197 protein-coding genes, 10 tRNA genes and 3 pseudogenes are annotated in these 230686 nt (G+C 40.7%); 85 read left to right on the forward strand and 125 right to left on the reverse strand.

Going from position 1 to position 230686, the window contains the following annotated elements; translation table 11 throughout:
- Positions 1-915: 915 nt before the first annotated feature.
- Together QE422_RS16455 and QE422_RS16460 are read right to left on the reverse strand one after the other, a co-directional pair.
- The gene (locus QE422_RS16455) at positions 916-1365 is read right to left on the reverse strand and encodes a GAF domain-containing protein (RefSeq protein WP_048509783.1); all 450 of its coding nucleotides are present in this window, start codon (positions 1363-1365) and stop codon (positions 916-918) included.
- Positions 1366-1380: 15 nt separating this feature from the next.
- On the reverse strand, positions 1381-2808 hold the full coding sequence (locus QE422_RS16460) for a TonB-dependent receptor (protein ID WP_307460794.1): 1428 nt from the start codon (positions 2806-2808) through the stop codon (positions 1381-1383).
- Positions 2809-2861: 53 nt separating this feature from the next.
- Here QE422_RS16460 and QE422_RS16465 point away from each other — a divergent pair, with 53 nt between their 5' ends.
- Positions 2862-3629, forward strand: coding sequence for an MBL fold metallo-hydrolase (locus tag QE422_RS16465; protein ID WP_307460796.1), 768 nt, complete (start codon positions 2862-2864; stop codon positions 3627-3629).
- A gap of 76 nt (positions 3630-3705) precedes the next feature.
- A tRNA-Leu gene (locus QE422_RS16470) sits at positions 3706-3785 on the forward strand.
- Positions 3786-3970: 185 nt separating this feature from the next.
- Here QE422_RS16470 and QE422_RS16475 read toward each other — a convergent pair.
- Positions 3971-4204 (reverse strand): hypothetical protein, encoded by a 234-nt coding sequence (locus QE422_RS16475; RefSeq protein WP_307460798.1) that lies wholly within the window; start codon positions 4202-4204, stop codon positions 3971-3973.
- 81 nt (positions 4205-4285) lie between these two features.
- On the reverse strand, positions 4286-4522 hold the full coding sequence (locus tag QE422_RS16480; RefSeq protein WP_307460801.1) for a hypothetical protein: 237 nt from the start codon (positions 4520-4522) through the stop codon (positions 4286-4288).
- Between the two features lie 163 nt (positions 4523-4685).
- Between QE422_RS16480 and QE422_RS16485 the strand changes: the two genes are divergently transcribed.
- Together QE422_RS16485 and QE422_RS16490 are read left to right on the forward strand one after the other, a co-directional pair.
- Entirely contained in the window at positions 4686-4985 is a 300-nt protein-coding gene (locus tag QE422_RS16485; RefSeq protein ID WP_307460804.1) for a helix-turn-helix domain-containing protein, read from the forward strand.
- Between the two features lie 292 nt (positions 4986-5277).
- Entirely contained in the window at positions 5278-5745 is a 468-nt protein-coding gene (locus QE422_RS16490) for a hypothetical protein (protein WP_307460806.1), read from the forward strand.
- Between the two features lie 422 nt (positions 5746-6167).
- On the opposite strand, the gene QE422_RS16495 is transcribed toward QE422_RS16490, so the two are convergent.
- From QE422_RS16495 to queG, 5 genes are all read right to left on the reverse strand, one after another.
- Positions 6168-7466 carry a deoxyribodipyrimidine photo-lyase gene (locus tag QE422_RS16495; RefSeq protein WP_307460808.1) on the reverse strand — a complete coding sequence of 433 codons (1299 nt, stop codon included), beginning with the start codon at positions 7464-7466 and terminating at the stop codon, positions 6168-6170.
- A 5-nt stretch (positions 7467-7471) separates the two neighbouring features.
- Positions 7472-7933 (reverse strand): SRPBCC family protein, encoded by a 462-nt coding sequence (locus tag QE422_RS16500; protein WP_307460810.1) that lies wholly within the window; start codon positions 7931-7933, stop codon positions 7472-7474.
- Between the two features lie 335 nt (positions 7934-8268).
- Positions 8269-8919 (reverse strand): murein L,D-transpeptidase catalytic domain-containing protein, encoded by a 651-nt coding sequence (locus tag QE422_RS16505; RefSeq protein ID WP_307460813.1) that lies wholly within the window; start codon positions 8917-8919, stop codon positions 8269-8271.
- Positions 8920-8924: 5 nt separating this feature from the next.
- Positions 8925-9602 (reverse strand): TIGR02117 family protein, encoded by a 678-nt coding sequence (locus QE422_RS16510; protein WP_373463441.1) that lies wholly within the window; start codon positions 9600-9602, stop codon positions 8925-8927.
- Positions 9603-9945: 343 nt separating this feature from the next.
- On the reverse strand, positions 9946-10890 hold the full coding sequence (gene queG / locus QE422_RS16515; protein ID WP_307460818.1) for a tRNA epoxyqueuosine(34) reductase QueG: 945 nt from the start codon (positions 10888-10890) through the stop codon (positions 9946-9948).
- A gap of 86 nt (positions 10891-10976) precedes the next feature.
- Between queG and QE422_RS16520 the strand changes: the two genes are divergently transcribed.
- The 4 genes from QE422_RS16520 to QE422_RS16535 all read left to right on the forward strand — a co-directional run bounded on the left by QE422_RS16520 (position 10977) and on the right by QE422_RS16535 (position 13230).
- Positions 10977-12194, forward strand: coding sequence for a tRNA modification GTPase (locus QE422_RS16520; protein WP_307460821.1), 1218 nt, complete (start codon positions 10977-10979; stop codon positions 12192-12194).
- A gap of 88 nt (positions 12195-12282) precedes the next feature.
- A complete protein-coding gene (locus tag QE422_RS16525; protein ID WP_294282598.1) occupies positions 12283-12582 on the forward strand; it encodes a rhodanese-like domain-containing protein in 300 nt (99 codons plus the stop codon).
- Between the two features lie 31 nt (positions 12583-12613).
- Complete coding sequence (locus QE422_RS16530; RefSeq protein ID WP_307460826.1) at positions 12614-12892, forward strand: hypothetical protein; 279 nt, start codon at positions 12614-12616, stop codon at positions 12890-12892.
- On the forward strand, positions 12880-13230 hold the full coding sequence (locus QE422_RS16535) for a hypothetical protein (protein ID WP_307460829.1): 351 nt from the start codon (positions 12880-12882) through the stop codon (positions 13228-13230). Before QE422_RS16530 ends, QE422_RS16535 begins: the two co-directional genes overlap by 13 nt.
- Before the next feature lie 297 nt (positions 13231-13527).
- On the opposite strand, the gene QE422_RS16540 is transcribed toward QE422_RS16535, so the two are convergent.
- From QE422_RS16540 to QE422_RS16585, 10 genes are all read right to left on the reverse strand, one after another.
- Entirely contained in the window at positions 13528-14211 is a 684-nt protein-coding gene (locus QE422_RS16540) for an alpha/beta fold hydrolase (protein WP_307460832.1), read from the reverse strand.
- Positions 14212-14313: 102 nt separating this feature from the next.
- Complete coding sequence (locus tag QE422_RS16545) at positions 14314-15303, reverse strand: nitronate monooxygenase family protein (protein ID WP_307460835.1); 990 nt, start codon at positions 15301-15303, stop codon at positions 14314-14316.
- A gap of 78 nt (positions 15304-15381) precedes the next feature.
- Entirely contained in the window at positions 15382-16752 is a 1371-nt protein-coding gene (locus tag QE422_RS16550; RefSeq protein WP_307460838.1) for a peptidylprolyl isomerase, read from the reverse strand.
- An 87-nt stretch (positions 16753-16839) separates the two neighbouring features.
- Entirely contained in the window at positions 16840-17763 is a 924-nt protein-coding gene (locus tag QE422_RS16555; protein WP_307460841.1) for a PfkB family carbohydrate kinase, read from the reverse strand.
- 28 nt (positions 17764-17791) lie between these two features.
- Positions 17792-18349: a gliding motility lipoprotein GldD gene (gldD, locus tag QE422_RS16560; RefSeq protein WP_307460842.1), complete on the reverse strand. Its 558-nt coding sequence runs from the start codon at positions 18347-18349 to the stop codon at positions 17792-17794.
- Positions 18350-18717: 368 nt separating this feature from the next.
- A complete protein-coding gene (gene mutY / locus QE422_RS16565) occupies positions 18718-19779 on the reverse strand; it encodes an A/G-specific adenine glycosylase (RefSeq protein ID WP_307460845.1) in 1062 nt (353 codons plus the stop codon).
- Between the two features lie 116 nt (positions 19780-19895).
- Positions 19896-20348: a hypothetical protein gene (locus QE422_RS16570; protein WP_307460848.1), complete on the reverse strand. Its 453-nt coding sequence runs from the start codon at positions 20346-20348 to the stop codon at positions 19896-19898.
- 71 nt (positions 20349-20419) lie between these two features.
- A complete protein-coding gene (locus QE422_RS16575) occupies positions 20420-21784 on the reverse strand; it encodes a DUF5458 family protein (RefSeq protein ID WP_307460851.1) in 1365 nt (454 codons plus the stop codon).
- Positions 21785-21804: 20 nt separating this feature from the next.
- The gene (locus QE422_RS16580; protein ID WP_307460854.1) at positions 21805-22251 is read right to left on the reverse strand and encodes a type VI secretion system contractile sheath small subunit; all 447 of its coding nucleotides are present in this window, start codon (positions 22249-22251) and stop codon (positions 21805-21807) included.
- A 254-nt stretch (positions 22252-22505) separates the two neighbouring features.
- A complete protein-coding gene (locus QE422_RS16585; RefSeq protein ID WP_307460856.1) occupies positions 22506-24605 on the reverse strand; it encodes a M13 family metallopeptidase in 2100 nt (699 codons plus the stop codon).
- A gap of 182 nt (positions 24606-24787) precedes the next feature.
- On the opposite strand from QE422_RS16585, the gene QE422_RS16590 reads away from it, so the two are divergent.
- The gene (locus QE422_RS16590; RefSeq protein WP_307460859.1) at positions 24788-26023 is read left to right on the forward strand and encodes an erythromycin esterase family protein; all 1236 of its coding nucleotides are present in this window, start codon (positions 24788-24790) and stop codon (positions 26021-26023) included.
- 202 nt (positions 26024-26225) lie between these two features.
- On the opposite strand, the gene QE422_RS16595 is transcribed toward QE422_RS16590, so the two are convergent.
- The 4 genes and pseudogenes from QE422_RS16595 to QE422_RS16610 form a co-directional block, all read right to left on the reverse strand.
- Entirely contained in the window at positions 26226-27464 is a 1239-nt protein-coding gene (locus QE422_RS16595; RefSeq protein ID WP_307454373.1) for an IS4 family transposase, read from the reverse strand.
- A gap of 265 nt (positions 27465-27729) precedes the next feature.
- Positions 27730-29757, reverse strand: coding sequence for a M13 family metallopeptidase (locus tag QE422_RS16600; protein WP_307460862.1), 2028 nt, complete (start codon positions 29755-29757; stop codon positions 27730-27732).
- Positions 29758-30007: 250 nt separating this feature from the next.
- Positions 30008-33406: a polysaccharide deacetylase family protein gene (locus QE422_RS16605; RefSeq protein WP_307460864.1), complete on the reverse strand. Its 3399-nt coding sequence runs from the start codon at positions 33404-33406 to the stop codon at positions 30008-30010.
- Positions 33407-33492: 86 nt separating this feature from the next.
- Positions 33493-34744, reverse strand: a pseudogene (locus QE422_RS16610) (CinA family nicotinamide mononucleotide deamidase-related protein).
- Between the two features lie 114 nt (positions 34745-34858).
- Here QE422_RS16610 and QE422_RS16615 point away from each other — a divergent pair.
- Positions 34859-35335, forward strand: a complete 477-nt coding sequence (locus QE422_RS16615; RefSeq protein ID WP_307460867.1) for a hypothetical protein — start codon at positions 34859-34861, stop codon at positions 35333-35335.
- A 346-nt stretch (positions 35336-35681) separates the two neighbouring features.
- On the opposite strand, the gene QE422_RS16620 is transcribed toward QE422_RS16615, so the two are convergent.
- The 3 genes from QE422_RS16620 to QE422_RS16630 all read right to left on the reverse strand — a co-directional run bounded on the left by QE422_RS16620 (position 35682) and on the right by QE422_RS16630 (position 38992).
- Positions 35682-36221 (reverse strand): lipocalin family protein, encoded by a 540-nt coding sequence (locus QE422_RS16620; RefSeq protein WP_307460870.1) that lies wholly within the window; start codon positions 36219-36221, stop codon positions 35682-35684.
- A gap of 255 nt (positions 36222-36476) precedes the next feature.
- Positions 36477-37211 (reverse strand): LytTR family DNA-binding domain-containing protein, encoded by a 735-nt coding sequence (locus QE422_RS16625; protein ID WP_307460872.1) that lies wholly within the window; start codon positions 37209-37211, stop codon positions 36477-36479.
- Positions 37208-38992: a histidine kinase gene (locus QE422_RS16630; RefSeq protein WP_307460875.1), complete on the reverse strand. Its 1785-nt coding sequence runs from the start codon at positions 38990-38992 to the stop codon at positions 37208-37210. Before QE422_RS16630 ends, QE422_RS16625 begins: the two co-directional genes overlap by 4 nt.
- 130 nt (positions 38993-39122) lie before the next feature.
- On the opposite strand from QE422_RS16630, the gene QE422_RS16635 reads away from it, so the two are divergent.
- From QE422_RS16635 to QE422_RS16650, 4 genes are all read left to right on the forward strand, one after another.
- Positions 39123-40064, forward strand: a complete 942-nt coding sequence (locus tag QE422_RS16635) for an SIMPL domain-containing protein (RefSeq protein WP_307460878.1) — start codon at positions 39123-39125, stop codon at positions 40062-40064.
- A gap of 114 nt (positions 40065-40178) precedes the next feature.
- A complete protein-coding gene (locus QE422_RS16640; protein ID WP_307460880.1) occupies positions 40179-40532 on the forward strand; it encodes a hypothetical protein in 354 nt (117 codons plus the stop codon).
- Positions 40533-40658: 126 nt separating this feature from the next.
- Complete coding sequence (locus tag QE422_RS16645) at positions 40659-41333, forward strand: SIMPL domain-containing protein (RefSeq protein WP_307460883.1); 675 nt, start codon at positions 40659-40661, stop codon at positions 41331-41333.
- A gap of 224 nt (positions 41334-41557) precedes the next feature.
- Positions 41558-41938 carry an STAS/SEC14 domain-containing protein gene (locus tag QE422_RS16650; protein WP_294285012.1) on the forward strand — a complete coding sequence of 127 codons (381 nt, stop codon included), beginning with the start codon at positions 41558-41560 and terminating at the stop codon, positions 41936-41938.
- Positions 41939-42037: 99 nt separating this feature from the next.
- Here the strand turns inward: QE422_RS16650 and QE422_RS16655 are convergent, their stop codons facing one another.
- The gene (locus QE422_RS16655) at positions 42038-43240 is read right to left on the reverse strand and encodes an MFS transporter (RefSeq protein ID WP_307460886.1); all 1203 of its coding nucleotides are present in this window, start codon (positions 43238-43240) and stop codon (positions 42038-42040) included.
- Between the two features lie 157 nt (positions 43241-43397).
- On the opposite strand from QE422_RS16655, the gene QE422_RS16660 reads away from it, so the two are divergent.
- Positions 43398-44252, forward strand: a complete 855-nt coding sequence (locus QE422_RS16660) for an AraC family transcriptional regulator (RefSeq protein ID WP_307460890.1) — start codon at positions 43398-43400, stop codon at positions 44250-44252.
- Positions 44253-45044: 792 nt separating this feature from the next.
- On the opposite strand, the gene lipA is transcribed toward QE422_RS16660, so the two are convergent.
- A complete protein-coding gene (lipA, locus tag QE422_RS16665) occupies positions 45045-45911 on the reverse strand; it encodes a lipoyl synthase (RefSeq protein ID WP_076395321.1) in 867 nt (288 codons plus the stop codon).
- 107 nt (positions 45912-46018) lie between these two features.
- On the opposite strand from lipA, the gene QE422_RS16670 reads away from it, so the two are divergent.
- Positions 46019-46651, forward strand: coding sequence for a hypothetical protein (locus tag QE422_RS16670; protein WP_307460896.1), 633 nt, complete (start codon positions 46019-46021; stop codon positions 46649-46651).
- 53 nt (positions 46652-46704) lie between these two features.
- Here the strand turns inward: QE422_RS16670 and QE422_RS16675 are convergent, their stop codons facing one another.
- Entirely contained in the window at positions 46705-47265 is a 561-nt protein-coding gene (locus QE422_RS16675; RefSeq protein ID WP_307460898.1) for an RNA polymerase sigma factor, read from the reverse strand.
- Between the two features lie 135 nt (positions 47266-47400).
- Between QE422_RS16675 and tyrS the strand changes: the two genes are divergently transcribed.
- A complete protein-coding gene (tyrS, locus tag QE422_RS16680) occupies positions 47401-48696 on the forward strand; it encodes a tyrosine--tRNA ligase (protein ID WP_307460901.1) in 1296 nt (431 codons plus the stop codon).
- Between the two features lie 117 nt (positions 48697-48813).
- Here the strand turns inward: tyrS and QE422_RS16685 are convergent, their stop codons facing one another.
- A complete protein-coding gene (locus QE422_RS16685; RefSeq protein ID WP_307460904.1) occupies positions 48814-49266 on the reverse strand; it encodes a hypothetical protein in 453 nt (150 codons plus the stop codon).
- A gap of 243 nt (positions 49267-49509) precedes the next feature.
- On the opposite strand from QE422_RS16685, the gene QE422_RS16690 reads away from it, so the two are divergent.
- The 3 genes from QE422_RS16690 to QE422_RS16700 all read left to right on the forward strand — a co-directional run bounded on the left by QE422_RS16690 (position 49510) and on the right by QE422_RS16700 (position 52110).
- Positions 49510-50148, forward strand: coding sequence for an alpha/beta hydrolase (locus tag QE422_RS16690; protein ID WP_307460907.1), 639 nt, complete (start codon positions 49510-49512; stop codon positions 50146-50148).
- Between the two features lie 155 nt (positions 50149-50303).
- The gene (locus tag QE422_RS16695) at positions 50304-51584 is read left to right on the forward strand and encodes a PDZ domain-containing protein (protein ID WP_307460910.1); all 1281 of its coding nucleotides are present in this window, start codon (positions 50304-50306) and stop codon (positions 51582-51584) included.
- 1 nt (position 51585) lies between these two features.
- Positions 51586-52110: a hypothetical protein gene (locus QE422_RS16700; RefSeq protein ID WP_307460912.1), complete on the forward strand. Its 525-nt coding sequence runs from the start codon at positions 51586-51588 to the stop codon at positions 52108-52110.
- Here QE422_RS16700 and QE422_RS16705 read toward each other — a convergent pair.
- From QE422_RS16705 to QE422_RS16820, 26 genes are all read right to left on the reverse strand, one after another.
- Positions 52107-53069 (reverse strand): L,D-transpeptidase, encoded by a 963-nt coding sequence (locus QE422_RS16705; protein WP_307460915.1) that lies wholly within the window; start codon positions 53067-53069, stop codon positions 52107-52109. The two genes, QE422_RS16700 and QE422_RS16705, sit on opposite strands and share 4 nt — an antisense overlap.
- Before the next feature lie 471 nt (positions 53070-53540).
- Positions 53541-53783 (reverse strand): GIY-YIG nuclease family protein, encoded by a 243-nt coding sequence (locus QE422_RS16710; RefSeq protein ID WP_307460917.1) that lies wholly within the window; start codon positions 53781-53783, stop codon positions 53541-53543.
- 122 nt (positions 53784-53905) lie between these two features.
- On the reverse strand, positions 53906-54256 hold the full coding sequence (locus QE422_RS20015; protein ID WP_373463409.1) for a GIY-YIG nuclease family protein: 351 nt from the start codon (positions 54254-54256) through the stop codon (positions 53906-53908).
- A gap of 11 nt (positions 54257-54267) precedes the next feature.
- Positions 54268-54600 (reverse strand): GIY-YIG nuclease family protein, encoded by a 333-nt coding sequence (locus QE422_RS20020; RefSeq protein WP_373463410.1) that lies wholly within the window; start codon positions 54598-54600, stop codon positions 54268-54270.
- A gap of 21 nt (positions 54601-54621) precedes the next feature.
- Positions 54622-54867: a GIY-YIG nuclease family protein gene (locus tag QE422_RS16715; RefSeq protein WP_307460920.1), complete on the reverse strand. Its 246-nt coding sequence runs from the start codon at positions 54865-54867 to the stop codon at positions 54622-54624.
- Between the two features lie 37 nt (positions 54868-54904).
- Positions 54905-54978, reverse strand: a tRNA-Asp gene (locus QE422_RS16720).
- 33 nt (positions 54979-55011) lie between these two features.
- Positions 55012-55085, reverse strand: a tRNA-Asp gene (locus QE422_RS16725).
- Positions 55086-55227: 142 nt separating this feature from the next.
- Positions 55228-55301, reverse strand: a tRNA-Asp gene (locus QE422_RS16730).
- Positions 55302-55439: 138 nt separating this feature from the next.
- A tRNA-Asp gene (locus tag QE422_RS16735) sits at positions 55440-55513 on the reverse strand.
- Between the two features lie 136 nt (positions 55514-55649).
- Entirely contained in the window at positions 55650-55967 is a 318-nt protein-coding gene (gene trxA, locus QE422_RS16740) for a thioredoxin (RefSeq protein WP_027379107.1), read from the reverse strand.
- A gap of 84 nt (positions 55968-56051) precedes the next feature.
- Positions 56052-57227: a cysteine desulfurase family protein gene (locus tag QE422_RS16745; RefSeq protein ID WP_307460925.1), complete on the reverse strand. Its 1176-nt coding sequence runs from the start codon at positions 57225-57227 to the stop codon at positions 56052-56054.
- Between the two features lie 98 nt (positions 57228-57325).
- Positions 57326-57913, reverse strand: a complete 588-nt coding sequence (locus QE422_RS16750) for an HAD family hydrolase (protein WP_307460928.1) — start codon at positions 57911-57913, stop codon at positions 57326-57328.
- 149 nt (positions 57914-58062) lie between these two features.
- A complete protein-coding gene (locus QE422_RS16755; RefSeq protein ID WP_307460930.1) occupies positions 58063-58788 on the reverse strand; it encodes an SDR family NAD(P)-dependent oxidoreductase in 726 nt (241 codons plus the stop codon).
- 5 nt (positions 58789-58793) lie between these two features.
- On the reverse strand, positions 58794-60110 hold the full coding sequence (locus QE422_RS16760) for an FAD-binding oxidoreductase (protein ID WP_307460934.1): 1317 nt from the start codon (positions 60108-60110) through the stop codon (positions 58794-58796).
- On the reverse strand, positions 60107-60994 hold the full coding sequence (locus QE422_RS16765; RefSeq protein ID WP_307460937.1) for a decaprenyl-phosphate phosphoribosyltransferase: 888 nt from the start codon (positions 60992-60994) through the stop codon (positions 60107-60109). Before QE422_RS16765 ends, QE422_RS16760 begins: the two co-directional genes overlap by 4 nt.
- Positions 60995-61099: 105 nt before the next feature.
- On the reverse strand, positions 61100-61789 hold the full coding sequence (locus tag QE422_RS16770; RefSeq protein WP_307460940.1) for an OmpA family protein: 690 nt from the start codon (positions 61787-61789) through the stop codon (positions 61100-61102).
- A gap of 20 nt (positions 61790-61809) precedes the next feature.
- Positions 61810-62304: a lipocalin family protein gene (locus tag QE422_RS16775; protein ID WP_307460942.1), complete on the reverse strand. Its 495-nt coding sequence runs from the start codon at positions 62302-62304 to the stop codon at positions 61810-61812.
- Between the two features lie 126 nt (positions 62305-62430).
- Positions 62431-64107: a S8 family serine peptidase gene (locus QE422_RS16780; RefSeq protein WP_307460945.1), complete on the reverse strand. Its 1677-nt coding sequence runs from the start codon at positions 64105-64107 to the stop codon at positions 62431-62433.
- Between the two features lies 1 nt (position 64108).
- Positions 64109-64732: a WbqC family protein gene (locus tag QE422_RS16785; protein WP_373463411.1), complete on the reverse strand. Its 624-nt coding sequence runs from the start codon at positions 64730-64732 to the stop codon at positions 64109-64111.
- Positions 64733-64791: 59 nt separating this feature from the next.
- Positions 64792-66447 carry a signal peptidase I gene (gene lepB / locus QE422_RS16790; protein WP_307460950.1) on the reverse strand — a complete coding sequence of 552 codons (1656 nt, stop codon included), beginning with the start codon at positions 66445-66447 and terminating at the stop codon, positions 64792-64794.
- A gap of 115 nt (positions 66448-66562) precedes the next feature.
- Positions 66563-67288 (reverse strand): 4-hydroxy-tetrahydrodipicolinate reductase, encoded by a 726-nt coding sequence (gene dapB / locus QE422_RS16795; protein WP_307462395.1) that lies wholly within the window; start codon positions 67286-67288, stop codon positions 66563-66565.
- A 102-nt stretch (positions 67289-67390) separates the two neighbouring features.
- Positions 67391-68032, reverse strand: coding sequence for a DUF5683 domain-containing protein (locus QE422_RS16800; RefSeq protein ID WP_307460953.1), 642 nt, complete (start codon positions 68030-68032; stop codon positions 67391-67393).
- Entirely contained in the window at positions 68033-68923 is an 891-nt protein-coding gene (locus QE422_RS16805; RefSeq protein ID WP_294304376.1) for a ParB/RepB/Spo0J family partition protein, read from the reverse strand.
- A gap of 34 nt (positions 68924-68957) precedes the next feature.
- The gene (locus QE422_RS16810) at positions 68958-69731 is read right to left on the reverse strand and encodes a ParA family protein (protein ID WP_294304375.1); all 774 of its coding nucleotides are present in this window, start codon (positions 69729-69731) and stop codon (positions 68958-68960) included.
- 162 nt (positions 69732-69893) lie between these two features.
- Positions 69894-70730 (reverse strand): energy transducer TonB, encoded by an 837-nt coding sequence (locus tag QE422_RS16815; RefSeq protein ID WP_307460961.1) that lies wholly within the window; start codon positions 70728-70730, stop codon positions 69894-69896.
- Between the two features lie 598 nt (positions 70731-71328).
- Positions 71329-72615 (reverse strand): adenylosuccinate synthase, encoded by a 1287-nt coding sequence (locus QE422_RS16820; RefSeq protein WP_294199916.1) that lies wholly within the window; start codon positions 72613-72615, stop codon positions 71329-71331.
- A 162-nt stretch (positions 72616-72777) separates the two neighbouring features.
- Here QE422_RS16820 and QE422_RS16825 point away from each other — a divergent pair, with 162 nt between their 5' ends.
- Both QE422_RS16825 and QE422_RS16830 read left to right on the forward strand, forming a co-directional pair.
- Positions 72778-73368, forward strand: coding sequence for a hypothetical protein (locus QE422_RS16825; RefSeq protein ID WP_307460964.1), 591 nt, complete (start codon positions 72778-72780; stop codon positions 73366-73368).
- Entirely contained in the window at positions 73361-74380 is a 1020-nt protein-coding gene (locus QE422_RS16830; RefSeq protein WP_307460966.1) for a Kiwa anti-phage protein KwaB-like domain-containing protein, read from the forward strand. Before QE422_RS16825 ends, QE422_RS16830 begins: the two co-directional genes overlap by 8 nt.
- Before the next feature lie 47 nt (positions 74381-74427).
- Here QE422_RS16830 and QE422_RS16835 read toward each other — a convergent pair whose 3' ends face one another.
- Positions 74428-76014: an ABC-F family ATP-binding cassette domain-containing protein gene (locus tag QE422_RS16835; RefSeq protein WP_307460968.1), complete on the reverse strand. Its 1587-nt coding sequence runs from the start codon at positions 76012-76014 to the stop codon at positions 74428-74430.
- A 58-nt stretch (positions 76015-76072) separates the two neighbouring features.
- Between QE422_RS16835 and QE422_RS16840 the strand changes: the two genes are divergently transcribed.
- The 5 genes from QE422_RS16840 (at position 76073) to QE422_RS16860 (ending at position 80550) form a co-directional block, all read left to right on the forward strand.
- A complete protein-coding gene (locus QE422_RS16840; RefSeq protein ID WP_307460972.1) occupies positions 76073-76567 on the forward strand; it encodes a hypothetical protein in 495 nt (164 codons plus the stop codon).
- 589 nt (positions 76568-77156) lie between these two features.
- Positions 77157-77711, forward strand: coding sequence for a hypoxanthine phosphoribosyltransferase (gene hpt / locus QE422_RS16845; protein ID WP_307460975.1), 555 nt, complete (start codon positions 77157-77159; stop codon positions 77709-77711).
- Positions 77712-77864: 153 nt separating this feature from the next.
- On the forward strand, positions 77865-78446 hold the full coding sequence (locus QE422_RS16850; RefSeq protein WP_307460978.1) for an adenylate kinase: 582 nt from the start codon (positions 77865-77867) through the stop codon (positions 78444-78446).
- 78 nt (positions 78447-78524) lie between these two features.
- A complete protein-coding gene (gene obgE / locus QE422_RS16855) occupies positions 78525-79508 on the forward strand; it encodes a GTPase ObgE (RefSeq protein ID WP_294226406.1) in 984 nt (327 codons plus the stop codon).
- The gene (locus tag QE422_RS16860; RefSeq protein WP_307460981.1) at positions 79501-80550 is read left to right on the forward strand and encodes a DUF6438 domain-containing protein; all 1050 of its coding nucleotides are present in this window, start codon (positions 79501-79503) and stop codon (positions 80548-80550) included. The genes obgE and QE422_RS16860 overlap by 8 nt, the downstream gene beginning before the upstream one ends.
- Position 80551: 1 nt before the next feature.
- Here QE422_RS16860 and QE422_RS16865 read toward each other — a convergent pair whose 3' ends face one another.
- Complete coding sequence (locus QE422_RS16865; RefSeq protein WP_307460983.1) at positions 80552-81283, reverse strand: bifunctional 2-polyprenyl-6-hydroxyphenol methylase/3-demethylubiquinol 3-O-methyltransferase UbiG; 732 nt, start codon at positions 81281-81283, stop codon at positions 80552-80554.
- 168 nt (positions 81284-81451) lie between these two features.
- Here QE422_RS16865 and QE422_RS16870 point away from each other — a divergent pair, with 168 nt between their 5' ends.
- A complete protein-coding gene (locus tag QE422_RS16870; RefSeq protein ID WP_307460985.1) occupies positions 81452-81940 on the forward strand; it encodes a DUF6438 domain-containing protein in 489 nt (162 codons plus the stop codon).
- Positions 81941-82025: 85 nt separating this feature from the next.
- A complete protein-coding gene (locus tag QE422_RS16875) occupies positions 82026-83333 on the forward strand; it encodes a DEAD/DEAH box helicase (protein ID WP_307460990.1) in 1308 nt (435 codons plus the stop codon).
- Between the two features lie 96 nt (positions 83334-83429).
- Here QE422_RS16875 and QE422_RS16880 read toward each other — a convergent pair whose 3' ends face one another.
- The 8 genes from QE422_RS16880 to QE422_RS16915 form a co-directional block, all read right to left on the reverse strand.
- Positions 83430-84194, reverse strand: a complete 765-nt coding sequence (locus tag QE422_RS16880) for a TatD family hydrolase (RefSeq protein ID WP_307460993.1) — start codon at positions 84192-84194, stop codon at positions 83430-83432.
- 4 nt (positions 84195-84198) lie between these two features.
- Complete coding sequence (locus QE422_RS16885) at positions 84199-84711, reverse strand: DUF4269 domain-containing protein (protein ID WP_307460996.1); 513 nt, start codon at positions 84709-84711, stop codon at positions 84199-84201.
- The gene (locus tag QE422_RS16890) at positions 84704-85663 is read right to left on the reverse strand and encodes a GSCFA domain-containing protein (protein ID WP_307460999.1); all 960 of its coding nucleotides are present in this window, start codon (positions 85661-85663) and stop codon (positions 84704-84706) included. The genes QE422_RS16885 and QE422_RS16890 overlap by 8 nt, the downstream gene beginning before the upstream one ends.
- Positions 85664-85723: 60 nt before the next feature.
- Positions 85724-86695 (reverse strand): polyprenyl synthetase family protein, encoded by a 972-nt coding sequence (locus QE422_RS16895; RefSeq protein WP_307462398.1) that lies wholly within the window; start codon positions 86693-86695, stop codon positions 85724-85726.
- 146 nt (positions 86696-86841) lie between these two features.
- Positions 86842-87711, reverse strand: coding sequence for a hypothetical protein (locus tag QE422_RS16900; protein WP_307461002.1), 870 nt, complete (start codon positions 87709-87711; stop codon positions 86842-86844).
- A gap of 395 nt (positions 87712-88106) precedes the next feature.
- Positions 88107-89249: an inorganic phosphate transporter gene (locus QE422_RS16905; RefSeq protein WP_307461005.1), complete on the reverse strand. Its 1143-nt coding sequence runs from the start codon at positions 89247-89249 to the stop codon at positions 88107-88109.
- A 20-nt stretch (positions 89250-89269) separates the two neighbouring features.
- Positions 89270-89908 (reverse strand): DUF47 domain-containing protein, encoded by a 639-nt coding sequence (locus QE422_RS16910; protein WP_072962479.1) that lies wholly within the window; start codon positions 89906-89908, stop codon positions 89270-89272.
- A 152-nt stretch (positions 89909-90060) separates the two neighbouring features.
- A complete protein-coding gene (locus QE422_RS16915) occupies positions 90061-91746 on the reverse strand; it encodes a DEAD/DEAH box helicase (protein WP_307461010.1) in 1686 nt (561 codons plus the stop codon).
- A 317-nt stretch (positions 91747-92063) separates the two neighbouring features.
- Between QE422_RS16915 and QE422_RS16920 the strand changes: the two genes are divergently transcribed.
- From QE422_RS16920 to QE422_RS16930, 3 genes are all read left to right on the forward strand, one after another.
- On the forward strand, positions 92064-92741 hold the full coding sequence (locus QE422_RS16920) for a DUF2461 domain-containing protein (protein WP_307461013.1): 678 nt from the start codon (positions 92064-92066) through the stop codon (positions 92739-92741).
- Positions 92742-92985: 244 nt separating this feature from the next.
- Entirely contained in the window at positions 92986-93780 is a 795-nt protein-coding gene (locus QE422_RS16925) for an FkbM family methyltransferase (protein WP_307461014.1), read from the forward strand.
- A gap of 3 nt (positions 93781-93783) precedes the next feature.
- Complete coding sequence (locus tag QE422_RS16930) at positions 93784-95262, forward strand: lipopolysaccharide biosynthesis protein (protein ID WP_307461017.1); 1479 nt, start codon at positions 93784-93786, stop codon at positions 95260-95262.
- A 99-nt stretch (positions 95263-95361) separates the two neighbouring features.
- Here the strand turns inward: QE422_RS16930 and QE422_RS16935 are convergent, their stop codons facing one another.
- The 4 genes from QE422_RS16935 to QE422_RS16950 form a co-directional block, all read right to left on the reverse strand.
- Positions 95362-96423 carry a hypothetical protein gene (locus QE422_RS16935; RefSeq protein ID WP_307461020.1) on the reverse strand — a complete coding sequence of 354 codons (1062 nt, stop codon included), beginning with the start codon at positions 96421-96423 and terminating at the stop codon, positions 95362-95364.
- Positions 96424-96553: 130 nt separating this feature from the next.
- Entirely contained in the window at positions 96554-97408 is an 855-nt protein-coding gene (locus QE422_RS16940; RefSeq protein ID WP_307461023.1) for a glycosyltransferase family 2 protein, read from the reverse strand.
- A gap of 195 nt (positions 97409-97603) precedes the next feature.
- Positions 97604-99004, reverse strand: a complete 1401-nt coding sequence (aspA, locus tag QE422_RS16945) for an aspartate ammonia-lyase (RefSeq protein ID WP_307461026.1) — start codon at positions 99002-99004, stop codon at positions 97604-97606.
- Positions 99005-99108: 104 nt separating this feature from the next.
- Complete coding sequence (locus tag QE422_RS16950; RefSeq protein ID WP_307461030.1) at positions 99109-100137, reverse strand: N-acetylmuramoyl-L-alanine amidase; 1029 nt, start codon at positions 100135-100137, stop codon at positions 99109-99111.
- 137 nt (positions 100138-100274) lie between these two features.
- Between QE422_RS16950 and QE422_RS16955 the strand changes: the two genes are divergently transcribed.
- From QE422_RS16955 to QE422_RS16970, 4 genes are all read left to right on the forward strand, one after another.
- A tRNA-Ser gene (locus tag QE422_RS16955) sits at positions 100275-100359 on the forward strand.
- A gap of 18 nt (positions 100360-100377) precedes the next feature.
- Positions 100378-100452, forward strand: a tRNA-Pro gene (locus QE422_RS16960).
- A gap of 50 nt (positions 100453-100502) precedes the next feature.
- Positions 100503-100576: transfer RNA gene (locus tag QE422_RS16965), tRNA-Arg, on the forward strand.
- A gap of 185 nt (positions 100577-100761) precedes the next feature.
- Complete coding sequence (locus tag QE422_RS16970; RefSeq protein WP_307461033.1) at positions 100762-101013, forward strand: GIY-YIG nuclease family protein; 252 nt, start codon at positions 100762-100764, stop codon at positions 101011-101013.
- 665 nt (positions 101014-101678) lie between these two features.
- Here QE422_RS16970 and QE422_RS16975 read toward each other — a convergent pair.
- Both QE422_RS16975 and QE422_RS16980 read right to left on the reverse strand, forming a co-directional pair.
- Complete coding sequence (locus QE422_RS16975; RefSeq protein ID WP_307461036.1) at positions 101679-102308, reverse strand: response regulator transcription factor; 630 nt, start codon at positions 102306-102308, stop codon at positions 101679-101681.
- A complete protein-coding gene (locus QE422_RS16980; RefSeq protein ID WP_307461039.1) occupies positions 102301-104331 on the reverse strand; it encodes a sensor histidine kinase in 2031 nt (676 codons plus the stop codon). Before QE422_RS16980 ends, QE422_RS16975 begins: the two co-directional genes overlap by 8 nt.
- 360 nt (positions 104332-104691) lie before the next feature.
- Between QE422_RS16980 and QE422_RS16985 the strand changes: the two genes are divergently transcribed.
- The 4 genes from QE422_RS16985 to QE422_RS17000 all read left to right on the forward strand — a co-directional run bounded on the left by QE422_RS16985 (position 104692) and on the right by QE422_RS17000 (position 108647).
- Positions 104692-105243, forward strand: coding sequence for a hypothetical protein (locus QE422_RS16985; protein WP_307461042.1), 552 nt, complete (start codon positions 104692-104694; stop codon positions 105241-105243).
- A gap of 13 nt (positions 105244-105256) precedes the next feature.
- Positions 105257-105874: a carboxypeptidase-like regulatory domain-containing protein gene (locus QE422_RS16990; RefSeq protein ID WP_307461045.1), complete on the forward strand. Its 618-nt coding sequence runs from the start codon at positions 105257-105259 to the stop codon at positions 105872-105874.
- Positions 105875-106024: 150 nt separating this feature from the next.
- Positions 106025-106807, forward strand: a complete 783-nt coding sequence (locus QE422_RS16995; protein WP_307461048.1) for a hypothetical protein — start codon at positions 106025-106027, stop codon at positions 106805-106807.
- Between the two features lie 604 nt (positions 106808-107411).
- Positions 107412-108647, forward strand: a complete 1236-nt coding sequence (locus tag QE422_RS17000) for a YaiO family outer membrane beta-barrel protein (protein WP_307461051.1) — start codon at positions 107412-107414, stop codon at positions 108645-108647.
- Positions 108648-108855: 208 nt separating this feature from the next.
- Here QE422_RS17000 and QE422_RS17005 read toward each other — a convergent pair whose 3' ends face one another.
- The 4 genes from QE422_RS17005 to QE422_RS17020 are packed head-to-tail and all read right to left on the reverse strand — an operon-like array spanning position 108856 to position 117625.
- Positions 108856-112281: a sulfatase-like hydrolase/transferase gene (locus tag QE422_RS17005; protein ID WP_307461054.1), complete on the reverse strand. Its 3426-nt coding sequence runs from the start codon at positions 112279-112281 to the stop codon at positions 108856-108858.
- Positions 112278-113342 (reverse strand): HEAT repeat domain-containing protein, encoded by a 1065-nt coding sequence (locus QE422_RS17010; protein ID WP_307461056.1) that lies wholly within the window; start codon positions 113340-113342, stop codon positions 112278-112280. The genes QE422_RS17005 and QE422_RS17010 overlap by 4 nt, the downstream gene beginning before the upstream one ends.
- 7 nt (positions 113343-113349) lie before the next feature.
- Positions 113350-113706 (reverse strand): response regulator transcription factor, encoded by a 357-nt coding sequence (locus QE422_RS17015; RefSeq protein ID WP_307461059.1) that lies wholly within the window; start codon positions 113704-113706, stop codon positions 113350-113352.
- 13 nt (positions 113707-113719) lie between these two features.
- Positions 113720-117625 (reverse strand): response regulator, encoded by a 3906-nt coding sequence (locus QE422_RS17020; RefSeq protein WP_307461061.1) that lies wholly within the window; start codon positions 117623-117625, stop codon positions 113720-113722.
- Between the two features lie 345 nt (positions 117626-117970).
- Here QE422_RS17020 and QE422_RS17025 point away from each other — a divergent pair.
- Both QE422_RS17025 and QE422_RS17030 read left to right on the forward strand, forming a co-directional pair.
- Positions 117971-118045, forward strand: a tRNA-Pro gene (locus QE422_RS17025).
- 18 nt (positions 118046-118063) lie between these two features.
- Positions 118064-118137 (forward strand) — tRNA-Arg (locus QE422_RS17030).
- Positions 118138-118481: 344 nt separating this feature from the next.
- Here QE422_RS17030 and QE422_RS17035 read toward each other — a convergent pair.
- From QE422_RS17035 to QE422_RS17050, 4 genes are all read right to left on the reverse strand, one after another.
- The gene (locus QE422_RS17035; RefSeq protein WP_307461064.1) at positions 118482-119042 is read right to left on the reverse strand and encodes a GNAT family N-acetyltransferase; all 561 of its coding nucleotides are present in this window, start codon (positions 119040-119042) and stop codon (positions 118482-118484) included.
- 24 nt (positions 119043-119066) lie between these two features.
- Positions 119067-119906 (reverse strand): SH3 domain-containing protein, encoded by an 840-nt coding sequence (locus tag QE422_RS17040; protein ID WP_307461067.1) that lies wholly within the window; start codon positions 119904-119906, stop codon positions 119067-119069.
- A 19-nt stretch (positions 119907-119925) separates the two neighbouring features.
- Complete coding sequence (prmA, locus tag QE422_RS17045) at positions 119926-120753, reverse strand: 50S ribosomal protein L11 methyltransferase (RefSeq protein WP_307461070.1); 828 nt, start codon at positions 120751-120753, stop codon at positions 119926-119928.
- Positions 120754-121428: 675 nt separating this feature from the next.
- Complete coding sequence (locus QE422_RS17050) at positions 121429-122430, reverse strand: IS110 family transposase (RefSeq protein ID WP_307457116.1); 1002 nt, start codon at positions 122428-122430, stop codon at positions 121429-121431.
- A gap of 67 nt (positions 122431-122497) precedes the next feature.
- Here QE422_RS17050 and QE422_RS17055 point away from each other — a divergent pair, with 67 nt between their 5' ends.
- Positions 122498-122890 (forward strand): hypothetical protein, encoded by a 393-nt coding sequence (locus QE422_RS17055; RefSeq protein ID WP_307461073.1) that lies wholly within the window; start codon positions 122498-122500, stop codon positions 122888-122890.
- Positions 122891-123066: 176 nt separating this feature from the next.
- Here QE422_RS17055 and QE422_RS17060 read toward each other — a convergent pair whose 3' ends face one another.
- From QE422_RS17060 to QE422_RS17085, 6 genes and pseudogenes are all read right to left on the reverse strand, one after another.
- Positions 123067-123780, reverse strand: coding sequence for a 3-ketoacyl-ACP reductase (locus QE422_RS17060; RefSeq protein WP_307461075.1), 714 nt, complete (start codon positions 123778-123780; stop codon positions 123067-123069).
- 377 nt (positions 123781-124157) lie between these two features.
- Positions 124158-125741 (reverse strand): calcineurin-like phosphoesterase C-terminal domain-containing protein, encoded by a 1584-nt coding sequence (locus tag QE422_RS17065; RefSeq protein ID WP_307461077.1) that lies wholly within the window; start codon positions 125739-125741, stop codon positions 124158-124160.
- A gap of 146 nt (positions 125742-125887) precedes the next feature.
- Complete coding sequence (locus QE422_RS17070) at positions 125888-127339, reverse strand: SusD/RagB family nutrient-binding outer membrane lipoprotein (protein ID WP_307461079.1); 1452 nt, start codon at positions 127337-127339, stop codon at positions 125888-125890.
- A gap of 11 nt (positions 127340-127350) precedes the next feature.
- On the reverse strand, positions 127351-130326 hold the full coding sequence (locus QE422_RS17075; protein ID WP_307461082.1) for a SusC/RagA family TonB-linked outer membrane protein: 2976 nt from the start codon (positions 130324-130326) through the stop codon (positions 127351-127353).
- Between the two features lie 466 nt (positions 130327-130792).
- Positions 130793-131536: a glycerophosphodiester phosphodiesterase family protein gene (locus QE422_RS17080; protein WP_307461084.1), complete on the reverse strand. Its 744-nt coding sequence runs from the start codon at positions 131534-131536 to the stop codon at positions 130793-130795.
- Between the two features lie 174 nt (positions 131537-131710).
- Positions 131711-134816, reverse strand: a pseudogene (locus tag QE422_RS17085) (carboxypeptidase regulatory-like domain-containing protein).
- A 239-nt stretch (positions 134817-135055) separates the two neighbouring features.
- Between QE422_RS17085 and ligA the strand changes: the two are divergent.
- Entirely contained in the window at positions 135056-137062 is a 2007-nt protein-coding gene (ligA, locus tag QE422_RS17090) for an NAD-dependent DNA ligase LigA (protein ID WP_307461085.1), read from the forward strand.
- 126 nt (positions 137063-137188) lie between these two features.
- Positions 137189-137833: an MgtC/SapB family protein gene (locus tag QE422_RS17095; RefSeq protein WP_307461087.1), complete on the forward strand. Its 645-nt coding sequence runs from the start codon at positions 137189-137191 to the stop codon at positions 137831-137833.
- Between the two features lie 27 nt (positions 137834-137860).
- On the opposite strand, the gene QE422_RS17100 is transcribed toward QE422_RS17095, so the two are convergent.
- Positions 137861-138316 (reverse strand): copper resistance protein NlpE, encoded by a 456-nt coding sequence (locus QE422_RS17100; protein ID WP_307461090.1) that lies wholly within the window; start codon positions 138314-138316, stop codon positions 137861-137863.
- Positions 138317-138591: 275 nt separating this feature from the next.
- On the opposite strand from QE422_RS17100, the gene QE422_RS17105 reads away from it, so the two are divergent.
- From QE422_RS17105 to QE422_RS17120, 4 genes are all read left to right on the forward strand, one after another.
- The gene (locus QE422_RS17105; protein ID WP_307461093.1) at positions 138592-140730 is read left to right on the forward strand and encodes a S46 family peptidase; all 2139 of its coding nucleotides are present in this window, start codon (positions 138592-138594) and stop codon (positions 140728-140730) included.
- 78 nt (positions 140731-140808) lie between these two features.
- Positions 140809-141795, forward strand: coding sequence for a polysaccharide deacetylase family protein (locus QE422_RS17110; protein ID WP_307461096.1), 987 nt, complete (start codon positions 140809-140811; stop codon positions 141793-141795).
- Complete coding sequence (locus QE422_RS17115) at positions 141792-142337, forward strand: GNAT family N-acetyltransferase (RefSeq protein WP_307461098.1); 546 nt, start codon at positions 141792-141794, stop codon at positions 142335-142337. The genes QE422_RS17110 and QE422_RS17115 overlap by 4 nt, the downstream gene beginning before the upstream one ends.
- Positions 142327-142872 (forward strand): hypothetical protein, encoded by a 546-nt coding sequence (locus QE422_RS17120; protein WP_307461101.1) that lies wholly within the window; start codon positions 142327-142329, stop codon positions 142870-142872. The genes QE422_RS17115 and QE422_RS17120 overlap by 11 nt, the downstream gene beginning before the upstream one ends.
- Before the next feature lie 32 nt (positions 142873-142904).
- On the opposite strand, the gene QE422_RS17125 is transcribed toward QE422_RS17120, so the two are convergent.
- Positions 142905-145772: a pitrilysin family protein gene (locus QE422_RS17125; RefSeq protein WP_307461103.1), complete on the reverse strand. Its 2868-nt coding sequence runs from the start codon at positions 145770-145772 to the stop codon at positions 142905-142907.
- Between the two features lie 136 nt (positions 145773-145908).
- Here QE422_RS17125 and QE422_RS17130 point away from each other — a divergent pair, with 136 nt between their 5' ends.
- The 17 genes from QE422_RS17130 (at position 145909) to QE422_RS17205 (ending at position 162691) form a co-directional block, all read left to right on the forward strand.
- Complete coding sequence (locus tag QE422_RS17130; RefSeq protein WP_307461106.1) at positions 145909-146400, forward strand: N-acetyltransferase; 492 nt, start codon at positions 145909-145911, stop codon at positions 146398-146400.
- Positions 146401-146570: 170 nt separating this feature from the next.
- Complete coding sequence (locus QE422_RS17135; RefSeq protein ID WP_307461108.1) at positions 146571-147896, forward strand: sigma-54 dependent transcriptional regulator; 1326 nt, start codon at positions 146571-146573, stop codon at positions 147894-147896.
- Positions 147897-148751: 855 nt separating this feature from the next.
- On the forward strand, positions 148752-150446 hold the full coding sequence (gene kdpA, locus QE422_RS17140; protein WP_307461110.1) for a potassium-transporting ATPase subunit KdpA: 1695 nt from the start codon (positions 148752-148754) through the stop codon (positions 150444-150446).
- 150 nt (positions 150447-150596) lie between these two features.
- Positions 150597-152636: a potassium-transporting ATPase subunit KdpB gene (gene kdpB, locus QE422_RS17145; RefSeq protein ID WP_307461112.1), complete on the forward strand. Its 2040-nt coding sequence runs from the start codon at positions 150597-150599 to the stop codon at positions 152634-152636.
- 169 nt (positions 152637-152805) lie between these two features.
- Positions 152806-153354, forward strand: coding sequence for a potassium-transporting ATPase subunit C (locus tag QE422_RS17150; RefSeq protein ID WP_307461115.1), 549 nt, complete (start codon positions 152806-152808; stop codon positions 153352-153354).
- Between the two features lie 346 nt (positions 153355-153700).
- A complete protein-coding gene (locus tag QE422_RS17155) occupies positions 153701-154786 on the forward strand; it encodes a porin (RefSeq protein ID WP_307461117.1) in 1086 nt (361 codons plus the stop codon).
- A 269-nt stretch (positions 154787-155055) separates the two neighbouring features.
- Positions 155056-156165, forward strand: coding sequence for a sensor protein KdpD (locus QE422_RS17160; protein ID WP_307461119.1), 1110 nt, complete (start codon positions 155056-155058; stop codon positions 156163-156165).
- 6 nt (positions 156166-156171) lie between these two features.
- Positions 156172-157887 (forward strand): ATP-binding protein, encoded by a 1716-nt coding sequence (locus tag QE422_RS17165; RefSeq protein WP_307461121.1) that lies wholly within the window; start codon positions 156172-156174, stop codon positions 157885-157887.
- Between the two features lie 34 nt (positions 157888-157921).
- Complete coding sequence (locus QE422_RS17170) at positions 157922-158158, forward strand: hypothetical protein (RefSeq protein ID WP_307461124.1); 237 nt, start codon at positions 157922-157924, stop codon at positions 158156-158158.
- Positions 158140-158430 (forward strand): type II toxin-antitoxin system RelE/ParE family toxin, encoded by a 291-nt coding sequence (locus QE422_RS17175; protein ID WP_307461127.1) that lies wholly within the window; start codon positions 158140-158142, stop codon positions 158428-158430. The genes QE422_RS17170 and QE422_RS17175 overlap by 19 nt, the downstream gene beginning before the upstream one ends.
- A gap of 33 nt (positions 158431-158463) precedes the next feature.
- Positions 158464-158943, forward strand: coding sequence for a hypothetical protein (locus tag QE422_RS17180; RefSeq protein ID WP_307461130.1), 480 nt, complete (start codon positions 158464-158466; stop codon positions 158941-158943).
- Between the two features lie 50 nt (positions 158944-158993).
- On the forward strand, positions 158994-159482 hold the full coding sequence (locus tag QE422_RS20025) for an STM3941 family protein (RefSeq protein WP_373463412.1): 489 nt from the start codon (positions 158994-158996) through the stop codon (positions 159480-159482).
- 6 nt (positions 159483-159488) lie between these two features.
- Entirely contained in the window at positions 159489-160040 is a 552-nt protein-coding gene (locus QE422_RS17185) for a YdeI family protein (protein ID WP_307461132.1), read from the forward strand.
- Between the two features lie 231 nt (positions 160041-160271).
- Positions 160272-160670, forward strand: a complete 399-nt coding sequence (locus QE422_RS17190; RefSeq protein WP_307461135.1) for an immunity 22 family protein — start codon at positions 160272-160274, stop codon at positions 160668-160670.
- A gap of 165 nt (positions 160671-160835) precedes the next feature.
- Complete coding sequence (locus tag QE422_RS17195) at positions 160836-161588, forward strand: protein phosphatase 2C domain-containing protein (protein WP_307461137.1); 753 nt, start codon at positions 160836-160838, stop codon at positions 161586-161588.
- A complete protein-coding gene (locus QE422_RS17200; RefSeq protein WP_307461139.1) occupies positions 161585-162193 on the forward strand; it encodes a hypothetical protein in 609 nt (202 codons plus the stop codon). Before QE422_RS17195 ends, QE422_RS17200 begins: the two co-directional genes overlap by 4 nt.
- Before the next feature lie 84 nt (positions 162194-162277).
- Positions 162278-162691 (forward strand): hypothetical protein, encoded by a 414-nt coding sequence (locus tag QE422_RS17205; protein ID WP_307461141.1) that lies wholly within the window; start codon positions 162278-162280, stop codon positions 162689-162691.
- Positions 162692-162766: 75 nt separating this feature from the next.
- On the opposite strand, the gene polA is transcribed toward QE422_RS17205, so the two are convergent.
- Positions 162767-165598 carry a DNA polymerase I gene (polA, locus tag QE422_RS17210; protein WP_307461144.1) on the reverse strand — a complete coding sequence of 944 codons (2832 nt, stop codon included), beginning with the start codon at positions 165596-165598 and terminating at the stop codon, positions 162767-162769.
- 99 nt (positions 165599-165697) lie between these two features.
- Here polA and QE422_RS17215 point away from each other — a divergent pair, with 99 nt between their 5' ends.
- Positions 165698-165871, forward strand: coding sequence for a hypothetical protein (locus QE422_RS17215; RefSeq protein ID WP_307461147.1), 174 nt, complete (start codon positions 165698-165700; stop codon positions 165869-165871).
- Positions 165872-166072: 201 nt separating this feature from the next.
- Here the strand turns inward: QE422_RS17215 and QE422_RS17220 are convergent, their stop codons facing one another.
- The 23 genes from QE422_RS17220 to tssO all read right to left on the reverse strand — a co-directional run bounded on the left by QE422_RS17220 (position 166073) and on the right by tssO (position 193242).
- The gene (locus QE422_RS17220; protein WP_307461149.1) at positions 166073-166504 is read right to left on the reverse strand and encodes a hypothetical protein; all 432 of its coding nucleotides are present in this window, start codon (positions 166502-166504) and stop codon (positions 166073-166075) included.
- Positions 166505-166861: 357 nt separating this feature from the next.
- Positions 166862-167212, reverse strand: coding sequence for an immunity 51 family protein (locus tag QE422_RS17225; RefSeq protein WP_307461152.1), 351 nt, complete (start codon positions 167210-167212; stop codon positions 166862-166864).
- Positions 167213-167306: 94 nt separating this feature from the next.
- Positions 167307-167750: a hypothetical protein gene (locus QE422_RS17230; protein ID WP_307461155.1), complete on the reverse strand. Its 444-nt coding sequence runs from the start codon at positions 167748-167750 to the stop codon at positions 167307-167309.
- A gap of 9 nt (positions 167751-167759) precedes the next feature.
- Entirely contained in the window at positions 167760-169430 is a 1671-nt protein-coding gene (locus QE422_RS17235; protein ID WP_307461157.1) for a polymorphic toxin-type HINT domain-containing protein, read from the reverse strand.
- 3 nt (positions 169431-169433) lie between these two features.
- Positions 169434-170231 carry a hypothetical protein gene (locus QE422_RS17240; protein ID WP_307461160.1) on the reverse strand — a complete coding sequence of 266 codons (798 nt, stop codon included), beginning with the start codon at positions 170229-170231 and terminating at the stop codon, positions 169434-169436.
- Between the two features lie 7 nt (positions 170232-170238).
- On the reverse strand, positions 170239-172431 hold the full coding sequence (locus tag QE422_RS17245; protein ID WP_307461162.1) for a type VI secretion system Vgr family protein: 2193 nt from the start codon (positions 172429-172431) through the stop codon (positions 170239-170241).
- A gap of 223 nt (positions 172432-172654) precedes the next feature.
- A complete protein-coding gene (tssD, locus tag QE422_RS17250) occupies positions 172655-173065 on the reverse strand; it encodes a type VI secretion system tube protein TssD (protein WP_307461165.1) in 411 nt (136 codons plus the stop codon).
- 472 nt (positions 173066-173537) lie between these two features.
- Positions 173538-174530, reverse strand: a complete 993-nt coding sequence (locus QE422_RS17255; RefSeq protein ID WP_307461168.1) for a DUF2931 family protein — start codon at positions 174528-174530, stop codon at positions 173538-173540.
- Positions 174531-174606: 76 nt separating this feature from the next.
- Positions 174607-176238: a DUF2235 domain-containing protein gene (locus QE422_RS17260; protein WP_307461170.1), complete on the reverse strand. Its 1632-nt coding sequence runs from the start codon at positions 176236-176238 to the stop codon at positions 174607-174609.
- Positions 176239-176244: 6 nt separating this feature from the next.
- Complete coding sequence (locus QE422_RS17265; protein WP_307461173.1) at positions 176245-178182, reverse strand: type VI secretion system Vgr family protein; 1938 nt, start codon at positions 178180-178182, stop codon at positions 176245-176247.
- Between the two features lie 41 nt (positions 178183-178223).
- A complete protein-coding gene (locus tag QE422_RS17270) occupies positions 178224-179096 on the reverse strand; it encodes a lytic transglycosylase domain-containing protein (RefSeq protein WP_307461176.1) in 873 nt (290 codons plus the stop codon).
- A 58-nt stretch (positions 179097-179154) separates the two neighbouring features.
- Positions 179155-181650: an ATP-dependent Clp protease ATP-binding subunit gene (locus tag QE422_RS17275; protein WP_307461179.1), complete on the reverse strand. Its 2496-nt coding sequence runs from the start codon at positions 181648-181650 to the stop codon at positions 179155-179157.
- 270 nt (positions 181651-181920) lie between these two features.
- Positions 181921-182325: a type VI secretion system tube protein TssD gene (gene tssD / locus QE422_RS17280; RefSeq protein ID WP_294287597.1), complete on the reverse strand. Its 405-nt coding sequence runs from the start codon at positions 182323-182325 to the stop codon at positions 181921-181923.
- A gap of 189 nt (positions 182326-182514) precedes the next feature.
- Entirely contained in the window at positions 182515-183204 is a 690-nt protein-coding gene (locus QE422_RS17285; protein ID WP_307461185.1) for a hypothetical protein, read from the reverse strand.
- Positions 183205-183265: 61 nt separating this feature from the next.
- Positions 183266-183478 (reverse strand): hypothetical protein, encoded by a 213-nt coding sequence (locus tag QE422_RS17290; protein WP_307461188.1) that lies wholly within the window; start codon positions 183476-183478, stop codon positions 183266-183268.
- A 231-nt stretch (positions 183479-183709) separates the two neighbouring features.
- Positions 183710-184237, reverse strand: a complete 528-nt coding sequence (locus QE422_RS17295; RefSeq protein WP_307461191.1) for a hypothetical protein — start codon at positions 184235-184237, stop codon at positions 183710-183712.
- Between the two features lie 134 nt (positions 184238-184371).
- A complete protein-coding gene (locus QE422_RS17300; protein WP_307461193.1) occupies positions 184372-185085 on the reverse strand; it encodes a hypothetical protein in 714 nt (237 codons plus the stop codon).
- A 104-nt stretch (positions 185086-185189) separates the two neighbouring features.
- Entirely contained in the window at positions 185190-188123 is a 2934-nt protein-coding gene (locus QE422_RS17305; protein ID WP_307461195.1) for a peptidoglycan DD-metalloendopeptidase family protein, read from the reverse strand.
- Positions 188124-188145: 22 nt separating this feature from the next.
- Entirely contained in the window at positions 188146-188649 is a 504-nt protein-coding gene (locus QE422_RS17310; RefSeq protein WP_307461199.1) for a DUF4280 domain-containing protein, read from the reverse strand.
- Between the two features lie 95 nt (positions 188650-188744).
- Positions 188745-191144 (reverse strand): type VI secretion system protein TssR domain-containing protein, encoded by a 2400-nt coding sequence (gene tssR, locus QE422_RS17315; protein ID WP_307461202.1) that lies wholly within the window; start codon positions 191142-191144, stop codon positions 188745-188747.
- 48 nt (positions 191145-191192) lie between these two features.
- Entirely contained in the window at positions 191193-192101 is a 909-nt protein-coding gene (locus tag QE422_RS17320; protein ID WP_307461205.1) for a PKD domain-containing protein, read from the reverse strand.
- A 65-nt stretch (positions 192102-192166) separates the two neighbouring features.
- Complete coding sequence (locus tag QE422_RS17325) at positions 192167-192694, reverse strand: type VI secretion system transmembrane protein TssO (protein ID WP_307461206.1); 528 nt, start codon at positions 192692-192694, stop codon at positions 192167-192169.
- Positions 192695-192705: 11 nt separating this feature from the next.
- On the reverse strand, positions 192706-193242 hold the full coding sequence (tssO, locus tag QE422_RS17330) for a type VI secretion system TssO (RefSeq protein WP_307461209.1): 537 nt from the start codon (positions 193240-193242) through the stop codon (positions 192706-192708).
- 569 nt (positions 193243-193811) lie between these two features.
- Here tssO and QE422_RS17335 point away from each other — a divergent pair.
- The 3 genes from QE422_RS17335 to QE422_RS17345 all read left to right on the forward strand — a co-directional run bounded on the left by QE422_RS17335 (position 193812) and on the right by QE422_RS17345 (position 196828).
- On the forward strand, positions 193812-194471 hold the full coding sequence (locus tag QE422_RS17335) for a response regulator transcription factor (RefSeq protein WP_307461213.1): 660 nt from the start codon (positions 193812-193814) through the stop codon (positions 194469-194471).
- A 141-nt stretch (positions 194472-194612) separates the two neighbouring features.
- Complete coding sequence (locus tag QE422_RS17340; RefSeq protein ID WP_027388329.1) at positions 194613-194903, forward strand: HU family DNA-binding protein; 291 nt, start codon at positions 194613-194615, stop codon at positions 194901-194903.
- Between the two features lie 365 nt (positions 194904-195268).
- Positions 195269-196828: a ribonuclease E/G gene (locus QE422_RS17345; protein WP_307461242.1), complete on the forward strand. Its 1560-nt coding sequence runs from the start codon at positions 195269-195271 to the stop codon at positions 196826-196828.
- Between the two features lie 184 nt (positions 196829-197012).
- Here the strand turns inward: QE422_RS17345 and QE422_RS17350 are convergent, their stop codons facing one another.
- The 6 genes from QE422_RS17350 to QE422_RS17375 form a co-directional block, all read right to left on the reverse strand.
- Complete coding sequence (locus QE422_RS17350) at positions 197013-197537, reverse strand: STM3941 family protein (protein ID WP_307461245.1); 525 nt, start codon at positions 197535-197537, stop codon at positions 197013-197015.
- A 24-nt stretch (positions 197538-197561) separates the two neighbouring features.
- Positions 197562-198668, reverse strand: a complete 1107-nt coding sequence (locus QE422_RS17355; RefSeq protein ID WP_307461248.1) for an RHS repeat-associated core domain-containing protein — start codon at positions 198666-198668, stop codon at positions 197562-197564.
- A 318-nt stretch (positions 198669-198986) separates the two neighbouring features.
- Positions 198987-199190 (reverse strand): hypothetical protein, encoded by a 204-nt coding sequence (locus tag QE422_RS17360; RefSeq protein ID WP_307461251.1) that lies wholly within the window; start codon positions 199188-199190, stop codon positions 198987-198989.
- Positions 199190-202909, reverse strand: coding sequence for a DUF6443 domain-containing protein (locus QE422_RS17365; protein ID WP_307461253.1), 3720 nt, complete (start codon positions 202907-202909; stop codon positions 199190-199192). The genes QE422_RS17360 and QE422_RS17365 overlap by 1 nt, the downstream gene beginning before the upstream one ends.
- A gap of 37 nt (positions 202910-202946) precedes the next feature.
- Positions 202947-206309, reverse strand: coding sequence for a DUF5977 domain-containing protein (locus QE422_RS17370; RefSeq protein WP_307461256.1), 3363 nt, complete (start codon positions 206307-206309; stop codon positions 202947-202949).
- A gap of 6 nt (positions 206310-206315) precedes the next feature.
- On the reverse strand, positions 206316-207899 hold the full coding sequence (locus QE422_RS17375; RefSeq protein WP_307461258.1) for a T9SS type A sorting domain-containing protein: 1584 nt from the start codon (positions 207897-207899) through the stop codon (positions 206316-206318).
- A 604-nt stretch (positions 207900-208503) separates the two neighbouring features.
- Between QE422_RS17375 and QE422_RS17380 the strand changes: the two genes are divergently transcribed.
- Genes QE422_RS17380 through murC form a run of 4 tightly spaced genes read left to right on the forward strand, consistent with a single transcriptional unit; the run spans position 208504 to position 211755 of the window.
- Positions 208504-209130 (forward strand): CoA pyrophosphatase, encoded by a 627-nt coding sequence (locus QE422_RS17380; protein ID WP_307461260.1) that lies wholly within the window; start codon positions 208504-208506, stop codon positions 209128-209130.
- 26 nt (positions 209131-209156) lie between these two features.
- Positions 209157-209963 (forward strand): 1-acyl-sn-glycerol-3-phosphate acyltransferase, encoded by an 807-nt coding sequence (locus QE422_RS17385; protein WP_307461263.1) that lies wholly within the window; start codon positions 209157-209159, stop codon positions 209961-209963.
- A gap of 12 nt (positions 209964-209975) precedes the next feature.
- Entirely contained in the window at positions 209976-210413 is a 438-nt protein-coding gene (locus QE422_RS17390; protein WP_307461265.1) for a hypothetical protein, read from the forward strand.
- A 4-nt stretch (positions 210414-210417) separates the two neighbouring features.
- On the forward strand, positions 210418-211755 hold the full coding sequence (gene murC, locus QE422_RS17395; protein WP_307461267.1) for a UDP-N-acetylmuramate--L-alanine ligase: 1338 nt from the start codon (positions 210418-210420) through the stop codon (positions 211753-211755).
- Positions 211756-212027: 272 nt separating this feature from the next.
- Here murC and QE422_RS17400 read toward each other — a convergent pair whose 3' ends face one another.
- Positions 212028-212474 carry a lipocalin family protein gene (locus tag QE422_RS17400; RefSeq protein ID WP_307461268.1) on the reverse strand — a complete coding sequence of 149 codons (447 nt, stop codon included), beginning with the start codon at positions 212472-212474 and terminating at the stop codon, positions 212028-212030.
- A gap of 176 nt (positions 212475-212650) precedes the next feature.
- Positions 212651-213526, reverse strand: a complete 876-nt coding sequence (locus tag QE422_RS17405; RefSeq protein ID WP_307461270.1) for an aldo/keto reductase — start codon at positions 213524-213526, stop codon at positions 212651-212653.
- 271 nt (positions 213527-213797) lie between these two features.
- Here QE422_RS17405 and QE422_RS17410 point away from each other — a divergent pair, with 271 nt between their 5' ends.
- On the forward strand, positions 213798-214232 hold the full coding sequence (locus tag QE422_RS17410; RefSeq protein WP_307461272.1) for an acetyltransferase: 435 nt from the start codon (positions 213798-213800) through the stop codon (positions 214230-214232).
- A gap of 159 nt (positions 214233-214391) precedes the next feature.
- Here the strand turns inward: QE422_RS17410 and QE422_RS17415 are convergent, their stop codons facing one another.
- On the reverse strand, positions 214392-215294 hold the full coding sequence (locus QE422_RS17415; protein ID WP_307461274.1) for a LysR family transcriptional regulator: 903 nt from the start codon (positions 215292-215294) through the stop codon (positions 214392-214394).
- A 222-nt stretch (positions 215295-215516) separates the two neighbouring features.
- On the opposite strand from QE422_RS17415, the gene QE422_RS17420 reads away from it, so the two are divergent.
- From QE422_RS17420 to QE422_RS17435, 4 genes are all read left to right on the forward strand, one after another.
- The gene (locus QE422_RS17420) at positions 215517-216131 is read left to right on the forward strand and encodes an NAD(P)H-dependent oxidoreductase (RefSeq protein WP_307461276.1); all 615 of its coding nucleotides are present in this window, start codon (positions 215517-215519) and stop codon (positions 216129-216131) included.
- 4 nt (positions 216132-216135) lie between these two features.
- Entirely contained in the window at positions 216136-217020 is an 885-nt protein-coding gene (locus QE422_RS17425) for an NAD-dependent epimerase/dehydratase family protein (protein ID WP_307461277.1), read from the forward strand.
- A 3-nt stretch (positions 217021-217023) separates the two neighbouring features.
- Complete coding sequence (locus QE422_RS17430) at positions 217024-217311, forward strand: putative quinol monooxygenase (protein ID WP_307461279.1); 288 nt, start codon at positions 217024-217026, stop codon at positions 217309-217311.
- Positions 217312-217378: 67 nt separating this feature from the next.
- Positions 217379-217888 (forward strand): PPC domain-containing DNA-binding protein, encoded by a 510-nt coding sequence (locus tag QE422_RS17435; protein ID WP_307461282.1) that lies wholly within the window; start codon positions 217379-217381, stop codon positions 217886-217888.
- Between the two features lie 142 nt (positions 217889-218030).
- On the opposite strand, the gene QE422_RS17440 is transcribed toward QE422_RS17435, so the two are convergent.
- Both QE422_RS17440 and QE422_RS17445 read right to left on the reverse strand, forming a co-directional pair.
- Positions 218031-218474 (reverse strand): carboxymuconolactone decarboxylase family protein, encoded by a 444-nt coding sequence (locus QE422_RS17440; RefSeq protein WP_307461283.1) that lies wholly within the window; start codon positions 218472-218474, stop codon positions 218031-218033.
- Between the two features lie 608 nt (positions 218475-219082).
- On the reverse strand, positions 219083-219655 hold the full coding sequence (locus QE422_RS17445) for a Crp/Fnr family transcriptional regulator (protein ID WP_307461284.1): 573 nt from the start codon (positions 219653-219655) through the stop codon (positions 219083-219085).
- 168 nt (positions 219656-219823) lie between these two features.
- Between QE422_RS17445 and QE422_RS17450 the strand changes: the two genes are divergently transcribed.
- From QE422_RS17450 to QE422_RS17465, 4 genes are all read left to right on the forward strand, one after another.
- Positions 219824-220189, forward strand: coding sequence for a DUF1304 domain-containing protein (locus QE422_RS17450; RefSeq protein ID WP_307461286.1), 366 nt, complete (start codon positions 219824-219826; stop codon positions 220187-220189).
- A 1343-nt stretch (positions 220190-221532) separates the two neighbouring features.
- Positions 221533-222783, forward strand: coding sequence for a glycine betaine/L-proline ABC transporter ATP-binding protein (locus tag QE422_RS17455; protein ID WP_307461288.1), 1251 nt, complete (start codon positions 221533-221535; stop codon positions 222781-222783).
- Between the two features lie 11 nt (positions 222784-222794).
- Positions 222795-223622 (forward strand): proline/glycine betaine ABC transporter permease, encoded by an 828-nt coding sequence (locus QE422_RS17460; RefSeq protein WP_294245766.1) that lies wholly within the window; start codon positions 222795-222797, stop codon positions 223620-223622.
- Position 223623: 1 nt separating this feature from the next.
- Complete coding sequence (locus tag QE422_RS17465; protein ID WP_307461290.1) at positions 223624-224478, forward strand: glycine betaine ABC transporter substrate-binding protein; 855 nt, start codon at positions 223624-223626, stop codon at positions 224476-224478.
- A gap of 248 nt (positions 224479-224726) precedes the next feature.
- On the opposite strand, the gene QE422_RS17470 is transcribed toward QE422_RS17465, so the two are convergent.
- Both QE422_RS17470 and QE422_RS17475 read right to left on the reverse strand, forming a co-directional pair.
- Entirely contained in the window at positions 224727-225188 is a 462-nt protein-coding gene (locus QE422_RS17470; protein ID WP_307461292.1) for a thioredoxin fold domain-containing protein, read from the reverse strand.
- A gap of 279 nt (positions 225189-225467) precedes the next feature.
- Positions 225468-227540: a TonB-dependent siderophore receptor gene (locus QE422_RS17475; RefSeq protein WP_307461294.1), complete on the reverse strand. Its 2073-nt coding sequence runs from the start codon at positions 227538-227540 to the stop codon at positions 225468-225470.
- 460 nt (positions 227541-228000) lie between these two features.
- On the opposite strand from QE422_RS17475, the pseudogene QE422_RS17480 reads away from it, so the two are divergent.
- A pseudogene (locus QE422_RS17480) lies at positions 228001-229189 on the forward strand (homogentisate 1,2-dioxygenase).
- A gap of 208 nt (positions 229190-229397) precedes the next feature.
- Entirely contained in the window at positions 229398-230672 is a 1275-nt protein-coding gene (locus QE422_RS17485) for an acetyl-CoA hydrolase/transferase family protein (RefSeq protein ID WP_307461295.1), read from the forward strand.
- Positions 230673-230686 lie beyond the last annotated feature (14 nt).

Below are 230686 nucleotides of genomic sequence, written 5' to 3' on the forward strand. Positions count from 1 at the left end.
TGCAACACCCTTTCAGGGCTTAAAATTATTCCGCAATTAAAACTGACTTTGAAAAGAGATGATATACGCTATTATGCTGAAAAATCTGTGGTCAAAAATCTTGCCCCTTTAGGGCTGAAATGATCTACGTTGCCGTTATTTCACCGGGCTGCACCGGTGCTATTGCTGTAACACCCTTTCAGGGCTTAAAATTATTCCGCAATTAAAACTGACTTTGAAAAGAGCGATAATATGCACTATTATCCTGAAAAATCTGTGGTCAAAAATATCGCCCCTTCAGGGCTGAAATGATCTACGTTGCCGTTATTAACCGGGCTGCACACGGTGCTATTGCTGTAACACCCTTTCAGGGCTTAAAATTATTCCGCAATTAAAACTGACTTTGAAAAGAGCGATAATATGCTTAATTATATGTGAAAATCTGTAAAATCAGTAGTTTAAATCTTTCTATTTCGAGGATAAAAAAGACTGTTGCTACAAAAAATATTTTTGATATTCTGTTTGTTGATTATTGGTAATACCTGATATACGTTAGCTGCATTCCCCTCCTTAGGGGTGGCGAAAATTCTGAAAGAATTTTGACGGGGTGGTCTGAGGATGTGAAATTTTTCTATATTTCGGGATGCCAAAACACCAGACCAATGCCCTAGCCCGGATAGAAACGGTTACCCCACAGCAGGCGGTGGCCTTCGCGGCTGCACGAGGAGTAAGAGTGGATAGCCGGAAACAGCTCCTTAGAAGTTTGAGGATTGGTGAGTTGGGGTATTTGTAAGAGGAAGGAAGAAGTTATAGGGTAAGAGAGTGAGAGTTAGAGTTAAAGTAAGAGTAAGAGGGAAAGGAAAAAGAAAAAGGGAGAGGAAGAAAAAAACTCCGGCTCAGTGGAGAGTCGGAGTTGATTTTATTGAAAAACAGTTGTTACAAAATTTTGGAAACTTCGTTGCAAAGCCATTCCAGCAATTCGCGGTCTTCATCCGTAAAAGGATCGACCGTATGGGAATCGATGTCAATCTGCCCGATGTTCTGTCCGTCTTTAAAAATCGGAACCACAATTTCCGCCTTTGTATCGATGGAGCAGCTCAGGTAGTTGCTTTCTTCGTTCACATCCGGAACCACAAACGTTTCATTGGAAACGGCTACCTGACCGCAAATTCCTTTTCCGTATGGGATAATTGTGTGGTCGGTAGGAGCACCCACATAAGGTCCCAGCTTCAATTCGTCCTTATCCCCATTTTTGAAATAGAAACCCGTCCAGTTGAAATAAGAGATTTCCTGATCCAACAGGTGGCAAACTTTTTCGAGCTTTTCTTCTGTATTATGTTTTGGACTTTCGAGTATTGAGGAAAGTCGTTTCTTTAATTCTGACATTGTACTATATTGTTTTTAAGAGAATTGTTTGAGCGAAAGTTCTTCTTTATAGCCGAACATCCCGCGTTCCTTTATCATTTCCGCAACCCCTTCCGGAAGCTGGGTCTCCCACCCCTTCATGTTGCAGCCTATTTTCTTTAAAATATCTCTTGAATAAATTTCCAGGTACTCCGGATTGTAGCTGGTAATGTCTACAATACGTTCGTTGTGCTTGAAATATTTATACAGTTCCTTTAGATTTTCTTCTACTTTTAACGTATCGGAATTCAACAGTTCATGGGTTTCCGGATCTTTGTAAGGATACAGATATACCCTTAGTCCGTTTCTGAAAAATTTACCGAAAGCCTCCAAAATCCCTCCTGAAAGGTTCTTGTAATACTTTTCGTCGAATACCATCAGCAAGTTGTTTACGCCCATAGCTACCCCGATATTTCCGCTGGTGTAAGAGGCAAAATAATCGATCAGCCTGTAATATTCCGAATAATTGGAAATAATTACGGTATATCCTAATTTGCCCAGGACGTCTACCCGATCCAGGAAATCCCTTTCGTCGATATCGCCGTCTGCCCTGAGGTTGGAAATCGTAATTTCGATCAGCACTTCGGTATTGTCGGGGCTGCATGCCGAATCTTTCAAGAACATGTCCATCCCGTTTTTCAGCATATCGATATTCACCTTGGTTACCGGACGGAAACTTCCTCTCACCGCAAAAATATTTTTCTTGTATAAAATATCTGCCGGCAGCATATTGTTCCCTTCTGAATTGAAGATTACGGCATCCGTCATGCCGTGCTTCACCAGCTGTAAAGACATCAGCCTATTGTCTACATATTCGAATGCGGGACCGCTGAAATCGATCATATCAATCTCAAGATTGTCCTTCGCCACTTCATCATAAAGGGATTCTACTAAATTCCGGGGATTGTCGTAATAATGGAACGCCCCGAAAATAAGGTTTACCCCAAGATTCCCTAATGTTTCCTGCTGCAGCGTCGCGTCGTTTTCCTTGAACTTGACGTGAATAACAATTTCGTTATAATCCTCGTTCTCCTTTACCTGAAAACGGATTCCTACCCAGCCGTGTCCTTTGACCGTCTTATCAAAATTAATCGTGGTAACGGTATTGGCGTAGGAAAAAAACTTTCTGTTCGGGTTATTTTCCCTGGAAATCCTTTCCTCGATCAGAGCAACTTCGTACCGAAGCATTTTCCGAAGTCGGTTTTGGGTAACATACCTGTTTTTTACCTCTTTTCCGTAGATCGCATCACTAAAATCTTTGTCGTAAGCCGACATGGCCTTAGCAATTGTACCGGAAGCTCCCCCTGCTCTAAAAAAATGCCGAACAGTCTCCTGCCCTGCTCCAATTTCCGCGAAAGTACCATAAATAGTAGGATCTAGATTAATTGTTAATGCTTTTTGTTTAGGAGTTAGTTTCTGATACATTAGGACATTAAATTTTTCGTAAATTTACCAAAATTAAACCAACCTCAAAAGAAATGAAGTTGAAATTTTTAGGAACGGGAACTTCCCAGGGCGTACCCGTTATCGGCTGCACCTGCGAGGTATGTACTTCGGAAAATCCGAAAGACAGCCGGCTGCGGTCTTCCGTAATGGTGACCACCGATGAAAACAGGAAAATCCTTATCGACTGCGGCCCCGATTTCAGGCAGCAGATGCTGACGAACGGGGAAAACCATATCGATCTTGCCCTGCTTACCCACGAACATAATGATCACGTGATCGGTCTTGATGACATGCGCCCGCTGATTTTCAAAACAGGAAAAGACATGCCGCTGTACTGTTATTCAAGAGTGGGAAATGAGGTTAAGAAACGCTTTCCCTATGCTTTTGCCGACGTGCGGTATCCCGGCGCTCCGGCATTTGAGCTGCACGAAATTGAAAATAAGCCTTTCAAGGTTCTGGATATTGAAATTACACCGGTGGAAGTTATCCATTTTAAAATTACAGCCTTCGGGTATCGGTTTAAGGACCTTGCCTACATCACCGATGCCGGTTTTATTTCAGATACGGAAAAAGAAAAATTAAAAAATTTAGACGTTCTGATCATCAACTGTATCCGGAAGTTTGATCCGCACCCGGCTCATTTTATCCTTCCGGACGCTATTTCTCTGTTTGAAGAAGTTCAACCGAAAAAAATGTTTCTTACCCATCTTAGCCATCATTTTGGGCTACATGATGTTGAAGATAAACAACTTCCGGCCGGAATGCACCTTGCCTACGACGGTCTGGAGATTAATTTTTAAAAAATCCTTTCAAAAAGCTTTGGAATATTAAGAAAAGTTTCTATATTTGCACACCGATTCAAAAAAGGTAACACTGGCCCAGGTGGCGGAATTGGTAGACGCGCTGGTCTCAAACACCAGTTCTTAGGAGTACCGGTTCGATCCCGGTCCTGGGTACATATCAGAAAACCTCTGAAATCATTTGATTTTCAGAGGTTTTTTATTTTACTTATTTTTCATTTAAATATTTAGGATCTACAAAACAATTTGAATTCTAGTGAGAGAAGAAAATTAAAATAACTCCGTTTAAAAAACTTTTCTAAAATTAAACAGAAAACTGCCTTTGATCTTCTATTATCTATTTATTTAATATTATGTTCAGCTTTTGTAGAAACGGTTGTCCTTAATTTTTTCGCCAGATGCGGCTGGGGTAAAGACAATGCGCTTAAAAAAGTGATATTGGTACGATGGCCGTTTTTGTCGACTTTTAAAACAATAGAGCCACAGCATGGAGAAGCAAAGAAGTAGTTTTCATATTGTGCGCCGCAGGTGAAGCATTCTGTAATAATAATCTCTTTTTTTTCGAAATTTTCCATAGTTATTGTGTTATTAAAATATGATGTCGGAACGAACGATACCGTTCTGAACTTTAAAATTGTAAAAGAATAAATTATAATTTATATCTCAGTCTCTACCTGTATTTTATTAAGCAGAGAAACTTTGTATAAGGCGTCGATGACCGGCGCATCGATCATCCTTCTGTTTTTTACCCGTCTAATATATTCGGGAGTTTTTGCTTTGTCTCTGAGAATGAGGTTTACGGAATGGGTATAATGTGCAGGTAACCATTCGTCGATGAAATCAAACTTATCAACGGTTCTCTTCTGACGGTAGCGATGTATCGGTTTGCCCATACAAATAAAATGAATTTTGTTTAACCTTTTTTCGTAATTTTGTGCTTGTCTGCTAAGACAATTGTAAAAACAAATATACAACTATATATTGAAATAACAATATATAATTTAAATTTTAACAATTATAAATTGTTTATTTTTAACACAAATTAAGCTACTCAATATGAAAATTTACGAAAAGATCCGTGAGTACAGCAAGGGAAAAGGCGAAACCATGAAAGAAATTGCAGATAAATACGGAGTAACACCACAGGCCATCCAAATGTATTTTTCCGGCAAAAACGCAATGCCTCTTAATTTTTTAGCCTGGTATATCGAAGAGCACCCCGATATTGATTTATATGCACTTTTCAGTAAAGAACATAACCAGATTGTTTCCGAACCAAGAGCTGAATATCATAAAAAATACAGAAAGCAGCACGTGATCGACCGGATCATCAGCATTCTGGAAGAGGAACTGTAGTTCTCATACAGATTTCTATTCTGAGATCTATACAAAATATTACCGGAAAAGAAATCAAAACCCCTTTTCCGGTTTTTTTATTGTGGACTGGCAACAGCTGTAAAGCAAACCGATACCGCCAAATCTGTAGGATTCTCACTTGTCCGAGAAATTTATCCAAATTATTTGTCATCTCTGCGAAAATTATTTTATTGATTTTCACAATTTATTTATCTTCGCTTTTCAAACATGTATCATTAATTTTGCCTTAAGAATAGACCGTATGCCATCCAGCCCGCACAAACTGATTCCGATGACAGATTTCGTTATAGAGTATTATTCTCATGAAGGGTATGCAGATCTGCAGACCCTGAAATTGATGAACAATTATGCAACTTTTCTGAAAAAGCCGCTGACTTTGGGAATGTTTGTACCGGTAGATGAGACAGGAAGCATTCTGAAAGAACCGAAGAATTATACTTCCTGGAAATCGCTTAAACACAACACAAAAAGGTCTGCCGGCGATGTAGGAAGCACAGCTTTTGAAGAGTATAAAGTATATCAAAAAGCTGAAAAAAAATGTCTTTTCGAAGGGTTTAAAATTGCCTATAACGGTTTTTCAGTGGTAAGAATTATCGCAATGTACGATGAATCGATTGAATTATCATTTAATAAAAATGAGAAATTGTTTCAGAATTTTAACGACATAGAATCGCTGACCTATTTCAATGAAATATATCTGAATGGTGCTGCTTTAAGAAAAATAGGTATTCACAAATAATTATCTGATAAAATGATCTTCGTTGATCAAGGAGATAAACTCAGACATATTCTTGGAATCTGAAAGGAAAGAAAGTTTTTTTACGACTGTCTTTATCACCGGTAAATTTAGGATTCGCTTTGCCATGACAACTGTTTTAAATTAAATGATTTCAAGACTTTAGATTTAAATGGGTTGCCAGAACCCTAAGTCTCTTATTCTGAGTAAACAAAGTTTGTACCTATTTTTATTAACGGGCAAAAATTTAACATAATAAAATAATATTTTAAATAAGTTTGTGAGGATCTAAGTTTGCGGAAAGCTTATAAAACAATTAATTTCCCGCAAATCTTACAGATTTAACAAGTAATTTTTAATCTGCAAGAGCGGCGGGAAAAAATTTGAATAAAATTAATTAAGTAAAATCCTGATAATAAGCCGTATCATGCTTTCACAGCTTTCCCATAGACCTCCAATGCTCTTTTCCGGGCAGCGGTATGTTCTACGATAGGCTCGGTTTTTAAGTCTTCCTCATCCAACCATTCTTTGATGTACTTTTGGTCCTTATCGAACTTTTTTGTCTGTTCGGAAGGATTAAACACTCTGAAATAAGGAGCTGCATCACAACCGCATCCTGCCACCCACTGCCAGTTCCCGTTATTGGAAGACAGCTCATAATCCAGGAGCTTTTCGGCAAAATAAGCTTCTCCCCACCGCCAGTCGATCAGCAGATGCTTGGTAAGAAAACTCGCAACCACCATTCTCACACGGTTATGCATAAATCCCACTTCATTCAGCTGCCGTATTCCTGCATCCACGATAGGATAACCGGTTTTTCCTTCGCACCACAGTTTAAACTCCTTTTCATCATTCCGCCATTTAATGTTTTCATATTTATCTTTAAAAGGCTGTTTAACCACTTTTGGAAAATGATACAGGATCTGCATGAAAAACTCCCTCCAGATCAATTCGTTCAGCCAGGTTTCATTATGTTTTAAAGCATATTGTACACATTTCCGAACGGAGATGGTCCCGAAACGCAGGGCAACACCCAAATGGGTCGTATGATCCATCCCGGGAAAATTTCTGTATTTGCCGTAATCCTCAATGATCGATTTTTTGAGGGTTGGCTTTTCATCTTGAATATCTGTCTCTTGGAATCCTATATCTTTCAAATTAGGATATTTTGGAGCAGAATACTGTAAAAATTCAGAAAAATTGGTGCTGTAATTTTTGATCTTTTCAGATTTCAGAACTTCTTTCCATTTTTTAGAATAAGGCGTATAAACGGTATATGGTTTACCGTCTTTCTTCGCAACTTCATCTTTATGAAAAACCACCTGATCTTTATAGGATTTCAATTGAATATTTTTCTTTTCCAGAAAATCAACGACGTCCTTATCACGTTGGATGGCTTCCGGCTCATAATCTTCATTGCAGAAAACCGTATCAATCTCAAAATCTTTCGTCAGTTTTTTGAATGCGTCCAAAGGCTTGTCATGAAAAGTAGTCAGGCCGCTTTTGTGCTTTTTCAGTTCTTCATGAATTTCTTTCAGCGCGCGGTGGAAATAGTCTACCCTCTTATCGGATTTGTTTTCCAGCTTATCGAGAATTCCTTTATCATAAATAAATATAGGTAATACCTTCAGTCCGGATTTCAATGCTTCGGAAAGACCGCAATTGTCTTCAAGGCGAAGATCCCTGCGGAACCAGAAGATATTTATTTTTTCTTTTTCAGACATCCCGCTTATTTTTGATTAAACATTTTTTCCAGAATCTGGTAGCGGTAATCAAAAATATCTTCCACTTTTTTCTTCACCATAATGCTGTGGGCAATTTCTCCCAGAAAACCCAACGGCAGTTCGTAATCCACCGTATCTTTCATCAGTACACCGTTCTCATTCTCGATAAATTCGTGAAAATGGTGCCACAGCTTGTAAGGCCCTTTCTTCTGGAAATCCGTAAAACTCTTCCGGTCGTCGACGTGAATGATTTCAGTCTGCCATTTCATTTTAATCCCAAATAAAGGTGAGACAAAATAATCGATGATCATTCCCTCATAAATTTCATCGTTTTCAAAGGTCGTTAAGACGATAAAATTCATTTCTTTCGGAGTTATTTTTGAAAGATTATTGGCCGAAGAGAAGAATTTCCAGGCAGTTTCGATATCACAATTGAGCTGCTGTTCGCGGTGGAGTCGGTGTTTCATGTATTCCAAATTTTTATCGGATTGGATTATACAAAAATCAGACTAAACGTGGTAGGAACTTCTGAAAGACGAAAAATAATACCACAATGATGTTGAGCTTAAGAAGTAAAATTGGGAATGATCAGCTTTCTGTTTATGTGATAAGGATTATTGTACACAGAGTACACAAAGTCTTTCTTGACAAGCTTGCTGTTTAAGTTGACAGAGCCGTTTCACTTCACAAAGAAAACAAAGTTCTAAATCTTCAATATTTGCTTGAGTTTGATAAGGACCTTTTAATTTAAAAAATATGCGTAATCCATAAGAACGATATGTGATTGTTCAAGCGTTTAAATTTAATTATAAATCCACATCAGCACAGGCTTTCTGGACTTCTGAAGCATGGGGTCGATTTGCCTCATCGCGTTGTTGGAAACGGTAGGACAGCCCCATCCTTCCGGCGAACCATTCGGAAAGACCTCCTCATCACTCATTAGATTCCAGGAATGAAAAACGATCACCCTTTTCAACGCATTGCTGTTGGTTTCTTCCAGGCCATGCATAAGGTATTTTACATGGACTCCCCAATCGCTGTAACCGCGTTCCTGAAGCTTGTATTTTCCCAATGAAGACAAATGGCTGCCGTCTTCATTACTAAATTCTGGTTGGTCTCTGGAAGCATCCCTGCTCCACGGGTTCCGGCCACAGCCATGACCTACCAGGTATCTCGCGGTAACCTTATTTTTCTTAAAATCCCATGCGAATAACCTTTTCACGCCCGAATGCAGGCTCATGTCGATCAGAATACATAAATCCGTATTAAGATTTTTCTTTTTGGCGAACTGCAGTGCTTCTTCCGCTTTATTCCTGGTTTTTACAGAATCCGGTACAGGCTTTTTTTCATCATTTACTGGTGAGCTAAACAAATTTCCGGAATCTCTTTTGCGGGATTCCGGCGTGCAGGATAATACAAAGAAAACCGTAAGAATGAAGCTTAAAATTTTCACACCAATTATTTATAATGCAAGAAAATCCCATAATCCGAAGGCGTCCACCATGCTGCTTTCTGTCCGGCGGCTTTTAAGGCATTGTTTGCCCAGGTGTTGCAGGTATCCAGAAAGCTGTATTTTCCTTTGGCATCATAAAAAGCATCCGTGTTTCCGTACACGGCATTGGTAGGAACCAGCACATAGTTCCCGCCGGCATCTTTGTCAAACTTTTCATCGACAAACTTTACCAGGTCTTTATATTGGTTTTTGCTGATCATGATCATTTTGCAATCCTCCCCTTCCTTCATTGTTTTGTAATAGGTACAGTGCATCGCCGATTCACTCAGCCAGAAGGCTGCTTTAAAGGCAGTTGAGAACTTCAGGTCAGCCCAGGTCGGCGTATCCAGGTAAAACCCTTTGTCACCCCAGCCGATCCCGACATACTGATAATCGGTTGCTTTTGATTTGGTATTGCTGAACGGGATCTTTGCGCTCCAGTCGTGCAGATCGTTTTTCACAGGCATTACAATATCGGTATGAACACCGTTGGTATAGATGTAAATCGGGATTTCTTTTTTCTGGCCGTCATCTTTGGCAGAAACTTCGATAAAAGGCAGGAAATATCCGGCAGCAATATAGACAATAACAATTCCGATAAGTATTCCTAATGTTTTGAGAATAATCAGTAACATTCTTTTCACATTCATGTTTAGTGATTTAATAAAATTTAATATATAATTTTCGCAAAAGTATTGGTTTCAATTGAAATTTTTGCTAAATTTAAGTACAAATACATCACAAATATGCAGAAAAACGCTAAATCAAACAAGAGATTTAAAATCAGGGTAAAAGTAGCTCCAAAAAGAGTTCAAAAAAAGCGTTGATTTTCGGTGATCCTATTCTCCCGGAAGTTAATTTTCTTTTTTAGCCATCCCTTTAAAATCTTCACCTTCTTAAAATTATTTTTTTAAGAATAGCCGTTTCACCGCCTTTGCCCGGAACTTCAATCTTTCCGGATAAGGCCGTATCCGCAAAAAACTGCATTTATTTTTTATCCGAAGATTGTTCCAAGAATTCAATATTCCGTTTCAGACCTGCGAATTTTGTCCTTTTAACAGGAGATTTCCTGAAAATTTCCGAAAAAAGATCCTGGGTAAGCTCCCGCCACTCTCCTTTTTTAAAATTCTTTAATGTTTCGTTCGGCTTGAATTTGCTCTGCTGGTGCGGTGCCGAAAAACGGTTCCACGGACAGACATCCTGGCAAACATCGCAACCGAACATCCAGTCATCCATCTTATCTTTAAAATAATCCGGAATCGCATCCTTCAATTCAATCGTTGCGTAGGATATGCACTTGCTTCCATCGACCAGCTTTTCGGAAACGATGGCCCCGGTAGGACAGGCATCGATGCATTTCCTGCAGGTTCCGCAATGGTCCGTTGTCGGATGATCCGGAATCAGTTCCAGGTCACAGATAATCTCTGCCAGAAAATAAAATGATCCGCTTTGCCGGGTAATCAGGTTTGCATTTTTTCCTACCCAGCCGATGCCCGACTTTCTTGCCCAGCTCCTTTCAAGCACCGGTGCAGAATCTACAAATACCCGGAATCCGAACTCCCCTATTTCCTGCTGAAGCTCCGCCACCATATCCCGCAGAATGTCTTTGATGACTTCATGATAATCTTCCGCATAGGCATATTTAGAGATCTTAAAATTTTCGAGCGTTGAAATTTTTTCTTCTGGGAAGTAATTGTAGGAAAGAGAAATTACAGACTTTGACCCTTCTACCAGCAATCTCGGATCCAGTCTTTTGTCGAAATAATTCTCCATATACTTCATCTCGCCATGAAAATTGTTCTTCAGCCAGGTCTCCAGCGGGCGGGCATCTTCCTCAAGAAATTCCGCTTTGGAAATGCCACAGCTCTGAAACCCAAAACTTTTGGCCTTGGCTTTAATCAGCTGTGAATATCTTTCTGCGGTTGAACTCATCTTTTACATTGCAAAACTAAGATTATTTTATAAATTTGCCGCGTTTGAAAAATTCAGACCTCATTATATCAGGAAAAAAATAAACCATGAAAAAAATCTGTCTGATTACTGGACTCATTTCTGCTTGTTGCTTCAGCGCACAAATTAAATTTGAAAAAGGCTACTTCGTCAATAATTCAGGACAAAAAAGTGAAGTTTTAATTAAAAATTTGGACTGGAAAAACAATCCCACGGAATTTGAATTCAAAACAGATGAATCTTCAGAAGTAAAGAAAGAAAATATTAAGAATATTCAGGAGTTCGGAATCAACAATGAACGGAAGTATGTAAGAAAAACGGTTATGGTGGATCAATCTGTCGAAATCCTGGATAAAATTTCAGACAAAAAAGAACCGCAGCTAAAAGAAGAAACTGTTTTCCTGAAATATATGGTTGAAGGAAAGGCGAATTTGTTTTATTACGAGAACAGAGACATCAGAAAGTTTTTTTTCAATATTGACAATTCTAATATTACGCCTCTTATCTATAAATCTTATTATCTAACTAACACGCAAATTTCTTATAATGAGGATTATAAAAAACAACTTAGTGAAAGCCTGAATTGCCTGAATAAAAACAGCGTTGAAAAGATACAATACCAAGCTAATGATTTATCAAAAGCTTTTATGAGTTATAATTCCTGTTCTGCTGCTAGTACCGCTGTCAACTACAATCAGGTGAACGAAAAGAGAGATCTTTTCAATTTGAACATCAGACCGGGACTTAATTTTTCATCTTTTGAAACCGTTCTGTCTTCATATTATAATGTGGATGATGAGGTTACGAAGTTCAATAGAGAAGCTGCGTTCAGAATCGGGTTGGAGGCCGAATTTCTGTTACCTTTTAATAAAAATAAATGGGCCATCTTTGCAGAACCTACTTTTCAGTATTATAAAACAGAAAAAGAGTCCGTAGCCTATGCGGGACAGTTTTTTGAAACCAAATCGTCACGAACGGTTGATTACAAATCCATTGAAATTCCTTTTGGGGTGAGGCACTATTTTTTTATCAATGACCGATCAAAAGTTTTTGTCAATATTGCCTATGTTTTCGATGTAAAAATGAAATCAGAGATAAAGTATGACTTTCAGATTCTGGAAATCAGTTCAGGAAATAATGTAGCATTTGGCGCCGGCTATAAATATAATGACCGGTTTTCAGCTGAGTTCCGTGTCAGTACTAATAGAAATCTTTTAAAAAACTACAATAACTTTACCTCAAATTATCAGACGATGTCTCTTATATTCGGATATACTTTGTTTTAAGCATAAAAAAACCTTAGAGCAACAATTAATAATCCGTAAAATTTTACGTAATTTCGTTTAATATTTGAACCATAAAAAACAAAGCAATATGTCTTTATCAGAAGTTTTAAAATCAGGAAATTATCAGCTCATCGACGTTCGTGAACCTATGGAACTGGAAATGGACGGGGCTATCGAAGGTGCTACCAATATCCCGCTGGGTGAAGTGGAAGACAGACAGGAAGAGATCCTTTCGATCGAAAAACCGGTAGTGATCTTCTGCAGAAGCGGAAACAGAAGCGGAAAAGCATTGGAATATCTAAATACGCAAGGGCTGAAAGACGGCTATAACGGCGGAGGCTGGGCTGAATTGAAAGCTACTATCGAAGCAAATCAGGGAACTTTTTAAAAGTTCCTTTTTTATTTTAAAATAGGATGCGATGAACTTGCGGGAAAGGTTTACAAAAGGCTGCCTTCAGTTTGCAGATGATCATCGGCTCATTGAAGATTTATGGGCTGAATTAGAAAAAAAATATACTGAGAAAGGCAGGCATTACCACAATTTAGCACATCTTGAAAATATGTTTGCCGAACTGGATACGGTTAAGGATAAAATTGCAGATTTTTCAACGGTAAGTTTCTCTGTTTTTACCACGATGCTGTTTATGACGCTACTTCGAAAAAGAACGAGGAAAAGAGTGCGGAAATGGCCGTTTTGAGTCTTGATAAGCTCGTTCTGAGCCCAAATGTCCTACAAAAAGTTTCAGACCAGATTCTGGCTACCAAAGCGCATCATGAATCCGGTGACCGGGATACGGATTACCTTCTGGATGCTGATCTTTCGGTTCTGGGGAAAAGCTTTGAGACATACATGGAGTACACCAAAAAGATCAGAAAAGAGTATTACATTTATCCGGACTTTATGTATAAACCGGGCAGAAAAAAGGTTTTGCAGCATTTTCTGGAGCTAAAAAGCATTTTTAAGACCAATGAATTCAGGGATAGGTATGAAAGTACGGCAAGGGAAAATATTAGAGGGGAGATTGAAAGTCTGTAACGGTTAAGTAAGGTCAATTGTGAATTCTGCTGCGCAGGTGAATGGTGAATTTACTGCCTGGAAAATTGACAAGCGAAGCGGATTGACTATTGACTATTGACTATTGACTATTCACTTTCCAAAAAACCACCCCGTCAAAAATTCTTTGAATTTTCGACACCCCTCCGGATCAGAGGGGAATTGCGGTTAAAGTTTTGACCATTTCTGTTTTTATTTGAAAGATATGGCAATATGGAGCGGAAAAATTCTCATCAAACAATTCACCATTGACAAGCGAAGCGGATTAACCATTCACTTTTACAAGATGCTGTTGATAAATTCGGCTGCTTTTTCCAATACGATTTCCGGAACTTCCTTATGCGGCGTATGGCCTGCACCCGGAATAATAAACTTTTCAGCTGTTCCGCTTACCTGGGAAACGGTTTTTTCCAGCTGATCCAAAGTTCCGTATTCGTCGTTTTCGCCCTGAATGAAAAGTAACGGAGCCATAATATTTTTCAATATAGGTTCTATATTCCAGGCTTTGAATCGATCGCTGAGCCAGATTTCCGTCCAGGCTTTGACCATCATTCCCGTTTTATCACCATGATATTTGGCCAGGCGTTCGGGAAGATTGGTCGTTTTATACGCTTCCCAAGCATCTTTTACGCCTTGCACTGTGATGTCTTCCACAAAAATATGTCCGGCCTCACAAATGACGGCACTTATTTTTTCAGGATATTTTGAAGCGGCAATCAGGGCAATGGTTCCGCCGTCGCTATGACCGAAAAGGATTGTATGATCTATTTTCAATTCGTTCAATAGGTCATTTAGTATATCGGCTTCAGTTTCCATATAGTTGTTTTCCCTTTCATGGGTAAACATCGGAAAAGATTTGCCATATCCCAGACGGTCGTAGACCAGCACATTGCATTGAACCGATTTTCCTAATTGGGACGGGAAATTCCTCCAAAGCTGCGTGCAGCCTAAAGAATCATGCAAAAAAACAAGGGTTGGCCTGGTTTTAAAGACCTGATTATATTCAATATACAGCTTTTGCCCTTTACCTCAACAACGCTTCCTTCCATTCTGTTTTATATCCGGCTACAAACTCGGATTCCCTGCCTGGTTAAATTCTGCAAGCAAATTTCTGAAAACCGTTTCTACCGGCAAAACTTCATCAATTAAAGCCGAAACCTGTCCGATTTCCAATTCACCTTCTTCCATGTCGCCCTCAAACATCCCTTTCTTTGCCCTCGCACGGCCTAAGGAAGCAATAAGAGACTCCTTGTTTCTTCCGGTATTGTATATTTCTTCGAGCTCGTTGAAGAATTTATTTTTAACCATTCTCACAGGCGCCAGTTCTTTCAACGTCAAATGGGTATCGCCCTCCTGCAGCTCGGTGATTTTCTGCTTCCAGTTTTGGTGGGCGCTGGCTTCTACGGTAGCTGCGAAGCGTGAGCCGATCTGAACGCCGTCCGCGCCTAAGATCATGGCAGCTTTCATCTGAGAGCCTAAAGCGATTCCACCTGCGGCAATCAAAGGTTTGGAAATATGCTTTTTCACATTCGGGATCAGGCAGAAAGTGGTGGTTTCATCCCTTCCGTTGTGGCCTCCGGCTTCAAAACCTTCCGCTACGATCGCATCCACGCCTGCTTCTTCACATTTCACGGCAAATTTGGTAGAAGATACAACGTGAGCTACTTTTATTCCTTCCTTTTGAAGGGTTTCTGTATAGGCTTTAGGGCTTCCGGCAGAGGTGAAAACTATTTTTACACCTTCCTCCAGAATAATGTTGATGATCTCTTCTAAATTTGGATAAAGCAAAGCGACATTTACACCAAAAGGTTTATCAGTAGCTTTCTTGCATTTCTGAATATTTTCCCGCAAAATATCGGGATACATACTCGCAGAACCAATTAATCCCAATCCTCCGCAATTGGAAACCGCTGAGGCCAGCCTCCATCCGGAGTGCCAGATCATTCCGGCCTGGATGATGGGGTACTGAATGCCAAATAGTTGGGTAATTCTATTCTGTTGTGACTGCATATCGTGAAGTTTCTTTGCTGAATTAAAATCTATAAAACTGCTCATCTTGTAAAAATAATAAAAACCCCGGTTACCAGACTGTTTTGCATAAAAAAACCTTCAGAATTTCTGAAGGTTTTCGTTTTATTTCTTTACTGAATCTTTTTTCCAGTTTCCTTTGAAGTTACAGGAATCGTAACGGCTGTCGATGGAAATGAAGGTGGTCGGAAGTTTTGAGTTTACATACTTTTCAACCATTTCATTCTTTTTCTTGTTGAGGGCCATCTGCTTGATTCTGTCGTAATCCGTTTCCAGTGTAATCTTGTGTGCCGGAATAACGTCTTCAATTTTAATGATCTTCACTACTTTTCTTTTTCTTTCATCTTCATCATCAAAAGCAGTGGTGATGTCTCCTTTGTTCAATCCTGCCAATTCATAACTGATTGTTCCCGGAAGTGTTTCTCTTTCGATCTTGTTGGAACCGTCCGCGCCCGGAATTACTCCAGCGTTGAATTTGGTTCTTTTATCGTCGGAAAATCTAAACGCTGCATCTTTGAAAGTCATTTTTCCGTTTTGGATCAATCCTCTGATACTGTCGAGTTTCGTCTTAGCTGTTTTCATTTCTTCATCCGTCGGGGTTGCCATCAGGAGAATATGCCTTGCATCGTAGATCTTCCCGGATTTCTTCACCAGCTGAATAATGTGGTAACCGAATTCCGACTCTATCGGATCAGAAATTTCTCCTTCCTGAAGGTTCAGTGCAGCCGCCTCAAAAGGCTTTACCATCTGTCCTTTGGAAATATTTTTCATCAATCCTCCGTTTGATGCTGATCCCGGATCTTCGGAATAGATTCTGGCCTGGCTTTCGAACGTTTCTCCGCCTTCGATATCTTTTTTAATTTTCTTCAGCTTGTTGATCAGTTCATCCTTGTGAGCTTCCGTAAGCTTAGGGAACATCATGATCTGGGAAATGGAAATCTCATCCTTGATTTCCGGAAGCTGCGTTTTGAAAGTATTGTAGAAATCCGTTACTTCATTAGGAGTAACGTCTGCTTTCTCCGTAATTCTCTGGTATTTTGCCTGTCCGTAATACTGGTCTGCATCGATTTTTTCGATGGCATTTTTCATTTCGAAACCGTTTCTGAACTTATAGGCTGCCAACATCGTTTTTTCGTCCGGGAACTGGGAAAGCAGCTGTTGGTATTTGGCGTTTGCCTGTTCTTTAATCGCTGCCGAACGGTTCTCGATCAGGGTATCTTTTTTTGCTTCGTAAACAAGAAGTTTGTTGTTAAGAAAATTTTCTAAAAACTCACACTTATCTATATTAGAAGCTCCCTGCTGTTTTGCATAGTTCATCTGTTCGTTTACATCGGACTCCAGCACAATTTCATCACCGATTACAGCAGAAATACCATCCACTAAATCTCCTTTTTTCAGCTGGGCGTTCATGGTATTGATACCGAACATCATGATGAAAATTCCAAAAAGAAAAGTGATCTTAAGTTTATTTGTCATTTTACTATTTTAAACAAGTTGCAAATTTAGAATTCTTAATGAATTACACTAAATTTTTTATTATAAATATTTCTTAAAAGAAGGTATTTATTGCAGTTCCACGTCGAAAGCTGTGAGCTCTTTAAATTGTTTCAGTCTTCCGAACATATCGGCTTCGCTTACTTCCTGAATTCTTTCGGTTCCGAATTTTTCAACGGTGAAAGAAGCCATTGCAGAACCTACGATCAATGCAGATTTCATAGTTTCGAAATCGATTTTTTCTTTTTTAGCCAGGTAAGCTGCGAAACCTCCTGCAAAAGTATCTCCTGCTCCGGTAGGATCGAAAACGTCTTCCAAAGGCAACGCAGGGATCGCAAATACTTTATGGTCGTGGAAAAGTAGAGCTCCATGCTCTCCTTTTTTGATGATTACATATTTTGGACCCATTTCATGAATCTTTTTAGCGGCTTTTACCAAAGAATATTCTCCGGAAAGCTGTCTTGCCTCTTCATCGTTGATGGAAATTACATCGGTCTTGGCAATCATTTCCATTAAAATTTCCAAAGCGGAATCCATCCAGAAGTTCATGGTATCCAGGATTACCAGTTTCGGACGGTTGGTCATTCTTTCAAGAACAGAAAGCTGCACGCCCGGATGAAGGTTCCCCAACAATAAAATTTCCGCATCCTGCATAGAATCCGGAATCTTCGGATCGAAGTTTTCCAGAACGTTTACTTCCGTTGCCAAGGTATCTCTCGTATTAAGATCGTTGTGGTATTTTCCCGACCAGAAGAATGTTTTTCCTTCTTTTACAATTTCGATTCCTTCAATATTGATATCTCTGTTTGTAAACATATCCAGGTGTTCCTGAGGGAAATCTCCTCCTACTACGGAAACGATTCCGGACTTAACGCCCAAAATGGATGAAGTGATCCCGATATATGTGGCTGCACCGCCTAAAATTTTATCTGTCTTCCCAAATGGCGTTTCGATTGCGTCGAACGCAACACTTCCTACAACTAAAAGTTTCATATTTTTTTCAAAGTATTATAAAAGTCAATTATTTTTTCCATTCAAAGGTATCGAGCAGGTGTTTCATATCTTTTTTGATATAGTCTATCGCAGGAGCCAATGAATCAGGCTTCGGCCTCGTGTTGAAATATAAATAAGCCGTTACGAAATGCTTCGTGCTGTCTGTAATGTAAAACTGGAGATTGGATGCACTCTGCCCCTTCAGCTCGTAAAAGTTTCCGTACACTTTTTTTGCCGGATATTCGAAAGATTTTGTATCGATCGCGCTGGCTTTGATGGTATGTTCGTACACCATTTTTTCCGCTTCTTTGATGTGGTCGGCAAAATCATTCTGTATCGGATAATACGTTACAAAAACCTTAGCCTTCATTTTCGGGTAATTCAGGTAATACCAGCAAGGTCTCTTCGCATCCGTAATTTTGGCAAAATCGGAATATTCAAATGTATAATTGCAGTTGTTTTCAAATTTGCGGTACTGAGGCTTCGGATATTCCAGACGGAGCTCTCCGTAAGGCTTCGGAACCGGATCTTTGCCGCACGACACCAAAAGCAGGGCTACAAAAATAAAAATCGCGTTTTTAAACATTTTGCAAAAGTACAAATTAGATTTCAGATTTCGGAAGACAAATTTCAGCATTTCAAGGAGTTTTGGATTTAATTTTATCCTTTTAAACTTAAACCAATATGAATAAGATTTTAATGCAAAATACGAGATGTATTTTTTTCAGCATCATTGTCATTCCGGAGGAATCTAGACGCGAATCTTTCGGTAATTTATCTAATACTATGTCTTGATTCCTGCGGAATGACAAATTGGGCGTATAATCCTATATGGAAAAAAATCAGACATTCTCGAGACCAATATTTTTCTAGCTTTTCTATCCTATTATGTTGAATTTCCTACGGAATAGCAATACCATTAGATATATGCAGAAAGTATCATTCTGTCTATAATTACAAAAACTGATAGGCTTCCTCATAATTCAGAATGTATGTTTCCAGCGGTTTTGGAAACGACTTTTCGTGGGAAGCTTCCACGTCGGTAACCTGGTAATTATGGCCGGCAATAAAATGATTCCATGCTTCTTCGGAATGTACTTCGACATTGTAAATTTCAATGCTGAGGTTTTTGTGGGTCAGTTTATGGCTGACGGTTTTCACCCCTACGATATACGGTACCAGCTCATCAGAAATTTCAGGCACAAATTCGAAAAGTTTTTTCCAAATGAAATCGTCTTTTCTCTGCTGGATCAGGAATTGACCGTTTCTGTGGACGAAATAATATTTTAATTCCAGGTCTTTTGCTTTTGTTTTTTTGGCTTTGACAGGAAACTCAGAAACCCTGTTCATTGAAAATGCCAGGCAATCCTCATTTAACGGGCATTCTCTGCAGAGAGGATTTTTAGGTCTGCAGATTTCAGAACCCAGATCCATCATCGCCTGGTTGAAATCCCCTACATTATCGGGTAAAATTAAATGCGCCAGTTCCGAAAAGTAATTAAAAGCCCTGGAGTTTGAAATGTCGAAACCGTCGGCAAAAACCCTGCTCAGAACACGGTAGAAATTCCCATCCACGGCCGGGATCTTTCCGTTAAAGCAAATGCTGGAAACTGCTGCTGCCGTATATTTACCGACCCCTTTTAATTTTAAAATTTCCTCGTATTCATGTGGGAAACTTCCCTGATACTCGGTCATGATCTGCTGGGCAGCCTTATGAATATTAATCGCCCTGGAATAATAGCCCAAGCCTTTCCAGTACAGCAAAACCTCATTTTCTTCCGCTTCTGCCAGGGTCTTCACATCGGGAAACCTCGCAATGAAATTATTGTAATGCCCTAAACCCTGGTTGATTCTCGTCTGCTGGAAAACAATCTCACAGATCCAGATTTTGTACGGATCTTTCGTTTGTCTGAAGGGAAGATCCCGGGCGTTTGCTTTGTACCAGTTGAGAAGCTTATTGCCGATATGCCTGAAATCCGGCTCTTTATTTATCTTTTCCAAAATTGATCTATCCATTATTCCAAATTCTTCAGAGATAAAACATGAGAAGCGATATACTTAATTTTTCAAACTTAGAATTCAAAATATTATGCTTTATCTGCCGATGAATTTAATGTTACAAAGATAATGCTTTATTGTTCACTTTTTACCGAGTAGACCGGGGCTGACTTGAGCCATTGGTATTTCAGGTTCATCTGTCTGGCAATAAAGCGGTAGCCGTCCAGTTTTTTAAGATAAACATACGAAGTGGAATCAGGGTGAAACATCAGCCGCTGATTGGAAAGGAACTGAAAAGGAAAAGAGACTACAGAATCCCTTGTGGTTTTAAGCACCTTCCCCGCATTTACACGATAGATGTAAATAGATTTACCGCGGCCCGAAGACTGATCGATCAGTTTGATGTTGGGTGAGGAAACCACCATATCGCTTTCATACAGGCATTCCTCAGGTTTCATGATATAAGCCTTCCCTTCCTTTCTTTCGTCGGCAAAAAGATCGATTTTTTGATTATGCTGAAGTTTTTTTTCTTCACAGCTTATCCCTAAGAACAGGACCGGTAAAAAGTACAGCCATCTTCTTTTCATAATGATTTAATAATTTGGTAGAAAAAAACCGATGAACAAATGCATCGGTTAGTATTTTAAGTAAGCCAGGATTAATCCTGAAGATATTCTGCATCCCATTCGTTGCCGTCGTCTCCTTTGTGTCCGTCCAGTTTAATAACAAAACTTTTGGTAGGGAAATAAGGCGTCAGGCGAATGTCCAGCCAAACCCTGTCTTTATTTACTTTATCCTGTTCGAAACGGACAATTTTGAATTTTTCGATCAGCTTGTCCGGACCTTTGATTCCGTCGAGGAAGGTTACAATCTGTCTTCTCAAATCATCTTCGTTTTTGGCATTCCAGTTTTCGAAAGCCCTCCTGTTCAGGAAGTCCAGCAATACTTTGGTTACATAATCGAATACCCGAACAACCGAATAGGTCTGAAGGCCGATGTTATCTCCGGTAAACAGTGTTTTTGCGGAGAATGCCATAATTTTTCCGTATTCGTTTACCATCGGAACCAGTCCCATCTTTTCGAGCTGGGAGATTTCGCTCTTCTTCAATTCGAATTTTACGGCATCCACTTCATTGATGTTTCCGTGCTTTTTACCGGCTGCTACCTGAGACATCAGGGTTTTATGGATTTTTCCTGCCAGTGAAGTGGAAGGCGGAAGCTCTACGTTTTCCTCTTCTCCTACTTCTTCGGCTTTGCCACGTCCTACAAGCCAGTTACAAGTCATGATGACATTACTTCTGTGCAATTCGCCACCGGTAAGATTTGCAGAATGGAAAAGGTCCACCACATCATCCGGCTTATCAAGGTTGGCGAAATCCGTAATCATCATCACCTTATTTTCGTTACAGATTTTGGCCCATTTTTCAATGACTTTGTTGGAACCCAGGTATCCCGGAATGGCCAGGATAGAATAATTATCCCTAAGATCCAGACGGTCGTAATAGTTTTTGAATTCCTCTGCAACGGCATCAATGAACAATGGATTATCAAGGTCTGAAACTTGATCTAAACTGGCATTTACGATGCTTACATTGTCTACTTTATCCAGCTCGGTGTTTTTATAGAATTGCGCAACCGTTCTATAGTTGGTTTCCAGCAAACGCACGGCATCGAGCGTATTTTTAAGATTGGATTTCAAATTCTGGTCGGCAGCCTGCGCTTTGGATTTGCAGGTATCTGCCATTTTATCTGCAGATTCGTTGCTTTCCAGAAGGTCCACCCAAAGGTTGATCTTTTGGAGAAGCTCTTTTCTTTCGTCTGCTTTGTTGCTGTCGTTCAGGAAAATCTCTTTTCGGGCTTTCCTGGTCGGGTTCATGTTTGCGATGCCGTCTACTACGGATTCTACAAAGCCAAAACCACCTATTTTATTGAGTTCGGCAAGCGGATTACCTTTGGGCTGGCCGGCGTGTTGCTGCTGCCCCTGCTGTTGTTGGTTTTCAGCTGCCTGTAATTTACTGTCCATGATTCGTGTAAGTCTTTAGATTATTTTTCAAGTTCTTGTGCCACTTCTTTCAATACTTCGATGAATGCAGCCCTTGTCTGGTCATTCTCCAGCATGTTGCGCAGAATTTTATTGGTTTTCAGCTGGCGTACTATTTTGTTGTACTGCTCCTGCTCCATGCTCAGCTGCTGTAGATATTCTGATTTCTGCGTTAGATTTTTTGGGGTGAAGTCCGCAAGATTCTGAAAACGGAACTCTTCTTCTACTACATTACCGTCTTCCGTTTCATGCTGAACGTGCACAGAAGGCTGGAAATGCCTGAAGACGTCGTCCACGGTTTTTAATCCTGTTACAATTTCAGGAACGTAAGATTCTTCTGTTGTAAGCTGGCTTACTATCAGCGATTTATTCTCCTGAATCTGCTGGATAGCTTCATTAGCGTCTACTTTTACTTCGTTTCCGCCAACGCCATAATTAAACATTGCCATATTATTGTTATTTTGAGATTTTCTATTTTGGTGTTCATTGTTTTTATCAGCATCAAATAACTGACCAATCCAATGTTTAAATTTAAAAAAAAACTGTAACATAAAAAATTTTGTTAAGATTTTTTTGAAATAATATTTACCGGATAAACATCGGTGAAAAACTGATATTTACGATATCACTAAACTAGGAAAAATAAATAAAAAAACGCACCCTTTCCTGTGCGTTTTTCATTTCTAACAATTTTATGGTGTTTTTACCAAATTTTTATTCTGTCCTGAGGCGCTTTATACATTTTGTCGCCCGGCTTAATATCGAATGCTTTGATGAAAGAATCCTGGTTCACCAACGGACCGAAAGCCCTGAAAACGCCCGGCGAGTGCGGGTCGGTTTTCACCTGGTTGGTCATATACTGGTCGGTGGATTTTGTTCTCCATACGGTGGCCCAGCTCATAAAGAACCGCTGATCCTGCGTAAAACCGCTGATCGGCCCCGGATTCCCGTGGTCTTTAAGATACATCTGCAAAGCATCGTAAGCAACTGCTACTCCGCCAAGATCCCCGATGTTTTCACCGCTGGTAAATTTACCGTTCACGAAACTTCCTTTTACGGGTTCGTAAGCGCTGTACTGTGCTGCCAGCTGAGCCACTTTGGCGTCGAAATTTTTACGGTCTGCGTCGGTCCACCAGTTGTTGAGGTTTCCGTCTCCGTCAAATCTCGAACCGCTGTCGTCGAATCCGTGGGAGATCTCATGGCCGATTACCGCTCCGATTCCACCGAAGTTTACTGCTGCATCTGCATTCGGATTATAGAATGGTGGCTGAAGGATGGCCGCAGGGAAAACGATTTCGTTGTTGGATCCGCTATAATAGGCATTCACGGTCTGCGGTGTCATTCCCCACTCCGATTTGTCAACCGGTTTTCCTACTTTGTCCAGACTTCTCTGGTACTGCCAGGCAGCAACGTTCTGAAGGTTAGAATATAAAGTTGCTCCTTCCTTCGGAGATTCCACTTTCAGTTGGGTGTAATCTTTCCATTTGTCCGGATAGGCGATCTTCACTGTAAATTTCGATAATTTTTCCTGTGCTTTTACTTTAGTATCCGGAGACATCCAATCCATATCATCGATGTGGGTTTTAAATGATTTCAAAATATAATCGATATAGGTTTCCATCTGCGCTTTGGCTTCAGGCGTAAAGTATTTTTCGACATATAATTTTCCGAAAGCTTCACCCAGAACACCGTTTACCAGGGAAAGTCCCCTTTTGTTCATCGGGCGCTGCTCTTTCTGCCCCTGAAGATATCTGGAGTAGAAATCAAACCGGATCTGTTCAAGATTTTCGTCCAGGTTGCTCGCATTCCCGTTAATTAAATGATATTTCAGATAATCTTTCAGCAGCGGAAGGTTTTTCTGTGTCAGGAACGAATCCATATTTTGGTAATATTTCAGTTCCCCAACGATTACACGATCGGTATTCACTCCTGCTTCTTTTAAATATTTCGGAAGATTGACATTTTTAACCAATACCGGCAGTTCGGATACATTTTTAGGGTTGTATCTTAAATTCGCATCGCGGTTTTGCTCAAGCGTCAATAAGTAGTTAGCCAGCTGCTTTTCAAAATCCACTACGTTTTTGGCAGCAGCATCCGCATTTTTATAGCCCAATACCCCGAATAATTTCCCTACATAAGCCTGATATTCGGCTAAGGTTTTGGTATTGGCTTCATTTACTTTCTGATAGTAATCTCTTCCCAGGCCAAGATCCGGGCCGCCAAGATATACCGCATTCATATTGGAATTTTTCATATCCGCTCCTACTCTCCATCCGTAGAACGAGTTGTCGCCGACTTTCGTAGCTTCCAGTAAATATTTCTGAAGGTCATTCAGGTTTTTGATGGCATCGATCTTTGCCAGATCCCCTTTGATCGGAGCGAGCCCTTCCGCATTTCTCTTATTCGTATCCATAAATGAAGCGTACAGATTTTGTATTTTCTGCCCTTCGGAACCAGCCGAATACGATTCTGATAAAATTTTATTTAAAATATCCAGGGAAGCGTCATCCACATTTTCTCTTAAGGCGTTGAAGGATCCCCAGCTCGCCTTATCGGAAGGGATCTGCGTGGTTTTCACCCAATTCCCATTGACGTAGCTAAAAAAATCATCCTGTGGACGAACGGTTTTGTCCATATAAGACAAGTTCAGCCCTTCTTCTTTTACTTCTTCTTTTTTCACCGGATCTGCAGCCGCTTCCTTCACGGTCTCAGGTTTCTGAGCGTCTGCTGTTTTTGCCGTACCACACGAATGTAAGAATACAAGGCCCGAAAAGGCAAGTATCCCGATATTTAGCTTTTTCATTAAGATATTTTTTGATTTACACAAACTTATCAAATATACAAATTTGATTGTAATCCCGTACAGCTTATTCGTACCACAGAAACATGATAAATTTTTGTTAAAACATGGCTCGCTGTCAGTTTATTATTTCTGTCAAAGGGATGAAAAATTTATTTTTACCGTAAAATTCTAATATTTTAATCATGAAAAAATCTTTTTCAGGAAAAATACTGTTGATGATTCCTTTTCTCTTTTCCACCCTTATCTATTCACAGAGTTCTGACGAAAGAAATTATCTCCGGAAGTTTATTTATCCTCTTCAATCAGATGATCCGAACATCGGCTTTAAGGAAGATTCTGTGGTTTTCAACCGCTTTTTTGCCAATGCCAAACTGGTAGGATTAGGAGAAGCTTCTCACGGCTCACATGAAATTTTTAAGGTAAAAGAAAAATTAACCCGGTATTTTCTGATGAAAAATAACGGTGGCGTATTTTCCATAGAATCTCCCATGCCTAAAGCCATGCTCCTTAACGAATATATCGTCAACGGAAAAAAAACAGGTGAAGAATATGTGATGAACCTGGATTCCTGGATTTATCAAACCGAAGAAATCCTGAATATGACGGAATGGATGAAAAAATACAACGATAAGAACGCATCCAAAATAACATTTACGGGATTCGATATAACCACGTACCGGGGTTCTGTTGTACAGCTTAAAATAATGATGGACAAATACGGTATTCCGACTGACCATCTGATGAAATTGACACAGCTGCTTTATGATGAAAGCCGCTTAGAAAGAAATCAGCTTTCCGACAAAAAACAATTAAATAAAGAGGCATCAGCAGAACTAAACGGCGTAAAAACATCTTCCTCAAAGATATTGGATCCGGAAGATTATTCATGGTTTCAACAGCATATTACTCTTCTTGATCAGTATATCAGCAAAACCTATCTTGGAAGGAATAAATACATGGCAGATAATATTTTCTGGCTTAAAAACAAGTATCCTGATTCAGCTTTTGTATTGTGGGCCCATAATGAACATCTGAAAAAAACCGGAGAGGAAACCGGAAAATTTCTGAAAGATAATTTTAATAATTATGTAAGTTGCGGAACGTTCTTTTATGAAGGTTATCATTCCGTTTTCGACCTGCACGACGAAAAAATCAAATCCGTTTATCTGAAAAAAAATGCACCGGATTCATTGGAAGAACTTCTCAATTCTTTTGATATTCCTATTTTTATTCTTGATCTCAAAAGCATTAAAAAAGAGAACAACAAATTGGCTAGAGTACTCCTGAAAAAAATAAATTACAGAACAGTAGGTGCTTCTCCGATCCCAAAGGATTTTAAATCCGGCATTGTAACCGATGATTTTGATTACCTGATCTTCATAAAAAATTCTACGGCATCGAAACTGTTGAGTAATTAATGTGAACCTGATGTAGAATCCGGATTGAAATGCTGGACGAGGGATGCCGGATGCCGGGTGTTTTCCCAGTCAACATCACAGCCAAGTAAAAATGTCATTTGGAAAGGCAGTCAATTACAGGCTGAAGATCAATTTAGGCTAAAGCCAAATTGAATTCTGTTTTTGAAAACGGGCTAAAGCCCAATGTCATTAAGTTAAGGTCTTATAGATTTTTTTTATAGTTTTTAGTGACCTTTGGTTTCGCTCTGACTCTGTATTTTAAAATATTCCTTTTAAAGGATCTTTTGGGTCTGACGGGGATCATATGAGAAGCAAAAAGAATTTTAAGCTCTGCCACTATATCCTCTTTTTTTACATTGCTAAAGAGCAAATTCAAAATTCTGTTTTTCATCAAGCTGTAAGAAAGGGAAGTATTGACTTTGTACCGGTACTTCTTTTTCGTATCAACTTCATTAAGCTCCTGTTCGAGTTCTCTGACAATAAGGGTCTGTATATTGCTTACAAGCAAAGTAGAATAGAAATCCTGTAAGATGCTGTTGTTTGAGTAACCGGAAAATTCCTCCAGGTGAAGCTTGTTTTTGATTTCATCAAAATAGGTTTCTATGCCCCAGCGTTCAAAATATAGGGCTTTGAAAATCTCCGAAGGATAACAAGCCTCATCTAAAAGAGAGGTTGCAAGAACTTCGATGGTGCCATTATCCAGTACGACACGCAACAATCTTACCTTAAAAGTATAGTCTCTACCATAATCTTTTCCTGACAGATCTACGTTGGGAGAAGGCTTAAAGTCTGTTATCATACTGGATATTCCGCTTTTGACGAAATCTTTTATGGTTTGGTTCAAACCTACTTTTACGCGCATAAGGTAGTTAAAATTTCTTTTGTGATGCTGATAAAAGAAATCAAATGAAGCAAAACCACGGTCATATAGCAGCAGATCATTATGGCAACAATGAGCCAACAGCTCAAGAGCCTGTAAACGTTCATCAGTATCTATAGAAGAAAGTACCCCTTTTAAACAGATTTTATTGATTGTATCATACAGTACGCAGGCTTTGGCCTGTACGCAGGTATGAGAAGTCTGGTTTTTGGATACACCATAAATCTCTTCCAGCTCTCGGGTTTGAGGTAGATTAATTCTCGAACCATCAATAGCCAACAGACGAAGACCATTGAATTTGGTCTGTACTGCAGAATTATCTGTATAGAATTCTTCCACAAGCCGCTTGTTCAGATGAATAAAAACCTCGGGCTTTATCTTTTTTCTGTTCTGTACGTATGCACTTTTTGTAAAAGTATTCTGTGTCTGGCCCAAAGATCTTATATAGTGAATGAAATTTACAATCTCACAGGACAGGCTTTTGGTAATGAAGTTGAGCATAAACAAAAGCGTATTTGAAAAGCTCAACTTCCTTTTGCGGGTGAAATCTCTGCTACTCATCCTGTATTCATTACAAATAGCCACGCTGTGGATTTCCTCCTCCAATGATAATAAAATATCTGAAACATTTTTTTTGCATAATAAGAAAATGAAAGATTAAATCTCAAATTTAGCAAAAACATAACACTAAAAAATACTAACTTAATGACATTGGGCTAAAGCCCGTTCCTATTGATCCGCAAGTAAACTTACTCATTATACATGAAAATACCGGCAATAGAAAAACCGCTCATTGCTGAGCGGTTTTTTATGATATTAAAAAAAATTACCAGATTTTGATACGGTCTGCCGGCTTTTTGTAAAGCTTGTCGCCTTCTTTCACATCGAATGCTTTGTAGAAAGCATCAACGTTCGTTAAAGGACCGAAACTTCTGAAATACCCCGGAGAGTGCGGATCGGTTTTCACCTGATTCACCATGTACTTTTCGCTGGATAAAGTTCTCCAAACGGTTGCCCAGCTTAAGAAGAATCTCTGATCCTGGGTATACCCGCTGATTGTACCCGGGTTTCCTTTGTCTTTCAGATACATCTGCAAAGCATCATACGCAATGTTTACCCCTCCTAAATCGGCGATGTTTTCACCATTGGTAAAGGTTCCGTTCACAAAAGTTCCTTTTACAGGCTCATACTTGTCGTATTGTGAAGCCAGAGCTTTTGTTGCTTTTTCAAAGTTGGCCTTATCTTCCGGCGTCCACCAGTCTACCAGGTTTCCGTCTGCATCAAACTGTGCTCCCGAATCATCGAATCCGTGGCTCATTTCGTGACCGATTACAGCACCGATTCCTCCGAAGTTTACCGCAGCATCCGCTTTAGGATTGAAGAACGGCGGCTGAAGGATGGCCGCAGGGAAAACGATTTCGTTGTTTACCGGGTTGTAATAAGCATTTACCGTCTGTGGCGTCATTCCCCATTCGGTTTTATCAACAGGTTTTCCGATTTTAGCCAGGTCTTTATTGTACTGCCATTCCGTAATGTTCTGAAGGTTGGAATACAGATTTCCGCCTTTAGATTCAGGAACGATGGTTAATTTGGAATAATCTTTCCACTTATCCGGATACGCTACTTTTACGGTGAATTTATTTAATTTCTGCATGGCTTTCTCCTTCGTTGTAGAAGACATCCACGCTAAGTTATTGATGTGAACGGCAAAACTTTTCTTTAAGTAATCGATCAGTTCCACCATCTGCGCTTTGGCTTCTGCAGGGAAATATTTCTCTACATATAATTTTCCGAACGCTTCGCCTAATGTTCCGTTGATCAGCTCAAACCCTCTTTTGTTAAGGGCTCTCTGCTCCTGCTGTCCTCTCAGGTATTTACCGTAGAAGGCAAACCTCATATCTCCGATCTTTTCGCTCAGATAAGAAGCGCTTCCGTGGATCAAATGAAATTTAAGATAATCCTTGATCACAGGAAGGTTCTGGGCATTGATGAATTTGTCTAAATTCTTGTAATATCCTAATTCCCCGATAATCACTTTGTCTGTATTTACCCCCACTTTTTTAAGGTAAGCCGGAAGATCTACATTTTTTACCAAGGCGGATAGCTGAGCCATGGTTTCTGGATTGTACTGCAGAGTATTGTCACGACTCTGCTCATTGGTCAGATACGTTTTGGCAATGCTTTTTTCATACTCTACAATTCCTTTTGCAGCAGCATCCGCATTTTTATATCCTAATTCTTTCAGCATGGAAGCTACATACTTCGTATATTCTGCCAAGGCTTCCGTGTTTTTTTCGTTTACTTTCTGGTAATAATCTCTTCCCAATCCTAAAGATGCATTTCCTAAATAAACTGCATTCATTTTAGAATCTTTCAGATCCGCATCCACGCCCCATCCGTAGAAATTGTTCTCTCCTTCTTTGGTTACGGAAATCAGGTAATTCTGAAGATCGTTTACGTTTTTAATGGCATTGATCTTATTCAGGTTCGCCTGGATCGGCTTGATTCCGTCTGCATTTCTTTTGGCCATATCCATGTACGACGCATAAAGGTCCTGGATTTTTTTACCTTCCGTTCCGTCGGCAAACTTGTCTTTCAAAAGAGAGTTCAGGATCGTCATGGAATTATTGTCCGTATCTTCAGCGAGTTTGTTGAAACTTCCCCATGTCGGTTTATCGGAAGGAATTTTAGCCGTCTTCATCCATGTTCCGCTTACATAGCTGTAAAAATCGTCCTGCGGACGTACCGATTTATCCATCAGGCTAAGATCCAGACCTTTGTCTGTCGCCTGAGCGTTCACTGTCTGTGAACAAATTCCTCCTAATAAAAGCAGAGAAAGCGTTAGTTTTTTCATTATAATTACAATTTATACGATAAGTATATCGTTTTTTTTTATTTGTTACTTTTTACGAAAACAAATTTAATCAAATATTAAAAATACGTTTACATTTAACTTTTTTAAAATTTCTATCAATCCGTTTTGCTTTTGCCATCAGAATTAAACCGGAATTCTAAATTATAAGAGAGCTCCGATAAAAATAATCTGTACTTTTTATGTATTGATGGTCTGTCATCCGGATTTATTTCTTTCATCTAGAAAAGCTTTAAGAAGCCGGGATTTCCTTTACATTTCCGGTTCTTTTCAGGAATCCCCAGGACTGCATTTCCCCTTTCAGTGCCCTTCTTAAACTTCTGAACAGGACGATGTACATCAGCCAGCGGTAACCGAACCTCTGCGGAATCACATAAAGCAGGTTAACAAGCTTTTCCCGCTGCATAATGAAAGCCATTAATGCCAGTGAAGCATCTACCAAAAGGAAAATCAGATAATAACCGAATATCTTCCCGCCGTTTCCGGATAAAATCCCGAAAAACATAATCAGGTCTGCCATCGGCGAGAAAAACGGAATGATATACTGGAATAGCAGGATATTCGGCATTGCCCATAATCCGAGACCTTTGTATTTGGGGTTCAGGAAGGTCTGTCTCTGTTTCCAGAACATCTGCATAATCCCGTAGGTCCATCTGAAACGCTGCTTTAAAAACTGCTTTACGCTTTCGGGAGCTTCTGTTACGGCAACCGCTCTGTTTTCATTGGCTACGGTGTAACCTCTTCTCAGAATTTTTACCGTAATGTCGCAGTCCTCTGCCAATGTATCGGAAGAATAGCCTCCCACCTCTTCAATCACGGATTTTTTGAAAGCTCCGATTGCTCCCGGAATCACCGTGATCGCATTGATATCGGCATAAGCCAACCGATCGAAGTTCTGGCTGGTCGTATATTCGATCGACTGCCATTTTGTAAGCCAGTTTACCGGGTTCCCCACTTTTACATTTCCTGCTACGGCCGCAATTTTATCTTCCGGAGCTGAATTCAGGAATCTTGCAATTAAATACTTCACGGCATTTTGCTCCAGCTTCGTATCGGCATCAATGCAGACTACATATTCGGCGTCGGTTCCGGAGATCCCGAAATTCAACGCGGTGGCTTTCCCGCCATTTGTTTTGCTGAAGATTTTCAGCTTGGAATTGCCATCAAATGCAGCTTTTGCTTTTTCGTAGGTCGAATCTTTACTTCCGTCATCTAACATAATAATATCGAAATTCGGATAGGTCTGTTTCAGCATGTTGTTTAAAGAAGAAACAATATTCACTTCTTCGTTGTAAGCCGGAACAATAATCGACACTTTCGGATACGATGGCAATAGTGGGAAAACTCCTAATTTTTTCTCTTTTTTTCTTTCTTTAAAAGCCCAGTACAGCATGATCAACAATCTTACCAGCCCTAATCCTATGAACACGGTGAACAGGGCCACCAGGAAGTGGCTGATCCCGTAAATGACGGTTGCCAGGATGAGGTTAAGCTGCATCACATAATAGGCCCGTGTTCTGGGAACTTCCGGCATCAGCTCGCTTCTTTTTTTATGGAGGATGCTGGTAAGGTTGGTAAAATGGTAGCCCTGTTTCTGTAAGGTCGGAATTAAAATTTTCAGTGCTTTCACTGTTTCTTCCCTTGTGTCTCCGCCTGCATCATGAAGCAGGATAATGTTTCCGCGCTCTGCTTTCACTCCCGCCATTACCCTTTTCACAATTTCATCGGCTTTTATACCGGGCTGCCAGTCTTCGGGGTCGATGTTTTCACCGATGTCCAGGTAATTCTGCTGCCTTGCCAACGCTACGGGAATGATCTCCTCTGAAGTCGTCGGCTCGGAATCTGCATTGTAGGGTGCCCTGAAAAGAATGGTGCTGTGGCCCGTGATACATTCAATCAGCAGCCTGGTCAGCTTCAGTTCGAGCAGGGCTCTTTCCGGACTTACTTTTGCAACATTTTCGTGGGTAAAAGTATGGTTTCCTATTTCGTGACCTTCGCGGTAAATTCTTTTAACCAGAGGAAGGTTTTTCTCAGCATTCAACCCTACCAGGAAGAAAGCGGCGGGAACATGATATTTTGAAAGGACATCCAGAATCTGAGGCGTGTAGGTCTCATCCGGCCCGTCATCAAAGGTAAGGACCAGTTCTTTCTGCGGGGCTTCGCCATATTTTTTCACCTCGTACGAACTCGGATAAGTGATGTAATTTTCGTCGGTAATGATTTTTTCTTTCGGATCGATTTCCAGGGCTATTTTTCCGTCGTGAGGCGTATTCAGAACGTCCAGCACTTCCCCGTCACCGATATAATCCACCATCGTCTGCCCTTTCACATTTTCCAGGCTTTTTAAATTTAATTTGGATAATCCTGCAAAAGTGAGGTCTTTATCGTAAAAATTCCAGATGCGGGTGTCTTCGCTTCCCAGTCTCCAAAGGGCAGTTCCCGCCAGCGGATATTCCGAGGAGAACCGCATGGTGTTGAAAATAGACGCCGCATCATTGAAAAATACGGTGTGGGTACTGTTTTTAGAATCGGTATATGAGTAATTGAGGTTGAAGGTATTGTCGTCAAAATTGATTTTCGCTTTGCTGGCACTTGCTTTCGTGATCGCCTGCATGTAAGTTACCGAATTGTTGTCTTTTTTGTCCGTACTCCAGTCGTACCCGTAAGCTCCCAATCCTAAAATAATTTTTTCGGGGGATGTTTTCTGTAAAATTTTCCCGGTCTGTGCCTCGATCCATTTTTGGGAAGATACGGGTCCGGCATCACTGTCTGCCGAATATTCATCGTAGGCCATCAGCACGAAATAATCGACATACGGATTCAGCTTTTCAACGTTGTAATCGTCGTTATCCGTCATGATATCCATAGAAACCAACAGCTTATTCTGTTTGAAGGTCTTGGAAAGCTCTTTCATAAAATCGATCAGGTAATCGTCGGAATCGAGGTTCATATCCTCAAAGTCGATGTTGATTCCTTTGAAATGCAGCTTCTGACACTGCAATTTCAGTTTTTGAATCAGCTGTGTCCGTTTTGCCGGGTCTTTCAGGACCTTTCCTAATCCTTCAGAATGAAACTCCTGCTCGAAATTATTGCTCAGGATCGGCATGGCGGCCACACCGGTTCTTTTGATGATCTTATATCCTTCGGAATCCACATTGGTTTTCAGATCCCCGGTCTTGGGATCGAGGAAAAACCATTCAGGGAACACAAGATTGATATGCCTGATGTTTCTTTTCAGCGACATCAGCGATTGGGGATCCCATGCTACATAGAATGCAGACCGGATCCCACTCGGAAACTGCGACCAGTTGCGGTTCTGATTTTTTATTCTTTCGGCTCTTGCCTTTTCGATCTTGGCAAGATTGGTATGCATTGTTTTTTCAGAAATGAAACTTCTGAAACCTTTGTATTCTTTAGATATTTTATTTTCCTGAAGATAAGGCTTTCCGGCAGTGATAACGGCTTTGTAATCTTCTTTAAACGGTATTTTCGGACTTCTGCCGAATTTCATCATCAGGCCTAATGCCAGAAAAAGCAATATGGCAACGAAGATAAAAATACGGCTTCCCCATTGCACGTTTCTCCAGCGTTTTTTGCTGTCGGTCTGAAAGATTTGCTTGGAATTTTCCACGACTTGTTCTTTTTGTTTTCAATTACAAAAGTCGTGAAATAATCGCTTGTATTTAATTAAAAAAATATTAAAATTGATCGTTACATTCAGTTATCAATAAGAATTCCCACCAAATCCTGAATAATCTTCTGTGAAACAAAATACATGAAATCCTGTCTTTCTAAATGCGGCAGGTATAACCTGGAAGCGGTTTCTTTATCATGGACACGGACCGTATAAAAAACCGTTCCCACCTCGTTGCCGTCCTCCCCTTTTCCAGGTCCCGCCACGCCTGTGGAAGACAGAGAAATATCGGTACCGAATAATTGCTGACAGCCGGCAGCCATTTCTGCAGCCACCTGTTCGCTGACTACTGTGAATGCTTCCACCGTTTCTTGATTTACTTTTTAGGATATCTATTTTCTTTTCGGTAGCATATGGAACAATTCCTCCAAGGAAATATACCGAACTCCCGGAAACCGAGGTGATCATTCTCGCCAGTTCTCCTCCGGTGCAGCTTTCCGCAGTAGAAATGGTGAGCTTTCGTTCCGTTAAAATCTCGGCAAGTATTTTTTCGATCCTGTCTTCGGAAGTGGCAATGACATGGCCTTCAATCAAGGGAAGCAGTTTTTGGATTTCTTCTTCCAGCTGCTGCTGCAAAACCGGTTCGTTTTCTCCGGTGGCCGTTAACCGCAGTTTAACACGGGTTCCGACGGGCAGATACGAAAGGGCAAGGTTAGAAGGCAGAGCCAGCTCCCAGCTTTCGATAGTATCGGCCAGAATGCTTTCAGGAATACCGACTACGGAAACAATTCTCGTTGAAATATAATTCAGGCTGAATTTCTGTTGCAGGTAAGGAATAATCTGGTCTTTGATCAGCGGTTTTACTTCGTAAGGAACTCCCGGCAGGCTGAACAGCAGTTTTCCGTTTTCTTCCATCATGGTGCACGGTGCCGTTCCGAAATGGTTCTGAAAAACGATTGCTCTCGTTGGAACAAAGGCCTGCTCACGGTTTCTTTCCAGGATTTCCAGCCGGCCGCGTTTCTCCATATACGCTTTCAGATGGTTGAATGTTACCTCATCCAGCGCAAGCTCATCATTGAAAAATTCGGCAATGGCTTTTTTGGTTTTATCATCCCTTGTCGGTCCCAGCCCTCCTGTTGTGATGATGATGTCGCCGGTTTCGAAGGCAGACTGTATGGTATTTTTAATGGTTTCAATTTCGTCTGAGATCGTGAAGATCTGTGAAACTTTTATCCCGATATTTTTAAGTTCGTTCGCAATGAAGTTGGAATTGGTGTCTACGGTATTTCCCGAAAGGATTTCGTCACCAATGGTGATCAGAACAGCATTTTTCATATAAATAGTGGTCGAAAAAAATTCTACACAAATGACGGGAATTTCCATCTGACAGGCAATATAAATTGATTTTTTCTATTTTTGACGGAAATTATTTAAAACTGAAATTATAATATGTCTACCTATGACAATGCTTCCTGGCATTACGGCGGAGATTTCCCCGAAGAACTTCCTGAAAAGAACGGAGCAACCCATACCGGAATGTTCCTGAACTGGTGCATCAGCAATCATCTGATTTCCAAAGAATTTGAGGAAGATGCCGAAGACGGGATCGAAAAAATAAAGCGCCGAGAAATCACCGGGGCCGAATTGGTTATGGATTTCATGGACGGAAAGTTTTCGGAATACGATCTGAATGATATGGGAAATGCCTTCGCCCAGGACTATTACAAAGACGAAACGGACTTTGGAAACCGGTTCAGCTCATTTGCGGATGATTACGTGAATCTTTTCGACGCCAAAGCCGAGGAGAATGATTACGAATATGAAACCTTTTATCATATTGAAGATACGTATGAAAACTATGACCTAATGAAGCAGGTAATTGATTACCGCTTTGAGGAGTGGAAAGAATATAAGGGTTTGAATTAAGAGCAAAATGGTGGACACATGAGGCACATAAGATTTTAGAGTTCAAGGCTTAAAAATATTTTTAGATCACATGAGAGAAATAAAATCTCAGATGTTCCCACGGATATTTGCTACACTTTTCATTCCGTAAAAATCGAAACATAATATTAGGAAATCCAACGGGAAAATTCACGTTTAGATTCCTCCGGAATGACAAAAACAATTGATAATAAATCTTTTATAAAAAAGTTATCGAAAATAATACTTCAAGCTTATCATTCCGTAGGAATACCAGCCGATTATTAAAGAATCGATGGAAAGATTTAGGATTGAATCCCTATAAAACCTTGATAATTATTTAGATCACTTAATCATGCTTCACCCAGATGAGCTCATCGGTATTATAGCCAACGCTTTTTGCTTTTGCCAAAAATCTTTGTTTAATGCTTTCCGGGATTTGTTTGGTGCGGGAGAGGATCCACAGGTATTTTAAATTATTTCCCATCACTAAAGCATATTGGTAATTGTCATCGATATCCACAACATTGTAGCCTGCCCAGATCGGCTTGAAAAAGGAAACCTTCAGACGGGCTTCGTTTTCACCGTTTACAAAGCGGGCCTCACCGACAGACTCTTTCCATTCTTTTTTTATATAATTATAGCCTTTGTTGTCGACTTTGATGGTGCCGTCCGGATTCCTGGAATAGGTCGCCGTTACGTTATCCATATTTTTCTCGAATTTATAATCGAACCGGGCTATCTCGTACCATGTGCCCAGGTATTGATCGACTTTAAAATTCTGAACGGCTACAACCCCTTTCGGGATTCCAGTAGCACAAGAATTTAAAATTACAAGTCCTAAAATCCCCAATGAAACGGGAATGGCCATTTTCTTCAGCATCTTCATAACGGAATATTTTTGTGGTATGTTGAATTCTTCAAAAATAATGCCTGAAAGAATTCCTGCTTTCCTGTCTTTAACAGCCTGTTTTCATTTTGACTTTATTTTTTACCTTAAAGAAATCAAGGTATCACTCTCATTGCAATACTCACTTAATTCATGGAAATCATCGTATAAAAATGAACAATAAACAGAGTTTATTTTAATTCAGAAAATTAAGAGAAATTACGGAAGGTATTGTAAATCAAATATTAACTATCTCTAAGAAAATACTTTCAGGAAATTTTCTTTAAAGCTGCCGGAGACTTCGATCTCAGTATCGTCGGAAAGAGTTACGGTTCCGCTTTTATGGTAGGATTTTACAAAATTCGTATTAATGATATGCGAACGGTGAACCCTGACAAATGGGGCTTCCAAAAGGTCGTCGAAATGCTTCAGGAAACGGCAGACCATTTTCTTTGAACCATCCGTGAGGTAGACTTGTGTAAAATTGCCATCTGCCTGCAGCCTGATGATATCTTCCGTTTTCACTACGTCAAATCCCTGTAATGTAGGGAGAATCAGCTGTTGTTTCTCGGGTTTTAATTTTAAATTTTCGAGCAGGATTTTATTCCGGTTGAGCTCTTCCCTATTCTCAATGCTTTCCGCTACTTTGTTTACTGCGACGATAAGCTCCTGGATATCGATAGGCTTGAGAATATAATAGCTTGCGGATTTGTTCAGGGCCTGTAACGAGTATTGGGAAAATGCCGTAATGAAAATGGTTTCATAAGAAAATTCCTTCGTGGCCTCCAATACATCGAAGGCATTCCCAAAAGGCATCTCCACATCCAGAAAAACAAGCTGCGGTTGTTTAGCGGCGATTAAGGGAACGGCTTCTTTGATGTTTTCCGCTTCCCCTAAAATTTCGACCTGCGGACAGTATTTGGTAAGATAGTTTATCAATACTTCCCTGGCGATCAGTTCATCGTCTATGATTACGGCTTTTATTTTCATTTGTCCGTCAGTTTATATTTAATTTCCACCAAAACTCCTTCCGTATTCTTCTTGTCCGTAATGTTGCAGTGAATATCCTGATGATAGAGATCATTCAGCAGCGCAATCCGCTCCAGTGTATTTTTCATTCCACGGCCCTTCCTGGCTTTCTGGTGTTCGGTTTTCTGTTTTTTGCTTTCTTCAATACCAATGCCGTTATCTTCGATCTTAATTTTCAGGTATTGGTTTTCTTTTTCAAAGCGCAGGGTTAAAAATCCTTTGGTGGATCTGTACCGCAGCCCGTGCCAGACGGCATTTTCCAGGAATGGCTGTATGAGCATTCCCGGAACTTTCAGGCTGTGGGTATTCAGGCTTTCATCCACATCGATTTCATAATCGAATTTATCAGAAAAACGTGTTTTCTCCAAAGTCAGGTAGTTTTGCAGCAGATCCAGCTCCTGCTGAAACGGAATAAAATCTTCTGTTGAATTTTCCATGACCCCACGCATCAGCTTTGAAAATTTGGTGAGATACTGGTTGGCTTCCAATTCATTATTCATAGCGATAAAATGGTTCACCGAATTCAAGCTGTTAAAGATAAAATGTGGGTTCATTTCGCGGCGCAGCGACTGCAAAGCAATTTTTTTATTTTTTACCTGAACTTTTTTCAGGGTCCTGAAAATAAAGATCATTAAACCCGTTAAAATAACAAGTGCTGCGATCAGACCATAGTTAAAAACGTTTTTCTTACGGATCAGTTCGTCCTTCAGCTCTTTTTCCTTCTCCAGCTGGGTGATGCGCTGTTCGGTATCTTCCAGTATTTTTTCGTCGACGAGGCTTTTGTCTTTGGACAGCAATTGCGGCAGTTTTCCCAAAAAGTCTCGATAGAGATTTACCGAAGCATCCGTATTTTCAGAAACAAGGTAAAGGCTGTCGAGCTTTTCTACACTTTTCTGCGCTTCCAGCGTATGGCCTTTTTCCAAGGCGATCGCATAGGATTTTTTTAGGAGATCGATGGCTTCCTGCGGGTCATTCTTCTTAATGTAAATATCTGCCAGCTCCCGGATCTGCTGAATCTGCTTCCTGGAATTTTCTTTTACAAAATCTTCTTTCAGAATCTTTTTCTTGGCTTCTATTGCTTTATCAAACTTTTTGTTATCTACATACAGGTCGGTAAGTTTCTGATTAATCTCCAATGCCTGTTGCGGAGCTTCTTTCTGGGAAATTTTATAGGCACTGGACAGGTTGGCTTCTGCTTCCGGAATATTGTTCTGCTGAATATTGACGTCTGCCATCTGGCTGTAGCTTGCCGCCAGCTCACCTTTATCATTTTCTTTCTCACTGAGCCTGATGTTGCTTTGAATTGCCTCTTCCTTTGATTCGGAAGAATTCGGAGAAAGCCTGGTGACATCATTGGTATTCAGCATACGGCTCTTAGGCGGGCTTACTTCTGCTGCTCTGCTGTAGTTGCTGATCGCCGGTTTGATTTTGTTCTGTTTCTCCTGAGACTGCGCCAGCTTACGGCTTACTTTCTCGATATTCTGCTTATCGTTTAATTTTTCGTAGATATTTTTTGCCTTAGTGTAATAATCCTCACTTTTCCGGAAGTTTCCGTCGTTGAAAAAGGTTTCGCCAATATTGTAGTAGGAATCGGCCTGTGCGGATTCGTCTTTGGTATCCACCGCCTTTTCCAGCTTTTTGCTCTGCACCCGGACCTCCTGCGCGACCTTATTGCTCTGGGAATACATTGTATTTCCGGAAATCATTAAGAAGAAGTACACAAAAAGTCGGAGCATTTTCATAAAACAAAGATAGACATATCTGTAATTTGCTGAAAACGATTCACCAAGTGAAACGGAATGCTCACCAAGTCTGCCGTTCTTTTCCGGATCCCGGACCTAATTTTACAGCAGAATTTTAAATTTAATACTCATGAAAAACATCGCTGTATTCGCAACTTTGATCTTATCGCAAACCTTATGTTCACAAGTTTCCGGGAATATCAATTACCGGCATCAGACCCAATATCCGGAAACGACAATCAACATTGCTACTCCTGTCGCCGATCCTGATCTGAATGAGAGGATCATCAGTGTAAAAGGAATGGCTAATGTAAAAGCTGAAAAGTACGTAGCCATTTTCAGTGTGACGCAGGTCGGTGAAAGTGCGGAAGAAGTAAACAGCCTTATCGAAAACCGGATTACTAATTCCATCCTCCGGATAAAATCTTATCCGGGAGCGGAAACCTATGTGGATATGATCTCTTTTGTTCCGGTTTATCAGTATAACGCTGAAAAGAAAACTTCGAGCAAAAAAACCTATAATGAGGTGCCGGCCGGATTTGAGCTGAAGAAAAATATCCATATCAAATTCCAGGATCCTTCCCAGCTTAATGATTTTATTGCCATTTTATCAAAGAATGAAATTTATGATCTTGTACGGGTCGATTATTTTGCCGGCAGCATTGAAAATATCCGTAAAGAACTGATGGCAAAAGCCAAAAGTTCCCTGGAAGAAAAGATGAAAAACCTGGCGTATTTTTCCGGAGAAGATTTTACCTACGCAACAAAAAATATAAATGATGGCTTCAGGACACTCCTGCCTACGGAAATGTATAAATCCTATGAAGCCTACAACAGTTCGTCGCTTGCACTTACCAGGTTTGCCAATGTAAATCCGGCAGCAAAATCCGTAACCCTGTATTATCAGCCTGTCCTCGATAAGGAATTTGATTTTGTTATCAATCCGGTGATCCACGAACCGGTGATCCAGATACTCTACGAGATAAAGCTCAGCATTAAAAGAAATCCCGAAAGAGAAAAAGCGGAAATGAATGCATTAAAGAGAGGCAGGAAGCGGTTCAGATTGTTTTAGAAATACTCATTAAAATCTCTTTATTTTTCGTATCAAAATCTTAACATTAATTGAAATTCCGTTAACAGCCAACGGTTTAGCATTGAGTACATTTGTTTAAAACCAATCATGATTATGAAAAAACACTTTTACTTTTTAAGCTTATGTGCTTTATTCCTGCAAAACTGCTCGTTTCTGGAACAGAGTGATTTCAGAGAAACAAAGATTATTTCGAGCGACCTCAACGAGAAAATCATCTATAAGTATTACCAGACCGGAATTCACGATTACAAAGTCGATTTTTATTCGGTGGATCAGTTGGGTTCTACCAAACTGTTTGAGCACGATATCAACGACGCGCTGTTAAGTTCAAATACTTATCATATTTCAGAAAGTAATGATGAGCTGATCATCAGGACCAAACTTTTTCCCGAGATCAGAAAACTCGTTACCCGAAACGGAAAATCGATTATTTTAACCAACCGGTAAACTACATTAAGGAATTGCTTTTTATATCAGTCTGCTCACCAAGTCAAACCCCAGTTTCACCATGTCTGCCGGATTTGAATCCTGATGCTTCGTAATTTTACTTTAGAAATTTAAAACAAGGAAATTATGAAATGGAAACATTTTTTACTGATCGGATTCATGGTATTCGGCAGTATGATTAATGCACAGGAAATCAAGAAAAACTTTATCGAAGTGACCGGCGTGGCCGAAATGGAGGTGGAACCGGATGAAATTATTTTCAATGTCGGAATCAAAGGAGATAACAAAAACCAGCTGGCCGACAACGAAAAACAGTTGTTTGAGATCCTGAAAAACAACGGGGTAAAAAACGAAGACATCAAATTCAAATCGATGTACCAGAATGTGTATTCCAAAGTAAAGATTTTCACAAAAAACCTTCAGTTTAAGGTGACCAAGAAAACGGATATGGGGAATCTTTTCGAAAGCCTTAATCAGAAATGGATAACGAGCATTAATATCGCTGAGATTAAAAATACCAAAATCGCCGATTTCAGGAAAACCGTAAAAGTCAATGCTTTGAAAGCAGCCAGAGAGAAGGCAGACTATCTGCTTGAAAGTATCGGCAAAAAAACAGGAACCCCGCTGGAAATCGTGGAAATTGAAGATTATACCAGTGATACCATCCTACCGATGAACTTCAGAGCAAAAACGGCTAATATCCAGCTGGAAGCTGCCGATGCCAGTGCCGATTATTCGTTTGAAAATATCGATAACATCAAGCTGAAATACAGCATCAAGACAAAATACGAAATCTTATAACATCATAAACGGTAAATGAGGGTCCCTCAATACCTGCTTATTTTGAGTGTGCAACCCATGGCAAAGAACGCTATGGGTTTTTCATCTGTAAATCCGACTTATTTCAGATATACCCTATATGTTTTATCCGATAAATAACAATTCCATCTTTCAGCCGCCGGAAAATTAAATATTGGTTTAGTTTTTGTTATCAACCTAAAATCAACCACAATAATATATACAATATGATAACGATTATTCCAGAGGCTCCTGAGAATGTTGCTGCCTTCAGCGCAACGGGAGATGTGACGAAAGAAGATTTTCAAAACCTGGTACTTCCTCATGTACAACGAAAGGTGGACGAATACAATGAATTGAATTATCTGTTGTATTTGGATACAGACCTTGATAAATTTACCATGGGAGCCTGGCTGCAGGATGCGATTTTAGGATTAAAGAATTTAACCCAGTGGAACAGGGCCGCTATTGTTACAGATAAGGAAGGCGTGCAGAATTTCACTGATATTTTCAGTGTCGTAATGCCCGGAGAATTTAAGTCTTTCCCGAAAGGAAACCTTTACAATGCTTTGTACTGGTGCAAAAACGGGAATGAAGTAGAAGCGTAAACAGCTTATTATAAAAACAACTGAGGACTGCCTGAAAAGGCAGTCTTTTTTATTTATGACCAAAAAAAAAGCTGCTCTTAGAAAGAACAGCTTTTCTTTTTATGAATCGCACGAAACACATTCCGTTGTCATTTTATTTTCATCAGGTTTTTGCGAGGCGTACAGCTGCTTGTATCTGAAAGCGATAAACAACCCAATCAGCGTCATCCCGACTCCTACCAGCGAAGGATAATTATACGAATATCCCTGTTCCAGCGGGATACCTCCGAGAAACGCACCCATCGCGTTAGCACAGTTGAAAGCCGCCTGCATAAAAGCTGCCGCCATCATTTCGCTTTTCGGCGCCGCCTTCATCATCATAATGTTGATCGGTGCCGCTACGGACATGGACAAGGCTCCACAAATGAACGTTAATGCCAATGAAATATATTGATACTCTGATAAGAAGAAAACTCCCGCCAATGAAACCATCATCAGAGACATCAACAAAACACAGGTTTTTTCCGGATTCAGCCGGTCTGATAAATAACCCCCTGCCAAATTCCCTACGACCATTCCGGCCCCGGCAAGAATCATTACATACGCCATCTGGCTCTCCTTAATTCCCGAAACAATCGTCATTAAAGGCGTGATATAGCTGAACCATGTGAATAGCCCACCGAAACCAATGGCGGTGATCATCAGGACAAGCCAGGCCTGTTTTCTTTTAAGGAATTTCATTTCTTCCATAAAATGGGTATCCTGATTGGTTTCCAGTACCGGAAGCCAGAGTTTCAGAAACAAAAGGGCCAGTAAGCCGATAACCGCAACAATAGCGAAATACCACCGCCAGTGGAAAGTATGCCCGATATACGTTACCAAAGGAACCATCGCAAGATTGGCAATGGTGAGCCCTGTAAACATCAGGGAAATATAAAAGGCTTCCTTGCCTTTCGCTGCCATTCTCGTGGCGACCACTGTTCCTACCCCGAAAAATGCACCATGCGGAAGCCCGGAAAGAAAACGGATGATCATCATCGTCGTATAATCCGGAGCAACCGCCGACAAGGCGTTGAATACCGTAAAGATCATCATTAAGGCAATCAGCACTTTTTTCGGCGGAAACTTCACCGAGTAGCCGATCAGGAGCGGTGCGCCCACCACAACTCCGAAGGCATAAGCAGAAATAAGATGTCCGGCTTCGGGAATACTGATCTGCAGGCTTCTTGCCATATCGGGAAGCAGTCCCATAATCGTAAACTCGGTGGTCCCGATTCCCAGTCCGCCAATCGCAAGCGGTATTATTCTTTTGTCAATCTTCATTGTATAACCTTTTAACTGTTAAGGATCATTGATTCCCTTTGAAAGTGCAAAAATGAAAAGAAATCCTGGTTTATACTTTAACGGGAATGATATAAATTTGCTCTCTATTAACAATTTTAATTACATTTGAACTAATTATTAATCAAAAGAGAACATAATGAAAATTCAGAAAGAAATTATTGAATTTGAAGAAGGTAAATCTTTCAAGCTATTTTCGCCATCGCTTAAAAACTGTTTCTTCTGGCATTACCATCCTGAAATAGAGCTTGTCTACGTGGAAGCCAGCAACGGGATCCGCCATGTCGGAAAAAACATTTCGGATTTTAAAGACAGCGACCTGCTGCTGATTGGGTCCAATGTTCCTCACCTTAATTTTGATTATAAGATCCAGACCGAATGTAAACAGCTGGTCCTGCAGATGCGCGAAAATTTCCTTCAAGAATATATTATTCCCGTTCCTGAATTTGAAAATATCAAAACCCTTCTGGAAAAGTCTTATTTAGGCCTATCGTTTTCTGGAGAAACCAAAAAGACGGTCGTCGATAAACTGCACCGGATGAAAAATGAAAATGCATTCTCTTCTTTTATGGGCCTTATCGAAATTCTGCAAATCCTCTCCGAATCCGACGAAGTAAAAGAACTGAATAACGAAGACACGCGCATCAAATGGTTTCTGAACGACAAGATCCGGATGGGGACAATTTACGATTATATCCATGAGCACTACGATAAAGCCCCCAATGTAAATGTGATCGCAAACAATGTAAACCTCAGCACCCCTGCATTCTGCCGCTACTTCAAAAAACAGACGGATATGACCTTCACCGATTTCGTGAATAATTACCGGATCAACCAGGCCAAATTGTTGCTGCTGCAAAATTCCTGCGTTACGGAAGTTTGTTTTCAGGTAGGATTTGAAAGCCTCTCCTACTTCAATAAATTATTTAAAAAATACATCGGGGAAACACCTTCTGCTTTTAAGAAAAAACATTTGAGTAAAATAGCGAATTAGCCTTGCATTCAATCGCAAATTTTACCGCAACAGATTCAAAAGATATTCATGCCGGATAAAAGTTAATAATTGACGCTGAATTAGAGCGTACATAAGCTTTTAAAAAACTTTGATTTTATATTTACAATTTGAAGAATGCGAATTCTGGTGGATGAGATTACTCGAAGCCGCCCCATGATCTGTGAAAAATCTGTGGCAGATTTCTTTGTATTTTGCATTAATCCAGATTCATATGTTTTCATGCTATTTGCTAATACTACGTTTAGATTCCCTGCGGGAATGACAAACATGCGTTGATATACTTCGGGATTTAAAGAAACGGTAGTTCAGTGGCTGCGTGGAATCGAAGGATATTATCTGTGAAAATCCGTGAAATCTGTGAGAGATCATTTCATCATCTATTTAAATTCAGATGCAATTCTTTTATCCCTATCGCTAATACTAGGTTTAGATTCCCTGTGGGAATGACAACATGCGGCGACATACTTCATGATGTAAAGAAATGGTAGTTCAGTGGCTGAACGGAATCGAAGGCTATCATCTGTGAAAATCCGTAAAATCTGTGGGAGATCATTTCATCATCTATTTAAATTCAGATGCAATTCTTTTATCCCTATCGCTAATACTATGTTTAGATTCCCTGCGGGAATGACAAATATGCGTTGACACACTTTATTATTTAAAGAAACGGTAGTTCAATGGCTGAGCGGAATCGAAAGCTATTATCTGTGAAAATCCGTGAAATCCGTAGGAGAAAATAAAAAATCGCTCCAAAACTGAAGCGATTGTATTTTAATGAATATGTTTTTCTGCATGATAAGAGCTTCGTACCAACGGCGAGCTTTCCACATGACGGAAGCCTAGGCTTCTTGCAAAATCCCCGAACTCGTCGAACTCTTCAGGAGTAATGAATTTCTTTACCGGAAGATGCTTTTTGGTCGGCTGTAGATATTGCCCTAATGTAATAACGTCTACATTTGCATTTCTAATGTCTTCAATCGTCTGGAAAACCTCCTCTTTTGTTTCGCCCAATCCGAGCATGACACCGGTTTTCGTTCTTCGCTGTCCTGCTTCTTTCAGATATCTCAAAACTTCAAGGCTTCTTTCATATTTTGCCTGGATTCTTACTTCTCTCGTAAGACGTTTTACCGTTTCCATGTTGTGGGAAATTACTTCCGGCGCCACATCCACCAATCGGTCGATGTGTTTCGTAATGCCCTGGAAATCAGGAATCAGGGTTTCCATGGTTGTTCCCGGGGAAATCCTTCTTACGGCATTTACCGTTTCTGCCCAAAGGATAGAGCCCATGTCTTTCAGGTCATCACGGTCAACCGACGTTAAAACAGCATGCTTGATCTTCATTAATTTGATCGAACGGGCTACTTTTTCTGGCTCATCCCAGTTTACATCCATCGGTTTTCCGGTTTTTACCCCGCAAAATCCACAGCTTCTGGTACAGATATTTCCTAAAATCATGAACGTTGCCGTTCCTTCGCCCCAGCATTCCCCCATATTCGGACAGCTTCCGCTCTGGCAGATGGTATTTAATTTATATTTGTCGACCAAAGTCCTCAGTTCCCTGTAATTCTTTCCGGTAGGAAGCTTTACACGGATCCACTTTGGTTTCTGAACGGTTGTATCCTGAACTAAATTCTCCATTGATATCTCAAATTGAGGTTCAAAGTTAGTGATTTTTTTATCGAAACAATCAAAGACCCGGATTGATGAAACATATAATTCCGTAATTTTAGGTTTAAATCTGATTTATGAAAAACACATCTTGCCTGCTGCTGATGGTGTGCAGTGTATTCTCTTTCGCCCAGAAAGAATTCCAGCCTACCGGTTCAACGGTCATTGAAACGGTTGAAGGTGATCTGGATGGTGATCGAATCCCGGAGCAGGTAATTATTTACAATACGAAAGACACTGCCGAATACGGAAACATCCGTGAAATACAGATCCTGAAGAAAGTCAATGGAAAATGGAAGATCCTGGAAAAATCAAGAAATGCGATTCTTAAAAGCCGTGACGGCGGAATGATGGGTGATCCCTACCAGAGTACTGAGATTGAAAAGGGAATTTTAATGATTACCCAGGCCGGAGGAAGCAGCTGGAAATGGGGCTATACCGACAAATACCGGTTTCAGAACGGCCGTTTTGAACTGATCGGTTATTCCTCAAGCAGCGGAAGGCCGGAAGAATACTGGACGGATGTTGATTTTAATTTATCCACCGGCCAGCTGACTTTTGAAAAGGAAGTTGAAAATACCAAAGAGTACGGAAAATCCAAAAAGGAAACATTGATAAAGAAAGGATTGAAAATAAATCTTCAGAACAGGAACCAGGAAAAACGCAGGGAAATTCTTCTGCCCAAAACGAAAGAGAAAGTTTATTTATAATTTGATACCTGCTGAGTGTTTAATGAATGAGTAAACGTCAATTTATTATTGCTTTAATTGTCTTCAAACTCATTATTCTTCAACAGTTCTGCCAAGACTTTTTTAGCACGCATGACCCGGACTTTTGTGTTTGCAACTGAAATTCCCAGCTCTTCAGCGATTTCTTTAATGCTCTTTTCTTCGAAAAATCTCAGCCGGATAATGTCCTGATAGTTGGCATCCAGCGACTCGATGGTCTTGATGATTTTTTTCTGTTCTTCTTCGGAGATCATCAGCTCTTCAGGAGATTTTGCATATTGGTTCTTTACCTCATCCAGGTTTTCGGTAGGATCTTGGTTTTCCCTGGATTTTTTTCTCCAGAAATCGATAATGGTATTCTGGGCGATCGTCAGTACCCAGGTTTTAAATTGGAAATGCGGATCGTACATATCCAGCTTGGAAAGGACTTTGGAAAAAACATTTACTGTAATTTCATCGGCATCGTTTTCATCATGAACTTTTTTCATCACAAAAGAAAAAACATCCACCCAAAAGATGTTGATGAGCCTGGTCTGGGCTTTCTGGTCTTTTTCCTTTGCCTTACCGATAAGCAGGAATAGTTGTTCGTCGTTCATTACAAACAAATATAATGATTTCGGCGGAAAAGAAAGAAGATGAAGCCGGAAATACCGAAACCACCTTCCCTATTTTGCTGTTTACTTACCACTGAATTTCTTATCTTTGCACCTTAAATTTTAAAGCAGAACATAATGAACTCTTTTATTGAAGAACTGAAATGGCGCGGTCTATTTGCCGACATGATGCCCGGAACGGATGAACAACTGGATAAGGAAATGACATCGGCCTATATCGGTTTTGATCCTACTGCAGATTCTTTACATATCGGAAGTCTCATTCAGATAAAAATTCTGGCCCATTTCCAGCAGCACGGCCATAAGCCGATTGCTTTGGTGGGTGGTGCTACCGGAATGATCGGTGATCCATCGGGAAAATCTGCCGAAAGAAACCTGCTGGACGAAGAAACGCTTCTCCACTACGTAGACTGTCTGAAAAACCAGCTTTCGAGATTCCTTGATTTTTCGGGAAGTGAACCGAATAAAGCCGAGCTGGTAAACAACTACGACTGGATGAAAAATATTTCTTTCCTTGATTTTGCAAAAAACGTAGGAAAAAATATTACCGTAAATTATATGATGGCCAAAGATTCCGTGAAAAAGAGATTTTCCGGGGAATCGGGAGCAGACGGAATGAGCTTTACGGAATTCACTTACCAGCTGATCCAGGGATACGATTTTTTACATTTGTACCAGAACAATAACGTAAAGCTTCAGATGGGAGGTTCTGACCAATGGGGAAATATCACAACGGGAACGGAACTTATCAGAAGAAAAGCGCAGGGGGAAGCATTTGCATTAACGGTTCCTTTGATTACAAAAGCCGACGGTTCCAAATTTGGGAAGTCCGAAAGCGGGGAAAATTACTGGCTGGATAAAACGAAGACTTCTCCGTATAAATTCTACCAGTTCTGGCTGAATGCCACAGATGAAGATGCTGAAAGATTCATCAAATTCTATACTTTTTTAGGCAGAGAAGAAATCGAAGCATTGATCGAAGAGCATAAAACCGCTCCGCACGAAAGAAAGCTCCAGAAAAAGCTGGCTGAGGAAGTTACGGTATGGGTTCACGGAAAAGAAGAGTACGAGAAGGCATTGAAGGCTTCGGAAATCCTATTCGGACGTTCTACCGCCGAAGATCTGGTAAGCCTCGATGAAGAAACTTTCCTGGAAGTTTTTGATGGTGTTCCTCAAAAGGAAGTTGCCAAGAATGATGTATTGGGAATAAATATTGTTGATCTCCTTTCTGAGAAATCGGGGTTTCTAAAATCTAAAAGCGAAGCAACCAGAGAACTGAAAGGAAACTCGATCTCTGTAAACAAGCAGAAGATCAACGAAGTGTATACCGCAAATGAAAATGATCTTATCGACGGTAAGTTTTTACTGCTACAGAAAGGAAAGAAAAGCTACTTTATTGTAAAGGTAATTTAATACAAAATTTTTTACATATAAAATGCGGGCGCAACAATAGATGTTGCGCCCGTAATTTTTTAGACAATAAAAAAGACCATCCGTAAAGATGGTCTTTATATCGTTGTATTGATAATTTTATAATTCTAAGAAACTGTAAAAAACAGCAGCACTCTTATCGCCTGTTCCCACTACTTTCTGTGTTTTGGCAACTTCACCGTCTACGTAGATCGTAATAATCAGTTCAGAATCCGAATAAGGAAGCGTTGCATTCGCTGCTAAATTAAGCTGAGACTGGCTTGAACTCACATACATATCACCGCTTGACCAGGTAGTTCCCGTAGGGTTGAACGTTGTACTCTGTCCAGTTCCGATCTGTGTTACCACAGTTTTGAAAGTTCCCAGTACAGCAGGGCTTGGAGCAGGAGTCGGCCCATTGGTATTTATTTTTGCTTCGAACTTAATCACATGATCCGTATATCCATCGTCGTCATCTTTCTTACAAGAATTAACCACAAAAATTACTGAAAATAGTACAGCGAATAAAAAAGAAAGTCTAAGTAAACTTTTTGATTTGTAAAATTGCTTCATTTCTCCAAATAGATTTTTAATGTTTCAAATATAGGTTTTTTATCAATATAAAAATAACTTTTATGTAAAATTTCCAACAAAGATTTCCAAATAATATCAATTTAATAAATATTTAGAACGGTATTTCCTGCCAAATATTTGAAAGGCTAACCACCTGATTTCAGACAGTTTGTCAGGCCCTTCCGATTGGTCTCATTTTTACACCGTCTTCTGAAATACATCATTATTAATTATCTTTGTCCCATGAATTTAGATTACATTGTAAGAGAACCGGAACATATTACGCCTAATACCACTATCCTTTTTATGCTTCATGGCTACGGAAGCAACGAGCAGGACCTTTTCAGCTTCAGGGAAACCCTTCCCGAAGACTGGATCATCGTCAGTTTCAGAGCGCCACGCGCCACACAGTTTGAAGGTTTTTCGTGGTATGATATCGATTTCAACAATCCTGAAAAGTTTGTAGATGTACCGCAGGCCACAGAATCCCTGAACAGCGTACTGGAAAGTATTTTAAAAATCGTGAACAATTACGGCATTACACAGGGTAAAACCCACCTCTGCGGATTCAGTCAGGGAGGCATTTTATGTTATGCGCTGGCGTTGAAGTATCCTGAAATGTTTAACCTTGTAGCGTGCATGAGCAGCTATCCGGAAGAAAAATTACTGACCGATATCATAAAGGATAAGAAAAAACTGGAAAGACTCAGATTCTTCATTTCACACGGTACGGATGACGCGGTTATCCCTTTGGAATGGGGAAGAAAGGCTGCGGATCTGTTGTATGATCTCAGCTGCTATTTTACTTTCAGGGAGTATATGAGCGGCCATGGCGTGAACCAAAAGAATTACATGGATCTGATGGATTTTTTTTCAAAATAAGTTACGGAAAATTCAGCATATTCTTTATTTTTTTATAAAACATACAGGCATTCCCGGCATCGGGAATGTTTTTTATTTACAGTAAAGATAAAATGATTAAATTCAGTACATGAAACTAAGGTGTTTTTTGGTAGGGTTGGGTTTTCAGCGTTTTTATGAATGCTCAGAATTCCTTTGAAATTGAAGACGCCGAAAAAACCGTCATTCCTTTTAAACTTATCGCCAATTTAATTTTCATTCCTGTCAACATCAATGGTGCCGACCTTACCTTTATGTTGGATACCGGCGTTGCGGAAACCTCTATTTTCAGTCTGGAAAACCAAGAACTGACCCTGCAGAATGTGGAAAAAATCAGATTTTCGGGATTGGGAGGTACCGCCAGTATTGACGGTTTCCGTTCCGATCATAATGTGGCGAGAATCGGAAAAGACTTTGTAAACCGGTCTATGACGGTTTATATTATTACTGAACAGGATTTTAATATTTCCTCTCATATCGGCATTCCTGTAAACGGTATTATCGGGTATCATTTTTTTAAGGACCATCCGTTGGTGATCGATTATTCTACAAAGAAAATCACCATTTATAACGACGAAAACGTATTCAGAAAAAGAATCAGAAAGTTTGAAGAGATCAGCATCAGCATCGAAAAGAATAAACCTTATCTGTTTGCTGATGTAGAAATGACCAAAGAACGGAAGCCCTCAAAACTGCTGATTGATCTCGGAAACAGTGATGCGATCTGGCTTTTTCCGGCTCTTATAAAAGATTTCGTCTATAACAGACCAAACATCGACGATTATTTAGGAAGAGGATTTAATGGCGATGTTTACGGTAAAAGAAGCCGGATCCACCATCTGTATTTAGGAAGCTTTACATTCGAAAAACCGCTTACCGCAATGCCGGACGAATTTTCGATTCAGCATGTGAATATGGTAGAGAATAGAAAAGGCTCAGTGGGCGGAGATATTATGCGGCGTTTTACCGTAGCTTTCGACTATAAGAATCAGAAACTATATGTAAAGAAAAACAGAAATTTCAACGATCCTTTCCATTTTAATATGAGCGGACTCGATTTCAAACAGGATGGTGTGGAATGGACGAAAGACCTGATCAGCCTGCCTGCAAAAAGTAATAAAGCACCTGCCGGAAGCACGGAAGTGATCAACAACAATATGCAATATAATTTTGTCCTGAAACCCATCTTTTCAATTGCCGGCGTAAGGAAAGATTCTCCCGGTGCCAAAGCCGGACTGCAGAAAGATGACCGCCTCATCAGCATAAATGGCAAGAAAACTGCAGATATGACTTTGCAGAAAATAATGGAAATGATGAAATCCGACGAAGGCAAAACCATAGAAATGATTATCGAAAGAAAGAACAAACCGCTGATGTTAAAATTTACCCTGGAAGATCCAATACCTTATCAAGAATAATATGAATACCGAAGAAACAACATTAGATAAAATCCGTACCCGGCCGAGGTTCACCATGTTTACCCACCTGACCAAAGAGGAATATGCAGAAAACCTTAAAAAGTACCTCGCGGAACACCGGAATGAATTTTCGGGAAACATCAACAAGGAGATAGCCACCATTTGTGTAGAAACAGAATACGAAACCTACTGGAAACCGAGATTATCACTGAGAATTGAAACCGAAGACGAAAAGACTTCCGTGAGGGGCGTTTTCGGACCCAGCTCTGCTGTATGGACCTTCTTTATGTTCCTGTATTTTTCCTTTTCGATTCTGTGGATGGTATTTTTTTCCATGTACTATGTGGAAAAGCAAATTAAAAGTCAAGAATATCCATGGGCTCTTACCGCCTCATTTATTATGATCGGCTTCATACTGCTTACTTATGCGGCCGCAAGATTCGGTCAGCACAAAGGCAAAGACGAAATGATAAAGCTTAGAAAATTTGCTGAAGAATCTACCCTTCCTTTCGAAAAAACAGATTAAGGAGCTACCGTCTTCGTAGTCTGGGGCATCTGTTCCAATACGGCTTTTGCTGCTTTTATGGAATCCACCACTTTTTCGCGGTTGTCCTGTTCTTTCAAAATTTTCTCGATATTCGGTTCGATCATTTTAGTCATTTCCTCTACGGAAACACTGTTGGAGTTAGGATCGCTCAGCAATCTTCTCCAAGGTTTTCTTTTTCCCCAGCCATAATCACCATACACCAGAACAGGTGTTCCTTTGGCTTTTGTAGTTGCCCCTCCGGGGTTCAGCACCCAGGTATCTGCGTAACCGTACAGCCATTTGGCATCCTTCATCAGCAATCGTAAGCATGAGTGCGATGCAGGATATCCCGGAAGATCGTATTGGTGCCACCCGATCCCGTCCAGATTAAAAATATTGAAATTATAAGGAAGTTTCCATTCGCTGCTTACCGTGGAAATAGCCAATTGCTTTTTCCAGTTGGCGAATGTAAGACCCGTTTTTGTTTTGGCAGATTTCTTACCCATGCTTGTCGGGCCCCACTTAACAAGCGTACCGTTCGAATACACTCCGAAAGCCTGAATAGGATACGAAAATACGACAAACTTTTTCACCGGACTCAACACATCAAGCTGCATCGGAAAGGGCGCATATTCCATTAGTGTCGTATCGATTTTTGCAGGAACGACCAAGGTATCGGCATTCCATTTATTTTTAGAATCCAGGCGGTTTAGCGCAAGGATCGCATATCGTTCTGAAGCAGAATATTTTTTATTGAAAACAGCGAATAGCGAATCTTTCATTTTTTTATCTTTCGGAAAGATAAAAGCATTGTAAAAACCATCTTCCTGCATAGCGGGCGGCATCGATTCCTTCTGAACTACCGAATCTCTTTTTGCGACAACTGAATCTTTTTCTTCATCTGAATCCTCCAATACTGCCGAAGAAGTATCCTGGATCTTATCATTGATCTTTTCCATTTCCTTTTTACATGATAAGAGCATGAATGCTATACAAACAGCAGAAAGAAATGATTTTTTCAGAGATATGTTTTTCATAAATAAATATGGTCGGATTGATTTTTCCTACTCAGTACAAATATCAGACCTAAAATCGGATTGAAAAAGTGTAGAAGAAAAATACCGGGAAAATACGGTGATGTCCCAAATATATAAAACATAAATTCCTGTTTTAGAGACTTAAGAAAATGCTATTTTAATATATTTTATCGCATCAGCTCGTGACTATAAATGATTATTATCAAAAAACATAAATAAAAAAAGCCTTTGTAATATACATCACGGCTTGCAGAATACAAAATATAGATGAAATACATAAACAAAAAAATCCTGTAAAATGATTTACAGGATTTGCGATCCGGACGGGACTCGAACCCGTCTCGTCTGATGACGAGATGACAGGGCGGCATTCTAACCAACCAAATCATCAGATTAATATCCTTTAATAAGTTTTTCAAGAGAAGTACGATTCAGTTTCTTCAACCTTTTCTCTTCAATCAAAGCCTGAGACTTGCTTTCAAATTCCTGCACATAAACTATTTTCCAATCATTTGTTCCCGATGTATACTTGCTCTTGGATTCAAGATGATAGAGTAAACGCCTTTCAACATTTTCAGAAAAGCCTTTGTAATATACATCACGGCTTGCAGAATATAAAATATAGATGAAATACATAAACAAAAAAATCCTGTAAAATGATTTACAGGATTTGCGATCCGGACGGGACTCGAACCCGTCTCGTCTTAGGACGAGATGACAGGGCGGCATTCTAACCAAACAAATCATCAGATTAATCTTTATCTTTTAATAAGTTTTTCAAGAGAAGTACGATTCAGTTTCTTCAACCTCTTCTCTTCAATCAAAGCGTGAGATTTGTTTTCGAATTCCTGCATATAAACTATTTTCCAATCATTTGTTCCCGATGTATACTTGCTCTTGGATTCAAGATGATAGAGTAAACGCCTTTCAACATTTTCAGAAAAGCCTTTGTAATATACATCACGGCTTGCAGAATATAAAATATAGACGAAATACATAAACAAAAAAATCCTGTAAAATGATTTACAGGATTTGCGATCCGGACGGGACTCGAACCCGTCTCGTCTTAGGACGAGATGACAGGGCGGCATTCTAACCAAACAAATCATCAGATTAATCTTTATCTTTTAATAAGTTTTTCAAGAGAAGTACGATTCAGTTTCTTCAACCTCTTCTCTTCAATCAAAGCGTGAGATTTGTTTTCGAATTCCTGCATATAAACTATTTTCCAATCATTTGTTCCCGATGTATACTTGCTCTTGGATTCAAGATGATAGAGTAAACGCCTTTCAACATTTTCAGAAAAGCCTTTGTAATATACATCACGGCTTGCAGAATATAAAATATAGACGAAATACATAAACAAAAAAATCCTGTAAAATGATTTACAGGATTTGCGATCCGGACGGGACTCGAACCCGTCTCGTCTTAGGACGAGATGACAGGGCGGCATTCTAACCAACCTACCGTCAAATTAATCTTTATCTTTAATAAGCTTTTCAAGAGAAACACGATTCAGTTTCTTCAACCTTTTCTCTTCAATCAAAGCCTGAGACTTGCTTTCGAATTCCTGCACATAAACTATTTTCCAATCATTTGTTCCCGATGTATACTTGCTCTTGGATTCAAGATGATAGAGTAAACGCCTTTCAACATTTTCAGAAAAGCCTTTGTAATATACATCACGGCTTGCAGAATATAAAATATAGACGAAATACATAAACAAAAAAATCCTGTAAAATGATTTACAGGATTTGCGATCCGGACGGGACTCGAACCCGCGACCTCCGCCGTGACAGGGCGGCATTCTAACCAGCTGAACTACCGGATCAATTTTTTTAAAGTAAATTGAGAAAACTTTCTGCGATCCGGACGGGACTCGAACCCGCGACCTCCGCCGTGACAGGGCGGCATTCTAACCAGCTGAACTACCGGATCAATTTTTTAAAGAAATTGAAAAAAACTTCTGTTATCCGGAGTTCTGAACCCGTCTCGTCTTAGGACGAGATGAAAGGGCCGCATTTAAACGACGAAACTTCTGATCAATTTTATTTTAAAAGTAAATTGAGAAAACTTTCTGCGATCCGGACGGGACTCGAACCCGCGACCTCCGCCGTGACAGGGCGGCATTCTAACCAGCTGAACTACCGGATCAATTTTTTAAAGAAATTGAAAAAAACTTCTGTTATCCGGAGTTCTGAACCCGTCTCGTCTTGGGACAAGATAAAAGGCCGTATTTAAACTACGAAACTTCCGATCAATTTTATTTAAAAGTAAATTGAAAACTTTTTGCGATCCGGACGGGACTCGAACCCGCGACCTCCGCCGTGACAGGGCGGCATTCTAACCAGCTGAACTACCGGATCAAGATTTATCTTGTTTTTAAAGAACCTCGTTTCTTTTTTGTGATGGCAAAAGTACAACTTTTTTCGTTACCTGCAAATTTATTTCAAAAAAAAAGCCTCCCGAAACCGGAAGGCGTTCATAATCAAAATTATTATTTTATAAGTGTGCGCTTAGTTTTTCAGCGATCACTTCTTTTGGAGCTACTCCTACCAATTTATCCACAACCTCCCCATTCTTGAAAATAAGAACTGTAGGGATATTTCTGATACCGTACTGCATAGAAATTTCCTGGTTGTTATCCACATCTACTTTTCCAACTACTGCTTTTCCTTCAAAGTCTGTTGCTACCTCTTCGATGATTGGTCCCAACGTTCTGCACGGTCCGCACCATACTGCCCAAAAATCTACCAATACCGGCTTATCTGATTTTAAAACCGTTTCCTGAAATGAGCTGTCTGTAATTTCTAAAGCCATTTTATTTTTTTATTTAAATTAATATTCTTCTTAATTGATTTCCTTTAATCGGATAGTCAAAATTACGCTTTTTGAGCAATAAGCCTATCTATGCTCAACATTTGTATTTTCTATAACGAAATCTTTTGAGATTTCCATCAAAGCGTCTGCCAAAGCATCGATATCTTCTTTCGTCGTTAAATGACTAAAAGAGATTCGCAGCGGTGTACAATGATCCATTTCATCTTCTGATAAAACCATCATCATTACCATGGAAGGCTTCGATGCTCCTGACGAACATGCGCTTCCCTGAGAAATTGCAATCCCCTTCATATCCAGTTGCAGCCCGATTAACGGGTTTTTATAGGGTAATAGAGCACTTAAAACCGTATAAAGACTGTTTTCCTGCTCTGCACTTCTTCCGTTGAATTTGATGCCCGGAACTGCTTCCGTAAGTTTTTCGGCAGCATAACTTTTGATAGCCTGCATATGATTGGCATATTCCTCCAAATGATTAAGGGAAATTTCCAAAGCTTTTCCTAAACCTACGATTCCTGCTACATTCTCAGTACCTGCTCTTAAGCTTCTTTCCTGAGGTCCACCGGTAATGATTCCTTTCAGACCGCTGGATTTTCTGATAAAAGCAAATCCGATTCCTTTTGGGCCGTGGAATTTGTGGGCACTGCATGATGCGAAATCAACCTGAATATCGGAGAAATCCAGCTGCATATGGGCCATCGTCTGTACGGTATCGGAATGAAATAACGCGTGATGCGCTTTGCACAATTTGGCTACTTTTTTAATATCGGTAAGGTTGCCGATTTCATTGTTGGCATGCATCAAGCTTACCAAGGTTTTTTTATCGGATGCCTTTAAAAGTTCTTCTAATTTAGTAAGATCGATATCTCCCTTTTCATTCGGGCGGATGTAGTTTACCTCTACTCCTTTACGTGCTTTCATATCCAGGATGCTTTCCGAAACACACTTGTGCTCCAAGGGAGAACTGATAATTCTCTCAACACCAAGATGGTCGACAGCGGACTTGATGATCATATTGTTTGATTCTGTCCCGCATGAAGTAAAGATAATCTCAGCCGGCGTCACATGAAGATAATCGGCTACCTGTCTTCTTACGTTTTCGATCAGAATTTTTGCCTCCTGACCGAAACTGTGTGTTGAGGACGGATTCCCGAAATTCATTTTCATGGTACCCACCATGGCATCGATAACTTCTTCCGAAAGCGGAGTCGTAGCAGCGTTATCAAGGTATATTTTATTCATTTTTACTTTGAAAATATTAGTTTCAGTACAATAAAAAATGGAATCTGAACCGACTGATTCTTACCTCTTTCGGGTTTTCCATTTTTTACCGTTCAAAATTAGTGAAAAAATTGATAATGTCCCTCATTTGCCCATTTTAACATCGGCTTATCTCCTGAGGTATCTCCGAAAGCAATAATCTTATCATATTTTTTATCCCTGATCTCTGTCTGAATACGGGCAAGTTTTTCATTGCCGTTACAGTTTCTCCCGATAAAGTTTCCTGTGAAAACACCGTTCTTAAACTCAGCCTGAGTGGCCAATAGCTTCATGTTAAAAGCATCAGCAAAAGGCTTTGCCCAGATGTCGAGTGATGCTGTTACCAATAGGCTCTGTGTATTTTCGTGATCTATATTTTTAATAAAGTCCAAAGCATTTTCTCTTACCACTTTAGGATAATGCGCCTCAAAGAACTGTTGGGATTTTTTTTCGATCTTTTCCTGGGTCTGCCCCTTAAGGATAGAGCCGATAAAGCTTTTTTTCACTTTTTCAGTTTCTGCCAGTCTTAGTTTTAATAGAACAAAAAGTGGAACATGCTTCAAAAACTGCAGCCTGAATTTTGTGGGATCGTAAAATTTAAGATACATAAACATCGTATCCTTGTAAGTAAGAGTTCCGTCAAAATCAAAACAATACAATTTTTTCATTGTTCTTCCTTTATCTTATTTTTAAATTTTGTCAATATTATGGTAAACGAAAAGACTTCAGGTATATTTTATACGCTTTGTCTATTAGCTAAAATCAATTTAATTAAAATCAAAAAATAGGTTAGCTTTCAGTTTCTCTAAAACGGTTTTTAAAGCTTTAATTTTTTAAATATAAATTCAGGGATATTCCTGATAATCATCATAATGATTCCCCAAATCGGTAGTACGTAAGCTACATTCTTCTGCTTTTTATAGGCTTTAAAAATACACTCCGCCGCCTGCTTCGGCGTTGCCGTTAGTTTAGGATTCAAAGGCAATCCTTCAGTCATTTTAGTGGCCATAAATCCCGGTTTTACCGTAAGAACATGAACTTTTTTATCGAAAAGATAGTTTCTTAAGCCGCTTAAATAAGCCGTAAATGCCGCTTTTGCGCTTCCATAGATGAAATTGCTCTGTCGCCCACGGTCTCCTGCTACGGAGGATAATCCGATGATAGTCCCGGATCGTCTGCTTTCAAACTTATGGGCGAAATAATTGATAACAGGAATCAGTCTTGCATAGTTGATATCAATAATGCGCTCTGTATTTCTATTGTCGTATAAGCCTTCTGCAGTACCTTCGCCCAGATATCCTGTTGCACAGAACAGCAACCCTGAATTAATCTGTTCAAAACGGTTGTAATCGATTTCCTTCATCAGATCCAATTCAATAACCTCCGACTGCTGGAGAAATTTCACATCGATATGCCGGGCAAATCTTTCGGTTGTTTCCCTATTGGAGGTAAAGAGATAAATTCTTTCAAACTTCTCCCCTTCCTGTAAAGCTTTTTCCACAAAAGCCTGCGCTACTTCCGACGTGCTTCCTAAAACGATCATTCGTGCTAAATATTATTTAAAATTCTTTTATGCTGCAAAGACACAAATTTCGAGCTTTGGACATTTTTAAGGTAATTGGTAAGGGATGATCTGCTCATGCTGTCTTTGGTAAGATAAATCTTCCCGTTGTACTGCTCTACAATATCATCAAGCTGACTGATCAGTTTTTTAAGTTTTGAATTGACCTTAAAGTCAAGTGCAAGCGAATACCCTTCAAAAGGAAAGGAATTGTAAGCCTGCGGATTTTCTTTTCCGTAAAGCTTTAAAACAGCCAGAAAAGATCCATTTCCGCTGTTGGCAATGGTTTCAAGGATTTTTCTCATTCCTTCCTTACCCGATTCTTTAGGGATCATCATCTGATATTGGATGAAACCGGATTTTCCATAGATCTTATTCCAGTCATTCACGAAATCCAAAGGATAGAAAAAAGTTTCATAGTCGGTAAAACTTTTCACCTCTTTTTTAGCCTGTTTTTTATAATACAGAAAATTAAAAATCTTTACCGTTAAAGCATTCAAGACAAATCCCGGGAAATAAAAAGGAACTGTGGGCTCGAATTTCTTTTTCAACCGTAATGGTTTTTCTTTGAGGTTCTGTGGCAATTCGTGCTGGAAAGCATGCTCACCTCTCATCAGGATACTTCTTCCTATATTTTTACCTTTCTGAAGACAATCGATCCAGGCAACGGTATACGTCCAGTTCTCACTCTCTTCAAAAAGCGTGAAGATCTCATCAAGATTTTCGGCTTTGATACTTTCCTGACGGATATAAGCCGACTCTATGTTTTTTAATTTAAATTTTGCCGTCAGAATAATTCCCGTAAGTCCCATGCCGCCAATGGTAGCCCAGAATTTATCTGAATTTTCCTCTCTTGAACAGGTAATTACATCACCACTTTCAATCATCAGTTTAAATTCAATGACGTATTCTGAAAAACAGCCTTCGGCATGATGATTTTTGCCGTGAACATCAGATGCAATTGCTCCGCCTACGGAAACGAATTTAGTTCCCGGTGTTACATACAGAAAATATCCCTGAGGGACGGCTATTTCCAGAACATCGGAAAGCAAAACTCCGGATTCACATTCGATGATTCCGTTCAGACGGTCAAAACTGATGAATTTATTTAATTTTTTTGTTGAAAATATGTGTTCGCCCAATGACGAGTCTCCATAGCATCTTCCATTTCCTCTCGCGATTACTTCATTGTTATTGAGGACAAATTCTTTTATTTTTTTGAAGCTGTCATCAGACCTCATTTCTTTTTCCACTATGGGATAATTCCCCCAGTTGGTAACTTTCTGTATAAAATTCGGCTTCATTTTTTAAAATAAATTTGGATTAAAAATGCAGCAACCCATAACACCAGAGTAACCTGGATGTATCGGTCCCGGTAAACGATTTTCGTAGGGGACTCCGTTCTGTTGTATACCAACGTCTGCTGTAAATATCTTAAAAATGCAAAAACAACAAAAATCACGGTATAAAAAACCCGTGAATGGAATCTTGCCTGAACTTCCGGTGACAGGGTAAACATTAAATAACAGACAATGGCAAGTGTAACCGAAATGGAAAGGGCAATATCTGCAAACTGTACGTTATAACCGTCCAAAGCGCGTCTTGTCTTGCCGGAAACCTGAGCATTGATCAGTTCTCCCCGTCTTTTTCCGATGGCCAGAACCAGTGCCAGAACAAATGTCAGCAAAATCGCCCATTGAGAAATACTGATTCCGGTAATATACCCTCCTGCCAGAACCCGCAGGACAAATCCTACAGCAATGATGGAGATATCGATAATGGGAACGTGTTTTAATTTAAAGGTATAGGCCAGATTCATTACAAAATAGAATCCGACAATGGTAGCGAATTTCCATAAGCTTTCCTGAAAATAGGATTGGGCAACAAATACAAGCGCAATATCGACAATAATAAGACCAATGAAAATTCCTATAGCCTTCGATTTTGAGATGGCCCCGCTTGCTAACGGACGTCTTCTTTTTTCGGGGTGCTTTTTATCCGCTTCGATATCATTGTAATCGTTCAGAATATAAACAACACTGGCGGCCAATGAAAAAATGATAAAAGCAAAAATGCTCTTGGTAAGTAAGTCGAGGTTTTTAATATTACCTGAGAAAAAGAGAGGAACAAAAACAAAAAGGTTTTTCACCCATTGCTCCACGCGGAGCAGCTTTACATATTTCTTCATTTATGTTGTTTCAAATGCAAAAATAATGATTTCTAAATTATCCGGATAAAAATACAAAAATAACCGCAAAAGCGGTTATTTAAGAAAATATTTATATGTTAATTGTTACTGTCCCTGTTGAGCATCCTGAATCATTTTTTCATTTGCTGTAATGGCAAATTCTACTCTTCGGTTTTTAGCTCTTCCGGCATCGGTATCATTGGATGCTACCGGCATACTTTCCCCTTCTCCTTTAGCAAATAGTCTGCTGGAAGCAATTCCTTTACCGGATAAATAAGCTTTTACAGCATTTGCTCTTCTTTCGGAAAGACTCATATTATACGAATCCGAACCTTTGCTGTCTGTATGTCCGTAAATATTGATATTTGTATCAGGGTTATTGGTTAATACCTGAGCAAGTTTATCTAAGTTAGTTTTTGCAGTGGTCGTTAATGCAGATGAATCGAAATCAAAGTTTACAATGCTTTCATTTAAAGTAATTTTAATTCCGTCTCCCACTCTTTCCACTTCAGCACCCGGCAATGTTTCTTTAATTTCTCTTGCCTGCTTATCCATTTTATTACCGATTACGTTACCAGCAACACCACCAATAATACCTCCCAGTACTGCTCCGATCGCTCCGTTTCCTCCTCTTCCTACATTGTTTCCAAGAATTCCTCCAATTACCGCTCCCGATGCAACACCTACTGCCGTACCTCTTTGCTGGTGATTAGAATTCTGTACCGCTTCACAGCTTGTAAGCAATAACGCTGATGACAAGAAAAGCCCTCCGATATATGTTTTTGTAAGTTTCATCTTTTATTATTTTAAATTAATTACTTCATCCCTGCTCTCTCGAAGTTGTAAACAACTCTTACATTTTCTCCGTCGAAAGGAATGTTCTGTTCCAATGAAAATTGGTCTGTCGACTGGTTAATCAGCGTTAAAGAATATCCAGCCGTATTTTGTTTTGCTTTTGTTCCTTCAGCAATTTTTTTGAATTCAAAAGTATTACCGCTTACTACATTTAACTTGATCGGCTGCGTAAATCCTGCGCCGCAGGTTCCACCTCCATTAAGGGTATAAGCACCGGTCCAGTTGTTAGGGATTAATCTCCAATGGCTTCCAACAAAACACTGCGCATCTACTCCGTCATCAAAAGGTTTTATTTTGAAATTTTTATCATAATCTATGCTGACAATCTGCCAGTCGCCTTTCATTTTAAGAAATTCTGATCTCTGGTTCTGCGATGTCTGAGCATTTTTAACTCCGGAACATGACGTTGCAAAAAGCGCTGTTCCCAACATCCCTGCAAATAGTAACTTTTTCATTTTGTTGTTTATTATTTTGTTAGAATAAAGTCACAAAAAACCGTGCCAAAAATTAAATAATAGCAATAAAAAAAGTCCGATAATTTCGGACTTTATATGGTTCTGCTTAAAAAACAGGAAGATAAACTATTTTTTAACCTTCTTTTTTACGGATTTTACAGCCTTATTTGAAGAGGAAGATTTTCCTTTGTAAAAATTATTATAAGCATATTCCGCTGCTTTTTCAAGATCAATTACCCCTCCTGCCTGCGAATAATCTGCAAACTGATTAACCGTACTCGGATTGCTGGATTTTACAAGAGATTCAATAACCTGTGCAGGCGTTAGTGAAGGCATATAAGCCAATAGAACAGCCGCTGCCCCTGCTACGACAGGAGATGCCATTGAAGTTCCCTGAAGGTACTTATATTCGTTGTGAGGAACCGTAGAATAAATTTCTTCACCCGGAGCAAAAACATTTACCATTTTTTTGTTATAGTTGGAAAATCCTGCTCTTAATGCATCATTCTTGTTCGTACTTGCTCCTACTACTAAAACGTTATTTACAAACGGTTTTTCATCGGTAACATTTTTGAAGTTGGTAGGATAAGCCAGATGTTCTGCAACGTCTTCGTTTTCATTACCCGCTGCTTTTACCAAAAGTACCCCTTTATCCTGAGCATATTTGAAAGCATCCCAAACAACGTTTTTACCCGGAGAAACCGGTTTACCAAAGCTCATATTCAATACTTTCGCTCCGTTATCTACAGCATACCGGATGGCATTGGCAACATCTTTATCTCTCTCATCACCGTTCGGAACGGTTCTTACGGACATGATCTTAGCCACTTTAGAAGCTACTCCATATTGGATTTCTTTTCCATTTGGAAGTCCGGCGATGATCCCCGCAACGTGGGTACCGTGTTCCGCATCAGGACCTTCGTAATGGTTATTCCCATAATTTCTTTGCGAATAGTCGTCATAGTTATCTCCTACGATTTCTTTTCTCGGATCATAAGTAAGATCATATTGTTTTGACTGAGGACCGAAATAATCAAGCGCTTCTTTCATTTCACCGGAAATAGCTTTTTCAAATTCAGCTGGAGTTTTCCCTTTGAATTCAGGGCTTTGTGAAACCTGAGCCAAAACCTGAGCAGCCATAGCTTCTTTCTGATCTGCCGGCTTTATCGCTGCTACCGTTTCAGGCGTTACATTTTTCCCGTTCAGCAATCTTACCATTGTAGGAATCGCATCGCTGATCATGCTGTACATCTGGAAACTCTGTTTTGCTTCCACACTCTTCTTTGTAAAGAGTTCCTTCGCCTTCATGTACATTGCGAATTCTTCCGGCATCTTAGCCTGATTTGCTTTATTTTTTGAAGAGTCCTCACCCTCGAAGATCGGTTTATATTTGGCGACCACTCTGGTTACTTCCATATTATCAACATCGATATCGCCGTTTTTACCACCGATGAAATTCCATCCGTGAACATCGTCGATATATCCGTTTCCGTCGTCATCTTTGCCGTTTCCAGGAACTTCGTTCGGGTTGGTCCATACATTCTTTACCAATCCGGGATGATCTACCTGAACACCGCTGTCTAATACACCTACTACTACTGTTTTAGGTTTAAGCCCTTTAGATTCTAAAAATTTATATGCATTTTCCGTGTTAACCCCATATACTTTGGTTGCAGCAAAATCTTTATGATACCAAGTCATAAGATCTTTATTTTCTTTCGGGTCAACACCGGATTTTGCTTCCTGTGCATTTGAAAAACCGAATCCCGCTAAAAAAACAGCGGCTAATAATACCTTTTTCATGCTAGTATGATTGTTTAATATTTTTAATATAAGTCATCGATTCCGGGCCTTTGTTACAGATAAGATCCAAAATTGATAAATCTTCTAAAAATCCCAGTTTGTCTGAGAATGTCTGATAGTATTCATCCATTTCAAATTCTGAGGAAAGTTTAGCTGAAAACTTTTCCCTGAAATTGATCTCTTCCGGAATTTTGATGTATTCCTGATTCAAAGAGTATGCCTTTTCAGTTTTGAGAATCTGCTGGATTACTTCCAGTGCTTTAAGATTAAAATCCAGCACATACTTTTCTTTCAGATCGTATATTTTCCTGAGCTTGTCTTCATAGAACTCGAAATAAGGAGAACTCTGGTAAGCGGTTTTAATAGATTTCCAATGCAGATTCCTCCAGTCTTCCCTGTGAGAGATTTCAATATCTTTAAAAGCCCTGCTTCCGTTGTGCGCAATGGGGATAATTAATGAAAGTTTTCCATTGGCACCATAGATGTTTGCCCTGTTTCTGTACGTTTGCTTGGGGAAGCTTTCAAACTGCTCGAAAAGGACTTCGTTTTCAGGATCCAGGAATACGGAAAACCATGAAATCGGCGGTAAATAAAATACCGGTAATAATACATTCTTCATATTCATAATGCAAAAATGAAGTATTTTTTCAAATACTTCATTCTATTTATATTTATTTTAACTTATTAATCTTCGCCTGTCTTTTTCTTTCTGAATAATTTAACGAAATATTCCCATCCGAAGAATAAGATAAGGATCATTGCTGCAATCCACCAGTAAGAAGTTTTGTTGGCTTCTCCCGTGTTTGTTGCTTTAAACATCCTGTCCCAACGTACTTTGAATGGCGCCTGATAAGAAGAGCTGGCATCTTTGAAAGCCCCTTGTATACTCATCCACGTAAACATCGGTTTTCCGACAATATTTTCTTCAGGAACAAATCCGAAGAATCTCGCATCCAATGACGCATCACGATTATCACCGATCATCATATAATAATCCTGCTGGATCGTATATTGGTTGGTTTCTTTTCCGTTGATAAAGATTTTACCGTTTTTATTTTCCAGGCTGTTGTGCTCATATTCAGAGATAATCCACTGGTAAGTCGGAAGAGATTCCTGGTTAATGGTCACTACATCACCTTTTTTAGGAATTTTTAAAGGGCCATACCAATCCTGGTTCCAAGATTTGTTAATCGGGAAGATAGATTGGGTCGTATCGATACTCTTCGTATATGCGGTTTTATCAGCATTTAATTTATAAGAAATCGTTGCGGAATCTTTAGGATAAATATTTTCTTCCATACTGATTACATTCGGCAGCGTTTTGATGTCCTTCGCCGTTTGATCAGTAAGTCCCTGGAACATATAGGTAAATCCGCCTTTTTCATTCTGCATTTCTCTTACCGGCAGGAATCCATACGTATTATACATACTTGGAATATCCAACTGTGTTCCGGTATTTACCGTGTAAGCATGTTGTACTTCCTGGTCGCCAAGAACCGTCTCCGGTTTTCCGTTTACAAAAAGTCTTCCGGCTCTCATCTCGAAAGTATCGCCTGCTACCGCCACACATCGTTTTACATAAGGATCTTTTCGGTCGGTTGCTGTATGTACAGAGTCCTGTGGATAGTTGAATACTACCACATCATTTTTCTGAGGCTTATTGAATTGAAAAATTCTTTCGTAAGGAAGCTTTACTCCGTCAACGTAAGATTTCGGATCATCTTTCGGGTTTCCTTTTTCACCGGTATCCATGATGGTTCCCTGTAAGAAAGGAATGGCCAAAGGACGCATCGGCAGCCTGTATCCGTAGCTCCATTTGTTTACAAATAGGAAATCTCCTACCAACAGCGTTCTTTCCATAGACCCTGTCGGGATTCCGAAAGGCTGGGTAACAAAAACGTGGATAATGGTAGCGAAAACCACGGCAAAAGTAACCGATCCGATAAAAGAATCTTTTTTCTTCGCTTCTTTTTCTTCGTCTGTAAGGAACAGGTCATTTTCATCTTCCAGCTCAACATCTTTTCCGTAATTTACCGTAGCCATGTAAATGAATGGCAGAATTACTGTAAGAAGCCTGTCTTTGAAGAGGGTTTTCCCGAATTTTTTCATTAAATATAAATGAAAAACAGACATCATAATAGGTCCTACAATCGGAAGATATGATAGAATGGCCCACCATTTCGGATGTTTCGTTTCTTTTAGGATAATGAAATAATTGTAGAATGGGATAAAAGAAAATAACGGATTGTACCCCAGTTTTTTAAACAGCTTCCAGGTGGAAATTCCCATCAGTACTGACAAAATGAGAACATAAAATGCATATGTTAAAAAATAATTCATAAATTTTTGTGCCTAATCTATACTATAATTGATGGATGATGATTGATCAATGATCTTTGAACAACTATTCATCTTTCACTTTATTTGGTCTGCAATTTAGGGATTTTGTTACAGACTAAAGCCCCAAAACATCCTTCATTGCGAAATTTCCTTTTTTATCTTTGATCCATTCGGCAGCCACCACTGCGCCCAATGCAAAACCGTTTCTGTTGAAAGCGGTGTGTTTGATTTCGATTTCATCCACTTCGCTTCTGTAGAAAACGCTGTGTGTACCGGGAACCTCATCCTCACGGATGGCAAAAATACCCAGCTGGTTGTCTTGGGTTTCTTCCAGTTTCCACGCGTCAAATTTTGGGTTGTGTTTGAAGATTCCTTCGGCAATCGAAATTGCTGTTCCACTCGGAGCATCTTTTTTATGAACGTGATGAATTTCTTCCAGCTGGCAGGAATATTCGTCTACATTTTTCATGAGGTCTGCCAGTTTTTCATTTAAGGCAAAAAACAAATTAACGCCTAAGCTGAAATTGGAGCCATAAAGGAAGGCAATACCATTGTCCACCGCTAGCTTTTCGATTTCAGGCTTCTTTTCCAGCCAGCCGGTAGTTCCGCAGATGACAGGAATTTTATTTTCCAGACAGGCTTTAATGTTTTCATAAGCCACTTCGGGCAGGGAAAACTCGATAACAACGTCCGGGTTATTCAGGTTTTCAGCAGTTGGGGTCTCCTTTAACCGGGCAACGATTTCATGGCCTCTTTTAGTGGCGATTTCATCGATGATTTTCCCCATTTTACCGTATCCAACCAATGCTATTTTCATATTTTTATTTGTTTTTCCGCTTATATTTTTAACGCAAAGATCGTTTAAAAATCGTTCTTCACATTTTTCGCTCGCAAAGGCGTTTCACGCAACAACGGCGTAATTAAAGCAGTTTTATATTATTTTTTAAAATCTGTAACTTAAACTGATACCCGTCTTCGGAGGAGCAATGCCGTATTGGTCCTGAACCATAGTAGGATTCAGGGTAAGATCCGGATCACGGCGGGATTCGTATAAATGGGCATCCACCACGGCATCCACGATGTTCAGAATGTAAATAAGCCCACTAATGGCGATGGCATAATCGCGCTGTCTTTTAGACCTGTCCTGTGCATTTCCCAATGCTGTTTTATCCAGCCAAGGATGGGTATCTACGAATTCATTCGGGGTTCCGTTGAGCTTGGCGATGTAGTATCCACGGTATTTTTTATACTGATTATCATTCCAGATGGCGATCCCGACTCCCGTTCCTACGGCTCCCAATACAATGGGAACTTTCCAGTATTTTTTGTTGTATACCTGCCCAAGTCCCGGAAGAACGGCAGAATATAAACCTGCTTTTGTAGGATTCAGCTTTAGGGTTTTTTGTGTAGGCCCATTTGCTTTTTCCAGGTCCGAAACTACTTTCGCTTCGGTTTTGGTATTGTTTCTTTCCACGCCTATACTGTCTTTCGGACGGTAATCGACCCGGATCGTATCGTTGGGATTTACCTGTGACGAGGCCAAAGCAAAGAGGCACAGAAAAAAGGTGAACAGTATTTTTTTCATTTATTTAATGTGGGATAAAATATATTCCAGCTCATCTTCATTTTTGAAATCCAGAACAATTTTCCCTTTTTTTCCGTTGGGAGCGGCTTTGATTTCGACTTTTACATCCAGAATGTCTGCAATGGTCTTCTGCGCTCTTTTATAGTTGTTTGAAAGCTCTGCTTTTGCTTTTTTTGCAGCCGGAGATTTCGGGTTTTTAATTGCTGTGGCTGCCTGTTCTGCCTGGCGTACATTCAGCTTTTCTTTGATGATCAGCTCGAAAAGAATCTGCTGGTGTTCTTCACTTTCCAGACTGATGATCGCCCTTCCGTGTCCTGCAGAAATTTCACCACTGCGGATGGCATTCTGGATATCCGGATTCAATCGCAGCAATCTGATTGAATTGGTAATGGTACTTCTGTCCTTTCCGACCCTGTGGCTCAGGTTTTCCTGCGTAAGACCGATTTCTTCCATCAAACGCTGATAAGTCAGTGCAATTTCAATGGCATCAAGATCTTCCCTCTGGATGTTCTCTACAAGGGCCATCTCAAGAAGCTCCTGATCGTTTACCAGACGGATGTAGGCCGGAATAGACTCCAAGCCTGCAATTTTACTGGCACGGTAACGTCTTTCTCCTGATATAATTTCGAACTTTCCGCCGTCTTTTCTTAGGGTAATCGGCTGAATTACTCCTAAATTTTTAATGGACAATGCCAGTTCGTTCAATGCTTTTTCGTCAAAATAAGTTCTTGGCTGGGTCGAGTTGGGATAAATATCTTCCAATGCAATTTCTACAATATTTCCCACAAACTTATCTGCCCCTTCATCGGTAGCAGAGTTGATTGTTGCTTTGGATTCGGCACTAAGAATTGCGCCCAAACCACGTCCCATCGCTCTTTTTTTATCCTTCATATCTGTTTTTAGCGTTTAGCTCGGCTAGCTGCTTTTAATTCTTTACTAATTTTTCGTTTTTCAATAAAACTTCTTCCGCCAGTTGAATGTACTGGATGGCTCCTTTGCTTTCGGCATCGTAGTTCAGAATGCTTTCTCCAAAGCTCGGTGCTTCGCTCAACCTTACGTTTCTGCTGATGATGGTTTCGAAAACCATTTCCGGGAAGTGGGAGTTTACCTCTTCTACTACCTGATTGGATAATCTCAGGCGGCTGTCGTACATGGTAAGAAGCAAACCTTCGATATCCAGGTCTTTATTGTGGATTTTCTGAACATTTTTGATGGTGTTCAGTAATTTCCCAAGACCTTCCAATGCAAAATATTCACACTGGATCGGGATGATCACGGAGTCTGCTGCCGTAAGGGCGTTTACGGTAATTAAACCGAGACTCGGCGCACAGTCGATGATAATATAATCATAATCTGCTCTTACGCTTTCCAATGCTTTTTTCAGCATGTATTCGCGCTCTTCTTTATCCACCAGTTCGATCTCAGCGGCTACCAGGTCGATATGGGACGGCACAATATCCAGATTCGGCGTTGCCGTCTGCTTGATGCATTTTGCCGTATCTACGCTATGCTCCAAAAGATTGTAGGTAGAATACCGTACATCTTCCACCCCCAACCCCGACGTTGCATTCGCCTGGGGATCAGCATCGATAATTAATATCTTCTTTTCCAATACCCCTAATGCTGCAGCTAAATTTACAGCGGTTGTGGTTTTCCCAACTCCTCCTTTCTGATTAGCGATACCTATGATTTTTGCCATTGTTAGAACTTTAGGTTTCAAAAATACACATTTTTCCGTGCCCTTAATGAACAGATAAAACGAAATTTGAGTTAAAATATTGTTAATAAGCCATTTAGCTATAAAAAAAATTATCCACAAAAAAAATTCTTTGTGGATAAGTGTTTAAGATTTGTTTTTATGTTAATTATCAAGCTTCATTGAGATCGGAAACTTGAAATAGCTTCGTACGGATTCGCCTTTTTTATTTTTCCCAGGAATCCATTTTCCTTTAATAGATTTAATCGTCCTGATGGCTTCATCGTTAAATTCGGTGTTGGAACCGTTGGCTTTTATGGCAGAAATAGTTCCGTCTCTTTCAACAATAAAGGTAACGGTCGTCTTCATTACCTCATCGGATGCAAGACCTGAGCTATCGAAATTATTCATTACTTTATTTCTGAAAGCATCGATTCCTCCGATGAAACCGGCTTCCTGGCCTAGTTCGTCTCCTGTTGTTATTTTATTCGGATCTTCTTTAGTTACGATCACTGGTGGAGCTGTACTAATTACCGGTCCTGTTCCTATCGTCGGAGCAGTAGGCACATACGTATTTTGAGGAGCAGGATCTGCTTTAAAATTGTTTGACAAACCAGCTACTGCATCATCCGGAATCTGTTCGGTATTTGTGTCAGGTGCATGATTTGACGGTGTCGGCACTGAACTATCATACATTTTCACTTCTTGTTTAGTGGGTCTGATTGGAGTTACCTGAACCTGAATTTCAGGAGTGTCAACATCATCTAACACTATTGGACCAGGATAGGTGCAAATAACAGTCCTCTCACTATTAGATTTAAAAGCATTCATTATTACAGGAGTAATAGAAACTGCTGCCAGCAAACTTACGCCGATAAAAAGCGCTTTGGTTAAAATCCGGTCTGATTCATTTCTTAGGACATAAGCACCGTATTCTTTGTTGCGGTGTTCGAAAAGAATCTCATTGAAACGAAATTCCTGATTCTGATGCATGTTTTTCATTGTTTTAAAATTTAAGCATTAATATTGATTATTAGTTCTCTACCATTTAGTGGTAAATAATAACTTAATAGCAAAACATCTGCCATTACTTTAATTAAAACGTAACTTTATATGAAATCGTATGAGAATGACTTAATTTTAATTATGTTATGAATAGGAAGATAAGAAGATGGGTGCTGGAAGATGGAAGTGAAATGCTGAGTTATAGATGTTAGATGATCTTACCTACAGCGAGTACTGATCACCACTGAATAGTTTTGTAACAAATAAAATGTTGATGCTATGGAACCGGTTAATAATACTGACTGCTGCCCTAGTCCTGATTGCAGCGGCATCCTTTTTCCGCGCAGGCAAAGGTTTGGCGAAAAAGATACAGCGGAAAGCAGGTTCCCGACTTCAAATAGCGGATGGCTGTTGGCTGTTGAGGGTAAAATTTGATTATGGTTAATGGTTAATAGTTAATGGTAATTGATAAGTGGCTGTTATGGAAAAAAAGATTAAAAGGTGATTATCGGTTTTAAAGCTTAAAATGGATCCATGAAATAGAAAAAGAGACTGTCGCAGTGACAGTCTCTTTCTTTATTTTAAAATTCTTCGGTTAGAATAATTCTTTTCTGATGATGTTCTGGCTTCTTTCAGGGCCAACAGAAACCAGGTATACGTTGATTCCTAAATATTTCTCGATAAACTCGATGTATTTCTGAGCGGTATCCGGAAGTTCGTCGTAGCTTCTTGCTTTGGTGATGTCTTCGTTCCAGCCCGGCAGATCCTGATAAATCGGCTCGTAGTTGTACAATTTTTCGGTAGAAGAAGTGAAATAATCGATGATCTTTCCGTCTTCCGTTTTATAATGGGTAACGACTTTCAGATTTTCGATTCCTGTAAGAACGTCCAGTTTTGTGATTACCAAGTTGTTGATTCCGTTGATCATACAAGCGTGCTTCAAAGAAACAAGGTCTAACCAACCAGTTCTTCTTGGTCTTCCTGTTGTTGCTCCGAATTCACCACCGATCTGTCGGATGCTTTCTCCTAACTCATTGTCCAACTCAGATGGGAACGGTCCGTTTCCTACTCTTGTACAGTAAGCTTTGGCCACCCCGATCAGGTTCTGAAGGGAAGTCGGTGGCACTCCTGCTCCGGTACAAACTCCTCCGGTAGAAGGTGAAGAGGATGTTACGTACGGGTATGTTCCGAAGTCGATGTCCAGCATCAAAGCCTGCGCCCCTTCAAATAAAACGTTTTTACCATCTCTGATGGCTTCGTTCAGTTCCAGTTCGGTATCTACGATTCTATCCTGAAGCTGTTTTCCGATTTCTAGGTATTCGTTGTAGATTTCTTCAACATCCAGGGTCGGTTTTCCGAAATATTTCTCGAAAAGAGAATTTTTGATTTTTAAGTTTTTCTCGATTTTGTCTCTCAAGATCTCCGGGTTAAGAAGGTCGATCATTCTGATGCCCACTCTGGCGATCTTGTCTTCGTAGCATGGTCCGATCCCTTTTTTGGTCGTTCCGATCTGCGTTCCGCCGTGCTCTTCCTCACGGTACGTATCCAGCAGGATATGGTATGGCATGATGACATGCGCTCTTCTGCTGATGAAAATATGATCCGTTCTCAAGCCTTTGCTTTCGATCTGGTTCACCTCCTTAATGAAAGATTTAGGGTTTACCACCACGCCGTTGGCAATGATGCACTTCCCTTTGCACTGAAGAACTCCCGACGGAAGAAGGTGCAACACGAATTTCTCTTCACCCACATACACCGTGTGACCTGCGTTGTCGCCCCCCTGGAAGCGCACCACATAGTCCGATTTTGCCGATAAAACATCCGTGATTTTTCCTTTCCCTTCATCTCCGTACTGAAGACCTACAACTACGTAAGTTGACATATTTTACTTTTATTTTAGATTCATGCAAAATTACTTTTAAAAAATTGGGTGGGCAAATTTGTAGTGGAATTTATTTTGGAGTGGAATTAAAATCGTTACGGTTTCCCTTTTTTCTTGATTGATTTATTATATTTATATTTGATTTAATTTAAAAAACTAATAATGAAAAAAGTAAAATTAAACAATATTGCAATTTTAGTGTTATTTATCACTTCCTATATTCCATTGTTTAGTTTACTAATTATAAGGCAAATAAAACAAAACATAGATTATTTTGAATTTGGAGGATTAAAAAAAGGAAATTTTTTATTGGCGTTTGAAATGTTCGGATTAAGTTATTTCTTTCTTTTTATCTCAATTTTAGGCTATATAGGTTTAAGATTTTTATTAGCCAATCTAAACATAAATAAATCAAATGGAGAACTTGTCAAAGTTATTGATGTTGAAAATAAAAATAGTGAGAGTATAGGATATATATCTACATATATTGTACCCTTTATTTTTCAAGATACAAATAACCTTTTTGATATTTCTTCAATTCTCTTAGTACTACTAATGATTTTTTTTATTTACACAAAATCAAATATGATAGTCATAAATCCAATATTAAGCATTACTCACACTTTATATCAAATTGAATATAATAAAAAGAATAAAACTAAAAAAGCTCTTCTAATAACCAAAGAAGGAAATTTGGAAAATGACGAAGAGATTAAAATAAATTTAATTACTAAGAATATATACTATGGATAAATCTTTATTAATTGATGTTATAAGTCGAGCAAATGTTGAAAATTTAAAAATGTATTTTGTAACTAGAGTTTTAAAAGAAGGAATAAGGGCAAATTCAAGGGTTTTAGAAAAATTTGATTTTAAAGTATATCAAATAGAAATTACTAATGAAGTTAGGCAATATCTTTATGATCTTTCTTTAAAACAATTTAAAAGAATTGAAGAAAATGAAGATTTACATTTTTTTGACTATGATATAGTAGCCGATGAAACTCAACACCTTTTTACATATCAAATTGAAAATAAGGTAGGTTCTTTTTCTGATGTTGTATATAATCAATTAAATGGCAGCCCACAAAAAATAACCGATCTAAATGAAATTCTTCAAGATGAAACATTATGGGCATACTGTACAGAATTCGAACTAGACAGTAACAAATCATTCTATACTTTTAGAAAAATTTCTCCTGGAAAAGTAGGAGTTGAAAAACAAAAAGATCAAGAAAAAAAATCTATTGGTTCTCAAATCAGAACTTATTTTGATACTAATACTAACACATTGTCTTTGCTTAAAAGCGAAACAGTATATTTAGATAAGCAGATTGACTGTATATTTTATGAAGAAACATTTTATGTACTTAAAAAGTTTTTCTTCGAACAACTTGTTGGATTACAAGAAGAGTATAAAAGAGTTGCCGAAGAAGTAGCAAATTCTATGGCTAATCATGAATGCTTTGGTGATATTAAATTATTATCGGAGAAAATCGAAAAAAACTCATCAATGCATAAAAAATTAATTAAGTTACAAAAAGTTGGAAATTTAAATGCTTTATCTCCTAGAACTATAAACAAATTAGAAAAATTAGGAAGAAAGAAAAATGCTCCAATTAATGTAAAGGATGGCAAAATTCAATTCGAAAACGAAGAGGATATTGATAATGTCATTAAACTATTATGTGATTATTTTAAAACAGGAGATTACTCTGGGAAATCATATGGAACATACGCAGGAAAAGTTCAAACAGAAGAATAAAAATTGACTTTCTATACACAATTGGTTGTATAGAAAGTCATATTTAATTATAACACAACCTCACGCCTCACCCCAATCTCCTCCAAAAACACCGCATCATGCGAAATCACCAGCAGGGTTCCCTGATAATCTTTAATCGAATCCGTAAGAATCTCTACGTTTTGAAGGTCTAAATTATTCGTCGGTTCATCGAGGATGATCAGATCGGGAGCTTTCTGGCTGATGGATAGTCCGCACAACAGAAGGCGCAGGCGTTCCCCGCCGCTCAGCACTTCACATTTTTTATCCCAGGTTTCCTTTCCGAAAAGAAATCTTGCCAGTAAGGTCTTTATTTCTGATTCCGGCAGCGCACGGTCGTTGAACTGCCGGGAAAACTTATAAACCGTCATTGTCTTATCGATTAAAGAATATTCCTGGTCGATGCAGATCCATTGAAAATCTGATCCTGCAATTTTCCCGGCGGAAAGCTGAAGATTGCCCAGCAACAGCTTAATCAAGGTCGTTTTCCCGGAACCGTTCCGGCCTTTAATAACGATCCGGTCACCGCTGCGGATTTCCAGACTGAGGCTTTCTTTCCAAAGATTGATTTCATCATATGCAAAATTGATTTCCTCTGCCGAAATCAGGAGTTTTCCCGAATGAAGACCGGAATCGTTAAAGTTTACTTTCATCTGATCCGCATTTCTCACGGAAGACCTTAGTTCCCGCAGATCGCCTGAAATTCCCTCAATCTTTTCGGCATGGACCGCTTTCAGTTTGGAAGAATTGTTCTCCGCCTTATTCCGCATCGTATTCATCATAATCCTGGCCACCCCCGATTTTTCCTGCTTGCCCTTCCCTCTTGCGTCGAGCTTCTGCTTGCGTTCCAGGGCTTCGCGCTCCTTTTCCCTGGCTTTTTTCAGGGCCCGTTCTTTGGAATGGATGTCGTTCTGCAACGCCTCATTTTCGATTTCCTTTTGTTCGGCATAAAAATCATAATTCCCGCCGTATGTTGAAATTCCCTGATTGCTCAGCTCAAAAATCGTGTCCGCCAGGTTCAGCAAAGCACGGTCGTGACTTACTATCACAACGGTTGATTTTGTTTTACCGATAAAATCATACAACAGATTCCGGCCCTCAAGATCCAAGTGGTTGGTCGGTTCGTCGAGCAAAATTACCTCTGGTTCATGGATCATCATTCCGGCAAGAAAGACTTTGGTTTTCTGTCCGCCGCTCAGGCTGCCTAGTTTCTGGTTAAAGTGAAGACCGTCGAGTTTCCAGTACTGCAAAGCCTGCCGGGAACGTTCCTCGATATCCCAGTCGTCATTAAGTATTTCAAAATAAATATCCTCCACTTCGCCAGCGGTAATTTTGTTAAGGGCCTCGAGCTTTTTATCGATTTTCAGACATTCGGCGATGGTAAAGTCATCAAAATTCCCAAACATTTGCGGAACATTGAACATTTCGCCTTGTAGGTGTGCACTTCCTCGCAGAGGTTCAAGGACGCCCGAGATTATTTTCAACAGGGTGGATTTTCCTGTGCCGTTGCTCCCGACCAAAGCCGATTTCGAGTTTGAAGGGATCGTTAAATCAATAGAATTAAAAAGCAGGTCTCCAGCCGGAAACCCAAAGGATATATCGTGTAGAAAAATCATTATTTCTTTCTTTAAAAGTTAAAACCTGCAACGCCAATGCGGTTGCTCTTAATTATATTTGAAAGAAATTGAATCCTACATCCTGATAATTTTTTGTTTTGCGAATGGCAAAGTTAGGAATTTTTATTTATTTCAAAAATTTCAGATTCCAGTATCCGATTACAGATCAATACGTTTCACAGCGAGTATAAACTTCCTGCATCCATCATCCAGCTTCCTTTCTTTTCAGGAGCTTTTTCCCGCTTTCTGCTGTATCTTTTTTGCCTGGCTTTTCCCATTGCAAAAAAAGGATGCCGCGGCAATCGGGGCTAAGGCAGTGGTCATTCAATGTCAATGGTCAATTCCTGCGGGTCAATCCGCTGCGCTTATTAATGGTCAATTTAAGTTCGGTCTGAAGATTCACTTGCGGAGAAAAATTGACTCGCGGAGCGAAATTCACCATTCACTTCTTGTCAATAGTCAATCCGCTGCGCTGGTGAATGGTCAATTTAAGTTCAGTCTGAAAATTTACTGGCGGAGCAAAATTGACTCACGGAGCGAAATTCACCATTAACTATTCACCTCCCAAACCACCCCGTCAAAAATTCTTTGAATTTTTGACACCCCTCCGATCCGGAGGGGAATTGCGGTTAAGTACATTTGCTTCAGACTTTTGAAGGTTATTACTTTATTTGGATGTGCAAAGGCGCAAATTGAATGGAGAAACACAATGCTTTAAGGCGCGAAGAATTCGAATGAGTCGAATTTCATACCCTTTAATTTCAACTTCGACCTGCGTAATCTGCAAAATCTGCGAGAGATTATATCTCCAATTAAATGCAAAAGATCCTGGGCAATCCACAATTTTATCGAAGATAAAATCTTTACGACTTAAAACATGAAGCATTCAAAACATTTGCGGGTTTGCGCTTGCCAACAATTACCTGCAATATATTTAACCAGCGTACATTACTCTTACAGTGTAACGGCTTTGTGAAACTTGCAGCAGTAAGCACTAAAAAACCTCTGTGCGCTTTGTGTTCATAAAAGCTTTATGAAATTTACCTTTCACCATTCATTTGCAAATCAAAATTCACCCTAAAAAACTGCTCATAAGAAACTTTCATCAAAAATCCTTAACTTTGCCGCCTACTAAAATTTTTATGGAAAGTATTAAAGTTCACGACAAAACTTTTGTTCCTTATCTGGAAGATGCGGAGATTCAGGAGATTGTAAAAGCTACGGCTTTAAAAATTTATGAAGATTATAAGGATGAGGTTCCTGTTTTCATCGGGGTTCTGAACGGGGTAATCATGTTCTTTTCAGACCTGCTGAAGCATTACCCGGGACCTTGCGAGATTGCTTTTATCCAGATGAGTTCTTATGTAGGAACCGAATCCACCGGGATCGTTTACCAGAAAATGGAGCTGACGAAAGACGTAAAGGACCGCCACATCATCTTAGTAGAAGATATTGTGGATACGGGAAATACGGTAGAAAGCCTGTTCAAATATTTCAGCGAGACCCAGCGTCCGAAATCCGTAAAGATTGCATCTTTCCTGTTGAAACCGGAAGTATACAAGAAAGATTTCAAGCTGGATTACATCGGAAAAGAAATCCCTAATAAATTTGTGTTGGGTTACGGCCTGGATTATGATGAATTGGGAAGAAACTTACCGAATCTGTACCAATTAGAAGACGGACAGATCAACCATTAAAACGCTGTTGGCTATTGGCTGATAGCTTTTAGCTGAAAAAGTAAAATATAGAAATAGATTTAATAATAACTTAAAAATGCTAAAGGCAAAAGCAAATACGCTGACGGTAAAAGCCAGAAGCCAGCCGCCAAAAGCCAGAAGCCCTAAACCATTATGATAAACATTGTTCTGTTCGGCCCTCCGGGAAGTGGAAAAGGTACGCAAGCGCAAAACTTAATCGAGAAATTCAATTTGAAGCAGATCTCAACGGGTGACCTTTTCAGATTCAACATGAAAAATGATACCGAGCTTGGGAAACTGGCCAAATCGTACATCGATAAAGGAGAATTGGTTCCGGACCAGGTAACCACCGATATGCTGATCGACGAGATCAGAAAACCGACCGAGGCGGCAGGATTTATTTTCGACGGGTATCCGAGAACGGCAGTTCAGACGGAAGCGCTGGAAAAAATTGTAAAAGAAGAGCTGAATGACGAGATCGACGTTTGCCTTTCTTTAGTGGTTGAAGATTCTATTTTGGAAGAAAGACTTCTGAAAAGAGGGGAAATCAGCGGAAGATCGGATGACAGCAATGTGGAGATCATCCGAAACAGAATAAAAGAATACTACGCAAAAACAGCAGAAGTAGCCGAGCTGTACAAGCAGCAGGGCAAGTATGTAGAGATCAACGGTGTCGGAGACATCAGTGAAATCTCTGAAAAGCTTTTCGCTGAAGTAGAAAAGTTTCAAAAATAAATTTTTGATTCAAGGTTCAAAGTTCCAAATTCAAGGTTAAAACTTTGAACCTTAAACATAAAACCTTGAATTAAAATTATGTCAAATTTTGTAGATTACGTAAAGATTCATTGTAAAAGCGGACACGGAGGGGCAGGTTCTGCGCATCTCCGCCGTGAAAAATATATTCCTAAAGGCGGACCTGACGGAGGCGACGGAGGCCGTGGCGGCCACGTTATCATGAAAGGAAATGCCAACGAATGGACTTTACTTCCTCTTCGTTATACGCGTCACGTAAAGGCGGAACGCGGGGAAAACGGAGGAAAAAACCAGCTAACCGGGGCTTACGGAGCCGATGTGTATATTGAAGTTCCGATCGGGACCATTGCCAAAAATGAAGACGGGGAAATCATCGGGGAAATCCTCGAAGACGGACAGGAAATCATCCTGATGGAAGGCGGAATGGGCGGAAAAGGAAACGAACATTTCAAATCTTCTACCAACCAGACTCCGAGGTTTGCACAACCGGGAATGGACGGACAGGAAGGCTATGTGGTTTTCGAGCTTAAAATCCTTGCCGATGTAGGATTGGTAGGATTTCCGAATGCAGGAAAATCCACGCTCCTTTCTTCAGTTTCTGCGGCAAAACCGAAAATTGCAGATTACGCATTTACCACTTTAACGCCAAACTTAGGAATTGTGGATTACCGGAATTACAAATCTTTCGTAATGGCCGATATTCCGGGAATCATCGAAGGAGCTGCGGAAGGTAAAGGCTTAGGACACCGTTTCTTAAGACATATCGAAAGAAATTCCATCTTATTGTTCTTAATTCCTGCCGATTCCGAAGATCATTTTCAGGAGTTTAAAATCCTGGAAAACGAATTGAAGGAATACAATCCGGAACTGCTGGATAAAGATTTCATTGTTTCGGTTTCAAAATCCGATCTTCTGGATGAGGAGCTGAAAAAAGAAATCGCCGCTGAATTCCCTGAAAATAAGCAGCCGTTGTTTTTCTCCGGCGTTACCGGCGAAGGGCTTATGGAACTGAAAGATGCGATCTGGAAACAATTGCATGGATAAAAAAGTATTTCTTTTAACCATTATTTTGATCAGTCAGCTGTGCTTTTCACAAGGCAGAGCTTTATCAAAAATAGACAGCCTCAGAACAGATTCTGAGGTTGAGTCTTTTGTAAGAAACAGTAAATTCGATACATCCGACCGTTATTCCAAGTTTATTTTAAAAACAATTCAAAGTTTTACCGGAACCTCTACCGATATAACCGATAGATTGAAAAGAGCCGCCGACAGTTTAGGAGTAACCAAAAGTTTTTACAAGGGCGATTTTGATCACAATGGCTTAACCGATCTGATATTTATCGGAGACGACCAAAGCTGTCAGGGCGTATCTTCGGATACACATGAAACATACTCCTATGATTCGAGTATTAATTTGCTTCTGGACTTTGGAAAGCATTATAAACTTACCTCCGTAAATCCGACCTATTTCGATTTTGCAGTGCCTGTAGTCCTGAATATTGACGGAAAGGATTATCTTAAAGTCATTACGGAAGAAATCGAAGAAGACCTGTATTCTGATCGATATGCTACTACCCATAAGCTGGTGTCAAAAATTCTGGATTATCAATTTGATGGACTGGTAGAATATAATTCTAATCCATCTCATCATTATATACAGAAAATAGAATTTACAACCGGCATGTGTTATGGCACCTGTCCGGTATTTACTTTGAAACTCAATAAATCGGGATTGTCAAAATTTATTGCGGAGAATTATAATTTTTTTAAAAGTAACGATCCGGACTTTGAAAAAAAATCGCACAAAGCCTTTAAAAAAGGCGAAGGCAACTTTGAAACAAAGATAAAAGAAGCTGACCTCCAAAATCTGGAGAATCTGCTGAATTATCTGAATTTCGCTGAACTTCAGGACAATTATGCCGTACACTGGACCGATGATCAATCGGTTATACTAACCATTACCTATGACAACGGAAAGACGAAATCCATTAAAGATTACGGCTTGTCCGGCACATACGGTTTAAAAAGATTATATCAAATACTGTTTGATATAAGGTTTAATCAGGACTGGAAAAAAGTGAAATAGGTTATTTCTTGCAGATCAGCACTTTTTCATTCGGAGAATATCCGTAATACAGATCTTCCGAAAAAGTTCTTACCGTCACCTGGAAACCGGCATTTTTCAAACGGGATTCCAACCCTTTAACCGAATAAATCCGTACATGATCCTCCTGGCCGAAATGTTTTAACCGCTCTTCTTCGGTTGTGATCAAGTCGTCTTCATAGATCTCCCCTTCTTTAAAAGGCGTCTGAATTAAAGCAACACCTCCCTTTTTCAGAACACGGTACAGTTCACCCATGGCTTTTTGATCTTCGGTGATATGTTCAAGAATATGGTAACAGACTATCAGATCAAATTTTTCGTCCTCCGCATCTATATGGGTAATGTCATAATGGTAATCGGAAAGGAATTCATTTTCAAAATCGGTGGGATAATAGGAAATATCCTCTCGCTTTTTCCATTTTTTATAGAGCATTCTTGAAGGGGAGAAGTCCAGAAAGGAAAAGTTCGGTTTTAGAAATTCGTTTTCCAGCAGCATATTCAGTCGTCTTGTGCGGGGTAAGCTTCCGCAAACCGGGCAAATCAGCTGTCCGTTTTGCAGCCGGGCAAATTTCTTAAGCTTTGTTTGACAGATATTACATTCATGATCTTTTCCCTGATAAAACGGTTTCAGAAGTTTTCTCAACTGATCCTCATGGCGGATGAGCGTTTCTTTAGGAATGATATTTTTAACAACAGATTTAAGGAAAGTATACATGCGTAATTTTTCTGACTTCAAAATAACAAAAATTTATCTGAAGTATCTTTCAAAATTTAATTTTATCCTGAACAACCGGCCGTAAAACCTTTATTTTAAATCATATGAATAAGGTCTCAAACAGAGACTTTGGAACAATTCTTGAGCGATACGGGAAAAATATAAGCTATGAAATATATCCTGAGTCTTTTTGCGGTGATTCTTCTATTTTCCTGTCAATCACAAAAAGCCAATTCCAAGTATTCCAGGATTGAATATGAAGCCGGAGCGTGCTTCGGATCCTGCCCTATTTTTAAAATAACCATCAATCCGGACCGGACTGCAGTACTCGAAGCGGAACATTTCAACTTTTCCAAAGGTTTTTCAAAAAGTGAATTCGATAAGCCAAGGGAAGGAACTTTTAAAGGAACTATAAAAGAAACGGATTATAATGCTCTTATTGCCTTACTGAATAATCTTAATGTAAAGAGCCTGAATGAAAAATATGGCGAAAGGAACGTTACCGACCTTCCTACATCATATCTGAGAATACAGTTTGCTGATGGAACGACAAAACATGTAGAAGATTATGGTAAAAGAGGCACTGAAAAACTCGCTGAATTATACAAATTCTTTGAGGATCTGAGACATAACCAACAGTGGACAAAAGTAAAATAATCCATTAAAAATATTTAAACTACCTTTGCAAAACAAAATTCCTTCATTTTGAGGGAATTTTGTTTTAATTATAAAAACAATTCATTTGAATTTTACAGACTTACATTTAATAGAACCTATTGCGAAGGCAATCCAGGAACAAGGATATACGAACCCCACACCTATTCAGGAAAAATCAATTCCCGAAATTACAAAAGGTAAAGACTTTCTGGGGTGTGCACAGACAGGAACAGGAAAAACGGCTGCTTTTGCCATCCCAATCCTTCAGAATCTTTCGAAGAATAAATTTCAGAACAACCATATTAAAGCCCTGATCTTAACACCGACCAGAGAACTGGCCATACAGATCGAGGAAAACATCCAGGCCTACGGGAAATACCTGCCTTTAAAACACCTGGTGATTTTTGGAGGTGTAAAACAAGGTAATCAGGAAACTGCCCTGAAAAAAGGAGTGGATATTCTGGTGGCTACACCAGGAAGACTCCTGGATTTTATCGCCCAGGGAATTATCAGCTTAAAACATCTTGAGATTTTTGTATTGGACGAAGCCGACCGGATGCTGGATATGGGTTTTGTGCACGATGTAAAAAGAGTGATCAAGCTTCTGCCTCCTAAAAGACAGACTTTGTTCTTCTCTGCTACCATGCCTTCGGAAATCCAGAAACTGGCTGATTCTATCCTGAATAATCCCGTAAAAGTAGAGGTTACGCCTGTTTCTTCAACAGCCGAAACCATCAAACAATCGGTGTATTTTGTGGAAAAAGACAACAAGCTGAATCTTCTGACGCATATCCTGAAAAACGACATTTCAGATTCGGTATTGGTATTCTCAAGAACGAAGCACGGCGCAGATAAGATTGCCCGTAAGCTTCAGAAAGACAATATCACAACAGAAGCGATCCATGGAAACAAATCACAAAATGCCCGCCAGAACGCGTTGAGCAATTTCAAATCCGGGAAAACAAGGGTATTGGTGGCTACTGATATTGCTGCAAGGGGAATTGATATCGACGAACTGAAATACGTCGTTAATTTCGAGCTTTCCGACGTTTCTGAAACTTATGTCCACCGGATCGGAAGAACCGGGAGAGCCGGCGCAGAAGGAACTTCTATTTCATTCGTAGACGGACTGGATTTATTAAACTTAAAAAATACGGAAAAGCTGATCGGGATGAAAATTCCGATCGTTAAAGATCACCCGTTCCATACTGACGATCTTGTTGCCCAGAAAAGAGACTCCAACAACAAGCCGATGGCAGCAGGCGGAGAAAGACCGAAATCTTCAAGACCTAATAACTCAAGGCCGAATAACAACAAAAAGAAGCCTGAAGGTGCAGCCGCTAATGTCGGTTTCAAAAAGCCGAAGAACAAGAATTTTACAAGAAAGAAATAGATGAAGGCCTTCCGATCTGGAAGGCCTTTTTTATGGTTGAGCTAAGCCAATCTGATATTATAATTGAAAAGCGGGCTAAAACCCGCTCCTATTGAATCAGTACGCAAATAATTTTTTAGCATTCTCCGTGGTGATCCTGTCAATTTCAGAAAAATCAACACCATAAATATCTACCAACTTACCGGCAACCAGATCCAGATAGGAACTTTCGTTACGCTTTCCTCTGTAGGGAACGGGCGCAAGGTATGGAGAATCGGTTTCCAGAACAATCTTATCCAATGGAACTTCTTGCAAAAACTGATCGATTTTCCCGTTTTTGAAGGTCACTACTCCACCGATGCCCAGTATAAAATTCAGATCAGTCGCATGTTTGGCTTGTTCCAGATTTCCTGAAAAACAATGGAAGATCCCGCGGAGCTTCGGATGCTTTTTCTTTTCCAGCACTTCAAACGTTTCATCAAAGCTTTCCCGGGTATGGATAACGATCGGCAGGTCTTTTTCAATGGCCCAGTCGATTTGCTGCTCAAAAGCTCTCACCTGGATATCTAAGGTGGATTGATCCCAATACAGATCGATTCCGATCTCTCCGACGGCAGGAAACGCTCTCTCATCAAGGTAATTTTTTACTATTTCCAGTTCTTTTTCCCAGGTTTCCGGTTTTACGTAGCACGGGTGCAGTCCCATCATTGAAAAGACCTTTCCGGGATATTCCGCTTCGAGCTGAAGCATTTTTGCATGGGATTCCGAATCGATGGCCGGAAGGTAAAATCCGGTTATTCCTTTATCCAAAGCCCTCTGAATGGCTTCTTTTCGGTCTTCATCAAATTCTTCTGCGTATAAATGGGTATGCGTATCAATCATTTCTTTACAATTTCAATAGATATTCATAAGGGTTCTCAAGTCCCAGCAATTGTCCGAAAGCCGGCTCTGTCTTGAAACCTTGTTTTTTTAATGCGATTATTTCCTGTTTAAAATCTTCACCTCTTTCCTGTAATATTCTATATTCGGCGATCATGTGGCGGTAAGCATTCTGTTCAGTAACCGGTTGATCCTGGCCAAAAATTTCGACAGGAAATTCTTCTACCGTAAAATTACCGGTGATAACTTCCCTTCCGTTTATGACAAGTTCCTCGATATGTATATTGAATTCAGAAAAAACGTCCGTCAGTAGCCTTTTAAATTCAGCCTTATCCTTCACCTCACAGATGACATCCAGATCGCTTTCTTCAATATCAATTTCTATGGGAATGGTTCCGGCCAATACCGGGGAATATTCTTTTAATTTTTCAAGAATCAGATGTTTGGAAAGAAGTTCGTATGCTCTTTTTTGTCTGTCATTTCCGTTTTTGAGATAATCAATGGCTGTAAAATCAATCATCTGGAAATATTTTATGCTTTACTTTTTTGCGCTGAACCTCAATTCTTTCATTCAGTTTCTCTTTAAACTGAATGTATTTGGGATCTTTTTCATCACTGGTGCGGTGTTCCAACGCCTTGGAAATTTTAAAATTCTCTTTGATAAACTCTTTCGTTTCTTCAGAAAAATAAGCGTTGCCGAATTTTTCAAAAATGTAATTAACGGCCTGTTCCGTAGGATGAATCATGTCTTCCTTATAGAAACGGTAATCGCGCAGATCGTCCATCAGTATTTCATAAACAGGAAGATAATGGCAATAGTCCAGCTCTTCAGTCATTTCATGGATGGAGGTAATTAATTTTGATTTGCTCAGCTGGTTTTCGGCCATCCCGTCTTTCGTATGACGCACCGGAGACACCGTGAACAAGATCTGTACATCGTCTTTACAGATATCTTTTAAGTTTAAAATAGTATTGTAAATGGAATCGGTAAGTTCCTGATGCGTTAGTAACCTTTTCTGAAAGAACTTCTGCGGGATTTTATGGCAGTTGGCCACGAGTTTGTTTTTAGGGCCAAATTCGTAGATAAATGAAGTTCCATAGGTAATGATCACCCAATTGCTTTCCTGAAGAAATTGGTTCCCTTCTGTGATCCTGGAGTTGATCTTATCTAACGTCTGATGGATGTACCGGGTATCAAAACTTGTGTGATGATCCAGCGAAATAAAGGTTTCATCAAAAGTGATCAGCTCCTCTTCTTCATAAAATTCGGAATCGTGGAGCCTTTTGATGGAATTGCTGATCGAGAACGGGTTAAAGATGGTTCCGAAAGGATTGTTCACGGTCTGTAACTGTCCCTGATGAAACAGGTCTGACATTTCTGAAGCAAAACATGATCCTATTGAAAATATTTTATCTTCAACCTCAATCTTCTTCTTCGATTCTTTAATATCAACTTCTGTCCGGAATTTCATCAACTCAGTTTAAATTTGAAAATGGGCCAATCTGAAAATTCTGAATTGACCCATTATGTATTAACTTTCTCTTCTCAACAGATAATTAGCCAGTTCTGCAAAAGGCTTTTTCTTTTCCTCCGGAATATCGATTTTCTGAAGGTAGCTCTGCCCGATTTCGTTATGTTTCTCGATTAAACGCAATGCCTTCTCGTCTACTTTCGTTCTTCTGAAGATCTTTTCTACGCCGTATACTTTATCAATATTATCCGTCTTTTTAGAATACCAGTAATCGAGTTCTTTTCTTTCTTCATCTGTAGCATGTTCTCTCGCCATCAGGTAAAGAACCGTCTTTTTATTTTCATAAATATCCCCGGCATGCTTCTTTCCGAACTGTGCCTGATCACCGAATACATCCAGGTAATCGTCCATAATCTGGAAGGCAATCCCAATATGTTTTCCAAAGTTGAAAATGGCTTTGGCATCTTTGAAGTTTGCTTTTGCGATCAAAGCCCCTATTTCGAATGAAGACGCGCTTAATACTCCTGTTTTGTAGGTGATCATCCGGATGTAATCGTCGAACGTTACATTTTCCTGGGTTTCGAAATTGATGTCGTACTGTTGGCCTTCGCATAAAAGAAGCCCGGTATGGGTAAAAATCCGGATACATGCCTTGAAAATTTCAGGCTCAAGATCCTCAAAAAATTTGTAGGCTTTCAGCATCAGGCCGTCCCCGGAAAGGATTCCTACATTGATCCCGTGAAGTGTATGGATGGTCGGCTTGTTTCTTCTCAACGGAGCTTCATCCATAATATCATCATGGATCAGGGTAAAATTATGGAAGAATTCGATGGCCAGCGCAGGCTTTATGGCCTCCTTCAGATCACCGCCGAACAGATCGCATGCCATAAGAACCATGATCGGACGAAGACGCTTCCCGCCGTGGGAAATGATGTAGTTCATCGGTTCATATAATTCCGCAGGTTTGTCTTTAAAAGTATATTTGGCAATGGCATCCGCAACAATCTGCTGGTATCGGTCTAAAAATTCCATAAATTCTAATAGTTTAAGCAAAAATACAATTTTTTGGAGGATGTAAAACAACTCTCCCCAACATTTAAAAAATAAAAGCATCCTCTAAAGAATGCTTTCATTAACGGGATCACCGTTCGGTTTATTTAAATTTATCAGCCAGGAAATTAAAGCTCCTGAATCAATACTGCAGTTTCAGCATAAGGGTCTGCAATCGATGTCGTCACCACATTCGCATCATTTCTTTTTGCCGTAATACGAAGTTTGATATTTTTCGCAGACGTTCCTGTATTTATAACGCATAGCGCAGGTCCGCCTGAGGAGTCATTATTGGTCTCGGTAGAAGGCTCATTATAGCCTCTTGAAGCTACGATGCAGGTTGATGAATTGTTGAGGGCAGCATCTACAATTTCGTATCTTGCCCAGCTTTGGGTACTGTTTGAAGTAGATCCTATCGCCAAATATCCTGTAACCAGGAATGTTTTTCCTGCCGGAAGGGTAATAATGGCATTGTTTACCGAAACTCCTGTACCCTGTCCTGAAGTTGTGTCGAAAGTAATATCCCCTGATGTATCAGCCGTAGGAATCGTCTGGTTCGTATTCTTACGGACAATCTGGAAAATCTTTGCACTCGGTGCTACCGGCACTAAAGACTCCCATTGAACACCCGAATAGTAATAAAACTGACTTAATGTGGTATCGTATACCATTGTTCCGGCTGTAGGTGAAGTAATATTCTGACGCTGAGTTGTCGTCATTCTTGGCGGGATAAATCCACCGGTCACACTCTGTACATCCAAAGCTCCTGCAGGTGATTCTGTTCCTATCCCTACATTACCTGCAGAAGTTACGACGAAATCATTGCTTTGCTGAGCAGCAGAAGGAGTACCTGTAGCAGGGTTGTCTTTCGCTCCGTCAACATGTAAAATGGCTCTTGGGTTAGCCGTGTTGATGCCTACCTGAGCGTAGGAAAACGTACCGAAAGCCAGCATAGCGGTTAAGGCAATTCTTTTCTGCCCTTTTTTAAAATTTGTCATGTTCCTTTATATTTAATTTATTAGGTGAAGCAATACACTCAGAAAGTATACCTATTAAATTTTGTGATGGGCGGAAATCAAGAAAGTGGAACAACGTAATGGTAGCATGATATTTAATACAAATTATATTAGTCATCAAGCGCCACCTGTGCTTCCTGTATTTTGTTTTCGATAGCAAATATATAAATTAAATCATCATAAATAGATAAAATTTCATAAAACTTAACAAATACCACACCTATATTAATATTATGATAATATGTAAGTAATTATATATTCAAAAAATTACATTTTCATTAAAATAACATCAAGGTCAAAAAGAAAATCTTATCAACCTTATAAAACAAAAAACTTTGCCCGAATGAGCAAAGTTTTATATATGATTTAAGAGTATCTTACGATAAAAATGTCACGGCAAGATAAGTGATTCCTGCAACAATAGCTGAAATCGGGATGGTAAGTACCCAAGCCCAAAGAAGGCTTACAGTGATTCCCCATCTTACGGCGGAAACCCTTTTCGTCAGTCCTACCCCGATGATCGAACCGGTAATGGTATGCGTCGTGGAAACAGGAATTCCGAAGTGATCGGTAATGAATAAAGTAATCGCTCCTGCTGTTTCAGCACTTACCCCTTCCAGAGAAGTTACTTTGGTAATCTTAGTACCCATGGTTTTGATGATCTTCCAGCCTCCGCTCATGGTACCCAAAGCGATCGCGATGAAGGAAACCAAAGGAACCCAGATGTAATGCTGTGCGAAATAATCAAAACGGTCTGCAGAAGCAACCTTCAGATATTCCGGATCCTGAAGCATATTGACGTGGTAATAAATTACCGCTGCCCCGATAATCCCCATTACTTTCTGAGCATCATTAAGACCGTGCCCCAAACTGAATAAAGCAGAAGAAGCCAGCTGTAATTTCTTAAATGACTGATCGGCTTTATGAGGATTCGATTTTTTATAGAGGTGAACGATAATTAAGGTAATAATGATTGAAATAATCATCCCGATGATCGGCGCCATAAAAATGAACAGGAAAATAGGAATTACCTTATCAAATTTTACGACACTCTGATGCGTCACCTGGCTGAAGGCTTCTTTCATCGTTCCCCAAGCTCCCAAACCGGGCTGGGCTGCTGCCACGTCATGATAATCCATCATAAAGGCATGCATCAGGGCTGCTCCCAAAAATCCTCCGATCAGTGTATGCGAAGAGGAAGAAGGGATACCGAACCACCACGTCAGAAGGTTCCAGGCAATGGCCGCAACCAGACCTGAGAAAATTACTTCAAGGGTGATAAAGTTTTCGTTAACGGTTTTGGCAATCGTATTACCAATCTTAAATTCTCCGATAATGTAAGCGGCAATAAAGAAAGCGGCAAAATTCCAGAGTGCTGCCCAAAGAACAGCCTGGAACGGAGTTAAAACTTTTGTAGAAACAATAGTCGCAATTGAGTTGGCGGCATCATGGAAACCATTGATGTAATCGAATATTAACGCCAATGCAATAATAACTATAAGTAAAATCGGAAATTCCATTGTTTAATTATAATTATTAATTAAGCGTATTTAATCATGATGTTCTCAATCGTATTGGCAACATCTTCTGCCTTATCGGTTACTACTTCAAGATAATTAAGTACGGATGAAACTTTGATAATGTTAATCGCGTCGTTTGTTTCAAATAATTCCACCATGGAATTAGACAGCAAATCGTCGGCAATATTTTCAATAGAGTTTACTTTGATACAAGCTTCTTTTACCTGCTCCATATTTTTAAACCCTTTCAGGTTTTTCATGGCGTTCTGGATCTCAAGACATGCTTTGTGGATAAGCAGTGAGAAATCCGAATAAGCCTTCATTTCAGGCGATTTGTATAAGAAAATATATTTTGTGGATGCGTAGATATAATCTGCGATATCATCCAATCCTGTCGCTAAAGTGTGGATATCTTCTCTGTCGAAGGGAGTAATGAAATTTTTCCCCAACTCTACGAAGATCTCGTGGGTTAGTTCATCATTTTTGTGTTCAAAGTCGCTCATCTTTTTCAACATGGAATCGTCGTTAAGATCGAAATCTTTGATTCCGTGGTTGAACTCCTCAGACATTGCTACAAGGTTTTCTGTTACTTTTTCGAAAAGCACAAAGAAGATTTTATCTTTCGGTTGAAAAGCGTGGAAAATATTACCAATTCCCATTGTAAAGTTTTTATAATTCGTGTGCAAATTTCTTAAAAAACCCCCTTACCTGAAACAATACAACATTAAGTTTTGTTAACATTAGCTTAAGTCCTGATTATCAAATAAAAAAACCGGCAATAATGCCGGTTTTATATCATTTCTGGAAGGAATTAATTGGCCTCTTCAGCACGCATATCCTTTCCTCTGAATTTCATTGTCGAAATGTTGCTCAGAAGATCTCCTTTAAACGACTTTTCGATTTCAAAGAAAGAGAATTTTTCTAAGATTTCGATATCGCCGATTTCTGCTCTTTTCTTGGTTTTGCCGTTGGATGTCGCTTTGTTGATGATATCCAAGACGTCAAGCTTCTTCAATTGGTCTTTTTTACCGAGATTAAAGAAGAATCTTACCATATTTTCATTCTTTTTTCTTGGTTTTCCGCCACGCTCTCTTCGGTCTCCTCTTTCGCTTCGGTCACGGTCTCTTCCTCTGTCGCGGTCTCTTCTGGAACCTCTGTCGTCATCTCTGCTGCTCAGCTTCTGCTCCATAAGATCATGTCTGTCTTTGTAATACAATGCAAGATCTTTCAGCTGGAACTGAAGTAATTTGTGAGCAAGTTCTTCTTTCGTGAATGCGGATAAATCCGGAATCAAAGAATCGTCAAACTCAAAGAAATCTTCGTGGATCTCGAAAAGGCTTTCGAAAACACCTCCTACCTGAGCCTTGATGATATCTTCTCCGGTTGGGATTTTACCTTCGTTCATCTCGATTTTAGTTACCGATTTGATCTGCTTCAGTTTTCTGCTTTCTTCAGGCTTGATCAGCGCGATAGAGATACCGTCTTTTCCGGCTCTACCCGTTCTTCCGCTTCGGTGAACGAATACTTCCGGATCATCAGGCAATGAATAATGGATTACGTGCGTCAGTGAATTCACATCCAGTCCTCTTGCCGCAACATCTGTCGCTACCAGGATATCGATGTTTTTCAGTCTGAACTTCTTCATTACCGTGTCCCTCTGTGCCTGGGATAAATCTCCGTGAAGCGCATCGGCTGCATATCCGTTCTGCATTAAGAAATCGGCAACCTCCTGGGTTTCCATTCTTGTTCTGCAGAAGATAATGGAATATTGGTTAGGGTTTGAATCGATCAGTCTCTTCAAAGCCTCTTTTTTCTGACGGTAACCTGCTACATAATATTCGTGCTTGATGTTCTTCTTAACTTCGTTAATAGAACCCACTGAAATTCTGTGAGGTTTAGTAAGATAATTTTTGGAAATTCTTTCCACTTCCTTATTCATCGTTGCAGAGAACAGGAAAGTCTGTTTGGTTTCCGGCGTTTCGCTGAGGATGGTTTCCAATTCGTCTTTAAAGCCCATGGAAAGCATTTCGTCTGCCTCATCCAATACCAACCAATGAATAGCAGAAAAATCAAGTGCTTTTCTGTTGATCAGGTCGATTACCCTTCCCGGAGTTCCCACAATAATCTGCGGTTTATCCTTAAGCGATCTCATCTGGTCCATAATACTGCTTCCACCGTAAACTGCTGTCGTTTTGATGTCTTTCATGTATTTGGAATAGTTTTTTATGTCCTTCGCAATCTGAAGGCATAATTCCCGTGTCGGACAAAGCACCAAAAGCTGGATTTTGCGACTCGTTTCGTCAATCATATCCAAAATCGGAAGCGAAAATGCTGCTGTTTTGCCTGTCCCCGTCTGCGCAAGTGCGATCAAGTCGCGAATATCTGAAAGAATAAAAGGGATAGTCTGTTTTTGGATTTCTGTCGGGCTTTCGTAGCCCAGTTCGCCAATTGCCTTAAGAATATCAGGACTTAAATTGGTCTCCGTAAATAAATTCATTAAATATTTTAAAATTTTTGCAAAGATACAATAAATATTGATTTGTTTTTGAATAATTTTCAAATATGTAAACTTAAATTCAGAATCCTTTAATACTTTTCTGATTTTTTAAAAATTTACTGCAAAAAAAGGCACTCCATGTTAAAAAGATGTTAACCATTATTTTTTTTTATTACATAAGATTAAATTTATCATTGTGGTTTATCCGTTCTAATAAATTAGATAAAATAGTTTTTGTAATTTTGAATGATCGCACCGCCGGAGCCTCAATCCCTGATGCAGTCCGGTTTGGTTAAAACCAATAAAAAACAAAACTAATGTCGGCAACACTTTCTCCTGAAGTTTTCGGATTTTTAAAAACGCTTAATACCAACAACAACCGCGAGTGGTTTACCGAACATAAAAACCTGTATGTTGAATCGCAGCAGAACGTGATTGCCTTCCTGGAAGACCTGATCAACGAAATGGCTGGATTTGATGAAGATCTCGCAAAGATCGATGCGAAAAAGGCGCTCTTCAGAATTTACCGCGATACCCGGTTTTCCAAAGATAAAATTCCATACAAAACCAATTTCGGAGCGTCGCTCGGGATGGGTAAAGGCAGCCAGAAAGGCGGCTATTATCTTCATCTGGAACCGGGGAAATCTTTCATTGCCGGAGGGATCTATATGCCCGAAGCTTCCGTTTTGAAAGAACTGAGAAAAGAAATTTCTTTATATGCCGAAGATTTCCTTGCCGTCATCAACAATCAGGAGTTTAAAAAACATTTTCCGGAACTGGATCAGGATGATAAACTGAAAAAGGTTCCGCAGGGCTTTGAAAAAGAAGATCCGATGGCAGAATACCTCAAGCTTAAAAATTTTATCGTCGTGTATAACCTGAAAGACGAAGAAGTTTTAGATAAAAATGCCGTAAAAAAGCTGACCGGAATTTTTAAACTGATGAAACCGCTGAATGATTTCCTGAATGCGCCGTTGGGGCAAGGGAGTGGTTGATCGGTGATGGTGTATGGTTAATGGTTAATGGTTGATGGTTGATGGTTGATGGTCAATGGTTAATAGCTGATGGTTGATAGTTGCTGGTTGTTGGTTAACGGTCAGTTGGTTGGAGTGGTATCTGATTTTTCCATAAATGCGATTAATTAAATTAAACACTGAACATCAAACAGTTACAATTCTAAATTTTTAACAATAGTTTAACATTTTTGCTTATATTTGCTGATTAGTCAAAAAGCCTGCAATGTCGCTGTACCAAAGAATCGCCGAAAAGCTGCAATATATCAGCCCGAAATTTTATAAGGAAAGGTATTTTAAAAGTTTACATCATCTTACCAAAGATAATTTTTCTGCCAGAAATGTAGAGCCGGAACTGGTATGGATCAAAGATTTTTTGCCGGAGAATGCAGTAATTCTGGATATCGGCGCCAATGTAGGAACTTTCCTGTACCAGCTGGAAAATAAGCTGGACCATGAAGCCATTTATGCTTTTGAGCCGAATAAAAAACTGTACAGCCGACTAAAAAGAATCTTTCCAACGATGAGGGTCCTTCCTTTGGCACTTTCCGATGAAAATACAACTGCAGAATTTAAAGTTCCGGTAATCAACGGGAAAACAGTGGCTTCCCGGGGAACACTTAACACCGGGTACAAGGAAAAAGGCGAAGAGAAAAGCCATACCGAAAAAGTAAAGGTAATAAAGCTGGACGACTGGGCAGCGACTGAACATTTCCACAGGCTGGATTTCATCAAGATCGATGTGGAAGGCAACGAAATGAAAACGCTTTTCGGAGCCCGTGAAATTATCCGCCAGTTTGCGCCGACGCTGATGGTGGAAATGGAGCAAAGGCATCACGAAACCCCGATCTGGAAGGAAATTTCCGAAGTGGAATCCTGGGGCTATGATGCCAAATACCTGAACAGGCATCAATTTGAGCTTGAAAAGCTGACGGAAGAGATTCTTCTGAAAAACACAGCCGACGAAAAAAATAAAACGGAATACATCAACAATATTATTTTTATTCCTAAAAGCCAATAAAACATGAGTGTAGTAGCGAGACAGGGGTTTAAATATTCTATTATTGGCTATATCGGTTTTCTGCTGGGTACGGTCTCAGCCATCTTTATTTTTCCAAACGATTTCGAATTTTACGGCAAGCTGCGGTACAGTATGCAGACCGCGGAAATGCTGGTTCCTTTCGTGGTATTCGGTATCTCGTATGCGAATGTGAAATTTTTCCACAGTGTACAGAAGGACGGAAAAAACCAGAATATGCTGTCCTTATCCCTGCTCACGGTCGTCATCAATTTTCTGATCTTCTGCGGAATATTTTTTATCCTCCCCTATTTTTATCCCAAGTTCCTGAAAACACAGGCCTGGAATATCAAAGGGATCATTCTGCCACTGATCCTGGTATTATCGTTGTGCGCCATCTTCAATAAGTACACTTCCAATTATAAACGCATCGTTGTTTCCAATATTTTCGATAATCTTTTTCCAAAAATAGCCAATCTGGGAGCTTTCTGCCTGTTTTTCTATTTTGCCATGTCGCAGCAGATCGCCCTGTCCTTTTTCTTCGGGATCTTTACCCTGATGCTTTTCGGATATATCTATTACACCAATAAGCTGGAAAAGATCAACCTGGATTTCAATACTGATTATTTTAAGAAAAACAACTTCTGGAAAGAGTTTACCAATTACAGTTTCTTCGGGTTTTTAGGAACTTTCGGGAATTACCTGGCAATCAACAGCTTTATGATCGGCGAATATATGGGTATGGAAGAAAACGGGATTTATTCCACATTGTACGCCCTGATTTCCTTAATTTCCATTCCACAGCTCGGCCTGTTCAATATCTCTGCTCCGATTATCAGCCAACACCTGGCGGACGGCGATATGGAAGGGCTGGACCGGTTCCATAAGAAAACATCACTTTCTTTATATTTCCTTGGAGCAGTCCTGTTTTCCTGCATTATGGTCGGGTTTCCTTACCTTACGCATTTTATGCCGAAAAATGGGATGATGCTGCGCGAGTATGAACCGGTAGTCTGGATCTGGGGTTCCGCAGTTCTTGTTGACCTGGCCACGGGATTTAACGGAAATATCATTTCGCTTTCAAAGTACTACAAATTCAATATCCTGGTGATGCTCCTGCTGGCAGGACTAACCATTGCGCTGAACTTTTACTTCCTGAAAAATACAGACCTGAAATTGATCGGGATCGCCCTTTCAACGGCTATTTCCCTGACGACCTACAATGTAGTAAAAATCGTATTTAATTATTTTATGTTCAAGGTTTCGCCGCTGACGATTGAAATGATTTTTGTTTCGATTATCTGTACGCTGGCGATCACGGTAGCCATTGTCCTGCCGAATTTCAATAACAATTTCATTAACCTTGTGTACAAGCCGGCCGTGGTTCTTCTATTGATTTTTGTCGGGAATTATTTTACCAAAATCTTTCCGGTTGAAGATTACCTGAACAGGAATTTTATCAAGAGTATTTTTAAGTTTAAATAATTACAGGTTACTAGGCTGGATGAGGGAAGCCAGATGCTGGGAGTTTTTCTGTAAATATAGCAGCTGGTGACTTTATTTAAATGATGTTGTTCCACCTATTTATAAGAATTCATTTAAAAGCTTTTCAAGTCTTTTCTGGACTGCTGATTTGTTATAATTTACCTGAAAATCGTAAGGCGTGTTTTTAAGCCTTTCAAACTGACTGATGATATCCTCCTGTTCCGGGACGATAAAATCTAATTTGGATCGATAATTTGCAGGGAATATGGCCCATTTCCCGAACTTTATGGCGTCGCCCAGGTTTCCCGTCATTTTGGTTTTACCGTAGATTTCCTGCTGACTGAAAAATTCCGTTTCCTGCTGAATCGGACACCAGAGAACATCGGCTTTCTGCATCCACTCATCAAAAGCTGAAGGAGAAACTCTTTCTGAAAAATAAGTAATGTTTACATATTGCAAGGAACGTTCTAAATCGACAATGTTTTTCAATTCTTCATTTTTGGCGCGTCCTAGAAAGACAAATTCAATTGATTTATTATCGATAACAGAATTTCTGATAAGGTTTTCAATCGTATTGATCGTTGAAATAACTTTTGTATAATCCCTTCTTTTTTGAGATACGCCTCCGGGAATAACAATGGTGAGAACTTTATTTTCCGGCTTACTAAAAGTCTTGGTATAGAAAAGCGGCAGGAACCTGAATGGCTCAGCACTTAATTTTTCATCCAACACCAGCAAATGTCCAGCCTCCCGGTATACTTCCCGGGATCTTAATAAATCTTCTTTCCACCAGAGTTTTAAGCGGTAGATCCGGTCTTTTTTAAAGATGCTTTTTATCAGCTCCATTTTGGAAGCTCCGGTAAAATTCATATTGTGGACAATCACGGCAGTATGATATTGGGCAACAATAGCCTGAAACGTATTGAAATACCGGTGAACCGTTCCGATAATGATGAGGTCATACCTTTTATCCTTCAGCTGATCCTGAATCATGGAACTGTCTGATAAAATGATGGTTTCACCATGATCTGCCACCTGGCCTCTGATTTTTTTTGAAAAATAATAATCCACTGAAAAAGACGGGGAATCTTCCATGATTTCCATGAAAGACTGCGCAATTTCCGCATGGGTATCGATTTCAATGTAGGCGATTTTTTTCACTGTGGATAAGTTTTGGCTGAAGCCGGTTTGATTTTTATCTTTGGGCAAGCGGGATTTTCTTCGGCAAGCTCAGGATGCCATTGCCTGTTCCCTATTGATGTTTATGGCAAATAAAATAATATTCGGCTAATTATATTTTCAGCCATTTTTTCTTCAACATTTTCCAGCGCTGCCCGTTAATGATTTTTTGTTCCTCTTTTGAAATTTTTAATTCTAATTTTTCAGAACGGCAATGTTCATACGATTTTACAATGGCAAAGAAAAAAGAGACCGATCTGCTTTTCAGGGCTTCTTTTGATGCTGCAATATAAGCCAGCAGCCTCCGCAATCCTAAAAAGTAGAAATACCGGCCGTAATAATCCGCAGGCCGAATGGTGTAATCTGCCCCTTTCACCTTGATGAGCTTGACGTGCAATTCCGGCAGCACCACTTCTCTCCAGCCCAGATTTTCCAGTAAAACCGCATCGATATTATCCCATCCCAACGTCTCGCGAAGCCCCTTCATCTGGAGAAACCCTTCTTTCCGGTAGGCTTTCATCGGACCGCGGACATGATGCCTGTTGGAATTGCCTTCATACACCCACCCGCCGTCTTTTTCCACATACAGTAGACCGCCGATCAGTCCGTGTTGCGGATTCTTCTGAAAAGAATTTTTAACGGTTTCAAGATAATCTTCAGGTAAAATAATATCGGCATCGAATTTACAAATAATGTCGAACTTTTCCATTTCCTGTGTCTGAAGGCCTTTGTTAAAAGCATTTACCACTTTTGATCCGGGCTGGTGCGCCGATTTTTCAAGATTAATAGTAGCAAATCTGGAATCCAGATCCGTATATCTTTTCACGACCTCCCGGGTTCCGTCCGTTGAACCGTCGTTAACGACCACGATTTTAAAATCCCTGTAAGTCTGATGAAGTAAGGAATCAAGGGTAAACGGAAGGTTGTTTTCCTCGTTATGGGCAGGAATGATGATTAAAAATTTCAAGAAATTATTTATTTAATTATTCTATAAACCTGAAAATTGTAATTTAAACGCATAAGAGACAAAAGATAATTAGAGTATTTTTTGTCTCTTTTTTGGTTGGTAAAAATTTTAAACCGACAGATTTGTAAGCAGTGATCAACAATTTAAATCTGAAAGTATCTTTCATCAGCCATCAATTATCACTTATCACTTATATTATTTGTTGTGTGGTTTCAGCATATTCTTAGGATCGAGGATCTCGTCCAGCTTTTCCTGGGAAAGAATTCCTTTTTCGAGTACCAGATTATAAACGCTTTTCCCTGTTTCGAGGGCTTCTTTAGCAATGGCGGTAGAATGTTTGTATCCGATATAAGGATTCAGAGCTGTCACAATTCCAATGCTGTGCTTCACCATATTCAGGCAGATCTCCTTATTCGCCGTAATGCCAATAATGCATTTTTCACGGAGGGTATCCAGCGCATTACCCAGGAAATGAATATTTTCCATAATCGCGTGGGAAAGGACCGGCTCCATGACATTCAGCTGTAATTGTCCGGCCTCTGCAGCAAATGTTACGGTAAGATCGTTTCCGAAAACTTTAAAGCAAACCTGGTTTACGACTTCCGGAATTACGGGGTTTACTTTCCCCGGCATGATCGACGACCCCGGCTGCATCGGCGGAAGATTGATCTCCGAAAGCCCGGCCCGCGGTCCTGAAGCCAATAGTCTCAAGTCGTTACAGATTTTTGATAATTTTACCGCCAGACGTTTCATGGCCGATGAATAAATTACATACGAACCGGTGTCCGGCGTTGCTTCAACCAGGTCCGGTGCCGAAACTACCGGAAATCCCGTAAGCTCAGCTAAATTTTTCGCACAAAGTGTTGCATATCCTACCGGAGCATTAATTCCGGTACCGATCGCCGTAGCACCCATATTGACTTCTACAAAAAGGTCGGCATTGCTGTTAAGTTTGGAAATATCTTCTTCAAGGGTTGCGGCAAATGCTTCAAATTCCTGGCCCAGTGTCATAGGAACGGCATCTTGAAGCTGCGTTCTTCCCATTTTGATTACATCCTGGAATTCCCGGCCTTTTGCACGGAAAGCCTCAACGATTTTCTCCAGCTTTTCAACCAGCGTAACATTCATCTCCAGCAGTCCCATTTTAATGGCTGTGGGATACGCATCGTTGGTCGACTGAGAAAGGTTGACGTGGTCATTTGGCGAGCAGAATTCATACTGTCCTTTATGCTTACCTAATTTTTCAAGCACGCGGTTGGCGATAACTTCATTGGCGTTCATATTAATTGAAGTTCCTGCTCCTCCCTGGATCATATCTACCGGAAACTGGTCGTGCAATTCGCCATTGATCAGCTCATCACAGACCTCCGCAATGGCAAAATATAAATTTTCATCCAGCAGTCCCAGTTCATAATTGGTTTTTGCCGCGGCCTTTTTCACAAACGCCAGTCCACGTATAAATTCCGGGTAGGATGATAAAAGCTGTCCTGAAATTTTAAAATTATCGATCGCCCGCTGAGTTTGTACTCCATAGTAAGCATTAATCGGGACATTTAATTCGCCCAATAAATCGCTTTCTTTTCTGAAATCTTCCATACTTTTTTAATTAATATACCAATATAACCATGTACCAGTTTAACAATAAAAAAAGGTTGTTAGACTGCTACATTGATCCATTGTTACATTTTAAATTGTTGTTTTTATTTTACAGAATATTTCTGATTTAATGCCTGCAGGATAGAATATGTTTCCGCATCCATAATCCCGTCGTAGTTCTGCGGACGGAAATGGTACTGGAAAGCCTCGATTGTTTTTTTGGTCGCGTCATCCCATTTTCCCGTCAGATCCAAAGCATAACCGAATTTCTGAAGCTGTGACTGGACATTCAGGATAAAAGCTGCATCATTATACGTGGCCTGGTAATCCGTAGAAGTAGCCAGATCGTAATATCCCTGCTTAATCGCATCTTCGTACCACATCCCGATCTGATACTCGTCGTATAGTTTTTTCCATGGGAACAACGGCCCCGGATCCTGCTTTCTGGTAGGAGCGATATCCGAATGGGCAAGAACATTGGTTGCCGGAATGTTGTATCTCGTCACAATGTCTTTTACCAAAGCAGCCACTTTCCTTACCTGAGCGTCGTCAAAAGGCATAAAAATTCTTTTCCCCGAAGCATCGGTGGTAAATCCTGAATTCACGATTTCGATCCCGATAGAATTATCGTTCAGGTTGCGGTCGTTTCTCCAGGCGCTTACCCCTGCGTGGTAGGCACGTTTGTTTTCGTCCACCAACTGGTAGATTTCGTTATCGCCGGTATTGTTTACCAAATAGTGGGCACTCACCGCTTGTTGGGAAAGCACGGTGATGGATTTATCGTCCGGTAATGCCGTGTAGTGTAAAATAAGATATCGCTGTCTGAAATTCTGCGCAATGGCCGGGAAATAAGTCTTGACCACTTTGTAGCCCGCAGGCTTTGCAGAAACAATGGAACCGTAGCTTGCCGTGTTGTCATTTTTTGTAATATCGGCAATATTGGTGGTGAAAAACTCAACACCATGATCGGTAGTAACTTTCGGTTTCGGCTTATCGCCCGTTTGTGTTTTTCCTGCCGTTTTCGGCTGTACCACAGGCGTTCTCGGGATGTACTGTTTTTTTTTAGCATTCTGCTGCGAGGTACAGGAAAAAACAAGGGTGCTTAATCCGATGATATATAATGTATTACGCATGAGTTATTTTTTTTAGTCGTTTATTACCTCAAAAATACGGAAATTTTTCTTGAAAAATATTTGGTAAATAAAGAAATCTGTTCTATATTTGCACTCGCAATAACGGAGTAACGATCATTAAAAAACAAAGATAAACAGGAGGGTTGCCGGAGTGGTTAACGGAGCAGTTTGCTAAACTGTCGACGCGAAAGTGTCGCAAGGGTTCGAATCCCTTACCCTCCGCTTTCTTATATATCTTTTCGGGGCGTAGCGTAGTCCGGTCATCGCGCCTGGTTTGGGACCAGGAGGTCGCAGGTTCGAATCCTGCCGCCCCGACTTTTTTTAACGCGCTTATTTACTAACTAAGCGGGAATCAACTTTACAATGGGTGCGTAGCTCAGCTGGATAGAGCATCTGCCTTCTAAGCAGACGGTCAAAGGTTCGAATCCTTTCGCGCTCACTTAAAAACCTTACAACTTCTGTTGTGAGGTTTTTTGTTTTACTGAATAAGGCTCATCGGACAGAGCATCCCGATTTTAATCGTGCCCCTCAGAAGTTGAAAGTCAAAGATTCAATAGAATAAAATCAAATCCTTTCGTGTCCACTAAACTTTGCAGTTTTTTGTAAAATTTTTATATTAGCCTTATGTGTTATTGCTATATACTTTATTCCCAATCTTTAAATAAATTTTATATTGGCCATTCCTGTGAAACTTTACAGGAAAGATTGAGAAAGCACCTTTCTAATCATAAAGGATTTACCTCAAAGGTTAAAGATTGGGAAATCATATACTCTGAAAAATTTGATTCGAAATCAAATGCATACACAAGAGAACGAGAAATAAAATCCTGGAAAAGTGCATTTAGGATTCAGCAGTTAATAAAAGATTCAGCTTGATAGAGCATCCCGATTTTTAAATCGGGACGGTCAAAGGTTCGAAATCGAAGATTCGATGGAATCAATCCTTTCGCGCTCACTTAAAAACCTTGCAACTTCTGTTGTGAGGTTTTTTGCTTTTACTGAATTAGGCTTATGGGACAGAGCATCCCGATTTTCAAATCGGTATATGGTCAAAGATTTGAAATCGGAGATTCGATGAAGTCAGCTATTTAACAGTCAAGTTGAATCAATAATTGTCCGTTTTTAAAGAAGGCAGTTTTGAAATCCTTTTATTTTAAATAAAGATTCAATAAGATTATAATGTACGGTTACTCTCAGACATTTTTTATCATTCTTGATGTAAATAACCTTGTTCTGAAAAACATAGAAATAGTCTTTTCTTACAAGAAAACTGCACTCATCAACATTTACTTTTATAAGTTCCCGTTTCAAATGTTCACCAATATTCTCGATTTTATATTTATAAAAATTTTTATTGGATGCATGTTCCAGATCCCGAATATTATCAATTTTCAGGTAGTGAAAAGTATGATTTAACTTTTGTTCAATGTAAAAGTTGATGCTAAAAGAAACAATGAGAAATCCCAAAATCAACCGGAAAATTTTATTTTTCATCACTAATACGTAAATTTAAAACAAATTCGATCGTTTGATATCGTCACTTATATTAATCCCATCTTTACAGCAGACATAATAAGCTCCGCTAAATTCTTTACTCCAAATTTCCGGATCAGGTTCCGGCGATGGGTATCTACCGTAAGGGAACTTAGAAATAGTTCCTCTCCGATCATCCGGCTTGTTTTTCCTTCTGCCAAAAGGGCAAGAATCTGTTTTTCGCGACGGGTAAGCTTTAGATGGCTGTCTGATCCGTTTTTGGAAGGACGGCTGATAATTTCGATAACCTCACGGCTGTAACAGATATTACCTTCCAATGCACCGGCAATACAGTTCCTTAGTTCATGAAGCGAACTATTTTTAAGCAGGTAGCCGCTCGCCCCGTTCTGGATCGTCTGCAGAATAATACTACGCTCCGTATGATTGCTGAGAACGATAACAATAGTGTTTTCGGATATTTCTTTTATCATCAGGCAAAGATCTATCCCACTGATGTCCGGTAAGGTGATATCCAACAGGATAAGATCAACACGGTTGTTTTTTAAAAATCCCAGCAGTTCATTGCCGTTGCAAAATCCTTTGAGAATTTCGAGATTGGTCTCATGAGAAAGGAGGTTTTTAAGACCTTCAATCACAATAGGATGATCATCAACAATTACGGTACGTAATTTATTCATCGGTAACAGTATTAAGTTCAATATTAACCGTTGTTCCTTCCCCGGGTGCAGAAATGATCTCCAACTGTCCCTTCAGGTAGGCAATCCGGTTTTTCAGGTTTTCGAGGCCCATTCCATTGCTGTTCCTGAACGAGGCAGGATCGAACCCTGCTCCATCGTCCTCAAAAGTAATAAAAATAAAAGACTCGTTCTGGCTGCACTGCACCAGGATCCGGGTAGCATCTGCATGACGTATGGAGTTGGAGACGAGTTCCTGGATAATGCGGTAAATATTCAATTGTATAGTCAACGGAATATCCTTCCGTATATCAAAAAATTCATAGGAAATTTCCAGCCCTTCCCGCATATAAAATTCGCAAAGGTCTTTCAGGGCGGTTTCCATACCGAATTTCAAAAGGGTTTCGGGAACCATATTCCGGGCAATGCGCCGAAGCTCACTGACAGCGGAATCCAGCTGATCGACCGTTTTCCTGAAGCTTTTATCTTCCCATACCTGAGACTGATCTCCGGCCCATGAAGAAAGGTTGATCTTTACGCCGGCAAGCATTCCGCCCAATCCGTCATGCAGATCACGGGCAACGCGCTCACGTTCACATTCTTCTCCATCCAGCATGGCCTTAGTGATTTTCAGCTGCTGTTTTCTTTCCAATTCTTCGAGTTGCTGCCGGTAATTGATTTCTTTCTGTTCAGCCAGCCTTCGCTTGCTGCGGGCATTGAGAATAGCAAAACCGAGTATTACAAATAACAGGAGACATCCAATGGCCAAAATACCGCTATACAGCCGTTCGTTTTTCGAATTCAGCGCAGCTTGGCGGTTCTGCGACTGAAGGGCCAGAATTCTTCGCCTGTTTTCAGCTGTGCGGTAGCGGGTTTCCAGCTCATTGATTTTTATTCTGCTTTCACCGGTATTAATGCTATCGTTCAATTTCTTCTGTACCTCCAGCCAGGAATAAGCCGATGGGTAATCTTTCAGGGCGGCACTTGTCCTGGCAAGTTCACCGTAGATCATGGCTTTATCAATAGGATTGCGCATGAGTGTCTGATCTTTAACGATATCCAACAGGAGATTACGGGCATTCCGAAAATCTTTCTGCCGCCTGTAGATATCGTATTTTCTGAACAACAGCTGCTGAACCATCTGGTCCTGATGATACTTTCCTGCCATAAGAATTCCCAGATCTGCACTTGCCAAAGCTTTATCCAGATCATTAACCGTCGTATAATATAAAGTTTCATTATAATAATACAGGGTATTGTTCACCGAGTCCGGATATGGCGCCAACAGCTTTTTTGCCTTGTGAAGCAGGTACCGTGCTTTTTCGCTCTGCTCCGTATAACAGCAGATACTTACCCCGTTCAGATAGGCAAACAGCAAGGTGCTGGATTTCGGAGCCGTTTTTTCAAGTATGGCAACAGCCTTCTGATTATACATCAGGGATTTGGAAAACTGGGCATTATTCATAAGTATGGTAGCCAGCTGAGTATAATAGTGACCGACCATCACTTTATTATGGGCACGCTCTGCATATGGAATAGCTTTTTCCAGGGTGATTTTCATGATGAAATCATATCCTTTCGCATCTTTATTCATCAGGGCGTAATTGTACCAGGCGGCCGCCAGTTTTTCATAAGCTCTTTTATCATGGAAAGGAGTCAATTTACTGATCGCTTTTTTAAATGCTGCCGATGCTTTTCCCGGATTTGAATTGTAATAATACTGTCCTTCATAAAAGGGAATGACAGCCTGCTGATAAAGAGATGTTGTTGTTAACTTTTTTCCTGCCGTCAGATGGGTTTTGCTTTTTAAAGTATCCTTAAATTTCCAATAATCCACCAGCATGAAGTGTGCTTCGGCTTTCAACGTATCGGCCCTATCCGATAATAAAACATGCTCCAAGCTGTCGACATATCTTTTTTCATCGAGCGGGATCTGTTGCTGCGCGCACAACCCGAAAGGAAAGCAAAGGCAGATCAAAATCCGGTAATGGTTTATTAATTTTATTTTTTTAGTACTCCTGAACATATGAGCATATTTATACATAAAAGGTAATCGCAGAAACAGGTGCAGATCAGAATTTTTGATCATCAATTTAAATCTGATCATCTGTTAAACCTATAATTTCTTTTAAATTTTAAACGCAAATACGTTTTAAAATTAGTGTTAAATTTTAATCATAGGAGCGATACAAAGAAAGGCGCCCATTCATGACTGACATTAACTTTCATGTAAATATGCAGCAAAAATTAATATCATCTCTCATTTTCATGCTTTTAATAAAAAAACTACTCAAAAACCAGTAGAAAAAATTACATATAAACGGGTATTTTATGTCGTTTTTCAACAGCTTAATTTTGTATACACCTAATCCAAATACGCAAAAGTATGAATGCAGTTTCTTTTACCAGCAGGGTATGCAAAGTCTTTCTCCTGCTGATTTTATTAAGTATGGGAGCATCTTCCTGTTCGAACGGTGATGATATTTCGGATCATCCGCAAAACTATTATTTCAGGGCATCTTTAGACAACAGAAAGGTAGATTTCCATTCCGTGATATTTCAGGGCAGCGGCAATGATAACCGCTGGGAGCATATCGTAGTTGGAGGAAATGAAAAATCCACTCCTACCGATGGCAGCCTGCCCTCGCCTTCGCTCGATTTCGAAATATGGAGACAGGGTGGCGACATCAAAGCAGGTACCTATACGACTCCGGCAGAAGAGGGAATGATTGCCCGGTATGCTGTACAAACCAACAACGGAACATTAATTTATAATACTTCTGTAACTGATGATGTTTTCACACTTCATATAGAATCCATCGGTAAAGACGGCATCAAAGGGACCTTTTCAGGAAAAGTGAGATCAATGGAAGGCCAGGTCATCGATGTTACAGAAGGATCTTTCAATCTTCCTTATGATGAAATTATCAATCCTTAATAAAAACCAGATTATGGAAAAGATACTTTTAATCCTGATCGCCGCTGCAGGCACTGCCTCTCCCCTGCCTGCGCAATACAAAGAACCGGAGAAAAAAGATAAGAAAGAAGTTTTTTATCCTCAAACCGTTTTCGATTCCCTTGGAGCCAAGAAAATGCTCGCCAGGGGTAAATCTACCATTAAAGGAGTAGCATTTACAAAAACACGCAATAATATGGGCATTAAGGCCGGAAACCGTATTTACGCCAATCAGATCAAAGTGATACTGCTTCCGGTAACTCCTTATTTTAATGCATGGTACCAGCTGAGAAAGGAAAAAGAGAATTTCAGGAAAAGACGGTACGTCTATCTTTCGGACAATGCTTACCGGTACAGGCTGGAAGCTGTTACCAACAGTGACGGAGAGTTTACTTTTCCGGAAATGAAACCGGGAAAATATTTTCTGCAGGGCTTTCTTCCCTACACTAAAAATGGATACTACCATGAGTACACCGGTGCAGGATACAACAGCTACGGAGGCCGTACCAACTATTATGAGCTTAAACAATATGCAGTTAACCATGAAGACCGGATTGAAGAGTTTGTTGAAGTAAAAGAAGATGGAGAAGTCGTAAAAGTACGGCTGCACTAAAAGTTGCTCATCATTCTTTTTCAATCTAGTTTATTGCCGATTGCGCAGATCTTATTACTAAAATCTGCGCAACAGGCAAGCCTAATTATTTTACCACACCATCACCTCATATATTTTAGTTAAATCTCAAACACCAAATCACATTTATTTATGTTACATCGAAAGTTTTCAATCTGTTTCCTGTGTGTACCGTTTACCCTTCTATCTCTGAATTCTCAGGCACAGCCAAGAGAATTGTGGAATAAAGCAAAGGAAAAAACAGAGAAGACCGTGGATCAGCTGACCACTAAAAAAAACAGTCAACGTGTTGAAGAAGTCCAGGCTGCTGACGATTTCACGATGGGAGATATTCCGCTTTTTTCTGAAGATTTTTCAGCTTACCAAGCAGGTTCTTCCGTTTCTTCGATAAAGAGCAACGGATTGGCTGCCGTAAGCATCTTAAAAGGCTATCCCGGAAAATGGATGATTCTTGAAGACAAAGCAACGTATAAACTTTCAAAAGCATTGTCCTTGCCTGATCATTTTACCGTAACATTCGACCTTCTTGCAGCAGGAGACCAGATTAAAGATATCGCACCGCTATCATTCGGCTTTGCCCCGGACAACAGTACGAAAGAATACCTCGGCATTTCCGGTGCGTATGTAGAACTGCAGTATTATGACAGCGATATGGTAAATACCGGAAGCAAAAACCCTGAAAAATATGCCAATCACACATTCGATCTTGAACCTTATCTCAATAAAATCCTGCATGTAAGCCTTGAGGTAAAAGGAGAAAGGATGACCATTTACCTCAATAACCGTAAACTGGCAGATGGAATTTTCTTTGTGCCTTCGGCCGCTAAGCATTTCTACCTGTCTGCTCCCTGGGAATACCATAACGGTGCAAAAGTGTTTCTGGGAAACATTAAGATTTCAGGCTTCAGTAAGTAAATTCCACTATTTTCCAGACTTTTTTATGTAAGTACTTACGATTCGGACCTCGGCCAAGGTCTTATATCTGAAATTATTAAGGTACTTGAACCTGCTATAAAACAACATAGCTTCGTTCCCGGATGTGGAATACCGCGGCAAGAGTCTGTTCCGAAACAATTCAATTCGACTCTTTCCGAAGGCAAGATAAGTTCTTTTTCAGAATGGATAAAATCAATGGACATCGGACGGAATAAGTCAGGCTGTTTAAAGGATATCCCTCAGTACATTTACAAGATATTAAAGCCTGATAAATAACCACATCTATTTAATAATTAACTCATTAAAAGATATCATTCATTATTCTAATTCGTGCTTATGAAAATAAGATAATGGTTGTGAAAAAAGTGTCTGTCGTTTTATTATATTGATTCACAGCAACAGGTAGTAGATTACATCTAATTTCCTCTTGATCAAACAGCAACTTTATGACAAAAATTTCTGTTGTTATTACTGAAAATATGGTACAAATAAATTCTCACTTACCCTTTTCCCTATTCAAAAGTTCAATATATTTGTAATTAAGACAAATACCTTTACACTATAAACCAAAACGCTCCATTTCATGAAAACATTTCTTGGTTCTTTAGTTTTATTTATTTTCCTTCCATTACAGATATACAGCCAGCAGACTTTATCAGCTGATGACTTATTTCTAAAAGCAAGAACGGCAGCATTTGAAAATAAAGACTATCCTACTTCTATTGCACTGGCTAAAGAAGCGCTGGAAAAGGCACCCAACTATACCGATATCTCTGTTTTTTTGGGAAGAGTGTATACATGGAACAAAGATCCAGAATCTGCAAGAGCTGTTTTTGAAGGGCTTTCCAAAAGAGGAGTTCAGGACGAGGATTATTTCATAGCCTACGCTTCCCTGGAGTACTGGAACGATCAGTATACGAAATCCATTGAGATCCTGGATCAGGGATTGTCTTACCATCCCCAGTCTGAGGCACTCCTGCTTCTGAAAGCGAAGGTTTATTTTGCCGACAAGCAATACGCAGAAGCCGAAAATGCAGTAAAAAAAGTTCTTGAAATCAATAACAAAAATACCGAAGCGGTTAACCTGGCCGTCCGGATCAATGAGCTTAATTCCAAAAATGCCATCGGTATTACCTACAATTATTCTCATTTCGATAAGCAGTTCGACCATGACTGGCATATTGTAGGCGTAAGCTATAAAAGAGTAACACCTATCGGTTCGGTGATCCTCAGAGGAAATTATGCCAGTAAATTCGGGCAGAGCGGTACCCAGCTGGAGCTGGAAGCCTATCCCAGATTATCGCCCATGTTTTACCTGTATGTAGGCGGCGCCTATTCCGGTGATGTCGGTATATTTCCGAAGTACCGTACCGGTGTTTCGCTGAATGCCAATCTTCCGCACAGTTTTGAAGCAGAAATCGGTTACCGTCAGCTGTACTTTACCGATAACATCTGGTTGTATACTGCTTCCGTGGGTAAATATTACAAAAACTTCTGGTTTAATCTCCGTGCTTACCTTACACCGGATAACAGCAATATTTCCCAATCCTATACGGCAACCGTAAGATACTATACCAGAAGCGCACAGGACTATTTTGCTTTTCAGATCGGATCGGGGATCAGTCCGGAAGAAAACCGCAATAATCTTCTTGGCAATGATGCTTATAAGCTTAAAACATTTAAAATTGGGGCGGAATACAATTTCTCAGTCAAATCAAACCTCTTTTCGATCGGTACGATGTATTACAACCAAGAATATCTTCCCCATACAACAGGAAGCCAGTTTGATGTGAATTTAGGCTATACGGTGAAGTTTTAAGACCTGTTTAAATTTAATCTGAAATAATCCGATTAACTCTGCTGGATGAAGAAAGCTGGAAGTTTTCCAGTCAATATTCTATATAACCAACCGCTCAAAGTATTACATAATATTGCCTGTTAATCTATTGAAATTTAAGTATTCGGACTTGTTATTTATTAATAATTTGAATTTAATCCTTTGATATTAATGGTTTTAAAATCTATTATTATTTTTTATCTTTAAAAAAATTAGCGATGACAGCATCCGGCATGAGTTTTCCGGAAGCATAAAAGCTTGCATTCATATTTTTAAACCGGTTAAATCTTTGACTGACTTCTTTTAACGTTGATTCATTCTGATAAGGATCCGAACCATATTCATTAATGATCAGCAGTTCAGAATCATGAATATAATGCTTTCCTGAAACGAAATCGATCATCATGTCTTTGCTCTGCATGATCGGAACATCAACTTTATTCCTGTCCGAATCCGGTGAAAATCCTCTTCCTACCCAGGCAACCGTCGCAGGAGTCTTCAACTGATAATTATTCCTGTAATAAGCTAAGAGAGAAGGAGCCACATCAAAGTGACTCGCGGTTTTCTGAAAGCGCTTCGGTTCTTTTAGCAAAGGAGAATAAATCATCAGGGGCACATGGAAACGGTCGATATGAGATTCCAGGGTAATTTCCGGCATACTGTGGTCTCCCGTAATCATAAAAATGGTATTTGCAAAATCCGGACGTTTGCGGTAGTTTTCAAAAAACTGTCTCAAGGCGTCATCAGCGTTGATTACTGAGATCAGTTGATTTTTAAACGCTCCCGCCATCTTTTTCTGTTCCGGAGACAAGATATTGGATTGCAGCCTTTTATTGTAAAGGCTTTCGTAATAACTGCTTTTATTAATTAAAAACGGATTGTGCGTGGAAAGCGTAAGAACCATATTGAAATAGGGTTGTTGCTGAGGCTTCTGGATATCAAGCATTTTACTGAAAACGGCCTGGTCTTCATATCCCCAGCTCGATCCGTTATGGGCCGGAAGCTTTTGGTAAGGACTGCCGAATGAAGATTCATCTACAATATGATCAACCCGGCTGTATTCCAGGAACTCCCGGTAACGGTCGAATGAGACATCGCCCCCGTAATAAAATCCGGTTTCAAAACCGTTATGTTTCAGGATATTGAAAAGATTAAAGTTCTCCGGCGTCTGGCCTATTTCCAGGAAGCCGTTCCTGCCGAAAGGAAGTGACCCGGTAAGCGAAGGGAGCGCACCGAAGGTTCGTCCCGCCGAACTCAGGCCATTTTCCCAGTACAGACTTTGCCGGGACAAAGAATCCAGGAAAGGGGTAAAATTCCCGATGTAACCCTTAGGAGAAGTATAAGCATGGCCGAACCCCTCCAAAACGACAAAAACAAGATTAGGCGTTTCAGCGGAACGGTTGAAGTAAGCACCTAAAAAGTCCGGTGTATTTTCTTTACGCCAGAACGGGAATGCTTTATCCAGGGTTTCCGCACTTGCAGCAAAGCTTTCCCGATCCTCAAACAGATCCCTGATTTCCGGATGGTCATTTAAAAAGTTATCTTCATTGGATTTAAAGAAATAGGCCCACTTGCTTTTGGCAGCGGTCCGGCTGAAGAGATTGGTATCATCTGATCCTCCGGACAAGATACCATCCGGAATAAAAAATGAAAGCAGACCGATACCTAAGAATCCTATTCCGACATACATGGATTTAAAGGTCGATTTCCCCGCCATCCATAAAGGCACCACTGTCGCGCCGGCCAGAATTATCAGTAATGCTAAGTTTTTAATGCTCAGCATTCCGCTGGCCTGTAATGTTTCTTTAATTTCTTCTTTGCTGTAATACAGGACATCTGCTCCGAGCATATTCTGGGTTTCCGAGAAATACAAAAACAGAATATACTGCATGATGGCCACCAGTGCAAATGCGACCAAGGCTATAAATCTTGCCCAGCTCTCCTTTATACAGTTGATGATCAGATAAATGATTCCTATTCCGAATATCATTCTAAAGGCAAATAAGATATTTCCAAGAAACAATCCGCTCGCGATACGGCTTGTATCCAATCCGGGAAGATAATACCTGTACCAAAGCCATTCAGCGGTTACCCCTACCATAAACAGGAGCAGAAAAACCGAAGAAATGACTCCCCATTTTTTGAGACCATTCTGAAGAATTGCTGAAATCCTGGCTTTAAAAGGCAAGTTCTCAACGGTCTGGCTGAAGCCCTGCCTTTTCATTTCTCCCCAGCCATGAGATTTTTTAAAGTAATCGATAAACCCGTTGACTCCCGCCTTCACCACGATCGGATGAAAATAGAAGGGTTCTGAAAATGCCGTTCCAATCAAACTTAGGAAGTCTTTTTTCTTTGTATATACTTTGTAGCTTACAAGATCCACCAGGATCCCGTAAATTGAATACAGGAAGCCCAATGAAATTACCAACGCAGCAAGAATCATGAAAAAAGGCCAGTTGATGATGCCCAGAAAAAGGAAAACAATAAAAATGATATATCCTAAAAACTCAACCAAAGGACCCAAAAATTCAAAAAAGAACCAATACGGAAGACTTACCATCCCCAGTTTTCCATATTTTGGGTTGAACATCAGCTTGCGGTGCTTCCACAGGGTTTCCATAGTTCCCCGCATCCATCTGTTTCTCTGTTTTCTGAGGATGTCTTTGCTTTCCGGAACTTCCGTCCAGCATAAAGGATCAGGAATCGTAGCGACCTGATAAGGTTCTTTCTGCTCTTCCATATATTTCCTCATCCGCACTACCAGCTCCATATCCTCTCCTACCGTATTCCGGTCATAACCGCCACACTCCAATACAATTTTCCGGTCAAAGACACCGAAAGCACCGGAAATCAGGATCAGTCCGGATGCCCTTGACCAGGCCATCCGACCCAGTACGAAAGCCCTGATATATTCCAAAGCCTGTGTTCTGCCCAACAGCGTCCGGGGCATATTTACACTGACCACTTTCCCGTCTTCGATCACACAATTATTGGCAAGGCGGATAATCCCGCCACAGGCAATTATTTTTTTATCAGTCTGTTCCAGAAAAGGTTTTGCCAGCTTTAAGATGGCATCCTGCTCCAGGATACAGTCGACATCGATGCAAACCAGATATTCTCCCGACGATACATTGATCCCTACATTTAAGGCATCAGCTTTTCCTCCGTTTTCCTTATCAACGATGATGAGCTTTTTAAAAGCCGGATTTTTACTTTTATAAATTCCCCTTACCTTATTGGTTTCAATGGTACCCTGAACAAAAAAAGACACCCATTCCAGCTCGTAGGCTTCTATTAATTTCTGTAAAGAATCGTCTTTACTCCCATCATTCACGATTATAATTTCCAGATTATGGTAATAAAGAGATAGCAGGGACCTCACATTTTCCACAATCGTCATTCCTTCATTATAAGCCGGTGCAATAATACTGAAAACCGGAGCATTCGGATTGGCAGCGATGATGCTGTAGTCGGTAAATGTATTTACTTTTTTATAGCGGATTACCGCTCCCAGCGCATAGATTCCGATCCAGCCGTAAATAAGAGCTACGGCTGCACCATACAACAGGAACAACCATATCACAATTTCGTAGATGATGTGCGAAAATTCTGTCATATTCTTTCTTGGAGCGCGTGTTTAATAATTTGAACCAATTCTTCAGGAGCATCCTCATCCTGTTCCAGCCGGATCAGGTAATCGTGATACCCTAAGGAAAAAAGGGCTTCTGCGGCGTGAATTTTAATAGCCGGAAAAGGGTTCTCCAATAATTCTTTCTTTAATAAATCCGTGATGCTCCGGTCTTTTGAAACTTTCATGGCCCGAAGAATTTCGATCCGTACTTCAAGAGGCTGATGCGGATAAATTTCCATAAGATCACCTACAGTAGAAGGATTATCCAGTGACAGAAGCGTCTGTACCACCTGTATCCTGACTTCGGAAGAGGCATGTTCCAGCAGTCCCATTACTTCTTGATAGAAAGAAAGCAGCTGAAATTTTCTGATCAGCTTTAAAGTGAAAATAATGACGGAATCATTGGTACTGGTAAGCCACTTTTCAATGGAAGATCCTGAATCTTCGGGAATACTCGTTATGGAAAGCAGAAGCCTGAGCTGCTGCCATTCTGAAATCCTCCCTTCTGCGGTGTCAAGGAAACTCAATCCTTCAAATCCTTTTAAACTTACCATCGCATACTGAGCTTCCTGATAAACCTCTGATGAAGCATGTGAAAGAAAACCGGAAATCCGGGGAAGAGCATCTGCGGAATCCATTACAGTAAGCTCCTGTATGCCTCCCGCAATCAGGAAAGCTTTCTTCTGGCCCAGCTTCTTTTCCGCTTCACGATGAAGACCATATTTGTTAAATAAATCTTTAATCTTGTCTTTCGCCATCCCCGAAAATTTCTTTTCCGAGTCTACCAGCCTCTGTAAAAGCAGGTTTCTGAAAGAAGGATTGGCCGAAAACTGTTGGAAAGCAGGATTATCCGGCTGATCCGGTTCGTCATATACAATGACTTCCGATATTTTCTCATTGATGATTTGTAACCACCCGGACAGGCGCACAGTTTCTCTGTACTGAAAAAAACCGTAGAGAAGCACTCCTATGATCAGTAACACCACCAGCAGCAATATCGCGAGCAATACCAGCACAAAGAAGTGCACAGAAGTGATTGTCTCCATATCGATTTCAGTTTTTCATAAACCTTTTAATTCTCAGTATCAGCTCATTAGGACTAAAAGGTTTTACAATAAAATCCGAAGCACCCAAATCGAAAGCATTCAGCACCACTTCTTCCTGCCCCATGCTCGACAGCATAATTACAGGGATCTGTTTTCCCATAGACTGTATGGCAGAGAGGATTTCAATTCCTGAAGCAAAAGGCATCATAATATCGGTAATGGCCAGATCTACCTCTTCTTCTCTTAATTTTTCGATGGCTTCTTTGCCATTTCGGGTTAAAATAACTTCATGCCCTTCTTTCAGCAATTTATGCTCTATCGTTTTTAAAATCAGTTCATCATCTTCTGCAATCAGAATCAGCATAGCTTTTATTTTTTTATTTAATCAAAGATTTAATCATGTTTAATCCAACGGTTATTTCGCCGATAATTTCCTTTTGCAGGGAAAGAAAATCGATTTCCTGATCTTTTTTTTCTTCCCAATGCAAGGCTGTTTTGGCGAGTTTCACCAATCCGGCCGTACCTGCAGTTCCCCTGAGTTTATGAAGTATTCTTCCCAATTCGCCGGCATTTTTTTCTGCAACGGCTGTTTGGATACTGCTTTCCGCCTGGCTGATCTCGCTCATTACCAACTGTAAAAACATTTGTTTAAAATCCTCATCATCTCCGGTCTGTTCATGAAGGAGATTCATATCAATAATCCCTTCCGTATTTACACTATTTTCTGCCTCAGCATTTTCCTTAGTCAGGTATTTTTGCAGCATTTCCAAAAGATCGGCTTGGCGCAATGGTTTGGGAAGGAAATCATCCATCCCCGAGGCCAGGCATTTTTCTTTTTCGCCGGCTATCGTTCCGGCCGTTACTCCAATAATCGGCACTTCTTCATAGCCCGGAAGCTGACGAATTCTCTTTGTTGCTTCCATACCATCCATTACCGGCATCTGAACGTCCATCAGGATAATAGAAAAATTCCCGCTTTTGCACTGTTCCAAGGCTTCCAGACCATTTACGGCTTCTGTAAGTTTTGCATCAGGCACCAGCGAGGTCATCATTTTATGGTTAAGGATCATGTTTACCGGATTATCATCCACCAACAGCACCTGAAGTTCAGGAATAGCCAAAACCTGCTCTTCCGTATTTTGAGGAGTCAGTCCCGGAAGTTCTTTTTCATTATTGTCCACCGCTTTTCTGAGGGTTCTGTACAATTCTTCCGATTTAATAGGCTTTAGCAGGAAATAAGAGTTTTCTTCCTGACGGAAAGAATTGATGACATCGTGCTCTTCCGAAGAAGTATGGAGAACCACGAGCGGAGAGGTTTCGTTCTGCTTACTGAACAAAGCCTTGATCTTTTCTATCGTTTCCAGTCCTGAAATTACCGGCATATGATAATCCATAAGAATAATATCGAAACGTTCACCGGACAGCAAGATCTGTAATGCTTCCATTCCGTTCGCTGCCAGTTTGGAATCAATGTTTTTATAGGCGAGCATGTGCTGAAGGATAATTCTGTTTGCTTCGTTATCATCTACTACCAGTGCTCTTTTTATTTTCAGATCCTCATCACCGTTTATTTCAGAGAATTCAAAAGGCACTTCAATATCAAAATAAAACACGGAACCTTTGTTCGGAGCACTGTTTAGCTGAAGATGGGTTCCCATGTATCCCAGGATATTGTTGGAAATGGTGAGTCCAAGCCCTGTTCCGCCATAACGCTTACTGATCGAGCTGTTTTCCTGGGTAAAAGCATTAAAGATATACTGCTGTTTTTCTTCTGCAATCCCAACGCCCGTATCCCGTACGGCAAAACGGAGTTTTATTTTTTCTTCGTGTATGTGCAGTTTCTCTACTTTAAGTTCGATCTCGCCCTGTTCCGTAAACTTCACGGCATTCCCTAAAAGGTTGATCAGGATCTGTTTCAGTCTGGATTCATCGATCCATAATGTTTTAGGCAGTCCTGGCTCGATATTCAGTAACAGTTCAATATTTTTCTTCTGGGACTGATAAAGAATAACGTTGATCACCTGGTTTACCAGATCATACACATTGCATTTCTCAATAACAAGTTCCATTTTACCGGATTCGATTTTAGAAAAATCGAGGATATCGTTGATGATGGTCAGTAAGTTTTCTCCTGATTCGTTGATGTAGTTAAGATATTGTTTCTGGGTTTCATTAAGCGGTGTTTTGAGCAGAAGATCCGAAAAGCCGATCACCCCGTTCAGCGGCGTCCGTATTTCATGGCTCATATTCGCCAGGAATTCAGATTTCGCCTTGCTTGCAATATCGGCCATCTTTTTGGCTTCCTTCAGTTCGTTGTTGGTTTTTACCTTATTCGTGATGTTCTGTACCGAAACAATAACACCGCCGATTACACCATCCGACAAATACCACGGCCTTACTTCAAGGTCATAATGTTGCTCCTCCTCTTTATGGCTGACTTTAAGTATAAAATCATCGTTTTTGTAAGCTTTACCGCTTATGGCATTCCGGTAAATGGATTGGATTTCGTCGGAAACGTTTGGTGAAACGGCAAAGATGTTTTCACCTACAAGTTCCAGGTCGTTCATATTAAACTCGTCCTTCCAGCAATTACTGGCCGACAGGTAATTCAGGTTTTTGTCGAACATCGCTACGGCAACCGGAGCATACGCTACAAAAGACTGCAGCATCGCTTCTTTTTTCGACAGTTCAAGGTAAAGCTTTTTAAATGCATCGATATCCTGAATAATTCCAAAAACCCTGACACAGACGTCACCCTCAAACTCAGGGATTGCTTTTACCCTCACCCAGATCATAACGCCGTCCTGCCGTACCAGCTGGAATTCTTCATCGTACCCTACTCCTTCAGATATCGTCCTGCCGAATAAAAACTCTACTTTTGCCCGGTCTTCTTCGCGGTAAAAACGCACCGCCTCCTGGAACTCAGGCTGATAATCCGGGGATACTTTGTGGATTTCCTTAGTGGTCTGCGACCAGAATACGGTTTGGTTCTTAAGATCTACTTCCCATCCTCCAACCTGGGCTGCGGCACTGGTCTGTTCCAGGATTTTCTTTGTATACAGAAGATCTTTTTCCAGCAGCATCCTTTCTGTTATATTCAGGGCTGTACTCAGAACATAAGGATTTCCCTCTTTATCATACTCAACACGGTTGTGGTACATCCAGATCAGTTCTTCACCTTCCTTTGTTTTCAGGATCATCGTTCCCAGATGCTCCTTATTTTGGTTGATATACTGCAAATACTCCTGAAGCCCTTTGTGATTTTTTTCAGGAACCAAGTCTTTTAAATTGAGCCCTTCAACCTCTTCTTCCGAATAATGCAGGGTTTCCCTTCCTTTTTTGTTTACTTCGAGAATATTGCCCTCCATATCATGCATACTCATCAAACCGATTGCATTTTCAAAAAAGCGTCTGAAACGGCGTTCGGAGCTTTCCAGCTGCATTTTCTCTTCAGTATGCTGGGTAATATTGGTTCCGAAGCAAAAGATTTCAGAATGATTATCATTATGCGTCATATACCATTCGATGATCACATTATGGGCACCATTTATTTTGGAAGAAGTGGTCACCATCAGTTCTTCATCATTTTCAATAAAATGGTTGATTTTTTCGCTAATATCGTTAGGCTGATCTCCCAAGACATCCATAAAATGCTTTGCAGCAAGCTGATTCCGGCCTATTAGAAAGGCCTGTTCGAAAGCGGGATTAATATCTTTCAGCACCAGCTTATCGCTCAGGACACAAATCGGGTTGTTTGAAACATCGAAGATTTGCTGAAAGTATTCGGCCTGAATATTTTTTCTCTTGGCAATAAGCAATTTGGTAACCGCTTCTCCTAATTTTTTGAGCGTAGAAATTTGCTCTTCCGATAAAATTTTCGGTTCATTGTTAAGAACACATAGAGTACCAAGGGCAAATCCTTCGTCATCAACAAGCGGAACGCCTGCGTAAAAACGGATTCCTGCTTCGAGAACCACCGAATTTCCGGAGGACCGTTCATCAAGCAAGGTATCTTCGATAATTACCATCTGTCCGGTAGCTACAGGATAATGACAGATTGCATCTTTTCTTTCAAGAACATCGATAGAGGCTCCGATACAGCTCTTGACCGTATGGGTCTCACTTCCCATAATGGCGATAAAAGAAATCTGACACCCGGAAATCAGACGTGCCGTTTCGGTAAAGATATCCAACTGAGGATCTTTAGAGAGGTTTAATAAATCTAGGAGCTCGAGCCTTTTGATTCTCTCTTTTTCATTATCTGGAATCGGATAAATATTCATACTATTAACAATAAATCGTTATGCTGATAAATATAATAATAAAATTGATATAAAAAGCATTTTTCCTTACTAACACATACCATATTTCACGAAATAGAGACTATAAATTTTTAGGCGATTTTGGATATTACTCTATGCACCTTTATGAAGCAGTAAGAATTATTTATTGTTTTAAATTTTACAATCGTGTTAATTTAATGATTATGAATACGGTAAATTCAGAAAAAAGATTTTCCGAACATTACGTGAAAAAATTATTATCATTTTATTTTTATAATTCAAAAAAAAATTCTATATTTGCACCCACAAAAAACAAGGTAATTCTTGTTATAAGATGACCTCAATCGGGGCGTAGCGTAGTCCGGTCATCGCGCCTGGTTTGGGACCAGGAGGTCGCAGGTTCGAATCCTGCCGCCCCGACATCAAAAAGACATTTTAGGGTGCGTAGCTCAGCTGGATAGAGCATCTGCCTTCTAAGCAGACGGTCAAAGGTTCGAATCCTTTCGCGCTCACTTTAAGCCTCACAACTTTTGTTGTGAGGTTTTTTGTTTTCACTGAACAAGGCTCATCAGACAGAGCATCCCGATTTTTAAATCGGGACTGGCAAAGGCTCGAAATCGGAGATTCGATGGAATCAATCCTTTCGCGCTCACTTTAAGCCTTATAATCTTTGTTTTTTTTGTTTTTAACGAGACTAAATATCCTAATTTTTAGCATAAGCCTAAAAACAGAATCAATGAATTCAGTTGATAAATAAACCTAACGGGTTTTTGAAACCCGTTAGGTTTGTGACCGTTAATTCATTATCAAAAGAATTCCGATTATGATCTGAAACAAGAGGTCAGGAAATAAACTCTTAAATCCGGTTTAGTTTAGCATACATCTCAAGACTGATCAATTTACCGTCTTTTATTTCGCAATCCCTCATTACCCTTTCAAGTTCAAAGCCCAGTTGCGTCATTATTTTTTTGCTGTTGGCATTTTCCGTTTCTATTAAGGCTTCGATCCGGTGGACCGACATCTTTTGAAAAGCGTATTCGCAGACGGCGAGGCCTGCTTCCCTGATTATTCCGGAACCCCAAAACTCAGGCAGCAGCCAGTAGCCCATCTCAATTTTCCGGTTTTCTTTGCTCCAGTTGTTGAATCCGATGGCTCCGAGGAAGGTTTGATCCTGTTTGTTGCAGACTGCCCACCAGATTCCTCTTTCTTCTTTTTCAATTGCCGCAAACCAATCCATCTGTTCCTGCGTAGCTTCGAGGCTGGTATAGCTTACTCCGTAATATTTGATAACTTCAGGATGAGACAAACCTCTGTAGACCGATTCTATATCATCCGGCTGAAATCTCCGCAGCAGCAGTCTTTCGGTGGTTAAAATTGGAAAAGGGTTTTCGTTACCCTGGCTTGTATTCTTTTTCATTAGTCCTGTTTTGGAGTTACGGGTTTATTTCAGTCGGTAAGTAACTCCGTCCCAAAGGTAAGTTTTCGAAGCTTTCTTCTTTTTCTCGCGGTCTTTTTCATCTTTTTCCATTTCCTTCATTTTGTACACGAACGCATTGGGGATCCCTCCTTTGTCATTGGGGAAAATAAATTCTTCGTGATGGTAATAGACATCGGCATCTCCTACACTCATCAATTGAGGCAGGGCAATGAGTTTTTTACCGGTAAACAAAATGTATTGGTCATACCCGGGAATTCCGCATGCTTCCCCGGAAACGGTGGCTCTTAAAGTAAATTCGACATTTTTGAGTTTGTGATTGCCTTCTACCGTGAAACTTCCATAGCTTAAACTTTCTCCAGAGCCCGTTTCAAAGGAAACCTCATCGATTACGGTATTGCCCTCCATCATTTTGACGGCAGCGATGTTCTGCTGAATGGTTTCGGTGGGAAAGTGTGGATCTTTTTTAGTAATGGTCTTTGTAAGACCCAGCAGGAAATCATAGCCGCTTTTATTCCGATAGCCTGTGCAGAGGTTCCCGCCCCAAATATAACCCTCGGAATTCCGGCCGTTTTTATCGTAAGAGATTTTATACCAGTTGGCCGCCCTTTCGCCCAGTTTCAGGACTGTTTCCTCTTTTTTAAGGATGAATACCTGCTGATTGGCCTGTAACGAATCCAGCACCGGCGCATTCACACCGGGAGACTGGCGGATCCTCGTACCGGTGGTAAATATTTTCTGAGCCTTGTTCTCTTCGAAATTAAAGATTCCATCGGCGTATACTTCCTCCTGCGCAGGCAAAAGTTGTATGATGAGCAGCAATAAGGCGGTAAAAAAGGTTTTCATATTAATATTTTGTGGGCATTTATTTTTCGAGAAGCAGACTCACCCACTCTTCCCGCTGAAGCTGTTTTTTAAGCTCCAGGCCGTTTTCTTTGCAGACTTCCAGAATATCGTCCACATCGAAGAAGCACAATCCGGAAAGCAAAAGTTTTCCTCCGTCATTTAATACGGTTACATAGGTCGGGATATCGGAAATCAGGATGTTCCTGTTGATGTTGGCCAGGATAATATCATAGTTTTCGTTTCCAAGATTTTCAGCGGTTCCCAGCTCGATGTCCAACTCTACGTTATTCCGGACAGCATTTTCTTTTGAATTTTCTACCGACCATTCGTCAATATCGATGGCTTTGGTTTCTCCGGCACCGTTCTGTTTGGCATAAATGGCCAATACGGAAGTCCCGCAGCCCATATCCAACACCTTTTTTCCTTGAAAATCGATATCCATCATCTGTTGGATCATCAGGTGCGTGGTTGGGTGATGCCCCGTTCCGAAAGACATTTTAGGCTGGATAACAATCTCGTGCATTCCCGGAACCGATTCGTGGAATTCGGCACGGATCAGCACTTTATCATCGATGTTGATCGGCTCAAAGTTCTTTTCCCATTCTTCATTCCAGTTGATGTTGGGCATTTCTTTGAAGGTATATTCGATTTTTACTTCTTCATTTTCAAAAAGCGGCAGTGCCTTCAGTTCTTCTTCATTAAAAAGGTCTTTCTGGATATATCCTAAGATCCCTTCCAGCTCTTCGGTGAAACTGTCGAAACCGATCTGGATCAGCTCGGCCATCAGGATCTCGTTCCACGGCTGAAGCGGGGTAATTTTGAAATCGAATTCTAAATAATTTTGCATGTGAATAATTTGTTGCAAAAATAAATATTTAAAAAATTGAAATGTCAACATTGCTTGGATAAGGTTTAATAAATATTGCGGAGGGTGAATTTGGCTAGCATATAACTTTTAATTTATCAACTTCATAAAATTTGACACATAAGACACATTAGATTTAGATTGCTCTACTTTGAAAATATTTTAGAGCACATTAGAAAGAAAATCAAAGATTTTCATTGATGGTGCTTTCCATTTTATTGATTATTTTGAGTCTGCGGTTTCAGTGGAAATCTTTCCTCATGATTCTCTGATACTATGTTGAGATCCCTGCGGGATGGACAAATGAGGTGACTAGACCTTTGATTTAGTTTACTATACTGTATCCAATATGCACAAAAATCTGTAAAAATCTGTGTACATCGGTGGTTAAAATGATCAAAAAATTCAACCACAAAAGAGGCAAAAGACATTGGTGCTGTATAAAAAAGCTGAATGATTCATGCTGAAGAAAGCGCACATAAGTTTTTTAAAAATCAGAGATTTTTTGTGTGGTATACCAGAAGAAATCTCACGATCCATGTTTATCTCTAATACTATATTGAGATTCCTACGGGATGGACAAACAAGGTGGTTAAAACCTATAAAATTAATTCAAAGGTCAAAATATACGTAATCATCCGTGAAAATCTGTGTATTCTAAGACATATGCAAATTATATCTTATTAAATTTACAAAAGGTTCATCTCTTTTTATCACCGCAAATATCCGGTATACTAATTTACAGCAAACCGCATTAATAATTGATTTATGTGGCTTTCCCTGCTGTTTTTTTCTTTTATAATAAGCTTTTAGTTCCTCATCATGGATGACAGCAGCATTGGCTCCACTGAAGAGAATGGTTTTTATTGTTTTATTTCTAAGCTTACAGGTTTGCGTTTTACCTTTGATACTTGATCCTGAGCTGTGCTCAAAAGGGGCAAGGCCGGCATAACAGTTGAATTTCCTTGGATTTTTAAAACTTGTAAAATTATCAGTCAGTACGACCATATAAGCTGCTGTAAGAAAGCCTACTCCTTTTATTTTAGTTATCTTTTCGAAATTCTTACTGATATCTTCACTGTTTTCAATCTCATCCTGTATTTCTTTTTCTGTTGAGGCAATGTCTTTATTAAGCTGTTCTATATAGGCTGTTATGTGCTTTGTCTGGTAACTTACATCCGCAACCTCTCCAGCATGTTGAAAAGACTTTTTCTGATTTTTAAATTGGGTTCTGATCTTTACCAGATGATTCCTGTAAGTGAGAAGATGCTTTACTTTAAGAAGACCTTTCTTAGGAAGCCGGGAAGCAACAAGCTCATCGGAATGAACCTTGGCATAACGGGCTATCCTGAAGGCATCCGTTTTATCATTCTTACCCCGCTGGATTCCCTGACTTAGCTTTATAGCAAGGGCCGGAACCTGATAATACGTTTTCTCATTCTGCTCAAGCACGCCTGCTAAAAGTAAACCATAGTTCCCTGTATTTTCAAAACAATACCGAAGTTCACCATCTTCACAAAAAGTCTTATCCAGTATACTTTCTATTCCTTTTACCGTATTTTCCACCGTAAAGAAAATTTCCTGCTTGTCCGAATCATTAATCATACAGATATCCAATGTGTTTTTGGAAATATCTATTCCAATAAAATAAGTTTTCATAAATTTGGATTTAGGATTGATCCTGATGAACCAATTTGAATCATGCTGAAACCTTTAATAAGCCGCAATGCTTAATATTCTAAATGGCAGAAATTCAAAAGAGAAAATAAAGTCTGATACACAGAATAGTTCTGTTCTAGAAATCTGTTTAGTTCACTTTATTTTCTCTGGTTCTTCAGAATATAATTTATACTCTAATTTAATACTAAATCCTTTTGCAAATCTAAAGGCAGATCTGTGGTCAACAAAAATCAATAGTCATTCAACATCCTGCTTCCAGCAAATCCGTGGAAGAATTAACGTGGTTGCTGATTTACGCCATAATGTCGAACCTTACTACCCATTCCCTAGCCCCGATTGCCGTGGAAATCCTTTTTTGAAAAAAAAGATTGCAACAGAAAGCGGGAAAAAGCTCAAAAAAAACATGAATGAGAGTCGATGGACAATGATTGATGAATGATAATTGATGGTTGATGATTGATTGATTATGGTTGATAGTTAATAGCGTGTTGATAGCCTTAGTGGCTTTGCTTTATCTAAAGACATATTCATAAAATAAGCGGGCCGGAGCCCGCTTTACATATATAATCTGGTTTAAGGTAAAACTTTGAACCTGAAAATTTAAACTTCAATCCCTTACGGATTGGTCGAGAAGATAGAACCGTTGGCAATCAGTGCGCGTCGGTTCATTTTCAGGATGTCCCGTACCCATTCTGCGAAATCTTCCGGCTGAAGGACTTTTTCAGGGTTTCCGTCCGTTAATCCGCCCTGGATCGACATATCCGAAGCGATGGTACTCGGCGTCAGTGTAATCACCCGAATGTTCTGCTTTCTCCATTCCGCCATCATTGATTGCGACAGAGAAACCACAGCTGCTTTGGATGCTGCATAAGCCGACATGTTTGGTCCGCCTTTCAACCCTGCTGTTGAAGCAACATTGACAATATCTCCCTCGCCTTTTGCCTTCATGAACGGATGAGCCGCTTTTGCCGCATAATATACGCCGAAAAGATTGGTCTTAATCACCTGCTCCCAGGTTTCGGAAGGCATGTCCTCAATGGATCCGAAATCTCCGATTCCCGCGTTGTTGATCAGGATATCGATTCCTCCCAACTGTTCCGCAATCGATTCGATACCGGCTTTTACATGGATTTCATTATCGATGCTGAAAACCGCGTATGCTGCTTTCACGCCAAGCTTCTGAATTTCATCAACCGTCATTTTCAGGTTTTCTTCATTTCTTCCCGTAATTCCGATGTTGACCCCTTCTGCTGCCAGTGCCAGTGCTACGGCTTTTCCCAATCCTCTTCCACCTCCTGTAACGATGGCATTTTTTCCGTTGATATTCATTTTTTAGAATTTTTTATTCGTGTCAGCAAATTTACGAAAGATGATCCGGAAATACAGACCTCAAGTGATATGGTAATGATTGATATAATAAATTTTTAGAGTTTAGATTTAATGTGAACTCGAAGTACAACAGGCTGGAAGAAGGAAGCTGGATGCCGGAAGCTTCTCTTGTCAATATTATTACCAAAGGCATCAATTGAATCGTGTATTACTTATCAATGGAAAATTATTTAAAATCCTGACTATCGAAATGAAACCTAATCTTCATTTAAATAAGCGACTGCAATAAATTAAATACAGTTAATTCATTTTAGGTTAAAATTAAAACCGGCCCAAAAGCGGGCCGGTTTCTTTGAAAGTATAGTAATAAATGAAAATTAAGGAATAAGGATTGGGTCCTGGACATCAAATTCTTCCGTTGCGGAGAATGGGTTTCCATACATATCCGTTGCTCTTACCTCAACCTTATGTTTTCCTAAGGAAAGTTTTTTCGGGAATTCCCCTGTCCAGATGTGTTTGGACATTTCCGGATTGGAAGGCCTTCTGCCCGCCAGCATGGTCTCGGTAGTATCCCATTTGAAAACCGACATGGCAAAACTCGGGTCTACGGTTTCGTCGTACTGCATGTCTTCCCATTTGCCACCGTCGATCCTGTATTCCACCTTGTCTTTTCTGCTTCCCATAAAGAAGTTGGCCAATACTTTTGCCGAAGTTTTTGAAGGGAACGGAATGATTTTCGGAACGTATAAGTTGATCTGGTAATCTTCCGGTTTTCCGGCCGTTTTGTATTTTACTTTGTATTCGTTATCGCTGAAGCTGATGAAGGAATATCCTTTGGCCGTACCGTCTCTCATGGTAGAGGTCGGTAATCCCAGATTATCGGAAGTTCCGGACCACCAGTCGCCGCAGGTTGTCCCGACATTGTATTCGTGAAGGTCTTTGGAACCGTTCCAGCCCGCTTCTTTCCCGTAGAATAATTGCTGCTGGATGTGGGTGTGTGCCGATAAAAGCAAAGCATTTTTAAAAGGCGCCAGGAAATCGAATAGTTTCTGACGGTCGGAATTCCTGAAATTATCTTCGTTGGTATGCTCTAAAGGAATGTGGAAAGAAACGACGATCAATTTATTTTTATCCACCAGCTTCAGGTCGTTCTCAATAAATTTCAGCTGGTCTTCGCGGAAACCGCCCCAGTAGCCTTTTCCGTCGCGCGGATCCGGATACAGGATATCATCCAGCACCATAAAGTGAACGTTTCCGTAATTGAACGAATAGTTGGCCGGGCCAAAATTGGATTCGAATGTTTCGTCGGAAAGCAGGTCTTCTTTGGCTTCGTAATTCATGTCGTGGTTGCCCATCACGTTATACCAAGGTAGTCCAACTTCTTTCATCACATCCGCATAAGGCTTTTGTAAGCTGAGGTTGTCCCCTACCAAATCTCCCAGGCTGATTCCCAATACCGCATTTTTCTTGGTTCCTTTTACTTCGTTTACGATGGCTCTCCTGAAATAATCCAGCTGCTTTTCCGTATAAGGCTGCGGATCTCCGAAAACCAGGATATCGAAATTCTTGCTTTCATTCTGCCTGTTCAAGGCAAAGTTTATTTCTTTCGGAAGCTCTCCCGTCGGTGCGGAACCTTTGTATTTGAAGTCCGCCGGCGACCCTTTCGGTTTGTACTGATAATAATATTGCGGAAGGTTATTTCCGTTTACGGGCGTCATGTATCCGGAAGGCTTGATCACGAAAATCGTCTGCCCCTCCTGAACCGGCAGGCTGTACCTCCCGTTTTTATCCGTAAGTACGACCTGGGCTCCGTTAGAGACCGCTACGCCTTCGATGCCTTTTTCCCGGTTTTCCTTCTTCTGGTTTTTATTACCGTCTTCATACACATATCCTGAAACGGAAGCCTGTGAAAATGCCATGGCCGAGATCAGCAGGCAGGGCATTAAAAATTTTATATTCATTTAATTTTGATTAATTTGTTTGTGACTGCCGGTTTTTAACGCTACGTCCGCAAAGGATTTTGTTTAAAACCGTTAATTTTTTTCGTTCGTAAGGGTGTTACCAATCAGCAATGGATTAATGATAATTACTTAATTTTATTATTTAATTATGGTTTATTCCACCATACTTTTACGTTGATGTTGTCTCCGCCCATTTGCTGTACGGCAGCCTGATAATTGGACGTATTCAATACTCTCGGGTTTGGCGGATACATAAGTCTTGACGGCATGATTCCGTTGTTCAGCAGGCCCCCGTTGTTGGGAAGTACCGGAAATCCGGTTCTTCTTTTTTCAAACCACTGCTGCTGATCGACGAAGAATAAAGCAACATATTTCTGAAGCATGATCCTTTCCAGGGTTCCGTTGTAAGCCACATTGGCATTGCTAAAATAATTGGATGGCATCGTAGCACCCCACTGTTCTATGGCTGCCTTTACCCCGCTTTCATAATAAGTCTGGGCACTTCCGGGAATAACTCCTTTGAAAGCCAGCTCAGAAAGAATGAATTGCAGCTCCGCATACGGATACACCAGGATATTCAGCGGCGCTTTAGCCAGGTTCTGGTTCATATTGGACGGCTGGTAATCGAAGGTGGTTCCATAAGCATAACCGGAAGGTGCTCCTTTATACCCGATATTCACATTGGAAAGATTTTTTGCCTGACTGAAAAACATAGACATCCGCGGATCGTTATTCGCTTTTAAAGTTTCCAGGAAAAAGGTCGAAGCAGCCCTTCCTGTTGTGAAATCCTGAGGTCTCGTGATCGGAGGAAGAAGCGGCGCCACTCCCGTTACCGCTACTTTTGCAGTTTCCGAATTGCTTTGAAAGATCGGATACGTTGTCGGATTGCTGATAATTTCCTGAATTCTTTCCTTTACATTTACCTCACCGTCTTTGCTCAGGATCCTGGTTAACAGACGCAATGAAAGGGAATTGCAGAATTTCTTCCAGTTGGTGATTCCGTTAGCGTCACTTTCCGCTTTATAAAAAATATCCGGTCCACTCAGTGTCTTTGTTGTTACAAAAAGGGAATTGGCAGTTTTTAAATCGTTCAGCAATTTAACATAGATATCTTTCTGACGATCAAATTTGGGCTGGGAAATAACCTCCTCCAGGCTGGAAGCTTCAGAGAACGGCACATCACCATAGGTATCGGTAAGATTGGAATAGATCCAGGCATTCAGCACCATTGAAATGGCCAGGTAATTGGGATCGTTGTCACGTTCTGCGGCAAACTTCATGTCTTTTACCTGCTTGATCCATTTGTAGCTGTTGTTCCAGAATCCGGCACCCGTGTTTTCGGTGATGTTGTACCGGCTCAGGGTATTTCCTTCATTCGGAAAATCCAGGGAAACCTGCATCAGGTCGAAGGTGAAATCGTTGGCCCTCATATAGTTTACAGCAGACATATTATACTGAACCGGTACCAGCAGTTTTGAAGCCACAGGCTCGCTGATCCGGCTGTTGTCAGTATTTACCTCATCAAGCGTCCTGCTGCATGAAACCGGAATTAAACCGATTCCTGCAACCAATAGGATATTTAAAAGTAATTTTTTCATGTTGTAAGATTTTAAAATTTAACATTAAGCTGAATCCCCACGGTTCTTGCCGTTGGCAGCTGTCCGATTTCGACGCCCGGAGTGATCTGGTTGTCATTCAGGGTAGCGGCTTCCGGATCAAAGAGCGGGAACTTCGTCCACATCCACAAGTTTCTTCCGAATAGCGCCAGGGTAAGATCGGTAAGTTTCAGCTCTTCGGTTACGCTTCTCGGAAAGGTGTAGGAAATACGGGCATCTCTGAGTTTAATGAATGAAGTATCAAACGTATTGGTTTCCACGTTGGCCCTTCTGTAATAATCGGCGTAGTAAGCTGATAACAAAATAGGTTTCGTATTGGGCGAGAATGATCCGTCCGGATTCTGTACAACGCCGCTTCCGATAATCATCCCGTTCGGATTTTCTCTTCCTGCTAACGTATGCTCCAGTTTTCCCTGCTCGGTCATTTTATGATGAGACTGCGAATAGGCCATTCCTTTGTACTGACCGTCGAAGGAGAAGCTTACGGTAAATCCTTTATACCTAAACTCATTCTGAAGTCCTGCTCTCCACTCCGGATAAGCGTTTCCGATTCTTTTCATCTGCGTCGGTTTTGCCGTCAATCCGTCTGTTGAATTGAAAATTACCTGCCCGTCCGGGGAATACATCAGCCCGTAACCGTACATATCCCCAAGAGAGCCGCCTACATAAGCATTAAAGTAAACGACCCCTCCTACGCTGCCCATTGTGTAAGGTTCGCCGTTGAACTCTTCAGGAAGCGAAAGGATTTTATTCCTGTTCATCGACCAGTTGGCGTTGATGGCCCAAGAGAAATTCTTGTTCTTTACCGGGAAAGCATTCAGGGTAACTTCCAGTCCGCGGTTCCTCACTTCTCCGGCGTTGATCACTTTGCTGCTGAATCCGGTTTCCCAAAGGGTCGGAATTCGTACGATCTGGTCTTTGGAGTTGTTCTGGTAAGCCGTTACCGTAGAACTTATTCTGTTTTTCAGGATGCTGAAATCCATTCCCGCTTCGATACTGGTAATCATATTCGGACGAAGGTTCGGATTCGGATATAGAGAAGGTGATTCTACGGAACCCTGGAAATCGCTGTTGTTATAATATTTGATCAGCTGATAAGGATCTGAATCGTTTCCTACACGGGACCATGATGCTCTCAGCTTCCAGAAGTTGAAACGGTCGGAAGTCAGCTTGAAAATATCGGAAAGGATGAACGAGGTAGCCGCCGAAGGATAGAAATACGATCGGTTCTGTTCCGGAAGCGTACTGCTCCAGTCGTTTCTCGCCGTAAGATCCAGGAATATTTTGTTCTGATAGCCTAGCGTTGCCAAAGCATAGGCACTATTCACCTGTTTATCGTTTGGCCTGGCAAATTTATTAATGTTCGAGATTCCGTTCGGTAAAGTATAAACTCCCGGCTTTAGAAGACCTTCCGCAATATAATCATTCATCACATATTCCATATAGCGGATATTGCCCCCGGCTGATGCGCTGAAATCGAAATCGTTGAATTTGTTTTTATAGGTAAACAACACATCGTTGTTCATGTCCATCAGTTTCACATACTGCTCCCGGTACATTCCCTGAAGGTAGTTGGCGGAATTCCACGGTCTTTTCTGGGTACGGAGTTCATTGGTAAGTTCCATCCCGGAGCGCACCATCACTTCAAAGTTTTTGGTAATTTTATAATTGAGATTTACGTTTCCGGTAATGAAATTCTTATCGACCCCATTCAGCATTTCATAAGCGATGAGGTAAGGGTTGTCGATAAATGAACTGAACGGGTGAATCTGCTCCACCTGGTCTTTTCCGGCTTTCCAGATCGGCCGGTACCATGAAAGGTCGACGTTCGGGTTTTGGAAAATCATGAAATAAGAAATCGATTGATTGCTGTATCCCGTTGCCGGAAGGTTGTCGCTTTTCGTCTTGCTGTAATTGAGCTTGATTCCGAATTTCAGCTTTTCATTTAATTTGTGATCAACGGAGAAAGCGGCCGTGAACCTGTCAAAACCGGTATTCGGCATCATCCATTCATTTTTAAGATAAGTTAAAGATGATCTGAAAGAGGTATTGTCATTGGAAGCTTCCAAAGCAATATTATTGGAGAAGGTCGCTCCGGTTTCCCAGAATCCTTTGATGTTGTCTTTGTAGGGTCTCCACAACTGACGCTCCTTACTTTGCCCTTCGATTGTGGGATCATATTGAAAATAGGATTGCCCGGCAAACTTAGGACCGAAAGCACTGCTGGTAGATCCGGTGTTTACTCCGTCTGCCGATGCTCCGTAGGAATAATAAAAATTCCCTTTGGCATCTTTCTGCAATGTTCCCTGTCCGTACTCATACTGGTAATCCGGCCATTTTAATACGGTATCATAGCTGGAATAAGAGTTTAAAGTCACCTGTACCTTTCCTTTTTTGCTTTTTCCTGATTTTGTGGTAATCATAATCGCTCCGCCTGCTCCTCTGGATCCGTAGAGAGCCGATGCCGTGGCTCCTTTCAGTACCGTGATGGATTCGATATCATCAGGGTTAATCGTATTGATCCCGTTTCCGTAATCGATCGGAAGGTCTGCTTTAGACCCTGCTCCGTACGCGGAAAAACCGGTACCGGTCGTATTGTTGTTCAACGGAATTCCGTCTACTACGATCAGGGCATTATTCTGATCGGGATTCATGGAGATGTCTCCTCTCAGCTTGATAATCGAACTTCCCAACGGTCCGGCTCCGGCGGTCTGGATTTTCAGACCGGCCACCTTTCCTTCAAGTGCCTGCGACCAGTTGTTGTTCTGGGTTCTTAACAATTCTTCGGATTTAATGGTTTCTGCCACATATCCCAATGACTTGTCGTGCCTTTTGATTCCTAAAGCCGTTACTACAACCTCGTCGATATTTTTGATGGTGTCTTTTTTGGCCCTCTGCTGGGCTGCCATTTCTACACTGACGAGTCCTAATAATGATAAGATGAGTACTTTTTGTGTTGCTTTACGCATATCCTTATTGTTTGCGCAAAAATAAAACGACAATATGAGTATAGCTTTAACATGATTTTAACAGATATTAAAGAATTATTAAACGGTTTATTAATTTATGTTTAACAAGAATAGATACACTTTTGGTTAACAGCCCGTTAAAGCCGTTACGTATTTTTAATATGATAAGGTGGTTTTATTTACGTATTTTTATTGTCTTTTTATGAGATATTAAAATATACCACATGAATACCACGAAGCATGCTTATATAGGAATTAATATGTATTTAACAAAACGAATTATGGGCTGGAAGAGGGAAGCTGGATGCTGAAAGTTTTTATTTTCTACACAAAATCCAATAGGAATTAATCCCCTGATGATACTATTTTGTTATTAAATCCTATCTAAAATTCCGTTATCATATAAAAAAACAGCCTGCCTCAAATGAGACAGGCTGCTTATTTTTAAGGTTAAATATAACCGGATTTACTTTTTAAGCTGATCCGGGATGTTGGTGGTGATAAAACCGATCCCCTGCTTTTTCAGTTCGTCGGCAACGGCTATATCATTTACCGTCCAGGCATTGGTAATCAGTCCTAAAGCTTTTGCATCGGCAATCCAAGTCGGATTTTTCTGGAAAATGCTGTAATGATAATCGATCCCGTCCAATCCTTCATCTTTGATCTGCTCCGGAGAAAGCTCACCTTTCAGATACTGTACTTTAAAGGAAGGTTCAAGCTTTTTGATTTCCTTACAGATATTTAAGCTAAAAGAAATAAACTCACATTGGGCTCCCAGCTTCATATCCTTGATCATTTTAATCGTCTTAGCCGTCAACTCGTCTTCTTTTTCCTTTGTTTTGTCAGGCTTTATTTCAACGATAAGTTTCAACGCCTTATCTTTCTTTCCCTGTTTCAGATAATCTTTTAAGGTAGGAAAGTCTTCGCCGTTGGATAGTTTTACTTTCTCCAGGTCTTTAAAATCGGTCTCGGAGATTTCCATTTTTGCGTGATGCTCGTCATGATTTACGACCAGAACCCCGTCTTTCGTCATCCGTACATCGAACTCGGAACCGTAAATCTTTAACTTCTGTGCATTCTCCAGCGACTTCAGGGAATTTTCCGTCGTCGGCGGCTGAGTCTGCCAGTACCCTCTATGGGCAATAACTTGGGTTTGTGCCTTCATAACCACTGTGCTTAAAACTGCTAACCCTAAGATAAAATTTTTCATATTATAAATTAAATATTAAACTCAAAAGCTTTTCAACTTTCAGATAAAGGTAACCAAATTTAAGTGAATGGTCAATTTGCTTTGCAAGTCAATGGTGAATTTGATTAATTTACTTTTTAAAATTTCATTGTTAAACATTCACCATTCACTATTGACCATTCACCATTCACGTTATCAGAACGTGTACTTTGCTCCGATCTGGATCTGGTACGGATTTCCTGTTAACGGTTCCAGTCCGCTGGTATTCAGGTTATATTTAAACTGCTTGGTCGTCTGGTCAAATCCTGTAATTCTGTACAGCGACATATTGCTATAGGATTTGTTGACCCCCCATTCTTTATTCAGCAGGTTGGCTACATTGAAGATATCCACTGAAAGTTCAAAGGCTCCGATCTTTTCAAATTTGATCTTCTTCGCCACCCGAACATCCCATATTCCGTAGAAGCCGTTCTTTCCGCCGTTTCTTTCCGCAATTTTATTGTTGTAATCGGTAATGTAATTTTTCAGTGCCGTTCCAACTTCGGGATTATCAATCAAAGTCTGGGTAAGGTTCGGGAAAATATAGGCCAGGTCATTGGAATCCACAAAATCCCCGTTTACATTTCCTCCCGCCAGTACGGAGAAACGGGTTCCGCCCATTCCTGCATATCTGATCCCGAGGGTAAATCCGGCAATCGTCGGTGAATTTCCGTAAATCACCACTTTATTCCTGAACTGGTTATCAGAATAAGACATTCTCAGATTTCTCGGATCACTTGCCACTGGTGTGGATAATGTCGCCGAGTTGGCTACGTTTCCGTTGTAGGAAGTATTGTCCTTAATATCCGCCCAGGTATAACTCGCCGTAATTTCCCCGTCTTTCCAGTACCGGTAACTGGTATCCACTACAAAAGAATACTGGTTTACTTTTCCGTCGCTTACCAATTCCAATACTCTTCCAAAGTTTTTGTTGATTCTTCCTTCTTTCCAGTTTAGAGTTCCGTTGGCGGCGATGGTTGCTGCCGGAACAAATACCCCTCTTCCGCCTTCATTATCCAGCGTGAAATTGGGATTGGCCACCATATTCCTGTCGTAATAGAAATAGTTGTTTCTTCCCAAGGCCATGTAAGCGGCAACTCCTGCCCTGAATCTTTCGTTGAAGAAATGCGTGTAGGAAATATTTGCTTTATAAACTACCGGAATTTTTGCATCTTTTCCGGTATAATTGATGGTCGGAAGCTGATACTGGGAAAGGGTTGGAACTGTTCCGTAATCGTTTCGGTAGCTGATGAAATCCGGTTTCAGGCCGATTTGTGAAGGATTCACATCTACGGTTGCCAAATGTCTTCCATCAAATACCAAGTTATTGATGATCATATAGTTGTTGATGTCAGATGAGAAAATACCGGCTCCGAATTTTAAGAAGTCCTTATTTCCTTCATTGATGTTCCAGTCAAACTGGAATCTTGGCTGAATGATGAACGATTTGATCTGGTTATCGGTTCGGATTCCCATTTCATCATACAGCTTCTGGTTGAATCCGGCTTTAGGATAACCGCCGTAATCCAATCGTAAGCCGGCCATTAAATCAAGTCCTTTAGCCACTTTCGTTTGGAGTTGACCGTATACCCCAAGGTTGTAAATATTCGATTTTACAGACGGGTCATCCATCAGAGGAACTTCCCTGTAAAACCGGTAAGCAATCTGGTTGTTGAAATTATACAGGTTATCGCCGGTCTGCGCAGGATTCTCCCTGAAATGAAACCTTCCGTTCACTTCACTTCCGTAAACCGATCTGGCCATGGTGTACATCAGATCCGCCCCGAAAGTATATTTAATTTTATCGGTATTATAATATAAATTATCTACCAGCTGGAATACATTGTTTCTGAAGCTTTCCTGCGCGAAACGGTGTCCCCCGATCTGGATGTTGGTTGCCCTATCTTTTCCTTCGATACTCGTAACAATATTTTCCACAATAGCTCTCGGTACCGGATGTCCCAGCTGATCGTTCTGGTAACTGTCCTGGGACGTGTAAAGATACTGCGCCTTCAATTCATTGGTCATATTCGGCTTCAAGTTGGATCTCAACGTCAACAATAAACTGTTGTCCAGGTTTTTATCATTTCCATACGATTCAAATGCAGTGATGGCGGTGTTGTCTGCCAACCCGTTTTTATTTAAATCATAGGTAAAATTGTTTCTCAGCGTCAATAAGTTTTTCTCATTGATCTGCCAGTCTAAACGTAAAAAGGCAGCATCGGAATTTCTTACCTTATCGAAGCTTCCGAACTGAGGGCTGTTGGATACGCCGTATTTCGCTCTGGCAACATCTAAAAATTTATTTAAAGTAGCTGTTGTGGTGTTCAGTCTCAATTCATCTTCATGCGATTGGATGTCTGCGATCTGTAACGGCCTGGAATCCAGCTGGTGGTCCCATGCAACGAAGAAGTGCAGTTTATTCTTAATGATCGGCCCGCCTAAAGAAAATCCGAACTGAGAAGTTGAGAAATCCACATTTCTCTTATTCCCCCGGATGTCATAAGGACTCGAAAGCCAGTTGGTTCTCAGGTATTCCCAGGCACTTCCCGAAAATTTGTTGGTCCCGGATTTTGTAACGGCACTGATGGTTCCACCCCCGCTTCTTCCCAACGTAACATCATATTGGTTGGTAGTTACCTTAAATTCCCGCACCGCTTCAATGGAAATAGAAAACGGGGCACCGCTTCGGCTTGTTGTTGCACCGGCGGAAGTCGGGTTTTTGGCCGTCATCCGCGTCAATGGTAAAGTTCGTAGAAGAACCCAGCTGCCCGGAAATACTCCCGTTTTTACCGCTAAGAGGAGAAAGTTCAGCCAGGTTGGCGAAATTCCTTCCGTTCACCGGCAAAATCCCCATATTTTTTGTGGTGATTGCGGTAGCGGCTCCTAAATTTCCGATCTTATTCTTCAGGTTTCCTATGACCACTACTTCTTCAATGGATTTTTCGTTGCCAAGGTCCATATTTACCGTTACCTGGTCTCCGAAGTTCACGTTGTAGCCTTCTCTTTTTTCGTCATTTACGATTACGGTGTAAGGGCCGCCTAAAGGAATTTCCTTGAAGATGTACTCCCCTTTGGAATTCGTTTCCGTTTCTGTTCTGAACCCTGTGGATTCATTAATGATCGTTACTTTCAGTTTTTCCTGCGGTGCTTTGCCGATACCGGTTACTTTACCGGTAATGGAAGCCTGTGTAGTTTGCGCATACGCCAGTGTCCCGAAACTCAGGAACAACAGTCCCAATACAATTTTTACTCTTTTCATTTTTTTCAAATTAGCTGCATGCAAAGGTATTTTGAGTTTCAGGATCCTCTGTTTAAGGGAGTTTTAACATTTTTTAAATTATATAGGAACATTATGTTAAATAAATTTTAACAACAAATTTATCCGGTAGATACTCAGCCGGTTGAAATATGTTACGTCTTTTTAATTTTCTCAGAATGGGTAATTGTCTTATTTTTTACGTCGGATTTAGTTATTTTTGCTGAAAAGACAGAAACCCAATGCCTGAAAATATCCAACAGAAAATAGAAGATCTCCGCAAAGAGCTTCACCAGCACAACGAAAATTATTATCTCCTCGATATGCCGACGATTTCAGACTATGATTTCGACATGCTGCTGGAAGAGCTCCGTGATCTGGAAGCCAAGCACCCTGAATTCTATGACGAAAATTCCCCTACGGTGCGGGTTGGCGGCGGCATTACCAAGGTTTTCCCGACGGTTCAGCACAAATTCAGGATGTATTCCCTCGACAACTCTTATGATTTTGACGATCTTGAAGACTGGGAGAAAAGGATCATCAAAACCACCGACGGGCCGGTAGAGTTTGTAGCCGAGCTGAAATACGACGGGGCTTCGATCTCCATTCTGTACGAAAACGGAAAGCTGGTACAGGCGGTTACCCGCGGCGATGGTTTCCAGGGGGATGAAATCACGGCGAACGTCCGCACCATTTCGGATGTCCCGCTGAAGCTGAAAGGCGATTTTCCACAACATTTTTTTATGCGGGGCGAAATTTATTTAACCCGGAAAAACTTCGACAAGATCAATAAACAGCGTGAAGAGGACGGATTGGATCCTTTCATGAATCCAAGAAATACGGCCAGCGGCAGCCTGAAGATGCAGGACAGCGGTGAAGTGCGGAAACGCGGACTGTCTTCCGTGCTGTATCAGTATATTTCAGAAGAAATTCCTGCCGAATCGCACTGGGAGCTTCTTGAAAAGGCCAAATCCTGGGGCTTTAAAACTTCTCAACAGGCCAGATTGTGCAAGACTATGGCTGAAGTACAGGAATTTATTACTTTCTGGGATCTCGAAAGGCACAACCTGCCGTTTGAAATCGACGGTATTGTTCTGAAAGTAAATTCGTTAAAACAGCAAAGACAGCTTGGCTATACCGCAAAATCCCCACGATGGGCCATGGCTTATAAATTTAAAGCCGAAAAAGTGGAAACCCAGCTGGATAAAGTGACGTACCAGGTCGGAAGAACGGGAGCGATCACCCCCGTGGCCAACCTGAAACCTGTTCTACTGGCCGGAACGATTGTAAAAAGAGCATCACTGCATAACGAAGACATCATCAAAAAGCTGGATCTGCATGAGCATGACTTTGTGTATGTAGAAAAAGGCGGTGAAATTATCCCGAAAATCGTTGCCGTGAATCCGGAAAAAAGAACGGAGGAAAGCAGGGAGATTGAATACATCAAAAATTGTCCGGAATGCGGAACGGAACTGGTAAAAATCGAAGACCAGGCAATCCACTTCTGCCCGAACGAACTCCACTGCCCGCCGCAGGTGGTGGGAAGAATGATCCATTACGTTTCCAGGAAAGCTTTAAATATTGAAAACCTCGGAAGCGAGACCATCGAACAGCTTTACCGGGAACGGCTGATTGAAAACCCGGCCGACTTTTACGTCCTGACAAAAGAACAGCTTCTTCCACTGGAACGAATGGCAGAGAAATCCGCTCAGAATATTATTTCAGGAATTGAAAAATCAAAGGAAATCCCGTTTGAAAAGGTGTTGTACGGCATCGGCATTAAGCATGTGGGGGAAACTGTTGCCAAAAAGCTGGTGAAAAATTTTCCGACCATCGAAGAGCTGAAAAATGCAACCGTCGAAGAGCTTTGCCAGGTAGAAGACATCGGTACCAAAATCGCTATTAGCCTCTACGATTTCCTTCATAATTCTGAAAATATCCTGATGCTGGAAAGACTGAAATCTTACGGCGTTCAGCTTGAAAAAGGGGAAAGCACCAATGAAGTTCTGTCTAATGTCTTGGATGGAAAAACGTTTCTGTTTACCGGAAAATTATCTCTATTTACAAGGGAAGCCGCAGAAGAAATGGTTGAGAAGCATGGCGGAAAAAACATTTCTGCGGTCTCTAAAAACCTAAATTACTTAGTGGTTGGCGAAAAAGCCGGCAGCAAGCTGAAAAAAGCACAGACTATAGGAACTATTGAGATTCTGGATGAACAGCAGTTTCTGGATCTCGTGGAAAAACAATAAAAGTTTAAACAATATATCAATAAAGACTGTCTTTCACAAGGCAGTCTTTTTTATCAAAAATAATTACAGTCATAAAACAACTGCTTTTTTTCATGTACCTTTAGGTGAGAAGTAAAGATTTTAACAATGGAATTTTTAAATGATCATTCGATTCAGAACGAATTGCTGCTTATTTTCATTTCCGTGGTTCTCGGAATCCTGATCGGTGCCGAACGCGAATACCGGAATAAATCAGCTGGGCTGCGTACATTTATCCTGATCTGTTTCGGCTCCTGCCTTTTTACGGTTCTTTCAATCAAGATCGGTGTGGATGATCCCGACCGTATTGCGGCCAACATCATTACCGGAATCGGTTTTCTGGGGGCCGGCGTTATTTTTAAGGGAGATAATAAGATCGATGGGATCACCACGGCAACCACGATCTGGGCAACGGCTTCCATCGGGATGGCGGTAGGTTCCGGCTATGTTTACCTGGCCGTTTTGGGAACGCTGCTGGTGCTGATCATTTTAAGCTCTCTAACCCGCTTTGAAAAGCTGATTGACCGGGAACATAAAATCCGGGAGTATACCATAGCAATTGCGGATTATCATGACCTGAGCCATTGTGAAGCTATCTTTAAGAAATACCAGCTGAGGTTCATGATCTCAAAACAGAAATACGAGCAGGGAAAACTGACTACTTCCTGGATCATTGTCGGAAAAAATGCACACCATCAGGCTCTCACGGAAACCTTAATGGAGGACAAAAAAATCATCAGTTATGAATTTTAATAAAAAAGAGGCCTCAAGCCTCTTGTATTATTTCTTTTTAAATACATATAAATCCTTATTCGGACCGTCGATCGGCTGACCGCTCATATCCAGCTGGGTTAAGGTATTTTCGCCCACTTTGTATTTGTAATTGGAATCTTTTCCTTTCAGGGTAATCACTTTTCCGGCGGCATCCCATTCAAAGCTTCCTTTGTCCTGATTTTTGGAGTTTCGTTCGAGGTATTCTTCGGTAATGCTGAAGGTTTTATCTTTATTTAATGTTAAATCCGTTTTTATTCCCGGGCAGTCTGCGCATGGGACCACCGCTTCGTAGGTGCCCGCCCAGTCCAAAGCATTTTCGGACGTATCGCCTTTTGCTGAAGTTGTCGTATCGGTACTGTCAACAGGAGCCTGGATTGCCATCGGATCCGACTTTGCCGTGACATCAATTTCCGGATTTTTATCTTTCTGGGTACAGGAAGCTAAAAGTGTAATGGCAGCCATGCCTAGTATTTGCATCGGGTGTTTCATAATGAGTGATTTTGGTGTTGAATGCTTTTTCAGCAGCAAAAATTAAGCCGGGGGAAAACGAAAAATTCAAAATTCAAGGTTCAAAATTCGGGCTAAGGTTCGAGCTATAAACTTCCAGCATCCAGCATCCCTCTTCCAGCCTTTCAATCCGAAGTCTAAATCGAGTTCAGTTCATCTGTAAATTTAACCCGGAACTTTAACCTCTTAAAGCTGAAATTTTCTTCGTAAATTGGGACAAAATTTTGATTATGACAAAAAAGATACTCTTATCTGTATTTCTTTTGCCGGCTGTAATGACGTTTGCACAGCAATACGGCGGAATGTGGATTCCGACAGAGCTTAATGAAAAGGAGATGAAAGATTTAGGAATGAAGATCTCGGCCAAAGACATTTTCAATCCGCAGAAACCCAGCATTAAAGATGCTGTAGTGCAGTTCAACGGCGGGTGTACGGCAGAAATTATTTCGCCTAAAGGTCTTCTGCTGACCAACCACCACTGCGGATACGGACAGATCCAGGCGCATTCTACGGTTCAGAACGACCTTTTATCCAATGGTTTCTGGGCTAAAAATATGACAGGCGAACTGTCGAATCCGGGATTGACAGTAGATTTTATTGTCGACATCAAAGAAGTTACCCCTCAGATACTGCAGGGAACAGATAATCTTCAGGAGCCGGAACTGGCTAAGCAGATTGCCAAAAATATCGAGGTCTATAAAAACTCCCAGAAAACCGAGCCGTATCAGTCGATTTCCGTAAAGTCCATGTATTATGGGAATAAGTTTTACGCGTATACGATAGAAACATTCAAGGACATCCGTCTGGTGGGGGCACCGCCGCAAAGCATCGGAAAATTCGGTTCCGATACGGATAACTGGGTTTGGCCCAGACATACCGGGGATTTCTCCATGTTCAGGATTTATGCCGATAAAAACAACAAACCGGCAGAATATTCCAAAGATAACGTACCGTATGTTCCGAAGCACTACCTTCCGGTTTCCATCAAAGATAAAAATGAAAATGATTTCACTTTTGTTTTCGGATTCCCGGGAAGAACTACGGAATACCTTCCGGCGATCGCCGTTGAAAAGATCATGACGGAAATTGATCCTGCCAGAATTGCAGTACGGGACGTTGCATTAAAAACACTGGATGAAAAAATGCGTACGGATGCTGCCACGCGGATCCAATATGCTTCAAAATATGCTTCAGTAGCCAATTACTGGAAAAAATGGATCGGTGAAGTGGAAGGATTGAAAAAATCCAATGCCGTACAGAAAAAAGTGGCGTATGAGAATTCGTTAGCTGCTAAAAATCCGGAGATCAAATCCACCATCGATCAGCTGAACAGGCTATACACGGAGCAGGCTCCTTATGCTTTAAACAATGCGTATTATTCTGAAACCATCAGAAATGCGGAAACATTGATGCTGGCCAATCTGTACTACGGATACATTACCGCCGTGGAAGCCGGAAGAGCAGACGAAAAAAGTACAGCAGCATTCAAGAACAGGCTGACTTCTTTCTACAAAGATTACAATGCGGAGCTGGACGCTAAAGTAACAGCCAAATTACTGGCCCTTTACACCAATAAAACAGCACCACAATTCCTGCCGTCCGGATTTGATCAATATAAAAACGAGACCAAGAATATCCAGACCATCGAAGATATCTCCAAAAACTCCGTGATTACAGGAAGAAGCGAAGTAAATGGTGCTTCATTGAGCCAAGATATTGATAAGGCTTTCTCTAATCAGGACAAGCTAATCAAAACCATTAAAAAAGATCCTGTTTATCAGCTTTACCTGTCGATGAGAGACACGTATATGACGAAAGCAGATCCGCAGTTTGCTTCATTGCAGACTAAAATTGATGCCCTGCAGAAAACCTATATGGCACAACAAATGAAGACGGATAAAGACCGAAAGTTCTTCCCGGATGCCAATTCTACCCTTCGGGTAACCTATGGAAAAGTAAAAGGTTCTTCACCGAGAGATGCCGTTTCCTACAACTATCAGACGCACCTGGCAGGGGTGATGGAAAAATATGTACCGGGAGATTACGAATTTGATGTTCCGAAGAAACTGATTGACTTGTACAGCAAAAAAGATTTCGGCGTGTATAAAGACAAAACAGGTGACGTTCCGGTAGGATTTACGGCGACCAACCATACCACCGGCGGAAACTCCGGAAGCCCGGCCCTTGATGCCTACGGAAACCTGGTAGGACTGAACTTCGACCGTCAGTGGGAAGGTACAATGAGCGATATCAATTACGATCCGCGATTCAGCCGGAACATTATGGTAGATACGAAGTATATTCTTTTCATCATCGATAAATTTGCCGATTCCAAATGGCTGGTGGATGAAATGAAGATTGTAAAGTAAATTTTAACAACATATCTGAAGAATCTATTTAAATATTTCAACCATTTAAATAGATTCTTTTTTATTTTTAACATCTGAATGAAAAACGGAATCATCAATTTTTTGTCAAATTTTGAAAGTGAAAATATTGCAGACACATTTCCTCTGGACTATTGCCTGCCCGTTTACCATTGTGTTTCCGATGAAAACCTTCCACATCTTAGAAACATTATTCCGTATAAAAATACTAGACAGTTTGAGCAGGATCTTGATTTTTTAGGCAAACATTTCCAGTTTGTCAGCTGGGAGGAATTTAAAGATTTTGTGCATGGTAATTTCCGGCCTAAAAAGAAAATTGCACTGCTTACATTTGATGACGGATTAAGGGAGTTTTATGAGGTTGTGATGCCCATTCTGGAACGGAAGGGCATCTATGCCACCAACTTTATCAACCCGGAATTCATTGATAATAAAAATCTGATGTTCCGATGCAAGGCAAGCCTGCTGGCTGAAAATTTAAAGGACAGTAAAAAAATCAATCCTGAGATCTTCAAGGTTTTGCAATCTAAAAGCAACCCGACAAATCATATTTTGAAGATCGGTTATTTACAGCAGCACCTTTTGGACCGGCTGGCTGAAATTCTGGAAGTCGATTTCAGTACATTTTTGCAGCAGCAGCAACCATACCTGACTTTCAATCAGCTCGAAAGTCTGACCCAAAAAGGATTCGGCATCTCTTCCCACAGCTGGGATCACCCTTTGTATCACGAGCTATCCGTCGGCCAACAGCTGGAAACTACGGATAAAACATTTCGTTATCTGAAACAGCACCGATTCCTGTATGAAAGCTTTGCTTTTCCCTTCACCGATTTTGGAGTGAAAAAAGAATTTTTCGACCGTCTGTTTAAGAACAAAGATATCTTCTGCACTTTCGGATCTGCCGGCGTAAAACTCGATAGTGCGGAAAGAAACTTTCAGAGAGTTCCTATGGAAAACGGTAACCCGGCCGAATCGATTCTGAAAAAAGAAATCGCTTATTTCAGATTGAAAAAAATGTTGAATAAAAACAAAATTGTAAGACCATGATCCATCTGAAAACGTTCAATAAAAAACAGCTCGAAGCATTTGTATCATCCGGCGATTACAAAAAATACGATTTTCTTCCGATAACTCAGCACCGCGCGGTTTCCCATATCAACAATCCGAAAGCAAACGAAGATCAGACATTACTGATCCTTGCTTTTGATGACGATAAATTGGCGGGCTACCTGGGCTGCTTTCCCGACCAGTTTGTAACAGAGGGAAAAACCTTCCGTTACGCCTGGCTGAGCACGCTGTTCATCAGCAATGAATTCCGCGGAAAAAGGATTGCCCAAAGCCTACTGAATAAAGCGTTTGAAGAGTATAACGGAAATATCGCCATCACCGAATTTACCAAAGAAGCAGAAGGCCTGTATAATAAAATGGGCGTTTTTGAATATATACAGTCCAAGCACGGAAAAAGATATTATTTCAGAACGGATCTCGCGCATATAATTCCGTCTAAAAAGCCTAAGACAAAACCTGTACAGCCTGTTTTCCGGGGTTGCAGATTCACTGATCAATTCACTGGTTTCAGTGAAAAATAGTTTTGCTCAAAAACCGGATTTCCGGTTTGAAATCCTGAACCGAATCGATGAGGAAAGCAACATTTTTATTTCTCAGTTTAAAAGCAACCGTAATGCGGCCGAAATAAACGGTCTCATCGACCATCCCTGGGTGCTCGAAGGAAAGCTGAAAGATGAGAACTACCTGTTTTCAAGTTATTCGGAGCAGTTCCGGTATTTCTGGATCAAAATCTTTAATGAAAATAATGAGCTGGTTACCGGTTCGCTTCTGCTTTTACGGGACGGCCATTTAAAAATCCCGTATGTCTTTTCAACAGCAGAGCCGGAACGATTTATCGATTTTCTCAGTTATTATATCTTAAAAAATAAAGTGATAACACTGACCAGCTATCAGACTGATATAAACCGTCTTATCGAAACTTCAAAGAAATTCCCGGCCATTCATCAACGGGATATCGAAAGAAGGTACATGTTCCACAAAAACCTCATCAGCCATCTTCCTGAAAACTTCAACCCCGGATTTCAGGACGGCGACGGCGACTGTGCCATGACGTAAAAAACAAAAGAGGCTTTTCCAAGCCTCTTTTTTTAATGTCCGAAGATATCCTTCAGACTTACTTCTTTAAACGTTCCCATCTTGTCGACGGCATCCCTGTTCAGGTTTTCTTTTTTACCTATGATAGCGGTATTGAAATCGACAGGTTTGATGTATTGGTTGTAAAATGTTTTTAAATCTTCAAATGTCAGACTTTCGATCTGATGATAAATATCTTTCCTGAAATCATGATGGATGTTCAGTTTTCTCAGCCTTAACGTATTGAAGAAAATATTGGTTCTCGTTACTCTTTGGGAAGCGATCTGCTTTAGGGCCGAATTTCTAGCATTTTCAAACTGCACCGGAACTTCAGGAAGTTCAGCCATCAGTTCCGTCATCGTATCTACGGCAATCTGAAGCTTATCCGGCTGTGTCCCCACATAAGTCGTAATATAATCCGGATGGTTCAGTTCCGAATTCGCAGCATAAGAAACATACGCAGAATACGCCAGGCTCTTGCTCTCACGGATTTCCTGAAAAACAATCGACGACAGCCCACGGCCGAAATACTCGTTGAATACATTGATTTTCCCAAAGTTTTCCGGAACCACTTCTTTCCCCTTTCCTACTTTGCTCATTTCCATCTGTACCATATCGTAATTGGTAAAATAGACATTCCCTCCGGTTTCCGGCTCGGGATATTTCCTCGGTTCAGGGATCTGAAGCGTTTCCTGCTCTGTATATTCTCCAATGTATGCCGTGAAATTCTCAAAGTTTCTGCCATAAAAGAAAATCTCGTATGGAAATCTGAGTAACTTTTTTATCCGGTCGGTAAACACTTCAACACCGAAACTTTCCAGTTCCTCTTTGGAAATTACATCCGTAAAGCGGGAAAAAGCTCCCAGTTTCGTATAGTTCGTCAGTGCCGTCATGATCCTGCCTTTGTCCTTCTTCATGGCTGCCCGGTTTTCCAGGACCGTCTGCACGAAATCTTTGTAAATTTCCTGATCCGGCTGTACATTTTCCATCCAATGCCGGAGAAGGGCAATTCCCGCCTCGATATTTTCTTCCAGTCCTGTTAAAGAGATTAGAAGCTGGTCATTGGTGGTTTTAAAATCATTCGTCACTCCTATTTTGAAGAATTCTTTCTTCAGCTCTTCCGGAGCATACCGATCGGTTCCCAGGTATTGCAGCACCTGCATCGAGATTCCGAGATCACGTTCATGGTCGCTTCCGAAAGGGAAAATAAAGTGCACCTGGGCAATATCATTGTACTTATTTTTAACGAAACTTATTTTCTTGCCTTTTACCGCATCGGTTTTAATTTCTTTCTGATAATCAATAAATGCCGGCTGAATATCCTCCGTTTTTTCCGCAAGGATTTCTTTCAAGAACTCCGATTGTGCTTCACGGTTTATTTTGATCGGTGTAATACCCGGATTTTCCACCCGGATCAGCTTCTCATTAATGCCTTTTTCCTTATAAACAATCACATAATTTTCCTGAAAAAACTCATTGGCGAAGGCTACAACCTCTTCTTTCGTGAACTGTTCATAATCGTCCAGCTCATTCAGCTCCTGTTCCCACGTCCTGCCTTTGATGTAGGTATCGTAAAGATTGGTAGCCAGTCCGTCCGCGGTTTCCAGGGACTTCATCCGTTGCAGTCTGAAATCGTTAATGATGGCAGGAAGCATCCAGTCCGGGAACTCCCCTTTTTTTACCAGCTCTACCTGCTCCAGTACCAATTCTTTTGCTTCGTCCAGCGTCTGGGTTTCCTTTGGAACGGCGACAATAGAAAAGTAGCCGTACTGTTTCAGCCCTACCGAATAAGCCTGTCCCCAAAGCAGTTTCTGGGTCTGGTTGATATTTAAATCCAATAATCCGGCTTCTCCCCTGTTGCTTAAAATATTGGCAACAATATCGGCTAATATCGCTTCTCGGGTCCCGTAGCTCTCCGTTCTCCAAGCCAGCTGAACACGGGGTGTAGTCGGACTTTTTACCGTTCTTTTTACAATTCCGGTAATCGGCTGTTCGACAACAGGTGTTTTCTTCGGCAGTTCCCGGTAAGGAATTGCTCCGAAATACTGATCCACCAGCTGAATGGTTTCCTCGAAATCGAGGTCTCCTACCAGGACCATCGCATAATTATTGGGAACGTAATATTCATCAAAATATTTGTGAATGGCCTTCATGGAAGGATTTTTCAGGTGTTCCGCCTTTCCCAGGGTCGTCTGCTGCCCGTTCGCATGCGTCGGAAAAAGGGCATCCATCATTTCATACTGCACCAGTCTGGAATCGTTATCCTGTGCCCTGTTGAACTCTTCGTATACCGATTCCAGCTCCGTGTGGAAAAGCCGTAAAGTAAGTTCCGAAAAACGTTCTTTTTCGATTTTCAGCCATTTTTCCAGCTCATTGTTCGGAACATTATTCTTATAAACGGTTTCATCGAACCAGGTATGGGCATTGGTTCCCGTTGCGCCCAGTGAAGAAATCGCCTTGTCATATTCATTCGCAATAGCATATTGGCTGGCTTCCTGTGAAATTTCATCGATCTTACGGTAAATTTCTTTCTTTTTCTCCGGATCCTGTTCTGCCTTATGGCTTTCATATAAATCTGAAATACGGTTCAGCAGTTCGCTTTCCTTCTCCCAGTTTTGGGTTCCCAGTTTTGAAGTCCCTTTGAACATCATATGCTCCAGGTAATGGGCCAGTCCGGTATTATCAGCAGGATCGTTATTGCTTCCCGTTCTTACCGGGATGTAAGTCTGTATCCTCGGTGCGTCGGCATTTTGGGCAAGGAAAACCTTTAATCCGTTTTTTAAGGTGTAAATCCTTACTTTATTTTCGTCGTGGGAAACCGTTATATATTCGTAATTATTTTTATCTGTATGAATTTCTTCCTTGAACTTCTTTTCAATCATAAATCTCAATTTTCACCCATACAATTCAGAGTGAACACAAAGATAAGCAATCGTGAAGGAAGAATGTTTAATTTCCTTATTATTGCATCTATAGTTTTAATTAATAAATGTTCACCTGCTTAGAATTACAAAATTTATGAACATCCAATACCGGAAACTGCTGCCGGAAGAAAGCAAAATGTACAGAACCGTACGCCTGGAAAGTTTACAGCAATTTCCTGAATCTTTTGGCGTAACATATGAAGAAGCCCTAAAATATGAAAAATTAAAAATGGAGCTGGATATTGAAAACCAAACCAGGGAAAGATTTGTAATTGGGGCATTTAAAGGTCATCAGCTGATAGGAATCTGTACTTTCGTAAAGGACGAAAATGATATAGGTCATATTTATCAGATGTATGTTAAAAGGAAGTTTCAGGGGAATAATATCGGAAATGGTCTGATACATAAAACTATTGAAGAAGCCTACCATCAATTTAAAGATCTTGATATTTACCTGGAAGTAAAAAAAATCAATCTGAGCGCCTATTCCCTCTATAAAAAAATTGGATTTGCTGAAATCAATAAACCTTTATCTTATTCTGATGATTCGGTTATCATCCTGAAACTTGAGAAAAAAGATCATTAGTTTTAGCTTAAAAAAGATGTTTCATTTTAAACATGATGCCTGCAGAAATTTCCTTCTCTGTAAAGCGTTTTGTTTGTAAAGAATATCCGGGCCAAAGAATCTTGATCTTTTAAGTGACTTTAATCCAAAATAAATTCTATAAGTTTGTACCGGTTTTACAAAATCGCACCATGCACGGAAACATTCTGATCATCGATGATGAGATCAAACTCCTGAAATTATTAGGAATGATCCTTTCCCAGGAAAATTTTAACGTAAAAGAAGCCTCTACCGCACGCTCGGCTATGACAATGCTGGAGCAGCACGAATTTGATATCGTCCTGAGTGATGTCCGGCTGCCCGATGCTTTCGGAATTGATCTGGTAAAATCCATCAAAACCAAATATCCGCACCTGGAAATTATTCTGATGACCGCTTTCGGGAATATCACCGATGCTGTTCAGGCGATGAAAAACGGAGCCTACGATTACCTGGTGAAGGGTGACGACAACGATAAAATTATTCCGCTGGCCTATAAAGCAATGGAAAAGGCGAAGGACAACCGTTCTAAAATCATTCAGAAAGCCACAAATAAAAAAGGTTTCGACAGCATCATCGGTACTTCTCCGCTGATCCTCCAGGCTAAAAAGCTGGCGGAAAAAGTAGCTTTAACCGACGCCACCGTTCTCCTGACCGGCGAAACAGGAACCGGGAAAGAGGTTTTTGCCAATGCCATCCACGAAGGCAGTGACCGGAAAAAAAACAGCTTTGTCGCCATCAACTGCTCTGCATTCAGCAAAGACATTCTGGAAAGCGAGCTTTTCGGGCATAAAGCCGGAGCCTTTACCGGAGCTGTTAAAGACAAAAAAGGTCTGATTGAGGAAGCCAACGGAGGAACCCTGTTCCTGGACGAAATCGGTGAAATGCCGATCGAGCTTCAGGCCAAATTGCTGCGGGTCCTCGAAACCAGGGAATTTATCAAAATGGGAGAAACCAAGGTATCTAAATCCGATTTCCGGTTGATTGCCGCAACCAACCGTGACCTGGAGGAAGAAATCAGGCAGGGGAATTTCCGGGAAGACCTATATTTCAGGCTTAATATTTTTGAAATCCGGCTTCCTTCACTCAGAGAAAGAAAAGAAGACCTTAAAGCCTTGGCTAAAAATTTCGTAGAGGTATTCGTTCAGAAGCTGCATCTTTCCGATGTAGAGGTGAACCCGGATTATTACAAAACCCTCGAAAAAAACGACTGGAAAGGAAATATCCGCGAATTGAGAAACACCGTGGAAAGAAGCATGATCCTGATGAATGACCGTGTCCTGGATGCCGAAAGCCTTCCCCACTATTCTGAAAAAGTTCCGGCGGAAAAAGATTCATTAAGCATCAAATCTCTGGAAAAAGAACACATCCAAAAGGTTTTGGAATACACCAAAGGCAATAAAGCAGAAGCCGCTAGACTTCTTGAAATAGGGATTGCGACGCTGTACCGTAAGCTGGAAGAATATCATTTGAGGTAGAATAAAGCTGAGATTGAGGTTGAGACAAAGGCTGAAATCGCTGCTGATTTTAAGTTTCGGCTAAAGCCGTTTGAAAATGCGGTTATAAAAACGACTTCCTTAACAAACTCGGGATGATGTTGCCCTTTTCTATTAAGTATAATGAAAGTGACTGGTTAACAAAGACAAATATCATCCGTAAAAATCCGTACAATCCGCGGAGATTTTACCGCAAAAGTCACAAAAGATATTGATACCTCATAATAAGTTAAATGCTTAATCCTAAAGAAAGCACACAAAAGCTTTCAAAAATCTTTGATTTTTGTATTGTAACATAAAGGAAATCTGGTAATTCGGTTGTTGAACGAAGTCAAAGCCACCTTGATGGAAACTTAAAATCAAATTATAAAACCTCAGCATTTTTAATTTACACATCCTATCATTTTAATAACGGGCCTATCATTTTGATAGGCTTTTTTATTTTTACAATCTTTTACGAAACAACACAACAGATTATTTATCAATTAATTAATCCAAATTTAAACACATTGGACTTTATTTTGGCATCAATGGTTCAGAATAAAATATTTAAAAATGACCATTCCAAGAAAAACGTCCCCACAACCTAAGCACTCGAAACTGAGCCTGCTGATGGTGTCTTACGTAGTTTTCACTTTATTAACCCTAATTGTTGCGATATGATGCTGATAAGTTTATTGGCACTGAGTGCCGTCCTGTTCTGGATCTCTTATAAATCCGTTGAATTTTTTGATAAAATATAACACTATGTGGAGTTTATTTTTCCTGTCCGTCCTCGCTTTTGGGTACATCTGCTATGTGCTCATCAAACCCGAAAAATTTTAACTGACTAACCTAATGAATACAGAAATTTTGGGCATTATTACCATGTTTGCCATTACAGTGGTGATCGGTATTTTCCTCGGAAAGTATATTGCCGGTGTGTATGGCTATAAAAAAACCTTTCCGGATAGTATTTTCCAGCCTCTCGAAAATCTCATCTACAAGATTTCAGGAATCAATCCGAACAAACAGATGACCTGGAAGCAGAATATGTTTGCCATGCTAGCCATCAACCTCGTCTGGTTTGTCATCGGATTTTTCATCCTGCTGAATCAGTCCTGGCTTCCGCTGAATCCTGACGGAAACCCGGATATGTCGCCGGATCTGGCCTTCAATACCGCTATATCGTTCCTGGTGAACTGTAATTTACAGCATTATTCCGGGGAAACGGGCGTAAGTTATTTCAGCCAGCTGTATCTGATGTTCCTGCAGTTTGTAACGGCGGCGACGGGAATGGCAGCGATGGCCGTGCTCTTTAAAGCCTTTAAAGATAAGACTACGACAGAACTGGGAAATTTTTACGATTTCTTCACCAGGTCCATGACCAGAATCCTGATCCCGATCAGTATTATCGTCGCTTTTATTCTTTCTGCCAATGGAAGTCCGATGACGTTTGAGGATAAAGACCATATTACGACACTGGAAGGACAGAAAGTAGATGTTTCCAGAGGTCCGGCCGCGGCATTTATTGCCATTAAACATTTAGGAACCAACGGAGGCGGATTCTTCGGAGCCAACTCGGCGCATCCGCTTGAAAACCCGAATTACCTGACGAATGTAACGGAGATGGTGACCCAGATGATCATTCCTTTTGCCATGGTGTTTGCGCTTGGTTTTTATTTAAAGAAAAGAAAGCTTTCATGGACGATCTTTACCGTCATGACCATCGGTTTCCTGGCCCTGACTGTCCCGAATATCATCAATGAAACCCACGGAAACCCTTTAATTACCGAAATGGGAACCGATCCGCATCTCGGAGCGATGGAAGGGAAGGAAATCCGGTTCGGAAGTGCTTCGTCCGCGTACTGGAGCATTGCAACGACCGTGATTTCTACCGGTTCCGTAAATGCCATGCACGACAGTACCATGCCGCTTTCCGGAATGAACGAACTCCTGGCAATGATGATCAACTGCTTCTACGGCGGCTGCGGAGTCGGGATCCTGAACTATTTTATTTTCATCATCCTGGCTGTATTCATCAGCGGACTGATGGTCGGAAGGACCCCGGAATTTTTAGGAAAGAAAATAGAAGCCAAAGAAATGAAGATTGCGATGATCGTTGCTCTGTTCCACCCATTTTTAATTCTGGTAGGAACGTCCTTAACCGCTTATCTTCCCGAATTCGGAGCGAAAACATTAAACAATCCCGGATTCCACGGCTTCAGCGAAATGCTGTATGAATTCACTTCCTCTTCTGCCAACAACGGTTCCGGATTTGAAGGCCTGGGCGACAACACCCCGTGGTGGAACATCTCCACAGGAATTGTCCTGATGCTGTCCCGGTTTATCCCGATCATCGGCCCGGTGGCGATTGCCGGATTGCTGGCCCAGAAAAAATACATCCCGGAAAGTGCGGGAACGCTGAAAACAGATACCGCTACGTTTGGATTCATGACCTTGGCCGTCATCCTTCTGATCGCCGCCCTGTCCTTCTTCCCTGCTCTTACATTAGGACCGATAGCAGAACAATTACAACATTTTTCCAAATAATTAATTAAACCATTAAGATTTTATTTAAGAAGTTAAGAACACTAAGCTCTTAAATAATTGAGCCAAACAATATTCTTTGAATATTCTCTTAATTCAAGCTTAACTCCTTAACAGATCTTAATGGTTCAAAATAAAAAATCATTCAAAGCAATGAAAAATCAATCACAGACATTGTTTCAGAAAGATCTGGTTAACGAAGCGATCCAACAGTCTTTTGTTAAACTGAATCCGAAAATCATGTTTAAAAATCCCGTCATGTTCCTGGTGGAAGTCGGAACGGTGGTCATGCTGGTCGTAAGCCTGTTCAGCCTTACCGGAGATACCTCCCAGGGAAGCTTTGCTTATAACTTTTTAGTATTCATCATCCTGTTTTTTACGGTCCTCTTTGCCAATTTCGCCGAAGCCATTGCCGAAGCAAGAGGTAAGGCCCAGGCCGATACGCTGAGAAAAACGCGTGAGGAAACGCCGGCCAAAGTAGTTGTTGATAATAAACAGGGGTTCCAGATAGAAACCATCCTTAAAAAATCAGCCGACATGAAGCTCGGTGATATCTTTCTCTGCGAAGCCGGAGACCAGATCCCCATGGACGGTGAAATTATCGAAGGACTGGCGACCATCGACGAATCGGCCATCACCGGGGAAAGTGCCCCTGTAATTCGGGAAGCCGGCGGTGATAAAAGTTCCGTTACCGGCGGTACCAAAGTCCTTTCGGACCGAATTAAAGTGAAAGTTACCACCCGGCCGGGAGAATCTTTCCTCGACAAAATGATCGCGCTGGTAGAAGGCGCTTCCCGGCAGAAAACACCCAACGAAATCGCACTCACTATATTATTGGCCGGATTTACGCTGACATTCATCATCGTAACGGTTACCCTGAAACCTTTTGCAGATTATGCGCAGACGCCGATCACCATCGCAGCATTTATTTCACTTTTCGTTTGTCTGATCCCGACAACGATCGGCGGCCTGCTCTCTGCGATCGGGATTGCGGGAATGGACCGTGCCCTGAGAGCCAATGTGATCACCAAAAGCGGTAAAGCCGTGGAAACAGCCGGCGATATTGATGTTCTCCTGCTGGACAAGACAGGAACCATCACGATTGGAAACCGTAAGGCCACCCAATTCCACCCTTCCCACAATATCCAGATGGAAGAATTCATCAAAGCTTCTGCGCTGAGCTCAGTCGCCGATGAAACGCCGGAAGGAAAGTCCATTATCGAACTCAGCCAGCTGAAACCCGAAGATCTATTGGTTCCCAACCCCACATACATCGATTTTACGGCAGAAACCCGGACTTCAGGCATTGATTTTGAAAACACAAAAATCCGTAAAGGAGCGTATGATACGATTAAGAAATTAACGGAGAAAGCAGGAAATATTTTCCCGCAGGAAACCCAAGAAGCGGTTACCAAAATTTCGGAAAACGGCGGAACGCCGCTGGTGGTTTCCGTGAATGAAAAAGTCTGGGGCGTCATCGAACTTCAGGACATCATCAAAACCGGGATCCAGGAACGTTTCCAACGACTGAGAAAAATGGGTGTAAAAACCGTGATGGTTACCGGTGACAACCCTTTAACCGCAAAATTTATCGCTGAAAAAGCCGGGGTGGATGATTTTATTGCCGAAGCGAAACCGGAAGACAAGATGAACTACATCAAAAAGGAACAGCAGGAAGGGAAGCTGGTTGCCATGATGGGCGACGGGACCAATGATGCGCCCGCCCTTGCCCAGGCCGATGTAGGCGTTGCCATGAACAGCGGAACCCAGGCGGCCAAAGAAGCCGGAAACATGGTGGATTTGGATAACGACCCAACGAAACTGATCGAGATCGTAGAAATCGGGAAACAGCTGCTGATGACCCGCGGAACGCTTACGACCTTTAGTATCGCAAATGATGTGGCCAAATATTTCGCCATCATCCCGGCTTTGTTCATCACCTTTATCCCGGCTTTGCAAAAACTGAACATCATGAACCTTCACAGCCCCGAATCGGCTATTCTGTCGGCGATTATTTTTAATGCGATCATCATCCCGATCCTGATTCCGCTGGCTCTGAAAGGCGTGGCCTACAAACCGATCGGCGCCAGTGCCCTGCTGAGAAGAAACCTTCTGATTTACGGCCTGGGCGGGATTATCGCCCCGTTTATCGGGATCAAGCTCATCGATCTGGTGATCAGCCTGTTTTTTTAATAAAGCTGAAAGATGGAAGATGGGTGATGGATGCTGGAAGTTGATAATATACCGTTTTAATTTATTAAATGATAATAAGATAAAGGCTTTATATTAATTATAACTAAAGTGACTTCCATCATCAAGCTTCCATCACCCATCCTTTCCATAACAACAAAAATTTAGAACAATGAAAAACCATATTTTATCCGCCTTACGACTGACTTTGGTTATGCTTGTGATCGTCGGAATTTATCTAGGCATCGTTTACGCAGGGTCCAAAGTATTACCGACCCAGGGAAATGCCGAGATCATCCATTACAAAGGACAGAAGTTTTACGCCAACATCGGCCAGGAATTCAAATCGCCGGAATATTTCCACGGCCGGCCGTCTGCTGTGGATTACAATGCGGCCGGAAGTGCGGGAAGCAACAAAGGACCAAGCAATGAAGAATACCTGCAGACGGTTCAGAAAAGAATCGACACACTGAAAATGCAGAACCCGGAAATGCAGCAGGTAAAAGTTCCTGTAGAGCTGGTAAGCGCCAGCGGCAGCGGACTGGATCCCGATATCTCGCCTGAAGGTGCCGCTTATCAGGCCAGAAGAATCGCAAAAGAAAGAAAGATCCCGTTGGAGAAAATCGAAAGCCTGATTGCCAGACAAACGGAAGAATCTCTTTTCGGGCCTTCAAAAGTGAATGTCCTGAAACTGAATATCGCACTGAATGAATTAAAGTAATAAGGAGTTGCCCCATATTTTAGTTTATCATTAATCTTGTCTTAAAGGCGAAAGGACTAAAAATTTCCAGGTATCACTCAGCGGTTTTTTAATGCAAAGTTTTTAATTGCTGATGCACAGTGTAACGAGGCAAAGAGAAGATCAGCAGGATGATCTGATGAAGCGCACACATTATTCCTACGCTTTATCGGCGGCTTCGCCATCCTACTTTGCTCCCTGTAAAAGATGCGGAAACAAGTATCAGCCTTTGCGTCAATTACCAATAGAACAGATCTGAAAAAATAAACCTTTCAAACCATTTAAATTAATCCAATTATGTACAGTATTTGCTGTACCCTCATCACCCATGAAAAAATATATCGTTGCCAGTATCCTGCTAGGAATCTTTTTCCCGAAAGCACAGTCGGCAGACTCTGTAAAAACAAATAATAAAATTACCTTTTCCGCTTATGCCGAACTGTTCTATACCTATGATTTCAATGAATCGTCCAATCATATCCGGCAGAATTTCCTGTATTCCTACAACCGCCACAATGAGGTGAACCTCAACCTCGGATTCGTAAAGGGTTCTTATCAGGACGACAATTTCCGGGCAAATGTGGCTTTGATGGCCGGAACCTATGCCCAGGATAATATGGCCGCAGAACAGGAAGCATTACGCTACGTTAATGAAGCCAATATCGGCGTAAAGATTTCAAAAACAAAAAACCTCTGGATCGATGCCGGGATCATGCCTTCGCACATCGGCTGGGAAAGTGCCATCGGGAAAGACAACACCAACCTGACCCGGAGCCTTGCCGCTGAAAATTCGCCGTATTTTGAGACCGGCGCCAGGATTTCCTATACTTCGGATAACGGAAAGTGGTTCCTGAGCGGGCTTGTTCTCAACGGGTGGCAGCGGATTGCCAAACCGGAAGGCAATCAGACGGTTTCTTTCGGACATCAGCTGACGTATAAGCCGAATGAAAAGATCACCCTGAACAGCAGTTCGTTTATCGGAAACGATAAGGCGAAGTCCGAAAAAAGGATGCGGTATTTCCATGACCTTTTCGGAACATTCCAGCTGACCGATCAGTTTTCCACCACCCTCGGATTCGATATCGGTGCCGAACAGAAAGAGAAAGGCAGCGAAAGCTATAATCTCTGGTATTCCCCGAATGTTCTGTTGAAATATCAGCTGGACAAGCGTTGGGTACTAGCCGGAAGACTTGAGTACTATAACGATAAAAACGGCGTGATCATCAATACCAAGACCCCGAACGGATTCCAGACTTTCGGCTATTCCCTGAATTTGGATTATGCCATCTCTAAAAACATCGTTTTCCGTACGGAAGCAAGGAGCTTCAGTTCCAAAGATGCCATTTTTATGAAAAATGACGAGTTTAGAAAAGGAAACTTCTTTATAACAACGAGCCTGGCGGCCTGGTTTTGATAAGATGGAAGCTGGGTGATGGATGCTGGAAGTTAGTGAGCGACAGATGATTGTTTAAAAGGCTGACGCAGGATGAGGGAAGCAGGATGTTTAGTAAATGTATAATTTTATTAACAACAGATTTACACAAATTCTCACAGATGATTGCGTGACTTCGACTCCAATCAACTACTAGTTCTTTAAAGCTGCTTTCTAAAAGCTTCCATCTTCTCTCTCAGCACCCAGCATCTAATACAATGCAAAAATTCAATCTCAAAAAAATAAAATCCATGTCGTCAGCAACAGATTTTTTAGAACTGATCCAGAAATCCCGGAAAGGAAAATTCAAGATTTACATCGGGATGAGTGCCGGTGTGGGAAAGACCTTCCGGATGCTACAGGAAGCCCATGCCCTGTTGCGGAGCGGCATTGATGTGAAAATCGGTTATATCGAAACCCACGGACGGGAAGAAACGGTAGCCCTTACAGCCGGCATTCCTGAAATTCCGAGAAGATCTTCTTTCTATAAAGGAAAAAACCTGGAAGAGATGGACCTTCAGACGATCATTAATACTCATCCCGAAGTGGTGCTGGTGGATGAGCTGGCCCACGCCAATATTGAAGGTTCCAAAAATAAAAAAAGATGGCAGGATGTACTGGAAATTCTGGATAACGGGATCAATGTGATCAGCGCCATGAATATCCAGCATATTGAAAGCCTGAATGAAGAGGTAAAAAAAATTACCGGCATCGAAGTTTCGGAACGAGTACCCGATAAAATACTGGCTTTGGCTGATGAAGTGGTGAATATCGACTTAACTGCTGATGAGCTGCTGACAAGGCTGAAGGAAGGAAAGATTTACAAGAAAGAAAAAATTCAGACCGCCCTGAGCAACTTTTTCCAGAGCGGGCACATCCTTCAGCTCCGCGAGCTGGCTTTAAAGGAAGTCGCCACCCATGTAGAAAGAAAGGTGGAGACTGAGATAAAGACCGAAAGCTTCAAACCCGTAAAATTCCTCGCCTGCATCAGCAGCAACGAAAAAATTGCCAGGAACATCATCCGGAAAACCGCCAGGCTGGCCAGTTATTACAACAGTCCGTGGACCGTACTCTATATCCAGAAACCTTCCGAAAACCCTGAAAAAATCGCCCTGAACAAGCAGCGTTTTTTAATTAATAATTTTAATTTAGCACAGGAATTGGGCGCCAAGGTGGTCCGGTTGAAAGACAGCAGCGTTCATAACGGCATTCTGAATTATGTGACTGAACATAATATGACCACTGTCTGTATCGGAAAGCCTCACGAGAACCTGTTGCAAAGGATTTTCGGGTACAGCTGGGTGTATGCGCTGATGAACCGGCTGAATGAACGACAGGTGGATATTATTATTTTATCTTAGAATACAATGAAACTTAAAACAAAGCTCACCCTGGGCGTAGGTCTTTTATTCGTACTGATCGTTTTGCTATCGGTCATCGGTACCGTATATATCAACAAATTGAAATCGGATACGGAAAAAATCCTCAATGCCAATTACAACAGTATCGAATTCTCCAAAAATATGCTGCTGGCTTTGGATAAAATACAGACCGACAGTACGGTAGCCGTTAAAGACTTTCAGAAAAATACGGCCTTGCAGGAAAAAAACTTAACGGAATTCGGAGAAAAGGAAGCCACGCAAAATCTTAATTTACATTTTAAAAGCTATCTTCAGCAGCCGACAGCCGAAAAGGAAAAGCTGATCCGTGAAGATCTGGTGACCATCATGTCGCTGAATATGAAAGGGATTGAGCGTAAAAGCGATATCGCCATCATCACCGCCGGAAATGCCACATTCTGGATTGCCTGCCTGGGAACGGTTTGCTTCTTAATTGCCGCTGTATTACTGTTCAATCTTCCGCAGACCATTGCAGAACCGATTCGGCAGCTTACGTTCAGCATCCGGCAGATCGCCAATAAAAATTATAGTGAAAGGGTGCATTTTAAAGGGAGCGAAGAATTTAATGACCTTGCCCATTCCTTCAACGTGATGGCGGAAAAGCTTCAGGAATACGAAAGCAGCAGCCTTTCGGAACAGCTGATGGATAAAAAGCGGATCGAGACCCTGGTGAACAATATGCATGATGCCGTTATTGGGCTGGACGAAAACCACTTCATCTATATGATCAATGATGAAGCTTTGAAGATCACCGGGCTGAATAAGGACGATATCATTGGAAAAACCGCGCATGAAGTGGCCGTCAACAATGATCTGATCCGGGAATTGCTGAAAAATGTAGATACTCCGGTAAAAGAGCCGATTAAGATTGTTTCCGATAACAAGGAAAATTATTTTGAGCAGGACATCATTCCGATTAATATTGTGAAAACAGGTGAAAAAGAGAGAAAATACATTGGCAGGGTTATTCTTCTCAGGAATATTACGCCTTTCAAAGAATTGGATTTTGCCAAAACCAATTTCATCGCCACGATCTCCCACGAGCTTAAAACTCCTATTTCTGCGATAAAAATGGGTGTACAGCTCTTAGAAAATCAGAAATTCGGGGAACTGAACGAACAGCAGCAGGAACTGCTGAAGAGCATCAACGAAGACGGGCAAAGGCTGCTCGACATCACTGGCGAACTCCTCAATTTATCCCAGGTGGAAACGGGAAACATCCGCCTGAATATTGAAAACTGCCAGCCGAAAGAAATGGTGGCTGCTGCCGTTAAAAATGTGGAAAAACTGGCCGAACAGAAAAACATTTCCATCATACCTCACTTTCTTATTGATGATCAGGATCTTGTCCTGGCCGATTTCGACAAAACCGTCTGGGTGATGAATAATTTCCTGAGCAATGCCATCAAGCATTCCTTCCAGGATGAAAGCATCCGGATTGCCGTGGAAAAAGCGGGATCGAAAATCAGATTCAGCATCACCGATACCGGAAAGGGAATCGATGAAAAATACCACCGCCAGGTTTTTGACCGCTACTTCCAGGTTCCGGGCGAACACCAGAACGGCACCGGCCTCGGACTGGCCATTTCCAAGAATTTCATCGAAAAACAGCATGGCGAAATCGGCGTGAAAAGTTCACCGAATCAAGGAAGTACTTTTTATTTTTTACTTCCTTTGGTTTAAATAATTTTTTTACATTTGATATAAATTCAAACAGATGAATACATCAGATTTAAAAATTGATTTGATTCAGAGAATTGCACAGCTGAAAGAACCGGGAATTATTGCAGAGCTTCAGAAGCTTTTGGATTTTGAACTAGCGTCCGGTGATTATATTCTTACCAATTCCCAAAAAGACCGTATTGCAGAAGGGCAGGAAGAATATAAAAACTCTGCGTTTCTTACTGATGATCAAGCTAACCAGGATATTGAGCAATGGTTAAAAGAAAAATAATATGGACGAAAAAGGCACAAACTGAAAGAAAGGATATTCTTGAGTACTGGATTATCCGGAACCGGTCTAAAACGTTCAGCATCAAACTTAATAAACTTATTATAAGTACACTTCAGTTACTCACTGAAAACCCTAAGATAGGAAGAAAAACTGATTACGGTGATGTACGGGTAAAAATAGTTCGTAATTACTTGATATTTTATGAGTTTTCTGATTCAGAATTGGTTGTACTCTCTATTTGGGACTGTAGAAAGGATGAGCAGACTTTCTAATATGAAAATTCATGAACCCCATAAAACTAATACATGTCTGAGAACATTCTCCCCTACTTTTTTATCGTGCTTTTCATATTTGCCATTGGTAAAACCATTTACTATTTTGTAGAGAAAAATAAAATTGTTGAAACCTGTAAACTCGCGGATACTGTTGAACTGAAAAATATAAGTGGTACTATTTTTACCAATGAAGGAACGTTTAAGAAAAAATATGAGTGGTGTTCTTTTGATATTCTGATCAATGACAACTCCATATTCTTATTTTCAAAAGGCTTTAGCGTGATTCCGTTTCGGGTGATTAATCTTTTGTTTTCCAATTCAGACAGAAAAAATACCAGAAAGCCTACCTTGCTACGAGAATATAAAATCAGTTCAAATCAGATAAAGCTTGTTTATTATCCTGAATACCTTAACGCAAGAAGCCGAACGATAACATTGCATAACCTTAATACCGAACAGGTTTCCTTGTTTGAAAACCTATTGGAAGGCAGAAGCAGAAGATTTTATTAATATGAAAGCGAAATTTATTAAGATCCAAATCGTTCTAGTAATATAATTTTATGAATGAAATCCATTTCTTTTCAAACAAATTAAAAAGTACATTCCTCCTCATTCTATCCTCTGTTTTTGTTTATCTATTTATTCATTTCTATGAAAAAGTCACATATAACAGTTTATTCGTCATAATGATAAGCCATTTTGGATTTCTGCTTTTTTCTTTTGGAATAATCTATTCCGTACTGCTTTTATGTCGCAGAAAGCCATTGCTTACGATTAATAATGTTGAAATTATTATTTTTGATCCCCTTATAAAACCAACATATGTACCGTTTAAAAATATAGCAAGTTTTTATATAACTTCAAATTCTTACAGAGGGATTAAAACTTCAGAGCAAATAAATATTGTGATGAAAAAAAATAAATTGACTGCTGGTACTTTTTCACCATTTGAGAATGTCAAATATGCAATACAAACTAATTTATTAAATATTAAGACAAAAAAATTAATTGTAATTCTGAACTCCTACCTGAAAAATAATAATACCTAGTAAAAAATGAAACCCACCTTCTTTCATACTCCTCAGGAATTCCGCCAATGGCTCGAGAAAAACCATCAGACCGAAAAGGAACTACTGGTCGGCTTTTATAAAGTCGGAACCGGGAAAACTTCAATGACCTGGCCGGAATCGGTGGACCAGGCTTTATGCTTCGGGTGGATTGACGGGGTGAGAAGATCAATTGATGAGGAAAGCTATAGCATCCGGTTTACCCCCAGAAAACCGACCAGCATCTGGAGTGCCGTCAATATCCGGAAAATGGAAGAACTGACCACCACCGGACTGATGACTGAAGCCGGCCTGAAAGCTTTTGCCTTACGAAAAGAAGAAAGATCGGCGGTGTATTCCCATGAAAAAGAACCCGCTGTACTCGATCCGGCATTTGAAAAACAGTTTAAGGCCAACAAAAAGGCCTGGGATTTTTTCATCAATCAGGCTCCGTCCTATCAAAAAGTAGTGCTGCATTGGATTATGGGCGCGAAACAGGAGAAAACGAGAGTTTCGAGGCTTGAAAAGACCATCCGGGAAAGTGAAATGGGAAAAGGGTAATGTAATGAGTGTTTTATGATGTGGCTGGTAACGTAATTCTTGATAGCTTCTTTTCCTTAAGAATACTGCTTTATAATTCCAGTTATCGGATTAAACCTCATAGGTTTTGAAAACCTATGAGGTTTATAAGACCCCAAGCCTCCCGTATCCTTGATAATTTCAGAAAAATTACCGTCCATTTTTTCTCAGATTATCATACCTTTGAACCTTTAATTCAGAAAAAAAGAACCAATGAATACGGATACATTAGATTTTTGGGTAGGAAATTTTCAGAGTGAGGAAGATTTTTATGATTTTGTAGAGGAAGATGAGAACTATTATCTTCTGGAAGAATCCGATGACATCCATATTTCAAAATTTGCAGCTTCGCAGGATACGGTGTGGCTGGAACATGACTTTGTAGAATATGGTTTTGAGGCCGGAAACCGTACGATTTACGAAAAGTTCGCCGATTATTCTTTTGCCGAGCAATGGCTCCCGATCCTGGTGAACCGGCTGAATGAAATCAATCTGAAATTTGAGGTAAACTGCATTATCTTTTTAAACAGCGGACAGGTTCCGAAGCCGGTTTCCGTGGAGGACGACTTTTTCTCGCTGGCTTACGTGGGCGGGATTGAATTCAGTGTCTAAAAAGGCCGTGGATGATGTCAGAACTTTGATAGTTCTGTGATATTCTATGAAGATAGAAGTTTTTATAAGTTACCGAGAGTAAAGCGAAAATTATTATCAAATTAATTTTATCTGAATTCAAAATAATACTTTACAGAACAGGAGATTGTGTATTTTTGCTGTACCATGAATATCTACTCTGCACTGCAAATCGGCGACTACCACCTCAACCACTGTGAAGATTTCCTGATTACCAAATCCATTGGAAGCCATAAAATACTCTGTGCCGTAATGGATGGCTGTTCGACTGCGATGGAAAGCCAGTTTGCTTCTGCCCTTACCGGAAAAATCCTCCGCAAAATCTGTACAGGCAAAAGTTATGAAGAAATGTATTGCAAGAATGGCCAAAATCCTCTCGAAGAAGAACTGAAGGATATCCTGAAACATCTTTTTAACGAAATGGCTGCTGTAAAAAATGCATTGCTTTTGGATGAAAAGGAACTGCTGACTACACTGATTCTTCTTCTGTACGATCAAAAAGAAAATCAGGGAATGGTCTTGTGCATAGGAGACGGATTGGTCTGCATCAACGGAAAAATCACTGAATTTGAAAACGGAAATAAACCTGATTATTTTGCCTATCATCTTAAAGAAGATTTCGAAGATTGGTATCAAAATCAGACTCAGATCATTACTTTTACTGACCTTCAGGACGTTTCCATTGCCACCGATGGCATCGATACATTTTCTAGAGTGATTAGAACAAGTACAGAGGAAAACATTCATCCGGTTGATTATCTTTGTATTAACAATGAATATCATGATTCCGGGGAAATGCTTTTCCGGAAATTAAAGAAACTGGAGCATCATTATGGAATGAAACCAACGGATGATCTGGCTGTAATAAGAGTGATAAATCCTAAAAAATTTAATGGATGATTTCAAAAAAATTGCTTATTATCAACGGTCTTGTCTTGACGATGGTTTTCTGTTCCTATATTTTAGGAATTGCTCTTCTTAACTATCCTTGGTATATGAGCTTTTGGAACTATGTTCAGTGGAATGACATTCTCTATCTTCTTATCACATTAGCATTTCTGGCATTGATTTCATGGATGATCAGCACGCTGAAAATTAAAAATCTTACTGCCAAGAATCGGTTTCTTTTAGTTTACATCATATTATGCAGTTTTTTATCTGGTTATTTTATCTATATTTCCATCGATTCTTACCTTTCAGCTGAAAAAGCAATTGTGCAGATTGAAAACGAATATATCCAGCAGGCTCAAAAAGATGTTAAGAATGGTCATATTATATTCAGGCATGCTGGCGGTTTTGCTATTCCAAATGAATGGGATGGAAAAATTGACAGTATTCACCAAAAGTATGGAATCCAATATCAGAATACCGGCTGCACAGTTGATGCTCTCGAAATAAAAGGTCAGGAAAAATACAAAGAGACCGTTCAGCCGTATCTTGAAAAAAGAAACGGAAAAGGCTGGGAAGAGAGAATGGAAAAAGAGATTAAGATGATAAACAATTAATTTAAGAAGTGTATGATTTTACGAAAACCCGTAATTTTATGAAGAAGGTATAAGATAAATTTGTCTTAATAAAATAATTATACCATGAATTTTAGAAGTTTACTTTTCTTTTTATCTGTTTTCCTGATCACAACTTCGTGCTCAACGAATTATTACACAGTACTCTTAAATGAAGATGTAAAAATGTACAATTCCAGTGACTCTGCATCTGTAATAACGACAATACCTAAAGGAAGTCAGGTTTATCTTTCCTCTCAGCCTGATAAGAAAAACTATAAAAGGATTAAATGGAAAGAATATTCCGGCTGGGCATACAATCCTTCTTACACAAAATACAGCAATTATACTGAAACAAGTTATCCAACTTCTACATACTCTTCATACAGGTCAAGCAGGTCATCATCATCCGGCGGATCAGTTCATGTAAAAGGATATACTCGAAAAGACGGAACTTATGTAAAGCCACACACCAGAAGTTCTCCCTCAAGAAGAAGATAAAATAAAAATGCTTCGGCTTTATTCCAGATATTATGGAATGAAAGCCGAAGCATTTGATTTGTTTAATGTAGTTTATTAATGCGCTTCCAGCCAGTTCTCTCCCACTCCTACTTCCACCAATAGCGGAACCTGGGTTTCAATGGCATTTTCCATTTCCATTTTGATGATGTTGACGGCCAGTTCCACTTCTTCTATTGGAGATTCGAAAACCAATTCGTCATGAACCTGCAAGAGCATTCTGGTCTGCAGTTTTTCTTTTTCAAATTCTTTCTGGATCTTGATCATTGCCATTTTCACCACGTCGGCGGCACTTCCCTGGATCGGAGCGTTAACGGCGTTCCTTTCGGCATGGGCACGAACGACAAAGTTACCGGAACTGATGTCTTTCAGGTGGCGCTTCCTTCCCAGGATGGTTTCCACATAACCAATTTCACGGGCTTTTTTCACCTGGTCTGCCATGTAAGCTTTCAATTTTGAGTAGGTTTCGAAATAGGCTTCGATCATCTGTTTAGCCTCACTTCTGGACAATCCGGTCTGCTCTGCCAAAGCAAAGGCACCCTGACCGTATAAAATCCCGAAATTAACGGTTTTGGCCTGGCTTCTCTGGATTTTGGATACTTCTTCCAATGGAATATTGAAGAGTTTTGCCGCCGTGGAAGCGTGAATATCTTCCCCGTCTTGGAAGGCTTTGATCATGTTGTCTTCGCCGGAAATCTCAGCAATCAGACGCAGCTCGATCTGGGAATAATCGGCAGAGATAATCTTTTTCCCTTCGCCAGCCACAAATGCTCCACGGATCTGCTGGCCTCTCAACGTCCGGATCGGGATGTTTTGCAGGTTCGGGTTAACACTCGCCAGACGGCCTGTTGCGGCAGTGGTCTGGGAGAAATTGGTATGCACCCGGTTGTCCGATTTTTCAATCTGGGACGGCAGGGCATCCACATATGTTGATTTTAATTTCTGATAAGTCCTATATTCTAAAATATGCTGGATGATTTCATGCTTGGTGGCCAGTTTTTGAAGGATATCTTCCGAAGTCGCGTACTGCCCGGTTTTGGTTTTCTTGGCCTTTGGGTCTAGCTGCATTTTTTCAAACAGGATTTCACCGAGCTGTTTTGGGGAGTTGACGTTGAATTCTTCTCCGGAAAGTTCAAATATTTTGGCTTCCAGCTGTCTCAGGTCATTTTCCAGGTCAATGCTTTCCTGCGCCAGCCATTTTTCGTCCAGTGAAATCCCTGCGAGTTCCATTTTAGCAAGAACTTCCATCAGCGGCATTTCAATGTTGAAGAACAGATCTTCCAAATTTTCCTTCTTTAACTGCGGAGCAAAAAGCTCGTACAACTGGAACGTTACGTCGGCATCTTCTGCTGCATAATCGGTTTGGGTTCTCAGATCCGCATCCCGGAAGTTGCCCTGGTTTTTGCCTTTCTTTCCGATGATGGTTTCGATGGAAACCGGTTTATAGCCTAAGTAGATTTCGGAAAGGTAATCCATTCCGTGTCTGCCATCCGGGTTCAGTAGGTAATGGGCGATCATGGTGTCAAACATCGCTCCTTTTACGGTAATATTATATCTTCTCAGAATTTTATAGTCGAATTTCAGGTTATGCGCCACTTTCAGAAGGTCTTCCTTTTCAAAGAACGGCCTGAAAATTTCCAAAGTCTGCAACACTTCTCCCTGGTCTTCAGAAAGCGGAACGTAATACGCCAATCCTTTTTTATAAGAAAAGCTCATACCTACCAGTTCGGCTTCCAGCTCATTCAGTGAAGTAGTTTCCATATCGAAACATACCACCCTCTGCTGTAAAAGATTTCTCACAAGCATTTTCTGTGCTTTCGGATTATCTACAAACTGATACAGATGATCATTGTGCTCGATGGTTGATTTCGTTCCGGCTGCCTGGTCCATTTCTTCATACGTAGCAAAAAGGTCCAGCTGACCTACTGCCTGAGCGACTTTCTGCTGCGGTGTCGTTTCGGTGACGGTAACTTCCACGGTTGCTGTTCCGGTAACGATCGGCGCAAAAGCTCTGTATAAATTATCGTACAGTCTTCTGAACTCGATTTCATCGAAGACTTCCTTTACTTTTTCAAAATCCGGAGTTTCCAGGTCATACTGTTCCTGATGGAATTCCACCGGTGCATCGCAGATGATGGTCGCCAACTTTTTAGACAGGATGCCTCGCTCTGCCGAAGCTTCTACTTTTTCTTTCAGCTTCCCTTTCAGTTCATGGGTGTTGGCCAGCAGGTTTTCAATGCTTCCGTATTCTTTCAGGAATTTCATTGCGGTCTTTTCACCCACTCCATCAAGACCGGGAATGTTATCGACCGAATCGCCCATCATCGCAAGGAAATCGATGACCTGTTTAGGCCTCTCAATCTGGTATTTGGCTTTTACTTCTTCCACGCCTAAAATTTCAACTTCGCTTCCTTTTAGTCCGGGTTTGTAGATTTTTATCTTATCGGTAACCAACTGGGCAAAATCTTTATCCGGCGTTACCATAAAGGTCGTATAGCCTTCTTTCTCCGCTTTGCAGGCAATGGTTCCGATCACGTCATCGGCTTCATATCCGGGCACGCCCAGAATCGGAATGTGCATAGCCTGCAGGATCCGGTGAATGTAAGGGATCGCCGCCGTAATGGCTTCAGGCGTTTCGCTCCGGTTGGCTTTGTATTCAAGAAAATCGGAGGTTCTTACACTGGCTTCCCCAACATCGAACACAACGGCAAGATGGGTCGGTCTCTCCCTACGGATCAGTTCGATCAAAGAATTGGTAAAACCGAAGATGGCAGAAGTGTCCAGTCCGGCACTGGTGATCCGAGGGCTTCTGATCAATGCGTAATATCCCCTGAAAATCATTGCATAGGCATCGATGAGAAAGAGCCTTTTATCCTGTGTTGCGTCCATATTTTCCATAAAGAACAAAGATAAGGAATTAGTTTTCTTTTTTCAACTGAAACCCGAGATTCGGAAATATTGTGTGGGTTTACATTCAGGATTTGCATCATGCTGGAAGATGTTACGCTTTCTGTGCTGGTCTTATATTTTGACGTTGATTTTTTCATCGGGTTGCAACCCGATGCTGATGTAAACCGCCCCTTTGGGGCTGACCTAACGTTAAAGGCAGAAATACTAACTGAAGATAAATCTGTTTTGGAAATTACAAATATTTGGATGTGATGATTCAATTTTCATCGGGTTGCACCCGATGCTGATGTAAACCGCCCCTTTGGGGCTGGCCGGAATTAACGTTGGAGATTTTATCAAAGATGAGACGGATTTTAAAAATCAACAACAGGGATTATTATGGCAAATGTCAATCTTTTTAGTGTTGGGTTGGTCATTTGGTCCTGATATCTTTTTGGAGAATACCTTTTTTTATCAACAGTCATTGTTTTCGTAGTTGATTTTTTCCAGCATGTCTTTGTAGCTTTCAATCTGTTTCGGACCGATCTTTTGCTCTTGAAGGATTACGGGCAGCTGTCTTTTTCCGTCTGGGCTGATCCAAATGCCTTTCATCAGGTTTCCTTCTTTTCTCAGGATCATGAGACCTGTAAAACCGTATTCCACCATCGCGTACTGGTTTTTACCGTTTCCGGAGATGCTGAGCTGCAGCCAGTTGCTTATTTGATCGTACCTGTAGATTCCGTTGTAAAAAGGATCTGCTCCACAACCGTTTTCCTCTTCCTGAAGATACAGGGTCACCGGCATTTTACTGTCGACAGTTCCTTGGTAGAGAAAAGATTTCGTCTGTGCCTTAAAGGAAACAGATATTCCGGACAGGGCAATAAATAAAAGAAAAGTTCTGATCATTTCTAAATTTTTAATATTTTAATAAAAGTAAGAAATCCCGCTGTTCCTGAAAAGTCCAGGCAAACAACCGGAGGTCTTCTGCCCTAGCCCGGATTGAGCGGCCTGTCTGAGCTCTTTTTACGGAAGGACCGGGCCAGGCGTAAAAAAGCGAGTAGTGAAAGCCGGAAAAAGCTCCTGAAAATAGGTATTGGTGGATGGTGGGCGGTGAATGGTGAATGGTTAATAGTGAATTGTCAATAGTAAATGGTTAACAGCCGATAGCCAGTAGCCAGTGCCAGTAGCTAAAAATAATGTTTATGTGTAATTGCGGGGGTTTTTCCGTTAAAAAAGACCCCGGGTGAGGTCTTGGTATTTTGGTTAATCGATTTCTGCTTTCAGGAAGAGGTCCTGGATCTGCACTTCATCTTCGCAGGTCTTTCTGAACTCGGTGATGAATTCCTTTAGCCGGTCCGGGTTTTCGGAATAAGCGCAGAACATATCGGCTTCGGGGTCGAATTTGACATCTTCCGCCAGATCAGGCCTTTTTTCTTCAATGAAGATTTTCGCCAGCGAGGCCCAGTCATCCCCATTGCCTTCGAAACCTTCGTCTTTCCTCCATTCGAAGATTTCGGGCTTGTAGGTTCCGGCGTTTAAACATACTGAAAAAGTTTTGTCTGAGGCTACCCAGAAAAAGGGCTTGATGGCCGTTTCAAAATTGTAGGCTTCCATACTTTTAAGTTTGATTTAGTTTAAGTAACTTAAAGATACGGAATTTCTTTTTTGATTAAAATTTTATAACATTTATTAACTTTTTCAGCAATTTTTATTCTTTTACCGGAATTGCCATGTCTTCCATACAGTTTTTAAGGATTGTGCTGATGTAGTTTCCTTTTTTTCTTGAAATACATGCAGTAGCAAAGGTAAGAGGCGCAATATATTTTTCACCTATATAATCCGGGCTTGTAAGAACAGGCATCATAAAATAAGCATTTGTCTTATCTTCGGTATCCATAAACCATTTTCCGCCAATATGTTTACGAAAGGTTTCTCCGATATAAATAGTCAACAAATCCAAAAGTTCCGTATTTTCTTTTAATTCTAATCTATCATTAAAATTACTGATAATCCAGCTTTCCAATTCATCAAGCGACTTTATACTGTAATCCAGATTTAAGTTGTTTTTTTTCGCAAATTCTTCAGTAAATGAATCCATTTTATCGTCAATATAAAATATCCAATCCTGAAAATTTTCTTTTGTGTATGACATATTAATTATTTAAGGTTTATGTGAAACTGTAATTCCTGCTGCTTTTAACTCATCAAGAAGTGGTTGACTGGCTCCTCCTTCAATTCTCCATTCAATATCCCAGCCTTTTCTGACCAATGCTTTATCTCTCTGAATTTCGTACATAATTTCTTCTGTTCTCGAAAAATAGTTACCCGATTTAACCTCAACACCCATTTTATTTTCTACATCTGCAATATCTAATCTGCGATTAACCGTTTGTCCGTTTACGTCTACTTTTACTGTAGCTTCCCTTGTTCCCCATCCAATCTCTTTATGATAAGCATCTGCGGCGGCATTTCCTTTATTAGCATTTTGAATGGCAACCTCATATTTCTTGCTCCAATCGTTATAATTTAATTCTCCGCCCCTTGCCTGATAATCTTCCCACCTCTGGGCTTTATGTTCCGGAGTTCCAGCTTCAGGCTTATACCCATTATGCACTAAAATTCCATCTTCAGTCACATAATAATTTTCGTTTCCTTCAATATCAAAATTAAAAACTTTTTCATAATGTGGCAAAGTTTCTATGCTTATTACTGTGGTATAGTCTCCTCCTTTTAAATGTAATACATCACCGGGCTGCAGGTCTCGCGCCTCAATCCATTCATCATTACAGAAAAAACGGTGCTCCGGGGTTACTCTTACAAACTCCCCTGTCGGTAATTCGATGGTGAGCATCTGCAAAGTAAACCTTTCGTGTTTTTTAAGAATAGGTTTATACTCCTGTTCCTTCGTTAACTCATTATACGTCAATACTAAATTTCCTTCAAATAAATTTTCAATATCAGCCAACCCATTTACTGTATGTACTTTTGTACCAGCGGGAAAACAAACCAGGCTCGCCCCTTTTGCTGCAAAGACACTCAAAATCAGGGCGATACTGCTTTCTTTTAATTTATCCAAGGTATCCTGATCGCTGCTCCAGATATTGTACTGCTCATAGTATGCTCCTCCAATTCCCAGCCCTCGCATGATCTTACAAAAAGTAGGCGCTTTCATAAAACCTTTAAAGGTAAATTGCTCAATAAGCTCTTTTTTAGCAGTATTGGCGAATTGCCGTCCGAATTCTCTTCCAAAAGTAGCTGCCCCCTGCCTGGTTGCCAGTGCAGAAACACCTCCTGCAGCAGAGGTGGCTCCCATGGTCATAGCTCCCAAGCCTCTTCCTGCCAAAAAACCAAAAGCGAAATTGGCAACGTGACCGAGATTCGTTAAGGCTGCACTTCCCCACGCTTCCCAAACGGTTTCTTTTGGCGTAATAGTTCCCCCTTCTACCGGACACATCATGACCGAAAATAGCGTAAGTGCTTTTTTCCCATAAATCTCCAAGACAGGGGATTGTTTGGTCCAGATTCTTTGTGTAGCAGCAGATTTACATTTTATATATCCAACGGCTATCGCAGCTACAATGGCTGCTGCAATAAGCGCAGCAACAAGCCAGCCCGGTCCCGGAATACAGCAGCAGATTCCCGCAGCCGCCCCTGCTATGAACGCCACATTCCCGAGACACAAAAAATTATTATCCTTTAGTGTATCTTCTTCCGTAGCAGCTAAATGACCACTCATGTACGTGGTTTTCTGGCTCGTAACTTTCATTTGTTTGGGAGCCATCCCTTTGCTACAGACCAGATAATGTTTTTCGGTGAGATACTGTTCTTCCATAATCTATTCTTCCAAAGTTAGCCGAAGATAGGAATGGTTGTAATAAAACTCGCCCAACTCCTCGGTAATGGTAAAATCAGACTCTAATAATGTAATATTATCATAAACATATTTTCCTGTCATTTTATATTCAGGATGCATGTAATTGTCTTTTGTAAATTGTCGCAGCCGTTCAATCACTTTATTGTCACGAACCATTTTTCCTTCGTAGTTTCGTTCAATAGCTCCGTTTTCCAGATCCTTTTCCCTTAAATTGATATTGACCGGAATTACGACTCCTGCCCCGAACCTGTCCATTTCATTTTTCTTAATATATTTCGTACCTCCGCTGTCAACACTTTGCCTGAAAATGAAAAAATACTGATGCAGAAAATGAATAAACCGAATATTTTTGATCTCCATTTCTTCATTGCTCAACTCAAATTCTTTAGCACGAATAACCTCATAAGATTCCAGCGGATGCGCATTGGTAAGCCAGGCTTTTACTTTCTGCCATTTGTCTCGTATCTGATCTCTGTTAAATACTTTTTCAATTATACCCTCTGCATTTATTCCTATTTCGATTTCTTTATAGATACTGCATATCCTGTTGGTCATTTCTGCAATCTGCGTCATGATGGGATCTTCATAATCGTCCAGCGCATATAATGATTCCACAATATTAAACCGGTACAGATCGTCTTCCAAACCTTTATAAGTGATTTCATTTTTAATTCTAATCTTATAGTCACTTTTTACACTATGAACTTTTGTAGTTCCTATGATTTCTGTATTATATTTAAAGGTTTTATCCTTTTCCATTTTTGAATCAGGTATTAATTTTCACTTTCGGCCCGCCGATATTCACTTCCGTTTTACCGGCAATATTGGTTTTCTTGCTTCCGATATTAAATTCATTTGAGCCTGAAGCAGTTATTTTTTCTGTTGCATCCATAATGATTTCCTTGCCGTTGATGGTAATTTTTCCATCTTTATTAATAACAATTGTGCTTGCTCCGACGACTATCTTAAATTCTGTATTGGCCGTTAAAGACACATTTCCGGCTTTATCCATCTGAAGAACGGATGCATCTGCAACGTTGATCATACTTGTATTTCCCGCCTTGACCATATTGTTGTTTCCAACGGTTACGGTTTTATCATTATTGGCATTGGTAACAGCATTTCCCGCCCCGTCAAACTTCATATTGGCGCCGCCCTGATCGGTAAGGAATACCGAACCTTCACCGTCATTAAGTTCCAGCTTGTTGCCGCTCCGGGTGCTCAGGCTTTTGATATTGTTTCCGGTTCCGCCGCCTCCGCCTACCTGGCCGTGGAACATTCCGCCCATGACGAACGGCCGGTCGGGATGCTGGTGTACGAAATTGACAATTACCTGATCTCCAACTTCGGGGATCGCCATGAATCCTCTGTTTTTACTGACTTTATCGCTGGCTCCCGCATCCGGGGTCATGACGCGAATAAATTCTGTGGTAGACGATCCATTCTGCCAGTCAAACTGAACCTGAACCCTTCCCTGATTCAGCGGATCGGTATTGGAAATCACCTTGGCAAACTGAGGTTCGGCCCTCGGAATTTCAAATTCGGGACGCGGGATATATTCACAGTCTGCGGCAATCGCTTCGAATGTTCCGGTATAATAACCGCGGGCATCCACTTCATGGCAGACTTCTGTCATCAGGATCTTTGTAAAATAGGAAGTGTCGTTTGTTTCCGATTTCCTCATTTCCAGGTCTGCCGGGCATCCGGGGTAAAGAAAAGGTACCGTGGTTGTACCGGAGGTCACAAAAACTTCCGAAGCTTTGCTTCCTGCCGTTCCTTTTTGTGAAGCATCAACATCCATAAAAGATGAGGCTTTTATAGGAGCTACCCTTAGAGAAGGAGTAGTAAAGGTTTTTTCTGAAATTTCATACGCTCTTTTCGCGATGTCTGAGGCGTGGTTTATTTTTGAGTTTCCGGTCACTAACCGCTCATTTTTGCTGCTGTTGTAGCCATAAAAGCTTGGATTCACATGCTGTGCCTTCATCCTGATCTTTACATCATTCACACTGCTCCCGTAGGTAAGCTTTATAGGTTTTTCCTGCGGCGGAAGCTTTCCGAAATGGAGCACTTCACCATCATAATAAAACTGTTCACCATAGGCTTCTGCCATTCGGGCCAGGTAATTATAATGGGTTTCTTCATACTGCGAACTGTAGGACACATTGCCGTGCCGGGCATCGATCCTGAAATCAAACTTTCCCTGCCCCAGACCTTCTTTTATTACCTGATCGGCGATACTGTTGAGGCTGATTTCCTGTGTACCGCCAAAACTCTGAATGTGTGGAGCGGCGTCGAGAAGAACAGTAGGACTGTAACCTGTTAACATAATATTTCCCAGGCTGCCCTTTTCCTGGCTGAATCCCACTTCCGTAATAACACCGACAAAGCTTCTTTCCGGACCTTCTTCGACGTCTTTGTATTTAAAGATGACGGTAATTCTCTTGCCTAAAAAGTTCTGTGCTTCGTCAAGATTATGGTTTTCCGTATTCGCCAAAGCATCGTGTGCCAGCATCAGACTGAATTCGTGATGCCGGGTAGCGCTCTGTTTCAACTGAAAATGTTTGAAATGCTTTATTGCCTTTCCTTCTATAATAATGTAGAGCTTCACGACACGGTTGATGCCATGGATCTGACTTTCGGGAAGTGCCTTGGCGTTATGTATTTTGGACGTTGGCTGGCGGGACCATACTTTATTTTCTACCACAGAAGGTGTATTATGCTGCATCTTCTGATTCATCAGCATTCCAGAAGCCCCGGAAACCATTCCGGTATAAGCTTGTGCCTGCGTAAGTTGCTGTGTAGTCTGCTGAACCGTCCGGTTTGTATTTTCCTGAATTTTTTCAGCAGCCCTGTTTACGGCCTGATCTGCTGCTGTCTCCTTTAACCCTTCGAATGGTGTAGGGATAGAAGATTTTCCTGAAGGAACAGGGATTTTCGGATTGTTGCCATCCTTAAACATGCTTGTAATTTTAATTGATTTGATGTGTTTTATTTACGGCTAAAATTTATTCAAAGAGTATTATTCGATAAATTTTTATTAATCAAGTTTCAGCACAACCCAATAGATTATGGATGCGGCTGAATTCATGAAATAATCTGATTTCAAAAAAAAACAGAATAGCTACTCTAATGAGCTATGCTATTCTGTAACCAATTTTATTTTACTAAGATGATTGTAAGGTTTAGTTGCTGCCTCCAGGCCATAGACCCTGGTAATTGGAATTTCCGTAATCGATGCTTTCCGCACTTACCACGAAACTGATCAGCATGCTGTTTTCGTCTACGGCATCAAAGTCTACTTCATGTTGGATAACGTATCCGTTGTTCCATGTCAGGGTAATTAAAGTACCTTCTTCATGGGATTTATTAAAAGTAATTTCACCTGTAGTCGGCTTGTATTTTCCGTTCAGTAAGCTTTCCAGAATGTCTGATTTTTCAGTAGCTTCTACGGTAAGCTTAATCAGTGCATTGGATGGGTCTGATGCTACTCTCCCGGAAACATCCGTAGATCGTGATACGCTGTAGTTCAGCCTTAATAATTTCTGACCCTCTCCGCCGTTGAATTTTAAGATTCCTCTTGAATTTGCTGCCATGATGGTAAATTTTAATCGTTAATATTTTGTGATTTGGTTGATTTGTTGAGTCAAAGATAGACCTCTTATTTTTAACCTGAAAGTAATTAAAGTGCAATTTCATCTTTTGTAGTAATACTACGATTTGATGTCGTAATTCTACGATATTAGAAATAATAAAATCCATAAGTAAATTAAAATCAATAAATTAATACCTTTTAAATACAATTTAAAAGGCATGTTTTTTACACAATTAAGAGAAATATTATAATTAAATTTAGATAAATTTAACAATTATTAACATTTTTAAACAGGTATTAAAATAAAAAATTCCGGTAATTAATCTACCGGAATTTTTTAAGATCGAATTGGATCATCTAAAAATCTATTCTTTTAAAAATTAATAATCATTCTAATTTTAGTTAACCGCAAACACTTGCGAAAAGTACTTAAAAAGAACGGGTAGCCATTTAATCATCATTTTACGATCATATTATTTATAAGACTCTTTAAACTTAAAATCGCTTTTGTAAATCCTTGTACTGTCAACCGGTACCGGCTGATTATCGATCATGATTTGCATACTGTTGTTGTCCGGTGCTATTTTGAAATCCATCTTAAAATCTTTGCCTGCTCTCTGAAACTGTTCATTAACTTTTTCCCAGTTAAAGAATGCGCGTCCTTCAAAAGCCTCTCCTTTTCCGGTTTCCCAGAAGAAAGACATCTCCTTAGGAACAGCCCGTTCTTTTACCGGCGGCTTTATTCCCCAGGGACGAAGCATAATTTCCGTTTCCCCATTGTAATATTCGGACTGTGTTCGGAATAAGCGGAAAGCTTTGTTTTCTGAAGTAATGAAAGGAGCCCACGAATACCTTTTCTGATACTCTTTCCACTTCTGGGGCGAAGCATCCGGCATAAACATGCGCTGTTTGATTTCCTCCCGTGTCTGCGAAATGTCGGCAAACATTTTATCCGCGTATTTTTTGTCATCTTTTACTTCCGTAGCCTGGAATTCCCCGAGTTGTACCGATACATAACCGTAGCGGAACCAGACTACAACCATCCCCTTCGGAGCGAATCCGAAAACAAGGGTTGCAAATTTATAATAGGACTTTCCGAACTTGTTGTATTTTTCGTAATAATCCGGTTCATCTTTAATACTGATAAATTCTTTTAGAGGCTCGTCGGAAGAATCAGATTCATTATTGGAATAAGCCCTTTGTACAAGGGACAATACTTTATCTTTAGGAAAATCCGCTTTCAGGTGGTAAAATTTATCTTCGTACCTTGAAAAATAAACAATATCGGCTCCTATCGGTGTTCCTCCCTGTTCCGAAAAACCTTTTCCTGAATCACCCCAGGTTCCGGATGAGCTACCATAAGGCAGATGGGAAGGGACACCCTCCAAAGTAATAATTTTATCTTCCACCGGAGTAATCATATAATTATTCCATGGATGCGAGATCTGTACATCATAACTAGGCATAGGCATCTCTTTTTTCTTTATATCCTGACAGTTTACAAGTTGGAGCATGCCCAAGGCAACCATAAAATTTTTCCATTTATCCATTTAATATATATCTTTTGCGTTCTGCGGCAGGTCTCGGCCCGGATATCCTCGGTCCCATCCCAAAAGAATCCAGATTGGCCGACCAATGCAGGTATGAGTTGCGTAGCTTTTTAATATCAATTCCAGAATCAAGATAAGAGTAACCCTTTACTTTACTTATATATTCTCCTGCTGAAGGATGTTTTCCGGAATTATAATCATTTACATACTGGTTTCTTATATTATTACATGGAGCAATATATCCGCCGATAAGTTTATTGCTTATTTCTTTAATAAAACCATCTCTGATTTTGTAATCCCCTAACAAGCCCTCATCATATTTTACATTAAACTGTTTGGAATAATAAACCATATGTTCGAGAGAAACTTTATCGTATTCATTTGATACTTTTTTTCTCCTTCCCCAAAGCTCATATTTTATAAGGGTGACCCGCGATGGAATTACTTTAGATTCTATACTGATTTCTTCAGGGTTAAACCAGCCTTCCTCGATTAATATTTCTCTGAACTTTTTGCATTCGCTGTCACTATTCACCTCTGCATACAACAGCACATTCTCCGGATCATTATTTACATATCCACCACCAATATCGGAATGTACTCCGGGTAAGGTAAGCTGTAATCCGCGAATTCCGGCACTGTCGATATTGGTGAGGCTGAAATTGTCCCGATATTCGTCCGAAGAAGCCAGCTGTAGTACGAAAGAAGCATTTCTTACAGCGTTAAGCCCCAATTGCTTGGAGTCATCATCAATAATGCTTAAGCCAAATACAGAAGTTCCTTTATGGTTTATCCCATATGAAGCAACGGTATCATACAATCCTATAAAATTGAACCGTACGGTTTTTGCTTCTACTTTTTCATTGATCAGGCAAGCTCCAAAATAACCGTATTTCAGCAAAGGTGAGTCAGGATCATTGATGATAATGTATTGCGAAGGCATCGGCTCTGCATCCGATTTTTCATAGAATGCAGGCGGATAAACCATAATCTGCTTATCTGAAATAATATCCGAATTGGCTGTTGTACTGGCAATATGCACAAAATGACGGGCCGCTGCGGCTCCTCTGCTGAATCCGTAAACATTTACCGTAAGTACATCGATTTTTTTACCCGGAAATTTCCGCTGAACGGCTTCGGCTCCTTTTACACAACCTTTAGTCGCTTTTCCTTTTACTCCTCTTTCATTCAGTCCCATCCCTGCGCCGCGTACCGGCAGTCCCAGCGTATCATTATCAGATTTTTCATCTACGGTACCGATTCCCTCGACATAATAAGCAACCTGATTCTGGGCATTCGGATCAATAGCATCATATCCTTTCGCTACATTACTGAAGTCATTTGCATAGCTCCCTTTGGGCGAAGTCTGACGGCTGCCGGCCATCGTGTTGGTCCTGTTATTTAAGGTTCCGTCAAAAAAAAGGTTTAATGTAACATCAATGGTGTTGACAGGTTTATCGTTCGGATTAATCTTTTCCGCCGGATTATAGCTTACGCCGGTTTCATTGCCTTTCTGCTCTACGGAAACGACGCTGTTGTGCACGATTCCTTCTTTGGCATACGTGCGGTAATCTCCGCTGGTGCGGATAACCGCCTTTCCTTCTACGATATATTCAATGCTCATGATCAATTAGTGATTTTTGGATTTCTCGCCACTGTTGTTCTGAACTTCTTTTTCTGCGTGATGCTCTACTTTTCCTTCGCTGTTGATTTCTACACCTTTCATGGAAGTGAGCTTGTGTTCTTTTTCCCCATAAACTTCCATATCACCTTTTACGTAATGACTCATTCTTCCCACGACATTGGTCATAAAATCCGCGCCGGTAGAAAGGTATTTCATAGAACCCACACTTTCTGTATGATTCACCATAATAGTATCAGACTTATTCATTCCAACATTGGTCGTCATATTCATCCCGACATTGATGTTCATATTCTTACAGTTAAACGTCATTGTTTCGGGGGCTGTAATCGTAATATTGCTTCCGGTAGTATCCAGATGAATTTCGTTGCCTGATTTATCGGTAATGATGATGCTTTCGTCCTCAGTAAAAACAACCCGGTGACCGCTTCGGGTCTGGATGGATTTCACCCTGTTATCCATACCGCCGCCGAGACCGACTCCACCATGAAACATTCCGCCCATTACGAAAGGTCTGTCCGGATGGCTGTGTACAAAGTTCACCATAACCTGGTCCCCAACTTCCGGAATCGCAACATATCCCCTATTCTGGGTAATCTGATCTGTACCTCCCGCATCCGGGCTCATCATTCTGATATAATGAGTAGTGTCATTCGTCTGCCAATCAAACCGTACCTGGACTCTTCCCTGCCCTTCCGGGTCTGCATTTGAAATTACAGTAGCGATCTGCGGTTCTGCTTTCGGCATTTTAAATTCCGGTTTCGGCATAAAGCCTGTATCCGAAGCAATTCCTTCAAAGCTTCCGGTATAATGACCAATGGTATCTATTTCATGAGAGGCTTCCGTAACCATGATCCGGGTAAAGTAATCCGACTCGTTGCTGTCTACTTTTCTCATCTGAACATCCACGACACAGCCCGGATGAAGAAAAGGAACGGTTGTATTTCCGGAAAGAGAAAATACGTTAACGGCTTCGCTTCCTGCCGTACTTCTCTGCGAATACTCCACATCGAGATGGGTGGATGCTTTAATCGGGGCTACCTGTAAAGCAGGGGTCTTATATATTTTTTCATTATGAGCGTAAGCCGTTTTTGCCAGGTCGCTTACATGCTGAATCGGTGTCTCGCCCGATGTCAATTTTTCATTTTTACTGCTGTTGTATCCGTAAAACTGCGGTTTTGTATGCACCGCCTTTAATTCTACCCTGATATCATTGGCACTGCTGCCGTAGGTTAATCTGATTGGCTTATTCTGAGGCGGAAGCTTTCCGAAATGCAGGACTTCCCCATCATAATAAAACTGTTCGCCATACGCTTCGGCCATTCTTGCCAGATAATTGTAATGCGTTTCGTCATACTGACTGCTGTAAATAATCTGCGAATAATTATTTGTATCCACTCTTATGTCGAAACGGCTGGGATCGATCCCCTGCTTAATCACTTCAGTGGCAATGATCCCCATGTTGACGGGCGAAGCGCCGCCAAAGCTCTGGATATGCGGAGCACCATCCAGCAGGATGGTCGGACTGTAGCCGGTAAGCACAATATTTCCGAGGCTCATTTTTTCCTGGCTAAATCCTACTCCTGTAATAACGCCTACAAAAGTTCTTTCCGGACTGTTATCAATGTCTTTATAGGAAATAACGGCCGTCAGACGTTTCCCGAGAAATTTATTGGCTTCTTCAAGAGTGTGGGTCTGCCGTCCGCCCAAAGCGTCATGGGCCAGCGTTACACTGAATTCATGATGTCGCCTTGCGCTTTGAATAAGTTTGAAATGCTTATAATATTTTATAACTTTCCCTTCGATGACCAAGGAAAGCTTTACCAGCCTGTTGATCCCGGTATGGTGGTTCTGGGAGATTCCGTCGGCATTCTGTGAAGGACGGAATGAAGGGCTTTTCAATATATCTTGTGGTTCTGTTTTCATATTTCCTGTGATTTGGATAGGTTAAACATGATTTCAAAAGGCTACTGCCTGATCGTTGGTGTATTTGATTCTTTAACGGATCTGGAAAGGATTTTCGTCTTTCTGAGTAAAAAATCGGGCATCAGATCGGTGGGAAGATATAAGATGCTCTGCCCTTTCTGCTTCAGCTCATCATTAATTCCGGGATTCCACGAAAGGAGCTTTTCCACGTCAACGTCGAGTTCGTCTGCAATAATATTTAAATTAAAACCTGCATTAATATCTGTTTCGGCCAGCTGGGAATTGTCTTTTCCGCTTCCCCCTTTTACAAAGAATACGGTATTCATTCTGGATGAATTGTAGTTGCTCAGCACGTTCTGCAGTTCTCCGGTAGCATAGCATGCATTCAGGTATTTTTTAACGTGGTTGATGGTTTCTTCCGGTAAAAATTTATAAAAAACATGATATTGCGAAGAGTTAGCTGCCGCCATCGCTTTTGCAATATTCCCTTCTCCACAGTTGTAGGCTGCCACTACCGTGATCCAGTTGTTGTATTTCTTGTACAGGTTGGCCAGAGAAACGGTTGCTGTCTTAGTGCTTTTGTACAAATCATTCCTGTTTTGTTCCGTAAGACCATATTGGTTGGCATGAGCGGTCATAAACTGCCAGACACCGACTGCTCCGGCTCCGGAAGTGATGTTCCTGTTGAAGTGGGACTCGATCAGGGCCAGGTTTCTCAAATGCCTGGGCAGTCCTTTCTGTACCAGAGAATATTCGATAAAATCTACGATTTCTTTATTGGCATTGATGATGCTCCGGTATCTTTTCACGCTGTTTTCCGAGGTATCGGAAGCCGCCAGAAACTGGGCATTCACAAACGGTGAAGCCAAAAGCAAGATGGCCGTGCATATGATATTTCTGAGATTTGGTTTCATTTTTTTATAATTACATGATAAAAGGCTTTTCAACCTATTATTTTAAGTTTTGTGAAAATCAATCCACTTTCCAGGCAATCTTTTCTTCTTCGGAATTCCAGTCTACATGGATGGTCTGGCCCGGCTTTACTTCTTCCCTTACGATCATTTTGGAAATCGGCCTTGCGAGCTGGGAACGGATGACGCCGGAAATCTGTCTTGCCCCGTATTTGCTGCTGAATCCTCCTAAAGCCAGGTTCTTCACTGCCTCATCACTGATTTGTAAGCTCATTCCAAGTCGGGTTAAGGAAGTATGTAACGATTTCAGCTGAATATTAAAAATTCTTTCCGCAATCGACTCCGTGATCGGTGCAAACGGAATGATTTCCGTAATCCTTGCCAGAAATTCCGGTCTGAAACGTCCTGAATTCGACATAATCTGCATCAATGAGTTTGATTCCGGTATTTTCCCTTCTTCAAACTGCTTTACAATTTCCTCGCTCCCGATATTGGAGGTAAACAGGATCAGCGCGTTGCTGAAGTCACCTTCTTTTCCAAGCTTATCATGAACTTTTCCTTCGTCCATGATCTGTAAAAAGACATCAAATACGGAGTGATGCGCTTTTTCAATTTCATCAAACAATACTACTGTATAAGGCTGCTGCCTGATTTTATTCACCAGCATTCCGCCTTCCTCGTATCCTACATATCCCGGAGGCGCTCCATACAAGAGGGCCGCGGAATGTTCTTCTTTAAATTCCGACATATCGAATCGCACCATGGCTTTTTCATCGTTGAAAAGCAGTTCTGCCATGGATTTGGCCAATTCGGTTTTTCCTGTTCCGGTAGGCCCCAGAAGGAAGAAGGAACCTATCGGCTGTCCCGGTTTATTCAGTCCGCTGCGGTTTTCAACAATGGCATCCGATAGAATTTTCAAGGCATGGTCCTGGCCCACGACCCTGTTCATCAGAAGAGATTCCATATTCAGAAGCTTTTCTTTTTCCTGCGCCTGAATTTTCCCGATGGGAATATTGGTTTTGGCAGCCATTACGGCAGCTAATTCAAGACGGTCTACTTTCTCTCTTTTTACGGAAGCATGCTGTAATAGTTCCGCATAAGTATCCTCAATGATTTTCTGAATCTGCTCAACCGGCATTGAATTATCGATCTGCGGCTGTTCACTTAACGATCCCCACAAAATGGGACTGATTTTATCACTCAGTAAGTTGTAGGTCCAGATCAGTTCATCGGCTTTATCTTTTTCTTCAAAAAATTCTTCCTTTAAAATTTCATCATAACTCGCTTTCCAGCTTTCCAGTTCTTTCTCCGAGAGTTCATCCAGCATTTTTATGGCGGCCATCGTACGGTCCAGCAGATCAATGGCAGCGTCAGGAAGTTTTTTTCCTTTGGCGTATCTTTTTGCAAGACGTACACATTCCGGAAGGGCTGTTTTTTCCACTTCGATACCGTGGTGTTTTTTATATCCATCCAAAAGAACATCAATCATTTTAACACAGGTTTTTTCATCCGGTTCATTTACGGTCAGCACCTCAAAACGTCGGTTGAAGGCCTGCTCCGGCTCAATAATCTTCCGGTATTCTTCCTGGGTGGTTGCTCCGATAACGGTAATCTCCCCTCTTGCCAGCTCAGGTTTTAATAAATTGGCCACGTTTCCGATGCTTCCTTTCGGATCCAGCAAGGTGTGAATTTCATCAATAAAAAGAATGGCTTTTTCAATCTTTTTACATTCATTGATTACTTTTTTCAGACGGTCCTCAATTTCGCCTTTGTAAGAAGTTCCGGCTAGTAAGGCTCCGGTATCAAGCTCAAGAAGCGTCCCGTTTTTAAGCATATCAGGAACATTTCCTTTGGTGATTTCTATGGCAAAACCCTCTACCAATGCAGTCTTTCCAACGCCGGGTTCGCCGATAATGATCACATTGGGCTTGCTTCTCCTGCATAAGATCTCAACCAGCATCCTCAATTCTTTATCTCTTCCGATGATATTTTCAATTTCGCCTTTTCTGGCCTGGGCGGTCCGGTCGACGCAATAACTTTTAATCGAAGGAAAGGAATTATCCGAATAGTCCGAGCCATTTGAAAAGATAGAAGAAAATTCAGCGTTATCGGAACTTTCGTAGGGTGTATCTTTTCTGTATAAATTAAAGATCTCATGTTCCCTTAACGGCAGAGATTTGAGCTGCTGCAGCGTAAAGGCAACCTGAGGCTTCACAATTGCTGTCAGGATACACACTGGGGTAATTTCGTCCAGTCCAAGCTTTAACCGGATATCATCTGCCTCTTCCACAATGTCGTCTACAGAATCGTCTTCGCGTACTTCATCAGGCAAATGAGTGGTTTTGGGATAATCCTCTATACGCACATCTGCCCATTCATAGAAATATCCCGGATCCTTATCGATGCTTTTCAGAAATTCGTTGAGCCCGATGTCTTTGTGCATTAAAGCCTGAAGGATATGTGGTGCTCCATAGGTTGCGTTATAATTCTCCTTCGCGATCGATTGTGCAATATGAAAAAGCTGTTTTACCGTCTCGTTGGTTACTAGTACTCCCATTGTGTATTTTTCTCAAATTAATATTCTGTGTGATGTTGGTGTATTCATCGGCTTTACCCGCTGAAATGCAGCAAAAATCAATCCATAACCGGCTGAGTTTTACTGTCTACTAAGATATTGATTTTTTTAGAAAATATGAAGATATGTCTTAAGAATGTGACATACCAATATTATCCGATGCATACCATAACTTTCGCTGATGAGGTTAAAAAAAGACCGTCTTACAGGGACAGTCTTTGTTATACTATGTTATTTATACGCAATCCGTTTTTATGCTGACGGCCACAGACCTTCGTAAGCCGAATTACCATAATTGATTGTTTCCGCGCTTACCACGAAGCTGATGAGCATGCTGTTGTCATCCACCGCGTCGAATTCCACTTCGTGCTGGATAACGTAGCCGTTTTCCCAGGAAAGGGTAATAAGGGTACCTTCTTCGTGAGATTTATTGAAGGTAACTTCACCTGTTGTAGGCTTGTATTTTCCGTTCAGTAAGCTTTCCAGAATGTCTGATTTTTCAGTAGCTTCTACGGTAAGCTTGATCAGTGCATTGGATGGGTCTGATGCTACTCTACCGGAAACGTCCGTAGATCGTGATACGCTGTAGTTCAGCTTTAATAATTTCTGACCCTCTCCACCGTTGAATTTTAAGATTCCTCTTGAATTTGCTGCCATGATTTGTAAATTTTAATCGTTAATAATATTTTGTGATTCGGTGATTGTTATACAAAGATAAAACGGCGGATATTTTTCTGAAAATTTTTAATTCTGAATTTTAATTTTTGTCGTAATTCTACGATTTGATGTCGTAATTCTACGATATTAGATTTAATATTTCCTTAATATCCTTTGATACAAAAGGGTTTAGGTAAGGTGTTTTATTGTAAGAAAACTGGTATTTTTAACACCAAAAAGGGATATATGGTACCGGATTTCAGTCTCTTTAACCATACCGGAATCTGAATCTACCGTATATTTCCCGGTAAAATTCCGGTCTTCTTCCGGCTGATCAATCGTCTGAAGAAGAATTATTTCCCGATCATAATCCGGGCTTTCCACCCGCTGCTGAACATCGATCTGAATGTTTTCTTCACCAATCGACTGTTTAAGAAATGATTTTCCGTTGGCAAAGCCGTTTCTAAGAGCTGCAAAATAGGTTTTAATAAAGGTATCTTCTTTCATGCGGCGGCTGAACAGGCGTTGGTCCAGCACAGCTGTTTCAAATTCATCAAGATAAATTTTTGCATAAGGATCCGGGAAAAGATCGGTCAGCCTTTCTTTTATGTTATTAAAATTCCTAATGGTTTCCTGTGGTAATACTATCTGTATAACATTGCCTTTACAGTCGGTTTTTACTTCAACCGGATTCAGGGAACGGATCGATTCTGCAGCGAGATCAGCCATCATGCTGCCGTTCCCTTCTGAAAAATTATTTTTAAAAATCTGAAAAATGTGATCGTTTTCTTCTTTTCGAAGCCATTTCAGCGAAACGGTATACGTAAGGGTATTGCTTTTTTCTTCCAGTCCGTTATCTTCGGTTTCTTTACTGACCACAGAAAATATCCTGCTGAAATTTTCAGGATGAAAGGGAATCTCCGGATTTAACTTAGGGTGTTTAAAAGGAGCATCGTTCCGGCTGTTTGTATTCCCTGATTTTAGCGATACTGGGAATCAAAAGTTTTCTGCCCGGAATAAGAGCATCGCGGATAACGTCTTCCCTTGCACAATGCGCATTGTGAAATTCTTTAAGGTATTTTGGGTTTTCGAGATGAATTTCTTCAGATATGCTTTCCAGTGTTTCTCCGGAAAGGATAAAATGAATGGTCATATTATTTTTGTTTTGGCTCAACCTAATTTAGAGCAAAATTTTCACTTCGCAAAATTGTTTTGCCTTTGTCAAGTCATTGCTTTTTAATTTTTTCTCAAGGTCTACATTGTTTTACAAGAATTTTATTTTGTCCGCAATAGCATTTTGCTCAGCAAAAGTTAATGGCAAAGATTGCTGTGAAAAATCATAACAAAAACGTTACAAAGGCAATAATTCGGATTAAAAAACAGCTTATTTACTTTTTGTAAATTCCAGGTATTTGTCGCCGCATTGGGTAAAATGGTCAAATTCATTCATTGCGTTTCCATAATTCTGGATGATGATCTTATCGCCTTCATACAGGCCTCCGATTTCGCCCATGGCAATTTCAGTGATTTCTCCTGTTTTTTCATCTGTTTCGGTGGATACATTGCCGGCAGCTATTATTTTTCCTTTGTCCAGAATTTTAAAGGTGGGCTTACCTTCCGTATTTTTAAGCTCAATTGAAAACCTTCCGCCATCGCAGGTTGCGGCCACAAATTTACCTTCTATCGTATTTTTGGACACTTCGGCTTTCACTATTGTGGAGTCCGAACTTTTTTTATTTTCATCAGAAGTTTCGGGCAATATGGTTTTTACGGAATCCTGATCTTTATTTGAAGGTTGTGTAACAACAGAAGAATCCGTACTGCTTCGCTTAGATTTTGATTCGTTTTTTTTACACGAAACCACGGAAAGTAAGGTTAAAAAACACAGACCCATAAGTTTTTTTCTGATCATACAATTGCTTTTGAATTTGATTGTCTGATCAAAAATACCATAAATTTTAATCCGAAAATATTTTTTGTTTTAAATTTAATATCGGATTAAATCCTTGTTTTTATTCAACAAAATATTGAATTTGAATTTTTGGATCAATTAGCATTGTACATCACGGTTCTCTTCACATTATTTCCTTGTTGCTGAAGAATCACATCAGTAATACCTCCGGCATATCCCATCTCAATGCTTACTTTACCGGCAGCAATTTGAAAATCAATATTCATTAATCCATTTTGATTGACTTCAATGGATGTATTTTTTTGAGGCAATTTCTTTGGAAGATATTTTGAATCTTTTACTGCACTTTGATCGATTAGATCTTTGTACGCCGCTAACAGCGTTGTTGAGGATAAAATACATTCCTGCCCCGATGCCATCTCGCCGGAAATTTCTTTACAGGAAATATCCGCTTTTCGCTGAACAGACTTAGCTGTTTTCAGACTACATAGTTCAGAAAGTGAATGACGGGTAAAAATACTTTTATCATAGTTCAGAGTAACCGGTGACTCGGGATCCGCCGTAATGTCATAGAGCTTTTTACTTTCAGGAATAAATTCCAGCCAAGCTACAGTGTTCTCAACGGTACGCAGCTCCCCTGTTCGATCCGAAGTCTCTTTTGCATATACTTCAATGGTAATTTTATCCGCTGAAATACTTTCACTTCTTACATTTACTTCCTTAAACTTTTTTAAGGCTTTCAGATTGCTGGATAAGATAAGTTCTTTCAGGAGATCCTGACAGGAATATTTTTCATTTTTCTGAGGCTTGGTATTCGGTTGTAACGCCGTATCTACTTTTGCCAGCATTTGCTGCTGAGGTTGCGGCTGAGTTTTGTTACAACCTGATAATAGTATTAAAGAACAGAATACTGCTAATTTTACTATATAAGTATTTATTATATTTTTCATAGCTAGTCAGGTGCGATTTCGTTTATGAATCTTGCTCTGATATTTTGTAAAGAAGTACGATACGAAGTTTGTGCCGTTGTATCTGAAGCATTGAACCATCTTGCATAATTTCCGTTATGTTTAATAATATATTTTGCTTTATACTGCATTCCTGAAAGTACTGAGGGCAGCTTTACAAATTCTTTTTTTCTATCGGTCACCTGAGCATTACCGCCCGCACCGCTAAGTCCTTTTCCTTCGAAAGCACTCCAGGTACCTACCGGCTGTTCTGTAAAGAGATTCTGATCCCATCCGTAATAAGGTGCATCTCCAAAGACTTCCATACCACCAGTTCCGCAATGCTGATATTGTTTGGACTTGAAATGGCTTGTTTCTAAACGATACATCTTTTCAACTATCGTTACAAGCTGCTTACCGGTAACTTCGACTTCTTTATCTGAGCCTTCCCATTTCCAATTCCATTTGCTGTCTTTGTAAGCATTATAGAGATCCTGAATTGCTTTCTTACCATCTTCTACAGTAAACAGCTCGCCATCACCGAGATCTTCTCCGAATGTATTCTTATATCCTTCTTCCAGAATGTCTAACGGATCCAAGAGATCTCCTCTTCTTTTGTATTTGTTGTCTCCTGAAAGGATATGGTTTTTATCCATATCGAATCCTAAAGATCCTGAATAATGCTCAAAATGGATCATGTAGATCGTTTGGCCGGCAATAACCGTGATCCCTTGCAGATGACCTGTTACCCCAAGCTTCTGTCCTTGGGTTACTTTATCTCCCTCTTTCACCAATTTGGTACCGGGATCTACTTCTCCATAATTTATTATAAATTCCCTGCCGTCGTTCGTAGTATGATGCACGGCAATATAATCGGTTTGCGCATAAAAAGGGGCTGTTTTAAGCACTACTCCGTCTGCAATGGAAACGACTGTAGTTTTAGGCAGGGTATACAGATCTCTTCCGGCATGCTTTCTCCGCCCACTGCTCCTGTTGGAGTTGAAAGTAGTCATATTGCTTCCCTGATCTGCAGCCCAGTAGTAATTTTTACCCCAGGTCTTTTCTTCATCATTTTCAGGTTTCACCAGCAGCGGGAAAATAACAGGCTTGGTTTTGGTAATGATAAAGTAGGCTCCGTCTTTTTTCAGAAAGTCACCGGTATGTTTTTTTATATCTCCCTTGCATTCTGCTTTTAACCAAATATATTCGGTAACATTTTTATAAACATCAAAAGTTACCTGCTCATTTTTACCATAAGCATCTTTCGTTAAAGCCTTTGCAATAGTTTCAATTCTCGTGATCTTTTTTTGAGTTGCCAATTCAGATTTTATTTTATCCGCAATGGTTTTTGCTACATCCCGCTTTTGTTTATCCGTAGCAGTAGCATTATTTCCCCCGAAAATATAGGTATGGCTGCCATCTTTCACCCCATTTAATTTTTCTCTCCATTCGGCAAGCTTTTCATCCGCTTTAGGTCTGAGTTTAATTTTAATTTTTGCCGTATTTTTCTGCACCACAGCCTTAAGGACCGTTATTTCATTCCCATTTTCTTTAGCTTCCAAAACCGTCAGATCAGCATCTTTCGCTACAAATAACGCATCCTTTTCTTTTATATTGATGGTCACCTCTTTCCCATCAAGCAAATAAGTTTTAGCAACTACATATACTTCTTCACCAATCGGAACACTGTTTATTTTCACAAATTCAGGACCGAGCTTAAATAAATTAATTTGCAATACTTCATCTTTCTTATAAGAATTTTTGGTAAGTGTGCTTTTAATATTATCCAGCTTAGTATATTTTTTTTCTGCTTTCACTGCCGGATCTATCTTTGATTTGATAATGGCAGCAATTTTATCTTTATCAATATTGTTATTATCGCTTTTAAATTTATACTCGTGTTGTCCGGCCGTTTCATCTGTCTGTATAGTAAACTCTTCCTTAGCAAAAAACACATCGATAACTCCTTCTGTTCTTGTACCTTCCACCACACTCGTCGTTTTCCCTTCCGGTTTAGGCGAAGTTGCTTTCTTATCCGGTTTTACAGTGCCCTTGGATTCGGCCCAGTCCCAGAGCTCGTTCCATTTGTTTCTTACACTTTCGGTGATGGAATCGATGATGCCGCTTTCTTCTTTTTGGGAAGCAGGTTTGGCGGCGGCAGGTGAACCGGCTGCTTTAGGCGGTGTTTTTGAAGCAGGGGCCGGAGCGTTACCTTTCGTCGGAGCAGCTGATTGGGGCTGCTGCACCGGAGGTTTATAATCAGGATTTTTAACGGATCTGTTATCGGAAGCGTGTTTTTTATCTTTATAATATTCTACGGTAACATAAAACTCCAGTTCTTTAGGATCTCTTTCGCCCTGTGCCGCTTTCTGCATCAGGGCTTTTGTCAGAACAAATTCAGCCGTAGCTGTTCCTGTTCTGCCGACGACTGCCTGCTTGCTGTCCACAAATTTATTTTTGCTGTTGTGGCCTTCACCGGCAGCATCGTCTTCCCAAAGGGTAAAAAGCAGCTTTTCGCCGGTAAGATTTACGCAATGCGCTAAGGCCACCATTTTTTCGGTATAACTGAAAACCGTTCCTGGAGAATCGTCTACATACCGGAGTTCTACTTTATTGATCTTTGGGATACCTGCAGGCTGCGGTGTAATATCAAGGGTTGTAGGGCCGCTCCCTTCCGGCTCATGAAGATAGGCTTCCAGGCGGTAGGTATTTTTTGCCGCCACTTCGCCGAAAGTGAAACTGCCGTCGCGCGTTTTTTTGATGTTTGTTGTCGTAAAACTTCCGTCGGAACGCTTTTTAAAAAGTTCCCATGTTACTGCAGCAGGATTTCTCTCATCGGCCGGTGTAGAAGGATACCAGTCGGTGACCATATAGGTCGTTTTTTCTCCTACTTTCGGGGCAGGATTTCCTGAGATTTTTGAAACTCCTTTTTTAGACATAGCAGTGTTTTTTTTAAATTAATCAGTAAGCATCAATTTCATTTTCAAGAACCGTCTCCTTGTAATCCTGCATTTTTACCAGAGGATTGATGTGCTGTACGGTTTTATTATCCGCTGTTTTTACGTTTTTCTTACTCATTTCTCCGCGCTGTCCGTGATCTTTAATGGTAATTTTTCCTCCTATCGTACACTGCAGTTCAGAAAGTTCGGTAACGATCTTTTTTTCCATGATTTTCACTTTATCATAGGTTTTCTGCCATTTTCCGGCCGGGGCATACGTACATGGCAGGTATCCGCCGCCACTAGGCTTCAGCTTACATCGGCCAAAACTCGGGCCTGGGGGATTGAACTGGAGATCATCTTCCGTAACGCCAAGAAAATCGGCATTGCCATCGGAATCATTCCAGAAATGTTTCTGATGGGAAGTTACTTTATATTGCGGGAACTGGTCACCCTGATTACACTGGGCTTTGCCTTTCTGTACAACAAAATATTTGCCGTCATGAGGTGATGATTGCTGTGACATATCTATGCGATTTGGGTAATGTCAAAGATAAAAAATTTAGCTTATAAAAATTAAAAAGCAGAAATTTATTTTCTGCTTTTCTCTGTAATAAGTTCTTAATGCCCTGTATATTCCGGTGCTTCTACGGGCATCATCGTCGGCATAAAATATTCATTCAGCCAGTAGAAGGTCTGCCCGTTCTGCTGTATTTTTACTGCCGGGTCATTCCGGTGAGACAGCATACGGTCTGCCAGCGTTTTATAATTGCGGAAATAGTTCCTCACGGTTTCATTGGTTACGATTTTGGATTTTTTCCATCCTTTCAGCATGTACTTGGACATAAGCTCTTCTTCGGAATTGTCGAAACCGGTGCTTACTCCTACCGCGTACGACATCGGCTGTTTATAAAGCTCCCCTTTATCAAGGAACTGCATGGTTGGATTGTATTTCTTCAGAAGCTTTACATATTCATTAACGGCTTTTCCCTGCTTGAAGTCTGCTCTTTCCGCACCGGTATTCTGATACACTTCGTTATAGAACTGCTTTAAGTTATCAAATTCTTTTTCCGAGATCAGCACGCCTTTTTCAAGACCGGGCTTAAAATCTTTCAGCTCTTTAGGGATATATCCTTTCACCAGGAACGGATTTCCGTAATTGATCAGCTGTGCGGCAATTCCTGCAGGCACCGGGTTCGTAAGTCCGGGATACAGGTATTTGTATTTCACATCAACATCCGTTCTTCCAGCCCCCACTGAGGAATGGAAATAGTCGTTCAGGGATTTATCAAGGTTCGTATTGTCCAGCGTAACCTGAGCAATCAGGCTGTCGACGGACTTTTTAAGATAACCCGGGGTTGCAATGTCGCCTTTTTTAGGAAAGATCACGAATCCCTGCGCCATACTCTGCTTAGGATAGTCTAATGAGAAAAAGCCTTCATCACTTTCTACCAGGCTGAAATTATTTTTGGTTAAAACATCATTCTGGTTGATGATTTTCTGTTTTTTAAGCTCTGCAATATTTTTGGCCGTGTTGGTCACCACATTTTCGGACATTAAAACAAAATCGTTATAGGTATCCGAAGATCTTGCGCTTGTCTGGAACATGATCAGTCTTGCCTGGGCCTGCGTAAGGGAATTGATAACGCCATACATATTTCCGCTCTGGTTGGCGGATGTTCCTACGGTGATCACAATATTGGTTTCGTCCGGGACATTCGACAAGAGGTTTCCGGCAGCCATCAGACCTTCGCCCACGGGCTGGTAACCGCTGTTACTCATACAGTTCATTTCATTGGTTTTCTGGTCAATGAATGTGGTAATTTTGCTGTAATCGTTATTTAAGTCCGAAACGGCTACATTATCCCCGCAGGAATTATTTTTATATAAAACAACGCCGTATTTCACCTGATTAAAATAAGACGGCTTTTCAAACCTCAGCTGCAGATCCTGTAATAACGATTTCACAATCGGAGCGTATGGGGCATTCGGAGCACTGATGTCTAAGGCAAAAACAATGTTGATCTTTTTATTTTTCTCCGTAATTTCCCGGTAGCGGTCGAAATAAATCGGCTCGCCCAGCACATTAAACACATAATTTTTGCTGTAATCCAGGATATTCGTAAAATATTTGGTCTTCGAATCCGGTGTCGGCGGTTCATGCAGCGGTAAGTTTACCGGAAAGATATTTTCCAGCGGTGTTCTTTTGTTCACATCGGTAAGCAGTACGGCTGCTTTGTCTTCTACTTCACTTTTACCGGGTGCCCCTTCATGAATTCCTAAAGTTGTTTCGGTAATGCCGGTTGTATTTTTCATTTTTACGGCAGACCGCTCGCCCCATGCTGAAATCACATTGGAACTTACCCATCCGTAAAGGCCGGTACTGATGCTGTCGATATCGACGGAAGGTTTCTTTCCTACCAGGAATCTTTTATTGTTTTCCGCCTGTTTGTAAACGTATACGATCTGTCCGTTAGGGATCTTCACATCGGCCTGCTCGATAAGGCTGGGTGAATTAAACACCATAATCGAATCGTTCTTATAATATCTTTCTGAATTGCGGATGACTTCGCTATTGCTCGGCACGACGGCCACCCTTACCGGGAAGCCTGTTTTTTCGCTTTTCAAAGAGTTGCTCCATAACAGAAGGTCGGATTCCGGAATCCAGCCGTAGGTTTTCACCTGTTTGGAAGACACTTTTTTCATCAGGGCATCCGGAATATATTCAGCTACTTTTACCATTCCGTCCCGGCTTTTCAATACCATTAAAGGTTCAAGGAATTTTACTTCCTTATATGATTTTTCATCGCTTTTATCCAGGTAAGCCGTATTTCTGGACCGATCTGAGATGGCGATCCACGGCACCGATTTTTTAGGAAAACCATTCACTACCGGCGAGTTGTCTATCTGTCCGTAATGTGAAGGCTCGGGTGTTTTTTTGGATGGCAGTTTTACCTGGCAACTTACCAGTATAACCGAAACTCCTATATAATATGCTGCTAGAGGAAATTTATTTTTCATCTTAATTTATTTAAATGATGGGTGTTGCCCGGAAATCCGGGGCAGGAATTATTTGCTTTGATTAATATCGACTTTCGTTACACAGTTCTGCGCGTCATCGAAATTCACTTTCACGGTCTGAATCACCTTGTTTTTATCAAACTGAAGACCGGCACAATACATATAGAAATTGTTGGCTTTGCTGTCGTTAACTTTTACCACGGTATTTTCGTTATTGCACAGATAGGTTCTCAATAAGTAATTATAATGCATATTGAAGCTGTTCCCGTTTGCAATCTGCTGAAGGTGATATTTGAAATCGTTATCGATTTTAGCATAGGCATCTTCCACACTTACTTCTTCTTCCAGGGCGTCGTAGGCCGGAAGAATTTTGATCTGGTGCAAAATAGGTTCGGCACTCTCATCCGTGTAAAGCGTTACGACATAATCGCCCGGTTTTTTATAGGAGTAGATGGCCATTTTATCCTTGGAATCGATATTTCCGGTTTCACCAAATTTCCAGGTAAACTGTTTGGCATCCGAAATGGCCCGGAACTGTACGTTCTCAAACTGCATGGCCTGGGTCTGCGCGTCGATCAATGTTTTGGTCTTCGTAGAATCCGCAGGTCTAGGAATCGTTCTTGCGGACACCATTACTGGAAAAGATTTGGAATATTTATTATCGATGATCAGGGTAACCTGGTAATATCCGGGTTTATTGTAAAAGTGAATCCCGCTGCTCTTCTCGCTTGAAGTACCGTCCCCGAAATTCCACATTTTGGTTTTTGCAAACTGGGTCTTGTCCTCGAATAAAAGCGTATCGCCTACCTTAAGCGTAGACGGATAAACGACCCCGACAATATCATCGGCGGAGTGTATCACTTTCTTCTGGAGCCACAATGCAACAAGAGCCGCGATGAGCAGCGTCGCAATAACACCAATGATAATGTTCTTCTTGTTTTTCTGAAAGTAATTCATAGTTTGTGATTGTGATGTGTGTTTTATTTTGTGTGTGAAGTTTTTCTCAGTATAAAGTTTAGAGGTTATTGGGTTCTCGCTTTCAGTGCGGTCTCCCTTTGGAAAAGCTGGCTTCTCTTTTCTTTAAAGCCTATGGAACATTCATCAAACTGCTTTTCAAAGCTTTTGATATTTTCCGTTTTGCTGGAAATCACTTTTTTATCGTTGAAATACATTTTGTAAAATTTAGCAATCTGCGGATACGCATCTTTACGGATGTCTGAAATGTTTTCTCCGGTCTCAAAATAACCGGCCACATCATTGATTCCGTACATGATATTGCTTTCTTCAAAAGGTTGCGGAGACTCATCCGTCAGCCGGTTGATCATGGCAAACGTGCTGTCCAGGGTTTTATAGGAAAATTTCTGTTTCTGATCGAACCTTGCCTTTTCCTCAAGATTCCGTACCGAAACAATATCTTCGTCTGAGAAGGGCGATTCGAATCCTTTCAGGAAAATAATTCCCAGAAAGATAAGTGCTGCGAAAAGCATGAGAATTAAATATAAAAACTGATAGTGCCTTTCCTTTTTCGATAGTGTGATTTGTCCCTGCATAGTATTGGTTTTTATCTTCTTCGTCTGCTTCCTGAAAATTTTCTGGTAGGGTCTACCCGGAGTTCATGGTTTACAATGCCTACTTTCCCGCGGCATTCGCTAAGATTCCGAAGGGCGTTCTGCTCTTTGTATGAGACCTCAACAATATCGTTTTTAAGCGCGAGCATCGGCGCAATCTGCTTCATAAGAATGGAATAATGCTTGAAATTATCGGCGCTGTCTCTTCCCATGATGTTTTTGGCATCCCTTACGTTGTCTATGATATAGTTGCGGAGGAAGATATCGTTGTCTACCTTATTGATATCGAGCTGATCCATCCGATAGAGGATGCTGTCGACGTGGATTCTGAGAAGATCGCTTCTGGTAAGCAGCTCGCGGTAATCGTCGGCCTGTTTCTTAATTCCTTCCCGTTGGATATCGTAGCTTTTGAAAAAGAAAAATACACAGATGAAAGAAACACCTGACAGGACAATGAATGACAGAACAAACTTCCAAATGCCCATCCTGACGTCCGATTTGTTTAATTTTTTCTCCCTGTTCGAAGACATATGTTTGTGATTTGTTTGGAATGTGAAATTATAAAAAAATAATGTATATACAAAATTAAGTATTTGTTTATGCCGTGCTGTTGCTGAATTCAATGATAAGATGACTGGGATCACGTGAACTTTCAGGTATTATTCTGTGGTGGAAAAACACGAAAAAGTAAGAGTTTTTTAACTGCAATACACTTTAATCTGATAAAGCTTAATGCTGGCTTCGCGAAGCAAATTTACTTTCCCTTGCCTAGAAATAAAAACAGTATACTTATGATTCTCTGCGCATTGTAAAATACCAATCATTTAACCTGCATAAAATTTTACACATTCAATTCTCTGCGTACTAAAGCAGCATATTAGCCCAATTAATTTTCACCTTTGCCTTTTCCAATACTATACAATTATTTTAGATTAGAATTTTGCCCATCTACAGTATACATTTTTTTAGATTTGATCTTAACAACCGTATTCCCGGAATTACGTGAATATTAATTTTCACATTCGTCATATTTTCATAATTTAGTAGTCTGAATTTTAATTATCATACACCAAATCGATATTAAAAAGTGAGCAAAATATTGAGTAATACTGTGCGATTTTCCATAGCAGACAGTGATTTTTACTTTAAAAAGATCCTGATCAAAACGCTTACCGAGAATCCGTTTTACATGCTGCTTAACGACTGCAACAACGGCCATGAGCTGATCAGCAGGAATTACAGAAGGCAGGAAGATGTATTTATCATCGAGCTTTTCATGCCGGTACTCAGCGGGCTGGAAGCCATAAAGTACATCCGTAAAAGCAATGCCGAAACGCCCATCATTACCTATTCCGGCACCTACCAGGACGATATGGCGGAAATTCTGTCCAAGATCCCGAATATGTATTACTGCCAGAAAAAAAGCAATGTCATCAAGGATATCGTTAAAGGAAAGATCGCTTCAGACAGTTTCGATTATGCCGCTTACACCAAAGCCTGGGAACAGCAGCCGCTGGCCGTTATGGAGTATATGGACCGTCAGAAAAAGAGCCAGGAAGAACTTTCGCCGACGGAGATCCAGCTCATGAAATTCTGCTACGAAGGCTTTAGCAATAAGGAAATCGGCGAAAAGCTGAACCTCAGCACCAGGACCATCGATACCTATATCAACCGCCTGACAGAAAAGCTGGGATTAAAGACAAAACTACACCTCATCCGCTTCTGTGTGGAGAACGGATACTACAACTCCAGCATGTAAAAAGGGAGTTAATCTGATTTTAACACCGAGTAAATATTAAGTTTTCAACCTCTTAAAGAAAAATATTTTGCCACTAATTTGTTAATATTCAATTTTTTTAACTAAATTTGCACACCTAAAATTTAAAATTAAAATAAGGAAATGACAAAGGCAGAATTGGTAAACACCATCTCAAATAAGTTGGGAACCGAAAAGAATGAAACACAGAAAGTTGTAGAGGCTTTTATGCAAGAAATCAGGACTTCTATGTATAATGGAGATAATGTTTATCTAAGAGGTTTTGGATCTTTTATCATTAAAACAAGGGCAGCAAAAACGGGAAGAAACATCTCTAAAAACACTGCTATTGAAATCCCTGCTCATAACATTCCTGCTTTCAAACCATCAAAATCTTTTGTGGAGAAAGTAAAAACGAAAGTTACCGTAAAATAGAACATTAACTGAATATTAACTAGTTACTAAAAAATTATAATTATGCCAAGCGGAAAGAAAAGAAAAAGACACAAGGTTGCAACCCACAAGAGAAAGAAAAGAAGAAGAGCGAACAGACATAAGAAGAAATAATCTTTTTTTCTCGAGATCTACGATATAAAAATATAGTTGGTGATTTTAAATTTTAAAGCCTCACCGACTATATTTTGTTTTGCAACGATAAGATGATGCGGAAAAGATGTTTTTAACGGTTTATTTAAAAAATTATATTTCATTCAATGGTAATGCTTATCTTAAGCGTAAAATTTATATGATACGAAAACAGTCTTTTCCAGCCGTCTTAACAATTTTTATCTTACAATAAAATGAAGAAAGAACTAATAGTTTCGCATGAGGATGATCTTACAAAGATCGCACTGCTGGAAGACGGAAGACTATGTGAACTTCATGAGCAAGAGGACAAAAGCGATTTTATAGTTGGAGATCTGTTTATCGGGAAAGTAAAAAAGCTGGCACCCAACCTCAATGCCGCATTCGTGAATATCGGATACGAAAAGGATGCCTTCCTGCATTACCAGGACCTGGGGCCGCAATACCTTACCTACAGGAAGTTCGTACGGGATACGATTTCCAAGAAACAGAACTCTTCAAGCTTAAAGAATTTCGAGATACAACCCGAAATAGATAAAAACGGAACGGTAGACAAAGTGATCGCCAAAGATGACATTGTGCTGCTTCAAATCACTAAAGAACCGATCTCTACCAAAGGGCCGAGAATTTCCACTCAGGTTTCCTTAACAGGGCGTTTTTTGGTTCTGATCCCTTTCGACAACAAAGTTTCGATTTCCAAAAAAGTAAAAAGCAACGAAGAGAAAGAAAGGCTCAGAACATTGATCGAAAGTATAAAACCTGAAGGTTTCGGTGTCATTATCCGCACCGTCGCCGAAGGAAAGAAAGTTGCCGACCTCCACAACGATATGAATCAGCTGATTCAGAAGTGGGAAACAACTTTTAAAAATATACAGAAAAACAAAGTTCCGTCCAGGGTTTTAAGCGAAGATGATAAAGCTTCAGCTATTTTAAGGGACAACTTCAACCAGGATTTTGTAAGCATCACCTGTGATGACGAGCAGATGGTTGAGGAAATGAAAAATTATCTGGAGGTCATTGCCCCGGAAAGAAAAAACATTGTCCATTTTCACAATTCCCATATTCCGCTCCTGGAATATTACAATGTTGAAAAACAGCTCAAACAGAGCTTCGGGAAACACGTCAATATCCCAAGTTCAAAAGGTGCTTATCTGGTGATTGAACACACCGAAGCCCTGCACGTAGTCGACGTAAACTCCGGTAACAATATCACCACCGGAACTGCCGTAAATAAAGAACATGCCTTACGGGTAAATAAAATGGCAGCTACTGAGATCGCACGACAACTGCGTCTCCGTGATATGGGCGGCATCATCGTAATCGATTTCATCGACATGACGAACCCCGAACACCGAAGAGATCTGTACGAACATCTCAAGGAAGAGATGAAGCGCGATAAAGCACGACACAAAATTCTTCCGCCGAGTAAATTCGGTCTGATCCAGATCACCAGACAAAGAAACCGTCCGGAAAAACAGATCGAAACCAAAGAAGAAAACCCGAATAAAGACGGAGAAATTGTAGCTCCGATCGTTATCGTGGAAAGAATGGGCGAAGCCCTGAGAACGATTATGCAGAAAGAAAAAGGAAAACTGTACCTCCATGTACACCCCTTTGTAGAAGCCTACCTAACGAAAGGATTCAACAGCATCCAGACAAAGTGGTTCATCAAATACAAAAAGTGGGTAACCGTAATCCCGAGAGATTCCTTCAAATATTTGGAATACCGAATCTACAATTCTAAAAAAGAAGAATTGACAGGATATTCCAATTGATACAAAATTTAAAACGCTCCGCCTGAGGCGGAGCGTTTTTGTTTTTGATGGCACTAGGCCTTCCGTAAAACTCTAGTTTTGAATGGATCCATTTTCAGGGAAGTTTACAATTAAGTATATAAATGCAAACAAATCTTTATTACTAATTCTAATATATGTCCCTTCACTTTTGAAATATTATCTATTATTTATTCTCATTATAATATTTTAGAATAATCTTTTCAAGTTCATTAAAGTCACAACTTAAAGCATTTGAAGATATTGAAATAGGTGAACCATAAGTCTTAAGATTCCTTCGTAATAGCTTTTTCTTAAAATTACTTTGTTTATTTATATATTTATCAGGGTCTCTTACATTAATTATTAAGAACTTTGTAGACATCACATCAATATGTTTTATTGATGTAATATCATCCCAAAAAATCATTCCGATACTTACATAACTAGAATTATCTTCAATACCCTTTTCACTTATTATTATGTCCATTTTTTTTGTAAAAACAATACTACAGTAAATAATTAAAGCTAAAATAGTAATCAACGCTCCTATAATACTTGTAATCTTTATAAATATTGCACTCTTAAATAATGTTGAAGTATAATTTTCAGAATTTATTATCAAAGGTATTTCAAGAATTAGAACTATCAATAATCCTAATATTAACAAAATTTTTTTTCTTTTACTACTTGGTATTTTAATTATTTCCATTCTTACAATATTTATTAAAAAAAATCATCTGGCCCAACTTTCCATAACTTCTCCTCCATAATATGAACCTGCAAAGCCACCTATTATACCTCCAATAATAAGACCTGCAGCTGTTCCTTCTGGACCGAATGCTGTTCTAATTTCGCCAAATAACGCTCCAACCGCTTTTGCTCCCATCCATGCCCCTGCTGTACCACCAATTACACCAGCCGTTGCAACCTTTGCGTGATGTCCATATGTTCCACCATCTTTATAAACTCCGACACCAACTTTTACAACATTTAAACCATTACCTATCGGACCTGCAATTTTTCCTATTTTAACACCATATTTTGCCAAAGCTATAGTTCTAACATATTGGTTCCCATAAAATACACGTCCATTTGCAGTTGGTAAGTATAATCTCCCATTTGTACCAAGTCTTGTCAATCCAGCATTTTCAAGTCCTTTTCCAGTACTATCACAAAAATCATTCAAATTTCCTACAGTGCTAATGTAACCATCTAAGGATATTTTTTCATGTTCATTGCTATTTTTTATCAATACTGTATGTCCTTGTCCAAAATTTCCCACTCCATAAAGATCATTACCAATTTTATAGGAAGTCTGAGTTGCAGTTCCAGTAAAGAAAGATATTCTAGCCGAGCCTCCTCCCGAAGCGACACCACTAAATGCTGCCAATAAATGATTAATATCCGAATCCTCCATCGGATTATAAGAATTCATCTTTGGACTTCCGTCAGTATTAAAGGACCAGCTTGTTACTCCTGTACCTGAATTATTCCACATATGATCGATCTGTGCCTGTTCCAGCATCCCGTTTGGATCGGTAAACATGATCGGATTATTGAATCCATAACGATATACGGAAAGTCCCGGATTCGCTTCAGCCATAGGATCAGTGGCAAACCATCTTCCAACATCCGCCATATAAATCCTGGCTCCAAAATCATACATTCCCGTTTCCTGAAGCTCCTTTCCTCCGAATTTATACTTCACATAGCTTCCCGCCCCAAAATAAGAATTCCCCGTCTTCAGGTGGTTCATCCCGAACGGATAGTAATCGTTGTTGTTTTTAAGCTGAAGAGCGCCTGCGCTGTTTCTGGCGAAACTGACCCTTACATTTCCCAAATGAGGTTTATACTTGGTATTTTAAAAATAGCGTTGATAATCAACGCTATTTTTAAAATGCTTTTTGGCGATTCCTTTCTTACACTTAAATTATGAAGTACATTTAACTAAAAAAACAATAAATGCTAGTATTATCAGAATTCCTGTAAAATATCTAAATCCACTTTCTTTTTCATTACTAACTATTTCTCTATAACTACGTTTGTCACCTAATAATTTTCTTATAAGATAATAAATATTATTTCCTATAAGATGAGTGAAAATAAGCTGGAAAACAATTCCAAAAACTCCCATAATATATTGATTCAGTTTGTAATATTATTTTATAAATTTTTTCATTAAAATGATAACCGCTAATATTACAAAAACTCCTGTGAAATATCTAAGCCCACTATCCCTTTCACTGTTAATAATTTCTTTGTAACTACGTTTGTCACCTATTAATTTTCTCACAAGATAATATATATTATTACCTATAAGATGGGTGAAAATAAGCTGAAAAACAATTCCAAAAATTTCCATTATCTATTATTATGATCATTATGTGGTATAACTGCCTTTGCAGCAGCAGGGTAAACTGTTCGATATAATCCTACACTATTTACTCCGTTTAAACCTTTATTTAAATATGAATTTAATAACCCTCGTGTCGCTGGTGTAGCCCTCGCGATTGATGTTCCTTTAAATAGCATTGAGAATTGAGATGCACTTAAAGGTGCTAAATCTTCAGTCATTCTGAAAGCTGCTTGTGGTAATACACTTTTTCCAACCGCTCCAAATGAGGCCGGTACATTTAAAGTCATCTTAGGACCAAAAGGATTAAATGTTGTCGCAAAAGCCATCAATCTATTTCCTGAATCAAATTGTGAAGAATCATCTAAATTGCTAAATGCTAAACGCCCTGTATAACCTGACATTCGTTTAGTTCCCATCCAATTGAAAGTATCTATCATTTGTAAACCTAAATAAAAATTATTAGCTAAACTATAAGATAAGCCAGCCCAGAAGTTTTCTGAATTAGCCCAGTTGCCCCAAAATCCTCGGTCTCCATTCCATTGAGTAATCGTTGCCATAGCTCCAATATATTTATCTAAATGATTAAAAATTGTTTTTTTATCTCCACCCGTCAAATAGTCGCCAGTAAAAGCATAATGCCATTTAGAAACACTTATTACTAGCTCAGGAATATCTTCTTTAAAAGTTTCATCCACACTTATGAGCCCCTTAACACCATTCACGCTTCCTCCATTACCAAAAAAAGATTGCAATCTCCTTATTTCATCAGTATTGGTTGTACTGTAATTCCCATTGTGATCTGTAGAATACATTCCCGTGGGATCAGAATATAAGACAGGATTGTTCATTGCAAAATGATACGGAGAAAAGCCATCGTAGGATTCAGATAGTTCATCAACTCCGGAAAATCTTGCTATATCTGCCTGGTAATTCCTCCAATCCATAGCATACAAACCGGTTTCCTGAAGTTCTACCCCATTGAATTTATACTTCACATAACTTCCCGCTCCGAAATAAGAATTCCCCGTTTTCAGGTGGTTCATCCCGAACGGATAATAATCGTTATTATCCTTTAACTGAAGGCCGCCTGCGCTGTTTCTGGCGAAACTGACCCTTACATTTCCCAAATGGTCTTTGTACTGGTAAATATACTGATCATTTATGTAATCGTAAAATCCTTCGGCGGTGGGCAGGAATTGCAGGTCGGCAGTCTTGGGTGCCCCTTTTTCAGATCCGCTCTGTTCCGGGGAAAAGGTCTGCGGCTGCATGGCCCTTGCCGAGAACATTTCGCTGCTTCCCCCGCCTCCCGTATTCGGGGATTCCGTCTTGGAATACTGGAAACCGTCCAGGTAATCCACCATGGTTTTGGAAGTGGTAGATCCGGAAAAACCGGAAACTATAGTGGTGTTTTCTTTTCTCAGCTTGGTGCCGTCCGCGCGATACTTGGTATTAATGGTAATATCTTCGACACCACCCCTGTTCAGGTGTAAGAAATTGGAGAGGTTGAGATGGTTGTATTTGATATCCATTCCTTTATCCGGCATTTCCGTCATATTTCCGTTCAGGTCATATTTGATCAGCTGCCCGCCGCCTTCGTAGCCGGTCTGGTTGTAGGAATAATCATTGATGTTGGTGGCCTGGTTGCCGTTGTAATCGTATTTCAGTTTATCAATCAGCGTAGCGGTTGTGCTTCCGTATTCTGCGATGGAGGTCCTGTAAAGATCCGTGATGTTCCCGTTTACGTCATAATCCAGCGATTCCGTATTCTCCTTGCTGTAGGGATTGCCCGGATTCTGGTAATAGCCTGCCGACAGGCGGTTTAATGCATCATAAGCATACCCGTATCTCTTAGGGGTTATGGAAGGATTGACCCCGATGGTTTCCACCGACCGCCAGTCTGTTTCGGCAATATTTCCATTGTATTTTGCCGTTACATTTTTGTTGGAAAACAAAGCCTGGTCAGGATTACTGATCCCGTCTTTCTGGTTGTACTTCACTTTGTAGGCAAACAGCTTCCCGCCAAGGTCGGCAGCGGCCATCTGGTCTTTGTTTATTTCCGTCAGCCAGCCCCGGATGTTGTAGTCATAATCGATGCTCTGCAGATTGTTTCCTACTTTTTTGTTTTTCAGCTCTGAAAGCTCATTATAGGTATTTTCGGTAAGCAGCTCTTCGGGTTTGCTGTCCACCTGGTGGTAATGTTGAAGGAGCCTGTACTGAGGATCATAAACAAACCTTTCTTTTACAGTCACTCCCGTTTCTCCCTGCTTTCTCAGGTGATAAACATTGGTTTTCTGGGTCACGCCCGCAAAATCCAGCAGGGATTCGGTCTTGGTATATCCTCCCAGGTAATTAACCGAATGGGAACCGATAGGTCTGCCCTTTTTATCATACCAGATGAAATCCTTCGTCCAGCCGTTGTCTTCTATATTTTTGGTAAAAGTAGCCGTTGGCAGCGTTTTCGTGCTTACCGCAGCGTTCTGGGCATCCTGTGTTAAAACATCCTGTCCTAAGATGTTCGTCGGAACAATAACCTCATTGGGAAGCGGAGGATAGGTATCGTAATAATTGACACTCAATACCGTCATGCTTCCCGTTGGGAATGCATTTTTGGTATAATATACTTCTATGCCGTTCAGGGTAAAAGGCGTTGTGCTCCTTTCTTCATTATTCCCTGCATTCGCTGACATATTGTTAATGGCAGTCTGCATGACCGACCGGGAAGCGGTATTGGCAAAAAAACCGGTGTATGCCACCCTCCCGAACTTGTCGTATTTGGTGAACATCCAGCCTTTTTTAGCAAAGTTATTGGTTGTTCCCGCAAGCATGGCATCCTGTGTTAAGACCACCCGGTCCTGCTTGTCATACACCAGGTATTCCCAGCCTTTCCCCGGAATTCTCTTTTCCACCAGCCTACCGAAATCGTCATAGCGGTACTGGTAGCACAGGCTGTTCCGTTTGGTCTCATCAATCGATGCCAATGCCGATGCCAGCGGAGGAAGCACGAACGCCAGCTGGTTGTATTCGTTATAGATATAATAGGTGTCAACATCCTGCATTCCGTCATTTTTCCTAATGAGCACCGTCTGCCCTTTGCCGTTTTTATATTCCGTCGTGGTGTTCCCGTCTTCATCGGTAACGGAAGTTTTCATCAGGGTATTTACCGGATAATAAGCCCCGGTGAAACCCAGCTGGGAATCGGTCCTGCCCTCCACCCAGGTGGTGGAAATGCCGTATTTCTTTACTTCGTTAGCGGAAGTATTGGTGTTGTAGCTGTAGCTTACCGGCTTGTCTTTCCAAGCCTCGCCGACATTATAGCTTTTTTTAATCCTCGTTAAAGGCGCATTTTCGATCACCTGTTCCGAATATATTTTTTCAGCCCCGTAAATCTCCGGATCCGCAGCATTGTTTAACGGGTTTTCATAAAATGCACCGTTTTGGCTTCCCGTCTGGGGAACCGGCAGATAGGATTTGGACTGTCTTCCGTACATATCATATTCGATATGGCTTACCACATCTTTCTGTGCGGGGGAAGCTTTGATCCCGACTATCTGTTTTGGCCTTCCCAACCCGTCGAAGTATTGGACGGTTTCCGCCTTCTTTATGCAGTCGGCATCCAGGCAATTCTTGCTGTATATATAGTTTTGGGTACCGGTAGGTGATATGGTCTGGGCAAAGAATTGTCCCCAGGCCAGCAGAAAACCTCCGATGATTGATATCTTTTTCATGATTTTTTCTTTTGAATAGTTAAACAGAGGTATGATCTTAAGGAATATCCGGGATAAATTCTACCGGCGTAGTCACATCTATAGTAATGATGGTACCATTGGGAATCGGAGTGGTGGAAGGCCGTCTGGCCCTGATGTTCCCGTTAGGGTAGATGGTTATTTTCCACTGTCCGGAAGTTACCGTCCTTACAATCAGTCCCTCGGTAGCGATCATACAGCTGTTATCAATTTTCCCGATGGATTTCTCTGCCAGCCAGCTTATGCTGCTGTCATAAGGAAAACTCATCTGGATCCTGAAATTGGAAGCATCAGGCATTGTAACAGATCCGCTAAGTAAAGTCGCAATATCATAGCCCTTGGTGATGGTACATGCCACAGGCCTGCATCCTCCCTGCTGATTGGCTGCGTTCTGGCCGTTGAGCTGAATATCCTGAGCTGCTTTCTGATTGGCCTCATCCTTACTGATATCGGAGAAATATTTATCGGCAGGCACCAGATAAGTGTAGTGGTTGGGTAAATGTCCCGCTCCGCAATTATTGGCTGTAAAATCCCCGCTCATCGCATCATTGGCAAACATCTGCGGTGAATAATGATAATCGTATGCCTTTATCACTTTTCCCTCTTTATCATAGACTTTCGAAATCCGGTGGGAAGAATCGTAAAGATAGGTTTCCCTTAACCCGTTGGCAGCGGTTTTTGAAGTGATGCCGATAAGCGGATCATAGGTGTAGGTCTCGATCTGGTAGCTTTTCAGGGCATCATCTTTTCTTACATTGTCCAGGGCAAGGATTAAAGCCGGTTCGCCGGACGGATCGTTATCATCCGCATCCGATGCCGAAACGGCAGCCGTTACCGAACTGAGATTGGCAATATCTGCGTATTTAGCCCCTGTAATTTTTGCAATAGGCTGTGTCTGGTGATACCCCCAGATGGTAACGGTAGGAATCCCGTATTCTGATCTGGCTTCTCTTACATTTCCTTTGCTGTCGTAACTATCAAAAGTCACCTTCTTCGAGGAGTTCTGATTGTTGATATTATAACTCAGTGCAGAAGTTGGATATAATGTCCCGGGATCATCCAGCCTGGTTTCTGCCTTTGTAATCACTTTTCCGTTATTTTTAACTTCGGTTTCCAGAGGAACACCTACTATATTGGCAATCAGTAGCTTCTGAACATTTTTCTCCAGTGCGTATTTACTATTCTTTTCGATGATACTGCCGTCATACAGAGTCTTCTTACGGTACACCAGATTGTTATATTGGTTTTCATATGTATTTTCGATGGAACTTGTCAGTGCCTGTGTGCTTCCGCTGATATAATCTTTAACCGTTTTAGTTTCTTTTTTGATGAAGACTTTCTTAATGGCATCTCCATGGTATTTAACCGTATTTACGGGAAAAAGTTCCGGCTCATAACTGAAGTCGGTTTGCTGCAGAAGATTATTATTTACGCCATATACTTCCTGTTTTTTTAACAGCCCGCCTCTTTTCAGGTAACCGCTGAAATCTATTAAAAGATTATTAGTCCCCAATAAATTATACAAGTCATTCTGGTCGTAATAAGTGTAGCGGGTAGAGCTGTTATCCAGCATATTGGTCACTTTTATGTTGGAATACTGAATGACTGCAAGATCATTATTCCCTCCCAATATGGCCATTTCACCGAGATCATCCGGTTGCAGAGTCAATCCGCTGGAAGTGGAATTGTCTGAAAACAGATTATATTCGTATTGCACCCATTTGGCAGGCGTTGTAGACCCCGCATCATAGTTCTTTATACTTTTTATTCTTAAGCCTGAACCGAACGCATTTTTATGTTGTCTTGTTTGTTTCGTAGCATAAAAATTAACCTGACCATATCCCTGGATATTTCCTCTTACAATACCTTTATTGATTTGCTCTAAAGGAACTTTATAAACCCTGATTGATGAAGCACAATTGAAGGAATTATTGGCATTTACAAAAGGTTCATAAGCTATTACCTGCCCATTTAAACCCTGCAGGTCTATATCAAGAGAATAGGTAACTCCGGGAGGCGGTGCATGAAGTGGCGGGTATGATGAAACCGATGGGACCACAAAGACATCGCCCTGGTATCCGCTTGGAAAATTGAAAACCTCACTGGAAGCCGATTGCGAACTGTCGAAAGTCCATGTATAAATTTTATCCAGATCGTAATAATTGTAACAGTTGCCGCTTGTACATGGAGCCGGATCTACTGCCACGGAGTTACTCTCGAATTCATATTCTATTCTTCCGCCGGTAGGAAGCGTAATACTTTTCAAAGAGTTGGAAGCAACTGTATGTAATGTGGTTATATTAGGAGTCATCAAAACGCCCCCAAGCAAACTACATGGGATATAGCCGTTAACATATCCTGAAGCATCTGTACCCGAACCGTTATCGGGAGTATAGTTAAAGGAATATTTCTGAAGTACATTATTATCCTTATCCAGACTTAAAAGGCCGTCTAAATAATTTCCATTCCTGGAAAATGCATACTGGCTGATGATGTTATTATTTTTATCCTTTACTATCAGTTTATCCATCTGATACCAGTCTATGTCTCCTTTATTTTTTAAAGAATGAGGCTCTGAATTGGGAAGATAGAAGAAATTGATGCTTCCGTAGTTATTAACATTGATTTTCTTTATTTTATGTTCCTGTATACTTCCTACTGCCTGATTAACCAGTTCGGTCGTTGTTTCATATTCAAATGAGACCATCTGCTGGTTTTTATTGTTGGTAATTTGGGTTAATAAAAACTCACTGTTATAGATTTTCTGCTGACCGCTGGTACTGCTTCCTGACATATTAACGAATTTCATATAGCTCGTATTCACCTTGTCAAACAGATAGGTATTTCCATTGTCATCGATAATGGTAAATGACAGGATTTTATCAGGATTATTGGCATCTTTTGCAAGAAATATCTTGTTTTTTGAAGGCTGCAGATGTACAGCCGTGAGCTGCCCGGTCGCTTCATCTTTCGCAATGTAAAATTTCCCACTATTTCCTAAAAAACTGTAATTATATACCAGCGATATGGTTTCTGCCGGATAGGCACTTTCTACAATATAATCTTTATCATATATACTCGTTCCCCTAAAAATACTTCCTCCATATTGAAGATTCCATCCTCTTCCGACATCGCTGATCATCTTAAATGAAGAAATGCCTTCTGTAGAATAAGATAAGGAAACTCCTATATTGAGATGGTCCGGAGCTACCGAGATATTTGCTAATGGCAGATTAATATTTGGGACACCGGTATGGATATTCGTATCGGAGTTCGTTAGAAAAGTATTCTTTTGAAACTCTGCTGTTTCTGCCTGGCTTTTATAAACGTGAAAGGATAATAAGCCTGTTGCCAATAAAATCCTGTAAATGTTTTTCTTCATTTGTTTTTATTTTTTAATCAGTTTCGCACTCGCCGATTTCCCATTATCCGTTTTCACCGATACCAGGTAAGCCCCCTGAACCAGCGGCTGCGTATTGATCTTGGTTATTTTGTTTTTTGTTTTAATATTCTGAAGCTGTCTTCCGCCCATATCATACAGGTTAATCTCCGCTCCAAACACTCCTTCTCTCAGACCCTCAAACCCAAGTTCCACATACGCATAGTCACTCACCGGGTTCGGATAAATCTTAATATCCTGCTTCTCGATCAGTTGATCAATCTGCTTATCGCCCAGCTTCACGATCTTCCAGTTCTCTTTGCCCAGCTCCTCGGCACTGGTTCCGGCCAAAATGATCGAACCGTCTCTATTGAGCTTGATATCTGAAAGCCGTTCTTCCCTTTTGCTGGATTCGCCTTTAACGTGCTTCCGCCACTGTTCATTGCCGTTCTGATCCAGGTACAGCATCCAGAACTTCTCATCATCCGTCTCGATTCTTCCCTCTGCCTGGGTGTAACCGCCAAGCAAGATCCCTTTCGTATTTTTATCATCGGAAGCATGCAACACACTCATGCTCATCAGAACATCACGGTTCTTGAAATTGTAGGACTTCTGCCAGATCTCTTCACCTTTTGCGTTTACGGAGATGAGCCATAGATCCGTCCCTTCTTCAATACCTACGGTTTTATTCCCCGATTTTTCCGATCTTGATTCCCCGCCGATCAGATAGCCGGTGGAAGTCATCGCCAAAGTTCTCAAATGATCATCACCTGTTCCACCGAAGTTCTTTTCCCATTCCACTTTGCCGTCTTTATTAAGCTTGACGATCCAGTAGTCGCCTTCGCCGTAATTGGAAGTGGTTTTTGGATGATGGTTCATAGCATTGCTACTTCCAGCCATTGCTCCGCTTCTGGAGTAGATCCCTAATAACGCTCCGCCATCCAACGTCGGGATCATTTTCTCTACTTCATCAAGCCCTCTTCCTCCTAAAACAAGCTGGGAGATTTCTTTTCCGTTTTTATCCAGCTTTACAACTAACACATCTTTAGAGCCGTACCCCTTTTCAGCATTCTGAATATTCCCGGCTACAAAAAATCCGAAATCCGTTGTCTGGATCACCGCTCTTGATTCTTCATCTGAAGCACTGCCGATAGTTTTCTGCCATAATTCGTCGCCAAATTCGTTCAGGCGGATCAACCACAGGTCCGAGCCACCTTTCGATTCGTCCTTCTTATCCAGACTTTTTCCGCTGTAGGAAGTTCCAGCCAAAAGAAATCCGCCTTCCTGTGTATTTACCGTGGCTGATAAAAAATCATGGTTTTTCCCGGAGAAGTATTTTTCCCAGACTTCTTCTCCCCGAGAATTTAATTTTACCAGATGGAAATCGTAACCGTTGTTTTGTTTATTATCAGAAGAAATTTTGTTGGACTGGATACTGCTTCCCGAAATCAGATATTGTCCGTCGATGGTTGTTGTAACCTGGCTCAAGAAATCCTGTGTCGAGGACGGGATGTCTTTCTGCCAAACCACTTCCTGGGCCGAAACGCCCAGAATCGTACACAGGGTAAGTGCACTCATGTAGAGTCTTTTCATGTCCTTAGTATTTTAATTATGAATTTTTATAATTCCTGCAAAAATAAGATTTTCACTTCACGATCAAAAGATTTATTACTTAAATTTAATATCCAGCTGATCATTCTTCTGCAAAGCTATGACCGCAATGCGACAAAACATGACGCATTATTTTTAAATAAAAAAGAAATTAAACCCACGAAAATTTTAAATCTCTTACTATACAAAAATATGCAACACATTGTTTATTTATAAAAAAACAATCTATCATTGTTAAAAGGAGGTGATTTTTTTAATTTTTTCCGTTGATCCTTCGGGTGTTCTTCGGGAATCCTTCGGAAAAACATCTTTTTTCCGGAGCCTACTCGAAGGTGATCCGAAGAAGTCCCGAAGAAAAGAATAAGAATACCGGTTAAAGCCGGTTAAAACTAGTCAGAACCGGCCATTATTTTTATAAACAAATAAAAAAAAACTGATAATCAATTAATTAAGTTAATTCAAAAGATATTATACCGAAAGATAATCGATAGATAATCTTCACTTGGCTGCAATATCTTTCCTACATTTTACTATTAATTAACTTCCCTGCACTTCCTTTCTTCAAAAGAAATTATTAAATTTGAGAATGAGTTTTGGAAAAGATTTATTACGGAAAATAAAAACGGCGGAGCTACCGGGAATTCATGCCCACGGCGTCTTTTCTCCTCCTTCAAGGCCTGTTTTTACGTATGAGGAAGTTTTGGAGAAGAATCCCAAATTTGCCGCAGTCAACATCGTTTTATACCTTAAAAATGATGAATGGCACTTTCCGTTGATTCAGAGAACCATTAATGAGCACGACCGCCACAGCGGGCAGATCTCTTTGCCCGGCGGAAAACGGGAAGAAATGGACCGTGATTTTGCAGAAACGGCGATCCGTGAGACTTCGGAAGAAATCGGGATCGAAAAGCATTACGTGAGGATCATCAGGGAAATGTCCCCGATCTATATTCCGCCCAGCAATTTTTATGTATACCCTTATATTTCATATACCAAAAAGAATCCTGAATTCATCCTACAACAATCCGAAGCGGTGGAAGTCATCGAATTTCCGGTGACCAGCTTTCTCAGCCTTCCCGATACGCCTGAGATCATGGCTTTACCAAGTGCAGGAGGCAATGAAGTTCCCGTGATCAACTTCAACGGATATATCATTTGGGGCGCTACCGCAATGATCTTGAGTGAATTCAGCCAGTTGCTGAAAAAAATGTAACTTTGCAGCACCCTGTTAATTGAAAGATGGCGAAGAAAAATATTTTTACCGACGCGTTCGGAACTCCTTATTTTTTAAAGAGGATTATCATTTTTATTTTAGGAATGGTGTCCTACAGAAGATTCAACGGTTTTAATAAACTGAAAATCACAGGAACCGAGCATCTGGTGGATCTTCCCGATTCCAACGTTTTGTTCGTATCCAACCATCAGACCTATTTTGCGGATGTAGCAGCCATGTATCATGCATTCTGCTCCGTAAACAACGGGTATCTGAATACTATTAAAAACCCGATCTATCTGCTGAATCCGAAAATCGATTTTTATTACGTAGCTGCCGAAGAAACCATGAACAAAGGGATTCTTCCGAAAATCTTCAAAATCGCAGGTGCGGTAACCGTAAAAAGAACCTGGAGAGCGGAAGGCAAAAACGTAAACCGGATTGTGGACATGAGCGAGGTCGACAATATCATGAAAGCCCTGGATAATGGCTGGGTAGCAACCTTTCCGCAAGGAACAACCTCCGCATTTGCTCAAGGGAGACGCGGAACGGCAAAGCTGGTAAAAAACCAGCGCCCTATTGTAATTCCCATCAAAATCAACGGGTTCAGGAGGGCATTCGATAAAAAAGGACTCCGCGTAAAAGTGACCGGTGTAAAACCGACCATGGAATTCAAAACGCCTTTGGATATCGATTACGATAAAGAAAATGCCCAGCAGATTTTATTAAAAATTATGACGGCCATCGAGCAGACCGAAGATTTCAACCTTCTGCATCAATATGATGAAGAATTGAAAGCCAAAAAGTTAGAACAAAAGAAATCAGATAATTAAAAGCAGGAAATTATGAAAAGGATATTAGAAATCTTATTCGCCCTTATTGTTTTGGTATCGTGCAACAGCCAGAAAGTATATTCGGATTTCGATATCAGCTACTCCAAAAGCGGAGGCTTTGCACCCATTTATGAAAACCTTCTGATCAAAGGAAACTCGGCGCATTATTCCTTTGAAGGACAAGGCAAGAAGTACAAACAGGACTTTGACGTTTCAGATCAGGACCTGAAAAATATTGAAACCATCCTTTCTAAAAATAATTTCAGAAGGATACAGGAAGACCATAAGAAGATCTACGATCATATTTCCACTTCCATCAACATCAAAAAAGGTCCGAATGAAGGCAGTAAAACGGATGCGAGCTCGATCATGCCGAATTACAGAACCAACTGGTCCAATATCACCAATGCCTTTCAGGAGCTTATCAATACCCACGTAAAAAAACCGTAATACATTGAAGACTCATTTCATCGCGATCGGCGGAAGCGCCATGCACAACCTTGCCATTGCATTAAAAGATAAAGGATATCAGGTAACCGGTTCCGACGATGCCATTTTTGAACCGTCGAGATCCCGGCTGGAAAATAAAGGCATTCTCCCGGAAACAACCGGCTGGTTCCCGGAAAAGATCACTTCCGATATCGATGCCGTGATTCTCGGAATGCACGCCCATCAGGATAACCCCGAACTGGCTAAAGCCAAGGAGCTGGGACTGAAAATTTATTCTTATCCCGAATTCCTGTATGAGCAGTCTAAAGACAAAACGAGGGTGGTGATCGCAGGTTCCCACGGAAAGACGACCATCACTTCAATGATTCTTCATGTGCTGAACTTCCATCAGAGAGACGTCGATTTCATGGTCGGCGCACAGCTGGAAGGTTTCGACTGCATGGTAAAGCTTACGCAGGATAATGATTTTATGGTGCTGGAAGGTGACGAATACCTCTCCTCGCCTATTGACCTCCGTTCCAAGTTTCTTCTCTATCAGCCGAATATCGCTTTGCTGAGCGGAATTGCCTGGGACCACATCAATGTATTTAAAACGTTTGACGATTATACGGAACAGTTCCGGAAATTTGTGGCCAGCATCACTGCCGGCGGCGTCCTGGTCTACAATGAAGAAGATCCCGAAGTGGTAAAAGTCGTAGAGGAAGCGGAAAACTATTTCAGGAAAATTCCGTACAGAACCCCGGAATATGAAATTGTTAACGGAAAAGTCCATCTAAAAACAGAAATGGGCGATGTCCCGCTTTCGGTATTTGGAGCCCATAACCTGCTGAATATGGAGGGCGCAAGACACATCTGCCATACGCTGGGCATCATGGACGAAGATTTCTATGAAGCCATCATGAGCTTTACGGGAGCTTCCAAACGTCTTGAGAAAGTGAACAGAGACGATCAGGGCATCCTTTATAAAGATTTTGCCCATGCGCCAAGCAAAGTAAAAGCTACAGTAAAAGCTTTTGGCGAACAGTTTAAAAAAGAGAAAAAATACGGATTTCTGGAACTTCATACTTATTCAAGTTTGAATCCGGTTTTCCTTGAGCAATATGATCACGCGATGGACGGCCTGGATGAAGCAGTCGTCTTCTACTCGGAAGATGCCCTGAAAATCAAAAGAATGGAGCCGATTTCCCCGGAACTGATCAAAGAAAAATTTAAGAACCAGAATCTAAAGGTTTTCACCAATGCGGAAGACCTCCACGCCTACTGGAACACGCTGGATAAAACGCAGGGCGTTTACCTGATGATGAGCTCCGGAAACTTTGGCGGACTGGATCTTACGAAATAATTTTATTTTCATATCAAGAAAAACTCCTTTCAATCGAAAGGAGTTTTAATTTAATGTAAATTTGATAATCTATAATTTATTTTCAACCAGTTGATAGATAAGGCTAAAAAAATTAAGATTCACGAATTGAAATGTTGAATAGTCTTTCGCTGATTAATAAATAATATCAAATGGCATAAATGACTTTTAGCTTTGTTAATGGCGGTAAAACTTCCAGCATCCAGCTTCCCACATCCAACCTGTTAGTCAGATCACTGCAAGTTCACGTTAGTTTAATTGATTCTTTTATAAAAACGTCTGAGTACATCTCTTGTTCCATCCCCGTCAAAATCCTGCATCCGGTCTTCGATCACCATATCGCTTGCGGTAAGTTTGGTAATGAAATACGGATATTTCTCTTCGTTCTCAAACCAGAATTTAGCGTTTCCTTTATCGAATGTATATTTCCTTGTAGAAGCATCTGTTTTTACGCAGGTGTTATTGCTATCCGCATAGGAAATGGAAATAAGATGGGAAGTGGTAAATTCATAGGTACCCGTTTTCTGGCAATCCGTTGAGTAAGAGGTCAGGATCTGCTGATTGGAAGATTTGTAAATCTCCGCTTTTTCGACAGACCATTTTCCGATAATGGATGCTTTATTGCCCGGATCCTGATCTTCATCGTTGCCACCGCAGGAAATAACGGAAAAAATAACAAGTACCCAAATAAGTTTCTTCATGATTACAGTAATACTTTAAGCCAGCAAAAATAAAACTAATTCCTGTTTTAATTCTAATAAATAATCCCTTTTATTGGTCAACAAAATAAAAAGCTCCTTCACACAGGAAGAAGCTTTATATATAAAATACTGATACTGTTGGTGCAGAATCTTCTCTATCCTTTAAAATCGTTACATTAAATATCCGCCACAGCTTTCAGCATTTTCTGCTCCCATTCCGGATCTTTCGGATCAAAGAATAATCTTTTTCCGGTATCCAGGGAACGGACCACATTCATTTCATCTTCTGTTAATTCAAAATCAAATACATTGAAATTTTCCTCAATTCTTGAAGGCGTTACCGATTTCGGGATGACGCAGAAACCTTCCTGAAGGTGCCACCTTAAAATAACCTGTGCTACCGTTTTGCTGTACTTCTCACCGATTTTTTTTAATTCTGCATTATCCAGCAATCCGGCATTTCCATTTCCGAGCGGACTCCACGGCTGGGTAACAATATTGTTTTCCCGGTTATATTCCTGAAGTTCCTTTTGCTGGAAAAGTGGGTGCAGCTCGATCTGATTGATGACCGGAAGAACCGTTGCATTGGCTTTTAATTCCTCCAGTTTATCCGGCGGAAAATTACAGACACCAATCGCCTTGATTTTTCCTTCCTGATACAGTTCTTCCATTGCTTTCCAGGCACCGGTGAAATCGGCATACGGCCAGTGGATCAGGTACATATCGAGGTAATCCAGCTGCAACCGGTCCAGTGTTCTTTGAAAAGCACCCTTTGCTTTTTCATAAGAAGTATCCTGAACCCAGAGTTTGGAGGTGATGAACAATTCTTCCCGATCCGTTCCGCTGTTCTTTATGGCATTTCCAACCGCTGTTTCATTTTGGTAGATGGAAGCCGTGTCGATCATGCGGTATCCCGTTTCAATGGCTTTGAGGACCGCATTTTCACATTCCTGAAGGTCTTCCATCTGCCATACCCCAAAGCCTAAGGCCGGAATATCTACCCCGTTGTTTAGTGTGATGACAGGCTGTCCTGTGTATGTTTTCTGTTGCATATGATTTATTTAATTGTTAATTGTTAATTGTTAATTGTTAATTGTTAATTGTTAATTGTTAATTGTTTAAAAACAAAGTTCGCTAATATTCCGGAATTCTATGCTACATGTTTTTACGGTCAGGCGGTTTATTTTTCTACCGATGTTACCTGTAAAATCTGGTTAATTTGGCAAAATCAATCTGATTTTTATTTTAAATTCATTTGAAATTAAGTTTTTGCAGTGATAAAGCATTTAATTCTTAAATTTTACCTTTGTACAAATTCAAACTATGGAATATCAGATCAGGCCGGCCACTTCAGAAGATTACCCAAGGATTATGGAAATCTGGGAATCTGCCGTAAAAGCGACCCACGACTTTCTTGCTGAGGAAGACTTTAATTATTTTAAACAAGCCATTCCCAATGAATACCTGCCGAATCTAACCGTGTATCTTATCACGAAGAACGGCCAGCCCCAAGGTTTTGCTTCCGTTGCTGACGGAAACCTGGAAATGCTTTTCATCCACAACGATTCCCGCGGGAAAGGCCTTGGAAAAAAGCTGTTCCGGTTTATGAAAGAAACTACATCACTGACAAAAGTAGATGTCAACGAGCAGAATCCGCAGGCGATCGGCTTTTATGAAAAGATGGGGTTCACAAAATCAGGAAGGTCTGAAAAAGACGGTTCCGGAAAACCTTATCCGATTATCCATATGAGCCTATAAAAAATGACTCTCTGTAAACCCTCATTCCTAAAAATGTTCTAGCCTGATAAAAAATTATTTTGATATTTAGGAGCCTTGGAAGGATCTTAACTAAAGGTACTTCCAGCATCAAGCTTCCATCTTCCAGCCTTTTAATCCGGTTCATACTCCGAGTTCAAATTATTTTTTTCCCATCACCTCCCGGAACAATCCTTTGATGTGATCAATTTCCTGCTGGTAATTCGTTTTCTTGCGGCAGCCAAAGTATAAGGTGTTTTCCAGTTTTTTTCCGCCTTCCCAGATGAGCTGGATTTCTCCGTCTTCGATTTCTTTTTTACATAGAAAATCCGGGACGACCGCTACACCGGAACCGCCTTTCAGGCAGCGTACGATGGAATTGAGGTTGGGAACGATATAATTGGGCCGGAAATCCGGCTTGTGGCCGAAATTCAGGATCCAGAACTGGAAAAGATGCTCCATATCCCCGGCGGTCCCATACCATTTTTCGTTTCTAAGCCATTCTTCAGCATATTCGCTCCCCTGATCATTTAAAATATTTTCAAACTCTTTTACATCAACATCTTTGCCTCCGACCAGAATAATCTGTTCCGATGAAAATGCTTCATGCATAATATTCGGAGAAATCCCTTTTTTCGGGGTAATGATCAAATCCAGAATCCCTTTATCCAGCTGGTCGAGCATTTCCCGGTATTGCCCGAAACTGATGATCAGGTTGAAGGGCAGGCTTGAGACATACTGTTCCAGCGTCGTCTGGAAAGTTTCAAAGCACATTCCGACACTGATGGTGGGCGTCTGCTTTTCAGTAGATTTCTGAAAATTCTTTTCCACTTCTTCCAGTTTGGTCAACGGCTCAGAGATTGCATTGAACAAGACCTTTCCCCTTTCTGTAGGGATCATTTTCCTTCCCGTCCGGTCGAATAATTTATACCCAACATAAGCTTCAAGCGAACTGAGATGCAAACTTACTCCCGGCTGGGAAATAAACAAGGTATCCGCAGCTTCGGTAAGTGTTCCCGTTCTGTAAATCGCTTTGAAAGTCCGGTACCATTCCAGATTAACCATAGGTATTACTTTTATGATGCAAATGTAATTAAATAAACATAGTTATAATATTTTTGAGACTAATGAAAGCAATTAACGCTGTCTATATCATAATTAAAAAATTCATTTACAATTAATTATACTCAAAATCATTTAAATAATACTTAACTATGAGTTTTATTATTTTTCTGATATCAAATGAGCTGATACCTTTGCATCTGAATTTAAACCAAACATCAGACAATGAAAAAAGTATTGATTATCAACGGAGGACAGAACTTCGGCCATTCCGGCGGGAAATACAACCGTACTATCGCAGAAAACACCCAGGAAGTCCTGAAAAATTTTGATGAAGTAGAAATAAGAATCACGGATGTGGATCAGGGATATGACAAACATGAAGAAGTGGAGAAATTTGTCTGGGCAGATTATATCATCTACCATACACCCATCTGGTGGTTTCAGCTGCCCAACGGATTGAAGAAATATATCGATGAAGTCTTTACGGCAGGACATGCCAAAGGAATTTACCTGAGCGACGGCAGGACTTCCGAAAACCCAGAGATCAATTACGGAACCGGAGGAATGCTGGGGGGAAGAAAATACATGGTCACCACCAGCTGGAATGCCCCAGAAACCGCTTTTACCCTTCCCGGAGAATTCTTTAATGAAACCAGTGTGGACAATGGGCCGCTGTTCGGGTTCCACAGGATGAATGCTTTTGTCTCGCTGGAAAAGATGGAAAGTTTCCATTTCCATGATGTCGAGAAGAACGCCGATGTAGAACGTGATATGAAACGGTACCGGGAACACCTTTCCAACCTATTTGAAAAAGAACTGAAACCTCATTTTGCATAATCATATGAAAAAGATCTTGATTACAGGAATTACCGGATACATCGGCGGAACTATAGCCCGAAAGCTGCTGGATAAACAGTATACCGTGATCGGATTGGTACGCAATGAGGATCATACAGAAGAGCTCAACGCAGCCGGAATTGAAACCATTGTCGGAAGCATCCATGATGAAGCGGTTTTACAGAAAGCAATTTCCGGGGTGGATGCTTTTATCCATAATGCCGATTCCGCAGATGATGCTTATGCGGCAGACAGTATTGTTAACGCACTGGAAGGAACGGGGAAAACTTTTATTTTCACGTCCGGTTCAGCAATTTTCGGCGGAAAGGAGAATGGCGAGAGAAATGATTTTGTATTTACGGAAGACTTTCCGCTACAGCCACGACTGGAAATGGCTTCCAGGGTTCTCATCAATCAGCATATCCTCCGGTCTGCCCGGAAGAATGTCAGGAGCATCGTTATCGTCCCCACCATGGTGTACGGCGAAGGTCTGGGCCTGAAAAAAGACAGCATCCAGCTTCCTGCCCTGATCCGTTTTTCAAAAGAGAAAGGATTCGGAACCTATTTCGGGAAGGGGGAAAACATCTGGTCAAATGTTCATATTGAAGACCTGGCCGATTTATATGTTCTGGCGCTGGAAAAAGCAAAAGCCGGATCTATCTATTACGCAGAAAACGGTTCCTCAACGCTAAAACATCTGGCCGAAAAGATCAGCGAGCAGTACGCGCTGAAGGCGGCACAATCGGTAACGGTTCAGGAAGCAGTGGACACCTTCGGTCCTGCAGGCGGATATTTCGGCTTTGCCTCCAACAGCCTGTGCAGTTCGGATAAAGCGAGAGCCGAACTGCTTTGGAAACCACAACATCAATCCATTGAACATTATATTTAAATTATGAAAATTTACCTTACCGCTGTTATTACAGCCAAAGAAGAATATCGCGAAGAAGTCCTGGAGACACTTAAGAATATGGTCCGAGAAACCATAAAAGAAGAAGCCAACGAGCAGTACACGCTCCATCAGGGAATTGAAGACCGCAACCAGTTCGTGTTCTACGAGATCTGGAAAAGCGAGGACGGGCTGGCCCATCATAATGAAAAGCCTTATATCAAGGCTTTTGGAGATCTGATCAATGAAAAATTACAGGAACCACCACAGATTTATTTAACACAGATCATCTGAAGGCTGAATTGCTGAAGCAATCATTTTTTGGTGCGGAAATTTCATGTACTTATTAAATCCATTGAAGATGAACTTATTGAAAAACATTTTTACGGTTTTAATTTTTATCCTTATGAACAACGTTACCGCACAGCAAAAAGATCAGTGCCGTTACATCAAAACCCCGGCAGGCTACCTGATGGTACTCCGGCAGGACGATGATGTTCTGGCCCAGATTGAAAATATGGCAAAAACCGAAAATATCCCTTCGGCAAGTTTTACCGGAATCGGTTTTGCATCGGATGTTACTTTCGGATTTTTTGATTTTAATGCGAAGAAGTTTAATCCGAAAACCTTTACCAAAGTGGAAATGGGAAGCCTCACCAGATCGATTGCATGGAACGAAAAAGGTCCCTCCCTTCACATCCACGGCGTAGCTACCGACGATAAATTCAATGCCTACGGAGGCCATATCCTTTCCCTGCATGTAGGAACGGGATCGATGGAAATTTATGTCACCGTGAATGACCAAAAGCTCGAACGCAAAATAGAACAGCCGCTGAATGCCAATGTCCTTCAGCTCAGCTGCCCCAGATAACAAATGCGCTTCTCTTTCCGGGGAAGCGCTTTTAATTTATTTAGATCACAAAAGCGGATTTAAGTCCGCTTTATTGATGTGGGGTTATTTCTATATGATACAATTTCAAATCATCTGTGAAATCCGCGTCATCGGTAAGCGATTATCCTGCAACCGGCATATGTGTAGCAATGGCTATCCGGTTCCACATATTGATGGTGACGGCTGCCATGATGATGTCGGCAATTTGTGTTTCAGTGAAAAATTGTTTTGCTTTCGCATACGTTTCTTCGGATAGTCCGCTCTGGCTGATCAGGGTAACCTCTTCAGCGATGGCTAATATCACCTGTTCTTCTTCGGTATAAAGTTCCCGGGCATCCTTCCAGGCATTCAGCAGGAAAATCCGTTGTGGGGTTTCGCCGTATTTCAAGGCGTCTTTGGTGTGCATGTCCAGGCAGAAGGCACAACCGTTGATCTGCGATGCCCTTATTTTGATCAGTTCTTTCTGGATTGGGGTTAAAAAACTGTTTTGAAGGACCTTCTCCATCGCTATTCCGGCCTGGTAAGCCGGGGCATTCACCTCGGCCATATTGAATCTTGTACTCATTTTTATTTTGTTTAAAGTTCTGGAGCAAAGTTCCCGTTTCCGGATGGCAAAAATCTTAAACCGGTTTAAGAAATGAAATTAATCAAGGCTGATGTTGTTGGGACGCGCAAAGGCGCAAATGGAATGGCAAACGTGATGCTTTAAGGCGCAAGGAATTCGACGCTGTCGAATTTTGTTGGTGTTAAATGAATACCGCTTTAAAATTAACGCAAAGATTGATGATTATTCCGCATATTTTGAAGCAGGCAAAGACAAATAAATTTGCTGCGCGAAGCTGCTGTTATCTTAGATTGTTATTGAATCATATCAATAAGACGCCCGCTTCTTCGAATCAACTTGCTGATTCTTTCTTCGCTTCCTATAAATAATTGTGGCCAAGAGATCCTTTGCGTTAAAAAAGCACGCAGATCTGGCAGATAACGCAGATTTTTTTACCATTATTTTTAAAAGGGAAAGGCAGATCAATACGCTGCGCGCAGCAAACGCAACCATCTTCAAATCAGCTTGCTGATTCTTTCTTCGCTTCCTTTAAATAATCGCGGCCAAGAGATCCTTTGCGTTAAAAAAAGCACGCAGATCTGGCAGATAACGCAGATTTTCAGAATCTTTTACAACCGCAGTTTCGCTCTGATTTCACTTAGATATTCTGGGGTAAATCCCAGGAACGAAGCCGCCAGATATTGCGGGATCCGCTGGATAAACCAGGGATACAAGGTGCTGAACTGGATATAGGATTCTTCTTTGGACAGTTCATAAAGATAACGAATCCTCCGTTCTGCCGCGGCCGAAGACCGCTGATATACGATCCGGAAATACCGTTCCATCACCGGATGTTTCTCCAGCAGCTTTTCCCGGTCCTGAAAATCAATGGCCAGCACCACAGACCATTCCACCGCCTGGATCCCGAAATCTGTCTTTGACTCTCTTTCGTAAGCGAAAGTATCCGTCATCCACCAGTTTTCAATGGCAAATTCCGTGGTCTGCTCAATCCCTTTTTCATTGGTGAAGAACTTCCTCAGGCAGCCTTTTACCACAAAGAACATTGAGCGGCAGATTTCTCCTTCGGAAATCAGATCCTGCTTTTTCTTCACTTCCAATACTCGGAAATACGAAAGGATAGAAGTAAATTCCTTATCATCAATGCCGATAAATTTTTCCAGATGCGCTCTGAATGTTTCCATGAATACAATTAGATGAATCAAACTTACTTAATTTTCCCGTAACCAAAGGCAGGAAATAAAAATCAAAGATTTTTAAAACTTTTATGGACTTATGAGCATAAATAATTAACTTTAATTTCCTGCATCATTGTCCTTTATGACTTTTGTGGTTAAACTAAATAACAATAAATGGAAATCATAGCCAAAATCCTGATTGCTGCCGTCGCGCTCGAACATCTCTATATCCTGTGGATGGAAATGTTTGCCTGGGAAACCAAAGGAAAAGAAGTGTTTAAAAATGCCCTTCCGGCAGACTTGTTTAAACCGACCAAAGGACTGGCGGCCAACCAGGGTCTGTACAACGGCTTCCTTGCAGCCGGACTGATTTGGTCTCTGCTGATCAAAGATCCGGAATGGCAGACCAATATAGCCCTCTTTTTTCTTGGATGTGTAGCTGTGGCCGGAATCTACGGAGGCATTTCCGCTACAAAGAAGATATTTTTTGTCCAGGCCATGCCTGCAATACTGGCGATGGTGGCAGTGTTGCTGAAATGAAAATCCGAAATAAAATGGGTCTGTAATTTATCTTAATCCGATATCATTATCAATTAAAATCTAATATTCGAAACATTATACAGGTTATCAATAGCGTCGGGCTTTAGCCCGATGTCATTATTGTGATTATTGTTAGGCTTTAGCCAAACTTATTATAAATTTTGGCTAAAGTCAATTTTAAATGACGTTAGATCAGAACGGGTTAAAACCCGTTCCTATTGATAATTGTCTTTACGCTTAGACTTATTTTAAGGTATTAATAACTCAATTAAATGCAAAGATTAATTAAGGCCATGTTTATTTTAAGAAGGCAAAGGCAGATAAATCTACTGAGCGAAGCGAACGTACAGATTCCTCAAATCAGCTTGCTGATTCATTCTTTGCTCACTTAAATTATGCATTAGGAAAATAAAAACTTTGCGTTAAAATCATAATGCAAATCCGACGTAATCAGCAATAAAAGTATAATATTCAAAACATTATACAGGTTATCAATAGTGTCGGGCTTTAGCCCGATGTCATTATTGTGATTGTTCGGCTTTAGCCAAACTTATTATAAATTTTGGCTAAAAGCCGATTTTAAATGACATTAGATCAGAACGGATTAAAACCCGTTCCTATTGATAATTGTCTTTACGCTTAGACTTATTTTAAGGTATTGATAACTTAGTTAACCGCAAAGATTAATTTAGGCCGCGTTTATTTTAAGAAGGCAAAGGCAGATAAGTCTGCTGCGCGAAGCGAATGTACAGCTTCTTCAATCAGCTTGCTGATTCATTCTTTGCTCCCTTAAATTATGCATTAGGAAAATAAAACTTTGCGTTAAAAAACACCGTATGCCTTCCGGAATAAAATTACAAGTTCCATAAATTTAAAAGCTCACAATAATTTAGTAAAATCCAAAAGCCAAACAATTTACAACTCTAACTTATCATTATTGAGGCAATGCCCCCATTTTATTAAATCGTTAAAAATCAATTACTTATACTTGAAAAAATCCATTTAATTTAAATTTCGTAAATTTGCAGAGTCAATAATATACAAAGCAATGCTTTTTATTGGCCTGCATTTTGTCAAAATGTAGAAATTCCAGTTGTATAGTATATCTATCGGATCATTATTTTTGGGATAATGATTCTCTGTTAAAAAGAAAATTTTTCTTTTCTGATCTTCTTTAAGAAGTAAAATCTGCAATTGCATATAAGCATCATGCTTTATATTATTATTTGCATTGAGGTTATCATCAACCTTTCATAGGATGCTATTCAACAGGTAAAATTTCACCATAGATTAAACGTTTAATTAGCGATGTTTACGTCTATGCTAAATACAAAAGATCTGATATGAATACAATTGAAAATAAAAGAAAAGTAAAACTTAAAGTTGAAGATCTCACCATTATCTTCGGCAAAAACAAAGAGAAAGCCCTTGAACTTCTCGACCAAGGCTTTTCCAAAAAGGAAATCCTGGAAAAAACCGGCTGTACGGTCGGAATCAACAAAGCGAATTTCGAGATCTATGAAGGGGAATTCTTTGTGATCATGGGATTATCAGGAAGCGGAAAATCCACGCTGCTGCGCTGCCTGAACCGGCTGAATGAGCCGACTTCGGGGAAGGTCTATATCAATGACGATAATATTACCGATAAAAACAACAAAGACCTGCTGGAAGTACGGCGTACGGAAATGAGCATGGTGTTTCAGAAATTCGGCCTCCTGCCCCATCACACGGTGCTGAGCAACGCTGCTTTCGGACTGGAAATCCGGGGTGAAGATAAAAAATCCCGAGAGGAAAAGGCACAGAAAGCACTGGATATTGTCGGGCTGAACGGTTTTGAAAACCAGTATCCGTCACAGCTTTCCGGAGGGATGCAGCAACGGGTCGGCCTGGCAAGAGCTTTGGCCAATGATCCTGAAGTATTGCTGATGGACGAGGCATTCTCTGCCCTGGACCCGCTGATTAAATCGGAAATGCAGGATCAGATGCTGGAACTTCAGGATACGCTTCAGAAAACCATTGTCTTTATTACCCACGACCTCGACGAAGCCATCAAGATCGGCGACCGCATCGTGATTATGAAAGACGGGGTGATCGAGCAGATCGGGACCGCCGAAGACATCCTTACCAACCCGGCAAGCGATTATGTGAAAGCCTTCGTGGAAAAAGTAGACCGTAAGAGCATCATCACGGCAAAATCTTTAATGTTCGACAAACCTACCGTAGTGCGGTTCAGGAAAGACGGTCCGGAAGGCGCGTTAAGGAAAATGAGGGCCACCGGTCTCGAAAACTTGCCTGTGGTGGATTTCCAGAATACCTTCCTGGGATTTGTAAAGCTGGACGACATCCTGCAGATTGCCCGAAAGAAAGAACCTACGGTGGAATCGGTGATCAACAGCAATGTCCCGTCCGTATTTCCGGAAGCTACCGTGGAAGAAATGCTGCCGCTGATTTCGGGAAGTAAATCCTCGATTGCCGTGGTAGACACAAACAATAAATTCCTGGGGCTGGTGACGCAGCTGTCGCTGGTGATTGAAGCCACGAGGTTCAACAAAGAGGAAATCATTGAATTGAAAGAAATTGCAAACAACCAATAACAGTACATCACATGCATAAAATTATAGATATAGGGCAATATGTGGAAACGGCCGTCAACTGGCTTACCGATAATGCCAAACCATTTTTTGATATCATTAAACACATCGGCAACGCTTCGATCCTCGGAATCGAATGGCTGCTGACCAACACGCCGTTTTACATCATCATTCTTCTGTTCACCTTACTTGCCTGGTGGAAATCCGGCAAAGGAACGGCTTTGATGACCGCCGGCGGACTGACGCTGATCTTCCTGATGGGATTCTGGAAAGAAACGATGGAAACATTAGCGCTGATTTTCGTAGCCACACTTACGGCGCTCCTCCTTTCGGTTCCGCTGGGGATCTGGGCAGCAAAAAACAAATTGGCAGCCAAGGTGATCCGCCCGATGCTCGACCTGATGCAGACGATGCCTGCTTTTGTCTACCTCATCCCGGCAGTACTGTTCTTCAGCATCGGTAAGGTGCCGGGTGCTTTTGCCACGATCATCTTCGCCATGCCGCCGGCAGTCCGGTTAACAACGCTGGGAATCGATTCGGTACCGAAAGATATTGTGGAAGCGGCACGGGCTTTCGGAGCTACCAACCGCCAGATTTTATTTAAAGTCGAACTTCCTTTAGCCATGCAGACCATCCTGGCAGGAGTAAACCAGACCATTCTATTGTCACTTTCCATGGTGGTGATTGCCGGAATGATTGCTGCCGGCGGACTGGGTGAAAAGGTATTGGAAGGAATTAACAACCTGGATATCGGGCTGGGATTTGAAAGCGGATTATCCGTGGTAATTTTAGCCATTATCCTCGACCGTATAACCCAGGGATTTGTAAAGAAAAAAAAGTAAAATGAAACATTTAAAATATATCATACCCGTTTTTTTAACTGTTATCGCAGGAATGTTCATTTCCTGTGAGCAGTTGAAAAACTCAAAATACATCACCATTGGCATGGTAGATGGCTGGGCGGAAGATGTTGCGATGACGCACGTTGCCAAAGCCATCCTCGATGAGCAGGGCTATCATGTCATCATCCAGAAAGCCTCTACCGATATGATCCTGGCTTCAATGAACAATGAAGACACCGATCTTTTCATGGGCGTCTGGCTGCCTTACACCCATGCCTCGAAAGTCAACCGCTTCCCAGATCTGAAAGCGCTCGGAACGAATTACGATGCCGGCCGGATCGGTCTCGTGGTGCCTGATTATATTCCTGTTAACTCAATAGCGGAATTGAAGCAATACGAAGACCGGTTCAATCACCGGATCATCGGTATTGAAAAAGGAGCCGGGCTCACGACCGCTGCCGACAAAGCAATCAGGAACTATCAGCTGGACTACCACCAGGTAAATTCTTCCACGATCGCCATGATTACCGAGCTTCAGAATGCGATCCGCCAAAAACAATGGATCGTTGTCGCGGGATGGCAGCCGCATTGGATGTTCGGGAAAATGAAGCTGAAATTTCTCGAAGATCCCAAGAGAACATTTGGCGAGGCAGAGCAGATCAAAACCTACAGCCGGAAAAGCTTCGCCAAAGACCATCCGGAACTGGCAGAATTCTTTTCCAACATGCATTATACCGAGGCAGATATGACCGATCTCTTAACAAAGATGGAATACAGCAGAGACAAGGAAAAAACAGCCAAACAGTGGGTACAGACTCATCCGACGCTGGTGAGCTCATGGCTGAATAAGAAATAATATCGCAAAGCCAGACAAAGGCTTTTAATATCCTGTTGCTTATTTTTAAAAAAACAAGGGTGCTTTGCTTGACTAGGAAATACAAAATAAGAACTTTTGTATGGTTGGGCTAAGTGAAATCAAAGATTCAAAGGAGTCAAACGCGTGTATTAAATTTATAGGTATTCAGATGGATTCAGTCTTTATTTAGCTTTGCAATGAATTAAAATCTGCGCAATCAGCCCAATCTGCGAGAAAAAATAAACGTCTTAAAAACCCGGAATTTCCAACAACTTTTTCTTCAATTCTTCCGGCAGAAAAATTCCTTCATGATAATCGACGAGATTCTGATTTTTATCTAAAATGATCCAAAGCGGATAAACCGGCCGGCTTTTGTTCCTTGATAATGCCAAAGCCAGTTCATGAATCCCGGAATTGCCGTTCGGAAGGTAATGAAATGCTTTCCCCTGAAACCTGACCGTTTCCGTGGTTTTCTCTGCTTCAAACGGGATGAAATAAAAATGGTCGTTAATAAATTCCAAAAGCTGCTGATCTTTATTCAATTTAAATTGTTCCATCTTACAAACCGGACACCAGTCCGTATAAATATGAATAACCGCCGGCCTGGGTTCATGCTTCTGTTTCATTTCCCAATCTGCAAAACTGACAGTCCTGAGTTGAGAAAGACAGAAACAAGGAATTATCATTAAAAAGAGGATTATTGATTTCATATTATCTTTTTTGACTTTGTAAAGATGGAAGACGGATGATGGATGCTTGAAGTGGTTTTGGCTTCGCTCAGCCACCGGGATTTTCAGTACATGATCTTAATCGGGGTTTCCGAGGATCTCAAGCACTGGCCCTAGTTAAGTTCAACCAATTGAAAATCTTTGATTTTCCTCTTATGTGATCTAAAACGATACGCAATACTTTAAACTAAAATCTTATGTGACTCATGTGTCAAAAGCTTTTGAGACTTGTGAGGTTATATTCTTAGGTTCAAGTTTAATTTATTTCAAAGTATACTTTACTCCCAGGAATCCCCTTATTTTCTGCATCGGCGCATAGCCGTACGTCGTATTAAAGGTGTAGTCGTTCGGATTGGTCACCGGATCATTTACAGTCCGGTCGAACGGATCAAACGGACGCATCAGCGGATCTTTCGGTGTGAAATTGAAAAGGTTCTTGATGCCGCAGTAGACTTCAAATCCGGAGCTGAAACTTTTGGAAACCTGGATGTTGGCCAGGGAATACCAGGGAGAATATTCCGGACGGTAATCGTTGGGCAGAACCGGCAGCCGCATGGGTCCGTAAAACTGACCGGTAAAATCGACAGCCAGGTCATTTGGAAAACGGTAGGTCAGGTTGTATGTTCCGCTCCATCTCGGGGCATGGAGCTGTTGTGATTTCTCCCGTTCATCATCAAACTTCTGATAAACATCCAGGTAGGTAAAGCCCAGATTCACACTTAACGGAAAACCGAAACTGTAATCGACATTTAAAGAAGCACCTCTGGAAATGCCGTACCCATGAAGGTTGTCATAAATAATTTTTCCCGGATCGGTATCGAAATCCCCGACAATCTTATTGCTGAAATACGTATAAAAAGCAGAAGCATCCAGACTGATCAGCCGGTCGCCTGCCGGAATTTTCCAGATGTAGTTCAGATTTCCGTTCACGGATCTTTCCGGTTTCAGGTCAGATTGAATCACCACTTCCCGCGACCCCGTGAGTGCTGCATGGTCTTCCGTAAACAGGTTCACCACACGGAATCCGGTCCCGAAATTGAACCGCAGCGTATGATAAGGGTTTGGCGAAAACTTCCAGGCAAAGCGCGGGGAATGGACAGCATGATGGATTCGATCATAATCAAACCGGTATCCCAAAAGCAGCGTATTCTTTTCATCGATGTCCCACTGATCCTGAATGAAAGCCCCGAGAATCGGCGACCTCATCGGTTCGTTTGTGAAACCGTCGGCTGATAAGGTGCCCGGTGTATTGTCATCATAGAACGTTCTTTTGAAAGTAACACCTGCAATAAGATCATGGTTTCCCAGCTTTTTATCCCAGTACGTTTGCGCAAAAGCCACTTTCTGGGTGGCCAGGAAAGGATTGTTTCCGTAAAAGGAATTTTGGTCGTGGAAATTATACGACAGCTGGGTAATGATATTCTCATTTAAAGGCCACTGGTAAATACCGAATGCCTCTACTCTGTTGGTATAAATGCTTTCTCCGTACACCTGATCACTTCCGCGGTAAGATTTGTTCCATTGCATTTCCCCGCCGAAACGGTCTTCGTACAGGTACCTCAGCGCAAAACCGGCCTGCCGGTTTTCCTTCCGCCGGAAATTCCATTTGTTGAATACCGAAATCCTGTTCTGCAAGGCCCCGTCTGTAAAATGATCATGGTTTTCATCAAATCTTTGGGTCGCATTGAAGTAATTCAGGCTCAATAAAGACGCTGCTTTTTTCCCCAGACTGAATTTTGTGGAAAGGTCCACATTATTTTCATTCCAGGTCGTGGTCATCAGATCGACGCTGAGCTTTGGAGCGGTCAGGGCATTTTTAGTAATGATGTTGATCACACCGCCCATCGCTTCAGAACCGTAAATCGAAGAAGCCGGCCCCTTCACGACTTCAATCCTGTCGACGAGGCTGTTCGGGATTCCGCTGAGTCCGTAAACTGTAGAAAGGGAACTCACAATCGGCATTCCGTCAATCAGGATCATCGTGTAAGGCCCTTCCAGGCCGTTGATATGAATATCGCCCGTATTACAGACCGAACAGTTGAGCTGAGGTTTGACGCCGTTTACCATTGCGATGTATTCAAAAATATTAGGCGTCGGGTTTTTCTGGAAGAATTTCTGGCTGTAAATCTCTACCGCTACCGGACTTTTGGACCGGCTGACCGGTTTTATGGTTCCGGTAATCACCACATCGTCAATATCCTTCGTTTTCATTTCTTTTTTCTTCTGAATACCTGCTGAATCCATTTTTTCAGACCGGTATACATTGAGGCTGTCGGTTTCCTGTGAGAAACAGAACGGTGAAAACAGAACGGCAGAAAATAGTATTCGCTTCATGAAATTAAAATTGTTAGTCAAAGCTAACAATTATTTTTTAAAACAAAAACTTTAATTTTGAAATTTATATAAAAGGCTATATTACTTATCTTTAACACTATGTCCGCAAGGATTTTTCTGAATAATTATGCAGGAATTACATAACAAAAGCAGATTGCGAATGGTCAATAATTAATCATGACCCGCTTTTGATGTAAACTTTGCTAAAAAATCATTTAACTATTCCGTAAGAATACTATCTGTGTAGAAAGACCAGGATAGCCAATAGAAGTGAACTCCAGGGAGTTCTATCTCTTTTCACAACATAATAACTTAGTGCAATAGGGCACTGCCGAAGACCTTTGCGAACAAAAAATACCCGTTCTTATCTCAATTAACCTGGCAAACCCTGCGTTTAAGAAATCTATCTTTCCGTTTCATTAAAAATTGTTACATTTGAGAATCCACATATAAAAGTAAAATGAGATATCATCAGTTGGGAAATATCCCACCAAAAAGGCATACGGTTTTCAAGTCTCCGGAAGATAAATTCTACTACGAACAGCTTTTCGGGACAGAAGGATTCCACGGAATTTCTTCTTTGCTGTATCACATCCACCGCCCTACCCAGATCAAATCCATCGGGGAGCCCAAAGACGTGTCGCCAAAGATTGCCGTCGATAAAAATGTGACCCCGCGAATGTTCAAAGGGATGAACGTAACTCCCGAAGACGATGTGCTGGAGAGCCGCAAGTTCCTGATGGTGAACAACGACCTGAAAATGGGATTGTCCAAGCCAAGGAAATCCATGGATTATTTTTATAAAAATGCCGAATGCGACGAGCTTCTGTTTGTTCACAACGGAAACGGGATACTGAAAACATTTGTAGGAAACCTGGAGTTCACCACAGGTGATTACCTGATCATCCCAAGAGGAACCATCTACCAGGTAGAACTTCAATCTGAAGATACTGTATTTTTTGTTTTGGAAAGCCACTCCCCGATCTATACGCCGAAAAGATACCGGAATGAATTCGGGCAATTGCTGGAGCACTCACCGTTCTGCGAGAGGGATATTGAGGCGCCTGTTTTCGTAGCGCCTAAAGATAAAAAAGGGGAATTTTTAATTAAGGTAAAAAAAGAAAACCAGATCACCGATTTTATCTACGCCACCCATCCGTTTGATGTCGTAGGCTGGGACGGATACTTTTATCCTTACAAATTCAACATTAAAAATTTCGAGCCGATTACCGGAAGAATCCACCAGCCGCCCGCCGGTTCACCAGAATTTTGAAGGACATAATTTCGTAGTCTGCTCGTTCTGTGCCAGAATGTACGATTACCATCCACAAGCCATTCCGGCGCCTTACAACCATTCGAATATCGACTCAGATGAAGTTCTCTTCTATACCGAGGGTGATTTTATGAGCCGTAACCATATCGACCTGATGGACTTTACGCTTCACCCGGGAGGCATTGTTCATGGTCCGCACCCCGGAGCGATGGAGCGAAGCATCGGAAAGAAATTCACCGAAGAATATGCCGTGATGGTAGACCCTTTCCGTCCGCTGAAAATTACGGAAGAAGCATTGAAAGTGGAGGATCCGTCCTATAAAACTTCCTGGCTGGATGCGGAGGATCCGACTATAAAAGACCGTCTACAGGAATAATGTAAGTAATTATAAACCTCACCGGTTTTCAAAAACCTATGAGGTTTGTCATTGATACAAACAAAGGATTAAGTGTAACGCATTTAATCCTTTTTTATGTTGAATTATACCAAAACATGACAAAAATCTGTGCCTGCAGTTCACTTCATCCCAACAATATGAACTATCTTTAAGAAAAGAAATAGCTGTAATTCAATCAAATTTAATTATGGATCAATACATCAGTGCAGAAGAAGCCATCTATACCATCAAAAGCGGCAACCGGGTCTTTTTTCACGGAAGTGCCTGTACCCCGAATTACTTAATCGACGAACTGGCAAGACAGGCCCATCGTCTGGACAATGTGGAAATGGTTTCCATTACCCAACAGGGAAATGTAGAGATTGCCAAACCGGAATATGCCGGAAAGTTTTTTGTCAATTCCTTATTCGTGTCTTCACCGGTGCGGGATGCCGTTAATTCCGAGCGGGGCGATTTTGTACCGGTTTTCCTGAGCGAAATCCCGATTCTGTTCAGAAAGAATATTCTGCCGCTCGACGTAGCGCTAATCACTGTTTCGCCTCCCGATAAACACGGATTCTGTACCTTGGGAACTTCCGTGGACGTTGCCCGGGCCGCAGTGGATACCGCGAAAATTATTGTAGCGATCGTCAATCCGCTGATGCCGAGAACACATGGCGATGGAATGATCCACATCAGCAAGATCAATAAGCTGGTATGGCATGAAGAAGAGCTCCCGACCGTAGATTACGGCTCCAAAGTGGGACCGGAAGAAATGGAAGTGGGAAAAAACGTAGCGGAACTGATCGATGACCGATCCACCTTACAAATGGGAATCGGAACCATTCCGGATGCCGTGCTGAAATGCCTGCACAATCACAAAGACCTGGGCATCCATACGGAAATGCTGAGCGACGGGGTAATCGATCTGATCCAGAATGATGTGATCAACAACAAATACAAAGGCTACAACGACAATAAGACAATCACCAGCTTCTGCTTTGGCACAAGAAGGCTGTATGATTATGTAGATGACAATACGGTATTTGCCTTTAAGGATGTCAGCGATGTGAACTTCCCGATCAACATCATGCGGAATAAAAAAATGGTCGCCATCAATTCGGCCATCGAAATCGATCTCACCGGTCAGGTGTGCGCCGACTCTATCGGAACGATGCAGTACAGTGGGATCGGCGGACAGATGGATTTTATGAGAGGTGCCGCTCTGAGCGAAGACGGAAAACCGATTATTGCCATAACTTCGAGAACCAAAAGAGGGGTTTCCAGGATTGTCCCTTATCTGAAACAGGGAGCCGGTGTTGTGACGACAAGAGGACACATCCACCATGTCGTTACCGAATACGGAACCGCTTATCTATATGGGAAAAACCTGAAGCAGCGTGCCCAGGAGCTGATCAGCATTGCGCATCCGGATGACCGGGAAATGCTGGAAAAAGCGGCTTACGAACGTTTCAAGCTATAACTACTCGGATTTGC

The sequence above is a fragment of the Chryseobacterium sp. SORGH_AS_0447 genome, from assembly GCF_030818695.1.
Lineage (GTDB): Bacteria > Bacteroidota > Bacteroidia > Flavobacteriales > Weeksellaceae > Chryseobacterium.

Coding starts and splice junctions, on each gene's coding strand:
- QE422_RS16755 (WP_307460930.1), bottom strand. CDS start 58,788: ATGATCGTTTTAGGAAGCACGTCGGAAGTAGCGCAGGCTTTTGTGGAA.
- QE422_RS16805 (WP_294304376.1), bottom strand. CDS start 68,923: ATGAAGGATAAAAAAAGAGCGATGGGACGTGGTTTGGGCGCAATTCTT.
- QE422_RS16500 (WP_307460810.1), bottom strand. CDS start 7,933: ATGAAACACCGACTCCACCGCGAACAGCAGCTCAATTGTGATATCGAA.
- QE422_RS16775 (WP_307460942.1), bottom strand. CDS start 62,304: ATGAAAAAGTTACTATTTGCAGGGATGTTGGGAACAGCGCTTTTTGCA.
- QE422_RS16770 (WP_307460940.1), bottom strand. CDS start 61,789: ATGAAACTTACAAAAACATATATCGGAGGGCTTTTCTTGTCATCAGCG.
- QE422_RS16640 (WP_307460880.1), top strand. CDS start 40,179: ATGAAAAAACACTTTTACTTTTTAAGCTTATGTGCTTTATTCCTGCAA.
- QE422_RS16760 (WP_307460934.1), bottom strand. CDS start 60,110: ATGAAGCCGAATTTTATACAGAAAGTTACCAACTGGGGGAATTATCCC.
- QE422_RS16600 (WP_307460862.1), bottom strand. CDS start 29,757: ATGAAAAAACTAACGCTTTCTCTGCTTTTATTAGGAGGAATTTGTTCA.
- QE422_RS16700 (WP_307460912.1), top strand. CDS start 51,586: ATGAATACCGAAGAAACAACATTAGATAAAATCCGTACCCGGCCGAGG.
- QE422_RS17350 (WP_307461245.1), bottom strand. CDS start 197,537: ATGGAAATAATTAAAATACCAAGTAGTAAAAGAAAAAAAATTTTGTTA.
- QE422_RS17410 (WP_307461272.1), top strand. CDS start 213,798: ATGGAATATCAGATCAGGCCGGCCACTTCAGAAGATTACCCAAGGATT.
- QE422_RS16785 (WP_373463411.1), bottom strand. CDS start 64,732: ATGAATATGAAGAATGTATTATTACCGGTATTTTATTTACCGCCGATT.
- QE422_RS17035 (WP_307461064.1), bottom strand. CDS start 119,042: ATGAAAAAGAATACAAGCCAGGGTAACGAAAACCCTTTTCCAATTTTA.
- tssD (WP_294287597.1), bottom strand. CDS start 182,325: ATGGCAGCAAATTCAAGAGGAATCTTAAAATTCAACGGTGGAGAGGGT.
- QE422_RS17050 (WP_307457116.1), bottom strand. CDS start 122,430: ATGAAAACTTATTTTATTGGAATAGATATTTCCAAAAACACATTGGAT.
- tyrS (WP_307460901.1), top strand. CDS start 47,401: ATGAACTCTTTTATTGAAGAACTGAAATGGCGCGGTCTATTTGCCGAC.
- mutY (WP_307460845.1), bottom strand. CDS start 19,779: ATGGATAGATCAATTTTGGAAAAGATAAATAAAGAGCCGGATTTCAGG.
- QE422_RS16575 (WP_307460851.1), bottom strand. CDS start 21,784: ATGGACAGTAAATTACAGGCAGCTGAAAACCAACAACAGCAGGGGCAG.
- QE422_RS16850 (WP_307460978.1), top strand. CDS start 77,865: ATGATAAACATTGTTCTGTTCGGCCCTCCGGGAAGTGGAAAAGGTACG.
- QE422_RS16910 (WP_072962479.1), bottom strand. CDS start 89,908: ATGGGAATTGGTAATATTTTCCACGCTTTTCAACCGAAAGATAAAATC.
- QE422_RS17390 (WP_307461265.1), top strand. CDS start 209,976: ATGAAAAGGATATTAGAAATCTTATTCGCCCTTATTGTTTTGGTATCG.
- QE422_RS17040 (WP_307461067.1), bottom strand. CDS start 119,906: ATGAAAACCTTTTTTACCGCCTTATTGCTGCTCATCATACAACTTTTG.
- QE422_RS17450 (WP_307461286.1), top strand. CDS start 219,824: ATGGAAATCATAGCCAAAATCCTGATTGCTGCCGTCGCGCTCGAACAT.
- QE422_RS16455 (WP_048509783.1), bottom strand. CDS start 1,365: ATGTCAGAATTAAAGAAACGACTTTCCTCAATACTCGAAAGTCCAAAA.
- kdpA (WP_307461110.1), top strand. CDS start 148,752: ATGAATACAGAAATTTTGGGCATTATTACCATGTTTGCCATTACAGTG.
- QE422_RS16995 (WP_307461048.1), top strand. CDS start 106,025: ATGTTACATCGAAAGTTTTCAATCTGTTTCCTGTGTGTACCGTTTACC.
- QE422_RS16545 (WP_307460835.1), bottom strand. CDS start 15,303: ATGAGCAGTTTTATAGATTTTAATTCAGCAAAGAAACTTCACGATATG.
- QE422_RS16645 (WP_307460883.1), top strand. CDS start 40,659: ATGAAATGGAAACATTTTTTACTGATCGGATTCATGGTATTCGGCAGT.
- QE422_RS17170 (WP_307461124.1), top strand. CDS start 157,922: ATGAATACATCAGATTTAAAAATTGATTTGATTCAGAGAATTGCACAG.
- QE422_RS17020 (WP_307461061.1), bottom strand. CDS start 117,625: ATGAATATTTATCCGATTCCAGATAATGAAAAAGAGAGAATCAAAAGG.
- QE422_RS17000 (WP_307461051.1), top strand. CDS start 107,412: ATGAAAACATTTCTTGGTTCTTTAGTTTTATTTATTTTCCTTCCATTA.
- QE422_RS16705 (WP_307460915.1), bottom strand. CDS start 53,069: ATGGAAAAGATCAATGATAAGATCCAGGATACTTCTTCGGCAGTATTG.
- QE422_RS16825 (WP_307460964.1), top strand. CDS start 72,778: ATGAAAAAAGTAAAATTAAACAATATTGCAATTTTAGTGTTATTTATC.
- QE422_RS20015 (WP_373463409.1), bottom strand. CDS start 54,256: ATGATTTGTTTGGTTAGAATGCCGCCCTGTCATCTCGTCCTAAGACGA.
- trxA (WP_027379107.1), bottom strand. CDS start 55,967: ATGGCTTTAGAAATTACAGACAGCTCATTTCAGGAAACGGTTTTAAAA.
- QE422_RS16810 (WP_294304375.1), bottom strand. CDS start 69,731: ATGGCAAAAATCATAGGTATCGCTAATCAGAAAGGAGGAGTTGGGAAA.
- QE422_RS17070 (WP_307461079.1), bottom strand. CDS start 127,339: ATGAAAAAATTACTTTTAAATATCCTATTGGTTGCAGGAATCGGTTTA.
- QE422_RS17310 (WP_307461199.1), bottom strand. CDS start 188,649: ATGTCACAGCAATCATCACCTCATGACGGCAAATATTTTGTTGTACAG.
- QE422_RS16715 (WP_307460920.1), bottom strand. CDS start 54,867: ATGTATTTCGTCTATATTTTATATTCTGCAAGCCGTGATGTATATTAC.
- QE422_RS16820 (WP_294199916.1), bottom strand. CDS start 72,615: ATGTCAACTTACGTAGTTGTAGGTCTTCAGTACGGAGATGAAGGGAAA.
- QE422_RS16570 (WP_307460848.1), bottom strand. CDS start 20,348: ATGAAAAGAAGATGGCTGTACTTTTTACCGGTCCTGTTCTTAGGGATA.
- QE422_RS17360 (WP_307461251.1), bottom strand. CDS start 199,190: ATGGAAATTTTTGGAATTGTTTTTCAGCTTATTTTCACCCATCTTATA.
- QE422_RS17115 (WP_307461098.1), top strand. CDS start 141,792: ATGATCCATCTGAAAACGTTCAATAAAAAACAGCTCGAAGCATTTGTA.
- QE422_RS17200 (WP_307461139.1), top strand. CDS start 161,585: ATGATTTCAAAAAAATTGCTTATTATCAACGGTCTTGTCTTGACGATG.
- QE422_RS16660 (WP_307460890.1), top strand. CDS start 43,398: ATGAAAATTCAGAAAGAAATTATTGAATTTGAAGAAGGTAAATCTTTC.
- tssR (WP_307461202.1), bottom strand. CDS start 191,144: ATGAAAAATAAATTTCCTCTAGCAGCATATTATATAGGAGTTTCGGTT.
- QE422_RS17475 (WP_307461294.1), bottom strand. CDS start 227,540: ATGAAGCGAATACTATTTTCTGCCGTTCTGTTTTCACCGTTCTGTTTC.
- QE422_RS17255 (WP_307461168.1), bottom strand. CDS start 174,530: ATGCCTAGTTATGATGTACAGATCTCGCATCCATGGAATAATTATATG.
- QE422_RS16870 (WP_307460985.1), top strand. CDS start 81,452: ATGAAATATATCCTGAGTCTTTTTGCGGTGATTCTTCTATTTTCCTGT.
- QE422_RS16800 (WP_307460953.1), bottom strand. CDS start 68,032: ATGAAAAAAATACTGTTCACCTTTTTTCTGTGCCTCTTTGCTTTGGCC.
- QE422_RS16830 (WP_307460966.1), top strand. CDS start 73,361: ATGGATAAATCTTTATTAATTGATGTTATAAGTCGAGCAAATGTTGAA.
- polA (WP_307461144.1), bottom strand. CDS start 165,598: ATGGACGCAACACAGGATAAAAGGCTCTTTCTCATCGATGCCTATGCA.
- QE422_RS16550 (WP_307460838.1), bottom strand. CDS start 16,752: ATGACAAATAAACTTAAGATCACTTTTCTTTTTGGAATTTTCATCATG.
- QE422_RS16460 (WP_307460794.1), bottom strand. CDS start 2,808: ATGTATCAGAAACTAACTCCTAAACAAAAAGCATTAACAATTAATCTA.
- QE422_RS16685 (WP_307460904.1), bottom strand. CDS start 49,266: ATGAAGCAATTTTACAAATCAAAAAGTTTACTTAGACTTTCTTTTTTA.
- QE422_RS16480 (WP_307460801.1), bottom strand. CDS start 4,522: ATGGGCAAACCGATACATCGCTACCGTCAGAAGAGAACCGTTGATAAG.
- QE422_RS16925 (WP_307461014.1), top strand. CDS start 92,986: ATGTCGCTGTACCAAAGAATCGCCGAAAAGCTGCAATATATCAGCCCG.
- QE422_RS17055 (WP_307461073.1), top strand. CDS start 122,498: ATGCTTAATATTCTAAATGGCAGAAATTCAAAAGAGAAAATAAAGTCT.
- QE422_RS17150 (WP_307461115.1), top strand. CDS start 152,806: ATGAAAAACCATATTTTATCCGCCTTACGACTGACTTTGGTTATGCTT.
- QE422_RS16495 (WP_307460808.1), bottom strand. CDS start 7,466: ATGTCTGAAAAAGAAAAAATAAATATCTTCTGGTTCCGCAGGGATCTT.
- QE422_RS16835 (WP_307460968.1), bottom strand. CDS start 76,014: ATGATTTTTCTACACGATATATCCTTTGGGTTTCCGGCTGGAGACCTG.
- QE422_RS16750 (WP_307460928.1), bottom strand. CDS start 57,913: ATGAAAAAATTGTATTGTTTTGATTTTGACGGAACTCTTACTTACAAG.
- QE422_RS17415 (WP_307461274.1), bottom strand. CDS start 215,294: ATGGTTAATCTGGAATGGTACCGGACTTTCAAAGCGATTTACAGAACG.
- QE422_RS16670 (WP_307460896.1), top strand. CDS start 46,019: ATGAAAAACACATCTTGCCTGCTGCTGATGGTGTGCAGTGTATTCTCT.
- QE422_RS16710 (WP_307460917.1), bottom strand. CDS start 53,783: ATGTATTTCATCTATATTTTATATTCTGCAAGCCGTGATGTATATTAC.
- QE422_RS17430 (WP_307461279.1), top strand. CDS start 217,024: ATGAAAATTTACCTTACCGCTGTTATTACAGCCAAAGAAGAATATCGC.
- QE422_RS16970 (WP_307461033.1), top strand. CDS start 100,762: ATGTGTTATTGCTATATACTTTATTCCCAATCTTTAAATAAATTTTAT.
- QE422_RS16465 (WP_307460796.1), top strand. CDS start 2,862: ATGAAGTTGAAATTTTTAGGAACGGGAACTTCCCAGGGCGTACCCGTT.
- QE422_RS16585 (WP_307460856.1), bottom strand. CDS start 24,605: ATGAAAAAGCTAAATATCGGGATACTTGCCTTTTCGGGCCTTGTATTC.
- QE422_RS16975 (WP_307461036.1), bottom strand. CDS start 102,308: ATGAATAAATTACGTACCGTAATTGTTGATGATCATCCTATTGTGATT.
- QE422_RS16675 (WP_307460898.1), bottom strand. CDS start 47,265: ATGAACGACGAACAACTATTCCTGCTTATCGGTAAGGCAAAGGAAAAA.
- QE422_RS16980 (WP_307461039.1), bottom strand. CDS start 104,331: ATGTTCAGGAGTACTAAAAAAATAAAATTAATAAACCATTACCGGATT.
- QE422_RS17220 (WP_307461149.1), bottom strand. CDS start 166,504: ATGATCAGAACTTTTCTTTTATTTATTGCCCTGTCCGGAATATCTGTT.
- QE422_RS17135 (WP_307461108.1), top strand. CDS start 146,571: ATGCACGGAAACATTCTGATCATCGATGATGAGATCAAACTCCTGAAA.
- QE422_RS17370 (WP_307461256.1), bottom strand. CDS start 206,309: ATGAAGAAAAACATTTACAGGATTTTATTGGCAACAGGCTTATTATCC.
- lipA (WP_076395321.1), bottom strand. CDS start 45,911: ATGGAGAATTTAGTTCAGGATACAACCGTTCAGAAACCAAAGTGGATC.
- QE422_RS17195 (WP_307461137.1), top strand. CDS start 160,836: ATGAATATCTACTCTGCACTGCAAATCGGCGACTACCACCTCAACCAC.
- QE422_RS17165 (WP_307461121.1), top strand. CDS start 156,172: ATGAAACTTAAAACAAAGCTCACCCTGGGCGTAGGTCTTTTATTCGTA.
- tssO (WP_307461209.1), bottom strand. CDS start 193,242: ATGTCTTCGAACAGGGAGAAAAAATTAAACAAATCGGACGTCAGGATG.
- ligA (WP_307461085.1), top strand. CDS start 135,056: ATGCCTGAAAATATCCAACAGAAAATAGAAGATCTCCGCAAAGAGCTT.
- gldD (WP_307460842.1), bottom strand. CDS start 18,349: ATGTTTAAAAACGCGATTTTTATTTTTGTAGCCCTGCTTTTGGTGTCG.
- QE422_RS16885 (WP_307460996.1), bottom strand. CDS start 84,711: ATGATTGATTTTACAGCCATTGATTATCTCAAAAACGGAAATGACAGA.
- QE422_RS17445 (WP_307461284.1), bottom strand. CDS start 219,655: ATGGAAACATTCAGAGCGCATCTGGAAAAATTTATCGGCATTGATGAT.
- QE422_RS17470 (WP_307461292.1), bottom strand. CDS start 225,188: ATGAAATCAATAATCCTCTTTTTAATGATAATTCCTTGTTTCTGTCTT.
- QE422_RS16520 (WP_307460821.1), top strand. CDS start 10,977: ATGAAAAAAATCTGTCTGATTACTGGACTCATTTCTGCTTGTTGCTTC.
- QE422_RS17215 (WP_307461147.1), top strand. CDS start 165,698: ATGCTGGAAGATGTTACGCTTTCTGTGCTGGTCTTATATTTTGACGTT.
- tssD (WP_307461165.1), bottom strand. CDS start 173,065: ATGGCAGCAAATTCAAGAGGAATCTTAAAATTCAACGGCGGAGAGGGT.
- QE422_RS17325 (WP_307461206.1), bottom strand. CDS start 192,694: ATGCAGGGACAAATCACACTATCGAAAAAGGAAAGGCACTATCAGTTT.
- QE422_RS16815 (WP_307460961.1), bottom strand. CDS start 70,730: ATGAAAAACATGCATCAGAATCAGGAATTTCGTTTCAATGAGATTCTT.
- QE422_RS17175 (WP_307461127.1), top strand. CDS start 158,140: ATGGTTAAAAGAAAAATAATATGGACGAAAAAGGCACAAACTGAAAGA.
- QE422_RS17465 (WP_307461290.1), top strand. CDS start 223,624: ATGAAACATTTAAAATATATCATACCCGTTTTTTTAACTGTTATCGCA.
- QE422_RS16530 (WP_307460826.1), top strand. CDS start 12,614: ATGAACTTGCGGGAAAGGTTTACAAAAGGCTGCCTTCAGTTTGCAGAT.
- lepB (WP_307460950.1), bottom strand. CDS start 66,447: ATGAATTATTTTTTAACATATGCATTTTATGTTCTCATTTTGTCAGTA.
- QE422_RS16695 (WP_307460910.1), top strand. CDS start 50,304: ATGAATGCTCAGAATTCCTTTGAAATTGAAGACGCCGAAAAAACCGTC.
- QE422_RS16635 (WP_307460878.1), top strand. CDS start 39,123: ATGAAAAACATCGCTGTATTCGCAACTTTGATCTTATCGCAAACCTTA.
- QE422_RS17265 (WP_307461173.1), bottom strand. CDS start 178,182: ATGAAAACAGAACCACAAGATATATTGAAAAGCCCTTCATTCCGTCCT.
- QE422_RS17190 (WP_307461135.1), top strand. CDS start 160,272: ATGAATACGGATACATTAGATTTTTGGGTAGGAAATTTTCAGAGTGAG.
- QE422_RS16990 (WP_307461045.1), top strand. CDS start 105,257: ATGGAAAAGATACTTTTAATCCTGATCGCCGCTGCAGGCACTGCCTCT.
- QE422_RS16905 (WP_307461005.1), bottom strand. CDS start 89,249: ATGGAATTTCCGATTTTACTTATAGTTATTATTGCATTGGCGTTAATA.
- obgE (WP_294226406.1), top strand. CDS start 78,525: ATGTCAAATTTTGTAGATTACGTAAAGATTCATTGTAAAAGCGGACAC.
- QE422_RS20025 (WP_373463412.1), top strand. CDS start 158,994: ATGAATGAAATCCATTTCTTTTCAAACAAATTAAAAAGTACATTCCTC.
- queG (WP_307460818.1), bottom strand. CDS start 10,890: ATGAGTTCAACCGCAGAAAGATATTCACAGCTGATTAAAGCCAAGGCC.
- QE422_RS16620 (WP_307460870.1), bottom strand. CDS start 36,221: ATGAAGATGCTGAAGAAAATGGCCATTCCCGTTTCATTGGGGATTTTA.
- QE422_RS17130 (WP_307461106.1), top strand. CDS start 145,909: ATGAACATCCAATACCGGAAACTGCTGCCGGAAGAAAGCAAAATGTAC.
- QE422_RS16920 (WP_307461013.1), top strand. CDS start 92,064: ATGTCGGCAACACTTTCTCCTGAAGTTTTCGGATTTTTAAAAACGCTT.
- QE422_RS16950 (WP_307461030.1), bottom strand. CDS start 100,137: ATGCGTAATACATTATATATCATCGGATTAAGCACCCTTGTTTTTTCC.
- QE422_RS17375 (WP_307461258.1), bottom strand. CDS start 207,899: ATGAAAAGACTCTACATGAGTGCACTTACCCTGTGTACGATTCTGGGC.
- QE422_RS17460 (WP_294245766.1), top strand. CDS start 222,795: ATGCATAAAATTATAGATATAGGGCAATATGTGGAAACGGCCGTCAAC.
- QE422_RS17485 (WP_307461295.1), top strand. CDS start 229,398: ATGGATCAATACATCAGTGCAGAAGAAGCCATCTATACCATCAAAAGC.
- QE422_RS17005 (WP_307461054.1), bottom strand. CDS start 112,281: ATGACAGAATTTTCGCACATCATCTACGAAATTGTGATATGGTTGTTC.
- QE422_RS20020 (WP_373463410.1), bottom strand. CDS start 54,600: ATGCCGCCCTGTCATCTCGTCCTAAGACGAGACGGGTTCGAGTCCCGT.
- QE422_RS17240 (WP_307461160.1), bottom strand. CDS start 170,231: ATGGAAAAGGATAAAACCTTTAAATATAATACAGAAATCATAGGAACT.
- QE422_RS17155 (WP_307461117.1), top strand. CDS start 153,701: ATGAAAAAATATATCGTTGCCAGTATCCTGCTAGGAATCTTTTTCCCG.
- QE422_RS16630 (WP_307460875.1), bottom strand. CDS start 38,992: ATGAAAATGCTCCGACTTTTTGTGTACTTCTTCTTAATGATTTCCGGA.
- QE422_RS17365 (WP_307461253.1), bottom strand. CDS start 202,909: ATGAAAAAGATATCAATCATCGGAGGTTTTCTGCTGGCCTGGGGACAA.
- QE422_RS16535 (WP_307460829.1), top strand. CDS start 12,880: ATGGCCGTTTTGAGTCTTGATAAGCTCGTTCTGAGCCCAAATGTCCTA.
- QE422_RS17340 (WP_027388329.1), top strand. CDS start 194,613: ATGACAAAGGCAGAATTGGTAAACACCATCTCAAATAAGTTGGGAACC.
- QE422_RS16930 (WP_307461017.1), top strand. CDS start 93,784: ATGAGTGTAGTAGCGAGACAGGGGTTTAAATATTCTATTATTGGCTAT.
- QE422_RS17260 (WP_307461170.1), bottom strand. CDS start 176,238: ATGAGCATTGAATATATCGTAGAAGGAAAGGCGGTTATCCGCACCAGC.
- QE422_RS17095 (WP_307461087.1), top strand. CDS start 137,189: ATGGAATTTTTAAATGATCATTCGATTCAGAACGAATTGCTGCTTATT.
- QE422_RS17455 (WP_307461288.1), top strand. CDS start 221,533: ATGAATACAATTGAAAATAAAAGAAAAGTAAAACTTAAAGTTGAAGAT.
- QE422_RS16985 (WP_307461042.1), top strand. CDS start 104,692: ATGAATGCAGTTTCTTTTACCAGCAGGGTATGCAAAGTCTTTCTCCTG.
- QE422_RS17015 (WP_307461059.1), bottom strand. CDS start 113,706: ATGCTGATTCTGATTGCAGAAGATGATGAACTGATTTTAAAAACGATA.
- QE422_RS17320 (WP_307461205.1), bottom strand. CDS start 192,101: ATGAATTACTTTCAGAAAAACAAGAAGAACATTATCATTGGTGTTATT.
- QE422_RS16900 (WP_307461002.1), bottom strand. CDS start 87,711: ATGACAAATTTTAAAAAAGGGCAGAAAAGAATTGCCTTAACCGCTATG.
- QE422_RS16485 (WP_307460804.1), top strand. CDS start 4,686: ATGAAAATTTACGAAAAGATCCGTGAGTACAGCAAGGGAAAAGGCGAA.
- hpt (WP_307460975.1), top strand. CDS start 77,157: ATGGAAAGTATTAAAGTTCACGACAAAACTTTTGTTCCTTATCTGGAA.
- QE422_RS17185 (WP_307461132.1), top strand. CDS start 159,489: ATGAAACCCACCTTCTTTCATACTCCTCAGGAATTCCGCCAATGGCTC.
- QE422_RS17405 (WP_307461270.1), bottom strand. CDS start 213,526: ATGCAACAGAAAACATACACAGGACAGCCTGTCATCACACTAAACAAC.
- QE422_RS17230 (WP_307461155.1), bottom strand. CDS start 167,750: ATGTCATACACAAAAGAAAATTTTCAGGATTGGATATTTTATATTGAC.
- QE422_RS17425 (WP_307461277.1), top strand. CDS start 216,136: ATGAAAAAGATCTTGATTACAGGAATTACCGGATACATCGGCGGAACT.
- QE422_RS17100 (WP_307461090.1), bottom strand. CDS start 138,316: ATGGCTGCCATTACACTTTTAGCTTCCTGTACCCAGAAAGATAAAAAT.
- QE422_RS17275 (WP_307461179.1), bottom strand. CDS start 181,650: ATGGGAGTACTAGTAACCAACGAGACGGTAAAACAGCTTTTTCATATT.
- QE422_RS17080 (WP_307461084.1), bottom strand. CDS start 131,536: ATGAAAAATTTTATCTTAGGGTTAGCAGTTTTAAGCACAGTGGTTATG.
- prmA (WP_307461070.1), bottom strand. CDS start 120,753: ATGCAAAATTATTTAGAATTCGATTTCAAAATTACCCCGCTTCAGCCG.
- kdpB (WP_307461112.1), top strand. CDS start 150,597: ATGAAAAATCAATCACAGACATTGTTTCAGAAAGATCTGGTTAACGAA.
- QE422_RS16880 (WP_307460993.1), bottom strand. CDS start 84,194: ATGATTGATACGCATACCCATTTATACGCAGAAGAATTTGATGAAGAC.
- QE422_RS16915 (WP_307461010.1), bottom strand. CDS start 91,746: ATGAATTTATTTACGGAGACCAATTTAAGTCCTGATATTCTTAAGGCA.
- QE422_RS16765 (WP_307460937.1), bottom strand. CDS start 60,994: ATGAAGAAATATGTAAAGCTGCTCCGCGTGGAGCAATGGGTGAAAAAC.
- QE422_RS16650 (WP_294285012.1), top strand. CDS start 41,558: ATGATAACGATTATTCCAGAGGCTCCTGAGAATGTTGCTGCCTTCAGC.
- QE422_RS17290 (WP_307461188.1), bottom strand. CDS start 183,478: ATGACCATTCATTTTATCCTTTCCGGAGAAACACTGGAAAGCATATCT.
- QE422_RS17380 (WP_307461260.1), top strand. CDS start 208,504: ATGAGTTTTGGAAAAGATTTATTACGGAAAATAAAAACGGCGGAGCTA.
- QE422_RS17075 (WP_307461082.1), bottom strand. CDS start 130,326: ATGCGTAAAGCAACACAAAAAGTACTCATCTTATCATTATTAGGACTC.
- QE422_RS17225 (WP_307461152.1), bottom strand. CDS start 167,212: ATGGAAGCCTACAATTTTGAAACGGCCATCAAGCCCTTTTTCTGGGTA.
- QE422_RS17245 (WP_307461162.1), bottom strand. CDS start 172,431: ATGTTTAAGGATGGCAACAATCCGAAAATCCCTGTTCCTTCAGGAAAA.
- QE422_RS16745 (WP_307460925.1), bottom strand. CDS start 57,227: ATGAATAAAATATACCTTGATAACGCTGCTACGACTCCGCTTTCGGAA.
- QE422_RS16580 (WP_307460854.1), bottom strand. CDS start 22,251: ATGGCAATGTTTAATTATGGCGTTGGCGGAAACGAAGTAAAAGTAGAC.
- QE422_RS17160 (WP_307461119.1), top strand. CDS start 155,056: ATGTCGTCAGCAACAGATTTTTTAGAACTGATCCAGAAATCCCGGAAA.
- QE422_RS17295 (WP_307461191.1), bottom strand. CDS start 184,237: ATGATCAGAAAAAAACTTATGGGTCTGTGTTTTTTAACCTTACTTTCC.
- QE422_RS17065 (WP_307461077.1), bottom strand. CDS start 125,741: ATGAATATAAAATTTTTAATGCCCTGCCTGCTGATCTCGGCCATGGCA.
- QE422_RS17385 (WP_307461263.1), top strand. CDS start 209,157: ATGGCGAAGAAAAATATTTTTACCGACGCGTTCGGAACTCCTTATTTT.
- QE422_RS17105 (WP_307461093.1), top strand. CDS start 138,592: ATGACAAAAAAGATACTCTTATCTGTATTTCTTTTGCCGGCTGTAATG.
- aspA (WP_307461026.1), bottom strand. CDS start 99,004: ATGGAAGATTTCAGAAAAGAAAGCGATTTATTGGGCGAATTAAATGTC.
- QE422_RS16780 (WP_307460945.1), bottom strand. CDS start 64,107: ATGAAAAAGGTATTATTAGCCGCTGTTTTTTTAGCGGGATTCGGTTTT.
- QE422_RS17235 (WP_307461157.1), bottom strand. CDS start 169,430: ATGGAAGAACAGTATCTCACCGAAAAACATTATCTGGTCTGTAGCAAA.
- QE422_RS17305 (WP_307461195.1), bottom strand. CDS start 188,123: ATGTCTAAAAAAGGAGTTTCAAAAATCTCAGGAAATCCTGCCCCGAAA.
- QE422_RS16595 (WP_307454373.1), bottom strand. CDS start 27,464: ATGAGTAGCAGAGATTTCACCCGCAAAAGGAAGTTGAGCTTTTCAAAT.
- QE422_RS17010 (WP_307461056.1), bottom strand. CDS start 113,342: ATGGAGACAATCACTTCTGTGCACTTCTTTGTGCTGGTATTGCTCGCG.
- QE422_RS16625 (WP_307460872.1), bottom strand. CDS start 37,211: ATGAAAATAAAAGCCGTAATCATAGACGATGAACTGATCGCCAGGGAA.
- QE422_RS17060 (WP_307461075.1), bottom strand. CDS start 123,780: ATGAATATCAACGGAAAAAATGCCATCGTTACAGGAGGTGGAAGAGGA.
- QE422_RS17435 (WP_307461282.1), top strand. CDS start 217,379: ATGAACTTATTGAAAAACATTTTTACGGTTTTAATTTTTATCCTTATG.
- QE422_RS17420 (WP_307461276.1), top strand. CDS start 215,517: ATGAAAAAAGTATTGATTATCAACGGAGGACAGAACTTCGGCCATTCC.
- QE422_RS16490 (WP_307460806.1), top strand. CDS start 5,278: ATGACAGATTTCGTTATAGAGTATTATTCTCATGAAGGGTATGCAGAT.
- QE422_RS16890 (WP_307460999.1), bottom strand. CDS start 85,663: ATGAAATTCCGGACAGAAGTTGATATTAAAGAATCGAAGAAGAAGATT.
- QE422_RS16655 (WP_307460886.1), bottom strand. CDS start 43,240: ATGAAGATTGACAAAAGAATAATACCGCTTGCGATTGGCGGACTGGGA.
- QE422_RS17180 (WP_307461130.1), top strand. CDS start 158,464: ATGTCTGAGAACATTCTCCCCTACTTTTTTATCGTGCTTTTCATATTT.
- QE422_RS16590 (WP_307460859.1), top strand. CDS start 24,788: ATGAAAAAATCTTTTTCAGGAAAAATACTGTTGATGATTCCTTTTCTC.
- QE422_RS17440 (WP_307461283.1), bottom strand. CDS start 218,474: ATGAGTACAAGATTCAATATGGCCGAGGTGAATGCCCCGGCTTACCAG.
- QE422_RS17110 (WP_307461096.1), top strand. CDS start 140,809: ATGAAAAACGGAATCATCAATTTTTTGTCAAATTTTGAAAGTGAAAAT.
- QE422_RS16525 (WP_294282598.1), top strand. CDS start 12,283: ATGTCTTTATCAGAAGTTTTAAAATCAGGAAATTATCAGCTCATCGAC.
- QE422_RS17300 (WP_307461193.1), bottom strand. CDS start 185,085: ATGCTGGCAAAAGTAGATACGGCGTTACAACCGAATACCAAGCCTCAG.
- QE422_RS16475 (WP_307460798.1), bottom strand. CDS start 4,204: ATGGAAAATTTCGAAAAAAAAGAGATTATTATTACAGAATGCTTCACC.
- QE422_RS16865 (WP_307460983.1), bottom strand. CDS start 81,283: ATGTATACTTTCCTTAAATCTGTTGTTAAAAATATCATTCCTAAAGAA.
- QE422_RS17270 (WP_307461176.1), bottom strand. CDS start 179,096: ATGAAACCAAATCTCAGAAATATCATATGCACGGCCATCTTGCTTTTG.
- QE422_RS17205 (WP_307461141.1), top strand. CDS start 162,278: ATGAATTTTAGAAGTTTACTTTTCTTTTTATCTGTTTTCCTGATCACA.
- QE422_RS16860 (WP_307460981.1), top strand. CDS start 79,501: ATGGATAAAAAAGTATTTCTTTTAACCATTATTTTGATCAGTCAGCTG.
- QE422_RS16555 (WP_307460841.1), bottom strand. CDS start 17,763: ATGAAACTTTTAGTTGTAGGAAGTGTTGCGTTCGACGCAATCGAAACG.
- QE422_RS17400 (WP_307461268.1), bottom strand. CDS start 212,474: ATGAAGAAACTTATTTGGGTACTTGTTATTTTTTCCGTTATTTCCTGC.
- QE422_RS17345 (WP_307461242.1), top strand. CDS start 195,269: ATGAAGAAAGAACTAATAGTTTCGCATGAGGATGATCTTACAAAGATC.
- QE422_RS16690 (WP_307460907.1), top strand. CDS start 49,510: ATGAATTTAGATTACATTGTAAGAGAACCGGAACATATTACGCCTAAT.
- QE422_RS17125 (WP_307461103.1), bottom strand. CDS start 145,772: ATGATTGAAAAGAAGTTCAAGGAAGAAATTCATACAGATAAAAATAAT.
- QE422_RS16895 (WP_307462398.1), bottom strand. CDS start 86,695: ATGGAATTTTTAGACCGATACCAGCAGATTGTTGCGGATGCCATTGCC.
- QE422_RS16615 (WP_307460867.1), top strand. CDS start 34,859: ATGTCTACCTATGACAATGCTTCCTGGCATTACGGCGGAGATTTCCCC.